Annotated in this window: 214 protein-coding genes, 1 tRNA gene and 1 riboswitch (1 of these 216 cut by a window edge); of the genes, 101 read left to right on the forward strand and 114 right to left on the reverse strand. The window is 50.1% G+C overall.

All coding sequences use genetic code 11. The features are described from left to right. Positions 1 to 1,168 precede the first annotated feature (1,168 nt). From AC07OI_RS21365 to AC07OI_RS21435, 15 genes are all read left to right on the forward strand, one after another. Complete coding sequence (locus AC07OI_RS21365; protein WP_495258641.1) at positions 1,169 to 2,953, forward strand: ABC transporter substrate-binding protein; 1,785 nt, start codon at positions 1,169 to 1,171, stop codon at positions 2,951 to 2,953. A gap of 76 nt (positions 2,954 to 3,029) precedes the next feature. Next, positions 3,030 to 4,862, forward strand: a complete 1,833-nt coding sequence (locus tag AC07OI_RS21370; protein WP_495258642.1) for an ABC transporter substrate-binding protein — start codon at positions 3,030 to 3,032, stop codon at positions 4,860 to 4,862. Positions 4,863 to 4,913: 51 nt separating this feature from the next. Next, the gene (locus AC07OI_RS21375; RefSeq protein ID WP_423008417.1) at positions 4,914 to 5,852 is read left to right on the forward strand and encodes an ABC transporter permease; all 939 of its coding nucleotides are present in this window, start codon (positions 4,914 to 4,916) and stop codon (positions 5,850 to 5,852) included. Between the two features lie 9 nt (positions 5,853 to 5,861). Continuing rightward, positions 5,862 to 6,977: an ABC transporter permease gene (locus AC07OI_RS21380; protein ID WP_495258643.1), complete on the forward strand. Its 1,116-nt coding sequence runs from the start codon at positions 5,862 to 5,864 to the stop codon at positions 6,975 to 6,977. Positions 6,978 to 6,986: 9 nt separating this feature from the next. Next, complete coding sequence (locus AC07OI_RS21385) at positions 6,987 to 8,687, forward strand: ABC transporter ATP-binding protein (protein ID WP_492708778.1); 1,701 nt, start codon at positions 6,987 to 6,989, stop codon at positions 8,685 to 8,687. 234 nt (positions 8,688 to 8,921) lie between these two features. Beyond that, positions 8,922 to 10,295 (forward strand): TldD/PmbA family protein, encoded by a 1,374-nt coding sequence (locus tag AC07OI_RS21390; protein ID WP_495258644.1) that lies wholly within the window; start codon positions 8,922 to 8,924, stop codon positions 10,293 to 10,295. Next, on the forward strand, positions 10,295 to 11,617 hold the full coding sequence (locus AC07OI_RS21395) for a metallopeptidase TldD-related protein (RefSeq protein WP_495258645.1): 1,323 nt from the start codon (positions 10,295 to 10,297) through the stop codon (positions 11,615 to 11,617). The genes AC07OI_RS21390 and AC07OI_RS21395 overlap by 1 nt, the downstream gene beginning before the upstream one ends. Before the next feature lie 333 nt (positions 11,618 to 11,950). Continuing rightward, on the forward strand, positions 11,951 to 12,745 hold the full coding sequence (gene fabI / locus AC07OI_RS21400; protein ID WP_110257315.1) for an enoyl-ACP reductase FabI: 795 nt from the start codon (positions 11,951 to 11,953) through the stop codon (positions 12,743 to 12,745). A 70-nt stretch (positions 12,746 to 12,815) separates the two neighbouring features. Continuing rightward, complete coding sequence (gene bcsZ, locus AC07OI_RS21405) at positions 12,816 to 14,009, forward strand: cellulose synthase complex periplasmic endoglucanase BcsZ (RefSeq protein ID WP_495258646.1); 1,194 nt, start codon at positions 12,816 to 12,818, stop codon at positions 14,007 to 14,009. A gap of 418 nt (positions 14,010 to 14,427) precedes the next feature. After that, a complete protein-coding gene (locus tag AC07OI_RS21410) occupies positions 14,428 to 15,879 on the forward strand; it encodes a DEAD/DEAH box helicase (RefSeq protein ID WP_492708793.1) in 1,452 nt (483 codons plus the stop codon). 155 nt (positions 15,880 to 16,034) lie between these two features. Beyond that, positions 16,035 to 17,093, forward strand: a complete 1,059-nt coding sequence (selD, locus tag AC07OI_RS21415) for a selenide, water dikinase SelD (RefSeq protein ID WP_495258647.1) — start codon at positions 16,035 to 16,037, stop codon at positions 17,091 to 17,093. Positions 17,094 to 17,126: 33 nt separating this feature from the next. Further along, on the forward strand, positions 17,127 to 18,062 hold the full coding sequence (gene tal, locus AC07OI_RS21420) for a transaldolase (RefSeq protein ID WP_492708768.1): 936 nt from the start codon (positions 17,127 to 17,129) through the stop codon (positions 18,060 to 18,062). A 72-nt stretch (positions 18,063 to 18,134) separates the two neighbouring features. Next, positions 18,135 to 18,773, forward strand: coding sequence for a CatA-like O-acetyltransferase (locus AC07OI_RS21425; protein ID WP_495258648.1), 639 nt, complete (start codon positions 18,135 to 18,137; stop codon positions 18,771 to 18,773). A gap of 2 nt (positions 18,774 to 18,775) precedes the next feature. Beyond that, complete coding sequence (locus AC07OI_RS21430; RefSeq protein ID WP_495258649.1) at positions 18,776 to 19,462, forward strand: hypothetical protein; 687 nt, start codon at positions 18,776 to 18,778, stop codon at positions 19,460 to 19,462. 38 nt (positions 19,463 to 19,500) lie between these two features. Then, the gene (locus AC07OI_RS21435) at positions 19,501 to 20,193 is read left to right on the forward strand and encodes a tetratricopeptide repeat protein (RefSeq protein ID WP_492708762.1); all 693 of its coding nucleotides are present in this window, start codon (positions 19,501 to 19,503) and stop codon (positions 20,191 to 20,193) included. Between the two features lie 51 nt (positions 20,194 to 20,244). Here AC07OI_RS21435 and AC07OI_RS21440 read toward each other — a convergent pair whose 3' ends face one another. Continuing rightward, the gene (locus AC07OI_RS21440; RefSeq protein WP_495258650.1) at positions 20,245 to 21,879 is read right to left on the reverse strand and encodes a flagellar assembly protein A; all 1,635 of its coding nucleotides are present in this window, start codon (positions 21,877 to 21,879) and stop codon (positions 20,245 to 20,247) included. Positions 21,880 to 22,188: 309 nt separating this feature from the next. On the opposite strand from AC07OI_RS21440, the gene AC07OI_RS21445 reads away from it, so the two are divergent. From AC07OI_RS21445 to AC07OI_RS21465, 5 genes are all read left to right on the forward strand, one after another. After that, on the forward strand, positions 22,189 to 24,141 hold the full coding sequence (locus AC07OI_RS21445; protein WP_495258651.1) for a TonB-dependent receptor domain-containing protein: 1,953 nt from the start codon (positions 22,189 to 22,191) through the stop codon (positions 24,139 to 24,141). A gap of 97 nt (positions 24,142 to 24,238) precedes the next feature. After that, the gene (locus AC07OI_RS21450) at positions 24,239 to 24,505 is read left to right on the forward strand and encodes a hypothetical protein (RefSeq protein WP_492708758.1); all 267 of its coding nucleotides are present in this window, start codon (positions 24,239 to 24,241) and stop codon (positions 24,503 to 24,505) included. After that, the gene (locus tag AC07OI_RS21455; RefSeq protein ID WP_495258652.1) at positions 24,495 to 24,788 is read left to right on the forward strand and encodes a hypothetical protein; all 294 of its coding nucleotides are present in this window, start codon (positions 24,495 to 24,497) and stop codon (positions 24,786 to 24,788) included. The genes AC07OI_RS21450 and AC07OI_RS21455 overlap by 11 nt, the downstream gene beginning before the upstream one ends. Positions 24,789 to 24,799: 11 nt before the next feature. Next, on the forward strand, positions 24,800 to 26,395 hold the full coding sequence (locus tag AC07OI_RS21460; protein WP_495258653.1) for a PepSY-associated TM helix domain-containing protein: 1,596 nt from the start codon (positions 24,800 to 24,802) through the stop codon (positions 26,393 to 26,395). A gap of 76 nt (positions 26,396 to 26,471) precedes the next feature. Further along, entirely contained in the window at positions 26,472 to 26,879 is a 408-nt protein-coding gene (locus AC07OI_RS21465; protein WP_495258654.1) for a hypothetical protein, read from the forward strand. On the opposite strand, the gene AC07OI_RS21470 is transcribed toward AC07OI_RS21465, so the two are convergent. The 16 genes from AC07OI_RS21470 to AC07OI_RS21545 all read right to left on the reverse strand — a co-directional run bounded on the left by AC07OI_RS21470 (position 26,876) and on the right by AC07OI_RS21545 (position 42,567). Continuing rightward, a complete protein-coding gene (locus AC07OI_RS21470; protein ID WP_495258808.1) occupies positions 26,876 to 28,297 on the reverse strand; it encodes a cobyric acid synthase in 1,422 nt (473 codons plus the stop codon). The two genes, AC07OI_RS21465 and AC07OI_RS21470, sit on opposite strands and share 4 nt — an antisense overlap. Positions 28,298 to 28,331: 34 nt before the next feature. Beyond that, positions 28,332 to 29,141, reverse strand: a complete 810-nt coding sequence (locus AC07OI_RS21475; protein WP_492708750.1) for a cobalamin-binding protein — start codon at positions 29,139 to 29,141, stop codon at positions 28,332 to 28,334. Continuing rightward, on the reverse strand, positions 29,138 to 30,013 hold the full coding sequence (locus AC07OI_RS21480; protein ID WP_492708748.1) for a cobalamin-binding protein: 876 nt from the start codon (positions 30,011 to 30,013) through the stop codon (positions 29,138 to 29,140). The genes AC07OI_RS21475 and AC07OI_RS21480 overlap by 4 nt, the downstream gene beginning before the upstream one ends. Positions 30,014 to 30,174: 161 nt before the next feature. Continuing rightward, positions 30,175 to 31,227 carry a threonine-phosphate decarboxylase CobD gene (gene cobD, locus AC07OI_RS21485; protein ID WP_495258655.1) on the reverse strand — a complete coding sequence of 351 codons (1,053 nt, stop codon included), beginning with the start codon at positions 31,225 to 31,227 and terminating at the stop codon, positions 30,175 to 30,177. Next, positions 31,220 to 32,173, reverse strand: a complete 954-nt coding sequence (gene cbiB / locus AC07OI_RS21490; protein ID WP_492708744.1) for an adenosylcobinamide-phosphate synthase CbiB — start codon at positions 32,171 to 32,173, stop codon at positions 31,220 to 31,222. The genes cobD and cbiB overlap by 8 nt, the downstream gene beginning before the upstream one ends. Then, complete coding sequence (cobU, locus tag AC07OI_RS21495) at positions 32,167 to 32,745, reverse strand: bifunctional adenosylcobinamide kinase/adenosylcobinamide-phosphate guanylyltransferase (protein WP_495258656.1); 579 nt, start codon at positions 32,743 to 32,745, stop codon at positions 32,167 to 32,169. The genes cbiB and cobU overlap by 7 nt, the downstream gene beginning before the upstream one ends. 8 nt (positions 32,746 to 32,753) lie before the next feature. Next, on the reverse strand, positions 32,754 to 34,079 hold the full coding sequence (locus AC07OI_RS21500) for a cobyrinic acid a,c-diamide synthase CobB (protein ID WP_495258657.1): 1,326 nt from the start codon (positions 34,077 to 34,079) through the stop codon (positions 32,754 to 32,756). Then, positions 34,073 to 34,711 carry a cob(I)yrinic acid a,c-diamide adenosyltransferase gene (cobO, locus tag AC07OI_RS21505; RefSeq protein WP_492708738.1) on the reverse strand — a complete coding sequence of 213 codons (639 nt, stop codon included), beginning with the start codon at positions 34,709 to 34,711 and terminating at the stop codon, positions 34,073 to 34,075. Before cobO ends, AC07OI_RS21500 begins: the two co-directional genes overlap by 7 nt. Before the next feature lie 22 nt (positions 34,712 to 34,733). Then, positions 34,734 to 35,507, reverse strand: a complete 774-nt coding sequence (locus AC07OI_RS21510; RefSeq protein WP_492708736.1) for an ABC transporter ATP-binding protein — start codon at positions 35,505 to 35,507, stop codon at positions 34,734 to 34,736. Continuing rightward, positions 35,507 to 36,562 carry a FecCD family ABC transporter permease gene (locus AC07OI_RS21515; protein ID WP_495258809.1) on the reverse strand — a complete coding sequence of 352 codons (1,056 nt, stop codon included), beginning with the start codon at positions 36,560 to 36,562 and terminating at the stop codon, positions 35,507 to 35,509. The genes AC07OI_RS21510 and AC07OI_RS21515 overlap by 1 nt, the downstream gene beginning before the upstream one ends. A 131-nt stretch (positions 36,563 to 36,693) precedes the next feature. After that, entirely contained in the window at positions 36,694 to 38,550 is a 1,857-nt protein-coding gene (locus tag AC07OI_RS21520) for a TonB-dependent receptor domain-containing protein (RefSeq protein WP_495258658.1), read from the reverse strand. 177 nt (positions 38,551 to 38,727) lie between these two features. Beyond that, positions 38,728 to 38,965: riboswitch (cobalamin riboswitch) on the reverse strand. 105 nt (positions 38,966 to 39,070) lie between these two features. Then, entirely contained in the window at positions 39,071 to 39,415 is a 345-nt protein-coding gene (locus tag AC07OI_RS21525; protein ID WP_186954230.1) for a PilZ domain-containing protein, read from the reverse strand. Positions 39,416 to 39,471: 56 nt separating this feature from the next. Then, positions 39,472 to 40,020, reverse strand: a complete 549-nt coding sequence (locus tag AC07OI_RS21530) for a histidine phosphatase family protein (RefSeq protein WP_495258659.1) — start codon at positions 40,018 to 40,020, stop codon at positions 39,472 to 39,474. 1 nt (position 40,021) lies between these two features. Continuing rightward, the gene (locus AC07OI_RS21535) at positions 40,022 to 40,789 is read right to left on the reverse strand and encodes an adenosylcobinamide-GDP ribazoletransferase (protein ID WP_495258660.1); all 768 of its coding nucleotides are present in this window, start codon (positions 40,787 to 40,789) and stop codon (positions 40,022 to 40,024) included. Positions 40,790 to 40,816: 27 nt separating this feature from the next. After that, positions 40,817 to 41,851, reverse strand: a complete 1,035-nt coding sequence (cobT, locus tag AC07OI_RS21540) for a nicotinate-nucleotide--dimethylbenzimidazole phosphoribosyltransferase (protein ID WP_495258661.1) — start codon at positions 41,849 to 41,851, stop codon at positions 40,817 to 40,819. Positions 41,852 to 42,168: 317 nt separating this feature from the next. Then, positions 42,169 to 42,567, reverse strand: coding sequence for a diacylglycerol kinase (locus AC07OI_RS21545; RefSeq protein WP_492708725.1), 399 nt, complete (start codon positions 42,565 to 42,567; stop codon positions 42,169 to 42,171). Between the two features lie 252 nt (positions 42,568 to 42,819). On the opposite strand from AC07OI_RS21545, the gene AC07OI_RS21550 reads away from it, so the two are divergent. Next, positions 42,820 to 43,599 (forward strand): IclR family transcriptional regulator, encoded by a 780-nt coding sequence (locus tag AC07OI_RS21550; protein WP_492708723.1) that lies wholly within the window; start codon positions 42,820 to 42,822, stop codon positions 43,597 to 43,599. A 78-nt stretch (positions 43,600 to 43,677) separates the two neighbouring features. On the opposite strand, the gene AC07OI_RS21555 is transcribed toward AC07OI_RS21550, so the two are convergent. The 6 genes from AC07OI_RS21555 to tkt all read right to left on the reverse strand — a co-directional run bounded on the left by AC07OI_RS21555 (position 43,678) and on the right by tkt (position 49,453). After that, positions 43,678 to 44,139 (reverse strand): cache domain-containing protein, encoded by a 462-nt coding sequence (locus tag AC07OI_RS21555; RefSeq protein ID WP_492708721.1) that lies wholly within the window; start codon positions 44,137 to 44,139, stop codon positions 43,678 to 43,680. A gap of 169 nt (positions 44,140 to 44,308) precedes the next feature. Continuing rightward, a complete protein-coding gene (locus AC07OI_RS21560) occupies positions 44,309 to 44,740 on the reverse strand; it encodes a BON domain-containing protein (protein ID WP_495258662.1) in 432 nt (143 codons plus the stop codon). Positions 44,741 to 44,921: 181 nt separating this feature from the next. After that, positions 44,922 to 45,602, reverse strand: a complete 681-nt coding sequence (gene lepB / locus AC07OI_RS21565; RefSeq protein ID WP_495258663.1) for a signal peptidase I — start codon at positions 45,600 to 45,602, stop codon at positions 44,922 to 44,924. Between the two features lie 126 nt (positions 45,603 to 45,728). Then, positions 45,729 to 46,742 (reverse strand): type I glyceraldehyde-3-phosphate dehydrogenase, encoded by a 1,014-nt coding sequence (gene gap, locus AC07OI_RS21570; RefSeq protein ID WP_422639180.1) that lies wholly within the window; start codon positions 46,740 to 46,742, stop codon positions 45,729 to 45,731. 73 nt (positions 46,743 to 46,815) lie between these two features. Beyond that, the gene (locus AC07OI_RS21575; protein WP_492708715.1) at positions 46,816 to 47,415 is read right to left on the reverse strand and encodes a GNAT family N-acetyltransferase; all 600 of its coding nucleotides are present in this window, start codon (positions 47,413 to 47,415) and stop codon (positions 46,816 to 46,818) included. Between the two features lie 34 nt (positions 47,416 to 47,449). Continuing rightward, the gene (gene tkt / locus AC07OI_RS21580) at positions 47,450 to 49,453 is read right to left on the reverse strand and encodes a transketolase (protein WP_495258664.1); all 2,004 of its coding nucleotides are present in this window, start codon (positions 49,451 to 49,453) and stop codon (positions 47,450 to 47,452) included. A 182-nt stretch (positions 49,454 to 49,635) separates the two neighbouring features. On the opposite strand from tkt, the gene AC07OI_RS21585 reads away from it, so the two are divergent. From AC07OI_RS21585 to AC07OI_RS21615, 7 genes are all read left to right on the forward strand, one after another. Beyond that, positions 49,636 to 53,013: a DEAD/DEAH box helicase gene (locus AC07OI_RS21585; RefSeq protein WP_495258665.1), complete on the forward strand. Its 3,378-nt coding sequence runs from the start codon at positions 49,636 to 49,638 to the stop codon at positions 53,011 to 53,013. A gap of 10 nt (positions 53,014 to 53,023) precedes the next feature. Further along, on the forward strand, positions 53,024 to 54,259 hold the full coding sequence (gene speE, locus AC07OI_RS21590) for a polyamine aminopropyltransferase (RefSeq protein ID WP_495258666.1): 1,236 nt from the start codon (positions 53,024 to 53,026) through the stop codon (positions 54,257 to 54,259). Between the two features lie 127 nt (positions 54,260 to 54,386). Continuing rightward, entirely contained in the window at positions 54,387 to 54,875 is a 489-nt protein-coding gene (locus AC07OI_RS21595; protein WP_492708707.1) for a hypothetical protein, read from the forward strand. After that, positions 54,875 to 56,008, forward strand: coding sequence for a glutathionylspermidine synthase family protein (locus AC07OI_RS21600; protein WP_495258667.1), 1,134 nt, complete (start codon positions 54,875 to 54,877; stop codon positions 56,006 to 56,008). Before AC07OI_RS21595 ends, AC07OI_RS21600 begins: the two co-directional genes overlap by 1 nt. Before the next feature lie 8 nt (positions 56,009 to 56,016). Continuing rightward, positions 56,017 to 56,424, forward strand: a complete 408-nt coding sequence (locus tag AC07OI_RS21605; protein ID WP_492708703.1) for a DUF350 domain-containing protein — start codon at positions 56,017 to 56,019, stop codon at positions 56,422 to 56,424. Between the two features lie 35 nt (positions 56,425 to 56,459). Continuing rightward, positions 56,460 to 57,185, forward strand: coding sequence for a 16S rRNA (uracil(1498)-N(3))-methyltransferase (locus AC07OI_RS21610; RefSeq protein ID WP_495258668.1), 726 nt, complete (start codon positions 56,460 to 56,462; stop codon positions 57,183 to 57,185). A gap of 133 nt (positions 57,186 to 57,318) precedes the next feature. Further along, entirely contained in the window at positions 57,319 to 57,744 is a 426-nt protein-coding gene (locus tag AC07OI_RS21615) for a YidB family protein (RefSeq protein ID WP_495258669.1), read from the forward strand. A gap of 54 nt (positions 57,745 to 57,798) precedes the next feature. Here the strand turns inward: AC07OI_RS21615 and AC07OI_RS21620 are convergent, their stop codons facing one another. The 8 genes from AC07OI_RS21620 to AC07OI_RS21655 form a co-directional block, all read right to left on the reverse strand. Next, positions 57,799 to 58,440: an alanyl-tRNA editing protein gene (locus tag AC07OI_RS21620; protein WP_495258670.1), complete on the reverse strand. Its 642-nt coding sequence runs from the start codon at positions 58,438 to 58,440 to the stop codon at positions 57,799 to 57,801. Beyond that, complete coding sequence (locus tag AC07OI_RS21625) at positions 58,437 to 59,348, reverse strand: ADP-ribosylglycohydrolase family protein (RefSeq protein WP_495258671.1); 912 nt, start codon at positions 59,346 to 59,348, stop codon at positions 58,437 to 58,439. Before AC07OI_RS21625 ends, AC07OI_RS21620 begins: the two co-directional genes overlap by 4 nt. 62 nt (positions 59,349 to 59,410) lie before the next feature. After that, entirely contained in the window at positions 59,411 to 59,974 is a 564-nt protein-coding gene (locus AC07OI_RS21630) for a hypothetical protein (protein ID WP_492708694.1), read from the reverse strand. Between the two features lie 26 nt (positions 59,975 to 60,000). After that, on the reverse strand, positions 60,001 to 60,396 hold the full coding sequence (locus AC07OI_RS21635) for a DUF6713 family protein (RefSeq protein WP_492708692.1): 396 nt from the start codon (positions 60,394 to 60,396) through the stop codon (positions 60,001 to 60,003). A gap of 77 nt (positions 60,397 to 60,473) precedes the next feature. Continuing rightward, entirely contained in the window at positions 60,474 to 61,082 is a 609-nt protein-coding gene (locus AC07OI_RS21640) for a glutathione S-transferase family protein (RefSeq protein WP_492708690.1), read from the reverse strand. A 181-nt stretch (positions 61,083 to 61,263) separates the two neighbouring features. Further along, positions 61,264 to 64,062, reverse strand: a complete 2,799-nt coding sequence (locus AC07OI_RS21645; RefSeq protein ID WP_495258672.1) for an Ig-like domain-containing protein — start codon at positions 64,060 to 64,062, stop codon at positions 61,264 to 61,266. 517 nt (positions 64,063 to 64,579) lie between these two features. Then, positions 64,580 to 65,095 carry a protein-tyrosine phosphatase family protein gene (locus AC07OI_RS21650; RefSeq protein ID WP_495258673.1) on the reverse strand — a complete coding sequence of 172 codons (516 nt, stop codon included), beginning with the start codon at positions 65,093 to 65,095 and terminating at the stop codon, positions 64,580 to 64,582. A gap of 15 nt (positions 65,096 to 65,110) precedes the next feature. Continuing rightward, positions 65,111 to 66,898, reverse strand: a complete 1,788-nt coding sequence (locus AC07OI_RS21655; RefSeq protein WP_495258674.1) for a DUF885 domain-containing protein — start codon at positions 66,896 to 66,898, stop codon at positions 65,111 to 65,113. Between the two features lie 213 nt (positions 66,899 to 67,111). Between AC07OI_RS21655 and AC07OI_RS21660 the strand changes: the two genes are divergently transcribed. The 7 genes from AC07OI_RS21660 to dut all read left to right on the forward strand — a co-directional run bounded on the left by AC07OI_RS21660 (position 67,112) and on the right by dut (position 74,937). Continuing rightward, complete coding sequence (locus AC07OI_RS21660; protein WP_492708682.1) at positions 67,112 to 68,260, forward strand: methyltransferase; 1,149 nt, start codon at positions 67,112 to 67,114, stop codon at positions 68,258 to 68,260. A gap of 68 nt (positions 68,261 to 68,328) precedes the next feature. Then, positions 68,329 to 68,544, forward strand: a complete 216-nt coding sequence (locus AC07OI_RS21665; RefSeq protein ID WP_495258675.1) for a hypothetical protein — start codon at positions 68,329 to 68,331, stop codon at positions 68,542 to 68,544. A 138-nt stretch (positions 68,545 to 68,682) separates the two neighbouring features. Further along, positions 68,683 to 69,660 carry a bifunctional riboflavin kinase/FAD synthetase gene (locus AC07OI_RS21670; RefSeq protein WP_495258676.1) on the forward strand — a complete coding sequence of 326 codons (978 nt, stop codon included), beginning with the start codon at positions 68,683 to 68,685 and terminating at the stop codon, positions 69,658 to 69,660. A gap of 72 nt (positions 69,661 to 69,732) precedes the next feature. Beyond that, entirely contained in the window at positions 69,733 to 72,597 is a 2,865-nt protein-coding gene (ileS, locus tag AC07OI_RS21675) for an isoleucine--tRNA ligase (protein ID WP_495258677.1), read from the forward strand. A gap of 81 nt (positions 72,598 to 72,678) precedes the next feature. After that, entirely contained in the window at positions 72,679 to 73,206 is a 528-nt protein-coding gene (gene lspA / locus AC07OI_RS21680; RefSeq protein WP_492708676.1) for a signal peptidase II, read from the forward strand. Between the two features lie 17 nt (positions 73,207 to 73,223). Beyond that, positions 73,224 to 74,429 (forward strand): bifunctional phosphopantothenoylcysteine decarboxylase/phosphopantothenate--cysteine ligase CoaBC, encoded by a 1,206-nt coding sequence (gene coaBC, locus AC07OI_RS21685; RefSeq protein ID WP_495258810.1) that lies wholly within the window; start codon positions 73,224 to 73,226, stop codon positions 74,427 to 74,429. 58 nt (positions 74,430 to 74,487) lie between these two features. Continuing rightward, positions 74,488 to 74,937: a dUTP diphosphatase gene (gene dut, locus AC07OI_RS21690; protein ID WP_495258678.1), complete on the forward strand. Its 450-nt coding sequence runs from the start codon at positions 74,488 to 74,490 to the stop codon at positions 74,935 to 74,937. A gap of 28 nt (positions 74,938 to 74,965) precedes the next feature. Here dut and AC07OI_RS21695 read toward each other — a convergent pair whose 3' ends face one another. Further along, positions 74,966 to 76,318, reverse strand: a complete 1,353-nt coding sequence (locus AC07OI_RS21695; RefSeq protein WP_495258679.1) for an ATP-binding protein — start codon at positions 76,316 to 76,318, stop codon at positions 74,966 to 74,968. Further along, positions 76,315 to 77,055, reverse strand: coding sequence for a response regulator (locus AC07OI_RS21700; RefSeq protein WP_495258680.1), 741 nt, complete (start codon positions 77,053 to 77,055; stop codon positions 76,315 to 76,317). The genes AC07OI_RS21695 and AC07OI_RS21700 overlap by 4 nt, the downstream gene beginning before the upstream one ends. A gap of 214 nt (positions 77,056 to 77,269) precedes the next feature. Here AC07OI_RS21700 and AC07OI_RS21705 point away from each other — a divergent pair, with 214 nt between their 5' ends. Together AC07OI_RS21705 and AC07OI_RS21710 are read left to right on the forward strand one after the other, a co-directional pair. Beyond that, positions 77,270 to 78,010 carry an ABC transporter ATP-binding protein gene (locus AC07OI_RS21705; RefSeq protein ID WP_492708668.1) on the forward strand — a complete coding sequence of 247 codons (741 nt, stop codon included), beginning with the start codon at positions 77,270 to 77,272 and terminating at the stop codon, positions 78,008 to 78,010. Next, positions 78,000 to 80,426 (forward strand): ABC transporter permease, encoded by a 2,427-nt coding sequence (locus AC07OI_RS21710; RefSeq protein WP_495258681.1) that lies wholly within the window; start codon positions 78,000 to 78,002, stop codon positions 80,424 to 80,426. Before AC07OI_RS21705 ends, AC07OI_RS21710 begins: the two co-directional genes overlap by 11 nt. Before the next feature lie 251 nt (positions 80,427 to 80,677). Here AC07OI_RS21710 and AC07OI_RS21715 read toward each other — a convergent pair whose 3' ends face one another. Continuing rightward, positions 80,678 to 81,202 carry an NADPH-dependent FMN reductase gene (locus tag AC07OI_RS21715; RefSeq protein ID WP_492708664.1) on the reverse strand — a complete coding sequence of 175 codons (525 nt, stop codon included), beginning with the start codon at positions 81,200 to 81,202 and terminating at the stop codon, positions 80,678 to 80,680. 55 nt (positions 81,203 to 81,257) lie between these two features. After that, positions 81,258 to 83,162, reverse strand: a complete 1,905-nt coding sequence (locus AC07OI_RS21720; protein ID WP_495258682.1) for a lipase family alpha/beta hydrolase — start codon at positions 83,160 to 83,162, stop codon at positions 81,258 to 81,260. A 732-nt stretch (positions 83,163 to 83,894) separates the two neighbouring features. Between AC07OI_RS21720 and AC07OI_RS21725 the strand changes: the two genes are divergently transcribed. Continuing rightward, on the forward strand, positions 83,895 to 84,761 hold the full coding sequence (locus AC07OI_RS21725; protein ID WP_495258683.1) for a pirin family protein: 867 nt from the start codon (positions 83,895 to 83,897) through the stop codon (positions 84,759 to 84,761). Between the two features lie 10 nt (positions 84,762 to 84,771). Then, positions 84,772 to 85,176, forward strand: coding sequence for an OsmC family protein (locus tag AC07OI_RS21730; RefSeq protein WP_492708658.1), 405 nt, complete (start codon positions 84,772 to 84,774; stop codon positions 85,174 to 85,176). Between the two features lie 61 nt (positions 85,177 to 85,237). Here AC07OI_RS21730 and AC07OI_RS21735 read toward each other — a convergent pair whose 3' ends face one another. From AC07OI_RS21735 to clpS, 3 genes are all read right to left on the reverse strand, one after another. Next, a complete protein-coding gene (locus tag AC07OI_RS21735; RefSeq protein WP_186954196.1) occupies positions 85,238 to 85,516 on the reverse strand; it encodes a hypothetical protein in 279 nt (92 codons plus the stop codon). 77 nt (positions 85,517 to 85,593) lie between these two features. Beyond that, positions 85,594 to 87,894: an ATP-dependent Clp protease ATP-binding subunit ClpA gene (clpA, locus tag AC07OI_RS21740; RefSeq protein WP_492708654.1), complete on the reverse strand. Its 2,301-nt coding sequence runs from the start codon at positions 87,892 to 87,894 to the stop codon at positions 85,594 to 85,596. Next, positions 87,891 to 88,199, reverse strand: coding sequence for an ATP-dependent Clp protease adapter ClpS (clpS, locus tag AC07OI_RS21745; protein WP_110257372.1), 309 nt, complete (start codon positions 88,197 to 88,199; stop codon positions 87,891 to 87,893). Before clpS ends, clpA begins: the two co-directional genes overlap by 4 nt. Positions 88,200 to 88,596: 397 nt before the next feature. Between clpS and AC07OI_RS21750 the strand changes: the two genes are divergently transcribed. The 3 genes from AC07OI_RS21750 (at position 88,597) to AC07OI_RS21760 (ending at position 90,995) form a co-directional block, all read left to right on the forward strand. After that, positions 88,597 to 88,800, forward strand: a complete 204-nt coding sequence (locus AC07OI_RS21750) for a cold-shock protein (RefSeq protein ID WP_162021162.1) — start codon at positions 88,597 to 88,599, stop codon at positions 88,798 to 88,800. A gap of 171 nt (positions 88,801 to 88,971) precedes the next feature. Continuing rightward, a complete protein-coding gene (locus tag AC07OI_RS21755; protein WP_492708651.1) occupies positions 88,972 to 90,339 on the forward strand; it encodes a cache domain-containing protein in 1,368 nt (455 codons plus the stop codon). Further along, a complete protein-coding gene (locus AC07OI_RS21760) occupies positions 90,336 to 90,995 on the forward strand; it encodes a response regulator transcription factor (RefSeq protein ID WP_492708649.1) in 660 nt (219 codons plus the stop codon). The genes AC07OI_RS21755 and AC07OI_RS21760 overlap by 4 nt, the downstream gene beginning before the upstream one ends. A 65-nt stretch (positions 90,996 to 91,060) precedes the next feature. Here AC07OI_RS21760 and AC07OI_RS21765 read toward each other — a convergent pair whose 3' ends face one another. The 3 genes from AC07OI_RS21765 to icd all read right to left on the reverse strand — a co-directional run bounded on the left by AC07OI_RS21765 (position 91,061) and on the right by icd (position 96,803). Then, complete coding sequence (locus AC07OI_RS21765; RefSeq protein ID WP_492708647.1) at positions 91,061 to 92,290, reverse strand: hypothetical protein; 1,230 nt, start codon at positions 92,288 to 92,290, stop codon at positions 91,061 to 91,063. Positions 92,291 to 92,333: 43 nt separating this feature from the next. Further along, entirely contained in the window at positions 92,334 to 95,093 is a 2,760-nt protein-coding gene (locus tag AC07OI_RS21770) for a DUF3857 domain-containing protein (protein WP_495258684.1), read from the reverse strand. A gap of 456 nt (positions 95,094 to 95,549) precedes the next feature. Continuing rightward, positions 95,550 to 96,803 carry an NADP-dependent isocitrate dehydrogenase gene (icd, locus tag AC07OI_RS21775; protein ID WP_422942419.1) on the reverse strand — a complete coding sequence of 418 codons (1,254 nt, stop codon included), beginning with the start codon at positions 96,801 to 96,803 and terminating at the stop codon, positions 95,550 to 95,552. 397 nt (positions 96,804 to 97,200) lie between these two features. Between icd and AC07OI_RS21780 the strand changes: the two genes are divergently transcribed. Beyond that, positions 97,201 to 97,746 (forward strand): pseudouridine synthase, encoded by a 546-nt coding sequence (locus tag AC07OI_RS21780; RefSeq protein WP_492708643.1) that lies wholly within the window; start codon positions 97,201 to 97,203, stop codon positions 97,744 to 97,746. Between the two features lie 87 nt (positions 97,747 to 97,833). Here the strand turns inward: AC07OI_RS21780 and AC07OI_RS21785 are convergent, their stop codons facing one another. Together AC07OI_RS21785 and rpsT are read right to left on the reverse strand one after the other, a co-directional pair. Then, on the reverse strand, positions 97,834 to 98,091 hold the full coding sequence (locus AC07OI_RS21785) for a hypothetical protein (protein WP_492708641.1): 258 nt from the start codon (positions 98,089 to 98,091) through the stop codon (positions 97,834 to 97,836). 219 nt (positions 98,092 to 98,310) lie between these two features. Beyond that, positions 98,311 to 98,574: a 30S ribosomal protein S20 gene (gene rpsT / locus AC07OI_RS21790; protein ID WP_162040741.1), complete on the reverse strand. Its 264-nt coding sequence runs from the start codon at positions 98,572 to 98,574 to the stop codon at positions 98,311 to 98,313. On the opposite strand from rpsT, the gene AC07OI_RS21795 reads away from it, so the two are divergent. From AC07OI_RS21795 to AC07OI_RS21805, 3 genes are read left to right on the forward strand one after another with little or no spacing between them, the layout of a single operon-like run. Then, complete coding sequence (locus AC07OI_RS21795; RefSeq protein WP_495258685.1) at positions 98,573 to 98,872, forward strand: hypothetical protein; 300 nt, start codon at positions 98,573 to 98,575, stop codon at positions 98,870 to 98,872. The genes rpsT and AC07OI_RS21795 overlap by 2 nt on opposite strands. Beyond that, the gene (locus tag AC07OI_RS21800) at positions 98,869 to 99,471 is read left to right on the forward strand and encodes a GNAT family N-acetyltransferase (RefSeq protein ID WP_495258686.1); all 603 of its coding nucleotides are present in this window, start codon (positions 98,869 to 98,871) and stop codon (positions 99,469 to 99,471) included. The genes AC07OI_RS21795 and AC07OI_RS21800 overlap by 4 nt, the downstream gene beginning before the upstream one ends. 40 nt (positions 99,472 to 99,511) lie before the next feature. Beyond that, on the forward strand, positions 99,512 to 100,681 hold the full coding sequence (locus AC07OI_RS21805) for a vWA domain-containing protein (RefSeq protein WP_495258687.1): 1,170 nt from the start codon (positions 99,512 to 99,514) through the stop codon (positions 100,679 to 100,681). A 104-nt stretch (positions 100,682 to 100,785) separates the two neighbouring features. On the opposite strand, the gene AC07OI_RS21810 is transcribed toward AC07OI_RS21805, so the two are convergent. Next, positions 100,786 to 101,613 carry a response regulator gene (locus tag AC07OI_RS21810; protein ID WP_492708632.1) on the reverse strand — a complete coding sequence of 276 codons (828 nt, stop codon included), beginning with the start codon at positions 101,611 to 101,613 and terminating at the stop codon, positions 100,786 to 100,788. A gap of 150 nt (positions 101,614 to 101,763) precedes the next feature. Between AC07OI_RS21810 and AC07OI_RS21815 the strand changes: the two genes are divergently transcribed. The 3 genes from AC07OI_RS21815 (at position 101,764) to AC07OI_RS21825 (ending at position 106,592) form a co-directional block, all read left to right on the forward strand. Then, entirely contained in the window at positions 101,764 to 103,755 is a 1,992-nt protein-coding gene (locus AC07OI_RS21815) for a DNA topoisomerase IV subunit B (RefSeq protein WP_492708630.1), read from the forward strand. A 51-nt stretch (positions 103,756 to 103,806) separates the two neighbouring features. Beyond that, entirely contained in the window at positions 103,807 to 106,134 is a 2,328-nt protein-coding gene (gene parC, locus AC07OI_RS21820) for a DNA topoisomerase IV subunit A (protein WP_492708628.1), read from the forward strand. Positions 106,135 to 106,196: 62 nt separating this feature from the next. After that, positions 106,197 to 106,592, forward strand: a complete 396-nt coding sequence (locus tag AC07OI_RS21825) for a hypothetical protein (RefSeq protein ID WP_495258688.1) — start codon at positions 106,197 to 106,199, stop codon at positions 106,590 to 106,592. Between the two features lie 196 nt (positions 106,593 to 106,788). Here AC07OI_RS21825 and AC07OI_RS21830 read toward each other — a convergent pair whose 3' ends face one another. Together AC07OI_RS21830 and AC07OI_RS21835 are read right to left on the reverse strand one after the other, a co-directional pair. Beyond that, on the reverse strand, positions 106,789 to 107,520 hold the full coding sequence (locus tag AC07OI_RS21830) for an SDR family NAD(P)-dependent oxidoreductase (RefSeq protein ID WP_495258689.1): 732 nt from the start codon (positions 107,518 to 107,520) through the stop codon (positions 106,789 to 106,791). Positions 107,521 to 107,522: 2 nt separating this feature from the next. After that, on the reverse strand, positions 107,523 to 108,620 hold the full coding sequence (locus tag AC07OI_RS21835; protein WP_495258690.1) for a patatin-like phospholipase family protein: 1,098 nt from the start codon (positions 108,618 to 108,620) through the stop codon (positions 107,523 to 107,525). A 41-nt stretch (positions 108,621 to 108,661) separates the two neighbouring features. Here AC07OI_RS21835 and AC07OI_RS21840 point away from each other — a divergent pair, with 41 nt between their 5' ends. Further along, positions 108,662 to 109,855, forward strand: a complete 1,194-nt coding sequence (locus tag AC07OI_RS21840; protein ID WP_495258691.1) for a phosphatase PAP2 family protein — start codon at positions 108,662 to 108,664, stop codon at positions 109,853 to 109,855. Continuing rightward, positions 109,852 to 110,472: a CDP-alcohol phosphatidyltransferase family protein gene (locus AC07OI_RS21845; protein ID WP_495258692.1), complete on the forward strand. Its 621-nt coding sequence runs from the start codon at positions 109,852 to 109,854 to the stop codon at positions 110,470 to 110,472. The genes AC07OI_RS21840 and AC07OI_RS21845 overlap by 4 nt, the downstream gene beginning before the upstream one ends. On the opposite strand, the gene AC07OI_RS21850 is transcribed toward AC07OI_RS21845, so the two are convergent. The 4 genes from AC07OI_RS21850 to AC07OI_RS21865 all read right to left on the reverse strand — a co-directional run bounded on the left by AC07OI_RS21850 (position 110,420) and on the right by AC07OI_RS21865 (position 115,355). Beyond that, positions 110,420 to 112,222 carry a bifunctional alpha/beta hydrolase/class I SAM-dependent methyltransferase gene (locus AC07OI_RS21850; RefSeq protein ID WP_495258693.1) on the reverse strand — a complete coding sequence of 601 codons (1,803 nt, stop codon included), beginning with the start codon at positions 112,220 to 112,222 and terminating at the stop codon, positions 110,420 to 110,422. The two genes, AC07OI_RS21845 and AC07OI_RS21850, sit on opposite strands and share 53 nt — an antisense overlap. Before the next feature lie 26 nt (positions 112,223 to 112,248). Further along, complete coding sequence (locus AC07OI_RS21855; protein ID WP_492708018.1) at positions 112,249 to 113,082, reverse strand: phosphatidate cytidylyltransferase; 834 nt, start codon at positions 113,080 to 113,082, stop codon at positions 112,249 to 112,251. Positions 113,083 to 113,318: 236 nt separating this feature from the next. Continuing rightward, positions 113,319 to 114,962 (reverse strand): diguanylate cyclase, encoded by a 1,644-nt coding sequence (locus AC07OI_RS21860; RefSeq protein WP_492708020.1) that lies wholly within the window; start codon positions 114,960 to 114,962, stop codon positions 113,319 to 113,321. Next, entirely contained in the window at positions 114,963 to 115,355 is a 393-nt protein-coding gene (locus AC07OI_RS21865; RefSeq protein ID WP_492708021.1) for a response regulator, read from the reverse strand. A gap of 438 nt (positions 115,356 to 115,793) precedes the next feature. On the opposite strand from AC07OI_RS21865, the gene AC07OI_RS21870 reads away from it, so the two are divergent. Next, positions 115,794 to 117,425 (forward strand): M28 family peptidase, encoded by a 1,632-nt coding sequence (locus AC07OI_RS21870; protein WP_495258694.1) that lies wholly within the window; start codon positions 115,794 to 115,796, stop codon positions 117,423 to 117,425. Between the two features lie 94 nt (positions 117,426 to 117,519). Here the strand turns inward: AC07OI_RS21870 and AC07OI_RS21875 are convergent, their stop codons facing one another. From AC07OI_RS21875 to hutU, 5 genes are all read right to left on the reverse strand, one after another. Then, entirely contained in the window at positions 117,520 to 121,299 is a 3,780-nt protein-coding gene (locus AC07OI_RS21875; RefSeq protein WP_495258695.1) for a DUF748 domain-containing protein, read from the reverse strand. 123 nt (positions 121,300 to 121,422) lie between these two features. Next, on the reverse strand, positions 121,423 to 122,646 hold the full coding sequence (hutI, locus tag AC07OI_RS21880; RefSeq protein WP_495258696.1) for an imidazolonepropionase: 1,224 nt from the start codon (positions 122,644 to 122,646) through the stop codon (positions 121,423 to 121,425). Further along, positions 122,646 to 123,254, reverse strand: coding sequence for a HutD/Ves family protein (locus AC07OI_RS21885; protein ID WP_492708028.1), 609 nt, complete (start codon positions 123,252 to 123,254; stop codon positions 122,646 to 122,648). The genes hutI and AC07OI_RS21885 overlap by 1 nt, the downstream gene beginning before the upstream one ends. Before the next feature lie 105 nt (positions 123,255 to 123,359). Then, positions 123,360 to 124,901 (reverse strand): histidine ammonia-lyase, encoded by a 1,542-nt coding sequence (gene hutH / locus AC07OI_RS21890; protein WP_495258697.1) that lies wholly within the window; start codon positions 124,899 to 124,901, stop codon positions 123,360 to 123,362. 73 nt (positions 124,902 to 124,974) lie between these two features. Continuing rightward, on the reverse strand, positions 124,975 to 126,675 hold the full coding sequence (gene hutU / locus AC07OI_RS21895) for a urocanate hydratase (protein WP_492708031.1): 1,701 nt from the start codon (positions 126,673 to 126,675) through the stop codon (positions 124,975 to 124,977). 301 nt (positions 126,676 to 126,976) lie between these two features. Here hutU and AC07OI_RS21900 point away from each other — a divergent pair, with 301 nt between their 5' ends. After that, positions 126,977 to 127,384, forward strand: a complete 408-nt coding sequence (locus AC07OI_RS21900; protein ID WP_495258698.1) for a rhodanese-like domain-containing protein — start codon at positions 126,977 to 126,979, stop codon at positions 127,382 to 127,384. Continuing rightward, on the forward strand, positions 127,381 to 127,866 hold the full coding sequence (locus AC07OI_RS21905) for a GNAT family N-acetyltransferase (RefSeq protein WP_492708034.1): 486 nt from the start codon (positions 127,381 to 127,383) through the stop codon (positions 127,864 to 127,866). The genes AC07OI_RS21900 and AC07OI_RS21905 overlap by 4 nt, the downstream gene beginning before the upstream one ends. 128 nt (positions 127,867 to 127,994) lie before the next feature. Here AC07OI_RS21905 and AC07OI_RS21910 read toward each other — a convergent pair whose 3' ends face one another. Together AC07OI_RS21910 and AC07OI_RS21915 are read right to left on the reverse strand one after the other, a co-directional pair. After that, positions 127,995 to 128,801, reverse strand: a complete 807-nt coding sequence (locus AC07OI_RS21910) for an isocitrate lyase/PEP mutase family protein (protein WP_495258699.1) — start codon at positions 128,799 to 128,801, stop codon at positions 127,995 to 127,997. Between the two features lie 177 nt (positions 128,802 to 128,978). Beyond that, positions 128,979 to 129,755, reverse strand: coding sequence for a 3-oxoacyl-ACP reductase family protein (locus AC07OI_RS21915; protein ID WP_495258700.1), 777 nt, complete (start codon positions 129,753 to 129,755; stop codon positions 128,979 to 128,981). Positions 129,756 to 129,903: 148 nt separating this feature from the next. Between AC07OI_RS21915 and AC07OI_RS21920 the strand changes: the two genes are divergently transcribed. From AC07OI_RS21920 to AC07OI_RS21940, 5 genes are all read left to right on the forward strand, one after another. Then, positions 129,904 to 130,839, forward strand: a complete 936-nt coding sequence (locus AC07OI_RS21920) for a LysR family transcriptional regulator (RefSeq protein WP_492708040.1) — start codon at positions 129,904 to 129,906, stop codon at positions 130,837 to 130,839. 80 nt (positions 130,840 to 130,919) lie between these two features. After that, the gene (gene hutC, locus AC07OI_RS21925) at positions 130,920 to 131,639 is read left to right on the forward strand and encodes a histidine utilization transcriptional repressor HutC (RefSeq protein WP_492708230.1); all 720 of its coding nucleotides are present in this window, start codon (positions 130,920 to 130,922) and stop codon (positions 131,637 to 131,639) included. A gap of 195 nt (positions 131,640 to 131,834) precedes the next feature. Beyond that, positions 131,835 to 132,032, forward strand: a complete 198-nt coding sequence (locus tag AC07OI_RS21930; protein ID WP_492708042.1) for a hypothetical protein — start codon at positions 131,835 to 131,837, stop codon at positions 132,030 to 132,032. A gap of 41 nt (positions 132,033 to 132,073) precedes the next feature. After that, positions 132,074 to 132,736 (forward strand): DUF2242 domain-containing protein, encoded by a 663-nt coding sequence (locus AC07OI_RS21935; protein WP_492708044.1) that lies wholly within the window; start codon positions 132,074 to 132,076, stop codon positions 132,734 to 132,736. A gap of 4 nt (positions 132,737 to 132,740) precedes the next feature. Beyond that, positions 132,741 to 132,956: a DUF3820 family protein gene (locus AC07OI_RS21940; RefSeq protein WP_492708046.1), complete on the forward strand. Its 216-nt coding sequence runs from the start codon at positions 132,741 to 132,743 to the stop codon at positions 132,954 to 132,956. 132 nt (positions 132,957 to 133,088) lie between these two features. Here the strand turns inward: AC07OI_RS21940 and AC07OI_RS21945 are convergent, their stop codons facing one another. From AC07OI_RS21945 to AC07OI_RS21965, 5 genes are all read right to left on the reverse strand, one after another. Continuing rightward, the gene (locus AC07OI_RS21945; RefSeq protein WP_492708048.1) at positions 133,089 to 133,487 is read right to left on the reverse strand and encodes a hypothetical protein; all 399 of its coding nucleotides are present in this window, start codon (positions 133,485 to 133,487) and stop codon (positions 133,089 to 133,091) included. A 241-nt stretch (positions 133,488 to 133,728) separates the two neighbouring features. Beyond that, positions 133,729 to 134,556: an SAM-dependent methyltransferase gene (locus AC07OI_RS21950; RefSeq protein WP_492708050.1), complete on the reverse strand. Its 828-nt coding sequence runs from the start codon at positions 134,554 to 134,556 to the stop codon at positions 133,729 to 133,731. A 93-nt stretch (positions 134,557 to 134,649) separates the two neighbouring features. Beyond that, positions 134,650 to 136,398: a sensor domain-containing diguanylate cyclase gene (locus tag AC07OI_RS21955; RefSeq protein WP_492708052.1), complete on the reverse strand. Its 1,749-nt coding sequence runs from the start codon at positions 136,396 to 136,398 to the stop codon at positions 134,650 to 134,652. A gap of 28 nt (positions 136,399 to 136,426) precedes the next feature. Next, positions 136,427 to 136,642 (reverse strand): hypothetical protein, encoded by a 216-nt coding sequence (locus AC07OI_RS21960; RefSeq protein ID WP_492708054.1) that lies wholly within the window; start codon positions 136,640 to 136,642, stop codon positions 136,427 to 136,429. A gap of 102 nt (positions 136,643 to 136,744) precedes the next feature. Next, entirely contained in the window at positions 136,745 to 138,454 is a 1,710-nt protein-coding gene (locus AC07OI_RS21965; protein ID WP_495258701.1) for a M14 family zinc carboxypeptidase, read from the reverse strand. Between the two features lie 165 nt (positions 138,455 to 138,619). On the opposite strand from AC07OI_RS21965, the gene AC07OI_RS21970 reads away from it, so the two are divergent. Together AC07OI_RS21970 and AC07OI_RS21975 are read left to right on the forward strand one after the other, a co-directional pair. Further along, on the forward strand, positions 138,620 to 139,723 hold the full coding sequence (locus AC07OI_RS21970) for a threonine aldolase family protein (protein ID WP_495258702.1): 1,104 nt from the start codon (positions 138,620 to 138,622) through the stop codon (positions 139,721 to 139,723). 107 nt (positions 139,724 to 139,830) lie between these two features. Further along, positions 139,831 to 140,172: a hypothetical protein gene (locus AC07OI_RS21975; RefSeq protein ID WP_492708060.1), complete on the forward strand. Its 342-nt coding sequence runs from the start codon at positions 139,831 to 139,833 to the stop codon at positions 140,170 to 140,172. A 15-nt stretch (positions 140,173 to 140,187) separates the two neighbouring features. Here AC07OI_RS21975 and AC07OI_RS21980 read toward each other — a convergent pair whose 3' ends face one another. After that, complete coding sequence (locus tag AC07OI_RS21980; protein ID WP_495258703.1) at positions 140,188 to 141,615, reverse strand: HAMP domain-containing sensor histidine kinase; 1,428 nt, start codon at positions 141,613 to 141,615, stop codon at positions 140,188 to 140,190. Next, the gene (locus AC07OI_RS21985) at positions 141,612 to 142,337 is read right to left on the reverse strand and encodes a response regulator transcription factor (RefSeq protein ID WP_492708064.1); all 726 of its coding nucleotides are present in this window, start codon (positions 142,335 to 142,337) and stop codon (positions 141,612 to 141,614) included. The genes AC07OI_RS21980 and AC07OI_RS21985 overlap by 4 nt, the downstream gene beginning before the upstream one ends. A gap of 137 nt (positions 142,338 to 142,474) precedes the next feature. On the opposite strand from AC07OI_RS21985, the gene AC07OI_RS21990 reads away from it, so the two are divergent. Further along, positions 142,475 to 143,569, forward strand: a complete 1,095-nt coding sequence (locus AC07OI_RS21990; protein WP_495258704.1) for a hypothetical protein — start codon at positions 142,475 to 142,477, stop codon at positions 143,567 to 143,569. An 18-nt stretch (positions 143,570 to 143,587) separates the two neighbouring features. Here AC07OI_RS21990 and AC07OI_RS21995 read toward each other — a convergent pair whose 3' ends face one another. The 5 genes from AC07OI_RS21995 to AC07OI_RS22015 all read right to left on the reverse strand — a co-directional run bounded on the left by AC07OI_RS21995 (position 143,588) and on the right by AC07OI_RS22015 (position 146,998). Next, entirely contained in the window at positions 143,588 to 144,043 is a 456-nt protein-coding gene (locus AC07OI_RS21995; RefSeq protein ID WP_492708068.1) for an SRPBCC family protein, read from the reverse strand. A 33-nt stretch (positions 144,044 to 144,076) separates the two neighbouring features. Further along, positions 144,077 to 144,868 (reverse strand): helix-turn-helix domain-containing protein, encoded by a 792-nt coding sequence (locus AC07OI_RS22000; protein ID WP_492708070.1) that lies wholly within the window; start codon positions 144,866 to 144,868, stop codon positions 144,077 to 144,079. 46 nt (positions 144,869 to 144,914) lie between these two features. Next, on the reverse strand, positions 144,915 to 145,817 hold the full coding sequence (locus tag AC07OI_RS22005) for an amino acid ABC transporter substrate-binding protein (RefSeq protein WP_495258705.1): 903 nt from the start codon (positions 145,815 to 145,817) through the stop codon (positions 144,915 to 144,917). Between the two features lie 75 nt (positions 145,818 to 145,892). Continuing rightward, complete coding sequence (locus tag AC07OI_RS22010) at positions 145,893 to 146,597, reverse strand: SDR family NAD(P)-dependent oxidoreductase (RefSeq protein WP_495258706.1); 705 nt, start codon at positions 146,595 to 146,597, stop codon at positions 145,893 to 145,895. A gap of 98 nt (positions 146,598 to 146,695) precedes the next feature. Further along, positions 146,696 to 146,998 carry a 4a-hydroxytetrahydrobiopterin dehydratase gene (locus AC07OI_RS22015; RefSeq protein ID WP_492708075.1) on the reverse strand — a complete coding sequence of 101 codons (303 nt, stop codon included), beginning with the start codon at positions 146,996 to 146,998 and terminating at the stop codon, positions 146,696 to 146,698. Positions 146,999 to 147,161: 163 nt separating this feature from the next. Between AC07OI_RS22015 and AC07OI_RS22020 the strand changes: the two genes are divergently transcribed. Continuing rightward, on the forward strand, positions 147,162 to 147,674 hold the full coding sequence (locus AC07OI_RS22020) for an Lrp/AsnC family transcriptional regulator (protein WP_492708076.1): 513 nt from the start codon (positions 147,162 to 147,164) through the stop codon (positions 147,672 to 147,674). A gap of 124 nt (positions 147,675 to 147,798) precedes the next feature. Continuing rightward, positions 147,799 to 148,056: a hypothetical protein gene (locus AC07OI_RS22025; protein WP_495258707.1), complete on the forward strand. Its 258-nt coding sequence runs from the start codon at positions 147,799 to 147,801 to the stop codon at positions 148,054 to 148,056. Positions 148,057 to 148,117: 61 nt separating this feature from the next. Here the strand turns inward: AC07OI_RS22025 and AC07OI_RS22030 are convergent, their stop codons facing one another. From AC07OI_RS22030 to AC07OI_RS22065, 8 genes are all read right to left on the reverse strand, one after another. Then, positions 148,118 to 149,410 (reverse strand): acetamidase/formamidase family protein, encoded by a 1,293-nt coding sequence (locus AC07OI_RS22030; RefSeq protein WP_495258708.1) that lies wholly within the window; start codon positions 149,408 to 149,410, stop codon positions 148,118 to 148,120. Between the two features lie 135 nt (positions 149,411 to 149,545). Further along, positions 149,546 to 150,001, reverse strand: a complete 456-nt coding sequence (locus tag AC07OI_RS22035; protein WP_495258709.1) for a hypothetical protein — start codon at positions 149,999 to 150,001, stop codon at positions 149,546 to 149,548. Between the two features lie 341 nt (positions 150,002 to 150,342). Next, complete coding sequence (locus AC07OI_RS22040; protein WP_492708084.1) at positions 150,343 to 151,695, reverse strand: TAXI family TRAP transporter solute-binding subunit; 1,353 nt, start codon at positions 151,693 to 151,695, stop codon at positions 150,343 to 150,345. Then, the gene (locus tag AC07OI_RS22045; RefSeq protein WP_495258710.1) at positions 151,692 to 152,492 is read right to left on the reverse strand and encodes a competence/damage-inducible protein A; all 801 of its coding nucleotides are present in this window, start codon (positions 152,490 to 152,492) and stop codon (positions 151,692 to 151,694) included. The genes AC07OI_RS22040 and AC07OI_RS22045 overlap by 4 nt, the downstream gene beginning before the upstream one ends. 17 nt (positions 152,493 to 152,509) lie before the next feature. Next, positions 152,510 to 153,346 (reverse strand): EI24 domain-containing protein, encoded by an 837-nt coding sequence (locus tag AC07OI_RS22050; protein WP_495258711.1) that lies wholly within the window; start codon positions 153,344 to 153,346, stop codon positions 152,510 to 152,512. Next, the gene (locus AC07OI_RS22055; RefSeq protein ID WP_492708089.1) at positions 153,343 to 154,323 is read right to left on the reverse strand and encodes a sterol desaturase family protein; all 981 of its coding nucleotides are present in this window, start codon (positions 154,321 to 154,323) and stop codon (positions 153,343 to 153,345) included. The genes AC07OI_RS22050 and AC07OI_RS22055 overlap by 4 nt, the downstream gene beginning before the upstream one ends. Beyond that, positions 154,323 to 155,087: a polysaccharide deacetylase family protein gene (locus tag AC07OI_RS22060; RefSeq protein WP_495258811.1), complete on the reverse strand. Its 765-nt coding sequence runs from the start codon at positions 155,085 to 155,087 to the stop codon at positions 154,323 to 154,325. The genes AC07OI_RS22055 and AC07OI_RS22060 overlap by 1 nt, the downstream gene beginning before the upstream one ends. Positions 155,088 to 155,130: 43 nt before the next feature. Continuing rightward, positions 155,131 to 156,105 (reverse strand): YVTN family beta-propeller repeat protein, encoded by a 975-nt coding sequence (locus AC07OI_RS22065; RefSeq protein ID WP_492708091.1) that lies wholly within the window; start codon positions 156,103 to 156,105, stop codon positions 155,131 to 155,133. Between the two features lie 460 nt (positions 156,106 to 156,565). Here AC07OI_RS22065 and AC07OI_RS22070 point away from each other — a divergent pair, with 460 nt between their 5' ends. After that, complete coding sequence (locus tag AC07OI_RS22070; protein WP_422951232.1) at positions 156,566 to 156,922, forward strand: FKBP-type peptidyl-prolyl cis-trans isomerase; 357 nt, start codon at positions 156,566 to 156,568, stop codon at positions 156,920 to 156,922. 31 nt (positions 156,923 to 156,953) lie between these two features. Then, a complete protein-coding gene (locus tag AC07OI_RS22075) occupies positions 156,954 to 157,388 on the forward strand; it encodes a VOC family protein (RefSeq protein WP_495258712.1) in 435 nt (144 codons plus the stop codon). Between the two features lie 95 nt (positions 157,389 to 157,483). Here the strand turns inward: AC07OI_RS22075 and orn are convergent, their stop codons facing one another. Continuing rightward, complete coding sequence (gene orn / locus AC07OI_RS22080) at positions 157,484 to 158,080, reverse strand: oligoribonuclease (RefSeq protein WP_492708095.1); 597 nt, start codon at positions 158,078 to 158,080, stop codon at positions 157,484 to 157,486. Between the two features lie 42 nt (positions 158,081 to 158,122). Here orn and AC07OI_RS22085 point away from each other — a divergent pair, with 42 nt between their 5' ends. Genes AC07OI_RS22085 through AC07OI_RS22105 form a run of 5 tightly spaced genes read left to right on the forward strand, consistent with a single transcriptional unit; the run spans position 158,123 to position 161,858 of the window. After that, on the forward strand, positions 158,123 to 159,382 hold the full coding sequence (locus tag AC07OI_RS22085) for a M48 family metallopeptidase (RefSeq protein WP_495258713.1): 1,260 nt from the start codon (positions 158,123 to 158,125) through the stop codon (positions 159,380 to 159,382). Positions 159,383 to 159,392: 10 nt separating this feature from the next. Next, positions 159,393 to 159,743: a 4a-hydroxytetrahydrobiopterin dehydratase gene (locus AC07OI_RS22090; protein WP_495258714.1), complete on the forward strand. Its 351-nt coding sequence runs from the start codon at positions 159,393 to 159,395 to the stop codon at positions 159,741 to 159,743. Beyond that, on the forward strand, positions 159,743 to 160,648 hold the full coding sequence (gene rsgA / locus AC07OI_RS22095; RefSeq protein ID WP_495258715.1) for a ribosome small subunit-dependent GTPase A: 906 nt from the start codon (positions 159,743 to 159,745) through the stop codon (positions 160,646 to 160,648). Before AC07OI_RS22090 ends, rsgA begins: the two co-directional genes overlap by 1 nt. A 5-nt stretch (positions 160,649 to 160,653) precedes the next feature. Next, positions 160,654 to 161,220: a hypothetical protein gene (locus tag AC07OI_RS22100; RefSeq protein ID WP_495258716.1), complete on the forward strand. Its 567-nt coding sequence runs from the start codon at positions 160,654 to 160,656 to the stop codon at positions 161,218 to 161,220. 2 nt (positions 161,221 to 161,222) lie between these two features. Then, positions 161,223 to 161,858: an SMI1/KNR4 family protein gene (locus tag AC07OI_RS22105; RefSeq protein ID WP_495258717.1), complete on the forward strand. Its 636-nt coding sequence runs from the start codon at positions 161,223 to 161,225 to the stop codon at positions 161,856 to 161,858. Between the two features lie 22 nt (positions 161,859 to 161,880). On the opposite strand, the gene AC07OI_RS22110 is transcribed toward AC07OI_RS22105, so the two are convergent. From AC07OI_RS22110 to AC07OI_RS22130, 5 genes are read right to left on the reverse strand one after another with little or no spacing between them, the layout of a single operon-like run. Then, positions 161,881 to 162,366 carry a 2'-5' RNA ligase family protein gene (locus AC07OI_RS22110; protein ID WP_495258718.1) on the reverse strand — a complete coding sequence of 162 codons (486 nt, stop codon included), beginning with the start codon at positions 162,364 to 162,366 and terminating at the stop codon, positions 161,881 to 161,883. Between the two features lie 25 nt (positions 162,367 to 162,391). Then, positions 162,392 to 163,528 (reverse strand): alginate O-acetyltransferase AlgX-related protein, encoded by a 1,137-nt coding sequence (locus tag AC07OI_RS22115; protein WP_495258719.1) that lies wholly within the window; start codon positions 163,526 to 163,528, stop codon positions 162,392 to 162,394. Between the two features lie 9 nt (positions 163,529 to 163,537). Beyond that, positions 163,538 to 164,920 carry an MBOAT family O-acyltransferase gene (locus AC07OI_RS22120; protein WP_495258720.1) on the reverse strand — a complete coding sequence of 461 codons (1,383 nt, stop codon included), beginning with the start codon at positions 164,918 to 164,920 and terminating at the stop codon, positions 163,538 to 163,540. Positions 164,921 to 164,955: 35 nt separating this feature from the next. Continuing rightward, positions 164,956 to 165,612, reverse strand: coding sequence for an alginate O-acetyltransferase AlgF (locus AC07OI_RS22125; RefSeq protein WP_495258721.1), 657 nt, complete (start codon positions 165,610 to 165,612; stop codon positions 164,956 to 164,958). A gap of 19 nt (positions 165,613 to 165,631) precedes the next feature. Next, a complete protein-coding gene (locus tag AC07OI_RS22130) occupies positions 165,632 to 166,291 on the reverse strand; it encodes an SGNH/GDSL hydrolase family protein (RefSeq protein WP_492708107.1) in 660 nt (219 codons plus the stop codon). Between the two features lie 510 nt (positions 166,292 to 166,801). Here AC07OI_RS22130 and argF point away from each other — a divergent pair. The 3 genes from argF (at position 166,802) to ppnP (ending at position 169,692) form a co-directional block, all read left to right on the forward strand. Then, positions 166,802 to 167,716, forward strand: a complete 915-nt coding sequence (argF, locus tag AC07OI_RS22135) for an ornithine carbamoyltransferase (RefSeq protein WP_492708109.1) — start codon at positions 166,802 to 166,804, stop codon at positions 167,714 to 167,716. 356 nt (positions 167,717 to 168,072) lie between these two features. After that, positions 168,073 to 169,305 (forward strand): argininosuccinate synthase, encoded by a 1,233-nt coding sequence (locus AC07OI_RS22140; RefSeq protein ID WP_110257440.1) that lies wholly within the window; start codon positions 168,073 to 168,075, stop codon positions 169,303 to 169,305. Between the two features lie 72 nt (positions 169,306 to 169,377). Further along, entirely contained in the window at positions 169,378 to 169,692 is a 315-nt protein-coding gene (gene ppnP / locus AC07OI_RS22145; protein ID WP_110257441.1) for a pyrimidine/purine nucleoside phosphorylase, read from the forward strand. Positions 169,693 to 169,735: 43 nt separating this feature from the next. On the opposite strand, the gene AC07OI_RS22150 is transcribed toward ppnP, so the two are convergent. Beyond that, a complete protein-coding gene (locus AC07OI_RS22150) occupies positions 169,736 to 170,746 on the reverse strand; it encodes a helix-turn-helix transcriptional regulator (protein WP_495258722.1) in 1,011 nt (336 codons plus the stop codon). Positions 170,747 to 170,857: 111 nt separating this feature from the next. On the opposite strand from AC07OI_RS22150, the gene AC07OI_RS22155 reads away from it, so the two are divergent. Continuing rightward, positions 170,858 to 171,451, forward strand: a complete 594-nt coding sequence (locus tag AC07OI_RS22155; RefSeq protein ID WP_495258723.1) for a hypothetical protein — start codon at positions 170,858 to 170,860, stop codon at positions 171,449 to 171,451. A gap of 105 nt (positions 171,452 to 171,556) precedes the next feature. Here AC07OI_RS22155 and AC07OI_RS22160 read toward each other — a convergent pair whose 3' ends face one another. Next, positions 171,557 to 171,925: a glutaredoxin family protein gene (locus AC07OI_RS22160; RefSeq protein WP_495258724.1), complete on the reverse strand. Its 369-nt coding sequence runs from the start codon at positions 171,923 to 171,925 to the stop codon at positions 171,557 to 171,559. Between the two features lie 320 nt (positions 171,926 to 172,245). On the opposite strand from AC07OI_RS22160, the gene AC07OI_RS22165 reads away from it, so the two are divergent. Then, the gene (locus AC07OI_RS22165) at positions 172,246 to 172,440 is read left to right on the forward strand and encodes a hypothetical protein (protein WP_492708118.1); all 195 of its coding nucleotides are present in this window, start codon (positions 172,246 to 172,248) and stop codon (positions 172,438 to 172,440) included. Positions 172,441 to 172,710: 270 nt separating this feature from the next. On the opposite strand, the gene AC07OI_RS22170 is transcribed toward AC07OI_RS22165, so the two are convergent. The 3 genes from AC07OI_RS22170 to AC07OI_RS22180 form a co-directional block, all read right to left on the reverse strand. Continuing rightward, on the reverse strand, positions 172,711 to 173,235 hold the full coding sequence (locus AC07OI_RS22170; RefSeq protein WP_495258725.1) for a GFA family protein: 525 nt from the start codon (positions 173,233 to 173,235) through the stop codon (positions 172,711 to 172,713). A gap of 73 nt (positions 173,236 to 173,308) precedes the next feature. Then, positions 173,309 to 173,467: a DUF3096 domain-containing protein gene (locus tag AC07OI_RS22175; protein ID WP_162040668.1), complete on the reverse strand. Its 159-nt coding sequence runs from the start codon at positions 173,465 to 173,467 to the stop codon at positions 173,309 to 173,311. Positions 173,468 to 173,620: 153 nt separating this feature from the next. Continuing rightward, the gene (locus AC07OI_RS22180) at positions 173,621 to 174,412 is read right to left on the reverse strand and encodes a substrate-binding periplasmic protein (RefSeq protein ID WP_492708122.1); all 792 of its coding nucleotides are present in this window, start codon (positions 174,410 to 174,412) and stop codon (positions 173,621 to 173,623) included. A 346-nt stretch (positions 174,413 to 174,758) separates the two neighbouring features. On the opposite strand from AC07OI_RS22180, the gene AC07OI_RS22185 reads away from it, so the two are divergent. Next, on the forward strand, positions 174,759 to 175,382 hold the full coding sequence (locus AC07OI_RS22185; RefSeq protein ID WP_492708124.1) for a glycoside hydrolase family 25 protein: 624 nt from the start codon (positions 174,759 to 174,761) through the stop codon (positions 175,380 to 175,382). A 594-nt stretch (positions 175,383 to 175,976) separates the two neighbouring features. On the opposite strand, the gene AC07OI_RS22190 is transcribed toward AC07OI_RS22185, so the two are convergent. After that, positions 175,977 to 176,960: a helix-turn-helix transcriptional regulator gene (locus AC07OI_RS22190; RefSeq protein ID WP_492708125.1), complete on the reverse strand. Its 984-nt coding sequence runs from the start codon at positions 176,958 to 176,960 to the stop codon at positions 175,977 to 175,979. Positions 176,961 to 177,106: 146 nt separating this feature from the next. Here AC07OI_RS22190 and AC07OI_RS22195 point away from each other — a divergent pair, with 146 nt between their 5' ends. Further along, entirely contained in the window at positions 177,107 to 177,763 is a 657-nt protein-coding gene (locus AC07OI_RS22195) for a glutathione S-transferase family protein (RefSeq protein WP_492708127.1), read from the forward strand. 64 nt (positions 177,764 to 177,827) lie between these two features. Here the strand turns inward: AC07OI_RS22195 and AC07OI_RS22200 are convergent, their stop codons facing one another. Then, a complete protein-coding gene (locus AC07OI_RS22200) occupies positions 177,828 to 178,085 on the reverse strand; it encodes a hypothetical protein (RefSeq protein ID WP_492708129.1) in 258 nt (85 codons plus the stop codon). 497 nt (positions 178,086 to 178,582) lie between these two features. Here AC07OI_RS22200 and AC07OI_RS22205 point away from each other — a divergent pair, with 497 nt between their 5' ends. From AC07OI_RS22205 to AC07OI_RS22235, 7 genes are read left to right on the forward strand one after another with little or no spacing between them, the layout of a single operon-like run. Then, the gene (locus AC07OI_RS22205) at positions 178,583 to 180,175 is read left to right on the forward strand and encodes a DUF2138 family protein (protein WP_495258726.1); all 1,593 of its coding nucleotides are present in this window, start codon (positions 178,583 to 178,585) and stop codon (positions 180,173 to 180,175) included. Then, positions 180,172 to 180,909, forward strand: a complete 738-nt coding sequence (locus tag AC07OI_RS22210) for a DUF1175 family protein (RefSeq protein ID WP_492708133.1) — start codon at positions 180,172 to 180,174, stop codon at positions 180,907 to 180,909. The genes AC07OI_RS22205 and AC07OI_RS22210 overlap by 4 nt, the downstream gene beginning before the upstream one ends. Positions 180,910 to 180,918: 9 nt before the next feature. Continuing rightward, positions 180,919 to 185,586 carry an alpha-2-macroglobulin family protein gene (locus tag AC07OI_RS22215; RefSeq protein WP_495258727.1) on the forward strand — a complete coding sequence of 1,556 codons (4,668 nt, stop codon included), beginning with the start codon at positions 180,919 to 180,921 and terminating at the stop codon, positions 185,584 to 185,586. Beyond that, a complete protein-coding gene (locus AC07OI_RS22220) occupies positions 185,564 to 187,348 on the forward strand; it encodes a DUF2300 domain-containing protein (RefSeq protein ID WP_495258728.1) in 1,785 nt (594 codons plus the stop codon). Before AC07OI_RS22215 ends, AC07OI_RS22220 begins: the two co-directional genes overlap by 23 nt. Continuing rightward, positions 187,345 to 188,124, forward strand: coding sequence for a YfaP family protein (locus AC07OI_RS22225; RefSeq protein ID WP_492708139.1), 780 nt, complete (start codon positions 187,345 to 187,347; stop codon positions 188,122 to 188,124). Before AC07OI_RS22220 ends, AC07OI_RS22225 begins: the two co-directional genes overlap by 4 nt. A 5-nt stretch (positions 188,125 to 188,129) precedes the next feature. Further along, the gene (locus AC07OI_RS22230; protein ID WP_495258729.1) at positions 188,130 to 188,930 is read left to right on the forward strand and encodes a YfaP family protein; all 801 of its coding nucleotides are present in this window, start codon (positions 188,130 to 188,132) and stop codon (positions 188,928 to 188,930) included. A gap of 59 nt (positions 188,931 to 188,989) precedes the next feature. Then, complete coding sequence (locus tag AC07OI_RS22235; protein ID WP_495258730.1) at positions 188,990 to 190,198, forward strand: serine hydrolase domain-containing protein; 1,209 nt, start codon at positions 188,990 to 188,992, stop codon at positions 190,196 to 190,198. 102 nt (positions 190,199 to 190,300) lie between these two features. On the opposite strand, the gene AC07OI_RS22240 is transcribed toward AC07OI_RS22235, so the two are convergent. The 3 genes from AC07OI_RS22240 to murJ form a co-directional block, all read right to left on the reverse strand. Next, a complete protein-coding gene (locus tag AC07OI_RS22240; protein WP_492708145.1) occupies positions 190,301 to 191,599 on the reverse strand; it encodes a right-handed parallel beta-helix repeat-containing protein in 1,299 nt (432 codons plus the stop codon). Positions 191,600 to 191,911: 312 nt separating this feature from the next. Continuing rightward, positions 191,912 to 192,241 carry a hypothetical protein gene (locus tag AC07OI_RS22245; protein ID WP_495258731.1) on the reverse strand — a complete coding sequence of 110 codons (330 nt, stop codon included), beginning with the start codon at positions 192,239 to 192,241 and terminating at the stop codon, positions 191,912 to 191,914. A gap of 194 nt (positions 192,242 to 192,435) precedes the next feature. Beyond that, entirely contained in the window at positions 192,436 to 193,989 is a 1,554-nt protein-coding gene (gene murJ, locus AC07OI_RS22250) for a murein biosynthesis integral membrane protein MurJ (protein ID WP_492708149.1), read from the reverse strand. A gap of 116 nt (positions 193,990 to 194,105) precedes the next feature. On the opposite strand from murJ, the gene AC07OI_RS22255 reads away from it, so the two are divergent. Further along, positions 194,106 to 195,191, forward strand: coding sequence for a serine hydrolase domain-containing protein (locus AC07OI_RS22255; RefSeq protein ID WP_495258732.1), 1,086 nt, complete (start codon positions 194,106 to 194,108; stop codon positions 195,189 to 195,191). Between the two features lie 95 nt (positions 195,192 to 195,286). Here AC07OI_RS22255 and AC07OI_RS22260 read toward each other — a convergent pair whose 3' ends face one another. The 3 genes from AC07OI_RS22260 to AC07OI_RS22270 all read right to left on the reverse strand — a co-directional run bounded on the left by AC07OI_RS22260 (position 195,287) and on the right by AC07OI_RS22270 (position 197,191). Continuing rightward, positions 195,287 to 195,820: a glycine zipper 2TM domain-containing protein gene (locus AC07OI_RS22260; protein ID WP_495258733.1), complete on the reverse strand. Its 534-nt coding sequence runs from the start codon at positions 195,818 to 195,820 to the stop codon at positions 195,287 to 195,289. A 119-nt stretch (positions 195,821 to 195,939) separates the two neighbouring features. After that, positions 195,940 to 196,605, reverse strand: a complete 666-nt coding sequence (locus tag AC07OI_RS22265) for a hypothetical protein (RefSeq protein ID WP_492708155.1) — start codon at positions 196,603 to 196,605, stop codon at positions 195,940 to 195,942. A 46-nt stretch (positions 196,606 to 196,651) separates the two neighbouring features. Beyond that, entirely contained in the window at positions 196,652 to 197,191 is a 540-nt protein-coding gene (locus tag AC07OI_RS22270) for a hypothetical protein (protein ID WP_495258734.1), read from the reverse strand. 62 nt (positions 197,192 to 197,253) lie between these two features. Here AC07OI_RS22270 and AC07OI_RS22275 point away from each other — a divergent pair, with 62 nt between their 5' ends. Next, on the forward strand, positions 197,254 to 198,252 hold the full coding sequence (locus AC07OI_RS22275; protein ID WP_492708159.1) for a type II secretion system F family protein: 999 nt from the start codon (positions 197,254 to 197,256) through the stop codon (positions 198,250 to 198,252). Positions 198,253 to 198,308: 56 nt separating this feature from the next. Here the strand turns inward: AC07OI_RS22275 and AC07OI_RS22280 are convergent, their stop codons facing one another. From AC07OI_RS22280 to AC07OI_RS22295, 4 genes are all read right to left on the reverse strand, one after another. Further along, positions 198,309 to 199,256 carry an MBL fold metallo-hydrolase gene (locus AC07OI_RS22280; protein WP_495258735.1) on the reverse strand — a complete coding sequence of 316 codons (948 nt, stop codon included), beginning with the start codon at positions 199,254 to 199,256 and terminating at the stop codon, positions 198,309 to 198,311. Between the two features lie 160 nt (positions 199,257 to 199,416). Further along, a complete protein-coding gene (locus AC07OI_RS22285) occupies positions 199,417 to 200,187 on the reverse strand; it encodes a hypothetical protein (RefSeq protein WP_492708163.1) in 771 nt (256 codons plus the stop codon). A gap of 403 nt (positions 200,188 to 200,590) precedes the next feature. Beyond that, positions 200,591 to 201,082: an NUDIX hydrolase gene (locus AC07OI_RS22290; RefSeq protein ID WP_492708164.1), complete on the reverse strand. Its 492-nt coding sequence runs from the start codon at positions 201,080 to 201,082 to the stop codon at positions 200,591 to 200,593. A 38-nt stretch (positions 201,083 to 201,120) separates the two neighbouring features. Further along, the gene (locus AC07OI_RS22295) at positions 201,121 to 201,597 is read right to left on the reverse strand and encodes an Lrp/AsnC family transcriptional regulator (protein WP_492708165.1); all 477 of its coding nucleotides are present in this window, start codon (positions 201,595 to 201,597) and stop codon (positions 201,121 to 201,123) included. 426 nt (positions 201,598 to 202,023) lie between these two features. Between AC07OI_RS22295 and kynU the strand changes: the two genes are divergently transcribed. Both kynU and kynA read left to right on the forward strand, forming a co-directional pair. After that, positions 202,024 to 203,280, forward strand: a complete 1,257-nt coding sequence (gene kynU, locus AC07OI_RS22300; RefSeq protein ID WP_492708166.1) for a kynureninase — start codon at positions 202,024 to 202,026, stop codon at positions 203,278 to 203,280. A 118-nt stretch (positions 203,281 to 203,398) separates the two neighbouring features. Beyond that, positions 203,399 to 204,250: a tryptophan 2,3-dioxygenase gene (gene kynA / locus AC07OI_RS22305; protein WP_492708168.1), complete on the forward strand. Its 852-nt coding sequence runs from the start codon at positions 203,399 to 203,401 to the stop codon at positions 204,248 to 204,250. 13 nt (positions 204,251 to 204,263) lie between these two features. Here kynA and AC07OI_RS22310 read toward each other — a convergent pair whose 3' ends face one another. Beyond that, complete coding sequence (locus AC07OI_RS22310; RefSeq protein WP_495258736.1) at positions 204,264 to 204,803, reverse strand: alpha-ketoglutarate-dependent dioxygenase AlkB; 540 nt, start codon at positions 204,801 to 204,803, stop codon at positions 204,264 to 204,266. A gap of 144 nt (positions 204,804 to 204,947) precedes the next feature. Then, positions 204,948 to 209,177, reverse strand: a complete 4,230-nt coding sequence (locus AC07OI_RS22315; RefSeq protein WP_495258737.1) for a hypothetical protein — start codon at positions 209,175 to 209,177, stop codon at positions 204,948 to 204,950. Positions 209,178 to 209,582: 405 nt separating this feature from the next. Here AC07OI_RS22315 and AC07OI_RS22320 point away from each other — a divergent pair, with 405 nt between their 5' ends. Together AC07OI_RS22320 and AC07OI_RS22325 are read left to right on the forward strand one after the other, a co-directional pair. Next, the gene (locus AC07OI_RS22320; RefSeq protein WP_495258738.1) at positions 209,583 to 209,855 is read left to right on the forward strand and encodes a hypothetical protein; all 273 of its coding nucleotides are present in this window, start codon (positions 209,583 to 209,585) and stop codon (positions 209,853 to 209,855) included. A gap of 256 nt (positions 209,856 to 210,111) precedes the next feature. Continuing rightward, positions 210,112 to 211,284, forward strand: a complete 1,173-nt coding sequence (locus AC07OI_RS22325) for a serine hydrolase domain-containing protein (RefSeq protein WP_495258739.1) — start codon at positions 210,112 to 210,114, stop codon at positions 211,282 to 211,284. 17 nt (positions 211,285 to 211,301) lie between these two features. Here the strand turns inward: AC07OI_RS22325 and AC07OI_RS22330 are convergent, their stop codons facing one another. The 3 genes from AC07OI_RS22330 to AC07OI_RS22340 all read right to left on the reverse strand — a co-directional run bounded on the left by AC07OI_RS22330 (position 211,302) and on the right by AC07OI_RS22340 (position 213,268). Next, positions 211,302 to 211,673: a hypothetical protein gene (locus AC07OI_RS22330; RefSeq protein ID WP_492708177.1), complete on the reverse strand. Its 372-nt coding sequence runs from the start codon at positions 211,671 to 211,673 to the stop codon at positions 211,302 to 211,304. A gap of 92 nt (positions 211,674 to 211,765) precedes the next feature. Beyond that, positions 211,766 to 212,158, reverse strand: a complete 393-nt coding sequence (locus AC07OI_RS22335) for an MAPEG family protein (RefSeq protein WP_492708178.1) — start codon at positions 212,156 to 212,158, stop codon at positions 211,766 to 211,768. 150 nt (positions 212,159 to 212,308) lie between these two features. Beyond that, positions 212,309 to 213,268, reverse strand: a complete 960-nt coding sequence (locus AC07OI_RS22340) for a ribonuclease Z (RefSeq protein WP_495258740.1) — start codon at positions 213,266 to 213,268, stop codon at positions 212,309 to 212,311. A 160-nt stretch (positions 213,269 to 213,428) separates the two neighbouring features. Here AC07OI_RS22340 and AC07OI_RS22345 point away from each other — a divergent pair, with 160 nt between their 5' ends. Beyond that, complete coding sequence (locus AC07OI_RS22345) at positions 213,429 to 214,709, forward strand: GNAT family N-acetyltransferase (RefSeq protein ID WP_495258741.1); 1,281 nt, start codon at positions 213,429 to 213,431, stop codon at positions 214,707 to 214,709. A gap of 55 nt (positions 214,710 to 214,764) precedes the next feature. Here AC07OI_RS22345 and sodC read toward each other — a convergent pair whose 3' ends face one another. Together sodC and AC07OI_RS22355 are read right to left on the reverse strand one after the other, a co-directional pair. Further along, positions 214,765 to 215,277: a superoxide dismutase [Cu-Zn] SodC gene (sodC, locus tag AC07OI_RS22350; protein ID WP_492708183.1), complete on the reverse strand. Its 513-nt coding sequence runs from the start codon at positions 215,275 to 215,277 to the stop codon at positions 214,765 to 214,767. A gap of 222 nt (positions 215,278 to 215,499) precedes the next feature. Next, the gene (locus AC07OI_RS22355) at positions 215,500 to 216,225 is read right to left on the reverse strand and encodes an ArsR/SmtB family transcription factor (protein ID WP_495258742.1); all 726 of its coding nucleotides are present in this window, start codon (positions 216,223 to 216,225) and stop codon (positions 215,500 to 215,502) included. Between the two features lie 75 nt (positions 216,226 to 216,300). Here AC07OI_RS22355 and AC07OI_RS22360 point away from each other — a divergent pair, with 75 nt between their 5' ends. The 4 genes from AC07OI_RS22360 to AC07OI_RS22375 all read left to right on the forward strand — a co-directional run bounded on the left by AC07OI_RS22360 (position 216,301) and on the right by AC07OI_RS22375 (position 221,131). After that, a complete protein-coding gene (locus AC07OI_RS22360) occupies positions 216,301 to 216,684 on the forward strand; it encodes a RidA family protein (RefSeq protein ID WP_495258743.1) in 384 nt (127 codons plus the stop codon). Between the two features lie 318 nt (positions 216,685 to 217,002). Continuing rightward, on the forward strand, positions 217,003 to 219,951 hold the full coding sequence (locus AC07OI_RS22365) for a hypothetical protein (protein WP_495258744.1): 2,949 nt from the start codon (positions 217,003 to 217,005) through the stop codon (positions 219,949 to 219,951). Positions 219,952 to 220,031: 80 nt separating this feature from the next. Then, entirely contained in the window at positions 220,032 to 220,730 is a 699-nt protein-coding gene (locus tag AC07OI_RS22370; RefSeq protein WP_492708190.1) for a phosphodiester glycosidase family protein, read from the forward strand. A 95-nt stretch (positions 220,731 to 220,825) separates the two neighbouring features. Next, entirely contained in the window at positions 220,826 to 221,131 is a 306-nt protein-coding gene (locus AC07OI_RS22375) for a hypothetical protein (protein ID WP_495258745.1), read from the forward strand. On the opposite strand, the gene AC07OI_RS22380 is transcribed toward AC07OI_RS22375, so the two are convergent. Further along, a complete protein-coding gene (locus AC07OI_RS22380; RefSeq protein ID WP_492708192.1) occupies positions 221,118 to 221,693 on the reverse strand; it encodes an STM3941 family protein in 576 nt (191 codons plus the stop codon). The two genes, AC07OI_RS22375 and AC07OI_RS22380, sit on opposite strands and share 14 nt — an antisense overlap. A gap of 321 nt (positions 221,694 to 222,014) precedes the next feature. Here AC07OI_RS22380 and AC07OI_RS22385 point away from each other — a divergent pair, with 321 nt between their 5' ends. Beyond that, positions 222,015 to 222,389 carry a VOC family protein gene (locus AC07OI_RS22385; RefSeq protein ID WP_492708194.1) on the forward strand — a complete coding sequence of 125 codons (375 nt, stop codon included), beginning with the start codon at positions 222,015 to 222,017 and terminating at the stop codon, positions 222,387 to 222,389. Positions 222,390 to 222,433: 44 nt separating this feature from the next. Here AC07OI_RS22385 and AC07OI_RS22390 read toward each other — a convergent pair whose 3' ends face one another. Further along, on the reverse strand, positions 222,434 to 222,940 hold the full coding sequence (locus tag AC07OI_RS22390) for a hypothetical protein (protein ID WP_495258746.1): 507 nt from the start codon (positions 222,938 to 222,940) through the stop codon (positions 222,434 to 222,436). A gap of 189 nt (positions 222,941 to 223,129) precedes the next feature. Beyond that, positions 223,130 to 223,204 (reverse strand) — tRNA-Arg (locus AC07OI_RS22395). Between the two features lie 176 nt (positions 223,205 to 223,380). On the opposite strand from AC07OI_RS22395, the gene abc-f reads away from it, so the two are divergent. Next, positions 223,381 to 225,291 (forward strand): ribosomal protection-like ABC-F family protein, encoded by a 1,911-nt coding sequence (gene abc-f, locus AC07OI_RS22400; RefSeq protein WP_495258747.1) that lies wholly within the window; start codon positions 223,381 to 223,383, stop codon positions 225,289 to 225,291. A 195-nt stretch (positions 225,292 to 225,486) separates the two neighbouring features. After that, positions 225,487 to 226,242: an SDR family oxidoreductase gene (locus tag AC07OI_RS22405; RefSeq protein WP_495258748.1), complete on the forward strand. Its 756-nt coding sequence runs from the start codon at positions 225,487 to 225,489 to the stop codon at positions 226,240 to 226,242. A gap of 2 nt (positions 226,243 to 226,244) precedes the next feature. On the opposite strand, the gene AC07OI_RS22410 is transcribed toward AC07OI_RS22405, so the two are convergent. Both AC07OI_RS22410 and AC07OI_RS22415 read right to left on the reverse strand, forming a co-directional pair. After that, complete coding sequence (locus tag AC07OI_RS22410; RefSeq protein WP_495258749.1) at positions 226,245 to 226,778, reverse strand: acyl-CoA thioesterase family protein; 534 nt, start codon at positions 226,776 to 226,778, stop codon at positions 226,245 to 226,247. Positions 226,779 to 226,867: 89 nt separating this feature from the next. Next, a complete protein-coding gene (locus AC07OI_RS22415; RefSeq protein WP_492708203.1) occupies positions 226,868 to 227,575 on the reverse strand; it encodes an SDR family oxidoreductase in 708 nt (235 codons plus the stop codon). A gap of 301 nt (positions 227,576 to 227,876) precedes the next feature. On the opposite strand from AC07OI_RS22415, the gene AC07OI_RS22420 reads away from it, so the two are divergent. Next, positions 227,877 to 228,545 (forward strand): hypothetical protein, encoded by a 669-nt coding sequence (locus AC07OI_RS22420; RefSeq protein ID WP_495258750.1) that lies wholly within the window; start codon positions 227,877 to 227,879, stop codon positions 228,543 to 228,545. Between the two features lie 65 nt (positions 228,546 to 228,610). Here the strand turns inward: AC07OI_RS22420 and AC07OI_RS22425 are convergent, their stop codons facing one another. Further along, positions 228,611 to 229,147 carry an isochorismatase family protein gene (locus tag AC07OI_RS22425; RefSeq protein WP_492708207.1) on the reverse strand — a complete coding sequence of 179 codons (537 nt, stop codon included), beginning with the start codon at positions 229,145 to 229,147 and terminating at the stop codon, positions 228,611 to 228,613. 110 nt (positions 229,148 to 229,257) lie between these two features. Beyond that, positions 229,258 to 230,124 carry a LysR family transcriptional regulator gene (locus AC07OI_RS22430; protein WP_495258751.1) on the reverse strand — a complete coding sequence of 289 codons (867 nt, stop codon included), beginning with the start codon at positions 230,122 to 230,124 and terminating at the stop codon, positions 229,258 to 229,260. Positions 230,125 to 230,250: 126 nt separating this feature from the next. Between AC07OI_RS22430 and AC07OI_RS22435 the strand changes: the two genes are divergently transcribed. Continuing rightward, positions 230,251 to 230,686 carry the beginning of a quinone oxidoreductase family protein gene (locus AC07OI_RS22435; protein ID WP_495258752.1) on the forward strand. 557 nt of this gene lie beyond the right edge of the window, so 436 of the gene's 993 nt are visible here — the first part of the coding sequence; the start codon lies at positions 230,251 to 230,253; the stop codon falls past the right edge of the window.

Consider the following 230,686-nt stretch of genomic DNA (forward strand, 5'->3'; position numbering starts at 1 on the left):
GTACGTGAAATGCGATAACCAGCCCTAAGCCTATAAACTTCTTCCCCGGCTCTTGCTGGCGATTTGAAAAATCCATTACTGCTCCTCCACTACCACAAGGTCAACTGTCTGACGCAAGTCAAAACAACTCAAACAAAAAAGTGATTATAAATGCTGTGTATCAATAAAAAACCATACCGATACAAAACCACTTATAAATTCATAAGCTGCAGACTCATCAAAATATAAATCGAGGTTTTTCCTAAAACTGACTTATTTAATTTTGCCTGCAACCAAAGTACCAGTTTCTACTGCCGGCATCTGCAATTGATCAAGTAATAAAAAATATGATCCATTTCCATTACCAGATTCATAGACTCACAAGTAGCGCTATCACCGATATCAGAGCAGAAAATCTACTATTACTTGCTGCAAAGCACAGCACTACAGTCATTACACATGGCTCAGATCGACTATCAATACTTCCTATGTAAAAAAGCACCAACTTACCATAGGGAAAATGTAAATTTAGCCGTCAGATTTTTTTCCGAAGGCGCATAAAACCACTTATGCTTGGAAACTGTCAAGTGCTTTAGCTGCCACTCCGTCAAAAAAACAACATGGCGCATTTTGCCAAAAAAACACCCGTAAAGGAAACCTAATTTCTTGTGCTATGCAGCATAAATAATTCCACTGCAGCTTTTTTTACACTTCATTACATTGAGAAATTTGCCCATACTGCCACTCGTCAGAATTAAATTTTTTTTGAGGCTTTTTTCAAGCATCAAACTATCTAAAGTTGCGTTGAAATACCGCACTACGATGGTGCATGGCAACATCACAATCCCCTTAATAATGCGCAATCATTGCCAAAATGCACTCAAAAAAACGAAATTGAAAAGAATTGTCACACTGCAGCAATCCAGCATGAAATAAAAATTTCTTTCCATTCCCCATCGATACGGCTCTTGCGTTATGGTTACGGCTTTTTGAAACTTAAGCGAAAGAAGCTGCCTGATAAATCGTGAGCAAAATTAATTTGCACCTGCAATATGTAAATTAATCTATTCAGATAGTGTTTCTTCCAGGATTTGGCCATTGAATCAAAGCGCTTTGCTAAGCGGGCCTGATCCATGCTTAACAGCGCGAAATAGAGCCAATTTGCGTTACCAGATGATGAGGTTTAAAAATGTTCATGCGTCACCAGGGAGTTGCTTGCATTTTCACCATGCTGCTGGCTTCATTTTCCTCGCAGATGGCTCAAGCAGCTAATCCTGCAGACCTCAATAAAATAGTCAGGCAAGCCTTTGAAGCTGCCGATGATGGCTTCGATATGGCAAAAACCCAGAACTTCTATTCTGGCTGGGTCAGTGAAGCAATCTTTGAACCCTTGCTTAGCTATGATTATCTGGCACGCCCTGCCCGCCTCTTGCCTCTTGCGGCAGAGGCAATGCCAGAAGTAACCGAGCAGGGAAAAGTTTTTACTTTCAAGATCAGACCCGGCATTTACTTCGCACCTGACCCTGCTTTCAAGGGTAAAAAACATGAACTGACCGCGCACGACTATGTTTACACTTTCAAGCGCGTGCTGGATCCAGTCAACCGCTCACCCAATGCCAGCTTTATAGAAGGCAAAATTGTTGGCCTGAATGATGTCGCTGCCAAGGCAAAAAAATCTGGCAAATTTGACTATGATGCACCGGTTGCCGGCCTGAAGGCTATTGACAAATACACGTTAAGAATAGAGCTGACAGCAACGGACTACAATTTTCTGTATGTCGTCGCCTACGGCGGTTTTGGCGCTGTAGCACGAGAAGTGATAGAGGCCTATGGCGACCAGACCGGCCTGCATCCAGTCGGCACTGGCCCGTACATGATTGAAAAGTATCTGCCCCGCAGCAAAATCGTGCTGACCGCCAATCCAGAGTACCGTGGCTACACCTGGGATTTTAAATCGACTGGCAGCGCCCGCGATGAAGAAATCGTCAAGCAAATGAAGGGCAAAAAAATGCCCCAGGTTGGCAAAGTCGATATCAGCATCATAGAAGAAGAACAATCACGCTGGCTGGCGTTTCAGGATTCGCAACTTGATATTGATAAGCTGCCGCAAAGCGCGGCAACAGCAGCACTGGACGGTATAGCACTCAAACCTGAGTTAAAAGACCAGGGCATCAAGATGGACAGAGTTACTGACGCAGGTATCACCTTCACAATTTTCAATATGCGCGACCACGTGGTCGGCGGCTACACCAAGGAAAAAATTGCCCTGCGCCGCGCCGTAGGCATGGCCTATAGCTATGAAGACGAAATCGCCCAGATGCGACTGGGGCAAGCCGTACGCTCAGAGATGATCATTCCCAAAGATATAGTCGGCTATGACCCCTCCTACCGCAGCAGTCTCGCCTACGATATCAAGCTGGCCAACAAATTACTCGATCACTTTGGCTACAAGCGTGGCCCGGATGGCTACAGAAATAATCCTGACGGCAGCCCGCTTGTCCTCAAAAAAACCGTGGAGCCAGCCGCCATCTATAAAGTGCAAGCCGAAATTTACAAGCGCGGTCTTGACAGAATCGGGCTACGTATCGAATTCCCAGTCAGTAATTTTGCGGACAATCTGAAAGCTGCCTCGGCCTGCAAGTTAAATATGTGGGGCGGTGCCTGGAATGCCGACTTCCCTGATGGTGAAAACTTCCTGCAATTGTTGTACGGCCCCAAAGCAGGCGCTGGCAACCATGCCTGTTATGAATCACCCGCCTATGATGCACTATTCCGCAAAGCGGTATCCCTGCCTCTTGGTGACGAGCGCAATAAAGTGTATGCGCAGATGAACCGTCAGGTGGAAGCTGATACACCATGGATAGTACATACCTCCCGCATTCGCAGCTGGCTATATCGCCCCTGGATCACTGGTTATAAAAAACATCCCATCTTGCATTCAGACTGGGCGTTTATTGATGTAGAAAAGCATTAAGCTGAACTCAACAGTATCAGACTGAGTCTACGCTCTATTTATTATCACCGCACAAAAATAGCAGGAGAATTTGTTAATGAAGTCCACTCATCCGTTTCAGCACAAGCTGACCAGAACAGGCATGGCGATATGCCTGGCACTTGCCGGTCTGATGTCATCTACCCTGCCCTTGCAGGCACATGCCGCCAAACCTGAATTTGCTGATCCGGAAAAAGTATTGCGCACCATCTTCCCGGTTGCTGAAACCGGCTTTGATCCCGCCGCGACCCGTGACTTATACTCTAACGCCATCAATGAGGCGATTTTTGAGCGTTTGTTTACTTATGACTACCTGGCGAGCCCGGCGAAAATTATTCCCGAAACAGCCGATGGCATGCCAGAGATTTCTGCCGATGGTAAAACCTATACTATCAAGCTGAAGAAAGGTATTTACTTCACCGCTGATGCAGCTTTCAATGGTAAAAAACGTGAACTGACGGTCGATGACTATGTGTACTCGTTCAAGCGCATCATGGACCCGAAAATCGCTTCCACCCACGTCTGGCTGCTTGAGGACAAGATCGCGGGTCTGGATCAACTGGCGGCACAGGCAAAAAAATCCGGCAAGTTTGATTATTCAGCCAAAGTACCCGGACTGGAAGTTATCGATAAATATACCTTGCGCATACACCTGACGCGCCCGGACTTTAACTTGCCCATGATATTGGCCTACACCGCCATGTCTGCCGTTGCACGCGAGGTCATAGAAAAATACCAGGATGTACAGGGTGCTGCCATGGCAAACCCGGTAGGTACTGGCCCGTTCAAACTGACTGAGTGGGTACGTGGCTCCAAAATGATACTGGATGCCAACCCTGACTTCCATACGACGATATGGGATTTCCAGGCCAGCGCTGACCCAAATGACCAGAAAATCATCGCTGCCATGAAAGGTAAGCGCATGCCGCAAATCGGGCGCGTTGTCGTCAATGTGATTTTGGAAGATCAGTCGCGCCTGCTGGCATTCCAGAAAGATGAAATTGATCTGTTCCAGTTATACGGCGGCCTGGCACCCCAGGTATTGAACGGCCCTGATTTGAAACCTGAATTTGTCAAACGCGGTATACAGATGTCGCGCATCGTCGACCCTGAGCTGACTATCTATTACTGGAATATGCAAGACCCGGTATTTGGTGGTTTGAGCAAGGAGAAAGTCGCCCTGCGCCGCGCCATGGCCATGGCACACAATGTAGAAGAAGAAATACGCATCGTCGATAATGGTCACGCGATACCGTTGCAATACCCTATTCCCCCTGGCGTAGTAGGACATGACCCCAACTACAAAAGCAGCATTCAATATAATCCCGCCGCTGCCAATGCCTTGCTGGATAAGTTCGGCTATAAAAAAGGCAAAGATGGTTATCGCACCATGCCCGATGGCAGTCCACTGGAAATTGTCCACACTGCCCAAACCGAATCACGCGGCCATTTACAGGCTGAAGTCTGGAAAAAATCCTACGACGGCATAGGCATCAGAATGCGTGCAGAATTCCGTCCCTTTGCTGAAATCCTCAAAGCTGAAAAGCAGTGCCAGTTGATGCAACGCATTTCACCATGGATAGCAGACTATCCCGATGGTGATAATTTCATGCAGCTGTTTTACGGTAAAAACATCCACATGAATAATAATGGCTGCGTCACCATCCCCGAGTACGACAAGCTGTATGAACAATCACAAAAACTGGCACCGGGGCCAGAGCGCGATCTGCTGTACCACAAGATGACACGCATCATGGAACTGTATGCAGCGCAACGCCTGGGCTATGCCCGCCATCGCATGATGCTGTCACAGCCACGTGTGATAGGTCATAAAAAACATCCCATCATGCATATAGAATGGATGCAGATAGACATTGACAAGAACAAATAGACAAAAAAATGAGCCGCAGACTAACTGAAATTTGAAAACCGAGAGACAAACATGACCGCTTATATACTGCGCCGCTTATGGCAGATGGCACCAACGATGCTGGGTGTCATCCTGCTGGTGTTTTTCCTGTTCAACTGGGTAGGTGGCGACCCGGCCTACATCCTGGCAGGCAAGATGTCGAATGCCGAACAGATTGCCAACATCCGCACCCAGTTGGGTATAGACCAGCCTTACTATGTACAGCTATGGATTTTCATCAAGCAGATCGTCACCTTCAACTTTGGCAATAGCTGGAGTACTGGTGAAGCCGTATCATCCATCATAGGCACACGTCTCGGCCCTTCGCTGACTGTCTTGATACCACTCACAATTATCGAAACCCTGATTGCAATTGCGCTGGCACTGGCAATAGCCTTCAAACGCGGCTCATTCACTGACCGTTCTGTGATGATTGCCTGTACGGTCGGCATGTCGGTCAGTATCCTGGTCTACATTATCGTTGGTCAGTATTTCTTTGCCTATAAACTGGGTATGTTCCCGGTACAGGGCTGGGGCAATCATTTTGCTGAAAACCTGTTCAAGTACTCTGCTCTGCCTATCCTGATTGCGCTGGCCGTAGGCGTGGCACCTAACCTTCGCCTGTTCCGCACCTTTGTGCTGGATGAAGTCAACCAGGATTATGTGCGCACTGCACGCGCCAAAGGCGTCAGCGAAAGCCGCGTGAAATGGGTGCACGTCTTGCGCAATGCATCGATACCTATCATCACCCACGTCATGTCCAACCTGCCAGCCTTGCTGATTGGTGCCTTCCTGATCGAGCGTTTCTTTTCTATCCCTGGCATAGGCCGTGAAGTAATACTGGCGGTGGAACGCAGTGACTTCCCCGTGATCAAAGCGATCACCGTGTATGTCGCTGCAGCGACCATGTTTTTTAATTTGTTGACCGATCTGCTGTACCAGGCGGTTGATCCACGCGTACAGTTGAAATAAGGATCATTCATGAGCACGACTATCACAAATCCAACTGTACAAACAGTTTCACCAGGGCTGTGGGCATTGGCCTGGCGGCGTTTACGCGCTGACAAGGTCGCCATGATTGCCATGGGCATCGTGGCTGCCTTTTTAATTACTCTGCTGCTGTCCGCAGCCGGTGTCATCGCCTCTGACTGGGAGCAGGAAAGCGGTGTCAGCTATGCGCCGCCTACTTTTGTGGGGGCAGATACGGGTACAGTCGCCAAAGCAGAAGCTGAAGCACCACCGCCAGAGAATCCACTCGACCCTTTGGCGGACATCATCCGTGAGTTGCGCAAGCAACCAGATGCTGACCAGGCCGTCATCGTCAATGATTACGGCATCCCTGACCCGCTGGCAAAGGAAATGGCAGAAATCCGCGCTGAGCTGGCCAAGTCCGGCAAGGCCGTCGTGGGCGAACGCCTGACTACCCTGCCCTTTGGTGCTGACAAATGGGGGCATGACATCATCAAGAAAACCATCAAGGGTGCAGAAACTTCCATCGTTGTTGGTCTGGTCGCGGCTTTCCTGGCGACCCTGCTGGGTACCATGTTTGGTGCACTGGCCGGTTACTTTGGCGGCAAAGTTGATGATTTCTTTAACTGGTTCTACAGCATCTTCACTTCCATCCCTTATCTGCTGTTGATATTGTCAGTGGCGGCTGTATTGCAGCAAAAAGGCGTGACCACCATCATCCTGATCCTGGCTTTCACTGGCTGGACCGGTCCATTCCGACTGATCCGTGCTGAATACATGAAGCACAAGGCGCGTGAATACGTGTGGGCAGCAGATGCCATCGGTGCTTCGCACTGGCGCAAGATGTTTGTGCATATTTTCCCGAATGTCAGCCATGTGGCGCTGGTTCAGGTATCTATCCTTGTTGTTGGCTTTATCAAATCCGAAGTTATCCTGAGCTTCCTGGGCTTTGGCGTGCCGGTTGGCGTCGTGTCGTGGGGCAGCATGCTCAATGAAGCACAGAATGAATTGATTTTGGGTAAATGGTGGCAACTGGTTGCCGCAACCGCAGCGATGGCCGTGCTGGTGACAGCCTTCTCATTGTTCACCGATGCCTTGCGCGATGCGCTTGACCCTAAGTTGAAATAAGGACAGATCATGAGTCAAGAAAACCCAAATCAAGCTTTGCTGAAAGTAGAAAACCTGCGTGTGTCTTTCCGCGTCAATAAAAAGGATAGCGTGGAAACCGTCAAGGGTATTTCCTTTGAAATACCACGTAATTCCACCGTTGCCCTGGTCGGTGAATCAGGCAGTGGCAAGTCAGTCAGCTCACTCGCCGTCATGGGCTTGCTGCCACCAGATACATCCAGTATTGCTGCTGACAGCAAGATCATTTTTGAAGGCCGCAGCCTGCTGGAACTCAGCATCGCTGAAAGACGCGATCTGTGCGGCAAGGAAATTTCCATGATCTTCCAGGAGCCGATGACATCGCTCAACCCGGTGTTCACCGTTGGCTTCCAGATAGGCGAAGTCTTGCGCCTGCACATGGGTATGGATGCCAAACAAGCCCGCAAGCGTTCTATAGAATTGCTGGAAGAAGTCGGCATCCCCGATCCAAAAAACAAGATCGATGCCTACCCCAGCCAGATGTCTGGCGGGCAGCAGCAAAGGGTCATGATCGCGATGGCGATTGCCTGCGAACCCAAATTGCTGATTGCTGATGAACCGACTACAGCTCTCGACGTCACCATACAAAAACAAATCATCGATCTGATTGACGCTCTGCGTATCAAGCATAAGATGTCAGTGTTGTTCATCACCCATGACCTGGCACTGGTCGGTGAAATTGCCGACCATGTCATTGTCATGCGCAATGGCGAAATCCGCGAAGCGGGTACGGTAGAACAAATCTTTGAAAGCCCGAAAGATACCTATACCCAGGCGCTATTGCACTGCCGCCCTACCCTGGATACACGACCATGGCGCCTGCCGGTGATTGCTGACTTCATGAACAATAACGGCGCTCTGGTTGATCAAAAACAGCGCCCGCGTGGCCTCAATGGCAGCGAAGAAATCGTGCTGGAAGTCAAGGATCTGGGCAAGAGCTTTTACTCCCGCGAAGGTTTCTTTGGCAAAAAAGAATTCAAGGCTGTTGAAGGTGTTTCTTTCAAACTGGCACGTGGCAAAACCCTGGGCGTCGTTGGTGAATCTGGCTCAGGCAAGACCACGGTTGGCCTGACACTGATGCGCCTGCATCAGGCGACCTCTGGCCAGGCCCTGTTTGAAGGCAAGGACATCTTGTCCATGTCGAACAAAGAATTCCATCATTACAAACGCCGCATACAAATTATTTTCCAGAATCCGTATGCATCGCTGAACCCGCGTTTTACCGTTGGGCAGATTTTGATGGAGCCCATGCACATCCATAATATTGGTGCCAATGACAGCGAGCGTTCTGCCATGGCTTATCAATTGCTGGAAAAGGTTGGCTTGCCTACTATCGCCTTCCACCGTTACCCACATGAATTTTCTGGTGGTCAACGTCAGCGCATCGCGATTGCACGCTGCCTGACGATGAAACCGGAAGTGCTGGTCTGTGATGAATCGGTATCAGCACTGGACGTATCTGTGCAGGCCCAGGTATTGAATCTGCTGCAAGACTTGCAGGAAGAATTTGGTCTGTCCTACATCTTCATTTCGCATGATCTGGCCGTGGTCAAATATATTGCCGATCAGGTCATGGTGATGAATAAAGGTAAGGTCGTTGAACTGGCGAATTCAGATGATCTGTATCTGAACCCGACTCAGGCATACACCAGGACTTTGCTGAACGCCATACCAAAAGGCTTGCAACACTAAGCTGTACCCGCGAACCGGCTGTCTGCCGGTTCGCACTCCCCTGTTTGAAAAATCCCCTTACACTTATATTTTTGACCAATCCTGCAAACACTGGCAAGATGGCATTAGCCTGCGGCGTGACGAAACAGGCACAATCTCCTGCATATCCCATATGCAGCAAATTCACTGGAGCCAGGATTGGAAGCATTAAGAAGTTTATTCAGGGAATTAATGCCCGCTGTGGATTTTTGTTCCATGCGCATCGTGGATGAGCGAAGTGAAGAATTGCTGGTCAGACAGAATGTATTGCAACCCTTGCGTAATGCACGTAGCCATGGCGCAATGCTGACTGTCATTCATGACGGTGGCTATGGCTATGCCGCAACCAGCGATTTATCCCGCAATGGATTGAATACCGCAATGCAGCATGCCTTACACTGGGCCAGACTCAGTGCCGGAAAAACAGTAACCGATTTCAGCAAAATCCAGCAAGCGACAGTAGTTGGCCAATACCAGAGTCCCCTTGCCACAATATGGCCGAGAAAAGACCTGATCGCCTTGCTGATGCAGGAATCTGCCGCATCGCATTTCAGCAACAAGATTGTGGACTGGAGTGCATCCATAGGCGTGACGCAAACCGAGCAACTATTTATCAGCAGCGCAGGTGCAGACGTACACCAACAATTTAATTACCTCATCCCTAATCTCAGCGTCACCGCCAATGAAGGACTAGAAACCCAGACCCGTAGCCTGGGTGGACAATACAATGGTTTTTGCCGCCAGGGCGGCATGGAAGTTTTGCAGCAATCCGGTTTTCATGGCGCAGGCAAACGCGTTGCAGAGGAAGCATTGGCACTATTGCATGCAGCCAACTGCCCCAGTGGCCGCATGGATTTGCTGCTAATGCCAGAACAGATGATGCTGCAAATTCATGAATCCATAGGTCACCCGCTGGAACTGGACCGCATCTTGGGTGACGAGCGCAATTTCGCTGGCACCAGCTTTGTCACGCCCGACATGTTCGGTCATTTCCAGTATGGTTCTGAATTACTCAATGTCACCTATGACCCCAGCCGCGCAGAGCAATTTGCCAGCTTTGGCTGGGATGATGATGGCAGTACCGCAGAAAAAACCTGGATCATCAAAAACGGCATACTGGAAAAACCTTTGGGCAGCGCGCTTTCCCAGGCTCGCGCTGGCATGGCAGGTGTCGCCAATTCACGCGCCTGCGACTGGAACCGCCCGGCCATAGACCGCATGGCCAACCTGAATATCGAAGCAGGCAGTAGCAGTCTGGATGAAATGATAGCCAGCGTCGAGTATGGCGTACTGATGAACACCAATGTGTCCTGGTCCATCGACGACTCCCGCAATAAATTCCAGTTCGGCTGTGAATTTGGACAAATGATACGCAATGGCAAATTGCAGGAGCTGGTCAAGAATCCCAATTATCGCGGTATATCAGAAAGCTTCTGGCGTTCGCTGAAAATGGTGGGGGATGCATCCACCCTGGCTGTCATGGGTACCCCCTTCTGTGGCAAAGGTGAGCCCTCCCAGGTGATACGCGTGGGTCACGCTTCACCTGCCTGCCTGTTCGATCAGGTGGAAGTATTTGGAGGCGAAGCCTGATGCAAGATTATTTTTTATCTCTGGCAGCACACATAGAAACGCAACTGGCAGCAAATGAAACCAGCACCACCTGGTTGTCGGCAGAATCCAGCGATTTCGTGCGCTTTAATCACAGTGCCATACGCCAGCCTGGCCATGTCTTACAACTGATACTGAACCTGCAATTGATACAGGGGCAAACCCATGCTGCAATGAGCTTCAATCTCAGCGGCAACAAGGAAATGGATTTACCCACAATCAATGCCGCGATTGAAGATTTGCGTGCGCAACTACCAGATTTGCCAGCAGATCCGCACCTCATGCTTGCCACTGACGTTAACAACAGCATACAAATCCTGCCTTCTTCCCTGCCACCAATAGCCAGCATGCTGGAACAGATACTGGCTGCTGCAAAAGATGTGGACATGGTGGGCTTGCTGACCACAGGTACGCAATATCGCGGCTTTGCCAACTCTTATGGTCAGCGCAACTGGTATGAAACCAGCAATGTCAATTTTGACTGGAGCTTGTTTCATTCAACAGACAAGGCTGTCAAATCCAACTACGCAGGCTTCAATTGGGATGAGGTTGAATTCCTGAAGAAATTTGCCGATGCCCGCGAAAAGCTGGCCTTGCTGGCGCGACCACCTGTCACCGTTGCGGCAGGCAATTACCGGGCTTATCTGAGCCCAACGGCATTGAATGAATTGATCATGATGCTGAACTGGGGCGGTCTGTCCGAAAAGTCTTTGCGCACCCGACATAGCTGTCTGCGTCGCTTGCAATCAGGCGAAGCCAGCATGCATGCCATGGTGGATATTACGGAAGACAGCCGTGCAGGCCTTGAACCAGGCTTCCAGGCACAAGGCTATCTCAAGCCTGACGTCATACCCCTGATACAAGCTGGCAAGCTAAGTGGCAGCATGATTTCACCGCGTAGCGCCAAGGAGTTTGGTTTGATGGCCAACGGTGCACCGGAGGATGAGTCAGCAAAATCCCTGATCATGCGCGCAGGTACGCTGGCAAATGCCGACATACTTAAAGAACTGGGTACGGGTATCTATATCTCCAATCTCTGGTACCTGAATTTTTCTGATCGTGCTACCTGTCGCATCACCGGCATGACACGCTTTGCCAGTTTTTGGGTAGAACATGGCGAGATAATCGCCCCCTTGAATGTCATGCGCTTTGATGATTCCCTGTTCAGGATATTGGGTGAAAACTTGCTGGCACTAAGCCAGGAAACCGAAGTCATCATGGATGACCGCTCTTATGGTGAACGGCATACGGGTGGTGCGGTGTTACCTGGAGCGCTATTGAAGGAAATGCGCTTCGTCCTTTAGCATGGCAATATGCAGCATTTTGGGGTCATGAAAAGCGATGTTGCAACGCATTCATGCAAAATACTGCATTTTTCCATATAGTCTCTATGATGATAAGTACACATCATCTTTAGCGCAGATAAGCATTAGCGAACTTAGCATTTGCCCGTTTCGGTGAGAGCAACTACAATTCCGACCTGTTGCGGAAAAGGCTGCAATTTAAGCATTCCACATCAGGAACAAAATCTGGTGTAGAAACAACAAGTTATAAAAACCCACAGCGCAATAAACAAAGCTATAGACAAACTTTTTACTGAGCGTCTTTAGCATATTGCGGTCATATCTGGAGTCAACATGGCATTTCTGCAAGGCAAAAAAATTCTGATCACCGGTTTGCTGTCCAACCGTTCCATCGCTTACGGCATCGCCCAGGCATGCAAACGCGAAGGCGCTGAACTGGCATTTACCTATGTAGGCGAACGTTTCAAAGACAGGATTACTGATTTTGCTGCTGAATTTGATAGCAAACTGATCTTTGATTGCGACGTCGCCAGCGACGAACAAATTGAAGCGGTATTTGCCGATCTGGGCAAATCCTGGGACAAACTTGATGGCCTGGTTCATGCTATCGGCTTTGCGCCGCGTGAAGCGATTGCCGGCGAGTTCCTCGATGGTTTCTCCCGCGAAGCTTTCCGCATTGCGCATGACATTTCTGCTTACAGTTTCCCGGCAATGGCAAAAGCTGCGCTGCCACTGCTGCGCGAAGATTCTGCCTTGCTGACTTTGTCTTACCTGGGTGCTATCCGCGCCATCCCGCATTACAACACCATGGGCATGGCCAAGGCATCGCTGGAAGCATCGGTACGCTACCTGGCAGAACACCTGGGCAAAAAAGGCATACGCGTCAATGGTATCTCTGCCGGCCCTATCAAAACCCTGGCGGCCAGTGGCATCAAGGACTTTGGCAAACTGCTGGGCTTTGTTGCCGAGCACGCACCACTGCGCCGTAACGTGACTATCGAAGACGTGGGTAATACTGCTGCCTTCCTGCTGTCACCACTGGCAAATGGTATTACTGGCGAAATCACTTACGTCGATGGCGGCTTCTCGCATGTCATGGGCTTGAATGCAGACTCTTACGACAAGTAAGCAGTCCAGGATTTAAAAGATGGTACGGGATGCTTGCACAGGTATCCCGTACTAGCCTTATACTATTGGCATGAATGAAGCACTCTCCACCATGCCCAATATCCCACACAGCACTTTCCGTCTTGCACGCACTTTATTGCTGCTGATATTCAGCCTGCTCCCTCTACATTCAGGCAATGCACTGGCAGCATCCTGCAATGACCCGTGGCCAGCCTGGGAACAATTCAAAAAAGCTTTTGTCGCTGACGATGGCCGCGTGATCGACCATAGCGGTACGCGCAAACCAACAACATCAGAAGGCCAGGCTTATGCCCTGTTCTTTGCCCTGAGTGCGAACGACAAAGCCGCATTTCAACGCATCCTGACCTGGACAGAGAATAACCTGGCTGCAGGCGACCTGACTGCGCGTCTGCCGGCCTGGCAATGGGGTCAGCGCGAAGACAATAGCTGGGGCGTCATCGATAAAAATCCTGCATCGGATGCAGACCTGTGGATAGCTTATAGCCTGGGTGTAGCCGGAGAAGTCTGGAAAGAAAAGCGTTACGCCGCCCTGTCCAGTCTGCTGGCACAAAGAATATTGAATGAAGAAACGGCAGAACTGCCTGGACTGGGCTTAAGCTTGTTACCAGCACCGACCGGCTTCAATCTGCCAAACAATCAATGGAAACTCAACGCCAGCTACCTGCCCCTGCCCTTGCTGCGCTGGTTTGAACAAAGAGAAAGCGATGAACGCTGGAAGCGCATGATTACCCCGGCGATGCGTCTGATTGCTGGCAGCGCCCCCAAGGGTTATGCCGCCGACTGGATCATTTATGATGCGCAAAAAGGTTTCCTCCCTGATACCCAGGGTGTAGAAAAGGGCCAGGGTGCATACAATGCCATCCGTGTTTATCTGTGGGCTGGCATGATGGCAAACCAGGATGCGGAACGCGCAAATTTGCTGAAGTTGCTGCGCCCCATGGCCCAGCTGGTGGATAACAAAGGCTATCCACCAGAATATATCGACATCCTGACGGGTGAGATCAATGGCACTGGCTCCAGCGGCTTTAGCGCAGCACTACTGCCCTTCCTGCACGCACAAGGAGTACAAAAAACCATAGTGCAACAGCAGTTACGCCTGCAGGCACAGCCCATCAAGGCAGATGCCTACTATGATCAGGTGCTTTCCTTGTTTGCGCTGGGCTGGCAGGAAAAACGCTTCCGTTTTGACGCACGAGGGGAAGCAGACTTTTACTGGCAGCACTTTTGCTGGCGTTTATTTTGAGGCTAGTGCAAGATTTTCTTCGAAACAGGCTGCTTTTTCCTGAAAAATCCTGTATAGTTTCGTTTTTTGCGCTGCAATATAAATTTCGGCGCAGAACCAAGTAGCATCGCAAGCCTGTGCACATCCTCAGGATGGTGCATGTAAAAGCCCTCCCGCCTCGCATGTCTGGTAGTAATCCATAGACATCATCCCGGCGCAAAGCTTTTGTGCCGAAATTTCATTGTCGTCCCTTGTTGGATTTTCTGTGTTCATTTCGTTTGGTTGGCGCTGCATTGTTGCGCGCGTTCGTTAGCAACGCGCTAATTTATACTGGGACAGAAGCAACGTTCCGGCAAAACATGCTGCAAACTGGCCCTATCGTCGGTGAGCTTGGCATTGCTGCCGCATTTTGCAAATGTCCCAATCACGAAAGAAATTCATGAGTTTTGAAGCACTAGGTCTACACGTCAACATCATCCGCGCTCTGACTGACTCTGGCTATACCAAGCCAACTTCGGTACAAGAACAGGCAATCCCTGCCGCGATTGAAGGTCGTGACCTGATGGTCTCATCCCAGACCGGCTCTGGCAAAACTGCCGCTTTCATGCTGCCTGCTTTGCATAAACTGGTTACTGCTGAAGTTGTCAGCTACGATGCTGCCAGCAGCAAAACCCCTAATCAAGAACGTCAGGCTGCCCGTTCACGTGGCGACAAACCACGTTTTGTTGCTGCAAAACCAAAAATGCTGGTGTTGACGCCAACCCGCGAACTGGCTTTGCAAGTCACTACAGCAACTGACAAATACAGCGCTTATTCCCGCCGCATCAAGGCTGTGTCCATCCTGGGTGGCATGCCTTATCCTAAACAGATGCAATTGCTGTCCCGCAATCCAGAAATCCTGGTGGCCACACCTGGCCGTCTGATTGATCATATGGAATCTGGCAAAATCGACTTCTCTGAACTGCAAATGCTGGTTCTGGATGAAGCTGATCGCATGCTGGACATGGGTTTCATCGACGATATCGAAAAAATCGTTGCTGCTACGCCACCTACACGTCAAACCATGTTGTTCTCTGCAACACTGGATGGCGTAGTCGGTAACATGGCTAAACGCATCACGACTGAGCCCCTGGTCATCCAGATCGCCGGTTCTGCCAGCAAGCATGAAAACATCCAGCAACGCGTACACTTTGTGGACGATCTGTCCCATAAAAATCGCATGCTTGATCATCTGCTGCGCGACACTACCGTTGACCAGGCTGTTGTATTTACAGCCACAAAACGTGATGCAGACACCATCGCTGACCGTTTGAACATCGCTGGTTTTGCTGCTGCTGCCCTGCATGGCGACATGCATCAAGGTGCACGTAACCGCACTCTGGACGCATTGCGCCGTGGCCAGGTACGTGTACTTGTAGCGACTGACGTTGCTGCCCGTGGTATCGACGTTCCTGCAATTACGCACGTTTTCAACTACGATTTGCCTAAGTTCCCGGAAGATTATGTCCACCGCATTGGCCGTACTGGCCGTGCCGGTCGTAAAGGTCTGGCGATTTCCCTGGTGAACCATGCTGAAGGCATGCACGTCAAACGTATCGAGCGCTTCACCAAGCAATTGATCCCTGTTGATGTTATCGAAGGTTTTGAGCCTAAGAAATCTGCAGCACCAGCACGCTCTGCAGCCCGCAAACCTAACGGCTGGAAACCAGGCGATGCCCGTAAAACCGGCGGTGGCGGTGGCTACGGCAACAACAAGCCAGGTCAACGCAGCTTCAGCAAACCAGCTGGTGCATCTACAGGCACCAGCGCTGGCCCACGCAAAGAAGGTGGCGGCTACAAAGGCAACCGTTCTAACGATAGCGGCGCACGTCGTACATTTGGCGACTACTGATTTGCCAATCGCTTTACTCAGTAGAGCAAGCAACATAGACATTGCTGCATAAGCAATATCATGAAAAAGCGATCACTTTGGTGGTCGCTTTTTTTTATACTCACCGGTCCGTCGTATAATCCTCAGCTTCTGACCAACACAAAAGTATAAGCCTCATGAGTAAAGAAACTGACGCCTCCGTCCGACTTACCTCTTTCTCGCATGGTGGCGGCTGCGGTTGCAAGATTGCGCCTGGCGTACTTGCTGAAATATTGAAAAAATCTTCAGGTTTCCCAGTTCCACCCGCCCTTATGGTGGGCATAGAAACGGCAGACGATGCAGCCGTCTACAAACTCAATGACGAGCAAGCGCTGATCGCCACCACCGATTTTTTCATGCCCATCGTCGACGATCCTTATGATTTTGGTCGCATCGCGGCCACCAATGCGATTTCAGATATCTATGCCATGGGTGGCACACCCATCATGGCACTGGCGCTCGTTGGCATGCCCATCAATCAATTGCCGCTGGAAGTCATAGGTAAAATTATTCAAGGTGGTGAAACCATCTGTGCCGAAGCTGGCATACCCATTGCGGGTGGTCACACCATCGATTCTGTCGAACCTATCTATGGCTTGGTCGTCATGGGCCTGATTCATCCATCCAGGGTCAAACGCAATGCTGATGCCAGGGCGGGCGACAAGCTGATACTCAGTAAGCCGCTGGGTGTAGGCATCTTGTCCGCCGCACTCAAAAAACAAGTGCTGGACGAAGTTGGTTATGCCACCATGATAGAAAGCACCACCAAACTGAACAAGCCAGGGCAGGCACTTTCTGCCCTGGATAGCGTACATGCCATGACCGATGTGACCGGCTTTGGCTTGCTTGGCCATTTGTTGGAAGTCTGCCGCGGCTCGAAACTGGCAGCACAGGTAAATATGTCGTCAGTGCCTTTATTGACCAATGTAGAACAACTGGCAACACAAGGCTACATCACTGGTGCCTCGGCCCGTAACTGGGCTGCCTATGGTCAGGCTATCGCACTTGATGCACAGATCACCCCTGCCCAACAAGCCTTGCTGACCGACCCACAAACATCAGGCGGCTTGCTGGTCGCTTGCGATCCGGCTGCAGTAGACGATGTTTTACGAATTTTCCACCAGGGCGGCTTCTTGGAAGCTGCTGTGATTGGTGATATTGTTACAGGTGAGCCTTTAATTACTGTCCTGCCCTGATTTTTTGATTTTGCCCCTACTTTTGCAAATACCATGAACCAATTAGAACAACTCAAGCAATACACCACTGTGGTCGCTGACACTGGCGATTTCCAGGCTATCCAGGCTTATGCCCCACGCGATGCGACGACTAATCCATCCCTGATCCTGAAAGCCGTACAAAAGCCGGAATACCTGCCTTTGCTGGAAAAAGCCGTCAAGGACACAGCAGGCAAGTCAATTGATGAAACCATTGATCACTTGCTGATTGCTTTTGGTCTGGAAATTTTAAAAGTCATCCCTGGCCGCGTTTCAACTGAAACCGATGCCCGCCTGTCTTTCGACACAGCTGGTACTGTTGCCAAAGGCCGCCAGTTGATCGCGATGTATGAAGCCGCAGGCATACCGCGTGAGCGCATCCTGATCAAGATTGCTTCTACCTGGGAGGGTATACGCGCTGCCGAAGTATTGGAAAAAGAAGGCATACGCTGCAATATGACCCTGCTGTTCTGCCTGGCACAAGCGATTGCCTGTGCTGAAGCTGGCGCACAACTGATTTCGCCTTTCGTAGGCCGTATCTATGACTGGTACAAGAATAAGACTGGCCAGGAAATCTTTGGTGCAGATGACCCAGGCGTCTTGTCTGTCAAAAAAATCTACACCTACTACCGCAAGTTTGGCTACAACACTGAAGTCATGGGTGCCAGCTTCCGCAATACTTCGCAAATCCTGGAACTGGCTGGCTGTGACTTGCTGACCATCAGCCCTGATCTCTTGCAAAAACTCAGCGACAGCAATAGCAATGTCACGCAAAAACTGAGCAAGGAACTGGCGGCTTCTTCTGACCTGCAAAAAGTCAGCATGGATGAAAAAACTTTCCGTCTTGATCTCAATGAAGATGCGATGGCGACAGAAAAACTGTCCGAAGGCATACGTGCTTTCTGCGCCGATACCGTCAAGCTGGAAAAGATGATTGCCGCAATGCGTTGAATCAACACCATCTGGCAGGTTATGATGAAGGGGCAGAATTTTCTGCCCTTTTTTATTTTGAATGACCCGGATATGAAAAAGCAGTTAGACATCACAACATGGAACCGGCACGAACATTACGCCTTCTTTTCCCAGATGGATGAACCCTTCCATGGCCTGAACCTGAATGTGGATTGCACCTGGGCCTATCAGCATTGCAAGAATGAACAACACTCCTTCTTCCTGTTTTATCTGCATCAGATATTACGCGCGATCATGCGCACCGATGCTATGCGCTATCGCATAGAAGATGGCAAGGTGTTTGATTATGAAGTAATACACGCGAATGCAACCGTGCAGCGCGCCGACCATACTTTTGGGTTTTGCCCCATTTATTATGAAGAAGATTTTGCCGCTTTCACCACCGGGGCAAACATCGCCATGGATAAAGTCAAGAACAGCAGCGGCCTTTGTTTCAATGATGAATGCGCACGTGAGGACGTGATCCATTTTTCTGCCATCCCCTGGATCAGCTTTACCGGCCTGACACATGCACGGCAATATGATCGCAAGGACAGTGTGCCCAAAATCTCAGTGGGGAAATTTTTCAAACAGCATCAGCGCCTGATGCTGCCGATTGCGATTTTTGTCCATCACGGGCTGGTCGACGCCTATCACGTACACCAATTTATTGAAACCCTGGAAGCCGGTTTATCTGGCAAGCTCAAATAAGCATGATGACATCCATCGCAAAAACTCTGCTCTTGTTCAGCTTGGCAAGCTTGTCAAATGCAAGTACCGCTACGGAAACAGATTCCCTCTGGAACAAAACCTTGGCACAGTACAAAGCGACAAATCGATGGGTTCCCAAAGAGATAAAAACCCAACTTGACGCAGAACGCAAAGACCAGGCCAGCAAGACCAGTTATATCAAATCTACCTTGAATGGCTGGGAAAAGCAGGAAGCCAAATATTCAAGCGTCAACACTGATAGTAACTGGCAAGCCCTGCCCGAGCAAAAAAAATCTGCCGATGCTATCAATAAGATGCTGACAGGGCTGGATGAACTCAAGTCCAGTCTTTTTGAAGAAGACGTCAAAGTCAAACGCCTTGAAAATGAAAATCTCGATGGAAGGAATCTTGGCGTTTTTCTGCTTAGTGATGACGGGGCCGGTAAACAAATCAGCATCAAGATATGGGTCAACCCTGATACGGCTTGCATGGTCAAAATGAACACCTCCATGCATGTCACGCTGTATGCCGACGCTGAATTCAGTACGCGCTATACTGAACCTGCTAAAGGAGGCTTATGTTTCAGGAGTCAGATGCAAGGTAATATTGACATACAGATTCCCTTCAAGAAAGCAAAGATGCACATAAAGCAAAGCAATAGTGACTGGACTCTTAAACCAGCGAATTAACCAAAGTAAGACTAACACCCCTTCCCAAGGAACACATCATGCGCAAATTTAATCCAGCCATCCTCATACTGGCTTGCATGCTGGCAACGGGCAAGGCATGCGCTGACGATTTCACAGATGGCGTCAGCTATTACGGACAAGGTGATTTTACCTCCGCGCTTGAATCATTCAAGACTGCCGCGGCCAAGGGCAATACCGATGCCCAGTTCAATCTGGGCCTGATGTTTTTAAATGGCGAAGGCGTTGCGCAAGACTACAAGCAGGCATTCAATTGGTTCGAACAATCTGCCATCAAAGGCAATGTCAGGGCGCAAGTGAACCTGGGGCGCATGTATGCGAAGGGCAAAGGCATGCTATCCAACCACGGCATCGCTGCTTCATGGTTCAGAAAGGCCGCCGACCAGGGTTATGCCGATGCCCAATATAGCCTGGGTATTTTGTATGTAACAGGCACAGGCGTGGCACGTGACTACAACAAGGCCAGGGAATTATTCCAGCAAGCCGCCAATCAAAGCAATGCCAGCGCCCAGTATCAATTGGGCTTGCTCTACCTGAAAGGTCGAGGTGTCACGGCGAACCTGGTCGAAGCTTATAAATGGCTGAGCCTGGCGGGAGACTATGACGATAGCGAAGTCTTCAGAAAATATGTGGCTGCCAAAATGAGCAAGGAAGAAGTCGCGGAAGCACAGGCATTGGCAAAAGACTGGAAGCCTCAGAAAGCAACTGAATAATTCTGGCAGCTTCGCCTTCTATCCTCAAGCCACACTGCCAGGTAATACAGTTCAGATGATGGCAATATGCCCATCGTGTATTTGATAATTGCCGGGACCAGAGTCCTCCTTGACTTGCCATTTCTGCCTGCCTATCTGTATCTCTACACCTTCGTGGATTTTCTTGATGATTTTCACGCTGGCCTTGTCTATCAGTTCTTGCTCCGCTTCCAGCTCATCGAGTTCTTTTTCCAGAGCATCCAGTTCTTCCAGTAAATGCAGGCGCTTGGCTTCAACCTTTTCACCAACGCCACCTGCTGCCTTTTGCGGGTTGGTAGCAAAAAAAACTTGCAACTTGATCAGTTGATCCAGCTCAGTAGCCTTGCGCCCTATCTGATATTGCGTGTCATGAATTTGCGCATCCCTATATGGGTCAAAACCCACCTGGATCTGTGTCCGCGTACCGCTAGCAGAACCCAGGGAAACAGCGCTAACCATCAGTGCAGCCTGTGTCCTGCCACCCAGGATATTGCCTACACTGGAACCCGGTTTGCCAACAATAATTTCTTTTCTGGCGATCAACTCACATTGCCTGGCATTTTGTTCCAGTTGTATGCTGTCGCCAGCTTCAATGTGGGCATTTTCAGCGAACAAGGCTTGCACCGAACCACCACATTTGATACGTGAGGTGGTGCCGCTGAGATTTTGTGTACCCGGTTTTCTTTCCGCCAAACCGATGATGCCACCTTTTACCGCGACATTGCCACCGGCCACAATATCGGCAGCCTCAACCAGGCCATTGACAATGACATCTCCTGTCACATTCAAAATCATCCCTGCCTTGATATCTCCATCAACGTGGATGGTGCCTTCGAAACTGATGTTCCCGGTACTCAAATCAACGTCCGGCACTTGCAGCACCGGGTTAACAATAACCCCATCGCCAACAACGACAGGTTGACCTGCATTGGTCGCCATCAACAAATCCGGGTCCGTTGCCGACGGTGCTGCACCTTGCAGGTTAGTGCCAAAAGCCATGTCTGGCTGCGGCTTGGCCAACACCACCTGACCTCTGATATTCATGCCAAACTTGCCCTGCACTGGCGGGATACGTCGCATCAGTTCATCGCCGACATGCACCAGAAGCAAATGGCTGAGTTCGCGAAACTTGATGACGGCAAGTTCATCCCTTTGGGTAATTTCGCTTTTATGCGTGCCAAACAAAGGTTCCAGGCGACCAGCAACACCCTGGCGCGGGGCATCCCCCTGCGCAATCAGCAAGTTTTCGCATATACCTACTGCCAATGCGGCATCCAGCTCTGTATGCAATATCCCATGGATAATGCCCTGTTCACGCAATGCGTCATTGACTGCAGTGCCTACTGATTTACCCCCCATGGCAGGAATCAGAGTCAGGCTGGCGGATAATAAATCTTCTGCAACATCCAGAATAAACTCGGCATCCTTGCGCTGACCTATTTGCAATTTTTGTGTTTCTTTGCTGTCACGGCAAAGTTTGGCGAAAGCCAGTAAAGCAGAATTATCGATGCAGCAGCCTGCATGCTCGCTGCCTTGCAGCTCATTTTCCAGATCGCTCAAATCCGGAGGCGCAGCCGCCTCTGCCGGTGCGTACTGCGCATACAGTATGCCGTCAGGTTCTTCGATAAAAAACGATAGTGTTATCGAATTAGAAAGCGACTCACTCAAAATGCTTCCTTTACATTGACATCCGCCCTCAGAATATTTACTTGCTTGCTGCGTATACCAGAATGCCACGGCTGCAAGTACAAGGCTAGAACTGATTTCATAATGAGGCGCTCCAGCCATCAATACACTACCAAGGCACAAATCAAAACCCGGCCAACTGCCTGGTGACATCTTCCAGATCCAACATCAGTTCAGGATATTTTACTCATGCTTGCCGCAAACATTGATTTTCATTAAATACAAATGAGAATCATTTGTATTTAATATTTATTTGCATTAATATCACGCCCTTAACAAAAAGGGGAAACCATGCATTTCAAAAGGAAGTTGATCGTTGTTTTATTGGCCAACCTGGCGAGTGGACCAGCAGTATATGCCGCTGCCCAGGAACCCATCGATGCTCAACAGGTCATCGTGACTGCGACGCTACGTAATCACAGCATCGCATCCGCGCCAGCATTTACTACTGTAGTAACAGCTGAAGATATTGCAAAATCACCAGTAAACAGCCTGGCAGATTTATTGCGTGAAACGGTTGGTGTCAACAACCAAACCGATGGCACAGGCCGTGATGAAATCCAGATTCGTGGATTGAGTGGAAAATATACTTTGATGCTGGTCAATGGTAAGCGCGTCTCTTCTGGTGGCGCTTTATGGCGCGGCAGTGATTTTGACTTCAGTTCCATTCCTTTGAACAGCATCAAGCGCGTAGAAATCGTGCGTGGCCCCATGGCTGCCTTGTATGGTTCTGACGCGATTGGTGGTGTCATCAATATCATTACCAAGACGCCTGCCAAAACATGGACCAGTACATTCAATACTGAATACCGCAAGGTCGCGACCGGTGAGCAAGGTGATCAATACCGCATAGGTGCTGCAACCAGCGGTGCCTTCAATGACCAGCTCAGCATGGCTATTTCTGGCGAAGTCTATGACAGGCAGCCTTGGTTCAGTACAACAGCATCTGATCCTACCCGCCCTGCCCGTCTGGAGAAAAAACAATCGCAAAACCTGGTGACGACAACAACGCTGAAGCTGTCGGACAACCAGTCCCTGGACTTTGATTTTGGCTACAACAAGGACAAACGTCCGCGCGCCCTGTTTTATTACGCCTATTTTCCTGAATGGAATTATGAAGCCAGGGATTATCGTGAACAGGAAATCACTCGCTATACCTACGGCATCAGCCATAAGGCGTCCTGGGACTGGGGTACGACCACTGCTTTCCTGAATCAGGAAGATACGACAATAGATGATTTCAACAGTCGCTATAACAAGCCACAACAGCGCGTGCTGAAAGAAAAAAATACCTACGCAAAAGTGTATGCCAATACAGAACTGGGCATCCATGGACTGACTGCTGGCGTCGATTTACGCCGCCAGTTAATCAAAGACCCGCTGACTTATTTAAAAACTGGTGAGATCAGTACACGCAGCTCTGCGATATTTGTGGAAGATGAAATCAGCCTGACCAGGGACTTGCATCTGACACTCGCCGGACGCATCGATGACAGCAATACCTTCGGCAATCATTTTTCCCCCAAGACTTACCTGTCTTACCAGGTCAACAATGCTGTCACCGTGAAAGGTGGTATCAGCAAGGCATTCAAGGCACCGGATGCCTATCAGTTAAGTCCTGAATACAGTGTAGTCAGTTGCGGCGGTGCTTGCTATCTGTCTGGCAATCCTAACCTGAAACCTGAAACCAGCACTAATTTTGAAGCTGGCGTTGAAGTTCATCAAAAAGGCTGGAACATGAGTGCAGTGGCATTCAAAAATGATGTCGATGCCATGATTGTTGCCAATTATGACGGTGTTAAAAATACGAGGAATTGGATCAATATTGCCAAAGCAAAAACCAGCGGTATAGAACTGCAAGGCGATGTGGAATTGAGCTCCTCCTTCTCCATCAATGCTAACTACACTCATCTGAAAGCTGACTACACAGATGAGGCAGGCAAGGAAACCAAGCTGGACAACCGTCCTGCCAATGTCGCCAAACTGGGCGTCAACTGGAAAGCGACTGAACGTCTGCAAACAGGCCTGACCGCACACTACATAGGCAGCCAATTCTATGAAACCAAGGAACTGCCAGCTTATACCCGTCTGGACTGGAACCTGTCTGCCCGCCTGCAAGACAATCTGATTTTGCGTGTGGGTGTAAAAAACCTGACTAATGTGAACCTGGAACAAAAGAGCAAAGACTTTGCTTACTTTGAATTAGGCCGCAATTATTACGTCAGTGCCACACTGGCTTTCTGAGTGTGCTACGTGTGCTAACTGAAAAGCTGCAGGCATTGTCGTGCCTGCAGCTTTTTGCTGCAAACATTGTTTTACCTACTCAAACGGGAATAGTCTTGTGTCTATTTTGTTTTTTCTGCTAACACTGACAGCCTCTGTCCTGCTGTACCTGAGCCACAGGCATCAGGCCTGGCTGACCAAGGCTTTGCCAACAAAAATCGCGCTTGCAATTGCCAGCCTGCTCATGGGATTGGCCTTGTATTGCGGATGGCAGGCTTTCAGCATCGCCACTGCGATTTTTGCATGGCTGGTGATTACCATGCTGGTGTTGGGCCTGCTACCATTTTTCTCCTTACTCAAGAAAAAGAAAACACATGGAGAATAAAGCAAAAAAAGCTCCTATCCGCGCTGACTGGTGGACTAAAACCATATCTGGCCTGGTGCTGGGCTTTACGCTGGCTCTGGCGATATCTGGCTTGTTTGCCTGGGTAGGCCCGGGCGGCATCGCTGCCCCACAAAAAGTGCAATTCGTCATGTGGCTTATCGCGCCAGTATGGATGCTGATACTCAGCCTGATTTATCTGGTGCGTACAGGCATGCGCGCATTGACAGGGCTGCTGATTGCCAATGTGCTGGCCTATGCTTTGCTGTTTCTTGTAAAAACTTAGTCGAATAGTCAATGAAAATCAGAAGTGACATCTTGCGTGTCTATCAAACCCTGCATACCTGGGTAGGGATCAGTGCAGGCCTCTTGCTGTTCATCGGCTTTTTTGCCGGTGCCCTGACCATGTTCAAGCAGCCACTCGATCGATGGGTCAGCCCGCCAGAACCACTACCAGCAATGACGAGCGAGCGGCACATCAATAGTCTGGCGCAACAGGCGTTGACACAGTACCCTGCTGCGCGCAAGGGTTTCAGCGTGCACCTGGGACATGATGACAATACTGCTGCGACCATGACCTGGACCGCAGGCAGACCCGGACGTGAGCTGGATTTCTCAGCCAGGCAATGGACTGCCAGCCTTGATGAAACGGGTAAGCTGCAGGCAAAAGAAGAATTGCCATCCATACTCGCACAAATGATAGACATGCTGCACAGGACGGGCGGGATACCTGGAGAAATTGGGGATGAATACCTGGGTGGCTATCTCATGGGCGTGGCAGGTATCTTGTATTTCCTGGCTTTAGTATCCGGCGTGATTTTATTACTGCCTACCCTGGTCAAGGATTTCTTTGCCCTGCGCCCTGGCAAGAACCGCAAACGCTTTTGGCTTGACGCCCACAATATCATTGGCATTACCAGCCTGCCCTACCATATTGTCATCAGTGTCACCGTCATTGTATTTGCGTTTCATGACCAGTTTTACGACAGTCTGGCAGAAATAGTCTATAAAAACCAGGCCATGTTTGGTACACCACCGGCAGCGGCCGCCAAACCCTATGAGGCCAAAGATATGCTGCCACTGACCAGTATCATCAGCAAGGTCAAGGCTGAAGCAGGTGATTCGAGAATTTCAGAGATACAGTTCTTTGGCCTGGAAAGCCCACGCCCTATGGCCAGGGTGGCACTTGTCAACCCACGCTATCTGGTGCAAGGGCCAGAAGCGGGCTACCTCATCGTGCATCCCTATACTGGTGTCGTCATCAATGCCAGCATGTTACCGGGCAAGGAAAGTACCTGGAGCGCCATCGTAGGCCCCTTCTTCTCTCTCCATTTCGGCAGTTATGGCGGCGACATGATGCGCTGGGTGTATTTCGCTTTTGGCCTGAGTGGTGCTTTCCTGTTTTATTCGGGTAATTTGTTGTGGCTGGAAAAACGTCGTAAAGTCCAACGCCCAAATCAGGCACTTCCCGTACAAACCCTGTCTACCAGGTTAATGGCTGCTGGCACGGTTGGTGTATGCCTGGGCACAGTGGCAGGCGTATGCTTCACCCTGGTGGCAGGCAAGTTATTTTCTGCCACGGCAAAGAATATCAATTTCGTCTATTTATTCGTCTATTACAGCGTCTTCCTCGGCGCACTGGCCTGGGCATATCTGCGTGGAGCTGCCCGTTCTTCAGTGGATTTGTTATGGTTGTGCGTGATTGCGGCACTATCCATTCCTTGTAGCTCTGCATTCATGGCCTTGCGATCTGCACCCAATAGCACTGGCCTTGGTGTGGAACTGGTTGCCATTGCAATGGCGCTGGCATTTATCTACGCGGCACGCAAGACCGGCAAGCGCATCAGGGATGAAGCAAAGGATAGTGTCTGGTCTTTGCAGGCAAGCACCTGACATATTTTCATATTTAGCTTGACCCTGGAGTAAACACCAGGGTTCAACATGATCTCTCCTAATCCCGGAGAGACTTATGCAACTGAAAAACTATCTGCGCATCGTGCGCGCCAGCGCCTGGTATGACCTGATCGTCACCATAGGTTTTGCCACGCCCTGGAGTTTCGCCCTGATCCACCAAAGCCTGACGCAACTCAATAGCAGCCTCGGTATCGCAGGCGAATTCCCCGCTTTCGCTGCAGCCCATGTGCTAATGGCGAATCTGCTGGGATCTATCGTCACCATCTGGGCTATTTTGCGCCTGCGTGACACGCGCATGGAATATGGCCGCTATGACGCTGCAGGGCGCGTCCTGTTCAGCATGTGGCAGCTATATGCGGTTGCTCATGGAGCCAGCCAGATCATACTGGCCTTCACCGTATTTGAAATCGCTTTTGGGATTGCGCAATTACTGCCGGTTGAAAAACAGGAAGTAACTGATTAGAGCTTTTGCAGGGCATCCAGCAAAGGCACACAGGCATCTGCCACCCTGTTCAGGCTAAGTTCACGCAATGCTGCCATATCGACCTTGTGCTCGCTTTCCAGACCTGCCCAGGCCAGCAAGGCAGCGCAGGCTTCTGGGTGGTCGAACAAGCCGTGCAGGTAGGTGCCGAGTATCAGGTCATCGGGTGAACGTGCGCCTTCGTCTTCGCCATTGATCTTGAATACTGGTTGCGTTTCATTACTGGCATAGGTGATGCCCATATGGATTTCGTAGCCGCTGACTTGTGCAGTGCTGGCGTTGAATGCGCAGACACCTGTTACTTGTTGCAGACGTTTTTCTTGCGTCAGCTCGGTGCTGATGTCCAGCAGGCCCAGTCCATCAGAATCACCGGCCTGCCCCTCTACACCATGCGGGTCGCTGATGATTTGTCCCAGCATCTGGTAACCGCCGCATATGCCTATGACTTTACCGCCATAGCGTAAGTGTTTTTCCAGCACTGGTAGCCAGCCTTGCGCCTGCAAAAATGCCAGGTCGGCGCGGGTGTTTTTGCTGCCAGGCAGGATAATCAGGTCGGCAGGCGGGATCGCCCTGTCCGGGCCTATGAATTGCAGATCAACATCGGGATGAGCACGTAGTGCATCAAAATCAGTATGGTTAGATATGCGTGGTATGGCAGGCACGATGATGCGGAACTTGCCAGCATTGCCCTGGCTGGACTGCATCGCATCTTCAGCATCAAGTTGGAGACCATGCAGGTAAGGCAGGACAGCCAATACAGGTTTGCCGGTCTTTTTCTCCAGCCATTCAAGACCAGGTTCCAGCAAACGGATATCGCCGCGAAAGCGGTTGATGACAAAGCCTATGATGCGTTTTTGTTCTGACTCAGACAGACAATCCAGGGTACCAACGAAATGGGCAAACACGCCACCGCGGTCTATATCGGCCACCAGGATGACGGGACAATCTACGGCTTCAGCAAAACCCATATTCGCGATATCGCGGTCACGCAAGTTCACTTCTGCCGGGCTGCCAGCACCTTCAACGATAATCGCCTCATATTGCTGTTGCAGGCGACCATAAGACTCCAGCACCGCACCCATGGCAATAGTTTTGTATTGATGATAATCACGCGCATCCATGTCTGCCCTGACCTTGCCATGGATGATGACTTGCGCGCCGGTATCGGAAGAAGGCTTCAGCAAGACCGGGTTCATGTCTGTATGCGCAGGCAAACCCGCAGCCAGCGCCTGCAAGGCCTGGGCACGCCCGATCTCGCCACCGTCTACCGTGACGGCACTATTCAATGCCATGTTTTGCGGTTTCATGGGAACAACGCGGACGCCCTGGCGATACAACAGACGGCACAGGGCTGCGACCACCGTGCTTTTGCCAGCGTCAGAAGTCGTGCCTTGCACCATTAGCGTGGATATTTTCATGGAATAAAATTCTTGTTCAAGAGTTTTGCGCGGACTGCCATTCAGCAATCAGTATATGCAATTGCACCAGTCCATGCTGTATCGCGGATGGGCCTGGAGAAAGTATGTCTGCCGATTTTATTTCCAGTACCCTGCCATTTCGCACCGCGGGAATATGATCCCAGCCTTCGCGGGCAATCACGCTATCAGGCCGGAACTTTTTGCCACACCAGGAACCGATGATGATATCTGGTGCACGCCGTATGATTTCTACCGGGTCGGCAATAATGCGCTCTTTGGCACTATGGTGCTGAGCCAGGTCAGCAAAAGCATCTTCACCACCAGCAATATGGATCAGTTCTGATACCCAGCCTATGCAGGACATCAGAGGATCATTCCATTCTTCAAAATAAATTTTTGGTCTGCGTGTCCAGCCTGCGCTTTGCTGTTTGATAGTCGCAATTTGCGATTCCAGTTCTGCGATCAGCACAACCCCCTGCTCCTGCTTGCCGACCAGGTTCGCCAATACTTTGATCATATGCAAAATACCGGCAACATCACGCTGATTGAAGGCATGTACTTCTATACCCGCACTGATCAGTTCACGCGAAAGTTCTGACTGCATATTTGAATAGGCAATCACAAGATCAGGTCTGACAGCCAGGATGCGATCTATCTGTGCAGACGAAAAACCACTGACCTTGGGTTTCTCATCGCGTGCGCGGGCCGGCCTGGTGGTGTAGCCGGAGATGCCAACCACATAGTCTTCTGCCCCCAGGGCATACAAGACTTCTACCGCCTCGGTAGACAGGCAGGCTATACGTTGATACAGGCTGGCTGAATTCATTTCTTCCCTTGTGGTGGTGCTACAGTTTTATCGCGCTTCTGTCTGGCTTGCTCAAGTCCCTGGCAAATCAACTTGGCACCTTCGATAATGCGCGGGCCAGAGCGGTTGACGAGATCACCTTCTATCGATATCAGATTATTGTTTTTTGTTGCCAGCAAGGTAGGGAAAGTCTTCCATTGCTCGATACCGCTCACCGCCTGGGTTTTGCTGTCGCCAGTGATGATGACTTCAGGATTTTCCTGCAAGACTGCTTCTGTGCCTACCACGGGTGCGGTAGTCGGTAACTTGCCAAATATATTCTCCCCACCACAGTTACGGATTGCGTCACTGACGATGTGGCTGTCATTGAGTGTATAGAGTGGCTTGCCCCATACCTGATAAAAGACCTTGACCTTGCTTTTATTCTGGTACTGACTGTTCAGTTGTTGCACCTGCTGCCTGAACTCTGTGGCGGCAACCTGTGCCTGCTTCTCAGTACCAAACAGACTGCCAAATTTGACCAGGGTTTCCGCCACATTATCGAGTTTATGCGGCTCGCTGAAAAAATAAGGGATACCAGAGTTGTGCAGTATCTCCAACTGGCGTTCATAGGCACCGTGCATCCAGACGATCAACAAATCCGGTTTCATCGCCAGTATGCGTTCAATATCCAGTTGACGATTGTCCCCAACCCGCGGGATATTTTTTGCCGCAGTTGGGTAATCACTGTACTTGACCGTACCAATAATCCTGTCCCCCGCACCTGCGACATAGATCATTTCTGTCACATGCGGCGACAAACTGATAATCCGCTGTGCAGGCTTGGCCAGAGTAACCTGATTACCCATATCGTCAGTCACCGTAATGGCAGCCTGCGCATGAACTGTGGTCATCGTAATGACTACAAAACTCAAAAGCCTGAACATATCACTCCAATCTCAAAGATAAAACGCACTGTCTTATGCACTTCCTCTGTGCATACTCTGTGGTGTAGCAGGGAATTCGAGCGGCCCGCGTAGGGTGACATGCCATTCGCCTGCGAAACGAAGATTTCCTAAGAGGATTCTTTCATTCCTCCGTACCTCTGTGGTGAGTGGTTTTGAATTTTCGACCAATCATCCAGATCGGTCTCAAGCCACAACCACCCCGCCTCGCTCCCCGGCAAGCCAAAACGCAAACCGTGCGGCCTGTGTGACCCTTGCGCAAACCAGCGCAGCCAGATGCCACGTTCAGCCATGAATTGCCACAATTGTTCTGATTTATTGTTCAGGTCTTGATGACTGCACCACTGGAACAAGTCAGTGCCTGATGAACGTATATCATGCAACTTCAATAGTTGGCGCAATCGTCCACCTTCTAGTTGCAAGCGTTGCGCTGTCTGCACCTGCCATTGCTGATCATTCAAGGCGGCGATGGCAATTTGCTGGGCAGGTCCGCTGACACTCCAGGGGCCAAGATAATTTGCCAATTGCTGTAACAGATTTTTTTCAGCAGCCACAAAGCCAAGGCGAATACCAGCCAGGCCAAAAAACTTGCCAACTGATCGCAAGACGATCAGACCAGGCTGGTCTGCATGAATAGCGACACTGATATCGGGTACGGTATCAGCAAAAGCTTCATCAACTACCAGCCAGCCACCGCGTGCCGCCAGTTGTGCAGCCCAGCGCAAAAGCTGATCTGCCGGAATAAATTCACCGGTAGGATTATTTGGATTACACAACACCACAACATCTGCCTGTTCGACGGCTGCGTCCAGTTCTGCGTATCTGCATTCTGTCACCGCATGAGCAGTTTGCCGCCATTGGTAAGCATGTTCAGCATAGCTTGGAGCCGATACGACGACCCGCGCCGCCGGGCGCAAGCGTGGTAGGGCCTGTATCACCGCCTGTGATCCCGCCACGGCGAGCATCTGTGGTGCGCGATAATAAGTCTGCGCCGCTTGCACCAGTGCATCAGAATACTCAGGCAAGCGGTGCCAGGCATTCGCTGCCAGTTGCGGTACCGGGTAAAAATGAGGATTAATGCCTGTCGATAAGTCCAGCCAGTCTTCGAGCGGACGGCCAAAATGGCGCACGGCATCGCGCAGATTGCCACCGTGTTCAAGCATGGATGACTCCACTCAAAAATAAGACTGCCAGCAAGGCTATGCCACACCACAATGCAGCACCAGTCTCTACCAGACGCAGGGCACGCAAAATATCTGTGGCCTTTGCTGTATCACCTTCACCCAGCGGTGGACGAACTTCTGCCACACCGTCATAACTGGCCGCACCACCCAGCGCCAGGCCAAGCGCACCAGCACCGGAGGCCATCACAGGGCCAGCATTAGGGCTGGGCCAGCCGGGTGCCTGACGCTGCCAGCATTGCCAGGCCAGACGGGTCTTGCCCAATGCGGCATAGGTGCATGCAGTCAGACGCGCGGGTATCCAGTTCATGATGTCGTCAATGCGTGCCGCAACACAACCAAAGCGCAGAAAGCGCGTGGAGCGATAACCCCACATGGCATCGAGAGTATTTACGAGGCGGTATAAGACTGCACCGGGGCCACCCAGCAAGATGAACCAGAACAAGGTAGCAAAGACAGCATCGCAGCCATTTTCGAGTACGGATTCGACACTGGCCTTGGCCAGATAAGCCTCGTCCGCTTCCTCTGTATCGCGACTGACGATATAGGAAGTGCGCTTTCTCGCTTCTGGCAAATCACCCACCTGTAAAGCAGTAGCGATGGCAGCGTTATGCTCATGCAGACTGCGCAAACCAAGGCAAAAATACAGCAATACGATGTGCAATATAGCAGCCAGCCAATCGTTGAAATATTGGGCCAACAGCAGTACCAGCACACTTAATGCAAGCAGTGGCAAAACCGCCAGACACCATGCCAAAGCACCGGTCCAGCGGCTGACTGCTGGCTTGTTCAATCGCCGCTCTATGGCATTAGCCAGACTACCAAAACCCACCAGAGGATGAAATTGACGCACTTCGCCCAGCGCCAGGTCCAGCAAAATACCCAGCAGCAGGCATAACACCATGACCAGGCCCTCTTGCATCAGCATGGCTGGCCTTTCAAATGCAGTGGCAAACCGGCAGCCACCCAGACTACATTGTTTGCGACGGCAGCTACTGCCTGGTTCAAGCGCCCTGCTTCATCGACAAACCAGCGCGAAACCGCACCCATGGGAACAATACCCATGCCCACTTCATTCGATACCAGGATAATTTGCCCCGGTGCTTGTACCAGTGCATCCAGCAAAGCCTGGCGTTGCAAGGCAAACTGTGGTGGCGGCGTGATGTGACCTATCTCAGGAAAATCTGCCTCTTCTGAAAACAGCAGATTCGATAACCACACCGTCAGGCAATCGACCAGGATGATATTGTCTGCCCGGCTATGCTCCATGATGGTCGCACCCAGCTCCAGGCTTTGTTCCAGCGTGCCCCAGTCTGTAGGGCGGCGTGCACGGTGATGGGCAATACGCTCCAGCATTTCCGTATCGCCTGCCCTGGCAGTTGCCAGGTAAAGCACCTGTTGTTTACCGTCACTGAGTCTGCTTGCCAGTTGTTCGGCAAACGCACTCTTGCCCGAACGCGCACCACCAAAAATCAGACTGGTACAGTGTGCGGGTTTCATATCGCATCTCATGATGTTTCAACTGAGAACAATGCTGCCGTTGCCGCAGGATTGGAAGCAAAGTAGGCATGAAAATAAGAAGCGCGCACATTGCCGAGCTTGTAAATAGCTTCACCCTGCTGCTGGGTGGAATGCTTGATGGTATGGCTATTGGCAGTCAATGTAGTTTCAAAACGCGAGTAATGAAAGGTGTGCCCGCGCAATTCACCCTGCGGCGTAGCCAGGGCTTGCGCACCCAGCGCTGCCAGCCGTTTTTGCATGATGACTTTACCTGGCAAGATACCCGCCATGGACCAGCTTTGTTGCTGTTGATCCACCAGACCTTCAGTAATTGCCATCATGCCGCCGCACTCTGCCAATATAGGCATGCCTTGCGCATGGGCGGCGTGCAGCGATGTCAGCCAGTTGCTGGCCTGCGTCAGCGTCTCTGCATGCAATTCAGGGTAACCGCCAGGCAGATACAGGGCATCTGCTTGCGGCGGTATTGCTTCATCTGCCAAAGGTGAAAAGAAAACCAGCTCTGCACCCAGTCCTATCAGGCATTCAATATTGGCTGGATAGATAAAGGCAAATGCGGCATCACGCGCGATGGCGATGGTCTTGCCTGCCAGATTGGTGGCTGATTGAGATACATGCTGAGAGATATGCAGTGATCGGTGGTCCTGCAATTCAAAACTGGTATCCGGCAAAGCATCCCAGGCTTGCATGTCTAGGTCCAGGCTGTCGGCCATGGCATCAAGTATGGCTTCAATGCTATCCACTTCTTGTGGCAAGACCAGGCCCAGATGGCGCTCAGGTAAGGCTTGCTCTTGACGGTGCAGGCTGCCCAGCAAGGGTATATCACGCATGGCCGCCTCTACCATTTTGGCATGGCCTTCAGAAGCTATACGGTTGGCGATGACGCCAGCCAGATGCACAGGACCGAAATCACGCAGTCCCATGGCCAGTGCACCGACAGTCTGCGCCATGGCAGAGGCATCGAGTACCGCCACAACAGGCACGCCAAAGGCGCGCGCCAGGTCAGCCGATGAGGGATTGCCGTCATACAGGCCCATGACACCTTCGATGAGGATGACGTCAGCATCCAGCGCAGCGCGTGCCAGCATGCCTTCAGAATCTGCCTGCCCTACCATCCACAAATCCAGTGAATGCACGGCTGAGCCACAAGCGCGTTCCAGCATCATGGGGTCGATAAAGTCCGGTCCGGTTTTAAATACGCGTACTGTCTTGCCCAGCTTCACCAGCTTGCGTGCCAGTGCTGCGGTAGTCGTGGTCTTGCCCTGGCCTGATGCGATGGCCGAGATCAGTACAACCTTGGCGCTGGGCCTTACCATTCCACGCCCGCCTGTGCCACGATGCCTTCTTTGAAAGCATGTTTGATGACATTCATTTCTGTGACGGTATCGGCAATCGCAATAATCTCTGGCAAGGCACCGCGACCAGTGACGGCGACGTGCTGCATTTCCGGCCTGCCATCAAGATCATCAATGACCATCTGCAAATCGAGGTAATGGTATTTGAGGGCGATATTGAGTTCGTCCAGCACCACCAGGCCTATCGTCGGGTCATTCAGAAAGCGTTTTGCCTGCTCCCATGCTGCGGCGGCTTTTTCCATATCGCGTTCACGGTTTTGTGTGACCCAGGTATAGCCTTCGCCCATGGCATGGAATTCGACTTCATCCGGAAAGCGGCGCAAGAAAATTTCTTCGCCGGTGGACATCGCCCCTTTGATGAACTGGACGACACCTACCTTCATGCCATGTCCCATGGCACGCATGACCATACCAAAGGCGCTGGAACTTTTACCTTTCCCATTGCCGGTATGTACCAGCAAGACACCGGTCTTGCGCTGTGCCTTTTCTATCTTTTCATCCATCATCGCTTTTTTTCGCTGCATGCGGCGTTCATGACGGGTATTGATATTGTCAGTCTCTGTGTCCGGCTTTGGTGGCATTGAACTTGTCATGATGATTGTCTGTCTTTATTTTTCAGTTTTTCGGCAGGAATATGGTTTGCCCGCCATGTGTGAAGCGTTCTATCGGGTGTCCCAGACAGATACTGAGTTGGGAAGCACTGAATATGTCGTCAGCAGGCCCGGCTTGCCAGCCACCATCACCCATCAACAACAGGGCATGAGTGGCAATCCGGTAAGCCATGTTGAGGTCATGGCTGACCATGACGACAGCCTTGTTTTGTTGTGCATCTGCTTTACTGCACAAGCTGGCAAACAATTGCATGACGCTGACCTGGTGTCCAAGATCAAGTGCACTCGCTGGTTCATCCAGCAGCATCCACTTCGCATCCTGGGCCAGCAAAGCAGCAATCGCGACGCGCTGTCTTTCGCCACCAGACAGACTGCGCACATCACGCTCTGCCAGGTCAGCGACATCCATTTCACGCAGGGAAACCATGGCAAGATCCATGTCGTCATTGTTTTCCCAGTAATGTGCATCCTGGTAAGGATGACGGGCACTGAGCACAGTATCCAGTGCAGAATAGCCAAAGGCATCTACCCTGCCCTGCGGCAAGAAAGAACGCTGACGGGCCAGGGTTGTCAATGACCAGTCTTGCAGTGGTTTGTCACGCAGGTAAATCTGTCCACTTTCTATCGGGCGCAAACCGGCAAGCGTGCGTAGCAAGGTACTTTTGCCAGCACCATTGCGGCCTATGATGCACCAGCATTCACCTGGCTGTATTTGCCAGTTGAGTTCACGCACCAGCACGCGCTTGCCTACCGATAAATTCAGGTTGCGGATATCCATCAACGCCTCCGCAACTGATGCAATTGCAGCAGGAACATCGGCACACCTACCAGTGCAGTAATGACGCCAACCGGCAACTGCTGTGGTGCGACCACGGTACGGGCCACTGTATCTGCCAACACCAGGAAACAGCCGCCAGCCAGGGTCGCAGCAGGTGCCAGCAAGCGGTGATCCGGCCCCCAGGCAAAGCGGCAGATATGCGGCATGATGAGACCGACAAAACCTATACTGCCTGCATTACTGACTGCGCTGGCGGTCAGCAAGGCAGAACATAAAAACAGTAGTTGCCGCAGACGGCCAATATTGACACCCAGAGTACTGGCATTATCGGCATACATGGCTGCGACATTAATCGAACGCGCATTGCGCATGACGAACAGCAAGATGGCACCGAGTATCAACCAGGGCAGATAGCGTGACTGGGTATTCGACAAATCACCTATCATCCAGAACACCATGCCGCGCAAACGGCTATCTGGCGCAACCGACAGCATAAGAGTGATGATGGCACCACAACCAGTAGCAACGATGACGCCGGTCAGTAACAGGATAGGCGCGCTGCCATCGGTACTACCCGCACCGCGCAGGTCGCGGTAAGCCAGGCCAAATAACAAGAGCGCAACGGTAATCGCACCGGCAAAAGCAGCCACATCTACCAGCCAGAATGCACCGAAAAACAAGATGGTCGCCAGCGCACCAACAGATGCGCCACCAGATATGCCCAACACATAAGGGTCAGCCAGCGGGTTGCGCAATAGCGCCTGCATCATGACGCCAGCAAGCGCCAGCGTGGCACCTGTAACAAACCCGGTCAGCGCACGGCCCAGGCGCAAATCCAGCAAGCTGCCGGGCAAGGTGGTTGGCGGGCCGCGTAATAATTCCAGCAAGGCCTGCCAAAGCTCGGCAAAACTCAGGGATACTGAGCCGCAGACGCAGGCAATCAATACACTGCCTAAAGCAGCAGCCAATAAAATCGGGAGAACCAGGCCAGCACGTTGAGCGACCGCCATCCTGGGGGATTGCTTGCGCTGTCGTGCAGAAAAAAAAGACGCCATCATCGGTCTGGTCCAAAGGTAAAACAGGTTTTGATGCGCAGCGCCATGGAAAATGCCATGGCCTGCACATCATGCAATCAGCTTGCGATGTGATGAGTTATCCAGCAATGCTCATCATATCGCTGTCAAGCTTACTTAAAGCCGTAGTTCACGCCAACAAATACATTGGAACCGGCGGTAGAATAATTTCTTGCCAGTTCATAGTCCTTGTTCAAGGCATTATTCCAACGTGCCAGCACAGTCGTATTTTTTGCTACTTCGTATGTCGCATACAAATTCAGCAAATTATAAGAACCCAATACTCTCGTATTGTTGGCATCATCAAAGCGGTCACCAGAGTAGATAGTTTCTACGCCAATTCTTGCATTCGAAAAGGCATATTCTGCCGCCAAAGTGCCATGCTGTTTAGCGCGGCGAGCCAGGCGTTTACCTGTCGTATCATCTTTAGGATCCTGAATATCGATGGAAGCACGCAGTGTCAGGTCAGCAAAACGAGTTGTACCGCCCACTGTCAAACCAGACAAAGTTGCCTTATTGACGTTATAGGCACAGCCGAATTGATGAGTCGCTTTTTCTATAGGGCAGACATTGGTACTGACCAGCAAATCCGTTGCCTTGTTTTGGTAATACACCGCGCTCAACTGTGTATCGCCCTGCTCAAAATACACGCCGATTTCTGCATTCTTTGCTTTTTCTGGCTTGTTGCTCGCGACGCCATAACCTGGGTAATACAACTCATTGAAAGTCGGCGCACGGAAGCTGGTGCCGTAGCTGGCATTGACACGCAGGGCGTCAGTGAAGCGGTAACCATATGCTACGCTGCCTGTGGTATTGGAGCCATATTGTGAACTGCGGTCATTGCGAATGCTGGCGCTGGCCAGATGGGCATCTTGCTTGAATACATAAGATGCTGCGAAAGAATTCGTCGTGCGCTTGCCGTTGACAGCCAAAGTGGTGGTTTCAACGTTTTCGTCACGTGTTTCAGCGATCAGTTGCAATACGTCTTTACCGATACGGATATCATTCTGGAAGCTCAGGCTGTCCTGGCGGGTATCAATCTGGCTCTTGCCGTAGGATGCATCGGTATATCCCTTGTCAGCAGTTTTTGCATATTGCAGGGAAGCAGACCAGTAATCAGTGAACTTGCCACGGCCAAAAACGGCGATGGTTTCCAAGGTCGAGATATTACGGTCATCTTGTGCCGTGCCGGCATCAAACTGTGCATTATTGCGGCTATGTAAAACACTGGCCCCCAGTTCATAGCCTTTGCTGATTTCCCACACCAGGCGACCATTGAAGCTATCCATCTTGTAACCGTCTTTATCCGGGTTATAAGTGAACGTACCTGCGCCCGGTTTGCTGGCAGAAAAGCCATCACTCTCTTCGTGCGCAGCATTCAGACTAAGGCTAAGGTTACTGGCAACAGAGCCAGTAATACCTGCCTGCAACTTACGAGTGCCGTAGCTACCCAAACCAGCCGACACGGCAGGAGAGAGAACACCAGTACCCTTTTTAGTGAATATCTGTATTACACCACCCATGGCATCTGCGCCATACAGACTGGACAGCGGGCCATACACGACTTCAATACGGTCTATCTGTGACAATGGGATGGAAGACCAGGTAGCGCCACCGGTAGTGGACGAGCCTATGCGTACGCCATCAATCAACACTACGTTTTGCGCATTATTACCACCACGCATGAAGACGGAAGCTGTCGTGCCAGGACCACCGTTGCGGGCGATTTCTATGCCGCGCTGTTGCTGCAGCAGATCAACGATAGAAGCAGCACCAGATTTGGCGATGTCTTCTGCCGTGATGACGACGTTGTCAGCCAGTACGTCTTTGGCAGCTTGTGTCTGACGGCCCGCAGTAATGATCACGCTGGAAGCAGTACCTACAGCAGCGGTTTGTGCAAAAGCAATAGTGGATGGGAATGCAGCGGCAATAGCCAGGCTGAGGGCGAGTGGTTTGAATACAGATGTCATGATAATTCAGAAAAAATGGAGCAAGTGGCCGACGTCCCCGCAGGCTACTTTGAACAAAGCAATAAGGACACTGTCGTCAGCTACAGGGCCATACAGGCAGCCTGCACTGTCAGGATTTCGCACCCCACCATACCAGGCAATGAATGCGTTTCTGTTTCACGAAACTTCCCCGTCCGTATTGCTTCACTTATTCTGGCCGGTATCCGGGCTGACAAGTATCACCATCTGACCTTCCCATGCACATAGCACAGTGGTATTGGAAAATGGCTGGCTGCGTGTGAACGACATAAGTCTTCTAAATTCGCAGCAACTTGTACACCGTTGCGGGGGCAGCACACTTTTGCAATAGCTTAGTGTTTCCCGTTTAACCGCGGATATGAATATACCCGCGAGCACCAAAACCCCGCCATTCTATAGACAGATGGGGGTAGCCGCAAGTTTGGAAGGTTTAAAAGCTGACGCAGCTCAATTTATTAACTTATTGAAAACAAAGCAGATTTATGTCAATAAGGGCCCCGATTCAGCTCAGATGGGCAGTCTTGGAAATCCAGGCAGTCACCAGTTCAGTGTGCAATTGCGACATTTCTGAGAGTTGTATGCCTACATGATAGACCTCTCCACTGAGGATGGCATGCCTGACAGTACCTTTGCAACTGACCTTATAAATCTGGGATTCCTGAAAGATGCCAGGAATTTCTATCAGCATGGGATAACTACGTTGCGGAATCAGGTTTTCGGTTGTGTGTATGAGTACACCCTCGGCCGAGATGTTGACCAGTTTGGCAAGAACCAATTTACCGTCAGGCAATTTGACACCTGCACGCCAGGTCACGGTAATACGCGGGGATCTCCTGAGTTCTATCATTCGATGACCATGGGAAACATGGTTTTCTTGTCAGTCTTGCGTAAATACTATCTGTATTAAGTGTGAAATACCAGCACTTCCTTATATTCACCAAAGGCAAGGCTGAGGTTTTGTGCACATACCACGTTTGCCAACTCTTCAGCCACCATAGTGTCCTGCCAGGCCAGCAACATGCGCATGACGCCCGCATGGGTAACGACGATGGCTTCCGGCAAGCCAGATGCGCGCTTATCATCCAACCAGCTTATGACGCGTTGCGCCAGGCCTATGGCAGACTCTTTACCACCGGGCTGATAGCCGGCAGGGTCTGCTGCCCAGGCATCGATTTCATGTCTTGGAATGGTATCCCAGGCTTGCATTTCCCATGCACCGAAATTGAGTTCTTTCAAGCGATCATCAAACTGGGGCTGGGCGTGTAATAGTTTGGCCAGACGTGTGCAACGCTGCAAAGGACTGGAAAATACCGGCAAACCTGGCCGCAACTGACTGCATGCCTCTCGCACCAGTGCAGCACAGTCCGCTTCGTTGACATCGACATCTGTTTGCCCATAGCACAGACCTTCTGCTATCCGCGGTTTGGTGTGCCGGAGTAAATGCAGGCGCATATCAGTTCACCTGAAAAGCCAGCAAACCAAGGTAGATAGCCACTTCTGCCACTTGCTGGGTTGCCCCCAGACAATCACCGGTGAAGCCGCCTATCCTGCGCTGGAACAGCCGCGCCATGCGCCAGGTCAGCAATAACATCAGGCACAGCGACAATAACAGCGAATGCAATGGGAAGGGAAAGAAGTACATTAGTGCTGCACCCGGCAAAAGCACAGTCAGGCAGGCGACGAGAAATTCACCGGAATGCATTTCCTGCGCCAGAGGCTTGGCTTTGCCTTCATGTCGCGCATACGACATAAGCCAGATCAGGCTGCATGAAGCCAGCCTCGACAAGGGATGTGCGAGCAGCAAGGCAGGTACAGCTATCGAAACAGGCAAGCTGATGAGTAAAGCCAGCTTCAGGACGAGCATCAGTAAAATACCGATGGCACCATAGGCACCAACGCGTGAATCCTTCATGATTTCCAGCACGCGCTCTGACGTCATGCCACCGCCAAAACCATCACAGACGTCGGCAAAACCGTCTTCATGAAAAGCGCCTGTCAACAAGATGCCTGCAATAGTAGATAGCACCACCGCCACCGCATGTGGCCACAATTGTGCAGCGGCTGCATAGACACTTGCACACACTGCCCCCACAATCCAGCCTGTTGCCGGGAAATAGCGTGAAGACTGCCGCAACCAGTCAGGCTCAAACCCTACCCAGTCGGGTACAGGAATACGGGTAAAAAACTGCAGGGCAATGAAGAATAAGCGTAGTTGATGCAAGCCAGCTCCCGCAGTGTTGGTGATTTTTTAGTCGCTACTTTTTTCGCTAACCTGTGCTGACGCAAAAGTCGCCATCTGGTTCAGGAAGTTGACCGCAGCCTGCACCATAGGATACACCAGCGCTGCCCCCGTACCCTCGCCCAGGCGCAAGTCCAGTTGCAGCACAGGTTTGACCTGCAGGGCCTGCAACATGCGGGCATGGCCGCTTTCATCCGACTGATGTGAAAACACACAGTAATCGAGTATGACTGGCTGCATCCTGGCAGCGACGAGCAAGGCACTGCTGACGATGAAACCATCTATCAGCAAGACCATGCGGCGCTCTGCCGCTGCAAGCATGGCGCCGACCATGGTGGCAATTTCAAAACCACCAAAGGTAGCCAGCACATCTGCAGGCTCGTCTACATTTGCATGCAAGGTCACGGCTGCTTCAATGACAGCCTGTTTATGGCGTATGCCTTCGGCAGACAAACCTGTGCCTGCACCTACGCACTCCGCGACAGGAACCCCCGTCAGCTTGTGCATGAGGGCAGCCGCCGCAGTGGTGTTGCCTATACCCATCTCGCCAAATCCCAGCACATTGCCAGACAGGCCGACCACCAGTTCAGCACCATTTTTCATCGCGACCTGGCATTGAGCAGCAGTCATTGCCGGCTCTTTGGCAAAATTGCGCGTGCCATTGGCGACTTTCATGCTCAGCAGTTTTTCACGCGGGCCAAATTCATGATTGACCCCGGCATCCACCACATGCAGAGCGATGCCATTCTGCCTTGCAAAGACATTGATCGCCGCACCATTGGCCAAGAAATTTTCTACCATCTGCCAAGTCACGTCCTGAGGAAAAGCAGAGATACCCTCAGCCACGACGCCATGATCACCAGCAAAGACGACGATGGCAGGCTCACGCAATTCCGGCTTTGTGCTTTGCTGTACCAAACCTATTTGCGTCGCCAGATGCTCAAGACGGCCAAGACTGCCCAAAGGCTTGGTCTTGTTGTTGATGGCAGCGGCGAGTTGTGCTTCCAGTGCAGGATGGCTTGTCGCAGATATTTTTTTATTCATATACAGCATTCGAAGTAATGACGCATTTTTGCAATAAACGGGCTCAACGATCATTTATTAATGGCTAGCTATTCCATCGATTTTCTTATTTCGCATCCATAAAAACCGCATCAAGCTAAAAGCAGAAATTGCCAACGACAAAATCACCCACATGTGCAACCCATCAATCAACAACATGAATGCGGCGGCAATCAAATATAGGAAAAAGTACGCGAGATGCAAATATGCAACAGGTTTTTTATTCAAAAAATAAAACAAATCCAGCACTACCCTGATCGCAATCAATAGCAGTAATAGCATGGACAGTTTCGTCATAATCAATAATAAAAACGATCAAGCAAAATCACTACCCAGGTAGCCAGGGCGATCAGCACCGTCAGCAAGACAGCGGCACTGCCAAAGTCCTTGGCGTTTTTGGACAAGGTGTGGCGCTCAAGCGAAACGCGATCAACCACGGCTTCAATTGCTGAGTTAATCAACTCTACGATCAAGATCAGTATCAGTACAGCAATCATCATCAGTTTTTCAAAGGCTGAAACTGGTAAAAACAGGGCGATGATGGAACCGGTAACGACCAGTACCAGTTCCTGACGAAAGGCGTGTTCGTTTTTCCAGGCTGAACACAGGCCATCTATGGAATAAAGGAAGGCCGAAAATATGCGGCGCAAGCCACTTTTGCTTTTAAATTCACTGACTTCTTGTTCTTTTTCAGACATTTTTCTTCCTTAAACCACACACTTAAACAGTATTACAGATGAAGGCCAGCCAGCTAGCTTTCACTCAGGTGGCGAATTTTACAGGACTCCAAGTCAGGAACAAGCAGATTTACTTATTGCAAATCAATTTCTTGCATGCTGACAGCGCGCCGACACACCATCTTGGGGCATATTTTGTATTTTGACGACGAAGCCGTGACGTTCATTTCACATTATGGTATAACTTATATATTGCAGCGCACCAACCATAATATGAAAAACGATACGCCCGCCTCTGATAAAACTTCCATCCAGGTAATAGAACGCATGGTGTCCTTGCTGGATGCCCTGTCACGTTACCAGGACCCGGTCAGCCTGAAGGAACTGGCCATTGTCACTGGTTTACATCCCTCCACGGCTCACCGCATTCTCAACGATATGGTGCTTACCCGCTTTGTTGACCGTGCAGACACAGGATCTTATCGCCTCGGCATGCGTTTGCTGGAGTTGGGGAATATAGTAAAAAGCCGTTTGAATGTACGCGAAGCGGCGCTGGAATTCATGCGTGCCTTACATCGCCAGACCAACCAGACCATCAATCTGTCGGTACGCCAGGGCGATGAAATCGTCTACATAGACCGTGCCTTCTCTGAGCGCTCAGGCATGCAGGTGGTCCGTGCGATAGGTGGTCGTGCCCCATTGCACCTGACTTCAACCGGTAAATTGTTTTTGTCGCTGGATGAGCCCAAAGCCATACGCGCTTATGCAACACGCACCGGCCTGGCTGGTCACAATAAAAATTCGATTACGGACCTCGCCAAACTGGAAAAAGAATTGTCGGCTGTGCGTGAAAACGGTTATGCCAGGGACAATGAAGAACTGGAGCTGGGCGTGCGCTGCATGGCAGCAGGCATACATGACGACAGCGGCAAAATGATTGCAGGCTTGTCTATCTCAGCACCAGCAGACCGCCTGCAAGAAGAATGGCTGAGCAACCTGACCGACACAGCCAGACAAATTTCACTCACCCTGGGTTATACCGGCACATTCTGAATAGAAGCATTATCCAAATAAAAAACCAGTGCTTTTCACAGCACTGGTTTTTTATCTGCAATTCAACTGCTTCGGGTCTTATTTGTAAGCACCGCTGCCGACAAAATAGTCATCGATCTTTTCAAAATAGCTGGATTTGGTTTCCAAAGCTTTGGTCACAGGATTTGGCCATTGATAATCTATCCAGCCGTCATTCTTGGTTTTCAGCGCTGTGACCATGTCCTTGATAATAGGCTTACCCTCTACCTTCAAATCTATCAAATTCTTGCCTATCATCTTGGGATTGGCACCATGTGACAAGTTGACGCCATTCATGTCATATACAAACAAGTACAGGTCACGGTCGTGAAAATCTTTGTTGGATGCATCATTGAAGTCTGCAAAAGCTTTTTCCTTACCATTTTTCTTGATATGGGCAATTCCTTTTTTTACCATGGCTTGCGCTTGCGCAGTGGTGCCGCGCTCATCACTGGCCATCACAGACCCGGCCATAAAGAAACCCATTACTGCCAGCAGAAACAGTTTGCTTATCAATTTCATGACTCATCTCCTTGTTTTATAGAGCCGTTTATATCGGCGCGTGGTAATTATTGCTTTGCAGAACCAATCATTCATGACTTGCGCTATCCAGTCCAGTAATAGTCACTGTGCGGCGCAATAAATTTGCCTTTCTTTGCAATCAGTGCCACTACAGCATAGTGCAATACGGCTATTTATAGCTAAGCAAATTTACAACACCTTCCACATCGTCCAGGCGACGCACCAGTTTTTCCAGTTCTTTTGCCTGACCAGCTGTTTGCACGCAGCCTTTCAAGGTGACGAAGCGACGCTGCCCCTCTATCCAGATACTGGTTTCAGCAAAACGACCATCCGCTTCTATTGCACGTTTTACCCTAGGAATAATTTCCTGATCATACAAATAGGAATTGGGCAGGCGGCATTGACCTGATTGATAGCAACTGGTGCCGCGTTCTATTCTGGAATGCGCTTCTGACCTGGCTTGCACCTCGGTCAATAAAGGACCTTCGGGCACAGCACAATCGCTGATGAATTGGGTAATTTTGAGGAAAGGATCGTTGAAGTAGTTGCTTCGTGCCTCATCAGACATCGCTGGATTGGCGCACAGAGCAAGTACAGCCATAAGTACAAGGCAGTGTTTAGATTCTTTTAGCCACATGCAAATCCCCCCATTAGTGTGTACCTTATGCAAAACTGTCTGAACAGGCATTTGCATATTAACTAATTTTTATTGGATGTGCTTGCCACATAAAAAAAGCCAGTACCTTACACAGCACTGGCTTTCCGGCTCAATTGACAAGGTACTAGATTTTTGCCCCAAAGCGATCAAACCGTGGCGAATAATATTGATCCCCATTCAGTGAGTACATCAGGCGTTTTACCTGACCGGTGATCAACTCACGTTTGACCAGGCCGATGTAGCGGGAGTCCTGGCTATTGTCGCGGTTATCTCCCAGCATCATATATTCACCTTCCGGGACTTTGACGGGAGCGAAAGAGCGCAGTGCTTCGCGCTCTGGCATGACGATCATGTCATGTTGCAGGCTGCCCAGGCGTTCTTTGTAAACCAGTTGCTGGCCTTTGTATTCGCGTTTTGGTGTCAGATGGTCGTCACTACGCGGCGCTATAGGCTCATAGCTGGCGGCAACACCGTTAATGAACAGCTTTTCTTCGCGCATTTCCACCACATCACCCGGCACGGCAACCAGGCGTTTGATCAGGCGCACACCATCTGCTGGCGAAGTAAAGGTCACCACATCTCCGCGTTGTGGATCAGAGACATGTGCGAGGATGACATCGGTGAATGGTAACTTGACATCATAGGCCAGACGGTCACAAATGACACGATCCCCTTCCAGCAGGGTCGGATACATGGAACTGGTAGGCACGATATAGTAATCAGCCAGGGCACTGCGCACAAAAACCATGCCCAGCATGAGTACAATGAAACCTTTATTGTCGGCTAACAGTTTATTGAGCTTCACAGCAATCTCCCAATGACAAGCAAAAAATATAAATCAATAAATTACCCTTGCCCTGCATAGACAAAAAAATACCCCGAAAGTTCGGGGTATTTTTAGCTGTGATGCAAAAACTATCTGGCCAGCAGATTATTTTGCATGCATCAGTGCAACGGTGGTGTCCAGCATACGGTTGGAGAAGCCCCATTCGTTGTCATACCAGCTCGATACTTTAACCAGACGGCCAGAAACTTTTGTCAATGTTTCATCATAGGTACTGGAAGCTGGATTGTGGTTGAAATCCACAGAAACCAGAGGTGCCGTGTTGTAATCCAGGATACCTTTCAGGGCACCTTCGGATGCATCTTTCAAGACCTGGTTGATTTCTGCCACTGTCGTGTCACGGGCAGCAACAAAAGTCAGGTCAACGACAGATACATTGATGGTTGGTACGCGCATGGCGTAACCATCCAGTTTGCCATTCAGTTCTGGCAAGACCAGGCCAACGGCAGCAGCAGCGCCAGTTTTGGTCGGGATCATGCTCATGGTGGCAGAACGGGCGCGACGCAAGTCTTCATGCATGACGTCTGTCAATACCTGGTCATTAGTGTAGGCATGGATAGTCGTCATCAAACCGTTGACGATACCGATAGCATCATTCAAAGGCTTGGCCAGAGGTGCCAGGCAGTTGGTCGTGCAGGATGCATTGGAAATCACTGTGTCAGTGGCTTTCAATACATTGTGATTAACACCGTAGACGATGGTTGCATCTACATCTTTACCACCTGGGGCAGAGATAATGACTTTTTTCGCGCCGCCAGCCAGATGGGCAGAAGCTTTTTCTTTTGTCGTGAAGAAGCCTGTGCATTCCAGCACGACATCGACATTCAATTCACCCCAAGGGATATTGGCTGGATTGCGTTCTGCAAATACCTTGATCTTGTCACCATTGACGATCATGGTGTCGCCTTCGACCGTGACTGTACCTGGGAACTTGCCGTGGGCTGTGTCGTAACGGGTCAGGTGGGCATTGGATTCTGCATTGCCGAGGTCATTGATCGCAACGATCTGGATCTCGTTCTTGAACTTGCCACCTTCGTAATGAGCGCGAAGGATGTTGCGGCCGATACGGCCATAGCCGTTGATTGCGACGCGAATCGTCATGGTTTTATCTCCAAAGGACTAAACAACAATAAATACAAATAAAAAAACTGTAAACCTCTCACCACAGAGACAATCAGTGCAGTGAAGAAGGAGTACGCATGGCATTGACAGATGCCATCAGCACCGACAAATCGCGCCAGCCGTAACCCACTTCCATCAAATCCATACCATCCCAGCTAAATGCCTGTTCTATCAATAGCGCACCACCCAGCTCTTCATAAAAATTGCGGGCGATGGAATTGCCGGAGATGACCCACACCAGCAAACTCTCTGCGCCTTGCGCCTGCAAGGTGCGCGCAACTTTCTGTACCATGCGGCGGCCTATGCCGGACCGCTGCCAGGCTGGTCGCAGATATACTGCAGTCAGATCAGCCTGCATGCCCAGCTTGGGTTCAGGCAGCATCATACCGGAAGCGAAGCCGATGATATGGCCTTCGCTCTCAGCCACATACACGCAGATGCGGTCTTCTGCCTGCGACATGGCTTGCAGGATTTGCCGCCATTGCAGCATGCTGTCTTCCACGCGCATTTCATCCAGATAATTATCCGGGATCATGCCCCGGTAAGTAGCTTGCCAGCTTTCCACACGTACAGCAGCAATCGCCTCTGCGTCGTCTACAGTAGCACGACGCAGGCTGACCTCTTTGATGCTGCTCACAGTAATGTCTGTCAATTCCGTCTTCCTGCTGAATCTTACTTAATCTTATTTAAGCCAGTGTCGCTTTTACTTTGGCAACGACATTGTCAACAGTGAAGCCAAAATGCTTGAACAGGACGCCTGCCGGTGCTGACTCACCGAAAGTATCGATACCAACAACCGCGCCTTCCAAACCTACATATTTATACCAGAAGTCTGTGACACCGGCTTCGATGGCAATACGTGGCAAGCCCTTGCCCAAAACAGCAGCCTTATAAGCAGAGTCCTGGCGGTCAAACACATCGGTCGATGGCATGGACACCACGCGCACGGCAATGCCTTGCTGTGCCAGCTCAGCCGCAGATTTGACAGCCAGTTCAATTTCCGAACCGGTGGCAATCAATACAGCCTTGGCATCGGCCGCGTCTTGCAAGACATAGCCACCACGCTGGATGTCAGCGATTTGTTGGGCACTGCGCTCTTGATAAGGCAGGTTCTGACGAGAGAAAATCAGGGTCGATGGGCCGTCATTGCGTTTGACTGCATGTGCCCAGGCAGCGGCAGATTCCACCGTGTCGCATGGACGCCAGTTATCCAGGTTAGGGATCAGGCGCATGCTGGATACGTGCTCGACAGATTGATGCGTAGGACCATCTTCACCCAGGCCAATCGAGTCATGAGTGAATACAAACAGGGTACGGATCTTCATCAGCGCAGCCATGCGGATGGCATTGCGGCTGTAATCAGAGAAAGTCAGGAAGGTTGCGCCAAACGGAATATAACCGCCATGCAGGGCGATACCATTCATCATCGCGCTCATGCCGAATTCACGCACACCATAATTGATGTGGTTACCGGCCTGATTGCCACGAACTGCCACGCATTCTTTCCAGTTCGTCAGGTTGGAGCCTGTCAAGTCAGCAGAACCACCGAGGAATTCTGGCAGCGATGGTGCAAATGCCTGGATCGCATTCTGGCTAGCCTTGCGGGTAGCGATGTTTTCTTTTTTCTCTACACAGGATCCAATTGCATTCGCCACCACTTCATCGAAGTTGGCTGGCAAGTCGCCATTCATGCGGCGTGTCAGTTCAGCCGCTTTTTGTGGGAACTGGGCAGTGTAGGCTGCAAATTGTACATTCCATTCAGCTTCGGCTTTGGCGCCATCTGCCTTGGCATCCCAGGCTTCATAAACGTCAGCCGGTACTTCAAATGGCGGGTATTCCCAACCGATGTGCGCGCGTACGGCGGCAATTTCCTTGTCGCCCAGGGCGGCACCGTGCACATTGTGCGTGCCTTCCATATTTGGTGAACCCTTGCCGATTACTGTTTTGCAGCAGATCAAGGTAGGTTTGTCAGATGTTTTGGCAGCAGCAATGGCATTGGCTACGGCTTCAGCATTGTGACCATCAATTGCCGGGATCACATTCCAGCCATAGGCTTCAAAGCGTTTTGGTGTGTTGTCAGTGAACCAGCCTTCAACATGACCGTCGATGGAGATGCCATTGTCATCCCAGAAGGCGATCAGTTTATTCAGTTGCAGCGTGCCAGCCAGTGAACAGGCTTCATGCGAAATGCCTTCCATCAGACAGCCATCGCCCATGAAGGCGTAGGTGTAATGATCTACTACTTTCAGGTCGCCCTGATTGAACTCGGCAGCCAGCAGTTTTTCAGCCAGTGCCATACCGACGGCATTGGTAATACCCTGGCCCAGTGGGCCGGTAGTTGTTTCCACGCCTGGCGTAATATGAACTTCAGGGTGGCCGGCAGTTTTGGAATGCAGTTGACGGAAATTCTTGATCTCTTCGATAGGTAGGTCATAGCCTGTCAGGTGCAGCAACGAATAATGCAACATCGAGCCGTGGCCATTCGACAACACAAAGCGGTCGCGGTTGATCCATTTAGGATTAGCCGGATTGTGGCGATAAAAGCCTTTCCACAAAGCAACAGCGATATCGGCCATGCCCATAGGCGCGCCTGGGTGGCCAGAATTGGCTTTTTGTACGGCATCCATGGACAAGGCACGAATTGCATTGGCCATTTTGGAAAGTGTTGCTGGCTGAAGAGATGAAATCATGGTGTCAGAAGGTAGTCTTGAGAAAACTGGTCAGTGTTGCGAGCTGGGGACGTGAAACTCTCCCCGCGAAAACCCGATATTTTACCAGAGCATGAGGTCCATACTACAATTGCGACGCTTCAGAAGCGCAATCTTGCCCTTTTAAACTGTAAAATCACTGGGTTTACATATAAAGCTTACGCATGTCATCAAAAAAACGTCACTTCTCCCTCGACGATCTTGCCCGGCAATTTCCTCATGAGGTGTTCATACGCGGTATCAGTTATGCAACAGAAAACAAGGTCAGGGGTTGGAGTTTTGACAATGACTTTGTCGAGAGCGAAGTTCAGGGCAGTGGCCGCAATATTTATACTCAAGAGATAGAGCTGGTGTTTGAAAACGGCAAACTGGAAGCCGTAAATGGCTCCTGTAGTTGCCCGGTTGAATACAATTGCAAACATGTGGCGGCAGTTTTATTGAATATCCTCGACCATCACAACAAAGCCCATGCCCTGCCCGGCCATGGTGACGGCAATGATGCCGCACTGGGTTTCAATGAACAGAAATGGCTGCGTGAGCTGGAATTTGCTACGCATGAATCATCTACCCCAGTCCCAGTAGCCGACACAGAATTTGCCAAAGACGAACTGGAAGATGGCATGCTGATTTTCAGCCTGTCCACAGTATCTGGCAGCAAGGAAGTGCGCTTGATACCCGGCAAGGCCAAGCAGAATGCCAAGGGCGAGCTGAAATACACCAAGCTGTCACTGGCAGTGCGCGACATGATGAAGTCAGCCAGTTTTTTGCAGGAAGCGGATTACGAATTGCTGGCGCTGTTCAATATGTGCACCATGAATTCGTTTTATTACTCGCATTATTCTCCCAAGGGCAGGATGGGTGCGGTATTGCTGGAACGTGTCGCCAAGGCTGGCAAACTGTATTGGCTCAATACCGACAATAAACAAAACCATTTATCCAGACTGGCCTACCACCCATTGCAACAGGCACACCTGGACTGGCAAGAAGAAAATGACTACCTGCGCCTGCGCTGGCAACTCGATAGCAACGAAGAGGATGCCCCTGCCCCGCCATATATCCTGCCCACCGAGCCGCCCTGGCTGATAGGGCAAGATAGCTGTGGCGAACTGCATGTAGCAGCGACCAGCAAGTTCCCCTTGCCTGCCCTGATCAACCTGGTGCAGGAAGCGCCACTCCTGGCTGTTGGCCGGGCAAAAACCCGACAGGCAATGGCCAACCGTCTGCTGGACATGGGCTTGCAAAACCTGATCCCCTTGCCGGCAAAACTGGAAGCACAACTGCGTGCAGATATACGCATGCGCCCGGTGCTGGAACTGAATAGTCTGACGACATCCAGCGCATGCACTGATTACGCTCTGCTCAGGTTTGCTTATGAAGATGCAGTAGCTGAATCAGAACAGCCAGGCGATCACTTGCTGCGTCGTGGGCAGCACGGCCTGGAAAAAATACTCAGGGACCTGCCTGCCGAGCAAAGCGCCAGGCAAACCCTGCAAGGATTAGGCTTTCAAGCTCAGCCGGTAGCAGGTCATGAAAGAGAGCTATTGCTCTGCCTGCCGGACCAGAATGCCTGGCTCAATTTTGCAACAAGAGACTTGCCTGAGCTGATCAGCCAGGGATGGGATATACGCCAGCAAAATGATTATCGCTACAACCTGCAGGAAGTGGAAGACTGGTATGCCGAGGTTGATGAAGATAACCAGCAATCCGTCTGGTTTGAGCTGGAACTGGGCATCGTCGTTAACCAGGCAAAGATTTCACTGCTACCCTTACTGGTCAGCCTGATACGCCAGGCACCGCAAGACTTTAGCCTGCAACAAGTCAACCAGCGAGCCGATGACGAACAAGTCTTATTGGCCCTGCCGGACAATACCCGCGTCGCCCTGCCCTATGCGCGCATCAAGCCTATCCTGCTGATCCTGGGTGAGTTGTATTTCAATGAACAGCAAGGCGACAGGCTGCGCCTGCCCACGCTGGATGCAGCACGCCTGGCAGAATTGTCTGCTACGACCCACTTGCGCTGGATAGGTGGCGAACGCCAGCAAAGCTTTGGCAAGCACCTGGCAGAATTTGGTGGCATCAGCAGCATCACACCCCCTGCTGGTTTGCAGGCCAGCCTGCGCGACTACCAAAAAGAAGGCGTGGCATGGATGCAGTTTTTGCGCGAATACCAGCTTGCCGGCATCCTCGCGGACGACATGGGCCTGGGCAAGACCATACAAACCCTGACCCATATCCTCATGGAAAAAGAAGCTGGCCGCTTGACCCAGCCAGCACTGGTGGTTGCCCCCACCAGCCTGATGGACAACTGGGCCAGCGAAGCCCAACGCTTCACGCCTGATCTGCGTGTGCTGGTCTTGCAGGGCAAAGACCGCAGCAAGCTGTTTGAGCAAATCCCCCAGGTAGACCTGGTGCTGACTACTTACGCCCTGCTGCCACGCGATGAAGAAGCCCTGCGCCAGCATCGCTACCATTTGCTGATACTTGATGAAGCGCAATACATCAAGAATGCCCAGGCCAAGGCCAGCCAGACTGCCAGCCTGTTGCAGGCCAACCACCGCCTGTGCCTGACTGGTACGCCGCTGCAAAATCATCTTGGCGAACTGTGGTCGCAATTCAACTTTCTCATGCCGGGCCTGCTGGGTGATATCAAGTCATTTACCAAGGACTTCCAGCACCCCATAGAAAAACTCGGTGACAGCCAGCGCCACGCCTTGCTGACGCGTCGCATCAAGCCCTTTTTATTGCGCCGTACCAAGGACAAGGTGGCAACGGAATTGCCAGCCAAGACCGAGGTCTTGCGCCACATAGAACTCAGCGGCGCGCAAAGAGACCTGTATGAAACCGTGCGCCTGGCCATGGATGAAAAAGTCCGCGAAGAAATCGCCAAAAAAGGTGTGGCACGCAGCCAGATCGTCATTCTTGACGCACTACTGAAACTACGCCAGGTATGCTGCGACCCGCGACTGGTCAAGATTACCGGTGCTAAAGCCGTCAAATCTACCAAAGATGGCAAGGATAAGATGCCACCGTCTGCCAAGCTGGAGGAATTGCTGGCCATGATAGACGAGCTGCTGGCCGAAGGTCGCAAGATTCTGGTGTTTTCACAATTCACCAGCATGCTGGCCCTGATCGCCGAAGCGCTGACTGAAAAACAATTGCGCTTTGCCATACTGACAGGCGACACTGAGCACCGGGGTGAAGTGGTACGCCGCTTCCAGGAAGGTGATATCCCCCTATTCCTGATCAGTTTGAAAGCTGGCGGCGTGGGTCTGAATTTGACTGCAGCCGACACCGTCATTCACTATGACCCATGGTGGAACCCGGCAGCAGAAAACCAGGCTACCGACCGCGCCTGGCGCATAGGCCAAGACAAGCCAGTATTTGTCTATCGCCTGATTGCCAAGGGCACGCTGGAAGAAAAGATACAGGAAATGCAGATCAAGAAATCAGACCTGGCACGTGCCATACTTGACCAGGGCGAAATCGGCAGTGTGCAACTGACTGCAGAAGACTTGCAGGGCATTTTTGAACCATTGAACTAAAGAAAGACTTATGGAAGGCTTACACCTGACCGCCGACTGCTTTGACTGTGAAGCAGCGCCAGAATATTTCGTCAGCCCGGAAAGCCTGCGTCTCTGCCTGAGCAAGATCACCATCGCTGCCGGCTTGACCATCGTCGGGGAAAAATTTCACTCCTTCACTCATGAAGATGGCAGCCCGGCTGGCGTCACCGGTGCCTTGTTGCTGGCAGAGTCACATGTCGCCATCCATACCTGGCCAGAACGCAACGCGGTGACGCTGGACGTCTATGTCTGCAACTTCAATCATGACAATGGCAGCAAGGCGAGGCAAATTGTTGACACACTGATTACCCTTTTTCAGCCACGTCAGGTCTCTCGCCAGGAATTGCAACGCGGTGAACATAGCCCGGCCATGGCGTTTGAAGCCCTGACAGCAGACAGCTTTGCTGCCACCCGTATCAATCAGGTGTTGGCACGCCAGCGCAGCACCATGCAGGATATTGAGATCGCCGACACCACAGATTTTGGCAGGGTCATGCGCATAGACGGTGCCATGATGACTTCAGAAAAAGATGAATTCTTTTATCATGAATGCCTGGTACACCCTGCGGCCATGATTCATCCAGAACCACGTAGCGCCCTCATCATCGGTGGCGGCGACGGTGGGTCTTGCGAAGAATTACTGAAACACCCCAGTATCAACAGCATCACCCTGTGTGAAATTGATGAAGAAGTCGTCAAGATGGCACGCCAGTACCTGGGCAACATTCATCGCGGCGCGCTGGATGACCCAAAAATACAACACCGCTATGAAGATGGCTTTGCCTACGTCCATAACAGTACAGAACAATTTGACCTGATACTGCTGGACCTGACCGACCCGCTCAGCCCGAATGGTAGCTCACTGGCAGCCACCTGCATGACCGAGGAATTTTTCCGGGCTTGTGCGCAAAGGCTAACAGCGCAAGGCATGCTGGTACTGCATTTGGGCAGCCCCTACTATCATCCGCAACGCTTTGCGGACACCTTGCAGAAACTAAGCAATATATTTCCGCAACTACATCCATATACAGTATTCATCCCCTTGTATGGAGCCTTATGGGGCATGGCTATTGCCAGCAAGCATGGCAACCCACTATCGCTAAGCCCGTCAACGGTAAATCTTCAGATTAAACACCGTGGTTTGCCATTGCTAAAGTATTACAATGGCGAGGTGCATCAGGCATTATTTGCCTTACCCAATTATGTGAAAGACCTGATGCCTTAGAACGTGTTTGCGATCCTACTGCCCGGGCGTGATCGGAGCTCATGCGCTGCTCAAAATGCTCATGTACGTTAAGCTACAGATCGCAAACACGTTCTGAACACCAAAAATGGGAAAAACAGGAGAAACCGTGAGTGCCGGAAAAACCAAACAACATGGCAAACGCAGGGTCAGCCGCACTCTGCCGCTAATGCTAGTAACCAGTGCTGCCCTGACCGCATGCAGCGTCAGCAGCGATAGTACTGACAATAGTGGCGGCCAGGAGCTGACATCCATACGCGATCAATATAAGAGCCTGGAAGATTGCCGCAAGGACTGGGGTGACGGTACGGCTTGCGAAACTGTGGCCTCCAGCACTGACCTTAATGCCGCCAGCATGCCCGCCACATCTACGGGCAGCAGCTACACCGGCACCAGTGGCAGCCACTACAGTGGCTATTCCCACAGCTTTTTCGGCCCCTATTACTCGCCCGGTTATCGTGATACCGTGCAAAGAAATTTTGGGGTCAGCAACTCCGGTAGTGACCATGCCATCAGTCGCAGCACAACTACCAGCCGCAGCAGTGTCAGCCGTGGTGGTTTTGGTGGCACTTCACATGGCCATAGCGGGGGCGGTTAATGATACGTACTTCATTAACACCACGTACAGGCTGGCAACAGCAATTTGAATCCCTGGGTTTTAGCTATCATTCTATTGATGGCTTGTACTGGGATGAACGCTATGCCTATCATTTTACTGCCGCCCAGATAGACACACTGGAACAAGCCAGCCTGGACTTGCACCAAATGTCTCTGCAAGCCGTTGATCATGTCGTCAAACACGGCATGCAAGAAAAATTTGCCATTCCCCAGGCATTCTGGTCGCAAGTCGAAGACAGCTGGCGTGCGAAGGAATTTTCTTTGTATGGCCGTTTTGACCTGAGCTGGGATGGCACAGGCGCACCGAAGATGCTGGAATACAATGCCGACACGCCCACCGGCCTGGTCGAATCCAGTGTCGCCCAATGGTATTGGTTGCAGGACGTTTTTCCTGATGCGGATCAATTCAACTCTCTGCATGAAAAACTCATAGACCAGTGGAAAAAATTCCCTGGCAAGGGCCTGTTGCACTTTGCCTGTGCAGGCGGCAATGAAGAAGATGAAGGCAATCTCTCTTACCTGCGCGACACAGCCATACAGGCTGGCTTTGCCACCAAACAATGCGCTATAGAATCCCTGGGCTGGGATGAGGACGAAGGCGTATTCGTCGATGATCTCGACAGCCGTATCGATAACCTGTTCAAGCTCTACCCATGGGAATGGCTGTGCCGCGAAGACTTCTCCAATCACTTGCTCAAGCGCCCCATGCGCATCATAGAGCCCGCCTGGAAAATGATCTTGTCGAACAAGGCAATACTGCCAATATTGTGGGAACTGTTCCCGAATCATCCCAATCTCTTGCCCGCCTACTTCGATGCCTGGCGTATCAGCGGCAACCATGTGAAAAAGCCTTTGTATTCACGCGAGGGGGAAAACATTTCCATCTATGCCAATGGTGAAGTCATGCATACTGGTGGTGAATATGGTGAAGAAGGCTATATCTACCAGGCTTATGCACCGCAACCAAAATTTGATGATGGCATCACACCGGCTTACACATCCATCGGTGCATGGATAGTGGGTGATGAACCAGCCGGCATAGGCATACGCGAAGACGAAACACTGATCACCAAAAACACCAGCCGTTTCATTCCCCATTATTTTGTAGAATAGGATAACCCATGAGTGAACAATTACTGGCACACGGTCTGCTAGCCTTCTTCAGCCATATTGCCGCTGCTTTTGTCTTGCTGGCTGTGTTTGTGACTGTATATATACGCATCACACCTTACCGTGAAATTGCCCTGATACGCGAAGGCAATATTGCTGCGGCGGCCAGCCTGTCTGGCGCCGTGCTCGGTTATTGCACTGCCCTGGCATCGGCCATTGCCAACAGTGTCAGCCTGATCGACATGTGTTTCTGGGGAGTGATTGCCCTGATCATACAATTGCTGGCCTTTGGCATTGCCCGTTTGCTGATACCCGGCATAGTCTCTGACATACCCGGCAATAAAATTGCCTCTGGCATCTTCCTTGGTGCCTTGAGTCTGGGCCTGGGCATGCTTAACGCCGCCTGCATGACCTATTAAAATTAATGATTTTGCTTTTGAATACAGAGAATTGAATGCCACGTTTTTACTGCCCTCTCCCTTTAAGTATAGGGGCCACCATCGAGCTTCCCGATGAAGTCGCACACCATGTTTTTGTGTTGCGCCAGAACGTGGGCGACAACATCAGCATATTCAATGGTGAAGGGGGTTGCTATGTTGCCACCTTGACCCAGGTGGCAAAGAAAAACGTAAGGGCAGAAGTCAAAGTATTTTTGCCAGAAGAATGTGAATTACCTTATTCGCTGAATCTGGTGCAAGCCTTGCCAGAAGCTTCGAAAATGGACTGGATCATAGAAAAAGCCATGGAGCTGGGTGTCAGTGCCATACAGCCTCTGGCAGCACAGCGTTGCGTGGTTCGTTTATCAGCAGAGCGCGCCGAGAAAAAGCAGGCGCACTGGCAAGGCATCATCGTGGCAGCCGCCGAACAATGTGGTCGCAACCGCCTCGCCCACCTGGCACCGCTGATGAATTTCAACCAATGGCTGAGCCAGCAAGATATGCATCAGAGAATATTGCTGACTCCACGCGCAGAACAATCACTGGCAGACTGGTCACGTCATCATCCTGCACAAGCTGTCAGCCTGATGATCGGGCCTGAGGGTGGTTATTCTGATGAAGAAGAAAGTCTCGCCATCAAACACGGTGTGCTGGCGCTATCGATGGGCCCGCGTATATTGCGCACTGAGACTGCAGGGCTTGCTGCGATTGCAGTATTGAATGCAGCATGGGGTGGTATGTAGACATACTTGAAGAAAATTCCTGAAGAAAATTTCCATCGCCGTAAAAAATTGTCAAATTTCATACAGAGTTCACAATTCCTGCCGATACTCAGCTTTACACTTGCGGCACTTTACCAATTCAAAAAGGAAAATCATGGGATTACTCGATAGTGCATTAGGCATGCTCGGCGGCATGAACCAGGACAATGACAGCAAGGTGGGATTGATGCAGGCAGTGGTTGCCATGCTGGGTGACAGACAACCTGGCGGCGTCGGTGGTTTGCAAGCCCTGATCAGCGCCTTTCATCAGGCAGGCCTGGCTGACATTGTGCAATCATGGGTAGGCACGGGACAAAATATGCCCATCTCTGCCGCACAAATCCAGCAAGCCTTAAGTGGCGGTCAATTGCAGCAACTGGCGGATGCCGCTGGCATTTCGCAAGAAGGCGCAGCAAACCATCTGGCTGAATTTTTGCCTGGCATCATTGATCACCTGACACCACATGGGCAAGTGCCCGAAGCTGGCAATATCAACCCGGCAGCGGTGTTGCAACAGTTTTCATCCCTGTTCGGCAAGTAAGCATCAACAATTTGCCAGTAAAAAACAGCGGCAGACTTTCCTGCCTCTGTTTTTTTATGGCACAAGGTAAATCTCCACCCTCTCCTTACCCCGCCCTATATTGTTACGCTTCAATTTTATCTGCCCCAACTCTCCAGTACGTTTGACATGCGTGCCACCACAGGGCACGCGGGAAAACCCAGCGATTTCCCAATAGCGTCTTTCTGTAGCTTCATCTTCAAAAGCGCACCTGATGTCTAGATTGGCATCAATAATGGCCTGCACTTCTTGCGTATAAGCAGGCAGCAAGGGCGCGATACTTTCATGCCAGACAAAGTCTATGCGTGCCTTGTCCGCAGCAATATGCGCACCAGCCTTGCCCACACCCGGCAGCGATTTATAAAATAATTCCAGCACCAGTTCAGCCGCAAAATGCAGGCGCATGAGGCGATAACGCCTGTCCCAGTCTATACAGACTTCGACTTCCTGCCCAGACTGCAAATCATGACCTTCTGCCAGGGTGTAGACCAACTCCAGTCCTTCCTTGCGCGCAGTAACTACAGCATGCCCTGCTATCGTACCCTCATCACTTTCCTGTCCACCAGAGAAGGCAAAGAAAATCGTCGATGCGAGATAAATATCATTACCATCCACTTTGCTGACTTGTTTTTGCAAACTGGTTTTATAAGGATCGTCCCAAAAACTCTTCTTTGTCAATTTGCACCTCCAGATTCAAGATGCCATACTGGCAAAGCTTCACGCTTGGATCTCCAATTGTCTGGAATACCTTCATCACCAACAAAAGAGGCAACAATACCGCCAACTATCGCACACAAAGTATCCCGGTCTCCACCTGCACGGACGGTTAGCCACATCGCCATCTCGAAATCTTCCAATGCCTGTCCGCAGCACCACAAGGCCAGTGGCACAGTGTCTTGCGCCGACATATTATTACCATTGCCCAAAACAGAAACTGGAAAGTCCATGGACCCTACTGTTGTCATGGACTGAGCACGAACCAGTTTGGAGCGGACTTCACTTTGCGGTAACAAGTCAATAATTTTTCCCAAAAATTCTGCATGCTTGGGTCTTGTTCCCGCATCTCGGTAAAGGCAAGCCTGGGCGGCAGCCAATGCAACTGCGACGGCTCCCGCTATTCCTTCTGGATGCCCGTGTGTCACTTCGGCGGACAAACTTGCCTGCCTCATTAGCAAACCCAGATCATCGGCGAAATAAGCCCCAAGTGGCGCAACCCGCATGGCAGCACCGTTGCCGTAAGATCCCTGCCCCTCAAAAGCACTGGCAACCACCTCCTGCCATGCTTCACCTGCATCAATACGTGCAAGGGCTCTATGCATGGACGGGCCATAGGCGCGGTCATAGCTATAGTGCCTGGCAAAACTTTTTGCCAGTGTGTCTTGATGTATTTCACCACGGCTGCGTAGAACTGCGATGATGGACAGTGTCATTTCTGTGTCGTCAGTAAAATGCCAAGGTGCCTCTGGTAGTTGCCCATTACCATTGAGTAGCAACTTGTTTTCTTCTTGAAAAAAACATTGGCCAAAAGCGTCACCGATAGATAATCCATCTAGTGATATCAATGCACGTTCCAGTGGAGTATTCATACCAGGCATATCTCTCATTTTCCTATTCAAATCACGATCAGCAAAGGTCCTTGATTGAAATTTCAATCTTTACAATTACCCAGCAATTTTCTGATTTCACCGATGAAAATTTCAGCTTCGCTCCGTGCCTGGGCGTTGCCTTTTTGATGAGTGATACGCAGTTTGACGAAATTGTTTTTCATCGTAGTCAAATAAGTGTACGAGGTATTCATGCCGACTGAATTTTCAAATTCAAATTCTCGCCAGATGAATTGTGGCCCACAACTGAAATAACGGGTATTTTGCTGAGAGCCAGTAGTCAAATTGACAGAACGCGCTTGGCCTGAGGCTTCCATTCCCTTTGCTTCGGCAATGATCTGACTAAAATGCTGCTTTACTACTGGTGCATCTATACTGGCTGGGATGGGAGAAATGCCTGCTGTGTAAATATAAATCGAGACCAGTATAGGATCGCTACGTCTGTAGGCGATATAGTCGCCTAGTTCCTTGACAGGGAATGTGGAGGCCTCGGCAAATCTGAAACCTGCCAGTTGATCTGGAAAACTGATATTGATGGCGTCGTTATGTACTGCAGCGGATACACTACCGACACAAAAAAACAGCAGGGAGAGTATAAATTTATGCATGAATGTATCGGGAATAAAGGTGAAGGCTATTCGTGAGCAATATTGCGAAGCAGGAAAAGTTGCATGCTTGAGGCCAGAGTCGTCGCGATTAACAAGGCAATGGACGCTGGTTGCATGAACGATTCACTGCCAGCAACAAAGAATGCAGAATGAATTCCAGCAGTGAGCAATCCCAAAAATGCTACCAATTTGTAATTGCCCAGTGCGTTTTTTGTATTCGCCGTCACCTGCCCTTGTGCAAACAAGACCAGGGCGATAATTGGTAAGTTCAGTAACAGATTGATCTGATTTCCTCCGGGAATATGGAAGAGTTCCCATTCTTGCCAGAAAGCAGCATCAATCTGATGGGTTATCAATATTGTTGCATTCAGCAAAAAAAGGGCTTGCAAACGGGGAGGTAGTAGCATTGTTAGTATTTTCAAGAATATTTTGCTACAAGATAAATGACCAATAGCTTGGCATAAATGAAGCGTTCACTAGTCGTGAAGAACTATCGTCTTCAAGATGCAACCGGGCAGCTAGAACGTATAGCCTCATGCGTCATCAAAAATTGCCAGTATTGCTCATAGTCAGGCAAATCACTGATTGCCACCCCAAGGTCCACTGCTTTGCGATAGATGATGGCGACGAAAATATCCGCCTGCGTGAATTGCGCACCAACTGCAAACTGACTTCCCTGCCACAAGCGTGACTGCAGTTTTTGCAGATTCATCGACAACCACTTTGCCCGTACTGGTCGCATCTGCTCCCTGCTCCAGTCGGGATGAAAAAAACGCACGGTACTACCGTTTTGTTGCGGATGTATGGATGAGTTAACCGCTTCGCAAATCTCACGCACCTGAGCACGGGCGAAGGCCTCTGTATATTGCAAAGGTGGATTGGGGGCGATTTCTTCGATAAATTCAGCCATGGCCATGGATTCGCTCAAGGCGACACCATCAACTTCCATCAAGGGTACGCGGGCAAAGGGGCTCAGCAATCTGACTTGCTCACCAACATCGCCCAGGCCAACATCAATACGTTCATAATCGACTTTTTTGTAGTCGAGTATCCACAACAAGCGTTCGCAGCAATTGGCATCTGGTGCATGATAAAACCTGATCTTCATTTTGATCCCCAGCATTCATTGGCAAGATGGCATATCTTACCCCGAATTACCAAAGCCGATTATCACTGCGCTATTTGCCGCTTATCCTGAGTAGTTCAACAAATCCGGAGCAAACAAAAACACCATAAAAAAACCGCCGGACTCGGCGGTTTTTTCTACTACTGAGCCAGCTGACAGCCACTTATTGCGCAATCAGCGATATATCATCAATCAGGAAAGATGTCGCCGTCACACTACCTTCAACACCAACAAAATACACACGTATGGTCTGGCCTTTATAACTGCTCAGATCAAAGGTTTTGTTGAGGTAGGTCGTACCCTTGTTCAGGTTCGAATAAGTCGCCAGGGTTGCCAGTACCGTGCCACTGCTGTTTTGTATTTGCAGTTTCAGAGTATCGTAAGCCTGTGTCGTAGTAGTCTCAGCTGAACTGATCTTCAACCAGAAACTCAGGCTGGCGGATGTGGCAGCAGCAGGGATAGTCACTTGTTGATACAGGGTGTCAGTGTGGGCACTGCCGTAGCCATTGAGCCAGGCCTTATAACTACCTGTACGTGAGACTTCTGATCCGCTGTTGCTGATGACACCTGAACTGGCAGTCCATGAACTGGCGCCACTCTCGAAGCCGCCATTGGTAATCAACTGTGTAGAGGTACTGTTATTGACAGTAAAACTCACGGTAGAAGAAGTACCAATATTATTGGCAGCATCATAGGCTTTGGCAACCAGACTATGCGTACCATTCGACAAGGTCGTTGAATTCAACGTCGCTGAATACGGTGAAGTTGTGCTGGTTGCCTTCAATGTACCGTCAACATAAAACTCAACTTTAGTGACGCCTACATTATCTGTCGCTGTAGCTGACAGAGTAATGTTACCGCTAGTACCACTTTCACTGGCCGACACGGTAGGTGCAGTTGTATCACTGACAGGGTTATTGATGGTGAAGCTGATTGCCGATGAAGTACCAACATTGTTGGCAGCATCATAAGCCTTGGCGACCAGGCTATGGCTGGCGTTGGTCAGGCTCGTAGAGTTCAGTGTCATGCTGTAAGGCGTACTGGTGGCTGTGCCTTTAAGTGCATTGTCAACATAGAACTCAACCTTGCTGACACCGACATTGTCCGTCGCATTGGCAGACAGTGTGATAGTGCCGCTGGTGCCTGATTCACCTGCACTGACCGTAGGTGGCGTGCTATCTGTACTATTCGATTGCGTAACCCAGATCGGTGCAGACCACAGGATTTTACCGTCATCCTGCGTGATTTTTGCATAGTAAAAATGCTCACCCACTGCCGGAGTAATCGTCGTCGTCGCTGTATTCGACAACTGTGTCACCGTGCCATTGCGGCCTGGTACACCTTCATAAATCACCACGGTAGAAACAGTACGGCCACTGGTGTTGGCAAAATTGCTGACCAGGGTCAAGGCACCACTATTCGTGAAACGCTCGCCCATGACGTGACCATTCGCAGTCAAAATGATTTGCGAATTCTTGTCCATGGTAGCGAAGATGCGGCGGGCTTTTAAAGCATCCACAAAATTCGTGGTATTTAATGCCGCACCGTTTGCCAATAAAACACCTGTGCGATTGGTATAAGAAGCCCCCCAGTTGGCACAGTGGTTATCCTGGTCTGTCGTGAAAGCGATGTGGAAGCCTGCTTCCAGTGCCTTGTTACAAGCACCTTCATATGTGCTGCGACTGGTTTCTGTCTCTGTCGTATTGGTAGAGAAAGCGGAAGTATTCAAGACTTCGCAAGCAACCATGGCCTGGTCGCCATCTGCAGTATAACCGAATGCAGTTCCACCCACCAGGAACTGTCCGCTGCTTGAAGGGTGGTTAAATTGCCCTACCCAGCCACGCTGACGCATCAATGTGTACAGCCCGGCATAATCATTTTTTGTTGTCAGCGTATCGGCAAGTAACTGGCTGCTGCTGTTGTATTCCCAACCCAACAATTCACTGGAATTGAAAATATTCAGATGGCCACCATTATTGATGACGCCCCACTCCAGGCCATAAATGCCCAGGAAACCGGCGTGGCTGGAATTGAAGCTATTCGCAGCGGCAAGACCAGATTGATACAGGTTTTTGGCAGTAGCCGGAGTAGCTGATGCGTTGGTGCCGTCAGAGCCATCGTACATATGGTTATGTTCTGACGTCATCAGGAAATCCAGCCCTTTGTTCAATGCATACTGGTATGCATCCGTCGGGCCATAGGCAGCTGATTGCGGGTTTTGCGCACCGGTACATGAAGTCAGCTCACCACCACCATCACTATGATTGGTCTGGCTGTGCAGGTTGCCGTAATAGATAGTGTAAGGCAGTGAACCTGTTGCTGGTGCCGGCGGTGGCGCCATGCCTGCTACTGCCTTGGTAGCAGCAGTGGATGAGGCAGCAAGGGCTTTGCTGGCCTTGGTCGGCAAAGCAGCAAAGCTTGGCATTTTTGGCGCGGCCAGCTTACCGACTTGCAGCGGCCAGGATTGGGTAATAATTTCTGTATCATGAATTGCCAATGCACGCTCGACTGTGCTGGCAACGTCACCAGCAGGAGCAGCTTGCATGGCTGATGTGTCCGTTGCCTTGGCTGTCAGCCTGACTTGATAGACACCGTCCTTCAATGCCGCACCGGTTGGGCTGCGGCCACTCCAGAACATTTGCGCAGTGATGGTTTTCTTGAACAGTTTTTCTGTGCCGTACCAGCGGTCAACTACACGTCCGTCTGCGCCCAGCAATTCCAGACGCCAGGTGATGGTCTGTTCTCTGGTGACATAGGGATATTCGAATTCCATCGTGAAATAACGGGATTCGGCACCTGCTTTGGCATCAGAGCGATATGGCACGTGCAAGCTTGCCTCAAACTCATGATGATCCGGGATGGATGCGTAGGCAGCTTCCATGCCAGCAAAACTGACCGTAAAAATAAGACTGAGTTGCAATGCCAGCACTTTTAGCTTGCCGGCTTTTTGTAGACCTTGCATAAAAATATTCCCCCTGAATGATTAATCATTAATATTCATATATGTGACCGTCTCACACATATCCTCATTCAGTTGAAATCATCAAAGCAGAGTCATACTTTGCCTGCGCGCATTCCATCAGGAACACGCCTCTCTCGCTTCTTTTTCTTCAGCCTTTGTTCAGATATCCGTAAGCAGCCATTCTTGTACAGCTCTACTATTCTTCTTACCACCATGCTGTTTGCAGCTTTCAAGAAACGAGATTTAACGACAGTTATATTAAGCAATCGTTTGCGCAAACGATTACTAGATTAACATCCGCACATGTCAGTTTTGTTACCAAGGTTTGACTTTTTTTAACAAATTTGTGAAAAAACCACTCTTGCTTATCTGTTTTGTGCATTTTTATGACTTTTGCACCACAATTTTTGTGGACGCACCAAAACAGACGAGCGAATGTTTTTCTCAAGGGAAACTTAAATTTCCAAAGGGAAATATTTAGCTATGTACGCACAGAAATCCGGGAGAAATTTGAAATTCAGGTACGCAACGCAGCCTGATGTTTCTTCAGCCAATCAATTTGTTCGTCGGTATCTGGAACCGTAATACCGCGCGCTTTGCTGACCGCGGCCAACGCTGCGATGGTATCCAGTCCATGCCGGATCAGGATTGCTGAAGCAAGCAAGCCAGTCCGCCCTATCCCCGCACGGCAGTGGACGACAGTATTGCTTCCGTTGAGAATATCATCATGCAATTGCGTCACCAATTTCTGCGTGGCAGAAAAAGAAGATGGCAGGCCTCTGTCCTTGATAGGAAAATGCACAAAATCGATCTGATTTACTACACATAAGTCTGGTGCAGTCTGCAAACCCAAGTCGCGTATTTCGTGGGTCTCTAGCAACGAGACCAGCCTGTTGATACCAAATTGCGCAATCCCGCGAAATTCATCTTCTATCCATTCGCCCGCAACAGGTTTAGCCATAACTGCCAGAAAGCCTTTACCAATCTGGGTAACTTTATAAATATCGGGGCGCATGGATAGAATTTTTAACACGAAACAAGTCAGTTTTTATTTTGCGGCATCCTTCAACATCAACTTTTTGATCATCCCCACAGGGGCACTGCCATAGCTCAGGAATTGCTCATGGAATTGCTTGAGTTTGAACTTGTCGCCCTGCTGTTTTTTAAGTTGCTCGCGGAATTCAAGTATCTCGCTATATCCGCTGAAATAGCTGGTAAGTTGCACAGATGTGTATTGCACCCGCAACCATTTGCCATCGGCTTCTGCCTTGGTCTGGAAAGCCTGGTTCATCAAGAAGTCTTTGGCTTCTGCTTCGGTCATGCCCAGCACATGCACTTGATAATCGAGGATGGTATTGCAGACCGCACGCAAGTTCCATTTGTAATACATGAGCCACATCTCTGGTGTATTGTCGCCATAGCCTGACTCCAGCATCATGCGTTCGCTGTAGACTGCCCAGCCTTCTATCATGGCTCCATTGCCGAACAGGGTCTTGATCACTGACGGTGATTTATTTGCATGTTGCAATTGCGTGTAATGACCAGGAATAGCTTCGTGGATATTCAATATCTGCAAGACCCAGTGATTGTATTCACGCAGCGTGCTTTCAATTTGTTCAGCAGGCTGGCCATCAAAAGGGGTGACGTTATAATAGGTTTTATCGTTAGGCCTGAAGATGCCAGGCGCCTCGATAGAGGCAAGGCTGACACCGCGCTGATATTCTGGCGTTTCGCGCACGACCAGTGGCTTCTTCAGATCAAGGCTAACCAGATCATGTTCGCGTATCCATTTCTCCAACTGGGGCAATTGCTTACGGATTTCAGGGTACAAGTCTTTTGCTGCCACATGTTTTTCAGACAACTTGTCGATCACCATGGCAATCTTCTTGACACGATCAGCAGGCTTGGCTTGCGCACCTATGGTTTTATCCCAAAGCTGGTCGGCCAGTTTCTCCATATTGTCGTGCGCTTCGTCCCTGGCGGTCAAAGCACGCTGGTAAGTTTGCTCTGCTGTCAGTGAGGACTGGATATCTGCAGTGAATTTACCTTCATACAAATCTTTGCCTATGCGGAAAGTACGGGCTGTTGCCGGATCGAGTTTCTTTTCCAGGTCTTCAAGAAATTGCACATAGTCATTGACGGCGGCACGTGCATTTTTTAAACCGTCTTCCAGCGCTTGCTTGTCTTTGCCCGCGAGCTTCTCTTGTGCGGCTGCTTTTTCCAGCCCTGCCAATACTGTGATGGCACCGGCGCTTTGCTTGATCGCCAGTCGGGTATGTTCAGGCGTAGGGTTTTTGATGCTGGCTTTGGCCGCCGCATAATATGCTGGCACGGCTTGCAGGCGCTGTATCGCTACCAGTACTCTCTTCGCTTTTGGGGCAAAATCAGTATTGAGGATGGCATCAAAACTGCCCGCGATATTATGCTGGGTAGGGTTCCATTCAAATTCTCGAAATTGCGTCAGATACCAGCGTGCACCATTCAGGTAGTTGCGTATCAACGCCAGGTCAGTCTGCTCTTTTGCGGACAAAGCATCGGCATCCACCTTGCCCAATTGCGCCAGCCAGTTATCGGCAAAAGCGACATAGGCATCACGGGTAGCCTGATTTGGCAATACCAGTTTATTGGCATCCTGATAGCGACCTGCCGCCATCGCCATGTCCGGGTCTTGTTGCCACAAAGCGGCGAGGAAGGCTGTCTTTACCTGGGCAAAACCCTGATCAGCTTTCTTGCTGACGGCTACCGGCGCAGAGATAGCAGACATGCTGTAAGGGGTAGCAAATACAAAAGAAGACAGCAAAGTGACTAGCAAAACAGGACGAAATGGAGTTGGCATGGTAGGTGTCTCACAGGCTTAATATATTAAGAAGCATGAGGTTAACATAAGATTGTGCCTGGCAGCTGTATTTTTTACTTTGCCCTAAATAAGGGAATTCACGAGCAAAACCTTGCGCACCCTCAGAGAGCTCTCATCCGGTCAGCATTCTTTGTTACACTCCAGCCTTGGCCAGCTACTGGCAAACCCAGCACCATCAACAAAAAGAAAAATATGAACACCCCCACCCCTGCTTTGCAATTGCACTGGACAGAAAACGACGAAGCGCGCTCATGCCGCTGGCATTCCGAGAGTGGTGCACCAGCACCCAAGCGTGTGCAGATTGCCGATGACCGCATGAATGTGGAAACAGCCTATAAGCTGGCCTGTGAAGGTACTGCCCTGCTGTGGCGTGGCGACTATCACAATGCCAAACAACTATTGCAGGCGCTGGCACGCCGTATCGATAAAAAGCCAGCCAGGGCCAGCAAAAAAGCCAAAGTGCCCGAATCTGCAAAAGAAGCATTCAATCTGCACCGCCAGGCACAATCACAAAGAGCACGCGTGCTGGCCATGGTCTTGATACCCTTTGAAGCTGACTACCGTATCACCCTGCGTCGTGCGCCGGATGTAACGCAAGCCTGCCGCGAAGTCTATGGCGAACCAAGCACGGCCTTTGTGGCTTCCTTGCGTGAATTGCTGGGCTTGATCGGTGCGCATGAATGGCGCAAGAATGGCGTTGAGATCGCTGCTCTGGGTGCAAAAATCCATCCTTACTATGGCGTGTTCTCACCTGTACGTGGTGAATACATAGACTTGCTGGCAAAAGCCCCGCTACCATCAACCACACTGGCTTTTGATATCGGTGTGGGTACGGGTGTACTGTCAGCCCTGCTGGTCAAGCGTGGTGTCAAAAAAATCGTGGCTACCGACCAGGACCTGCATGCCCTCGCCTGTGCCCGCGAAAACATAGACAGACTGGGTTTGTCCGGCCAAATTGAATTAGTACAGGCAGACCTGTTCCCGCCTGGTCGTGCACCTCTGATAGTTTGCAATCCGCCATGGTTGCCGGCACGCCCCAACTCACCAATAGAATATGCTGTGTATGATCCTGACAGCCGCATGCTGCGCGGCTTTCTGGCTGGAGTGGCAGAACACCTGGAACCACAGGGCGAAGCCTGGCTGGTCATGTCTGATTTTGCCGAACACCTGGGCCTGCGTACTGCCGCAGAGTTGCAAGGCTGGATAGATGCAGGTGGCCTGACAGTAGCTGGCAAGATGGACATCAAGCCGCGTCATCCAAAATCAACCGATGAAAACGATCCCTTGCATGCTGCGCGCGTTAAAGAAGTTACTTCATTGTGGCGTTTGAAATTAAAATAGTATTTGTGGTCAGTGAATACCAAAGTACTGACTAGCAGAATTGATTAATCGTTTAGAAAATTAGCATCATGATCAACAAACCCGCCCGCATCCTGACCTTTAAATGCAAAAATTGCAGCAAATCCGTTCAGGTTTTCTTGCAAAAAGTTTCTGCCTGCTCACATATTCAGCCTTACCAAGGCATTTGCAACTGCGGCGAGATCATGAAACATGCGACTGGCAACAAGGAAGCCGTTGCCTCCTATCTGAGTTCCAATGATGTTTTGTGGTCACATCATCATTGATTCACACGCTAAATGCTGAGAAATGGGATGATTTCACGAATTAATCCCTTGTGAAATTTGCATTTTCACCTCAGGTCAGGTCTATAGCCAGACGAAAGCATTTATAATCTACGGCTTTGCAGCAGTTTTCTGGAAACAATGAAGGTATTTCGCGGACTTCCAAATGCAGCCTCCCGCGCACCCTGTGCGCTGGCGATAGGCAACTTTGACGGCGTACATCTGGGTCACCAGACTTTGCTTGCCCGTTTGCGGGATGCCGCCACACGTCTTGGCATAGAAGCTGCCGTAATGACATTTGAACCACATCCGCGTGCATTCTTTGCGCAGATGCAGGGTGACTTGTCGAAAGCTCCCACACGCATCGCCAATTTGCGCGACAACATGGCTTCTCTGCAGGCTGCAGGTGTAGACAGAGTGATCGTTGAACATTTTAATGCCCACTTCGCATCTCTGTCGCCACAAGACTTCATAGAAAAAGTGCTCGTCGATGGCCTGCACGTCAAATGGGTCATGGTCGGTGAAGATTTTCGCTTTGGTGCAAAACGTGCTGGCGATATCGCTACATTGACTGAAGCGAGACAGCGCTTTGGCTTTACAGTTGAAACCCTGCCTTCAGTACAAAACAAGGGCGTGCGCATTTCTTCATCTGCGGTACGCCTTGCTCTTGCCAATGGCGATTTTGATGAAGCAGAAGCCTTGCTGGGCCACCCATACCGTATTTCCGGCCATGTGGTGCACGGTCAGAAGCTGGGACGCACCATAGGCTTTCCTACGCTGAACCTGCGTATCGCGCATCACCGCCCTGCCCTGAATGGCATCTTCATCGTGCAGGTGCATGGCCTGGCAGACCAGCCTTTGCCCGCCGTTGCCAGCCTGGGTGTGCGCCCTACTGTCGACGACAGTGGCCGCGTGCTGCTGGAAACCCACGTATTTGATTACAGCGGCCATGCTTATGGCAAAGTCGTGCAGATAGAATTTTTGAAAAAGCTGCGTGATGAAGAGAAATTCATCGACTTGCCTACCCTGACTGCGGCCATCAACAAGGACGCTGACCAGGCGCGTGCCTATTTTGCCGACAGTCACCGCCCTGCCCGTTCTGCCACTGACCGAATTTGAAGCTCACATCTTGTTGTAGTTTGCTCTAATTGCTTGTGACTTCATCCCGATTTTAAAAATAGAAAACTCATTATGTCTGAAAACAAAGCGGCAAAAACTGCCAGTAAATACCCGGTCAATATGACCGAAACAGCTTTCCCCATGCGCGGCGACCTGGCCAAGCGTGAACCCAAGTGGGTCAAGGAATGGCAAGACAAGAAGATCTATGAGCGCGTGCGCAAGGCGTCTGCCGGTCGCCCGAAATTCATCCTGCATGACGGCCCACCATATGCCAACGGTGATATCCACCTGGGACATGCCGTCAACAAGATCTTGAAAGACATGATCGTCAAAGCCCGCACCATGGCTGGCTTTGATGCGCCGTATGTACCTGGCTGGGATTGCCACGGCATGCCTATCGAAATCCAGGTTGAAAAACTGTTTGGTAAAAACCTGCCAGTGGCCGAAGTGCATGCCAAGGCACGCGTGTATGCGAATGAGCAGATAGAAAAACAAAAAGCCGGCTTTATCCGTCTGGGTGTTTTGGGCGAATGGGACAATCCCTACAAAACCATGGCCTTTGGCAATGAAGCGGACGAATTGCGCGCACTCGGCAAATTGCTGGAAAAAGGCTATGTCTATCGTGGCCTGAAACCAGTCAACTGGTGTTTTGACTGCGGCTCTGCCCTGGCAGAAGCTGAAGTTGAATATGAAAATAAACGCGACCCATCCATCGATGTTGGCTTCCCGTTTGCCGAACATGACAAGCTGGCTGCCGCCTTCAAGCTCGACAAACTGCCACTGGACAAAGGCTATTGCGTCATCTGGACCACGACGCCATGGACCATCCCGTCCAACCAGGCGCTGAACATGCACCCGGAAATCACTTACGCACTGGTCAAGACTCAGCGCGAAGGTGAAGACATCCTTCTGATACTGGCGAAAGATCTGGTTGAAGCCAGCCTGACCAACTACGGACTGACAGGTGACATCATCGCCACTTGCCTGGGTGCGGATTTGTCTGAAATCAAATTCAAGCATCCATTGTCAGCTCTGGATGCGGGCTATGACCGTTTTTCTCCAGTCTATCTGGGTGAATACGTGAGTACAGAAACCGGTACCGGCGTGGTCCACTCTGCGCCAGCTTACGGTATCGAAGATTTCCAGTCATGCAAGGCGCATGGCATGAAGGATGACGACATCATCGCCCCAGTCATGGGTGATGGCAAATTTGCATCCAGTCTGCCCTTCTTTGCTGGCATGACGATCTGGGAAGCATCCAAACCTATCTGCGACAAGCTGCGTGAAGCGGGTACCCTGTTTTCATTCAAGATGTTTGAGCATAGCTATATGCATTGCTGGCGTCATAAGACACCTATCATCTACCGCGCCACTTCACAGTGGTTTGCCAGCATGGACAATACGCCCAAAGCGGGTGGCGACAGCTTGCGCCAGACAGCATTGAAAGCCATTGATGAAACTGCCTTCTTCCCGGCGTGGGGCAAGGCACGTTTGCATGGCATGATCGCCAACCGTCCTGACTGGACCTTGTCACGTCAGCGTCAATGGGGCGTGCCTATGGCCTTCTTCCTGCACAAGGAAACTGGCCAATTGCATCCACGTACACCAGAGCTGCTGGAACAGATCGCCAAACGCATAGAGCAAGAAGGTATAGAAGCCTGGCAAAAAATCGAAGTTGCTGATTTGCTCGGTGACGAAGCTGCCATGTATGTCAAGAACCGTGACACCCTGGACGTGTGGTTTGATTCTGGCGTAACGCATCAGACTGTACTGCGCGGCTCACACAAAGAGCAGTCGGCCTTCCCGGCAGATCTTTACCTGGAAGGTTCTGACCAGCATCGCGGCTGGTTCCATTCCTCACTGTTGACAGCGTCCATGCTGGATGGCCGCGCACCTTACAAAGCTTTGCTGACCCATGGCTTCACGGTTGATGGCGATGGCAAGAAGATGTCCAAGTCTTTGGGTAATACACTGGCACCGCAAAAGATATCTGACACCCTGGGTGCTGACATCTTGCGTCTATGGGTAGCATCATCTGATTATTCGGGTGAACTGTCTATCTCTGACGAAATCCTGAAACGTGTGACTGAAGCTTATCGCCGCATCCGTAATACCTTGCGCTTCTTGCTGGCTAACACTTCTGATTTTGATGTAACAAAAGATGCTGTTGCAATCAACGAATTGCTGGAGATTGACCGCTATGCAATCGCCAATATGGCTGCATTGCAAAAAGATATCCTGGCTCATTTTGAGGCATTTGAATTCCACCCCGTGGTCAGCAAATTGCAATCATTCTGCTCAGAAGACCTCGGTGGTTTCTATCTCGACATCCTGAAAGACCGTCTGTACACCAGCGGCACGACTTCGCATGCGCGCCGTTCTGCGCAAACGGCGATCTGGCATATCACGCAATCATTGCTGCGCCTGATGGCACCAATGCTGTCTTTCACCGCAGAAGAAGCATGGCAATTCTTTGCCGCTGCCGATGCATACAAAGACAGTGATGAAACCATCTTCACGCAAACTTATTACAGCTTGCCTGAAATCGCTGATGCTGAAGCCTTGCTGACCAAGTATGCAGCCCTGCGTGCAGTGCGTACGGATGTGACCAAGCAACTGGAAGAAGTACGCGTGGCCGGTGGCATAGGTTCATCCTTGCAGGCAGAAGTGACGATCAAGGCCAGTGGCAGCAAATTCGATGTACTGAACAGCTTTGCCGATGACTTGAAATTCACCCTGATCACTTCCGCAGCAGGCGTGGAACAGGTTACCAGCGAGGCAGAAGAAACCGTGCTCGTTACCCCATCCAAGTACGAAAAATGCGAGCGTTGCTGGCATTATCGTGCGGACGTAGGTAGCAATGCTGAGCACGCTGGTCTGTGTGGCCGCTGCGTCAGCAATCTGTTTGGTGCTGGCGAGGCACGTCGCTTTGCATAGTAAAAATGTTGCTCCGCAGGTGGGTCAGGTATAAATCTGAACCACCTGCATTAATCAAGACTTCACAAGAATTCAATTCCTATGGCGACCAAAAAACGTCCCGCAGCATCAAATAATTCTTCAGGTGCCAAGTCCTCTGGTTCCAGCCTGATACCCTGGCTAGGCCTGGCTGCCATCATTATCTTGTTGGACCAGGTCACAAAGATCACGATCAGCAAGGCCTTTGCCTATGCCGAGACTTTGAGCATTACCTCATTCTTCAATCTGACCCTGGTGTACAACAAGGGAGCAGCTTTCAGCTTCCTGGCCGCTGAAGCAGGCTGGCAGCGTTATTTTTTTACCGCTATCGGTTTGATCGCAGCCGCGTATATAACTTACTTGCTGAAACGCCATGCGGGACAAAAACTGTTTTGCTCTGCATTGGCCCTGATCATGGGTGGTGCGCTCGGCAATGTTATTGACAGGGTGATGTACGGTCATGTCATCGATTTTCTGGATTTTCATTACCTGGAAATTTATCATTTCCCGGCATTTAACATCGCTGACAGCGCAATTTGCGTAGGTGCGGCATTATTCATATTAGATGAATTACGCCGCGTCAAAAAATAAGGAATAGCACCATGAGTCTGCGACTGGCTGGTAAAAAAATCGTTCTGGGCCTGACCGGTGGCGTGGCCTGCTACAAGATTGCAGAACTGACCCGGGCGCTAGGCAAGGCTGGTGCCGATGTACAAGTGGTGATGACAGAATCTGCCACCCATTTCATCACGCCAGTGACCATGCAAGCCCTGTCTGGCAATACGGTGTATACCGACCAGTGGGATGCGCGCATCAATAACAATATGCCGCACATAGACCTGACGCGTGATGCAGACGCCATCGTCATCGCACCTTGCAGCACAGACTTTATCTTCAAGCTGGCACATGGTGCCTGTAATGATTTACTGTCCACCCTGTGTGTTGCCCGCCCTGCGAACCTTCCACTGCTTGTCGCCCCGGCCATGAATGTCGAAATGTGGCAAAACCCTGCCACCCAACGCAATGTGCAACAAATCAAGGCAGATGGTATACACCTGCTGGGCCCGGCTGCCGGCGACCAGGCTTGCGGCGAAACCGGCATGGGCCGCATGCTGGAGCCCGATCAATTGCTGACCGAAATCATTGCGTCCTTCCAGGCCAAGACGCTGGCAGGTAAACATGTATTGATCACTGCCGGCCCTACGTTTGAGCCGATAGACCCGGTACGCGGCATCACCAATCTGTCGTCAGGCAAGATGGGTTACGCGATTGCGCAGGCAGCGTGGGAAGCTGGTGCCATCGTTACCCTGGTGTCTGGCCCTACCGCGCTGGATGCGCCGTATGGCGTGCGCCGCGTCGACGTGCAAACTGCCCAGCAAATGTTTGACGCAGTCGTGACTCAACTGAAGCAGCTCAAGCAGGATGTGTTTGTTGCCGTTGCTGCAGTAGCTGACTGGCGTGTTGCCAATGCCAGCACACAGAAACTGAAAAAGACCAGTGAAGGCGATGCGCCGCAACTGCAATTTGCGCAAAACCCTGACATTCTGGCCAGCGTCGCGGCCATGCCGAATGCACCATATTGCGTGGGCTTTGCTGCAGAATCAGAAAACCTTTTGCAGTACGGTGCTGCCAAACGCCAGAAGAAAGACGTGCCTCTGCTGGTTGGCAATATCGGCCATCATACCTTTGGCAAGGATGAGAACGAGCTGGTGTTGTTTGACGTGCATGGCCACACTACCTTGCCACGCGCCGACAAACAAGCGCTGGCTCAACAACTGGTGGCAGAAATCGCCTTGCGCTCCAGCCTCATTTAAATCTTCCATACCTGCTCAAAGAGTAACCGTTCTTTGAGCATTATTTTTTCTCAATACCATGAAAAACATAGACTTGAAAATTCTCGACAGCCGCATGAAAGACTTGCTGCCAGCCTACGGCACACCTGGCAGTGCTGGTCTTGACCTGCGCGCCTGCATAGATGAAGCCATCACCATACAACCCGGCCAGACAGTGCTGATTCCTACCGGTTTGGCGATTCACATAGCTGACCCAGGCTACGCCGCCATGATCTTGCCACGCAGCGGCATGGGCCATAAAAATGGTATCGTGCTGGGTAATCTGGTTGGTCTGATCGACTCGGACTACCAGGGTCAATTGATGGTATCGACCTGGAACCGTGGCCAGTCAGAGTTTACCCTGCAACCGATGGAAAGACTGGCGCAACTGATCATCGTACCGGTGCTGCAAGTCGGCTTTAATATCGTGGATGAATTTGGACAGAGTGAGCGTGGTGAAGGTGGCTTTGGGAGTACGGGCAAACATTGAATTTGACAATGCTGGCAGAGCACGAAGGCTATTTTTTTGCCAGCACAGTGAAAACCAGCCTGGCCTCCAGGCCACCACCGTCGCGATTATTTAAAGTGATGGATCCATTAACGGCATGCGCCAGTTGCTGAGCAATTGCCAGGCCCAGACCAGTCCCGCCAGTCTTGCGGTTACGCGAATTTTCCACACGATAGAATGGCTGCAATACTGCAGCCATTTCACTATCAGGTATCCCTGGCCCCCTATCCAATACCGACACCGATATCTGCTCTGCCGATATCCTGGCAAGTTGTATCTCGACGTCTCCCGCAAATTTCAGGGCGTTATCTATCAAATTGATCATGATGCGCCTGAGCGTATTTGGCCTTGAAGAAAGTATAGTACCTATTTCCCCACTCAGACGTACAGAGTGTTGGGCATCCACATAATCGCAAACCAGGCTATCAAGCAAAGCATCGATATCCACGCGACATACTTCCTCGGTGGTTCTTTGTGCACTTCGTGCGTAGGTGATACCCTCCTCGACCAGTTGCTGCATGGCGTCCAGATCACTCAACATTTTTTCCTGCAAGCTGTCGTCATCCATTAGCTCAGCGCGCAAGCGCATGCGTGTAATGGGAGTCTGCAAATCATGCGAAATCGAGGCCAGTATCTGTACCCTCTCAGCCAGATGATCTTTGATCTGTGCCTGCATGACATTGAATGCAGCCGCGGCCCTGACAACTTCACTTGGACCGTCTTCCGGTATGGCTTCACCATGTAAAGACGAGCCTAGCACATCCGCCGCTTCAGCCAAACGTTGCAAGGGGCGTGTCGCCTGTTTTACAGCCAGCCAGGTAAACGTGACCACAGCAAGCATCTGGAGTCCGAAGACAGCACCTGCCCCCCAATCTATGGGCCAGACTGTTTTATTAATGATGGCAATTAATACGGTTCCGTCTTTCAATGAAAAGTACAATCGCCCCATCTCGCCTTGAGCCAGGCCAGCCGAACTTCTCGCCGAATAGCTGGCTGCCAGCTCTTCTTTGAGCGTATGAGCCAAACCCTGCCGATGGTGTGGGTCAGTCCATTTAGCCGTTGATGCTGACAATACTTCAGAAGAAATCGTGCTTAATTCGTAGCGGTAGGCATGACGCTGCATTTTTTGCACCCAAAGATTTCGCTCAGGTGGCGTGGCCGTGTCAAGAATTGGTAGCAGTACCGACAAATCTTTTGTCAGATAATAATCTGTGCGGGCAATCTGATCATCATGGACTGAAATGTATCCATACACATTGCTGATAAGATGACCAAGCAATAAAGCCAGTATCCACACAAAAGCCAGTCGTGAGAATAATGAATTTGGCCAGATATGCTGTAGTTTCTGTTTCAGTACATTCATGGTACGTCATCTCTTTGCACCACCGTACTTGAAAAGATATACCCTTCGCTTCTCAGCGTCTTGATGTATTGGGGTTCTCGCGAATCGTCGCGCAAGCGCTTGCGAAGACGACTGACCAGTATATCAATGGATCGATCAAAATAATCCGCGTCGCGGTTCTGTGTCAGGTTGAGTAACTGGTCGCGCGTGAGCACACGCTGTGGATGATCCAGAAAAACCCTTAGCAGGCGATACTCCGCTCCGCTTAACGAAACAATCGCGCCACTGTCGTCAATCAGGTGTCGGGCGCTTGTATCCAATACCCATGCACCAAAACTCAACATACGCCCACCGCCGGCTTCGCGTAATTGCATAGGAATCATTCTGGCACGTCGCAAGATGGCACGTATGCGTGCCAGCAATTCGCGTGTCGCAAAGGGTTTGGTCAGGTAATCGTCTGCGCCCATTTCCAGGCCGAGGATACGATCTGCTTCTTCATTTCTGGCCGTCAGCATCAAGATGGGCACTGGTTGTATTTGTGTCGCTGTAAGTTCACGACACAGGCTAAGACCATCCTCATGCGGCATCATCAGGTCAAGTACGATCAGGTCTATGCCTCCAGTTGCAAGTATACTGCGCATCTGCCGCCCATTGGCGGCAACGCTCACCTTGAAACCACTTTTTTCAAGGTAACGTTTTAATAGATCGCGAATTTCTTCATCATCATCGACGATCAGTAAATGATCTGCTTTCTCCATAGCATGCTTTATAACTGATTTATCCATCAAATCGGCACATTTTTTCTCCATATTTGTTTCTGGATTGTTTCTGTACCGTCCTGGAAACAGGGTGTTGCAAGAAGTGGCATACATTGACACATAACAGATACACCATAGGAATTAAATAGTTCCTGCCGCAGTTCTGCACAGTATTCCGCTGGCAAATGCGTCAATCCAACCATATGGAAAAAAAATGCCAATACAAACAATAGCAAAGCCATTGATCGTATTAAAAGACATATGCAAAAAATACGAGACCGCATCAGGCTCATTTACGGCCCTTAAAAACATCAATCTGGAGATCCGTGAAGGGGAATTTGTCGCAATAGTTGGAAAATCCGGCAGCGGAAAATCGACTTTAATGAATGTAATGACCGGCATTGACCACGCGACATCAGGAGAAATATTGATCGGCGCGACTCCTGTTCACACTTTAAAACAAAGCGAACTGGCAACATGGCGCGGTAAAAACGCTGGCATTATTTTTCAATTTTTTCAATTACTCCCCACGCTCACCGTCGCTGAAAACGTCATGCTTCCCATGGATTTTTGCAATATGTACCTGCCGCGTGAACGCAGGCAACGCGCCACTGCACTATTGGACAAACTGGGTATAGGCGAGCAAGCCGACAAATTACCCAGCACCTTGTCAGGTGGCCAGCAACAACGGGCAGCTATCGCCAGGGCACTGGCGAATGACCCGCAGATTCTGGTGGCAGATGAACCTACCGGTAATCTTGATACAGAAACTGCAAATAGCATCATGCAATTATTCGCGCAACTTGTCGCAGAAGGAAAAACCGTACTGATGGTGACCCATGAGCGCGACTATAGTCACTATTTCAGTCGTAGCATCACCATGGCCGATGGCGAGTTCCGCAATCCAGCAGACCACATTTCTGACACAACTTGCGGGAGGCAATATGTTGCTTAACACTCGCTGGATGAAGCTGGCGCGCGACGCGCAATTAATGCCTGGCCGTACTGCCATGATGATACTGGCCATCGCAGCTGGTGTGTTTGGCCTTGCCACCATGCTTGGTAGCTACACCATATTGACACGTGAAATCCGGCAAAACTACCTGGCCACGAATCCAGCCTCGGCCACACTAAGAATCGACAATATCGATGCTCAATTGATCCAGGCTATACGGAATTTCCCTGGCATAGCGGCTGCGCAAGCCAGTGCCAAAGTGGATGCGGGCATACAACTGGCCGATGGCCGTTTGCAAGCGCTCAACCTGATGATCATTGATGACTTTAAAGAATTGCGTATCAATAGCATTTTTCCAGAAACTGGTGCATGGCCACCTCCGCCAGGCACGCTGCTTTTAGAAAAAGACTCTTTAAAGAAGTTGAAGCTGAAAACAGGTGACATCCTGCAATTGAAGATGGCTGATGGCAGCCTACGTCAAATAACTGTCTCCGGCAGCGCACATGACCCTGGCGTGCCAGTACCCAGCATGTCTGCCTTCGCCTATGCAACACCCGATATCATGGCAGCCCTGGGTATTAATGATGGCATGCATGACTTAAAAATTACTGTCAGCAATACACCTTTTAATATCGATGCTATCGAGCAGGTAGCCAGTGCCCTCGCACTTTGGGTACAACAGCAAGGACATGTGGTAGAACGCATCAGGATACCGCCACCCGGTGAACACCCGCATCAACTGATCATGACGTCCATTCTGGGAATGTTGCTGGTGTTTAGTGGCATTGCATTGGTGCTGAGTGCCGTGCTTACTGCGACTATCATCGAAAGCATGCTGGCACAGCAGGTGCGCCAGATCGGCGTGATGAAAACCATAGGTGCACGATCTTCGCAAATCTCTTCCTTATATCTCAGCTTCGTCTTAATCATAGGTCTGCTGGCGACGTGCGTAGGTGCACCGGCTGGCCTGGCAGCAGGCCGGGCTTTTTCCCAGCTCATTTTAGTGAGCGTACTCAATTTCAATATGAATAGCGGCACAGTTCCTGGCTATGTATATCTGGTCCTGGTCGTTGCCGGTGTACTCGTCCCGTTTTGCATGGCAGCAATACCCATTTCCAGGGCGAGCAAGGTCAGTGCGCACACTGCAATGACTGACTTTGGCACTAAACGGAAATTTTTTACCGGAAAAACTTTCGGCAATTGGTTGTATCACTTACCTGGACTGGATCGCAGCATGGTGATGTCCTTGCGGAACAGCTTCAGGAACCGAGGTCGTTTGTTACTCACGCTGGCTTTGCTCGCGACTGCAGGAGCAATGTTTATCAGCAGCCTCAACGTCAGGAAGGCATCACAAGAACATCTGGTAGAAGCAGCAGCAGAACGCCACTATGATCTCGAAATTCATTTAAGCAAGCCAGAAGACAGGAATAAAATTATCCACATCATTGGTTCAGTGCCTGGCGTAAACCTGGTCGAAGCCTGGAGCAGTAGTACGGTGGCGCGGCACAGGCCAGATGGCCTGAATATAGAAAGGACCTATCCTGACGGCGGCCACGGCTCACTCAATGTGACCTCTATTCCCAACGGCAGCAAACTGATCAGCCTGACCATGCAAAATGGGCAGTGGCTTAGTGAAGTAACGAGTAGCGCAGGAAATGGCCTTGATACAGTAGTCTTAAACAACAAGGCACTGGAATCATTTCCCAAGATTACAGTCGGTGACACCATTACCCTGGGAGTACACAACAAGGCTGCCAGCTTGCGCGTAGTCGGTATCGCCAGGCAAAAAATGACTGGAGCAATGGCTTACGTCTCGCCTGCCACCTACGCCAAATTGACCAACCAGAGTGAGCTTTACAGAAGCTTTCGTGTAGTGATGGATCAGCATGATCCAAAAACGATAGAGGCAATGACAAAACAAATTGAGGCTGCGCTCGGCAGGCAAGAAATTCGTATCAGCGCCAGCATTACAGAAAACATGCTGCGCCAGGAAGTTGATGATCACTTTGATCTTCTGGTCAACGCCTTGCTGTTTATTTCTATCCTGATGGCGCTGGTTGGCGTGCTTGGCTTAGGCTCTTCCATGGGCAGCAATGTAACTGAACGTACCCGGGAATTTGGCGTCATGCGCAGTATTGGTGCCCGCCCAGGCATAGTAATACGCAATGTCATCGCAGAAGGTCTGTTCATCTCCCTGATGAGTTTTGGTATTGCCGTTGTCATGGCGCTGCCTTTGTCAGCAGCCATCAGCGCGTTTTTGGGCAAGCTGCTATTTGACGAAGCCTTCCCCCTGGTCATTTCACAAAAATCTTTGTGGATATGGTTATTGATCGTCACCAGCGGTGCTGTTCTGGCCTGCGCCTATCCTGCCCGGAAAGCATCAAATTTAAGCGTAAGCGCGAGCTTTGCGCATTGAAATCCTTAACTCTTTGAAAGTATCATATGAAAAAATCTACCACTATTGCGATTGCCGTCGTCGTTTTTCTGCTTACTTTATTCATCGTGGCACATCACTTTGATCTGACGCTTATACACAAAATGGTGCATGGCGGTTAAAAGCCAGCGTCATTGTGGCGGGCGGTATTGTCCGCCACATTCTCTTGCTAAAAAACCCGCATGAGACTTCTTCACAAACAGTTGAAGGAATCAAAACAGGTATATCCGGACTCAGGCCAGAGTTGCCAGTGTTGCCACCAATTTAGCTTTCAATTCCTCACTCTTCAATTCCTGCTTCTCCACATCAAAATTTTCATAAAACGTCGGCACTGACAAACTCGCCTTCAACTGCCCGCCAAAGAAAGGTGCAGATCCTGTGGCTGCTGCCAATACACTGGCTCCACCGCGTGCGCCCGGCGAGGTCGACAGCATGACCATGGGCTTGCCCTGGAATACCTTGCCATTGGCGCGTGAACACCAGTCGAACAGGTTTTTATAAGCGGCGCTGTAAGAGCCATTGTGTTCAGCAAAAGAGATCAGGATGGCATCACTGGCAGCGATCTTGTCCAGAAAGGCTTGGGCCAGTGCCGGTTTGCCCAAGTCAGCCTCTTTATCAACACTGAATAATGGCAATTCATAATCATTCAAATCCAGCACTTCAACCTCTGCTCCTGCAACCAGATTGGCGGCGTAAGTGACCAGTTGTTTGTTAACGGATTTTTTGCTGCTGCTGGCGGCGAAAGCGAGTAATTTCATGGCGGTTCTCTGGTAAGTAAAAGTAAATATTAAAAAAGCAGCCTGATGGGCTTATTCAATTCTTTAATGGAGTCAAGTCAATGGGCTTCAGGTAAGCATACTGCCCCGGGATGACGTGATAAGTCTGTTTGTAGGGCAGGTACCCAGTCGCCTTGATGAGCAATTCATACGTCCCCTCTTTCAAGCCAACGAAAGAAAAAGAAGATTGAAAACTATAGTCACGGCCAGCCAGGTATGCATCTGCACCAAGCTCACGGTCCTTGATTTCATCCTTGGCCGTCAAGGTGCGGCTTTCTTTTTCACCGTTCAGTGTAATCGACTCTATCTGAATATGTTGATGCGGTGCGCGAAAGCTGCCGGCAGGATTGTCGCCAGCTTTGATCTCTGCACCTATATAACCTGCCAATACCCCTTGCGGTACGAATGAAAATGTCAATTCGGCTTTTTTGCCGGTGGCAATGACCACGGAGATTTTTGCCGGCACCGTCGTAAAACCATAAGCAACGACACTTGCGATGTATGCACCTGGTGGAAAAGACCCCAGATCTGTACCGCTATCACGCGCACTCAAGGGCAATAGGATTTTTTCACGACTGCCATCGGTGGGGGTCAGCAACAGCAAGGGATCGGATTTGGGTACATTTCCTTTCACTTCATAAGCAAAGGCAATACTCAAATTGCCGCTACTGCCCTTACCTGTTTGCACAGCATGTTTTTTGTCGGCGGCAGCAAGTACGGCAGCGTATTGTCGAAATACCTCAGGCGAAGACAAGATGCCGACATGACTTTCATTGAAGCCCTTGACCATCCTGGCATCTGCCTGTGCATCTGCCCGTAACTCACTGGCCAGCGTAATGCTACCATCGGTGTTGGCAGAATGCAGCAGGCTGTAACTGCCGCCGTGGCCAAAGAACAGGTAATAATCCAGATCAGGTGGCAGCGGTTTCTCAAACAGGGTTTGTACAAAACGACCTTTGGACTGCATGTCATTCCATGATGGCACTACCACTGGTGAATAACGGACACCGTTATCAGCCATGGTGTCACCGCCCCAGGGCGTGGACAGTGAGACAAACAATTTGACTGCCGGGAATTGCGTGCCGTAATTACTCAGGAAAGAACGGACGACCATCCCACCCATACTGTGGGCGGTAAAATAAATTTTATCGAAATGGTAGCGCCGCTGCAGATTAGCCAGCTTCCAGTACAGCAGGTACGACATGGAATCCAGTGAAGCACCAGATGGATAATAAAAGAACCAAGGCTGATACTTGCTACGGTCAAGATGCTCAAAAAAATATTTCCAGTCTTGCGGTGAACCAGCGACACCATGCACAAACAGGACAGGTGTTTTGGTTGGATCATATTTATCCAGGAAATAGATATTGCCACCGGCCTTTTTAAAAAAATCTACTGGTGCCCAATAACCACTCTTGCCAGATTCAGCTGAAAATATGGGCTGGTCCATTTCTGCAATCGCGCCCACCTGCGTACTGTGCAACCTGGCACTGGCTGGTGCCGCAGCAATCACCGTGCCTGTGGGGACAGCAGTTTGCGCTGCAGAAGAAATCACAAAATTGAGCTCAGCCACCAAACCGACGCCTGTAGCTTCAACTGAAGGTGAGATATATTGCCCAACCGGTTCGCCTGCATCCAGCCTGAGGTTAGCATTCGCATCCCCAAAGGCAAATACGCTGTATTGCCCCTTGGGTACAATCAATTCATAGGCACCAGGCTCATGCAGCACAGTGTAGTGCGCGATTTCCAGCCGTCCATTATGCTTGGTATACGCCGCAACCACGACAGGTTTATCCCAGGGAGCATCAGTGGATACAGTACCGACAAATACCGTTGATGAATAAAAGACTTTTGCTTCGTCATTCAGTTTGACAAAAGAGCAGGCACTCAGGCAGAAGAAAATTATCCCGCAGACAAGGTACTGTAGCGAGTGTCTCATCATCTTGAAAAATCTCTCTGTGCTGGAAAACAGTCTTATTTGATTCCTTGCCTGAAACTGCATGTTTACTGTTTCCCAATGAGATTTTTGTCACATCAATATGAAGACGGATAAGCTGAATTCCGAGCAATGCATACAATACGGGACCAATGACATCAGCAGCATCTTTGGCGCACATCGCGCAAAAATTATATCAAATATAATAGAACTCATTTCATAAATAGGATGAGTGCGAACAAGACGATTTGGGATGCAGTGCAAGGCCTGAGGTGCGTACCCTGTGAAGCTAAGGCTGGTGCCTTAGCAAGCGCAAGGTAACAAACTTCGCGCTGCAATGCGTCCAAATCGTCAGTTCACTAAGGGTTTGCCTCATAACGCGTACTGGACTGCAGATTTTGACAATTCGACTCGTTATCAATAGCACCGCTATTGACTGCCTCGTCCCCTTGCAGGGCGCATGTGCGCTTGCAAGCGCACATCGTACGCAGGCGTGCAGCATGCTGCACGCCCCCCTGCTTTACCCTTGCCAGCCCGTGTTATGAGGCAAACGCATCTCACCCAATTTATGAAATGAGTTCTAGTCTGAATTGATTTTTTTGCAGTGCAATACAAAGTATGCGCTTTGGATTTAAAATCGATAGCAAATGCAAAACAATTTTGCCGTTTGCTTTTCTTGTCAACGATGACATTATCAAGCGACTACTTCTTAAAAACGCTTTTGAAAAAGGAATACACATGAGCGCCATCAGCCTGACCATACCTGCACGCACAAAAGACCTTGGGGGTTTTACTGTCGGGCGCATTTTGCCATTTGCCAAACAGCACCTGGTTGGCCCATTCATCTTCCTCGATCATATGGGGCCAGCGCAATTCACAGCCGGGCAAGGCATGGATGTGCGGCCACACCCGCATATAGGCCTGGCGACAGTTACTTATCTGTTTGAAGGCAGCATGTTCCATCGTGACAGCCTGGGTTCAGAACAAGAGATATTGGCTGGTGCAGTCAACTGGATGACTGCAGGTCGTGGCATCACCCATTCAGAACGCAATAGCGATGCGCAACGGTCACAGACACGCACTGTACATGGCTTGCAAAGCTGGGTGGCCCTGCCAAAAGAATTTGAAGAAGTTGAACCCTCATTCCATCACCATGCCGCAGAAAGCCTGCCTGCATTTGAAATAGACCAGGTGGCACTGAAACTCATCGCCGGTTCTGCCTATGGACACACGGCACCTGTAAAAATTTTTAGCCCGCTGTTTTATGTTGAGGCGAAGATGCCCGCAGGTGCGCAATTGCAGGTACCGGCAGAATATGCGGAACGCGCTCTGTATTTGATATCCGGCCAGGTGCGTATAAACGGGGAAGTGATACAAGAACGCACCATGCCCGTCTTTGCTGAGGGTGCAGACGTCACCATTACAGCCACCAGTGATGCCCATCTGGTTTTGCTGGGTGGAGCAACATTGCCTGAGCAGCGGTATATTTTCTGGAATTTTGTATCCACTTCTGAAGCACGCATAGAACAGGCAAAAGCTGACTGGAAGGCTGGGCGCTTTGCCAAGGTCCCGGGCGACGACGAATTCATTCCATTACCAGAATAGAGAAAACACTATGTCAGACCAAACTATTTCCGCCCATGTCACAGAAACAGGTGAAAACACCTTTGCCGTGGACATCAATGTCTCAGGTCATGTAATCAAAGGTGACGAACCGCTGGAAGCAGGTGGCGGCAATCTGGGCCCTGCCCCTTTTGATTTGCTGACCGCAGCGCTGGGTGAATGCACAGCGATGACTGTGCGATGGTATGCCAACCAGCATCAATGGCCGCTGGACAAGGTTGAAGTCAAATTGACTCATCACAAGGAAGGCGTACAGGATATCTTCAAGAAGCAAGTCATACTGCATGGCGCAGAACTGACTGAAGAACAACGCACCAGACTGATTGCTATCGCGGCAAAATGCCCGGTACATAAAACCATCACCAGCTCGCCCATCATAGAAACCAGCGCAGGCTGACAAAGCAAAAGCCCGGCTCAGTTCAATCTGATTGAACTGAGCCGGGCTTTTTGTTATTCAATTACTTTTTCATTTTGCGGCTGCGTCCTGCTGATTCACGCAAGATGGTGTAACTCCAGTCATCGCTATGTGAGCCTGCGCCCGTAGTTACAGAGACGCGGAACATGTCGCCATCTCCTTTCATGCGCTTGCCTGAGGCTACATGCTTCTTGCTGACATCGCTACGCTCGTAGACATCAACCTCGACCTCATTTCCTTCCAGAGCTGCCTGGGATAAAACTGCGTCTATGGTCTTGGTTGTATATTCAAGTACATATGTGGGTAGTGTCAGGCCTGCCATACTTGTCTCCATCACGCGAAAAGCGTACCGCCATTAATGAAAAACCCCGGCCTGAGCCGGGGCAGACAAGGGTGGAATTATTCGACTTCGACCACCTCTTGTGATGCCTCTGGTGGGGTGGCGTCGCCTTCAGAAAACTCCAGTTTGACCTGGTCTTTATCATCAAGGTCGACAATCACACGTCCGCCTGTCACCAGCTTACCGAATAAGAGCTCATCCGCCAAGGCTTTACGTATCATATCCTGTATCAAACGCGCCATAGGACGGGCACCCATCAAAGGATCGAAACCTTTTTTGCCGAGGAACTTGCGCAGATTTTCGGTAAATGTGGCTTCCACTTTTTTCTCATGTAATTGCTCTTCGAGCTGCATGAGGAACTTGTCAACCACACGCAAGATGATCTCTTCGTCGAGTGCACGGAAACTGATAATGGCATCCAGACGATTACGGAACTCTGGTGTAAACATACGTTTGATATCTGCCATTTCATCGCCAGCTTCTTTGCTGTCGTTGAAACCGATAGAACGTTTTTGCAAACTTTCGGCTCCCGCATTGGTCGTCATGATAATAATGACATTGCGGAAATCTGCCTTGCGACCGTTGTTATCCGTTAACGTGCCATGGTCCATCACCTGCAACAAGATGTTGAAAACATCAGGATGGGCTTTTTCAATTTCATCCAGCAACAACACGGCATGCGGCTTTTTGGTGATGGCTTCAGTCATCAAGCCCCCCTGATCAAAGCCGACATAACCCGGCGGCGCACCGATCAGACGGCTGACGGCATGACGCTCCATGTATTCAGACATGTCAAAGCGTATCAGCTCTATACCTAAAGTGAACGCCAATTGCTTGGCGACCTCGGTTTTACCAACACCAGTAGGACCGGAGAACAGGAAGGAGCCAATAGGCTTGTCAGTCTTGCCCAGGCCAGCACGCGCCATCTTGATAGATGATGCCAATGCTTCAATCGCAGGCTCCTGACCAAACACGACATTCTTCAAGTCGCGCTCTATGGTTTGCAGCTTGCTGCGGTCATCCTGATTAACAGTCTGCGGCGGAATACGGGCAATTTTCGAAATGATGTCTTCGATATCGGCCTTGCCTATGGTTTTCTTTTGCTTGGACTTGGGCAAAATACGTTGCGCAGCACCAGCCTCGTCAATCACGTCTATGGCCTTGTCAGGCAAATGGCGGTCATTGATGAAACGTGCAGACAGCTCTGCCGCAGTCGTCAGCGCAGATGCTGAGTACTTGACGTTATGATGTTCTTCAAACTTGGATTTCAAGCCACGCAAAATTTGCACGGTTTGTTCCACTGTTGGTTCGTTGACATCGATCTTCTGGAAACGACGCGCCAGGGCATGGTCTTTTTCAAAGACACCACGGTATTCAGTGTAAGTGGTCGCACCTATGCATTTCAGTTGCCCACTGGACAAGGCTGGTTTCAAGAGGTTGGATGCATCCAGCGTGCCACCCGATGCTGAACCAGCACCGATGATGGTATGGATTTCATCAATGAACAGGATGCCGTTGGGCGTATCCTTCAACTGTTTGAGCACGCCTTTGAGTCGCAACTCAAAGTCGCCGCGATATTTGGTACCTGCCAGCAAAGCACCCATGTCCAATGAATAGACTACTGCATTTTGCAAAATGTCCGGGACATCACTCTGGGTGATGCGCCATGCCAGGCCCTCGGCAATGGCGGTTTTACCAACACCGGCTTCGCCCACCAGCAAAGGATTATTTTTGCGGCGACGGCAAAGAATCTGGATCACGCGCTCAACTTCATTGTCGCGGCCAATCAGCGGATCTATCTTGCCTTCAGCAGCTGCCTTGTTCAGATTCTGCGTGAACTGATCAAGCGGATTTTCCTTGGCTTGTGCTTCAGCCTGGTTTTCTTCCGTGCCTTCAGGTGATTTTGGTACTTCGTTATGGCTATCCTTACGCACACCGTGCGAAATGAAGTTCACCACATCGAGGCGTGTTACACCCTGCTGATGTAAATAATACACGGCATGCGAATCCTTTTCACCGAAGATAGCGACCAGCACATTGGCACCAGTGACTTCCTTCTTGCCATTGGAAGCAGACTGCACATGCATGATGGCGCGCTGTATCACACGCTGGAAGCCCAGTGTAGGCTGGGTATCAACCTCATTGGTGCCAGGTACGGTGGGGGTATTATCAGTAATGAAATTACCCAGGGTTTTGCGCAAATCCTCAATATTGACCGCGCAGGCTCTCAGCACCTCCGCAGCAGAAGGGTTATCCAGCAAGGCGAGCAAGAGGTGCTCTACCGTGATGAATTCATAACGAGCCTGCCTGGCCTCCACAAAAGCCATGTGCAAACTAACTTCCAGTTCTTGCGCAATCATACTTCCTCCATCACACATTGCAGGGGGTGTCCTGCCTTACGAGCGTGCGTTAAAACGAGTTCCACCTTGGTCAGCGCAATATCCTTGGAATAAACACCGCATATCCCTTTGCCATCCCTGTGCACTTTGAGCATGATCTGCATGGCAGTCTCACGATCCTTATTAAAATATTCCTGAACGATCGCCACCACAAACTCCATAGGAGTGTAGTCGTCGTTGAGTAAAATTACCTGATACATGGAAGGCGGCTTTAACTTCTGCGCCTGACGTTCCAGTATCGTACCGTTTTCTTGCTTGTTTCCCATACGTATATTCTAGTACGTTGATTCATTTCAGAGACAAATAATAAGCGAATAAAAACGGCTTAATTTTCTCCTTGGTCAATGTTACGCGCTTTCTGCTTTATCCGCAGATGGTGATCAATTCCTTTAGATCAAGTTTCAACAGCAAAACTATTTCTTCACATCAAATATAGCGGTATTTTCTTGTCATTAAGTAAAAATACAACAGTACTGCAAAACTACTTGATATGTAACCAGAAGTTTCTTGACTTTAGCTTTTTTTCCGCCAAGAATGATATTTATTGACAAATAAAGTAGTAAATCGTCAATATGAAGTGAGCAGGTCAAGGGGGAGGTAGCGTAGTGCTAGGTTTCTTGCTTTTACGGCTCGTGTGATTAGTTTCTATTTGAAAGATGCATTATGGCAACAGGTACCGTCAAGTGGTTCAATGATTCCAAAGGTTTCGGCTTTATCACTCCGGATGACGGCGGTGAGGATTTGTTCGCCCACTTTTCCGCAATCCAGATGAACGGCTTCAAGACCCTGAAAGAAGGTCAAAAAGTAACGTTCGAAGTCACGCAAGGCCCTAAAGGCAAGCAAGCTTCCAACATCCAAAACCCTTAATCTTTGATTCTTCACTGATTCTGGTTTTTTAAAAAACCCCGCAATTGCGGGGTTTTTTTTCGCCCTCCCTCTATCCTTCATTAAATTTTTAAATTTTGCTTAAACTGACTTCGAGGCTACAGTAGATACCTTTTGAAATATCTTTATTAAGCGCAGGCTCAGATTTTCCACATGAAGCTCAGGTATAAAATCATACTGTTGGCGGTAGCACCCCTGTTACTGGCGTTCGCCGGTATCGCGATGGCGGTATTTTATCAAGCGACTTTTTTGGCGAAACAACAAAGAAGTACTATAGAACAAGCCTACCTTTCCAGCAAAGAAGCCGAACTGAAGCATTACGTCACCCTGGGCACTGCAGCCATCGCTCATCTTTACAACGGTAAACAGCAAGGTCCCACCACGCAGGAAGAAGCAAAGAAAATACTGGCCGCCCTGGATTTTGGCGATGATGGCTATTTTTACATCTACGACATGGATGGCAAGAACCTCATGCATCCGCGCCGCCCTGACCTGGTAGGCAAAGATTTGTGGGATATGACAGACCAGGAGGGCAGCAAGACCATACAAAATCTGCTCAATAAAGCCAAGGCAGGTGGCGGTGCTATCCGCTATATGTGGGAAAAGCCATCCATGCACAAGGTCATGCCCAAACTGGGCTATGTAGTCCAGCTGGAAAAATGGGGCTGGATGATGGGCACAGGCATCTATCTGGATGACGTCGACGACGCCTTAAATAAAATTGACATACAAGTGGCGAAAAACATACAAAGCACAATGTCCTGGATTGCAGGCATTGCTATTATCAGTGCCTTGCTGATTGCCCTGTCTGGTCTGGCCCTGAATATCACCGAATCACGCCTGGCAGAAGCCAAGCTCAAGGTGTTGGCGCAAAGCGTGGTCAGCTCGCAAGAAGATGAACGTGCCCGCCTGTCGCGTGACTTGCATGATGGACTAAGTCAATTGCTGGTATCCGTCAAGCTACAGATAGAATCAGGCCTGGTCAAACTTAATCAAACAGTGATGGGGCCGGAAGCGGCAAAAATATCTTTTGCACGAGCCACTGATCAACTTAATGAAGCACTCAGCGAAGTCCGGCGCATCTCGCATAACCTGCGCCCTGCCCTGCTCGATGATCTGGGTCTGGTCGCGGCCTTTGAGCATCTGGCTGATGAATTTGAACATGCCAGCGGCTTGCCGGTCAGTTTTCATGCTGCCGGCGACTTTCATGCGCTGGATGAAATCAGCAACACTGTCTTGTTCAGGGTCGCGCAAGAGGCGCTGACGAATATACACAAACATGCCCAGCAAGTCAGTCATGTCAATGTGCAGTTGCTCAGCGATGCTGAAAACATCAACCTTGTCATCGCTGATGATGGTCGTGGCTTTGACATCAGGGGTGTGGCGAACCACCCACACCGCGGCATAGGCTTAAGCAATATGCGTGAACGACTCGCTGCGATCAAGGGTAGTTTGCAATTACAATCCGATACCAGCGGCACCACCGTGACCGCCTGCATACCGAATGGAGAAAACCAATGACCGAGCAACTACCGGTCCAGCCAGCGCAACAGACGCAACAAGCACAGCAAGTACATTTATTGCTGGTTGACGATCACCCCCTGGTCAGGGACGGACTCAGAGCAAGGCTGGAGACTATTGCCAGCATCAAGATAGCTGGTGAGGCAGGCACAGCGGAGGAAGCCCTGTCCATCGCCGCCAGCAAGCCTGTCAACCTCATCCTGATGGATATTAATCTCGGGACTGGCAATGGCATCAGCCTGACAGCCCGCTTCAAGACTGAGTATCCGCATATTGCTGTCATCATGTTGTCCATGCATGAAAAAACTGAATATGTGAACCAGTCCATACAAGCTGGCGCACGCGCCTATGTGCTCAAGGATGCACCGGCGGTAGAGATCATAGAAGCAATAGATACCGTCATGGCAGGCGGCACTTATTTCAGCTCTGGCCTGAAGAAGCAATCGGCAAACAGCGACAGCAGCCAAGTTCTGACACAAAGGGAAAAATCCATCCTGACCTGCATAGCCACAGGGAAATCCAACAAGCATATCGCCAGGGAACTGGGACTCAGTGTCAGAACAGTAGAGACCCACAGGCTCAATATCAAGCGCAAACTGAATATTGAAGGTCAGGCTGATTTGATCCGCTATGCATTGAATAATGCAATTGCATAAAATTAGACCGCCGCAGCCAGCCGTTTGGCGGTACGTAGAAAAAAGCCGGCATGCCGGCTTTTTTCTTATTTCTTCTTAAAAGTTTCCAATGAGCGATTGCGGTAATCCCAATCCTCTTTGTCCAACTCACGTAAAGCCTGAATTTCAATATCGATTTGTTTAATCATTGCATTATATTGATTCATATCCTGATCATTGTCGAACATCAATGAATTCGCTTCAAACTTGATTTTTCCAAAGCGATTTTCACAAAGGCTCAAGATTTGCTTGACCAATTCAATGTAGGTTCGCAAGTGCTCGTTACGTCGCAGCCGAAACTCAAGAATTCTTTCCATGGAATTCCGGTTGCTTACTGCAAGTTCTTCTCTTTTTTGAGCGGGCATGGCAATTTTTTCAAGTGCCGTTGTATATGCAGCCCGTAAACTATCAAAACGCTTGGAATTATTATCAAACATTGTCTCTGTTGCCAGAATCGATAAATTGCTATTCTCAAGTCCCTGGCGTGTAGTCAAGCTCAGTGGTAACAAAACCTTGTCAAGCTGCAGTGTTTTCAGCTCTTCAGAAAATTGCAAATTCTGTTTGAGGTTTGCCCTGAGATAATTTAGTGTCAGACGTGACTCCTGGTCAAATGATCGCAGGCCTGTAAGTGGAATACGGTCCGACAAATTAAGGTTATCAGTATTCTCTTCTTTTTCAGCTTTTAGACCGCGCTCCATTAATTCTGCAATGACTTTGCGCGCCGACTGTATTCGCCCCTGTAATTCATCTCTTGACCAGTTACCCAGCATTTCCTTGCGCTCCTCCAAGCTATTAGTCAGCGCATTGAGCAAGCTCAGGTAAGTCGGCGACATACGGAATTCATTAACAGATTTTTGATCTGCCGGGCTCAGCTTCTTGAATTCACGTCTTGCAGCTTCCATGTTCTGGTTCATTTCAAACTGGGCGATACGAGTGGAATTTCTGCCTGCAGGCTTGGGTAATTCCTTCAACAGCTTTTGCGCATAGTCGTTTGACAAATATTTTGCCATTACCGAAGAAACATGAAGATTGATTGCATCCACAGTAAACGGACGCATAAATACCTCCACATCCAGATAAGCCTCTGGTTTGGCAGTGTTAGTATTTTCAACATCGCGGCGAATTGCACTTTGTATACTTTGATCAAAGCCGATGATACGCACGATTTGCTGCATGTCCTCCACTTTCGCGGGGTTGCTTATCGGTATACCGGCAGCACCCGCTATTAAAGTCATGCCTGCGAGCAGCAGGACCATAAAAAATCGATACACAAACATTGACTACTCCCTCATTCAGTTTATATTTTTCTTTATTTGGTTTTTATCTGTTTTTTTTCAAACGCTCTGCTTCATACTCCGCCAGGGGACGATATTCCCCGGTCAAAATATTTTTTTCAACTGACCGCTGTGTATAGACCATGGCTTTGAGCTTGTTTCCATTCACAATATTTAATTGGCCAATATAGAAATACGCTTCTGCCAAAGCTATATCAAGTTCATCTCCAGTACGCTTATGTACCTGCTGCAAAACCTGTTCTTCCGGCTTGCCACCTATCATGGTGGCTGCGAGCATGGCATTGAGCCAGTCGTCGCCATCATTAGTTGCAACTGGCAAACTGACTTGCGGATTTTGGCGTCTGAGTGCGAGGTGACGCATGATGATGGCACGTAATTTTAGTTGAACGGAGCTGCTTTGCTCTGCGGAAGAAGTAAAGCTGTCAACAGCTTCGCGCCATTTACCCATGGCATATAAAGACATGCCACGCAGCATGGACATATCGCTATCCGTTCTGCCCTGAGTCAGAAAACGGGCACTGTCACTTTCACTATTCTTGAAGTCGCCAATGGCAAAATAGATTTTTGACCGACAACGCAAATATTCCTGGCTATCCATACCCTCTTTTTGAATTGCCTGCATATCTGCGCTGGCTTCGGACTTGCGTCCCAGCCTCGCATACGCAAGGCCACGCTCACACAAAGCGACACCAGGATGATTACCGTTTGCTCGCGCTTCATTGATTTGCCTGGATTTGTTGCGAATGCCATCTTCGAGCTGTTCTTTGATTTTTTGCCTTGCAGGCAGCACCACATCCGGCAGTTTGCGGTCAGCAAGCGCCTTCACGTCGGTGCTACGTATCTGCACAGAGCCTTCCAGCATGGCACTGACTTTTCGCGTGTCGGCCATAAAATCAACTACTTCTTGCGGCTGGACACGGTCTTTCAAACTGCGTAGTTCAACAGTAGCCCTGAAGACATTTTTCTTGAAAGTCAGGACTTCATTTGCCTGAAACGCAGCGTTCTCAATTTTAGATGTCGACGGGTTGTAGTTGGCATTTACCTCTTCTGGCAAAATAACATCCAGTTCATAGCGCAGCAATGGCGGTTGCGTAGGTGTTGTCAAAGGCTGCTTGCGCTTGGGGTTTTCTGGCAAGAAGAAACGCTCGCGCATATTCGACGCCTGATAACGCATTTGCCAGCCGATAGAATTCTTGATCAGCATTCCGGGTATCTGGAAATTCAATTCAATATTGAGCGTATTTGCCTGGCGATTGTCGGTGACGGTTGGGCCAGACTTCAGTTCTGCGTTCGGGTAGCGTCGCAAAACTGAAGCAATATAGCTATTCTTTAACTGCTCCTTGCTCTGCCTGCCAAGATAAAAACGCGCGTGCTCCGCGTCTATCCCTGCATATTGATGGGTCACCTGGAATTCCGCCACGCCATCCAATTTATCCAAACGTATTTTTTCCAACCGACCTGTAACTGTAGGCGTGCCTTCTTCGTTCTTTGGAATACCAACCAGATCATGCGTGTCTTTTTGGATGACGAGTACTTGCGCTCCCTCATGTACCTGTCCCATATTCACTAGCGGGCCATATTGGGCCGCCCTGGTAGGGTCGAGATAATATAATTTGCCATTGACCTTTGCACTGACGATTGCATGATCAAATGCCATAGGTGTTGGCAACATTTTTGGCGGCATTGCTGGATTGGATGCAGAAATTAATACTAGCGAAGCCTCTATACCCAGTTTTCGCAAAAGCGTGACCAGCAATAAAGATTTATCCTTGCAATCACCATAACGTCGCGCCAGCACTACCTCTGGCGCAAAAGGTTTATGGGAATTCTCACCGATTGAAATGGACAGATAGCGTATCTCGGCCTGCACATAAGCCAAAGCCCGCTGGACAGTTTCGTCTGCATTGGCAGCGCCACGCAAACTGGCAACTACTTTATCAACCTCGGCACTCGCGGTATTCACATCAAACAGCGATTGCGCCCACTGGCTTACCTGGCTCCACTGTGAAAATTCAGAAAATTGCACGAATCTGAACTGGAATACATCACGGGGCACATAAGGTTCAAACTCTATGGCTTTTAACTGCTCTGCAGAAAAAGTAAGGATTTTCCTGCCTGCTGCTTGCTCTTCTTTGATCTGGATATTGCCATCACCTTGACCGAGAATACGGTATTTGATGGGCCTGCTGAGAGGAGAATTAAGACGAATGCGCTTGCGTAAAACGGGATAAACATTGTCCCATACCATGGACTGGAAAAAATTCCCGTCAAAAACCGGGTTCTGGCCTGTCGTGGAATAGGCTATATCAACAATATCGCCTACACGGATATCTTCAATGACGACCGAAGCGGTGACTGAACCGGTAAAAATACCGGAATCGAGTTCGCTTTCCATTTGCAGATAACGTATATCTGCCGTAGTAGTTTTATCAAATACCTGGCTACCACGTATGACCTTGATACTGTGCAGGCCCACTTTTTGATATTCAGGGTGAAATGAAATCTCAATCCGGCCAACTTGCGTCAGCATTGATGCTTCATTCGCCTGCATCATGCGGTGCACATAGGTCGTTGCTTGTTTGTCGACAAAAATCTGTACGTCGGACAAACGTACGACTATTGGCGCGGCGGTATTGGTGTCGGCGATTTGTCGGCCATTGTCCTGATACACCCAGGCAGGAACCGCTTCGCCGCGCGTCAGATTTTTTTCAAATCGCTGGGGATCTTGTGATTTGCCATTCGCCTGCCCTTCCGTTTGAAGTGCGTATGCAGAGGTGTAGCACATCCAGGTCAACAGACATATACAAAGACGGAGTAGGCGGTTGCTATCGTACTTTTCAGTCAGCTTGGATGGGGTTTGTGTAGTAAATGGCGTCATAAGTATGCAAAGAATGGATCACTCGCTTGAAATCCATGATCAAGAAAAGTGAATAGCATACTGCGGTCAAAAGCCACAAGGATACAGACCAGAACGGTCGCCTCCAGGTCCCGAAGCAATGATCTGACACACTATGCCTGCCTTGAAAATCAACTTCGAGATTTGTTTTTCTACTTGATTTTATCAGAATGAAATATCTCTTTGGTAAAAACTCTATAGAAGAAATGCTTCAAAAGTGCTGAGTTACAGAACAAAAAAAAAGCAACAATGCAAAAGGAAAAGCCCCCTGTCTTGAAACAGGGGGCTTTAACTGTTCTTCGTCATCTGCCTAAATTTCTTTAAGCCAGAACAAAAGAATCAAACTTACATGTTTTCAATCATGACATCGCCAAAACCGGAGCAAGACACTTGTGTCGCGCCTTCCATCAAACGGGCGAAGTCATAAGTGACTTTCTTGGCTGTGATGGCTTTTTCTGTCGCGCTGATCAACAGATCAGCTGCTTCCAGCCAGCCCATGTGACGCAACATCATTTCTGCGGACAAGATCAGGGAACCTGGGTTCACATAATCTTTACCAGCATACTTAGGTGCTGTACCGTGAGTAGCTTCAAACATGGCGATAGAGTCAGACAGGTTCGCGCCTGGAGCAATACCGATACCACCAACCTGAGCTGCCAGTGCGTCAGAGATATAGTCACCGTTCAGGTTCAGTGTAGCGATAACACTGTATTCTGCTGGACGCAACAAAATTTGCTGCAAGAATGCATCAGCGATGGAATCCTTAACAGTGATTTCTTTACCTGTTTTTGGATTCTTGAATTTGCACCATGGGCCGCCATCGATCAGTTCAGCGCCAAATTCTTTTTGTGCCAGAGCATATGCCCAGTCACGGAAGCCACCTTCGGTGTATTTCATGATGTTGCCTTTGTGGACGATAGTCACAGATGGCTTGTCATTGTCGATGGCGTACTGGATTGCTTTACGTACCAGACGTTCTGTACCTTCACGGGATACTGGCTTGACGCCGATACCGGAAGTTTCAGGGAAACGGATTTTCTTGACGCCCATTTCTTCAGTCAGGAACTTGATCAGTTTTTTAACCTGGTCAGAACCTTCAGCGAATTCGATACCAGCATAGATATCTTCAGAGTTTTCACGGAAGATGACCATGTCAGTTTTTTCTGGCTCACGCACTGGGGATGGCACGCCTTTGAAATAACGCACTGGGCGCAGGCAGACATACAGGTCGAGCTCTTGACGCAGTGCCACGTTCAAAGAACGGATGCCACCGCCAACTGGTGTCGTCAATGGGCCTTTAATGGAAACAACGTAGTCTTTCAAGACTTTCAGTGTTTCTTCTGGCAACCAGACGTCAGGACCATATACTTTAGTAGATTTTTCACCGGCATAGATTTCCATCCAGCTGATTTTGCGCTTGCCGCCATAGGCTTTTGCTACGGCCGCATCGACGACCTTGATCATGACCGGGCTGATATCAACGCCAGTACCATCGCCTTCGATGAATGGGATGATAGGATTGTCAGGAACATTCAATGAAAAATCAGCATTGACGGTAATTTGTTTACCTTCAGCAGGTACTTGAATATGTTGATACATCGTTTTCTCCGTAGTTGGGCGATCAAGCGGGTCGCGCTTTTCTCATCATTTGTCTTGCGTATTTATATTTTATAGAGCAATCACTCTTCTATAAGACACAAGACCATCATTTCGTATTATGCACTACTATTTTACCGTATGCCATCAGTTTGTCAGCTTTGCTGGCCTCACGGCGCCTTCGGTTTTCACGTACTACCTTATTTGAAAATACAAAATGGCAAGCTTAGAGGCAATCTCACATGCCCAAGCTCTAAAAATTGCAAAACAGAAAACATTTTACAATCATTTGGCAAATCGTTTCTTTTGTATTAGTTCCAGTATTAGCTCTATCTTTTACATGGCAGACAATGCGCTGCTATTCATTTATACAAGTGCATTTTACGGTTACCATATTGCCATGAAACTGATTTTACTCAACAAACCGTTTAATGTGATGTGCCAGTTTTCGGCACACCCTGGTCGCCCTACCCTGGCTGACTATATCAAGATCCCGCACATATATCCCGCTGGCCGGCTCGATGCAGACAGTGAGGGACTGATATTACTGACTGATGACGGTCAATTACAAAACCGCATCAGCCACCCTGACCACAAACAAGCCAAAACCTATCTGGTGCAAGTCGAAGGCACACCAAGCCGCGAGGCACTTGAGAAACTGCGCCAACCTTTGGACCTTGGTGATTTTGTGACTCAGCCCTGCATCGTCAAGCACGTATATCAACCTGAGTGGCTATGGTCACGCAATCCGCCGGTGCGGGAAAGGGCGAGCATACCAACCAGTTGGCTAAGCCTGACTTTATCAGAAGGGAAAAATCGCCAGGTCAGACGCATGACTGCAGCAGTTGGCTTGCCAACCTTGCGCCTGGTGCGTATCAGCATAGGCGGTTTTTCGCTGGAAACCCACCCTTTACTGCCTGGCGAATGGCAAGAAGTTAAAATTTAAATAATGTTTGCACAGAAATTCAGAAAAAAATCCATAAACGTTATAAATTAATTAGAATTCCTGTCAACGCCCAATTCACCGGTAGCGTTATTTGCCTTGATTCAATTGAATCACACTTAACCAATACTTTATGAAGGACACCAAAATGAAAAAATTGATCGCCGCTCTGGTCGTAGGTCTGTTTGCTTCTACTGCTTTCGCCCAAGCATCTGCTCCTTCAGCTAAAGCATCAGCTCCAGCCGCTTCCGCTGCTGCCGCCGCATCTACAGATGCTTCCAAACCAGCTAAAAAAGCGAAAAAAGCTAAGAAAGCTAAAGCAGCATCTGCATCCGCTTCTGCATCCATGTAATTCTGTCGTTTTTTTCAGTACAGAAGCAAGGCAGGCTAATCCCTGCCTTTTTTTGCATCTGACATTAAGCACTGGCTGCCTGTATAAAAAATCAAACGACACAAAAAGTAATCCCGAAATACAAAAGCAAAAGCCGCAATAAATTGCGGCTTTTTCACTTCAGGCAGTCAGCAAATCAATGCCAACTTTACAGCTTTAAAAACAGGCTTAAAAGATTAAGCCAGTGCTTTCAAAGCAGATGCCAGACGGCTCTTATGGCGAGCAGCCTTGTTTTTGTGAATGATTTTCTTGTCAGCGATACGGTCGATAACCGATACGGAGCTTTGGAAAATTGTTGCTGCAGCAGCTTTGTCACCAGCTTCGATCGCTTTACGAACAGCTTTGATCGCTGTGCGCAGCGTGGAGCGCTGGCTGGAGTTGTGTGCATTCAGTTTAACTGCTTGACGAGCACGTTTGCGTGCTTGTGCGGTATTTGCCATGAGATTTCCTAAACGTGGTCAAAGCGACGAGGTCAAAACATTTGATTTAAATGCCACGCCGCAAAATTCTATACAGCTTTGCAGTATAACCGGATTTATTTTTGATAGCAAGCGTTCCTGTCGATTCTTACAACAGGCATGCGCATTTCTGCTGTTTCAGCAGGATTTACGCAACTGTCATGCTCAAAATCTGCACGACTGTATCTATGCGCATGAGGTAAGGGATGCAAAACTAAGCGTCTGCACCAAATTTTACTATCAATGCCATTTCTCTGCTTACACCACTGCCAAAGGATGAACATGCTCTGCAAGCCAATTACATTAAAAGGAAAACACGTAAGTCTGGAACCGCTGGAACAGCATCATCTGGCAGATATCCAGGCAGCAGCAGCCGATGGCGAGTTATGGAAACTGTTTTTTACCTCAGTCCCCTCCCCTGAGAATACCCAGAACTGGCTGAATATTGCACTGGAAATGCAACAACAGCAAAAAGCCGTGCCCTTTATCGTCCGCGAAAATACGACTGGCCAGATAGTCGGTGCCACCAGATACTGTAATATGGATATCAATAACAAACGCTTGGAGATAGGCTATACCTGGTATGCGCAACGGGTACAGCGCAGCCCGGTGAATACCGAATGCAAGCTGTTGTTGCTGGGCCATGCCTTTGAAGAGTTTGGCTGCATTGCCGTTGAATTTCGCACTGACTGGTTTAACCGCCGCTCACAAGCGGCAATAGAACGACTGGGTGCCAAGCGCGATGCTGTTTTGCGCAATCACATGATTTTGCCTGATGGCCGCATCCGTGATACGGTGGTATATAGCATCCTGAATTCTGAATGGGCGGGTGTTAAAAAGAATTTGCAGTATATGCACACCAAATACGAAGCGCAATAAAGTAAATAAAAGCAAGAGTTATAAATACGGAGAATGACAAGTGCTGATCGATTTTTTCTTTACCCTGAAAGACGCCAAGATTCCGGTATCCATCAAGGAATTCCTGATGCTGTTGGAAGCCATGGAAAAAGGTCTGATCAGCATGTCACTCGACGATTTCTATTTCCTGTCGCGCACCATCATGGTCAAGGATGAAGCGCATTATGACAAGTTCGACAAGGCTTTTGGTTTGTACTTCAAGGGTATAGACACGATCTTTGAAAAGCGCCCCGACATCCCACTGGACTGGCTCATGAAGCGCATGGAGCGTGAATTGACCGATGAGCAAAAAGCCGCCATAGAGAAATTTGGCTATGACAAGTTGATGGACAGATTGCAGGAGTTGCTCAAAGAACAAAAAGAACGTCACGAAGGTGGCAGCAAATGGATAGGCACGGGTGGTACTTCACCCTTTGGCAATGGCGGCACCAATCCTGAAGGCATACGCATAGGGAGCAAAGGCGGCGGCCGTAGCGCGGTCAAGGTGTGGGAGGCACGCGCCTTCCGAGACTATGACGCTGAACGCGAACTAGGCACCCGCAATATCAAGGTTGCCCTGCGCCGCCTGCGCAAATTCGCCCGTCAGGGTGCAGAAGAAGAACTCGCACTCGATGCCACCATCAAGGCTACCGCAAACAATGCCGGTTATCTCGACATCAAGATGCAGCCTGAGCGCAAAAACAATATCAAAGTACTCATGTTGCTGGATGTAGGTGGCACCATGGACGATCACATCGCCCAGACTGAAGAGTTATTTTCTGCCGCCAAGACCGAATTCAAAAACATGGAATTCTTTTATTTCCATAACTGCGTCTATGACTACCTGTGGAAAAACAACCGCCGCCGTCACGCAGAAAAATTCCCGACCTGGGATGTCTTGCGCAAATACACGCCCGACACCAAGGTCATCTTCGTCGGTGATGCGACCATGAGTCCGTATGAAATCCTGCAGGCCGGCGGCTCTGTCGAATACAACAATGAAGAAGCTGGGGCGACCTGGTTGCAACGGTTTACCTCTGCCTTCCCGAAATACATCTGGCTCAATCCTGAACCTGAAGGGCTGTGGCAATACCGGCAATCAATATCGGTGATCAAGCAGATTATGAGTAACCGCATGTTTCCGGTGACGATAGAGGGCCTGGAGCGGGGGATGCGTTTATTAAGCAAGTGACAATAAAATCAAAAAAGCTTTGCTGGACTGCTCAGGCAAAGCTTTTTTATCACATCACAGATATGTAACTTACATCAGGGGCAAGATCGTGTCTTGCATCAGCTTCACCGCAGCTGTAAAAACTTCTGTATCGTCGACAGAACCTGCTTCCTCGACAAAGGCTTGGTCAGAAAGCCCTCACACCCTGCCTGTTGTGCATTTGCAACTTTATAATTAAAACTCTTGTCCACCAGAAATATCACCGTTGTCCTACGGTCTGTATTTTGCTTCTTTAACTCAGCACACAGGCGATAAGGGTCAATATCCGGGGTTGAAGAATTGATCATCGTCATGGCGTGACGATTATTCTTGTCCAGCATCAAAGCGCTGCGTTCGTCGCAGGCCAAAGTCACGGTGATGCCATATTTATCCATGATCATGGCGACATATTCGCGAAAACGCATGTCCTTGTCGACAATCATGATGCCGCCCTTGGGCACGCTGGGCCTGCGCATTTTTTGGTATTCGCTGGGGTCGGTCAGGTCAAGATCAAGGCGTTCGCGGCGGCGACGCTCAGGCACGGCCACTTCGCCAAAGGCGCTTAAAGTGGTCAGCAAGAGCTGGCGGCGGTCAATTAATTCGTCAAGCACATCAAACAGTTTGCGCCAGCGTATAGGGCGCGGCATGGACTGATAATGTAAATTGACATCAGTCTTACCTATGAGCAATACTGGCTGCGCGCCACCGAGATTGAGGTCGGACAGGGTCGCAAGTGCTTTTAAATCTTCTGCATTGACAATATGAATGTCAGGATCTTGTAGACTACCGGTTTTTAAAACCAGATAGCGATAGCCCTTCTCGCGGAGAACAGCAAGAACGGTTGAGAAGGTTTCTTCCTCTTTTGGAGAAAATCCAAGCAGTCGGATCGCGATCGTTGGAGTTTTTGTTGGCATCGTTTTTCCATCTTACACATTGCAGCTTCGATCATTGCAGCTACAATAGCTGCAAAAACGCTGCAAGAATACAGCTTAATTCTGCCAGCCTCGCAAAAAAATTGCAAAACATCATCAAAAAATTAACCAAAACAACAGATTTTCATTCGCATGGCCACTAAAAAAAATACTTCTCCGTCCGACTATAGCGAATCATCCATCCGAGTACTCAAAGGTCTGGAACCGGTCAAACAAAGACCGGGGATGTATACCCGCACCGAAAACCCCCTGCATATCATACAAGAGGTCATCGACAATGCCTCGGATGAGGCGCTGGGCGGGCATTGCAAAAACATTCTGGTCACCATCAATGCTGATACCAGTATCAGTGTAGAAGATGATGGCCGCGGTATTCCAGTCGGTTTGCATCCTGAAGAGGGCGTGCCGACTGTAGAAATCGTGTTTACCCGTTTGCACGCGGGCGGCAAGTTTGACAAAGGTTCTGGTGGTGCCTACGCCTTCTCTGGTGGTTTGCATGGCGTCGGCGTATCTGTCACCAATGCCCTGTCCAAACGTCTGGAAATCACAGTATGGCGTGAAGCGGGCCTGCATCAATTGACTTTTGCCCATGGCGATGTCATAGAACCGCTACGCAGCCAGCCTTTGGCCAGGGGCGATAAAAAGAATGGCACGCGTGTCACCATCTGGCCAGATGCCAAGTATTTTGACAGCGCCAATATCCCGCAAGGCGAATTACAGCGTCTGCTGCGCTCCAAGGCAGTCTTGCTGCCGGGTGTTAAAGTCACGCTGTTCAATGCCAAAACGGGTGAAAGCCAGACCTGGCAATATGATCAGGGCTTGCGTGGCTATTTGACCGAAGCACTGGCGCAGTCTTCGCACGGAGAACCACTGATCCCGCTGTTTGAAGGCGAGCAATTTGCCAATTCCGACAGCGACGGCTTTGCCGAAGGTGAAGGTGCTTCCTGGGTAGTTGCCTGGACAGAAGAAGGCAATGTCGTCCGTGAATCCTATGTCAACCTCATCCCTACTCCTGCTGGGGGTACGCATGAATCCGGCTTGCGTGAAGGCCTGTTTGGCGCGGTGAAGAGCTTTGCCGAGATGCATTCGCTGCTGCCTAAAGGCGTCAAGCTGTTGCCAGAAGACGTATTTGCCCGCGTATCCTTCGTTTTGTCAGCCAAGGTACTGGATCCGCAATTCCAGGGCCAGATCAAGGAAAGGCTGAATTCACGCGATGCCGTACGACTGGTATCGTCTTTCACCAAGCCGCCGCTGGAACTGTGGCTGAATTCCCACGTGGAATACGGCAAGAAGCTGGCTGAACTGGTCATCAAGCAAGCGCAATCGCGCCTGCGTTCTGCCCAGAAAGTGGAAAAGAAAAAATCTTCAGGTGTGGCCGTCTTGCCAGGTAAGCTGACAGATTGCGAATCGAATGACACTACCCGCAATGAAATCTTCCTCGTCGAGGGTGATTCAGCCGGTGGCTCTGCCAAGATGGGTCGCGACAAAGAATTCCAGGCGATCTTGCCACTGCGCGGCAAGGTATTGAATTCATGGGAAGCAGAACGCGACCGCCTGTTTGCCAATAACGAGATTCATGATATTGCCGTTGCCATCGGGGTAGACCCACATGGCATGAATGAAATCGTTGATTTTACCAATCTGCGCTATGGCAAAATCTGCATACTCTCTGATGCAGACGTTGATGGCTCACACATCCAGGTCTTGTTGTTGACACTGTTCTTCCGTCACTTCCCGCAGCTGATTGCGCGTGGTCACATTTGCGTGGCGCGTCCGCCGCTGTTCCGCGTTGATGCACCTGCACGTGGCAAAAAGCCAGCACAAAAAATCTATGCGCTGGATGCAGGTGAACTCATCGCCATTGAAGACAAATTACGCAAGGACGGTGTCAAGGATGGTGCATGGGCAATTTCCCGCTTCAAGGGCCTGGGTGAAATGAATGCAGGCCAGTTATGGGAAACCACCATGAACCCGGATACACGCCGTCTATTACCAGTTTCTCTGGGTGAGTTTGATCAGGTCTTTTCTGAAGGCCGTTTCAATATGCTGATGGGCAAAGGCGAAGCCGCCGCCCGCCGTGCCTGGATAGAAGAGCACGGAAACGCTGTTGAAGCTGACATATAAAATATCTGACCTCACAGACCACAGAAGAATACAAAAAATACGAATAGAACCATGAGCGAACAAGCGAATTTATTTGATCAAACTCCACCGCCACCAGGCGATGGTGAAACCCTGACCCTGGCGACCTTTGCAGAACGCGCCTATCTTGACTACGCCATCTCGGTCGTCAAAGGCCGCGCCCTGCCCGATGTTTGCGATGGCCAAAAGCCAGTGCAGCGCCGCATCCTGTATGCGATGAATGAACTGGGCCTGAACTCTGCCGCCAAGCCGCGTAAATCTGCTGCCGTCGTTGGTGATGTACTCGGTAAGCTGCATCCACATGGCGATCAGTCAGTCTATGATGCGCTGGTGCGTATGGCGCAGGATTTCTCCCTGCGCTATCCACTAATTGATGGCCAGGGTAACTTCGGCTCACGCGACGGCGATGGCGCAGCGGCCATGCGATACACAGAAGCGCGCCTGACACCGATCTCCAAATTGCTGATGGATGAAATCGACCAGGGTACGGTTGATTTCCAGCCCAATTATGATGGCACTACTGAAGAACCAAAATTACTGCCTAGCCGCCTGCCTTTCGTCTTGCTGAATGGTGCATCCGGTATTGCAGTGGGTCTGGCGACAGAAATCCCTTCGCATAACCTGACTGAAGTCGCCAAAGCCGCAGTGGCCTTGATACGCAACCCGGCCATGAAACATGCAGAGCTGATGGAATACATCCCCGGCCCCGACTTCCCGGGCGGCGGACAAATCATTACGCCAGCATCCACCATCGCGGATATGTATGCAACTGGCCGCGGCAGCATGAAGGTGCGTGCACGCTGGAAGATAGAAGAGATGGCACGCGGCCAATGGCAAGCCGTGGTCACAGAATTACCACCTGGCACCTCCTCACAGAAAGTGCTGGAAGAAATCGACGAGCTGACCAATCCGAAAATCAAGCTGGGCAAGAAAACCCTGTCGCCAGAACAGGTAACATTGAAACAGGTCATCCTGTCGGTGCTCGACACCGTGCGTGATGAATCCGGCAAGGATGCGCCTGTACGCCTGGTACTGGAACCAAAATCCAAGAACCAGGACCAGGCCGAGTTCATGCAAATGCTGCTGGCTCATACCTCACTGGAAACCTCTGCATCGATCAATCTGGTGATGATAGGTGGCGATGGCCGTCCACGTCAAAAAGGTTTGCTTGACATCCTCAGTGAATGGATAGCCTTCCGCTTTACAACCGTCACACGCCGTACCCAGTTCCGTCTCAAGAAGGTTGATGACCGCATCCATATCCTGGAAGGCCGTGAAGCGGTACTGTTGAATATTGATGAAGTCATACGCATCATCCGTGAATCTGATGATCCCAAGCCTGCACTGATTGCAGCATTCAAGCTGTCAGATATCCAGGCTGAAGATATTCTCGAAATCCGCTTGCGCCAGTTGGCACGTCTGGAAGCCATCAAGATCCAGCAGCAACTGGATGAATTGCGTAAAGAAAAAGCGGGCCTGCATGACTTGCTGGAAAATCCTTCTTCGATGAAGCGCATGCTCATCAAGGAAATCGAAGCCGATGCCAAACAATTTGGCGATGCCCGTCGTACGGTTATCGAAGAAGCTGCCAAGGCTTCAGTAGAACAAAAAGTCATCGATGAACCGGTCACTGTCGTCATCTCGGAAAAAGGCTGGGTACGTGCACGTACCGGTCATGGTCATGACAATGGCCAGTTCACCTTCAAGGCGGGCGACAGCCTGTACGGCACCTTTGAATGCCGTACAGTAGATCAATTGCTGGTGTTTGGATCAAATGGCCGCGTATATTCCGTGGCCGTCTCCGCCCTGCCCGGTGCGCGTGGTGATGGCGTGCCTATCACCACGCTGATCGACCTGGCAGTTGGCAGCAAGATTTTGCATTATTTTGCTGGCAATGCCGATATCAGCCTGCTACTGTCCTCCACCGCTGGCTATGGCTTTACGGCAAAAGTCGGCGATATGGTAGGTCGCATGAAAGCCGGTAAAGCCTTCATGACCCTGGAAGAAGCCGACTTGCCTCTGCCACCTGCCGTCGTCACAGAAGACGCCAGTGCAATTGCCTGTTTGTCCGAAAAAGGCCGCTTGCTGGTCTTTGGCCTGGCAGAAATCAAGCAGCTTTCCAGCGGTGGCCGTGGCGTGATTTTGATGGAACTGGAAGACAAGGAAAGCCTCGTTTCAGCCCAGGCCATCAGCCAGCGCGGGGTGCGCGTGCATGGCATAGGTCGTGGCGGCAAACCACAGGAAGTCAATCTCAGCGCAACAGGCCTGGGTATCCATATAGGCAAGCGTGCCCGCAAAGGCAAGGCGCTGGAAGCCAAGATCAAGGCTACTGGCTTGCAGAAGATTATGGCGAAAGAGTAAACGCTGTTTTTAATTAGCATTCGCTAATTATTGAATTGAAAATCGTCCATGGCTATGATGTCATGGACGATTTTTTATTAGGGGATTGCCAACAAGTAGTGCTGCGATTCAAATATCCGTTAATCGACAGTATTCTGAAAACAAACAGCATTGGCTGCACTGACGTTTTTGATGTTGACGTTGTTTTTGACTTTTGCAATTCCCATGTGTCGACGCCGTTTGTGCGGTACAGAAAATGGAATAAGAAGAGCCGCTGTCTGAGGTGTAGCAGGGGTTTCGTGCAGCATGCTGCACGCCTGCGTAACGGCAATCGCTTGCAAGCGATTGCGCGCCCTGCAAGGGAAGCGAGTTTCGGATCTTCCCATTTTTTGTACCGCACAAACGGGAACCCCGCAGGGGCGACGACGCCTTGGTCGCCTTTTTGGCATCTCTTTTTAGCGAAGCAAAAAGGGATGTAGCCGCCGGTCTACCACCGGCCAGCAATCGTAAAATTACATGTGCCAGTTTTAAAGAAGCCAGATTGGCTAAGAATCTGAAATTAATGAACTTCACAACATGCTACGAACGACTCTAGATTCCTGCCAAAAACACGCAGGAATGACGTAACTACGGTTGCTGTATTGTTGACGCGAAGGAATTCTGCAAGAGTCCGTACTATTTCCTCAACTTCAACACCCACCTCGGTAAAAGATTGAGCAGCGCAATCAGCCACTTCATCTGCCACGGAAACACCAGCCTGTCACGCCGCGCAGAAATAGCATCCGCAATCAAAGCTACCGCGCTCTGCTCAGGCATGATAAAAGGCTTATGACTGGCATCACCCTCATTCAAAGCGCGCAGCTTCGCGGTATCAATATAGCCCGGCACTATCGCAGTCACGGCAATGGAAAAAGGCTTGAGCGCAATACGGTAGGTATCAGACAAACTCAATACACTGCGCTTGGTCGCGCTATACACAGAGGCACCAGGATAATCATGCAGCAAACCCGCGACGGATGAGATGGCAACCAGTTGCCCCGATTTTTGCAGCAGCATTTTTTCAGCTGCCAATTCAAACGCGTGGCTCAGGCCGCTGACATTGGTCCGCAGCATGTGCAGAGTAGCCGCTTCATCCAGCAAGTGGCTGCGGGTATTGAAATAAATACCAGCTGTGACGATCAGCATATCCAGGCCTTGCGCAGCAAAATCATCGATGGCTTGCGACAAGGCGGCACGGTCTGCGATATCAAACTGGTAGCTGACTAAACTGGCAAGGCTATCCAAGTCAGCAGGCAGGCGCTGCAAGTCACGGCCACAGACTGCTACTCTGTCACCGCGCTGCAAATAGTGACGGGCAAGCGCCAGGCCTATGCCGCTGGTGCCGCCTATCACCATGATGTTCATCATGCTCAGGCCACGCCCCTGCTGTATTTGTCGCTGCTGCGTATCATGATGGCTTCATCATAGGCGGCCTGTCTGGTAAAGGCTTCCATGCCGCGCGCATAACCATACTGCCATTGCGCTTCCATATAGGCGACATAAGTGGCGTGGGTTTCGGGCATGCTCAGGCGTATGCGGTTATTGCGCCAGTCCAGTTTCTTTTGTACCGACTCCTTGGCCAATACCGTCGCCACGTCAGAAGTATCGATACGCACATCGACTGACTGACCATTTGCATAACGCAGGCGCGCATTGCCGTCCAGGCCCAATACGGTACGCCAGGCCGGGATGGAAAAAGCCTGGTCAAAGCTTTGCTTGAATTCCATCATGACTTCATCGGCCAGGCGTTTTGCGATCTCAATGGGGAATAAATCCAGTACGCCACCAAAATAATTGCCATCGGTGTGGGTATGGCAGCGGAAATAAAACATGTCTGTGATAGAAATACGTGCTGCCAGACTGGTTGGCGTTTGTACGTCACACAATAGCTGCTCTGAAATGGCATGCTCACCCCAACGCGGGTCTGCTAATGGCGAAGACATACCGTCCAGCAGCGCTGCTGCTCTTGGATCACAAAACACGGTTTCTGCAAATAATTTGCGCTGGCCGCGCAGTTGCCCGACTTCACTTTCATTAAACAGCAGTTTGCCACCTATAATGGCGGTGGCGACAGACTGTTCACTTGCTGCGACAGGTGGTAAAGGCAGTTCAGCCGGGATTTCAAACAGATATTCATTGAACAGGTCAGGTATGGTGTTGGCAGAGTCACGCCCAAAACCGCGCTTGGCAGCCAACGCCAAAGCGCGGACTATGCCCGCCCTCGGGGACGATTTCAAACCACTCCAGTAGTGATACATCTCTTCAGAACTGAGCCATGCCTTGCGCTGTGCATCATCTGGAAACGCGGCGATAATACTTGCCGCAATGGCACCACCACAGCTTGCCAGCAGAATATCAGGCGCACGGCCAGCCTCGCAGGCAGCTGCGTACATTCCCAGATAAATACCAAAACGAAACCCACCGCCTGCCAATACCATGCAGCGTTTATATTTTTTAACTTGATTCATACTGCTAAAATATCACACTGTTAAGGCTAAACATACACCAAATGCCGTCCACTCCTGCAACTGTGCAACACCGCTTGCGTCACTGGTTGCTGAATGCCTTGACGTTTGCCCTGTGCTATCTGACCGCGAATGTGCTGGCACAACAGCAAGGGATAGCACGCCACGCTGCTTTGTCATTTGAGGCTGGTATCCCGTTTTTACAATGGATGATCGTTCCCTATCTCAGCTCTGGCCTGTTTTTTTGTCTGGCTTTCATCATGGTGAGCAACCGGGATCAATTGCGCGTACTCAGCCAGCGTCTCTTGCTGGCAACCGTAGTCGCATCCTTCATTTTTGTACTATACCCCTTGCAATTCAGTTGGCCCAGGCCAGCCATCTCTTCTGCATGGTGCGCATATCTTTATGATTATCTGGCATTAATAGACAAACCATATAATCAATTACCATCGCTACATGTCGCTTATTGCGTTTTATTTTGGTTTGGTTTGCGTGAACACGTCAGGTCTGCTCTGCTACGCATGGCTTTGGCAATGTGGTTGATACTGACGGCTGTCTCGACCCTGTTCACTTATCAGCATCACGTGCTGGATGTCATAAGCGGCGCATTGCTGGCCTGGCTCTGCATGATCTTTGTCAAACCGAAAAAGACTGAGCCACAGGTGGCATTTTATTATTTGATCTTTGCCAGCCTGTTTCTCATCATAGGAGTGATCGCCCTCCACAGCCTGTTGGCCTTGTATATCGCGTGCAGTCTTTTGCTGGTCAGCCTGGCGTATTATCGCCGTGATCGTCATTTCTTGCATAAGAAAAAAGGAGGCTATCCTTGGTGGATATGGCTCTTGTATGCGCCCTATCTGCTTGGTTACCACTTGACCTGGCATGCTGTGGCCTGGCGTGAACGACACAAACCTCTCATTATCAAACTGACAGAACAACTCTGGGTAGGACGCCGCCTCAGCAATGCAGAAGCAGCACAATTGCCAACCGCTTGCAGCATCATTGATCTGGCAAATGAGCTCAGCGAAAGTCCCGTCTTGCGCACACCAGCCAACCGGCACGTCCCTCTGCTGGATTTGTTGACACCGCCACCAGAAGCAGTCAGCGAAATACTGCAATATCTGCATGAAGAAATAGCTGCCGGCAAAACTGTTTACCTGCATTGCGCCATGGGTTATAGCCGAAGTATATTGCTGGCCAAACTGTATATGTCACAAGGGACACAAAGCAAGTCATGAGTTTTTCTATCTACCAACTGAAGCCACGCTTCCAGCAACTGCTGCAACCGCTACTGGCTGGTCTGGCAAAACGGCATATCACACCAAATCAGGTGACCTTGCTGGCAATGTGTTTATCCATCATCTATGGCATCGCACTGGCTTGTTATCCGCAAAATAAAAGCCTGTGGCTGGGCCTGCCTGTCTTCATGTTTGTACGCATGGCATTAAATGCGATTGATGGCATGCTGGCGAATTTTACCGGGCAAAAAACAGCTTTTGGGGCCATTCTCAATGAAATTGGCGATCAGGTTTCAGATGCTGCGCTGGTTTTGCCTTTTGCTTTGGTAGTGGGCATACAACTGCCCTTGCTGATTGCAGTGGCCATGCTGGGCTTGCTGACAGAATTTGCGGGCGTGGCAGCCTTGCTGGCAGGTTCAAAACGCCGCTTTGATGGCCCCATGGGCAAAAGCGACCGCGCTTTTGCCTTTGGTTTGCTGGCTTTGCTGGTAGCTTTTCAGCTACCAGCTATCTGTCTGAACGCCGTACTGATCATCGTCCTGTTACTCTTGCTCTGGACTTTGTTCAATCGGATAAAACGGGCGTTGCCGCATCACGCTGTGCCACCGACACCGTAAATATCCCGGCTATGCCAAGCTGGGTCGCAATCTTTTTGCAACCTATGCTGGCAACCAGGGCATCCATTTCTGCCTGTGGTCGCGGGCGCATTTGCCATGACTGGCCCCGATGACTATTCAGTGTTTTGGCGATCATCAATAATTGTGGATGCCATGGCTGACCGGTGTAGACCAGGTGCCCGCCAATTTTCAATTGCTGCTGTATGCCGCGCAGGGATGCCAGTACCAGCACATTGTCGCTGAATAATTCATACAAGCCCGAGACGATGACGATGTCATAGGCATCTTCCTCGGCGGGGTAACTGGTTGCAGCAAAGGCATCGCGGCATTGATAGCTGATCTTGTTTTTCAACTGCAAACGTTCAGCCAGCAATCTGGCCTGATCCAGATTAGCCTGGTCAAAGTCACGCAGGCTGATTTCTATATTGCGGTTCTGGAAGCGCTTGATGGTTTCCAGCACATAGCGGCCACCACCAGCAGCAATATCGAGTATGCGTACTGTCTGGTCTGCCGGGCATCGCTGTATCAGATCAGACAAGGTCTGCTGCATCTGCGCCTTGCGCTGGCGTATGCCGCGCCAGCCTATGGCATCCAGATAGCCACGGTCTATCATGCCACCGATGAACAAACGACCACCCGCCTGATTGCGATAAACATAATCGAGTGAAGCACCGGAATCAAAGCCATGTTGCAGGCCAATAGTCATGCCATTGCTGAGTCTACCCAAATATCTCAACATAAACTTTTGCATGCCGTAAAAAGCGTTTTCCAGCGCACCACCCAACTTACCCTGTTGCAGTGCCTGGTATTGGCGCGCACTCTGGCTTAAGGTATCTGCCTTGAAATAATGCGGCAAAGGCAACAAGTCTTTACCATAACATTCGATGATGAAATCCTTCGCTGCCTGTATGGCTTGCTGCACCTGGTTTTCACTTTCATAAAAAATCGCGTGATGGCAGTTTTCTATGAGGACATAGCGTTTCAACGTAGATGAGATACTTTCAAAAAATTGCTTTTGCGGTGCCTGCTTGACGACATAATCCTTGTCGGCAACCAGCATCAGCACTGGTGCATCTATCGCCTGGGCGTCCTGCACTACCCGCCTGGCTGTATCAGCCAGGTCCAGCAACACCCTTGCAGAAATATTCTTGGTAATCAGCGGGTCTGCATCATAAGCTTTAGCCTGCTCGGCAGAATGCGTGAGCATCGATGAGCGTATATAGCTGGTGACAAACAAGTCAGGCTTGAAGCAAGTGGCAAAGCGCAACGCCGGCTTAGCCAGCGGCACATACAGATTGATATCAAATGCGGCAGCAGCCATCACTACACCACGCACCCGCGGCGCATAATCGTGCAGCCAGGTAGCTGCAATCACAGCACCCACACTGTTTGCCACGATTAGCATGTTTTCTTTGGCGATGCCGTAGCTTTGCTGGATATGATTGATGAAGCTGTCAAAATCGCGCACCATAGTTTGGAAATCAGGTGCATCACCACGCTCACCTGGCGAATTACCATGGCCGCGCGCATCCCAGGCAAAGGCCCAGTCCTGGGTAAAACCAAATTGTTCTACCAATGGGCCTATACGGCCAGAGTGTTCATGACCACGGTGTAAGAATATCAGGGCTTTTTGTGGCTGATCTGCTGGAATAGCCAGCGGTTGCCAGATGCGATAAAACAAACGGGTACTGTCATGGCTGTCAAAGCCGGATTCACTGCATAGCCATTTCGTTTGCAATTCTGTTGTCATGCATAGTCCTTATTAAATTCTTTTCTTCAAAATAACAATCCCAGATACAGTAGGGGTGCGGTCAGGACCAGGCTATCTACCCTGTCCAGTATGCCGCCATGCCCAGGTATCAGTTCAGAAAAATCTTTGATCTTCAAATAGCGTTTGGCTGCAGAAAAAATCAGGTCACCGGCAAAGCCACCGAACGACAGCAAGACGCCCATCAACAGCAAGTAAGCAGGGCTGGCCAGATGCAGGTAGGTACCCAGGCCAAGTGATACGAGCATGGAAATCACCACGCCTCCCATCAGGCCCTGCACGGTTTTATTCGGGCTGATAGTGGGGGCGATGGTTTGCCTGCCAAAAATTTTTCCACTGACGAACTGGGCTATATCGTTGAGGGCAGTAACGACAAACAGATAAAAAAACCAGGCCAGCCTGACTTCGTTTGAAAACGGCAGCGTCAATAAATCCAGCATGAAACTCAAGCCATAACAGAGCAGTACAAACAGCATGAGGAGTAATTGATTGCGCTGGCGCCAGATGAAAAACTGCAGCGCTTGCAGACACAGTATGGCGGGTAAAATCAGGCTGGGATCAAAACTGTCCACATATTGCAAGCTTATCTGCAGCGCCACCAATATGAAGCACGGCAACAAAAAACGCCAACGCGGACCAGTATAGTGCAGGGACAATTCACGCACTGCCAGTAGCACGATGAGCAAAGCCATCAGGAGTGGCCCCAGAGGATACAAAAACAGGCTCAGGCTGACGATGGGAAAAATAAACCACCAGGCATTCACCTGTTTGCGCAACTGGCTTTCGGGCGAGCTATGCCTGCCTACTCCAACACTCGCAAAAGCCAGAAGCAGGTAAAGCATCAACATGGCAGCCAGAGTTGAATTGCCGAGAAGAAATTTTGAAAACACTAAGCAACCTGAACAGCAATAAAGATACTCCAGTGTACACTGAACTTTGTCTGCACTTGCTTTTTCAATATGTAAGCATAAGAAACAATGCCTCTATCAAAGTTGAGCCGCAAACAAAACAGGCCGCCATGGGCTCGGTACCCTATGGCAGCCTGTGTTTTACTTGCTGCTCAGTAGATCAGAGCAGGTCAGGCCAGGCTGATACGGTTGCGCCCTTCCTGCTTCGACACATACATGGCAGCATCGGCAATATCGAATAAATCATCAGCATCCAGCGTAGATTCAAGATCGGCCACACCTCCAGAAAAACTGACGGAGAAATGCCCGCCTTCGCAATGCTGCTGTATCTTGGTGAATGCCAGCCTGACCTGATCCAGTACCCGGCGTGCCGTGGTGGCCGAGGTATCCGGGAAAATCACAGCAAACTCTTCGCCACCATAACGTCCAACGATATCACTGCGGCGCAGTCGTTGCCTTAAGAGCCTGGCCAGCGTACGCAAGACCTGGTCACCAGCGGGATGTCCGTAGGTGTCGTTGACATATTTAAAGTTATCAAGATCTATCATCGCCAGTGCCAAAGGCGAACCGGTACGGCCAGCTTGCGAAATCTCGGATGCGAGTTGCTCCTTGATGGCAGTGTGATTAAACAAACCGGTCAAACCATCGCGCATGATCAGGGCGCGCAAAGAGCGGTAGCGCTCAGCCCTTGAGGCGATGGAAGATTTCAGATATTCCGGTGCCACCGGCTTGGTGATGAAATCATCCGCCCCTGCTCTGACGGCATCGAGCTGCTTGCTGAGGTCTGCCTCACTGGACAGGAATACGATAGGCACATCAACATAGGAATTATCTTGCCTGATCAGGCGCGATAGTTCGACACCACTACATACTGGCATGTAAATGTCCATGAGCAGCAGTTCTGGGCGAAAATCTGTCATCACCGTCAATATCTGCGTTGGATCATTGAGCAGGTAGACATTCATGCCTGCATCACGCAGGATTGCGCCGTAAAACTTGGAAGTCACGGCATCATCATCAATGATGAGCACGCGATAACTCTTGTTTTCACCAAGTTGCAGCAGGGATTCTATTCGCTCAGTCAGGGCGACAACATCGACCGGCTTGGTGAAATAGCCGTCACCGCTGGCGCGTACTGCCAATAAACGTGAATCAAAGCTGCTGGAGCGCGATACAAATACCGTGGGAATACGGAAGCGTTCTATCTGTTTGATGCGTGAGATTTCTTCAGCCCCTGCGACTTTGCCTTCCGGGAAGCTCAGCTCTATGACGATCACATGCGGTCTGCGAGTAGCCACTGCTTTTGCCAAGGCACCGAGATGGTTCATGCGCACCACCTCATAACCGAAATGCTCAAGCTGTGTGGTGATTTCCTGATTTTGCGCTTCGTCCTCGTCCACCAGATAAATCAGATGGGGGTCACTTGATTCGCGCTCTTCTTCCTGCACGCTCTCGGCCACACCATTAACAGGCTTATTGTCATGCTTTAAGGCGTATTCAAAATAGCGATTAACTTCATCCGAGTAAGCCTTTAGCTCAACCGGGTCCCAGGCTTTCCCCTCAAGATGAGGTTTTAGTGTGGATTCAAATACCCTGGCCTGCGTACCTATGTCAGCGAAGCCAAAAGTACCGGCTGAACCTGCCATGGTATGCAAGTGCCGGTGCAGGACAACCATGGAGTCTTTGTCGTCTGGACGTTCAACTACCTTTTGCAAGGTACTGGTAATCTCTTCGAACTTGGACGGCAGCTTCTGCATAAAAATTGCTTCGAGAGCAAGCAATTTTTCTTGCAGGCTATCATTTTTATCAGACATTTAAGCCTTCTCCTGCCATAAACCTCGCACCTGAGTTGACAGTTCCATAGGATCAAAAGGTTTTGCAATAACGCCTATGGCGCCCAGCGACTTATAAAAATCCATTTCTGAAGACTGCACCTTGGCAGTCATGAAGATGACTGGCGTAGACTCGGTACCAGGCAGTTTGCGCAACTCGGCCAGAGTGGTCGGGCCATCCATATTCGGCATCATGACGTCAAGCAGCAGCAAGTCAGGAACAAAGCCAGCATTGACTTCTGCAATGGCCTGCGCCCCGGAACTACAAGTTTTCAAACTAAAACCACCGACAACTTCCAAAGCAATTTGAGCCACGGTTTGTATATCAGCATCGTCTTCAACATACAAAATGCTGGCGAGCGTTGCAGAAGTCATTGCTACTCCTTATTGCGATAGATAAAACAGATGGTCTCAGGATAAATCAAGATTACTCGTAAAACAACAATAAATCCTGTTCATTATCAGAATAATCATCATTCGCAGAGCCCTCGACAACAAAGTCAGGACCTAAATCCCCTTTTTGTTCCCACTAAAAATGTATTTTTGAAATAATTATTCACTTATCCGTCAGACGATCAAGATTACTCTTACTATAAGGCAAATAATTAAGGGGTAACACCGCCGTTTCCAAGTATGTTGACCTGACATAGTTCATCAATATGGTAGCGTCTCTGTGAGACCTACATATCTTGTACTGCAACGATAATGGCTATTATCCTGCTTCTGTGAACCGTTGATATCTATTGGCAAATAAAAAACACCGACTTTGTAATATGATCTGGCGGCAAATCAAATCAATTTATAGGAATACTGATGCGCCTCGTGTTAACCGTCATATCCAGCATAGTTTTAAATTTTGCGCTGTCCCATCATGCTACACAGGCGCAGCAAGTGCAAGAAGCTCCCTTGCGTGCGCATCTGGCATTTTTATCTGACGACTTGTTGGAAGGACGTGGTACCGGACAACGCGGCGGCGATCTTGCAGTGCGCTACCTGGAAACGCAAGCGGCAGCAATGGGTTTGGTGCAGCTACCGGGCGCAAATGGCTACAGGCAAACTGTGACACTGGTTGGTAGTCAAACGCTCAGCAGTAGCCAACTGCGTTTTGAAACTAACAAAGCTACCCTCTCGCCAGCCCTGGGGACTGAGATTGTGTATGGTTCTTCCAACGGCAAAGCTGATAATGATTTCAGTGCTCCGCTGGTATTTGTCGGTTACGGTGTACGCGCACCAGAAGAGCGTTGGGATGATTTCAAAGGCGTCGATCTCAAAGGCAAATTGCTGATCATGATGGTTAATGATCCTCAGCCAACCCTGGCGGAACCAAATCGTTTTGCGGGAAAAGCGCTCACCTATCATGGCCGCTGGACATACAAGTTTGAAGAAGCCGCACGGCAAGGTGCCGCGGGTGTGCTATTGATACACACTTTACCCTCAGCCAGTTACGCCTGGAACGTGCCACAAACATCTTTTAGCCATGAACGCTTTAGTCTTGGCAGCGACGGCAATAACGGCAATGCACTGGAAGGCTGGCTACAGGAAGATATTGCCAAGGCGCTGTTCGCTGCAGCAGGGCAAGACCTGGATGCGCTGCGTGCACTCGCTGAAACCCGTGAATTCAGGCCGGTCGCAATCGATGCAAGGGTTCATGTGACATTACGCAGTAGCGTGCGTAAAGTGGAGCAGCAAAATATCATTGGCATGGTCCCTGGCAAGGATGCAAAACTTAAACATGAGGCAGTACTGTATTCCGCGCACTGGGATCATCTGGGCATAGTACAAGAACCCGGCAAACCTGCACAAATCTGGAATGGCGCCGTGGACAATGCTTCCGGTGCGGCTGCATTGCTGGTCATGGCGCAAGCTGCAGTGGCACATCCGACGAAACGCACACAAATTTTCTTATGGCCTGCGGCGGAAGAACAAGGCCTGCTTGGCAGTGCATTTTACGTTCAACACCCATTATGGCTACTGGCAAAAACTGCGGCTGATCTCAACTTGGACAGCATGAATTTTGTCGGCAAAACCCAGGACATCGGCGTAGCAGGCAGTGAGCACAGCAGCCTGTTTAACAGCGCCACGTCCGTTGCCAAAAAAATGGGCTTGCGCATTGCACCACCCGTTCCCGATTTAGGAGGTGCCTTCTTTCGCGCCGATCATTTCAATTTTGTGCGGGCGGGTGTTCCGGCGTTTAATGTCGGTTCCGCCGTGTTTTCTGGTGATGGATCATTTGCCTTTGATCACGATGCAGAGCAAGAAGCAGCACAAATGAAAGCGTTTAAAAAAGACTACCATACCCCGCGCGATCGTTATAACCCGGCATGGGATTTAAGCGGCATGCTACAGCAGGCGCAATTTACTTTAAATCTGGGTTATGCACTTGGCAACGACACTGCGATGCCGGTCTGGAAAAAAGATGCGAGATACAGGCGTGTAGCGCAGTAACAGGATTGTGGCAGGGACAACGAATACTCCAGTACAGATCCCTGCTTACCGTGCCGCTTCATCGCAAGACTATATCGCTTCCACCTTGTTCAGCCTATTTCAGCAAGAAATCCACCCGGTTCGGACTGCCCTTATCCTTGATGCCATCGGCACTGAGTCTGGGGGCAATCAGGAATAAGCGCTCACGTTCAACACCAGAAACATCTTCCAGATAATCACGCACGGCGTCAGCGCGTTTTTGTGCCAGAGAGCGCAAGGCTTCCGGGGTAACCTGGGTATTGGCGAGTATCATTTTTTCGGCTTCTGCCGTTGGCAGAGTCTTGGCGAGGCCAATGGCATTGCGTGGCTTGGTGAATTTTTCTGCCTGATAGACTTCTTCCACATACTTGGCTTTTTCAGCATCCGTAATGACGATGTCTTCTTTTTTGATCGTACGGTCTTTTTGATGCACGTCTTTCCATTTCAGTTCACGCATTTTTTGCAGCAGCAATATCTGGCGTATGCCGTCAGCATCGCTCGCTGGCTCTACCCGACCTATGATGTCCAGTTTCAGGGCACTACGATTTTTAAGCGCCTTGGCGAGACTATCGAGCTTGGCAGCCGCGGCAGGCGTCAGACTGGTCTGGCCTGGCAAAAATTCGGTATAAGCCAGCTCTTCCCCACCACCAAACATCGATCCCAATAAAGCAAATGGTGAAGTCACAGCCTTGGTAATCACATTCATGAAGACTTTGAAGATGATGCCACCCACTGAAAATTGCGGATCAGACAGGGAACCGGTAATAGGCAAGTTAATGGCAATACGGCCCTGGTTATCTCGTAACAAGGCAACTGCCAGCATCACGGGCAATTTGGTTGCCGTCGGGCTGTCCACTCTTTCACCGAAAGTCAGTTGATCAAGGCGCACATCATTTTCTGCCTGTAATTGCTGATTCTCTATGCGGTAAGATACTTGCATGGACAGCTTGCCTTTTTCTATGACGTAGCCAGCGTACTTGGCTGCATAAGGCGTCAGCCGTGTCAATTCCAGGCCATTGGCGCTGGCCTTGACATCCATGAACATGGGGCTGGCCAGAGGGTTCAGGCTGCCCGAGATCACCAGAGGCGCATCATCATCAACCTTGCCAGTCAGTTCTATGGTCGCTGGTTGCGGATTGTCGGACGCGATCGCACCTATGGTGCCTGTTACACCCGTCAGGTTGGCTGTGTAATTTGGCTTGACGAAATTGTCGGTAAAATTGATATTGCCACCCTTCAATGTGGTCTGGGCTATGCGTATCACGACCGGATTGGTTTTTTCTGGCTTGGCTGGCAAGGGCACGGTAACGATATTCGTCGTCGCCGTTTTGCTGGTGACGGCTTTTACCGCAGCATCGTCTGTCTGCGCTACTGGCGATGCTGCAGTTGCGGTTGCTTCTGCTTCTTCCGCATCAGCTTTCTTGGTACTGAGGATAGTCTGTATATTCAGCTTACCCTTGGCAGACAAAATGGCGCGCGCATAAAAATCATTGAGTGCCAGTTTTTTGAGGGTAACCAACTGCTTGTCGCCACCGATCTGTGCACTGATGCCATCCATGGCGATGTTTTTCCATTCCAGGAAATCTTCTTCAGCACCATTTTCCAGCAGGTGGAAGTCATTCAGTGCCAGCATGCCTTCGTAATTAATTTGCCTGTTACTGTCGAGTACATTGCTCAGGTTTAATTTGCCTTTGATATCTGCCCTGCCACGTGTCAATGCGGCATTCACATAAGGTGACACATACGGAAATAATGCCGACACAGGCAAACCCTGCCCATCCAGATTCATGCTGATGCTTTTTAGCTGGCTGGATGCTGTTGCGTCTAAAGCCAGTTTGGATTTTTTTCCTATATTGGTCTGCAAAGTCATTTTCACTGGCTGCGACATATCGCTGCTGAGTTTTTCCACATGCAAATTGAAGGCATCCAGCTTCAACTTCACTTCTGGCGACATGGATTTATCATTGAAGCTGACAGCACTGTCCTTGAAATCCAGACTGGCAAGATTGACTTTCCATGTTGCCGTAGCGGCAGCGCCAGGCGTGCTAGTGGCGGCACTATCTACTGCGGCAGGCGCAGCCGGGCTGGTACCTGCATTGGCACTTGAGCTGGATTTCAGCCATTTCTTCAGGTTTAATACCGCTTGTTCATCGCGCCGCACATCCGTCACCAGGCCATCAAACAGCACGCTACCTATATTGACTTGCCTGCTCTCCATGTTCAGGGTCAGCTTATCTACCGTCAATGCTTTCAGGTTGAAACTGCCATCATCAGCAGACTTGGGCTTGATGGCGAACTGACTGAGTTTCATGCCCAGATCATCAACTTGCACCAGACCTTTTTGCACTTGCAATTGCGCATTCACATCAAACTTACCACTGACACTGGCGAGCAGATAATTACTCAGCAAAGGCTGGTAAGTAGCCAGAGACCAGGAGCTTAAAGCCAGTTGCGCCTTGGCCGTACCATTCAGTGGCTGCATCTCGCCTTCCAGTTTCAAGCTCTCATCGTTTTCACCACTGAGTGCAAACTTGAACGCAGCCGCTTTGGCATCTGCTGCAGAAGATAAGCCACGCGCGGTCAGACTGATATCTTTGAGGTTGACGGTTTGTGCAGGGTTAGCGTGCTTGGCATCACGGAAATGCAAAACCCCTTTTGACAGCTGCAATTCTGCCAATTGCTGCAAGGCAGCGACCGGTTTTGCCGCGCTCACTGCCACGGATGATGCGGCAGAAGCGGTGCTAGCCGTTACAGGCACTACCGTATTCTTAGTGTTCGTTTTGCTATCTTTGGACGGAGTAGCGGGCGCAGGTGGGGTGGCCAGGCTAGCCCAGTTCAATTGCCCCTGCTGATTGATATCCAGCCAGATTTCTGGTGAAGACAATTCCAGCTTGCTGATGCTGGCTGCGGCTGTCATGACATTCACTTGCTTGATTTGTGCATGCAAGCTGCCCAGCTTCAACAAAGGTGTATCCGCCTTATCGTTGACATGCACGTCATCCAGATTGACATCACCCGCCAGCAGCAATTCGGCATGGGCATTCTTGCGGCTGAAAATCAAATCCAGTTTGGTCGACAATTTTGCGTTCTGGATTTTCACTGGCAAGGCTACGGGCACATAGGGCAGATATTGTGTCAGGTCCAGTTTGTCAAGATCAATTGCGAGAGAAGTATCCAGGCTATTCGTGAATGGCTTCGCCCTACCCTTGAGCACAAAGTTTGAACCATTGACCTTGGCCGACAGCATGGGTTCGACAAAACTCTCTACCTGATTAGGGAAGTTGGACACAAAGGGCACGCCGATTTGCAGTGCTTCTATCTTGAATTGCTCATTGACGACCTTGTCATCTATCTCTATGCGTCCACCTGCGAGCTGCAGGTTTGCCAGAGAAAAGCGTGCCGTCGATTCGCTCTTGGGCATGGCTGCAATTTTCTCCAGTATATCGCTGAAGTTGTAGCGGCCATAGCCTTCACCCGGAGTACGGATAATATGCACATAAGGTTCGGTGAGCCTGACTTCATCGACGATCAGGGCCTGACGAAACAGCGATGCCAGCGACAGATTCAGTACCAGTTCTCTGACTTTGACTGCCGGTGTACGCTGGTCAGCCTCGTACAGTGTCAAACCATCTATCGTCAGCGCCAGTTTGAAAGGTGAAAAGCGGATATCCGCCATATCCAGCTTACGCCCTATCTGCTGCTGCACTTGTTCGGCAGCGATACGTTTGACGACACCCGGCAAAAAAGCCCAACTCAGCGCTGCCAGCAAAAATACCAAACCCACCAGGCCTGCGGCCCAGCGCCCCAAGTGCCAGCGTTGGTTGGCATTGGTGATTTTTTGTTTTATTGTCGTCATAGTAGAGTCTGGTGCGTTTGTATGTGGCTGAATAAGATTATAGTCTTCAACGACAACGATCAAAAGAAAACCCCGTCTAAGCGGGGTTAAAAAATGTCAATCAGCAAAGAAATTCAAGCATCATCAGGCCAGCAACTTACCTGCGAACACTTTGGCTTGCGAGGGGTTGCCCGCGATGTGATAGGCCAGGTCCGCGGGTCTGGCGATGTCCCACAGCGCAAAATCAGCCGCTTTGCCTACCGCCAAACTACCAGTTTCTGCACTCAATCCAAGAGCTTGTGCTGCATGGCAAGTCACGCCTTGCAGCGCTTCCAGCGGTGTCATGCGGAATAGTGTGCAAGCCATGTTCATGGTCAGCAACAGCGAAGTCATGGGTGAAGTACCTGGATTGCAGTCCGTTGCCAGCGCAATCGGCACGCCCGCCGTACGCATGGCAGTCAATGGCGGGTATTTGGTTTCGCGCAAAAAATAAAACGCACCTGGCAACAGCACGGCCACCGTGCCGCTGGCTGCCATCGCTGCTATGCCTTCATCTGACAAATATTCCAGATGATCTGCAGACAGGCCTTTATATTGTGCCGTCAATGCTGCACCGCCCTGATCAGATAATTGTTCAGCATGCAGCTTGACTGGCAAGCCGTGCGCTTGTGCAGCCTGGAACACCAGTTCTGTTTGCGCTGGCGTGAATCCTATTTTTTCACAGAACACATCGACTGCATCAACCAGACCTTCAGCCACCAAAGCAGGCAACATCTGCTCGCAAACCAGTTTGATGTAATCATCGACCCTGCCTGCATATTCGGGCGGCAAGGCATGCGCGCCTAAAAACGTAGTTTTGACGCGTACAGGGAATTCACGCCCTATGCGCCTGGCCACGCGCAATATGCGGGCCTCGGTTTCCAGGTCAAGGCCATAGCCGGATTTGATCTCCAGTGTAGTCACACCTTCGGCCAGCATTGCATGCAGACGCGGCAGCGTGGCAGCCAGGAGTTCATCTTCACTCGCAGCACGGGTGGCACGCACGGTGGCATTGATACCGCCGCCCTGCCTGGCGATTTCTTCATAAGCGACACCATTCAGGCGCGCTTCAAATTCATTGCTTCGGTTACCGGCATACACCAGATGCGTATGGCAATCGATGAGGCCGGGCGTCAACCAGCAACCCTTGCCGTCGTGGGTTTTGGCCGCACCATATTCTGCGGGTAATTCGCTCTGCGCGCCCAGCCAGGCGATCTTGCCATCCCTGACTGCGATGGCAGCATCCCTGATTTCGCCATAACCGTCGGTCATGCGGGCAAGGTGGACATTGATCCACAGGCTGTCCCAGGATAAAACTGTTGAACTCATCAGCTGTCACCCATGCTCAAAAATTGTATGCGTATCAGATACAGTACCGCGTCTTCATCAGCGTGCAGGTTCAGTCGTATGCCCTGATGCTCATGCTCCTCTTCAAACAGGCAGCAATCATAGTCTTGCAAAGTCTCACCTGTGGCCAGACGGGCACTGCCTTTGGCGCAGAACAACAAAAGCTGCTGGGCATCATTGGCTTCGATGAAATGCTTGCCTGCTTCCAGCCTTTGCATGTGATGGGTGCAGACATCGCGCCGCGTCATCATGTTCAGGTCCAGCACTGTGCCATGCAAGAGTTCGGCATTGATAGGCGTTTCACCTTTGAACTGATGCGGCAAGCTATCCTGTTTGAGGAAAACACTCTGACCATGAACCTGCTCGCTATCGCTATGCAGTATCAAGCCTTCGCCCGATAAAATCGCCAGCGTCCTGTCTATCTGGGCAAAATGCGAAAACGGGCCGTTGCTGCTGACTTCAGCCGTGCTTAAACGCCAGACGAAATGATCGAGACTGGCGTCTGTAGGAAATATCGCCAGCTCAGTCGTGCTGCCGCCGCCATTTTTCCATGGCATGGTTTGATAGTCTAGTCTTGTCCACTTACGCATGGTAATCAAAAGCTTTCAACAAAATACAAAAATGGCCCTCCCAGATGAGAGAGCCATTATCTTAATACAAACTGCTTAATTCAAACTGCTAAGGTTCAAGCAGAATCAAGCCAAATACAGATTTTGATACAACTGCTGGCATTGTGCGCTCAAATGGCCTTCGACGACCAGCGCTTTTGCTGCTTCTATATCAGGGGCGAAGAACCTGTCTTTGTCATAGAAAGCCACTTTTTCGCGCAAAAGCGTGTGGACTTGCTTCAACATCGCTGATGTTTGCAAAGGCGCATGGAAATCCACACCCTGTGCCGCCGCCAGCAATTCTATGCCAACGATGGTCGCTGTATTGTGGGCCATTTCATGCAAACGGCGTGCGCCATAGGTCGCCATGCTGACATGGTCTTCCTGGTTGGCAGAAGTCGGAATGCTATCGACACTGGATGGATGGGCATGTGATTTGTTTTCAGAAGCCAGCGCCGCGGCCGTCACATGGGCGATCATGAAACCAGAATTCAAACCGGATGAAGGCACAAGGAAAGGTGGCAGGCCAGAAATCGATGAATCGATCAACAAGGCGATGCGACGCTCAGAGATGGAGCCTATCTCGGCAATTGCCAGTGCCAGGGTATCTGCCGCAAAAGCCACAGGCTCTGCATGGAAGTTACCGCCAGAGATAACTTCACCGGTTTCCACGAACACCAGTGGGTTATCCGTCACTGCATTTGCTTCGATCAACAAGGTACGTGCCGCATTATTGATAATGTCGAGGCAAGCACCCATGACCTGTGGCTGGCAGCGCAGGCAATATGGATCTTGTACGCGCTCATCATTAACGAGATGAGACTGGCGAATTTCACTACCAGCCAGCAGGTTGCGATAAATCTGTGCTGTCGCGATCTGACCAGGTTGGCCACGGCTGCTATGGATACGCGCATCAAACGGAGCATCGCTGCCCTTGGCGGCATCGACTGACAAGGAACCGGTAATGGTCGCGGCTTCCAGCAGACGCTCTGCCAGGAACAGACCATTCAAAGCAAGTGCCGCGGATACCTGTGTACCATTGATGAGAGCCAGGCCTTCCTTGGCAGCCAATACGACAGGCTTGATACCGGCAGCAGCCAGTGCTTCTTTGGCAGGCACAAGCTTGCCATTAACACGCGCATCACCCTCGCCCAGCATAGCCAGCGTCATATGCGACAACGGAGCCAGATCACCGGATGCACCCACCGAACCCTTGACCGGGATAGTCGGCATGATGCCTGCGTTATACATGGCGATCATGCTATCGATCACAGAAGCACGGATACCGGAAAAACCACGCGCCAGGCTGGCGATCTTCATCGCCAGGATCAGGCGTACGACTTCATCCGAAATCAATTCACCAGAACCGACGGAATGCGAAAGGATGAGATTACGCTGCAAGAGTTCCAACTGGTCATCAGGGATACGGGTCTTCGCCAGTTTGCCGAAACCGGTATTGATGCCGTAGGCCGCATCACCTTTTGCCACGATTTTATCTATCGTGGCGGAAGCGGCATTGATGGCGGCATAGGCGGACTCTGCCAGCTTCAACGGCTGGAATTTGGTCCAGATAGCACGCAGGTCGCTCAGCGTGAATTGACCGGGTTGAATTTCAAAATGATTACTCATGTTTTTTCCTGAATACTTTAAATATCGTTTTAATTCCCTCCCCTTCAAGGGGAGGGAGTAAAGCGGTGCTTGATTACTTTGCTTTGGCAATCATAGGTAAATTCAAGCCCTCACGTTCAGCGCATGCAACGGCCTGCTCATATCCCGCATCCGCATGACGCATGACGCCAGAACCACAGTCATTGACCAGTACACGCGCCAGACGTTTAGCGGCAGCTTCGGTACCATCAGCAACAATGACCATGCCAGAATGCTGAGAATAACCCATGCCCACACCACCACCATGATGCAGTGATACCCAGCTGGCGCCGCCAGCAGTATTGAGCAAAGCGTTAAGCAATGGCCAATCGGACACTGCATCCGTACCATCGCGCATGCCTTCGGTTTCACGGTTGGGGCTGGCGACTGAGCCTGTGTCCAGATGGTCACGGCCAATGACGATCGGTGCTTTCAATTCGCCATTTTTGACCATTTCATTGAAGGCCAAACCTGCGATATGACGCTCCCCCAGGCCCAGCCAGCAAATACGTGCAGGCAAACCCTGGAAGGCTATACGTTCACCGGCCATTTCCAGCCATTTGTGCACACCTTTATTTTCAGGGAACAGTTCCTTGATCTTGGCATCGGTCTTGCGGATATCTTCCGGGTCACCAGACAAGGCTACCCAGCGGAATGGGCCTTTGCCATCACAGAACAGCGGGCGGATATATGCAGGTACAAAGCCAGGGAAGTCAAAGGCATTCTTGACACCGGTATCAAAAGCCACCTGGCGGATGTTATTGCCGTAATCAACTGTCGGTATACCCATGGCGTGGAAATCCAGCATGGCTTGCACATGTACGGCGCAGGCCTGTGAGGCATCAGCAGTCAGTTTGGCATGCTGGGCAGCGTCTTGTTGCGCAGCCTTCCATTCAGCCACTGTCCAGCCTATAGGCAGGTAACCATTAATGAGGTCATGGGCAGAAGTTTGATCTGTTACCAGATCAGGTTTCATGCCGCCCGCTTTTGCGCGCTTGACCAGTTCTGGCAAGATTTCTGCGGCATTGCCGAGCAAGGCAATCGACACCGCTTCTTTACGGTCGCAATGATGCTTGATGAGTGCCAGCGCATCGTCAAGATCTTTGGCCTGCTTGTCGACATAACGGGTGCGCAGGCGGAAGTCTATGCTTGATTGCTGGCATTCGATGTTAAGAGATACGGCACCGGCAAAGCTAGCAGCCAAAGGTTGTGCGCCACCCATGCCACCGAGACCAGCTGTCAATATCCAGCGGCCACCCCAATCACCATTGAAATGCTGGCGACCTGCTTCTGCAAATGTTTCATACGTACCCTGGACAATGCCTTGTGTGCCTATATATATCCAGCTACCGGCAGTCATCTGGCCATACATGAACAGGCCCTTGCGGTCGAGTTCATTGAAATGTTCCCAATTGGCCCATTTGGGTACCAAATTGGAATTGGCGATCAGCACGCGGGGTGCGTCTTCGTGCGTCTTGAATACGCCTACCGGTTTGCCGGACTGTATCAGCAGGGTTTCATCTTCATTGAGTTCTTTGAGCGATGCCAGGATCTGGTCATAGCATTCCCAGTTACGGGCTGCGCGACCTATGCCACCATAGACGACCAGATGCTTGGGGTTTTCTGCCACCGCCGGGTCAAGATTATTCTGAATCATGCGATAGGCCGCCTCGGCCACCCAGGTCTTGCAGGTTTTTTCAGCACCGCGTGGTGCGTGGATTACGCGAGTGGCATCCCAGCGTGGATCGTTGTTCATAGTCTCTCTCCATCAGTTAAATACAGGATAGCGGCAAAATCGCAGATATACCGCCCAAATTTAAGAATCCGGTCAAGCAAACAAAAAAGCAATAAAACCGGACAAAGCTGAATCAGTGAGAGAAAGTTTAAGTTGTATATACAACTTTTGCAAGCGAATACTTGAGGGATTTTGTAAAAATTTTGCCCGCTTGAGATTTTGGCGCGATATTACCGGATCATGCCGTTAACGCCACTATTCGATTTAGATGAAGAGGCCGACAATAGCTACATATTCAACCCACTCATGAAAGGCAAAAACCATGTCCGTCGTCACTGAAGTCGCCGCAGCCAGCAGCCAGGAAGCCATTGCCCATTTTGCAGACAGCCTGCGTTTTGAGACAGATTGCTGGGATACTCACCACGCCTTGTCTGAAGGCAAGGCTGATTTTGTCTTGCTGGACGTTCGTAGCCCAGAATCTTATGCAAAAGGTCACGTGCCCGGCGCTATCAACCTGTTGAGAGGCAAGATCATCGCCTCCAAACTGGCCAGCTATCCGGCAGATACCCTGTTTGTGACTTACTGCGCAGGCCCGCATTGCAATGGTGCGACCAAGGCGGCGATCAGACTGGCGCAGCTTGGCCGCCCTGTAAAAATCATGATAGGCGGCATCACTGGCTGGGTTGATGAAGGTTTTAGCCTGACAACAGAAGTCACTGAACTCGCATGAGCCCGGGGGTAAAAACAACGGCATTCAGCGTACGTCCTGCCCTGGCCAGCGACGTGGCGGGCTTGCTGCAATTGATGCGTGAACTGGCCGCCTTTGAAGGCTACCTGACTGAATTTCGCGTCACCATCGAGGATTTGCTGGCACGTGGACTGGATACGGAACGGCCACAATTCAAGGCTTATGTGGCGGCGACACCAGCAGGCGTTTTGCTAGGTTATGCAGTCCTGGTCGAAATCGCTTTTACCTACGACCTGCGTCCGGATTGGCGACTCAAAGAATTATACGTTACCACACCAGCACGCCAGCTTGGCATCGGCAAGGCATTGATGGAAACCGTGATAGCCGATGCCAGGCAGCATGGTTGCGGCAGATTAAAATGGGATGTACTGCCAGACAATAGCAACGCAAAACAGTTTTACAGACAGCTTGGCGGTGAACCGGTAATGGACTGGGAAGCGTGGGTGCTACAGCTCACGTCCTGAATTTATCAATCAAACTTAACATCCTCCCCCTTGAATTACGGGCTGAGCCCACTCAAATTCAGGAATATTTTTTCAGATCATCCCGCGTGGATGATCTGTTTCCCCCAGCCTAGTGTCACTTGCCCATTTCAGCCATCAACATTCAAGGCTGCATTCATATATGGATAGCTTAGCTCATGCTTGAATAATGAAGCTGTCTGTCCCTGATGCAAAAACTGGTGCACACCCTCCCTGCCATGATGATAAGCAAGCTGGAAAGGCACAGGCCCCAATGAGAAACGACGGCAACCGGCAGCAAATAATTGGCTGATGTCCAGCATGCCAGGCACAGCCATGATGTTGACCGGAATATCGAGTGCCTGTGCAATAGTAGAAATTGCTGCAGCATCGCACAGCCCTGGCAAAAAGGCTGCGCTGGCTCCGGCAGTCTGGTAGGCCTGGGTACGGCTAATCGCCATTTGTACAGCAGCATCGCCACTCGCCAGTCCACGCAGATACACGTCCGTCCTGGCGTTGATGAAGAATCCGGCACCATTAAGCTTGTTGCGAATGGCCTTGATTTTTGCTACCAGCAATTCTGGCGCACCGCCACCATCTTCAAGATTGATACCAGCCACACCATACTGCTGCAGGTCTGCTACCAGGTTAGCGACGCTATCAGCATCGTCGCTATAGCCATCTTCAACATCCACCGACAAAGGCACTTTGATGACGCGCATGATGCGTCGCACGGCTGCCAGCAACTCGTCACGTGGCAAGGTGCCACCGTCAGCATAGCCCAGTGCCCAGGCCAGCGAGGCACTGGAGGTGGCAATCGCTGTGGCACCATCACGCTCAAACAGGACTGCACTGGCGGCATCCCAGGCATTGGGTAACAACAAGGGTGTACTGCCCTCGTGCAATTCTTTGAATGTACTGAAGCTTGTGGCTGTCATGAAAACTCCAAATGTTAATCAGGTGGGAAACATCGAAATCTTACGCAATGCGACAGGACATATCCCGCCGGATTCGGCCACTATTGTCACACAAAAAAAGCCGGGCTGCGCTGCACAAACCTGCAGACAATCCGGCTCTTTGATTCATGCATTTTTTATCTGCACACTTCAAGCATATCAGGCATCAAAGCCACCGTCTGCCTTGAGATTGGCACCAGTAATGAATGCTGCATCCTCACTCGCCAGGTAAGCAACCAGACTGGCGATCTGTGTGCCTGTACCGTATTTACCTGTCGCCATATAGCTGCGCATGGTGTCGGCAAAAGCACCGTTGGCTGGATTCATTTCTGTATCAACCGGGCCGGGCTGTACATTATTGACGGTGATGCCACGTGCGCCCAGGTCACGTGCCAGGCCACGGGTGAAAGAAGCTACCGCGCCTTTGGTCAGCGCATACAGTGACAGGCCAGGTACTGGCACATAATCACTGTTGACACTGCCTATGTTGATGATACGGCCACCCTGTTTCATATGACGCTGCGCTTCTTGCGAGGCAACAAACACACCGGTCACGTTGACAGCAATCAGGCGTTGATAATCGTCCATGCTGATATCCGCAATACCGCCAGCAACCAGTGCACCCGCATTGTTGACGAGGATATCGAGACCACCAAATTCTGCGACCGTTTTTGCAACTGCCTGCCTGACTGCATCTGCATCTTGCGCATCAGCGCGAATAGCCAGTGCCTTGCCATCAGTTGAGCGTATATCAGCCACCAGTTGCTCTGCCTGCTGCGCACTGCTGGAATAAGTGATGGCAACTGCAGCGCCGTCTGTTGCCAGTTTGCGTGCAATGGCTGCACCTATACCGCGTGAACCGCCGGTGACCAGGGCTGTTTTACCAGCCAGGTTTGCTTTGGATGTGTTTGCTTGAGTGTTGAATGTTTGTGTCATGTCGTTCTCCTGTTTAGTTCAGTTTGGTTCGGTTGAATTTCGCTAATCCGGGATTGGATGTAGCTATTTTGTGCTTTTTAAATGATTACAAATAGTCCATAATCGATTACATTACCTTCAACTAAAGGTTGAAAATAGAAAGCTCATCATGGAAACCCTTTCCAGCATCGAATCCTTTGTGCGCAGCGCAGAAGCAGGCAGTTTTTCCCAGGCGGCGCGCAATCTGGGGCTGACACCAGCGGCGGTCAGCAAAAATGTCGCAAAACTGGAGTCGCGTCTGGGTATACGTTTATTCCAGCGCAGCACGCGCAGCCTGATGCTGACTGAAGCAGGAGAAGTATTTCTGGCACAGGTCAGTGGCGGGCTGGACAGCATACAGGCGGCGTTGGCGAATGTAGAAAACGTTGCAGGCAAACCTGCTGGTATATTAAAAATCAGCCTGGCACTGGCCTTTGGGCGAGATTATGTTTTGCCTGTAGTGAATGATTTTATTAACACCTACCCCGACGTGATACCTGACCTGCACTTTGATAACCGCAGCGTAGACCTGATCGCTGAAGGATTTGATGTTGCCATTGGTGGCGGTATAGAGCTGGTGCCGGGTGTTATCGCGCGTGAAATCGGGCGCGCGCATGTGATACCGGTTGCCTCGCCTGCCTATATCGCCAGGCACAAGACGCCATTGAAGCCCGCCGACCTCGCAGAACTGGATGGCATTATGCGGCGCTCACCGCAAAGTGGCAGGCTGCGCTCATGGACGCTGCGAACCACTCCGGGAGAAGAGGCACATATGGAACTCAAGCCACGTATCATCATGGATGACCCCGAAGCCATGTGCCGCGCAGCATTGCTGGATCTGGGCGTGGCCATGGTACCGCGGCTGCATGCACTGCCCTATCTGGAAAGTGGTGCATTGCTGCGTCTGTTGCCTAGCTGGTATGCAGATATCGGCCCCATTGCCTTGTACTATGCCAGCAGCAAACTCATGCCTGCCAAGACCAGGCTGTTTGTCGATTTCATCCTCATGCGTTTTCGTGAGCTGGATATCGCTGGTAAATTTTCTGCGTTGCCGCGCAAAAAGTGACAGTAAATGACAATGTCGGCCAATATATTCGCTATCACTGCTGTGCTATGAGAAAATGCAGACACCCATCACTCTAAGCCATCTATCCTGTGAAACCCAGCAAGCCAGACATTCCAGCCTTTCAAGTCATCAAAGATACCCTGCTCCAGGAAATCCAGTCAGGCAAATGGAAAGAAGGTGATGCCATCCCTGCTGAAACTGCGCTGGCCAGCCAGTTTGGCGTGTCACGTATGACGGTCAACCGTGCCGTGCGTGAACTTACCAGCGAACAAATCCTGACGCGCATCCAGGGTTCTGGTACGTATGTGGCGCAACAAAAATACCAGGCAACTCTGGTCGCAATCAAAAGCATCGCTGAAGAAATCCGTTCACGCGGCCATGCTCACCGTAGCGAATTGCATGAACTGAAGGCAGAAGTCGCGACTGAACAACGGGCCGCAGAATTCCAGGTCAAAGCTGGACATCCGCTATTTCACTCTGTGATTGTCCACTTCGAAAACGAAGTGGCAATACAGGTGGAAGACCGCTGGGTCAACTCCAGTGTGACACCAGAATACCTGCAACAAGACTTCAGCGTCATGACCCCGAATGAATATCTGGTGGCAGTCGCCCCTTTGCAGGGTGTCGACTACAGCATAGAAGCCGTGCTGCCACCAAAACAGATAGCCGAGATGCTGCATATCTCAGCCAAGGAAGCCTGCCTGGTCTTGCACAGAACCACCCGCTCACGCGACATGATCGCCACCAGCGTAACCATGTGGCACCCGGGTAAGCGATATCAGTTTGCGGGGAGTTTTTAGTTTTAGATCCTTCCTCTTTGGTGAGCTCTTTGGCTTTAAAATTTTCTACTGCATCTGTCACCCAAATCATCCCCCACCGCGTTATACCTTAATAATCTGGCATGTGTAGCTTGGTATTTAATGTAGCTGTAACACCTCCAGGGTGCTGGCAAGTTAAAATACGGGCTACGCTCAAATAAGCAGGAAAGAAACATCATGGCAAAAAAGAATGAACTAGACCCGGAAACCGAGGCACTGATTGCCTGGTGTACGGAAGTAGAAGCTTTCCTGGTCGCTGGCGGTGCTACCGTCAACCAGGCGCAAGACCACATAGAAGAGCAGATAGAGTGGTTCACCGATCTGTTTTTTGACGGATTAACACCGGAAGAGGCAGCCAAAGAAGCGCTGGCCTGAGTGCCCGCGCAAGCGCACCTCTAAAGCATATTGAAATAAAGATGATTCACCGAAAATTTTTAGTACCATTCACTCTCTCCCTTGGCTTATTAAGCGCCTGCACGACCACCAAACATGCCGGCATGCAGCATGAAGAATTTGGTGCTACCGGGGTATTTACACGAGGCTTTCCTGGCACTGAAAAAAGTGCTTGCGAAGCAGCCCGTCGCGCACTGCTGAGCCAGGGTTATGTCATCAGCGACTGGAAACCTTCTGTCCTCAAAGGCCGCAGGAAATACCAGCCGGAAGCAGATGTCCATGCCGAGATTGAATTCAATGTTGTCTGCGTGGCAGACAGCAAGGGTAGCAATAGCACGACCGTTTTTGCGAATGCTGTGCGGGACCGCTATTCCTTAAAGAAAAGCAACACTTCAGCCAGCATCGGTGTCAGTGCCCTGGGTTCAGTCTCCCTGCCTTTTGGTTCTACAGATGATGCGCTGGTCAAAGTTGCCAGTGAAACCATTCCTACCGGTCAGTTCTACGAGCAATTCTTTGAATTGGTAGATCGCTACCTGGATAGCGTACCTTATGTACAGGAAGCTGAAGAAGAAAAGAAAACAGTAGCGGCCACGCCAGCCCCAGCGGTCACAACGGCAACACCGGCGAGTCAGCCTGCGGCAGGCACACCGCCGCCAGTAGAATCCGGCAAAAAATCTGAGGACTAGACTCATGCAAGCCGACGATTTGCAAAGACTGCTGAGTTTCAAGATGCCTTATGGCAAATACAAGGATACCGCCATCGCTGACTTGCCCGGGCATTACCTGGGTTGGTTTGCACGTGAAGGTTTCCCCAAGGGCGAAATTGGCCGCCTGCTGGAATTAATGTATGAGATTGATCACAATGATCTGGGTGAGTTGCTCGCTCCACTCAGAAAGAAGTCCTGAGAAAGCAGATTTTCAGGACTGGATAAAGCATGCACACCGGCAAATACGCCGGTAAGCACACCATCAACAGGTTCAAAACGATAAAAGGCAGACATGGTCAACATGCCTGCCTTTTTTGCCAGTCCAGGCTAATTAATTAGTTTTGACTTCTTTGTTTTGACGCTTGCCTGCAGCAGTTGCTGGCAGGAATTTCATAGGGTCATTCACGCCTGCTGCATAGGCAGTTACCAGACTGCGCTGTCTCATGCAGGAAGCGCTGAGTACGGTAGCATCAGGTGCTGCAGAATTCACGCAAACTTGCAAATCCTTGACTGTATCCAGGGGAATGCCAGCTGCCGCTGCGACGGAAACGATGGATTGTGGATTGGCACCGCTGGCAACCAGATTATCCACAGTTGCCTGCAAATTGCTTGTCGTTGTCAGTGCATTGAAGATGCCATCAACAGAAGTGTCTACGCCTTCAGCACAGGCTACCGACAAACCACCAGCAAGAGCCAGTCCCAACAATGCATTTTTGATCATTTTTTTCATCAGTATCCCCCAACTTGTTGACAAACCATTTTGTCTCACGCGACCAATTCTAATTAAGTGTAAATCAAATTGAAAGCAGATATTTGTAACCTGAGAAGTTGAATCATGATGTTGATTAAATTAACATTTAGCCACTTTTAAGGGATTTTGCCACTGGTATGCAGTCAATAACAAGTTTGTGCTTATCAGCTTCATCCACAATAATGCCGGGCGGCAACAAAACCCTTGCTACGGCTCTCTTTCAGGCAGCCTGCTGAACTTGCCCTCTTTGCGCGGCAATGGCATTGAGCTGGTCAATAATTGACTGGTCTCTTTCCAATGCTTTTGCAGGTGGTATCACCAGCGTGGTAATTTGTTTCAACAGCATCTGCGGCAAGTCTCCAAGACGAATCTTGTCCATGCGTGTTTTTTCAAGAGGATCAGTCGCAGCCTCATACAAAATCACTTCATGATCCAGCGGATAGCTGCGTGCGAGTTTATTGACCAGCACTTGCAGATACTCTTCATTTGTCTCCAGTTTCTTCAACGCAAGTTCACCCGCGATACCAGGCTGCCACAGTATCAACAATGCTGTTGGATCAATCAAGCGATGGTAGATCATGAACTGGGTCGCTTCCATGGATTGCATACCCCGGCTCCCGGGGTCTATGCCCAGATCAGCAACCAGGCAATCGAGGGCCGAAATACCGGGCTCCATATGTGCCTGATAACCCTCTGCTCTGGCGTCTGCAATTGCCATGTGAGAGATGCAGGCAAAAATTCCCGGATGTCCGTAAAAGGTAGCGCATACCCGTTTGCCAGCGCGCATTTCTGTCAGAATGGTGTCGGCCATGCGCCTGTATGTGTCGCGCCTGTCTTTGCCGTCAATTTTCATGTCTTCATAATAGGAATTCAGGCAAATATATTCCTTGGCGACATCCATGAGCCATTTACGGGTGAATATATGCGGAATCGCAGCCACTACCACATCAAAAGACTCAATGTAACTTTGCGCAATCGGCGTCATTTGTCCTGCCATGCGCATGCCAGTACCCACACATACCAGCGATCCTTGTTTGCTATTAGTCATAGATAATTATTTTTCACCAGGGTGTAGGGGCAAATGGAAATGTATTTCTTAATCGTATTGCATGAGTTGTGAATGCGATGAACCTCTTCGTCCTTATCTGAACACATTCACACAATTTCGCCCTTCGGCCTTGGAGCTGTATAAAGCTTTATCAGCGGCCTCCAGAGTGGCATCAAAGGTGTTCAAGCCGTTACTATCCACCGTGGCCACGCCAAAACTGGCCGAAAGAGAAAAGATATGTCCGCTTGGTTCGGTATCGATCATCGCAATCGCCATGCGGCAACGCTCTGCTAGTTGCAGTGCAGACGCCTGACTGGAATCAGGCATGCAGATACCAAATTCTTCGCCGCCAAGACGGCCAAACAAATCAACTTTACGCAAATGAGTTTTAATGGTTTCACATACGTTTTTTAGTACCCAGTCGCCAGTCGCATGACCATAGGAGTCGTTGATATTTTTAAACAAATCCATATCAAATAAAATGATGCTCATACTGCCGGTGCGCATCTTGAATGCTTCGTTTGCACAGGTCATGAAATGCATGCGATTGGCTGCCTGAGTCAAGCCATCGGTCTGTGAAAATTGGCGGAACTGATTTTTTTGCTGTAGTGTTTTGATCAGCCAGAGTGACAGCAGAACCAGAATCACTGCGACCAAAACAATAACCAATATCAAATTCTGATTATTCTTTTTTTCCAGTTCACGTTCTACCGCAAGAATTTTATTCTTTTGTTCCAGCAAGCTTAATTGTATGGCTTTGTCTTGCGTGTCAAATTTCACGCGCTGATAAGCGAGATTTTTGTGCAACTGATCATCCAGCACTCTATTCTTCAATACCAGAGCCGCTTCATAATATTCCAGAGCACCTGCATACTGACCTTGAGCGCGCTTGATGCTTGCCATGGTCTCGGCGGTCTTCTCCATGAGCTGGACCGCACTACCTGACTTCGCATGCAGGTATGCCTGCAAACCAAAACGTTCTGCCTGCTCAAGGTTTCCCGCATTCATGTATGCGCGTGACAATGCATCTTCAAGTTGAGTCAGGTAATCAGAGCTTTGATTGGTTTTGGCAAATTCTGCCAGCAAAGGCAGACCTGCTCCCCGGCCTTGCAAATAATTACCTGAATCGATCAAATCCACACTGGCCAAGGAACGCAATATCAGGACGATAAAACTCCTGTCGTGCTCTTCGCAAGTTTGTATAGCCTCAGGCAATATGGATCTGGCGCGTTGTCTTTCGCCACGCATGAGATTAATTTCAACAAGATTTGCCAGGCCTATGCATTTGGAGCCACTCTCTTTGATTTTGGCATCAAACGAAAGCATCCTGTCGTTATAACTCAAGGCCTCATCATAAGCATGCAAAGAATTAAGCAGCGTGATTGCTGATTGAAGTGCATCCAACTTGGCATTCTGATTAACTAGCTGAGGCAATAAAACAATGCTCTTGTTCATTGCCATCAGGGCTTTTTCGTATTCACCCAGGCTGGTATATCCAGAAGTCAATTGATATAACAGACGTGCCTGAAAATCAGGGTCTTTGACCTTGTCGATATTTGACTCTACCAGCTCAACACGCTCTTTATGCCGCCCTTTAAAACCAAGTGCAGAAGCACTCAATAAATAAAAGCGGCTGCGCTGAGTCGCGTTAAAACTGGATTCAAGTCCTTGCAGTTTTGCAAGTGTACTACTTGCTCTTTCCGGTGCAGTACGTATATCCTGCGCAACTGTCGAGAGCAGATCATCTATATCTTTTTCCTTGCTTTCCTGAGCGTAAGCAAGGGAATTTCCGGCGACAAGCAGCAATACAATGAAAGATCGAAAGACTCTAAAAGAAATCATCACTTGTGCCGGAGAATTAAATTCAATCTTAATACGCAGTTTCCGTTGCATCAATTGCCGGAACTACCTGGGCAGAAACACCCAGCAACTGCGCCACAACATCTTTATTACCAGTCAATACTGCAGCCTGTTCAGCCTCAGTCAATCCAAAACTTGTCATGGCAGATTTGGCGCCACTTTTATGTGCTTCGAGTGCGACCGCATCTTTATCCAGAGTGTTCAAATAATCAAGCAATTTAGACATAATTTTTTACCTTTCAGTCAACTTCCACGGTTATAAAACAGGAGTAATGCCGTAGAAGATTCTATTATGTTTCTGTAAAAACTTGTAACAAATTTCAAAAAATCAATGCATTATGCGCAACACTGGATAGCGAAGCCATTCAGGTTCCTTAAATCTCGCGCATCGACTGAAAATAAAGTCCAGCACTGCCTGCTGATCACTGAGCAAACCGGGGTTTTCCTGCTTCCATTGCTCAAAAGCTTGCCTGACTTCTGGTTCAGTGTTCAGGATATCTGTCGCTGTGTCTTCAAACACATAATCTGAATAAGCTTCTTTCTTTTCCAGCACACTATTAAAGAACCCCCAACGGAAGAAACTGTCATGCGCCTGCGGCTCCAGAGTTTCGACAATGTAACGCGCTCGCGGCTGATCCAGCGAAACCAGATAATCACCGGCATGAACTGTGACGCGATCATTTATCTGCAGCAATTGCACATCGTCATGAAACATGTGTCCTTCATACGCATGCGGACGCGATCTCACTGACTGTATGCGATACAACTGCGCCTGCACGGCTGTATCACTTTCCAGCCTTTGCATATGTACGCCGTTCCATTGCAGGCGTTCTATCACCGCGCGCCAGGCTTGCGGTATCAGATAAGCTTTAGGCTGGGTAATATTGATGTCAGCTACAAAATGGTCGTAATAAGCAATTGCTTTTTCCCACGGCTCGCTGCGGTCGTATGACAGACGTGTGTAATTACCCAGTACACTGGGGCTGTAAACCGCCTGATAACCCTTGAACATAAAGCTGGAAGGCTGGCTATGATCTGCTGCCCAATGAACAGCAACTTGCTGTTGCTGGCTGGCAGACTGACGCGCTTGTTCACGCAATGCCTGTATCTCGGCACCGTGGGCAACTGTAAAGGACAATACTGTTTCCACCAGCGCACGCATGGAGGCATAGCGGTCAGCAAAGGGTTTCAGCATATGGGTTTCTGGCATGAAACCTATGGTGTGATGCAGGGCCGCGTAGCCGGTAGAAAAACGTGGTGTTTCCAGAAAATCTTCTATGCCATGATCAGGGCTATCCTTGACTGGATTTACGTAAGGGCAAGTCGGCCAGCCACGCTCCTGCATTTCTGCGTAAATTGCCGGCAGCATGGTGTCACGCAAAAATGGTCCCAGACCGTAGCCCAGTTTGTCGGCCTGGGTTTGTATCAGGGTCATCGTGTAGTGATAGTCTGCACCGTTTGATGTATGAGTATCGACCATGACATCCGGGCTCCAATCGCTGAAAAAGCGGTTGAAGACCTGGGCATTTTCACTATCACATTTGATGAAATCCCGGTTCAGATCCAGGTGCAGACTATTACCACGGAAGCCGAACTGCTCAGGACCATCCTGATTCACCCGTGAAGTATCCTGACGGTTAAGGCAACCATCAACGTTATAGACAGGAATGAACAGAAACACTGTTTTACCCAGTGCAGCAAGTCTCTCAGGCTGAGTACAGAAATCACGCACCAGCGCCATGCAGGCATCAATACCTTCAGGCTCACCTGGATGGATGCCATTATTATTGAAGAAAATGGGACGTTGCTCTTGCCTGATGCGCTCGCGCTCAAATACGCCATCAGCCGTCACAATACCGGCATGAATGGGCTTGCCATTGTCGGAAACACCGATCTGGCCGAATTGCAAAATGCCAGGAAATTGCGTTGCAAGATTTTGATAAAACTGTATGCAGGCTTCCCAGGTGGTAGTCTGGTTTTGGTTACCAGCTTCATAGGGTGTGATGAAGCTGGTGGTATGGTCTGTATGTGATGACATGCGGTACACCAGTTGAAAGTAAATGTATCCCACGATTTTAGCGTACAAGTCATCAAACTGGCATGGCATACTGATGCTTGATTGAAACAAATCAGATATTGATTTCTATTGCCAAAACTCATTTCATCAAAAATGATGAGTTCTAATATATTGCGGGAGATTTTCGTGACTGATGCCGAGATAAGCGCCCTGCGCCAGAACTGCCATACGACCTTGCCTGGCCATCGTGCCATCGCGCCCGCAGAAACCTTCAGGCGCATGGCTGCCTGGTCAGAAGACAATCAGGTGCAGCATGACACTTATGGCGAAGGTGAACTGATACAGTCATTCGAGAACAAAGTCGCTGCTTTACTGGGAATGGAAGCAGGCCTGTTTTGCATCACTGGCACGTTGACGCAGGTCACGGCCTTGCGCCTGGCATGCGAAGAACGGGGCAGTCAGCTGGTTGCACTGCATGCCAGTTCCCACATCCTTGTTCACGAAAGAAGCAATTATCAATTGCTCGATCATTTCAAAGCCTTGCAAATAGGTAATCCACACCGCCCATGGACACTCAAGGACTTGCAAGCCCAACCAGAAAAAATCGCTGCTGCACTCTATGAATTACCCATGCGTGAAATAGGCGGACAATTGCCGGCATGGGAAGAACTCGATGCCATCAAGGCCTATTGCCGCCAGCACGATATACACCTGCACATGGATGGTGCCCGTCTGTGGGAAGCTGCGGCTGGTTACGGCCGTAGCCTTGCCGAGGTTGCCACAGGTTTTGACACGGCTTATGTATCGTTTTACAAAGGCATAGGTGGTCTGGGTGGAGCCATGCTATTGGGTAACACTGAATTCATCGCCAAAGCGCGAGTCTGGATGCACAGGCAAGGCGGCAGTGTCTTTCGCCGCAGCCCCTATGTGGTGGCTGCCGCCATGCAGTTTGATGAAAGGCTGGCAGCCCTGCCCGACTGCCTTGCGCGTACACAATGGCTATTTGAAGAATTGCGCGCCTATCCCGAGTTCAAGACTAGTCCGGCTGCTCCGCATTGCAACATGTTGCACCTTTACCTGCCCACAGATAGAGATACGGCCATCACCATCCGCAACCGCATTGCGCAAGAACATGGCATATGGTTATTCAATAATGCTGTGCACACTGCCCTGCCTGGACTATGCATGTTTGAATGGTATGTTGGTGATAATTTGTTGAACATGGCAGACGATAAGCTCAGGCAGGCATTGGGTTTGCTGGCAAATGCTGTCAACAAAAAAGATCATTAATCCTGCTTTCCGGTTCGCTATGTTAGTTATCGCACATACAAGATTTTTTATCTTTATTAAGCTACCTGACATCGTTTCATCATTTCACGAAACGCAAAGGAGAAATAATGATAAGCCTGCTCAATCTGCAGTCAGATAAAGTCAAGTATGACCCTAACCATCTGTTTGATACACTGATCAAGCGCCTGCATTTAAAAAACGACGCGGCACTGGCTAAAATGCTGGATGTTGCACCGCCTGTTATCAGTAAAATCCGCCACCTGCGCCTGCCGATAGGGGCATCACTGATGATCACCATGCATGAAATCAGTGGTCTTACTATTAAAGAACTGCGCGCCCTGATGGGTGACAAAAGAGAGACTTTCAGGATTACTGATTCGCAATTAAAACCTGTCCTGGCCAAGTCACGCCCCAAAAGCAAAGAACGAACCATGAGTCAGCAGTATTAAGGTTTTCGATTGCGATTATCGCCTGGGGAAAACCAAACTCAGACGTGCACCGGGAAATTCGCTGCGTCCCCCGCCATTAGCTATCTCGTAATGGCCGCCATGCAGTTCGACTATGGCCTTGATAATGACAGATCCCAGGCCCAGTGAAATTCCCGCCTGCCTGCTCGGCAGACCCGAAAACAACAGGCGTGTGTCACGTCTTTGCCCAAAGCGGAACATCGCATCTGCAGACAAACCAGGGCCGTCATCCTCGACGATCATTTCCAGCGTATCAGCGACGGCTGATAGTCGTACGCGTACCCTGCTTTGTGCATATCTGGCTGCATTGTCGAACACATTACGCAAGAGCCTGGATATAAGATAAGTGTCACCTGTGATATTCCCACCCAGTTCGCCCCCCTGATCACACGCAGCATCAATCTCCAGCACAAATTCTATGGGCTGATCCGCTTGCTGTTGCAGATGTACTGCATGACCGGTCTCAGTTTTCAGCAAGTCACACAAATCCACACTGGCAACCTGATTGCGGTAACGCGGCTCATCAATATTGGCGATAAAAAACAAGTCATCAATCAGCCTGGTAAAATAATCCAGCTCGCTGCTAACGACGGTAAAAAACTCTTCGCGTTCTTGCTGCTCCATGGCTTCGCCGTGGACGGATAAAGTATCAATCGCGGTACGCAAGCTGGTCAAAGGTGTACGCAAATCATGCCCCAGCTCCTGCAAGAGCTCGCGCCGCGTCTTTTCTATGGCTTGCAACTGCATGACCAGCCGCTGTATTTCATCGGCCATGGCATTGAAATGTTGCATCAACCCGCCTATGGCATCCAGCCTGCCTGAGGTAAAACGTGCGCTCAGGTCTCCGGTTTCCATATTTTGAATGACACGCCGGGCTTCGGTAGAACGCCCACGCAAATAAAGGGTCAGCAATAACAAACCCAGCAAAATTGCGGTCACCAGCGTCACCACAAACAGTGCGGCCATGGTTAAAAACGCGCCACGGGCTGGCGTGCCTGGATTGTGTATCAGTAAATAGCGTGGTTCATCAGCCTGCAGACGCACAATCGCAGAAGCTGCCCCCCCTGAAAAAAAGCGCCCGCGCGCCACCACCTCATGAACTACTACAGGCTTGGCGCGCTGCAAGAGCGCTGCTGACGGGATTGCTTCCGCTGGATTACTGGCCAGGATTTTATTGTCTGCATCAACTATCCACATTTCCAGCGGGATTGCCGGTGATTCACTGCGATAAGCCTGCACACGGCGCAGACCTTCAGCATAATCATGCTCTTCAACAATGCGGGCGATAAACAAGTACATACTGCGCTGCACTTCGTCGCCGGGGCGCGTAGTTACCTCCCTGATCATCCAGAGATAAAACAGGCTCAGCAGCAAAGCAAAAAATATGCTGATCGCAAAAAAACGCAACCACAACGAACGACTCATGCATGCTCCAGTTTATAACCGATACCATAAATGGCGACGATACGTTCCGTCGCACCAGCATCCTTTAACTTGCGACGCAGATGGCTCAAGTGTGAGTCTATCGTCCGGTCGTAGATAAGATTAGTATCCTCAAACTGATTCAGTATCTGTTCACGGGTAATGGCACCCCCATTTGCTTTTACCAGCAACATCAGCACTTCATATTCCTTCTTGCCTAATTGCAGAGCAGTTCCGGCAATACTGGCATTACGACGCTGAACATCCATTTGAATATCACCAAAACTGATCAAAGTCAGATTCTGATAATCTGCCTGTACCCGTCCCAATAGACGACGCATGCGCGCACTAAGTTCCCGCAAGCCACAGGGCTTGCGTATGTAATCGTCGGCACCGCCCTCTATACTGGCGACTACCGCTGTTTCATCTGTCCTGGCTGATAGCATCAAAATTGGTGTTACCGGATGGAGCGCACGTAATTGTCTGCACAGACTAATGCCATCTCCATCAGGCAAGCCAACGTCAAGCAGTATCAATTCAAATGTCTGCAGCGACAGCACTTGCATTGCGGCTGCGACACTGCCCGCATGACTGAGCACAAAACCTTCATAGCGCAAACCCATGTTTAAAGTGCGGGCGATCATGGGATCGTCTTCAACTAAGAGAACTGAAATTGCAGAGCTCATGGGTCTTGAAACAAGTAGTAACAAAGAAGATCCCTTCATTTTGCCATACTGTCGATAAAGAAGACTTCTTCCATCAAAATTACAGAATTCATGTTTACAGTTTCTGACAGCTGGCTTGTTACTTTAAAGCTTCTATCACAAGTCTATACATCATCTGTCCCTATACTGGAGATCACATGTCTTACCTCTCATCCATACTGGCTATTGCTGCCATTGCAGCTACCAGCAGCATACTCAGCGCCTGCGGCGGTGGCAGTTCCGGCAACACATCTGACGCCGCACCACCCGTTACCGGCAATAGCAGCACGACTACCACTGGCAACACAAACACTGGGGCCAGCAACAACCGCATTGCGGCAGCTATTACAGCGGCAAAAAATACGGCAAATACAGATCCCATGTGCACGACCGACAAGCTGGGTGACTTTTACTGGGAAATTGGTAATGCCAGTGATAACGCACCGATAGTGTCCGGCTCGCAAGGTTCTGGCAGCGTCAATTCCACGAGCTATTTCAATATTGCTTCTGCCTCGAAATGGATATTTGGTGCCTATGTGCTGGAAAAGAAAGGCATAGATCAGGTGCGCAACAACAGTTCTTTAAAAGATGGTCTGCGTTTCATGTCAGGTTATACCGGTTTCAACGAGGATGCCTGTGCAGGAAAGCTGAACATCACTGCCTGTTACATCGCCGGCATGAATGGCAGTACAGGCCTGCCTAATCCAGATACTGTGAATAAATTCGACTACGACAGCGGGCATGATCAAAAACTGGCCAGCGTGGATTTGGGTCTGGGCAACTTCACTGCCGCTCAGCTTGATACCGAATATCAAAATACGATAGGCTTAAGCAAAGGTTTTCACATGGCCGCGCTAGACCCATTGATGGCGGGCGGCATGATGGGCACAGCGACTGACTACGCGCTGTTCCTGAAAAAAATCATGAAACAGGAATTGGAAATTGGTCACTACCTGGGTGACCAGGCCATCTGCGCCCTGCCTTCTGCCTGTCCGGGTAAAGTCGTGTATTCACCGATAGTGTTACTCAACGAACCATGGACTTATTCTTATAATCATTGGGTAGAATCTGAAAAAGGGAATGGCAGCATAGACGCTTATTCCAGTCCCGGCAAATGGGGCTTTTATCCCTGGGTTTCTGCTGACAAAAAATACTATGGCATTTTGTCGCGCCATGACAAGGATGCAGGGGCTTATGGTGCATCAGTCAAATGCGGCCGTCAGATACGCAAAGCTTTTATGAATGCGCTGTAGGCTAACATTTGACGCGCATCAAGGCATGGCAGCAAATTGCCGCTCTGCATAAGCTGTCAGGGCGACGATACGCTTTTCTGTCTCACGTTTGAATTTCAGGCACAAGATAGGCGTCAACAGCCATGACAGCCAGCGTGGTTTGGCCGTGATGTTATAGGAAAAACGTACACGGGTCAGCCCTTCAGATAATGCCTTGAAATGCCAGCCGCCGGCAAACTGGTCAAAGATATACGGGCCGCAGATCATTTTGACGGCGGCCACTTCATTTGGTTTATACGAGACATATTCGATATCCATCGCCAGGCCATTGCCGTCTATGCAGCGCGCCTGGGCACCTACCGCGGCGTGCTTTGCGTTCAGCAAATAGGATTCTGTAGTCAAGGTATCCCACTCTTGCCTGAGAGTGTAATCCTGGGTCAGGTCAAACAGATACTTGGCACTGGCCTTTACCTCAAATTCATGTTTGATCAACATATTAATTGCTCCGTGATTTTGACATAAGGGATACTACTTTTTGTTTGCCGAAAACTGACTTGGCGGCGCACCAAAGTGCCGCTTGAACATGGCGATGAAAGCACTGAGACTATCGTAACCCAGTTCAAGTGCGATGCTGGTCACTGCTATACCAGCGGCCAGCAATTCCAGCGCCCGCATTAGTCTGGCACGTTGCCGCCAGTCAGAAAAACTCATTCCTGTCTCTTCAGCAAAATGGCGTGTCATAGTTCGCGGTGCAATGCCTGCCCATGTCGCCCATTCCTGCATGGAGCGTGCATCGCCAGGCGTTTCCGCCAGGGCTTTGGCAATTTTCAATAGCCGGCGATCAACTGGCATGATCAACACAAAATCCTGTGATGGCGAATTTGTAATCTCATCGACTATGACAGCAAGCACACGCTCTCGGGCAGCATTTAAATGCTCACTGACACTCCAACTCGCTGCACGCAAAACCGCTTCCTGTAATAAGCCAGATACTTGCAGTATTTGTGTTTGGGTTGGCAGGTTTTCAGATGGCGAGATGTAAGCACTCCATCCCGTAAAGACCTGACTGGTATGCAAGGCGTGAAGTTGTAAAGGTGGCAGCCAGATTGCATGGCCACAGGGCACGACAAGTTGTTGTCGTTCAGTGGCGATCATGATCACACCGGTCGTTGCCGCCAGGATCTGACCACGCATATGCCTGTGCTCAGGCGTTCTGCGTACGTGGGCTTTGCTCGTAACGGCATAGACCAGTGCTCCGCCTTCCTGGCTGGCGCGGGCAGGATCAATCAAAGGTGACGGTTTGGCCTCAGTACTACACATACAAGAATTATATCCCAGGCAGTTTCAAACCGTGATGCACTACATGTCAATCGGCTGTTTTGTCTGAAGGAAAACGAATAGAGTCACGCAATAGAAAGCCCATGGGCATAGCCAGGTTCATTTGTTTATTACCTATAGGCTTGGTAAACCAGTCCTTGTAGAGCTTTTCAAACTCACCGTCAGCAATCATCCTCATCATTTCGCGATCTACCAGATTTTTAAAGACTGTATCCTCTTTACGCAGCATGAGCGAATAAGGTTCGACTGACAAAGGGTCGCCGACGATGATAAATTCGTCCGGATTTTTTGCTTTTGCCCTCAGGCTGTACAGTAAGACATCGTCCATGGCAAACGCGTCAGCCTGTTCTTGCTCAACCATGCTAAATGATATTTCGTGGTCTTGGCCCTCCAATACTTTGATGTTGAGTGCCCTGACATTACTGCGAGCATTCACCAAGTCCAGTGTCGTCGCATTCCTGGTGGTGACAATAGTCTTGCCTTTCAGGTCCTGCCAGTTTCTGATACCTTTGTTTTTCTTGACTATCATGCGCACGCTGGAAAAGAAATGCGGGATAGTAAAGCTGACGCGATTGCGCCGCTCTGCAGTATTGGTGGTTGCGCCACATTCAATATCTGCCTTTCCTTCCATGATGTTGGAAAAGCGGGAAACGGAATCTACCGGAAGATATTGGATTTTTAAATTGGGCAGTTTAAGTTCCTTTTTAACTGCACTGGCTATCTTGAGGCACAGATCAATCGCATAGCCATTGACCCGGTTATCTTCAGTGGAATAAGAAAAAGGGGCTGCCTGTAAGTAGGCGAATGTGATCGTCTGACTTTCTCGTATTTTTTTCAACGTATCTGCAGCATTGCTCAAGCCAGGTATCATTACCACTAGCATCGTACATGTCAGCAACAAACCCCGGCAAATCAAAAAAGTGCTTTTCATTACAGCAACTCCATAGTTCAATATCTCTCAAATATTTGTCATGGCGCAGCGACGAATACATGCTGCGCATCAAACTCAACTACCGCCGACAACGGGCAAGGCAGCACCATGAATTGCACGTGCCTCATCAGATGCGAGAAAAGCGATCACATCAGCAAGTGCGTCTGGAGAAACCCATTTACCAGAGTCAGCATCCGGCATGGCGAGCCGGTTTTGTGGAGTATCAAGAATGCTGGGGAGAACGCAATTGACATTGATATTATGTTGACGTAGCTCTGCTGACATACTTTCTGTCAGGCGAATAAGCACATCCTTGGCGGCACAATATGCCCCCATTTTGGCCACTCCTCTCAGTGCCGCATACGCACTGACATTGACAATTTTCCCGCCTGACCTGTCTATCATGCCGGGAACAACTGCACGCACCAGTTGCAACATGCTGCGGACATTGATATCGAATAAAAAATCCCAATCTTCATCCACAGTGTCATGCACTGAATATCCCATACTAAAGCCGCCCGCAGCATTGCAAAGTATGTCGATAGCCGGATATTTTTTCAGGCTGAGGTCCAGCAATGTGGTGACTTGATCTCTATTGCACAAATCCGCAGCCAGGAGCAGGCTTTGCCCGCTAGCAGGACCAAATGCACTTTCAAGATCATAAAGATGACGGTCAACGAGTATCAGGTTTTTCCCATTTTGAGAAAATTTCCTGGCGAGTGCGCGTCCCAGATTACCGCACGCACCAGTAATCATGACTGTTTCAATTTTCGTACTCATGATGTTTTCCCCTTGAATGTTGGATGTTGAAATTTGTAGTGTTTTTTCTTGAATAAGTAAGGCGCTACCACACTATTTCGCGGCAGCAGTTGCCATTGTTACCTGGCAGGAAAATCCCATGCTGAAAATACCCGGTCGGCATAGAGGGCAAGTTCAATATCCTTATCCGTGACGCCACCGGCGTCGTGTGTCGTCAGTGTCATGACGACCTTGTTATAGACATTAAACCACTCTGGATGATGGTCTTTTTTCTCGGCAAACAAAGCGATATGCGTCATAAATGAAAATGACTGCATAAAATCTGTAAAAATATACTCGCGCGTTATCGCCTCACACTGGCGATCAAGTTTCCACATGGGCCGGGATTGCAGGAATTGCGAAATGCTGTCTGGATTCATCATTCTTTCTCTATTCAATCAATTATTTTCGGTTTTCCTTGATCTTCATCAAGCATTGAATCGAAAATAGTTTAGTGCGGATCATTTGCAAAATGTGCGCAAATTAGTCATTATTAAAGTGTTTTCATGCATATTTTTTGCATTAAATATCAATCAAAGGAAAAATATGAGCACCGTCACAGTTGATAGTTACGACATCAATTTACTGACTGCCCTCCAGCGTGATGGAAAAGCAACGAATAGCGCTCTTGGGGAGAAAGTACATTTATCGACATCGCAAGTCAGTCGCCGTGTACAGCGCCTGGAAGAAACAAAGGTGATTTCTCACTATGTTGCGGTGCTTAATCCTGAAGTGATCGGATTGGGTGTCTCAGCTTTCACTCACATTACTTTAAGCAGGCAGGGCGAACACGCAGCCTTGTTCGAGAAAGCCATGATGGACTTGCCTGAGGTACTTGAATGTCATTCAGTCACTGGCGAAGCTGACTATGTACTTCGGATTACGGCACCAGATCTGACATCGTTCTCTGACTTCATGGAGAAAAAATTACTACGTCTCCCTAGCGTTGCCAGTGTCAAATCCATCGTGACACTGAAAACGATCAAGCAAACTTCCAGCCTCCCGCTGGAGCATATTGCCCAGCCAAGACCCATCAAAACCCAGATAGTCTTTACATGACCCCTGAGATGGGAATGGTGAATATGGTCATGGCCTTGGCGCGACATATGTCGGCGCCAAGTCGCAAGTAGCTTACTGGCATCCGGCGCATGATAGAGCCTTCATCAACCCACAAGGAAACAACATGAAAGCAGAAGACATACTCCCCGACCACATCAACACCACCACCATCAATGGCCTGACCATCAGAAAAGGCACGGTTGCAGCCTTCGTGGCAAATGCAAAAACCTATTTACAGCCAGACAGCTTACCAAGCGAACGCACCGAGGCAAAAACAGCCGTATTGGAAGCCCTGCCCGCCCTGCAGGCTCTGGGGATTTTTGATGTGTTCGTCATTGCAGATCCGGGCCTGCGCGAACTGGTCGCTACACATCAGCGGTAATCAGGCAGTAAGCATGTATTCGTCGATGAGGCAGCCCATTGTCTGGACTGATCTGGGCTGCTCATTGAGGGCGTAATTTTGCCAGCACAGTCTTGTCCAGTTTTGCTGCCACACCTACGCTGCGCCCCGCCAGATTGGGGATACTGAAATGAATTGCGCTACCCAAAATCTGGGCGCATTCCGACAGGCTGAGCCCATAATCCTGTTGCAGCCACTGCACCATGCCGCTGGTTGCTGCCCGCAAGGCGTCATCCAGCGAGCCTGCCTGTCCCAGCACCATGATCTGCGTTGGTGATTCTACTCTTGGTGCATTGACCGATTTTCCTTTAATGACATCCACGGTAAATTCCACGTCCATGGATGTTTCCAATCCATATTGTGAAGTTTCGCCATCTCCCTGCAAGGCGTGTGCATCACCGAGATAGAGCAAGGCGCCGGGTTGCTGCACAGTCAGATAGACGGTGTTGCCTTCAACGACCTCATTAAAATCCATATTGCCGCCAAAACGCCCAGTGTCACCTGTAGATATAGGTGGGGAGCCATTGCCAGGTGCAACCGCCAGCCCACCCAACATGGGGCGCACTGGCAGACTCAAATTACGCAAGCCTTCTGTGGGCTTCTCTGGACTTGCCAGACCACGTTCCCTATCCAGCTTCCAGCGTATGGGCTTGCCAAGATTTGTTGCCTTGGCGGCCAGTGAAGTACCCATTGCCCTGCCAACGATACTGTCGAGGCTGTCGGCATAATCGCGGTTCAGACGCAATCGCTTAAGATGTACTACTAAGGTATCACCCGGTTCGGCAGTGCCAACAAAAAACGGCCCAGTCTGCGGATTGCCATACAAAGCCTTGGTGATGCCATTTTCATCGACACCACCAGAGTCTATCGTCTTGGTATGTACCGTATCACCCGGCCAGACCGTCAGCACGGGCAAGCGATGCGGACTGAATTCATTGGAGTAATCCGTGGGTTGAAAATCGTATTTTCTTGCGGCTCCAGCAGGGCGATCAGGTATCCTGCGCGCGCTGAATGCGTGCGAGGCTCTGGCCTGCGGGTTATTTGTATCGGGGAAGTCTGCCGCGCCCTGCATGGCATCCTTGCTGACTGTGCCGACATAGGAATACTTGGCCTTGTCAGCATCCGTTACCGTGAACGCTATGCCTTTGGCGGTGCGCGTACCAGCAAGCTGGTCACCATCAAGCTTGCCACTGATGCTGCTACCGTCCACTGTAATACTCAAGGTCTGATAAGAGCGATTACCCCATCTGTCTACTTGCAATAGCCAATGCTCTTCATCTGTGGCATTTGCCAAACAAGGGAGAAGGAAGGCCAATAGCATTGCGTATCGCAGCATGTTTTTTCCAGTGATGAAATTAAATGTATCTGCAATACTAAATTATTCTGACATCACTCTACATAAAATGCGATGAACTGCCAATTGTCATGCACAGACTGCAAACGCATTCACATAGTTTGCTCTGTCGATATTTTATGGGGATGATGGCTTTACTTTGTTTTGACGAATTTCCAGCGCCTTGGCCAGCAATTCATCCGCACTCCAGTGACGCGTCAGCCACACGGTAAGTGCCTCGCCAGAGATGTGCCAGTAAAGCATACGATGGTCTTGCAAATGATCTTGATTATAGTTTCTGGCGACATACCAAGCCAAGCGTAAGCCAGCAGGGTCAGACTTATCCAGCAACAGAGAATAAATTTCATAGGGCGTTAAGACCTCTACTTGTATAGATCCCTGCTCTTTCAATTCTTTCCAGATCAGCGCTTTGTTTTCAGGGCTGAGCACTGCGATTTTGGCGTGTTCAGGCCTGCCTGTTATGTTTGATAAACCGTATGCATACAATAGCCAGGGGGCGCTCAGCAATATCAACAGTATTAGACCCAGCGCTGCCACTAGGCTCTTTCTGAACAATTTATACAGGCGAGGCATGACAATCTCTCATTTCGCAGAGTTTCCACAATGCGCACATAGTTTGGCTTTGGAGGTTCTCAGCAAGAAACCGCAATATCTGCAAACTGATCCCCAGTCACTCCGCCTGTGATGGTATATGCTCTCAAAATGGATGCCAGACTTCCCAGTTATCTGCTCAAACCTGATACTGGTCTGAGTTATGGCTGCTTTCCTGGCTACTCCTAATGAACAGCCATGCAACTTGCGATAAGCAATTAACTCATCTACAGATGTCTGCAGCAATGGTGATACTTGCTGCCACTCCTGCTCGTCAAGAAACGGCATTTCTCTTTGGCATTTTCAGCAAAAATGCGTTTCCATTATTGCGCTGCCTGCCCCATGGAGGCAGTCAGCATGGCTTGCACCCTTGAGCGCACGAAATGGATATGGCTGCGCAAACCGTATAACTCTTCAGCATAAGACAAGGGTATCGTAATGCGGTTGACTTTTTCTTCTATCTCATCGAGGTGGCGCAATTGTTTTTCTGCGACGCTCTGTTTGTCGGCAGCAGCGACTTCTTCTATCGCCTGCTCCACCAGCCGCAATTGCCCGTACCAGCGGTAAATGCGTGAGCGTATGCGCCAGACATACAAGGGCGGAATAATCTTCGACAGCGGCAAGAACAAGGCGCCGAGGGCGACGATGACGACCCACATGCGTTCTATGAAATTGGCAATCCAGAAGCTCAGGTAACGTTGCAACATGGGCGGGCCGTTTTTATAGAACTTCTCAGCCTCATGCGCTACCGGTATTTCGGTATATTTATCGGATGGGAATTCACCCTGGCGGCTGAACCAGTCGGCGCCGCTGTGTATCCTGTGCGCTGCCTGCAACAGCAAACCCATCAGGGCCGGGTGCAGGCTTTCATGGGCAACCAGGGTTGCTGTTGGTGCAATCAAATGATAATCATGGGCAGGGATATCCTTGCCTATGTCCACAATGCCACGCGGCAGCACGACATGTGACAAGAACGGAAAGCGCCTGGTGTAAGCTTCTGCCTGTACAAAATCAAACAGGCGTATGCCTGGCGTCTGCAATAACATTTGTACGAGTGGCGAATCACTGGCGGAACTGAAGATCAGTACATCGACCTTGTTATCCAGCAAGGCGACGGTGCCTGGCGTATCAGCCAGTTTTTGTATCGTCACGTCTTCTTCTGACATGCTGTTGACACTCAAAATCTGGCTGAACAGTTTGGCGACACCATTGCCATCAGGGCCGACATTGACTATCTTGCCCTTGAACTGGCTGATCGTGGTGAATTCTTTGGGACTGCGGTAAAACACCCAGATAGGTTCGTAAAACAGGCTGCCCAGTGAAATCAGGCCACGCTCATGGGCTTGCGCTTCATCGGTAGAACCGCTGCGCACAAAACCCACTTCGATTTCAGAATCGGGGTCACTAATACGGCTCAGGTTTTCTTCTGATCCCTGTGAAGATTGCTGGCGCAAGGTGATTTGATTTTTTTGCAGCTCTTGCGCATAGCGTTTGGCAAAGCGCTCATAAGAGCCATTTTCCTGTCCACTGGAAATATCAATCACACGCGGCGGAGCCGGGTCTACCAGCCAGTACCCAACACCACAGACTATCACCACCATCAGCGTGATCGGGCCAAATGCGACCAGCAAATCACGCAGATTGAAGAGAGTGAATTTGATTTTTTGCATTTTCATGCGGTTTTAGCAGGGGTAGGAATGTATTCCGCTTTCAACTGCTGCAAGCCCTCCAGCATTTTCTCATAGGCAACAGGCACCTGCTGCTCATCACCTTTGACCCCTAGTTCTATGTGCCTGCGTTCAGTTGCACTGCCGACACTGGGCAGGCTGAAGACCTTGATCAGTGGAAAATCTGCCTCCAGTTGTTCCATCAAAGGCGTTACGATGGATTCAGCAATTTCATACACCAGCACTGATTGCTCAAACTGGGCATGCTGATTGAACAAATGAGAAAAGTGGGTATCCAGCACCCACTCCAGCATGGGCCAGGCCATGACCGGGAAGCCGGGGACAAAAAAGTGATTGCGTATGGAAAAACCGGCGATCTTGTTGAAGGGATTGGGGATAATGTCCGCCCCCAGCGGGAACTCACCCATTTTCAAGCGATGTTGATGGTCAGGTGTCGTCAGGTCAGCGATTTCACCTTTTTCTTTGGCGATATCCATGATGCGCTCTTGTATCAGGAGTTTGGCTTCAGGATGCAGAACTATCGGTAAATCCAGCGCGGCTGCCGCGCATTGGCGTGTATGGTCATCTGGCGTTGCGCCTATGCCACCAGTAGAAAACACAATATCACCGCTGGCAAAACTGCGCTTCAAGGTCGTGGTGATGCGTTCACGGTTATCACCTATGTATTCTACCCAGTCCAGCTGCATGCCACGCGCCTTTAACAAGGCGATGACTTTGGACATGTGCTTGTCTTCGCGTTTACCAGATAAAATCTCATCACCAACGATAATCAGACCGATTGCCACAATTTCTCCTCTTTATATTACAGACTGGGCAGCGTTTGCTGAACTGATTGAGGCCGCGCGCTACGATGACGCTGCAAGGCCTCCAGGCAATAATGCTGGAACCACAAGCCAGTGAACACAAACACCAGTACATAAATCCAGATCGCCACACCCGCCAATACAGGCAAGAACAGGGTGGACATGACCCCGCCCAGCCATAATATGCCAGGCGCTGCGCCAAACAGGCCAGCAATAATGCCTATAGCCAGCAGTGACCAGCGATGCTCCTGCACCAGGCTGGCACGCTCGTCAGCATCTGCATGCAAGGCCAGTGCATCGTACACCATGACCCGGTAAGTCAACCAGCCCCATAAAAGAGGCTGTAGCACCAGGCCGACGAAGGGGATCAGGTTCAGGGGTAGTGTCACAAACCAGATGAGCGCAAAAATGCCAAAAGACGACAAGGAATGTCCCATGCTCCCAAGGAAGCTGCCGCCATTCTTTTGCTCCAGCTCAGGGTAATCACGCATGCCCACGTGTTTGCTGATGGCAGGCATGGCAAACACCGCTATGCACATCAATGAGGTAAATATCATCAATGGCAAAAGTACCCACATAGCCACCAACGGCACGACCACCATCTTCAGTGCGATCAAGCCGACCATGGACAGCACACTGCTGACTCGCGCAAAACCATCATGTTCGCCCAACCAGGCCTGGATAAAATCCATCATTGCTTGCAAGCCCCACCACATGGCAATGCCCCATAAAATGAGGGCGACCATAAAAGGCAAAAAAGTCAGCAGCAGCATACGGTAATGCAATTGTGCCGTCACTGCCCTGCCCCATGCCCGCATCACAGATGCGATATTCATGATTGTTTTTCCTTGTCAAATCCAAACATGCGCTTCAAACCCAGCCATTGCTGTGACCAGAATCCTTCGCCATAGTTGCGTGCGCTGCCTTCAGGTACGGCTAACTGGTCGCGGATACCGGTCAAAGCAAATTCTTTAGCGAACAGGGCGGTACCAAACAGGACATCCCAGATGGGAAACAAAACTGCAAAATTATGGCCACCCAGAGTTCCCTTGCCATGGGTTTCATGGCCTATGCCTATGGCATGGTGGGTGCGGTGATAGCGTGGTGACACCAGCAGGTATTCACCTATGCGGCCAAAGTGTATGCGTACATTTGCGTGTTGCAGGCTCTGCAGCATTTGCGATGCCATCACCAGCATCACGTATTGCCCAGGCTCCACGCCTATGACGATGGCGATCAGGCCCATGTAGATATCGCGTAAAAAATCATCGAGCAGATGATTACGGTTATCGCTCCACAAATTCATGTCACGCTGGCTATGGTGCAGGCTATGCAAGGCCCACCACCAGTTGAACTGATGTTCGGCACGGTGATACCAGTAATCAAAAAAATCCAGCACAAACAAATATACGAAGAACAGCAGGACTGGATACTGCAGCATGTCTGGCCAGATGTTTTCCAGATTGAAGGGATTAACACCCTGAAGATGCAGGATGGCAGTCAACTGATCCAGCAAGGGATCAAGTACAAAAAACACCAGGATGGAAAATGCCCCCAGCCTGTGCAAGGCGGTGTAGATGAAATCGTTCCAGCGCGCATAGCGGTTCTTGATTTCATGTACGGGGATCCATGACTCCAATGGACGCAGGATGATGAACAGCACGATCAATTGCAAGATGCCAAGGATAAACCATTCGACGCCTTCAAAGGAGTCTTCCACAAATTCACCCAACCCGAGATTGAACATCGCGGGCTGTACTATCGTTTCAAAAATCCAGGCTTGCAGATTTGTGAACAGATCTGAAATAGTCATTATTTTTTCTGCTGATTTAAATTTTGATAAGCGGGGTGTTCGCGTAGAGTAGCAAAACAAAAGGATTTTTGCTCAAGGCCGCGAATCAGCGGCTCCAGGTTTTCTGGTGCCCAGGCCTGCTTGCGTGACCATATGCCAAGATGGGCCATGAAAATATCCCCATCTCTGAGTTTATCGAGTGCGCGCCTCAGTAACATGGGGTTGCTGAATTTCTCGCTAGACAATTCATCGCCAGAAAATCCCGCAGGTGACCAGCCCACATGCATGTAGCCACATGCCTGCCCGGCTTTCAACAAGTTGGTGGTCAGCTTGCCGCCTGGTGCGCGCCATAAAGGATCAAGCTTTTTACCCGTCAGGGCAAAAAAACGCTGATCGACACGGCGCAATTCCTGGCAATACTCCTGTGCTGTCCATTGCAGGGTCTGCCCAGCTTGCGTGCCAAATTGCGGTTTTACCGAAATACGTCCGTTTGGCAAATCACCAAGCACATATACGTGGTCAAAGCTATGGGTACCAAAAGCATGACCTTCTTCTGCCAGTTTTTTCCAATAAGGTGACCAGCCCATGTCCAGCGAATAATCGCCCTGCACGGTTTTTTCATTTGCCAGGAAAAATGTCGCCTTGATCTGATGGCGACGCAGGGTAGCAGCAATCAGCTCTGCCTGCGATTGGCTGCCGGTATCAAAAGTCAGGTAGATGGTTCCTTTGCAATTGCCCGCTGCTGTCGCCGCGATGGGAGCAGAATCTACGGGCAAAGCCAGCATGACAAGCAAAACCGCAGCGGCCACATGTGCAGGCCGCAGCAGTTTACATATTGCCGGCACGATTGGCAAAGTACACGCCATGCGGAGAGCGGCCTACCGGGATCATCTTGATGACCTTGCGGCTGGCAATATCAATGACGGCCACTTTCTTGATCCAGCGCAGCGTTGCCCACAGGGTTTTGCCATCGTCGCTGACTTCCATGCAGTCCGGACCACCCGGGACCGGGATGGTTCCCACTATTTCCAGGGTCTGCTGGTCAAGGATATTAATTTCATTGGAAGTGCGGTTGGAGACAAAGGTATGGCGCTTGTCACCCAGGGCGCGGAAATTATGCGTACCCTCACCCGCCTTGATTTTTTTAACGGTTTTTTGTGTGCGCCAGTCGATGACTTCAATATAATTACTGCCCATGATGCCTACCAGCAAGTATTTATCATCGGGGGTCATGGATATACCTGCGGGCAACTTGCCTACCGGGATGGTCCATTTCAGTTTCTGGGTCGCCAGGTCGATCGCAGAAATCTGGTCACTGCCCTGCTGGGTAATAAAAACCGTGGTACTGGCTGCATCGAAAGCCATGTGACTAGGCAACTTAGCCAGCGGTACACGCTGTATCAGTTTCATTTCCTGACCATCAAACTTGTAAAAATCAACACGGTCGAGGCGCAGCGAATTTGAGATAAACCACTTTTGGTCTGGTGAAAACCCGATTTGATAAGGATCAGCGATATCCTTCATGCGACGCTGTATCTGGCCAGTCTTGGGATCAAGAAATACCAGTTCATTACCGACCGCATTTGCCACGATCAGGGATTTGTTGTCTGGGGTGGCCATCAAATGATGGGGTTCCTTGCCTACGGGAAAGGTGCTAATTTCTTTATAAGTGGCCTGATCAAGCAGGCTCACTGTGGCATCGCGCGAATTAAGCACCACGACCACATTGGCGTGCGCAGAAAATGCAGAGAATGCGGAAACTAAAGAAAATGCCAAAGACGACAACAAGATACGACTACGCATGAAAAAGACCGCAAAAAAATAAATCGAACTGGCATTTTACAGCGCATGACAATAAGGAAAGAGCTTTCCTTCAATTGTTTTTCAGATTTTTCACTTAATTTGTCCAAAATCAAGCATGCATCTATTGCTGTCAGAGCAAGAAAGCAGGTGTAAGTGACCAAAATCTTTTCTTTTGCTCTACAATTGCGCCAGCTTTTTTAAGATTAGCGACGACGATTCCAGCGATTTATTATTGGCTTCTTTGAAAACCACCGAAGAAAATTACCCAAGAGCAATGCGGGATAGCATGGCGAAAAATCAAAGAAGTACAAAATATCGTGCTCAGGCGCAGGCTTGAAATGCAAACTGAAATCCAGGTTTGAAATACAGCCCTGAAATGTTTACTTGAAAACTGCATATCTGGAACTAAATAACAGCAACAAATTAAAAGCGTTACAGAACGCGAAATAAAGGAAAAATAATGAGTACTATTACAACAGTAAGCGGTTTGCAATACGAAGATAAAGTCATCGGTGAAGGCGCAGAAGCAGAAGCAGGTAACCACGTGGATGTTCACTACACAGGCTGGTTGCAAAACCCGGACGGCAGCGCAGGCAAGAAGTTTGACTCCAGCAAAGACCGTGGTCAGCCGTTTTCTTTCCCATTAGGCGCTGGTCATGTGATCAAGGGCTGGGATGAAGGCGTACAGGGCATGAAAGTTGGCGGCACCCGCCTTTTGACCATCCCTTCCAGCCTGGGTTACGGCCCACGCGGCGCAGGTGGTGTTATCCCTGGCAATGCAACCTTGATATTTGAAGTGGAATTGCTGGGCGTTTAATCTCCGCCTGCAAAATCCCTTAAAGATCAGCATGCCTGATTTGAACAAGTCCGCGGCAACTGTCACGGGCTTGAATCATATTACGCTCTCGGTCACTGACCTGGGGCGCTCTTTCCATTTTTATGTGGATGTGCTGGGGCTGAAACCGGTCGCTCGCTGGAAAAGTGGTGCCTATCTGGAGGCAGGCAATGACTGGATTTGCCTCTCGCTGGACCAGGATTGTCGTACCGGCATTCTCCCTGAATATACCCACACTGCATTTTCTGTGAGCCTGGCGTCCTTTGCCATTTTTACGCAAATGGCAGATGCAGGCGAATTTACGCTGTGGAAAATCAATAAAAGCGAAGGTGATTCGCTTTATCTGCTTGACCCTGACGGACACAAGCTGGAATTGCATGTTGGTGATTTGCAATCAAGACTCGATAGTTTGAAAATCAAACCCTATGAAGAGCTGGTGCTGTTCTGAGGCCGCTCAAATAAGCAAAAATAAAGCAAAAATAAAGCAAAAGCCAGGTCTCAGCCTGGCTTTTGCTTATTTGCTACAAGCTTGGTGAATACAGCTTATTCTTTAATGAAATGCTGGCGATAGTATTTCAACTCTTCAATGGATTCCAGAATATCCGCCAGTGCCGTGTGCTTTTGATGCTTCTTGAAGCCGGATGCCAGTTCCGGCTTCCAACGGCGGCACAACTCTTTTAATGTCGATACATCCAGATTACGGTAGTGGAAGAAAGCTTCCAGCTTGGGCATGCCGCGCGCCATGAAGCGACGGTCCTGGCAAATGGTATTGCCGCACATTGGTGATTTACCTGCCGGCACAAAGGCTTTCAGGAAGGCGATCAGGGCAACTTCGGCATCAGCTTCCGTCACGGTAGAGGCTTTTACGCGCTCAATCAGGCCGGAACGGCCATGTGTACCCTTATTCCAGTTGTCCATCTTGTCCAGGGTTTCATCAGATTGATGAATTGCAAATACGGGGCCTTCTGCCAGTACATTCAATTGTGAATCCGTTACCACTACGGCCACCTCAATGATACGATCGGTATCTGGGTCCAGGCCTGTCATTTCCATATCCAGCCAGATCAGGTTCAACTCATTTGGTCGGGCAGGCGTGGCAGGATTTGCAGTGTTTGTTTGAATGTCGGTCGCTTGTGACATAATTCTTCCTTGGCTATTACTTATCGAATGTCACATTTTCCCATGATTTCATCCGTTTTTTCGGTTTTATTCGTTTTCTTCCTACTGTTGACGCTGATTGTTCAGTTCTGGCTGGCCTCACGCCATATCCGGCACATCCTGCGTAACCGTGCGGCTGTACCTGCACAATTCGCAGAAAAGATAAGTCTGGCCTCCCATCAAAAGGCGGCAGACTACACCATTGCCAAGACCAAACTGGGCATGGTCATGCTGCTGTTGAATGCAGCCGTGCTGATAGGCTTCACCCTGTTTGGCGGCTTGCAATGGCTGTCCGTGCATCTGGTGAAGCTCACTGGCCCCGGCATGTGGTATCAGATCAGCCTGTTGGTGGCATTTACCATCATCAGCAGCGTGATCGAATTCCCTTTCAGCTATTATTCGCAATTCGTGCTGGAAGAAAAATTTGGCTTCAACAAAATGACGCTGGGCCTGTTTTTCACTGACATGGTCAAGAATGCTCTGATAGGTGCAGTGCTGGGTCTGCCACTGATCTGGGTAATCCTGACTCTGATGGGAAAAGCAGGCAGCCTGTGGTGGCTGTATGCCTGGGCATTCTTCATAGGTTTCCAGATGTTGATCATGCTGATTTTCCCGGTCGTGATTGCCCCCTTGTTCAACAAGTTCTGGCCATTGGACAATGAAGAAGTGCGCGAACGCATAGAAAACCTCAGTAAACGCGTCAGCTTTGCGCTAAAAGGTATCTTTGTCATGGATGGATCAAAACGCTCTGGTCATGGCAACGCCTATTTCTCAGGCTTTGGTGGCGCCAAGCGCATCGTGTTTTATGACACCCTGCTGGAACGCCTCGCCCCAAATGAAATTGAAGCGGTGCTGGCACATGAATTAGGTCATTTCAAACTCAAGCATATCATCAAGCGCATGGCCGTCATGTTTGCTTTGTCGCTGGTTTTCATGGCGATGCTGGGTTTTTTTAAAGAACAAATCTGGTTCTACACTGGCCTGGGCGTTGACCCTATGCTACTGGCACAAAATGATGCGATGGCCATTATCTTGTTCATGCTGGTCTTGCCTGTGTTTACCTTCATGTTTTCACCGCTGAGCGCAATCACCTCGCGCAAACATGAATTTGAAGCCGATGCTTTTGCCGCCAAACACACGAATGCCAATGACCTTGTCACTGCGCTGGTCAAAATGTATGACGACAATTCCTCTACCCTGACGCCTGACCCTTTGCACTCAGCGTTTTATGACTCACACCCATCAGCGTCGGTGCGTATCAACCACCTGCTGGCAGCACAATAACGGAGACATCATGATCAAATTTACAGACTTGCTGGCGAAAAAATCCCAGCACACAGAAACCGGCCTGGATGACGCCAGTCTGCCAGCCTATTTTGCTGCTACTCCTGAGTGGACCCAGGATGGCCCGCGCATTGTCAGAACTTTCCAGTTCAAGAATTACTATGAAACCCTGGCCTTCATCAATGCAATTGCCTATGTGATACACGCAGAAGATCACCATCCTGAATTGGTCGTCACTTATAACCGCTGCGTCATCAAGTTTGATACGCATACCGTCAATGATGGCAAGGGCGGCATTTCAGAGAATGATTTCATCTGCGCCGCCAAGATAGACGCTATTTTTCAACAGAGTTTTTCCTGATGGCGCGTTCACAGGCTTTAGTCATTGCCGCCCATGGCCGCCATTACCTGGTACAGGCAGAAATTGACGGTGAGCAGATCAAACTCCATTGCGTCACCCGTGGCAAGAAAAGCGATGTCTCGGTTGGCGACATTGTTGAATATGCACTGACATCCAAAAACCAGGGCGTGATAGAAGCTATCACCACGCGCAAGACTTTGCTGTATCGCTCTGACCAGTACAAATCCAAGATGCTGGCAGCGAACCTGACGCAATTGCTGATTGTCGTTGCTACTGAACCCAGCTTTACCGATGACCTGGTATCACGCGCCCTGGTGGCGGCGGAATCGTCCGGCATCAAACCGCACCTGATCCTGAACAAGGTCGATGTCACTGCTTCCCTGCCCAAGGCAAGAGAGCGCGTTGGCCTGTATGCAAAGCTGGGCTACCCGGTACATGAAGTATCTGTCAGGACCGACCCGGAAGGTACCCGCCAGCTCATGCACAATCTGATGCAGGGCCAAAGCACTATCCTCATCGGCCAGTCTGGTATGGGCAAGTCTTCACTGATCAATTTGCTGATTCCCGATGCAGAAATCGCGACGCGCGAAATCTCGGCGGCGCTGGACACCGGAAAACACACGACCACCTTCACCCGCTTGTATCACATGGATGAGAACTCCTATGTGATCGACTCACCAGGTTTCCAGGAATTTGGCTTGCATCACCTCAGCGAAGGTATGCTGGAACGCGCCTTTCCTGAATTTTTGCCACATCTGGGCAAATGCAAATTCTATAATTGCCACCATCATACTGAGCCTGGCTGTGCAATTCTGGCAGCCGTTAAGGACGGGGAGATTTCTACCATGCGGCATGATATGTTTGAACAACTGGTGCATGAGTCCAAGCAAACCATAGGCTATTAAGGCAAATGAAATTTTTCAAATATGGACTGGCAAGCCTGCTGTCTTGCCTGGTTATGCAAACCTCTCATGCACAAGCACCTGTCGCTCCTTTGAGCCTGGAAGAAGTTTGCAAACAGACTTTATGTCGCAAACCAAACTTCAAACTGTATATTGATGCTACGCATCAATATGAAAATGAGCCTGAGACTCCGCTCCCTGTTCTGTTGGAAAATGAGTTTGTCACCGTTTATCCAGGTGAATCCATATTCATCGAAGCCAACATAGTCAATGGTACCGTCAAGCTGGAACAGGCAGTCAGCAGCAATAAACACCCGGAGCGTACGCTGGTATTCAAATTCGCGCAGATGAAAAAACAAAAAGACATGATGCTGGAAGTAGAAAACCCTTTTGCTGAAGACATCAAGTTCAAGATGGAATTTATGCGAATAGACTCCGGCAAACTTTTTGCGACATCAAGCTGCCCTGTACGTGGCAAACTGAAATTGTTTGAGCACTGGCCCTATCCCATATATCAATTACTGATTAGCCAGGCCAAAGTACTTACTGCATCTGACAAGAGGGTGTGCAATTGACTATGCAAGAGAACTCACCGGCAGACATCTGGCCACCAGCTGGTTGTCCGGAGTTGTGCTGGCCAGTACTGGACTCGGCATCCAGCCGTACAGACTGGTACCGAGCTGTCATCACCGCTTACGCGGCACTGTGGGAAGGGCATGTGAGCCAGGCCAAATTTGCCCCGGTCAGTGAATTTGAAGTGCTTGATCTGGAGCAGCGCTTGTCTTGCCAACTACCACCCGCGCTAAAAGCTTACCACCGTGAATTTGGTGCCTTGTCGCTGGCAGAAAAGTTATGCAGTATCAGCCCGGATAGTGACACCCCTATCCAGCCTTTACTGAAAGCATATCCGGGCATCGTTGATATGCTGGAACACGAAGATGAGCAAGTGCTGGAGCTGTTTGAAGACATGGTAGTCTTTGGTGACTACCTGGGTAACGGCAATATGTTTTGCTTTCTCCGTGACAGCGGTGAAGTCTTTTATTTTGACCACGATGATGGCAGCATACTCAACCCCTTCTTCACTTCAGTGGAAGAATACCTCGATGTGCTGATGATACGCTGCCTTGCAGAAATACATGAGGATGAAGAAGCAGGTCTTGACCTTCTTGCCCAGCGCCATGGGCATGAGCTGGTGAAGAAGTGGCTGTATTAAAGTGCCTGCTCCTGGCACGCATCTAAACTCCTCCCTTCAATGCATAAGTCTCCAGAACTCTCCAGGGATGATTGCCATTTTGCGCTATAAGACAAATGCTGGGAAAAACAAACTGCAATGGTGTGGACAGGCTGGCTGTAACTGAAGCCTTTGGGTTTCTGGGGTGGGCCAGAGTCAGGTGCGGGCGCTGTGACTTGATGTTTTTTGAGTCCAGCACAAGTTCACGCAGATGAAGAAATGCGTCCTCTCCGGCTATGCAATGCATGATCAGGCCGTGTTCATAGAATACTTCTGCGGGAGCAAAACTCAGGGATATGGCAGGCATGTGTATGTTTTGCAGCCTGCTCCTGATCGCAGGTAAATCCCTCAGTTCTTCTTCGCGGCATAAAGTTATGTGTGCCGGGATAAGACTGCTCTGCAAAGGATCGACTAGCCGCCGCACTTGTTTCAACGCTATAGCGGCTTGCACAGGTACAAACATGCTCAACTGCTGACGTGAATTTAGCATGGCTGAAATCACAGGCAAATCGGGATTATGACTTAAAAGTCTCCAGCCATTTTTTTTCTGATGCCGTCAACGTTTTTTGCAGCATGCGTTCTGGCACTTCCCAAACCACGACTTTAGGTGGTTGGGTTTTGAATTCTTTACTGTTCAGATAAGCGTAAGCTGCGCCATCAAAATCACCACCATCCTTGGCCAGATTAGCGACCGGAGCACCGAGATGCTGGCTCAGGAAAGGAACGAAATTCGCTGCGCGGCTGAACGATGTGCCAACCAATGCCACGGTTGGCAAGCCTGCATCACCAAACAAATCATCACTGGCGACTGCTACGGGGGCAACCTTGCTGACCTGGGTGACTTCTGTGGCAGGGCGCATCCATGCAGGCAAGCCTTCAAGATTGGAGACACGCATCAAGTCACCAGAACGCTCGGTCGTATTGCTTTGTATGGCTCTGGGGTCAGGTGCTACTGCCGGTCTCTCGACCAACTTCAAAGATTGCAGGCGATCTGCCAGGGTCGTCGCTGCGACGTTGGCACCGCGCTCGTTCCAGTGAGAATCACTGCGATAATAACGCTCGCCCGTCAAGGCTGACAGCGCCGGTGCAAAGTTCAGCACTTCGACTTTATTATTTGCCAGTGTGCTGACCCAGTCATTCAAACGATCGGCAAATCCTGCAGGGCGGTGCAAGCCGCACAGATGATCTTCTTCGATACGGGTTTTATCAGGTACTACGGCAACCACCAGTTTGATGCCGCGAATTTGCAGGTCAGTAGCAGTCTGGGTGATAATCCTGGCCCTGGCGGCGGCATTCTCTGCAGCATGTGCATAAGGTGTCAGTTCATCTGACAGGAACAACCAACCGTCGCAGCCACGACGTACAGAAGCACCGGTGTCACCAGCTATAGTCCACGTCACGCCACGCTCAATTTTTGCAAACGGTTTGCTTAACAGGAAGTGCTCATTCAACTGGGTTGAAAACTGCCGTGTTGCCTCACCATCCAGTAGTCGGCTAATCTTACCCATGCCCTCCCATTTTTCTTCTGGCACATCGCGTAACGACGTCTGGGTAACGGCAAAACCACCCAACATGATGACGCTAAAAGCAGCGACAGGGATAAAGCGTGTCCAGCCTGCTTTTTTGGGATCAAAACTAAAACACTCACTCATGATGATCTCCTAAAACTGGAAATACAGGAAGGGAATCGCTTTTTGCCCGGCCAGAACCACGACGGCGTAAGCAAAAGTCAGCACTGGCCAGGTCATGCTCCAGCCAGCAAAACCCAGGCCGCCCTGCTTACCTATTTTGGTAGCGGGATAGACAACGCAGATCAGGCCAAGCACAAAGGTCAGGAGAATGCTGGGGCGCAACGCCTGGGCAATCGCGTCGCCCATGGCAACACCATGCAAGCCAAACTGACCAGCCCAGATATCAGTGGCAGTGGCAAAACTCTCTGCACGGAACACTGTCCATGCCAGCATGACGACAAACAAGGTCAAGGTCCGCGACAAGTAATCAGGCATGGACAAACCACGCTGGGTAACCGCACGGTCGCAGCAAAGGGCCGTGCCCTGGATAATGCCCCAGATCAGGTAGTTCCAGTTCTCGCCGCCGTGCCAGAGGCCACCTATGGCCATGGTCAGCAAAAGATTGATGTAAGTGCGGGCTGGGCCACCACGATTACCACCCAGGCTGATGTACAGGTAATCACGCAGCCATGACGATAAAGTCATGTGCCAGCGCCGCCAGAAATCCTGTATCGATACGGCCAGGTAAGGATTATTGAAATTTTCCTGGAAGTCAAAACCCAGCATCAAGCCCAGACCTATGGCCATGGCGCTATAACCGGCAAAGTCAAAATACAGTTGCAGGGTATAGGCGGCACAAGCAGTCCAGGCATCGATCAAACTGGGATTATGCAAACCAAATCCCAGGGTGACGATGGGTGACAAAGTGTCGGCAATCAGGACCTTCATTGAGAAGCCAACCATGAAACGGCGCACACCGGCAGCAAACTTGTCGATGGAAAAAACACGTTCACGCAATTCGGTGTCGATGACCTTGTAGCGTACAATCGGGCCAGCGATCAAATGCGGGAACATGGCCATATAGGCACTGAAAGAAATGATGCTGTATTGCGCATCGACAGTTTTGCGGCGCACATCGACAATATAAGAAATCGCATGCAAGACCGTGAAGGACAAGCCTATCGGCAGCATCAGGTTTTCCCACGGTATGGTGGGCATGTCGCGGCCAGTCAGGATGGTATTGAGCGAATACACCAGCATATTGGTGTATTTGTACCACACCAGCGAAGACAGATTAAGGACGATGGCAATCACCATCAAACGGGTTTTGCGTTGTTCGTTCTGGCTTTTGTCTATCAGTATTGCTGCGCCCCATGCAAGCACCGTCAAAGCAATGATCAGCAATAAGAACTTGGGAGTCCACCATGCATAAAACAGCCAGCTGCCGACCAATAAAGTATGGTTACGAAAACGCTGGGGCGTGACGAGATAAAGCGCAAAAAATAAAGGGAGGAAGAGTGTAAGGAACTCCAAAGACGCAAATACCATAGCCAGAACCCGTATTCAGATCAGGACGTACTGTCGCGTACAAAGAAAGTCTGGCGCGCTTTTTTGCCAGGCATGAGAACCACGCTATAACGTTCACCTGGTTGTAGCTGACCCAGGTCCACAGTTTTGCCAGCATCCCTGGCATCGCATATCGCCTGAGTTTTCAGGCTGATGGGGTTAACCAGGCGACGCTGAAGACTGGCTGGTTTAACAGCTTCCAGTATTGCTGTATTTTTTTCTGCCACATTCAAACCGGCGGCACTGCAAGTGCTGTCCAGATTGAGCAAGGCAACAGAGGCTTTACTGGCATTGAAATCCGTAGGCGAGTCTTTGACTACCACTGTTGCTATGCCGGTGCCGCTACTGACAATGGCGATAGTGACAAATTCGCCTGGTTTGGCGACAACTTCCACCGCTGTTTTTGCGCTGCCGACTTGCACATTGGCAGCCAGTTTGGCACCTGCCTTGACTGGATAAAAACGGGAAACCCTGCCATCACCCTGAGCAGCCAAAGCCACTTTGGCTGCTCCATTGACCACACTGGCTTTATCTTCGCTCGCATTGAGGAACCTGACAAAGGATGAATCCTGGGCAGGCCCGGTTTCATACAAAGGGTTGTCAGCATGCGCTGCCAGAGTCAAGGCTGAAGTCAGGCAAGCAAAGATAAGCTTTTTCATGAGTGGTCAGAGTCCGTAATTATTTTTTAATGTTTTGCAAAACCGCAGGAGAAGAGATGGCATTGCCAATTGCAGCGCCCCAGGCTTTGTAACCAGCCAGATCAAAATGCTGGCCATCAGACGATGCCCATTCACCCGGTTTGGACATGGTCAGGGAATCAATATATGTACAGGGAGCGACGATCTCGGACAAATAACCTGACATTTCTTTTGCGCGGGCAAAGGTCTTGTTGAACTTGCCGCCTTCAGTACCCCATGCCGGGCCGACCCATACGCAGCCTACTGCATTGTTTTTGACACCTTTGGTCAGGCGCGACACTTGCTGCCAGATCCAGGTCTTGGGTAATTCAGGCGCAGCATACGAAGCCATGGTGTCGCCATTGACCACCACAACCAGATTAGGTTTGTAGGTTTTCACCAGTTCATTGAAAGGACGGGTCATGGCATCCTGACCAGTTTTTACTTCTACCGGACCATCCTTGAAGCGTGTAGCACCACCGCAAGGTGATTGACTCTTCACCATCCAGTCACCAGCTGCAACACCGCAGGCACCAAAGGAATACACCACAGCACCCTTGCTCATCAAGTCGTCATGCAATGTAGTAATCAGGTAGTCTGGAGTGGACATGTGACTATCGCCAATAATCAGGACGGTCAGTCCGGCTAGCAGTGCGCTCATATTTTGTTCACCTTACAAATTCATTTTAAAAATATTCGCTTTTTTGCATGTCATCTTTTAAACCGACACACTGGCGAATTCCAGTTTTGGATTTTGCATTTATTAACACTTGGTTGCATTTGCTTACAATTTACTGCGAATGTCGCCCAACCTCGGCGCTTATCACTCATATTTATGCAAATACAGCAATGAAATCTAGTTTAAACAAACCAATATGAAATTCCAGCTAGTTGACGAAAGTTCACAAATGCAATTTTCTCAGGGAAACTTTGAATAAATTGCAATATCCCGACAATTAAAAGTCCGGCACGTCCAAACTGACACAAATAATGCTAAGCTTAGGCTGGGCAATAATTAGAAGTCCGGCAGCTTCATTGGCAGGCAAATCCCAAGTAAAAAGGGTCAAACCTGCCTGCTCCCAGAATTTAATATGGGAAGCCCCGATTAATCCCTTATAATTAAGCAGTTATGACAAGCGGCGGCAAGCTTAACTTGCTGCCCGTTTTATTTATGGCTATCAAACATTTCCTGCAGTTTTCCGATTTCTCCCTGTCCGAGTTTGAATACGTGATGCAGCGTGCCCGCATTATCAAACAGCGCTTCAAGGCTTATCAGACCTATCACCCGTTACTGGATAGAACTCTGGTCATGGTGTTCGAAAAAAATTCCACCCGTACCCGATTGTCATTTGAAGCAGGCATGCATCAATTGGGCGGCGCTGCGATTTACCTCAATACCCGCGACAGCCAATTGGGCCGTGGCGAGCCGGTAGAAGACGCAGGCCAGGTCATGTCACGCATGTGTGACATCATCATGATTCGCACCTTTGAGCAGGAAATGATAGAGCGCTTTGCTGCAAACTCGCGCGTGCCCGTCATCAATGGCCTGACCAATCAGCATCACCCCTGCCAGGTACTGGCCGATGTATTTACTTATATAGAGCACCGTGGTTCCATCACGGGTAAAAAAGTGGCCTGGATAGGTGACGCCAACAATATGTTGTACTCCTGGTTGCAGGCAGCTCAGGTATTCAATTTCCATCTGCATATCTCCACGCCCAAGGGCTATGACATGGACATGTCTCAGGTGACGGCAGATAAATCGCAATACACGGTATTTGACAGCCCATCTGACGCCTGCGCAGGTGTTGATCTCGTCAATACTGATGTCTGGACGAGCATGGGTTACGAAGATGAAAACCAGGCTCGCCTGAAAGCCTTTGATGGCTGGATAGTCGATGAAGCCAAGATGGCACGCGCCCATCCTGACGCCCTGTTCATGCACTGCCTGCCCGCGCACCGTGGCGAAGAAGTATCTGCCGGTGTGATAGATGGCCCGCAATCAGTAGTTTGGGACGAAGCCGAAAACCGCCTGCACGTGCAAAAAGCCTTGCTCGAATATTTGGTAGTTGGTGAAATCCGCTGATGCGGTAAATTTTTGGAAAAGACCTCTCAGCACAGAGACACAGAGGAAAAACCAGAGAAAATCTTGTTGAAAGACGATTACTCTTTAATCAGTTAAACCTGTGCGTATGAATTGTTGTCTCTGCTAAATCGTATTTGTATTGGAAAGGCAAGATCAAATAAATCTCTACCATCGAAGTAAAGAGGCTGAAAATTATGATGTTTTTCCTCATACTTTTCTCTGTGATGTAGCAGTGCATTCGAATGGCATGCCATTCGAATGCGAAACGGAAGATTCCTACCAGAATCTTCTCCTTCCTCTTGCATCTGTGGTGATCTTTTCGGTCTTCCCTTATTATTTATTTTTGAAAGCACATCATGAGCGATACTAAAAAAGTCGTCCTTGCCTATTCAGGCGGTCTGGATACCTCAGTCATTTTGAAATGGCTGCAAGATAATTATCAGTGCGAAATCGTCACTTTCACTGCCGATCTGGGCCAGGGTGAAGAGCTGGAACCGGCACGCGCCAAAGCCATCAAGTTTGGTATCAAGCCTGAAAATATTTTTATCGATGATGTGCGCGAAGAATTCGTGCGCGACTTCGTTTTCCCTATGTTCCGCGCCAATACGGTATATGAAGGTGAATACCTGCTGGGTACCTCCATCGCCCGTCCATTGATCGCCAAACGCCTCATCGAAATCGCCAAAGAAACTGGTGCGGACACCATTTCCCACGGCGCGACTGGCAAGGGTAACGACCAGGTGCGTTTCGAGCTGGGCGCCTATGCGCTGATGCCAGGCATCAAGATCATTGCCCCGTGGCGCGAATGGGATTTGCTGTCCCGTGAAAAACTGATGAAATATGCTGAAGATGCAGGCATAGAAATCGACCAGAAGCATAAAAATGGTGGCGCGCCCTACTCCATGGATGCCAACCTGTTGCACATCAGCTTTGAAGGTCGCCACCTGGAAAACCCAAGTGCAGAAGCCGAAGAATCCATGTGGCGCTGGACTGTCAGCCCTGAAGCCGCACCAGACCAGCCAGAATACCTGGATGTAGAATTTGAGCGCGGTGACATCGTCGCCCTGAATGGTGTACGCATGTCGCCAGCAACCGTGCTGACAGAATTAAACCGCCTCGGTGGCAAGCACGGCATAGGCCGTCTGGACCTGGTTGAAAACCGTTATGTCGGCATGAAATCCCGCGGCTGCTATGAAACGCCGGGCGGCACCATCATGCTGCGTGCCCACCGCGCCATTGAATCCATCACCCTGGACCGTGAAGTCGCCCATCTGAAAGATGACCTGATGCCACGTTACGCCAGCCTGATTTATAACGGCTACTGGTGGGCACCAGAGCGCGTCGCGCTGCAAACCCTGATTGACCATACCCAACACACAGTCAATGGCTGGGTACGCCTGAAGCTGTACAAGGGCAATGTCATCACGGTATCGCGCGATTCCAAAACCGATTCACTGTTCGACATGAACATCGCAACCTTTGATGAAGATGGCGGCGCCTACAACCAGGCCGACGCTGGTGGCTTCATCAAACTGAATGCATTGCGCATGCGTATTGCAGCCAATGCCCGCGCAAAACGCGGTCAGTAATCACCAGAGTTTATTATCCCCAACGACCCGTCCATTGATTTGCGCGGGTCGTTTTTTCTTGGAATCTAAAAAATGTCTACCCAATTTGATCAAGTCAGCGTCGTTAAAAAAGCCAATCTGTATTTCGATGGCAAATGCGTATCCCACACGGTTTTGTTTGCCGATGGCAGCAAAAAAACCATAGGCGTCATCTTCCCGTCCAGCCTGGTGTTCAATACTGCTGCAGCCGAGATCATGGAACTGAATGCGGGCAAATGCCGCATCCGCCTTAAAGGCGAAACTGAATGGAATACCTACGAAGCTGGCCAGCAATTCAATGTACCGGCCAATTCAACTTTTGATATTGAAACTATTGAGACGCTGGATTACGTTTGCCATTTTATTTAAGCTAAGCTAGCAGGCATTGATATCTACAGCCTGCTTCTGTCAGTTACTCCTGGCAAGCTGCATCACCATTTAATTGATAGCACTGCCAGGCTAATTCCCGCAAACGCTGGCGTAGTGCCAGCGGCGCGATAACTTCCAGCTCCGGCCCTATTCCCAATAGCATTTGCGCCGCATGTTCTATGGTTTCTATGGGCAAATTGATGGTTTGCCAGGGCGCATCTGATTCTGGAGTAATTGAAGTATCACGCTGATTCTCTACCGCTTGCGCAGCAAAGACCCCCAGCTTGGCTATCCTGTCCAGGCCCGTAGCTGACACACGCAGATGTGCATTGTTTGATCTCAGTTCCGCTTCAAACCTTGCTGTCGCTTCATTCCAGAAATCTGGCAAGTCAAAGTCATCAGGTCTGTCAAAATTTTCATCCTGCACTTGCATGTCGGTGATATGCACAACTTTGAAGATGCGGATTTTTTTAGGGCTACTGGCACGGCTCTGGCTATTCGCCACCAAGTACCAGGCACCTGCCTTGAGAACCAGACCCAAGGGTTCCATTTGCCATTGACGCAAGCCAGACCAGCTTTCATAACTGGTCTGCAATTTCTGCTGCGCCAATACGGCGCGGGCAATGCGCGGTAACTCAATGGCGCTTTGTTCACTGCGGTACCAGTCATTGGTATCGAGGTGAAAACAATCAGCGATGCGGCGCGAGCCTTCGCGCAAACTGGGCGGCAATGATGCCATGAGCTTGCGGCTGGCACGCGTGGCAGCATTTCCCAAGCCCAGCGCAATCGCAGGCCCTGGCAGGCCTATCATGAACAGGGCTTCTGCTTCGTCATTTTCCAGGCCGGTAAACTGGCTGCGATAACCTACCATCAGCTGAAAACCGCCATGTGGTCCACGGTCACTTTGTACCGGTATGCCAGCGGCGCTAAGTTCATCGATATCACGATAGATCGTACGTACTGAGACTTCAAACTCTGCCGCCAGTGCTTCGGCAGCCACTCTGCCGCGCAATTGCAGCAAGATCAGGATGGAAAGCAAACGACTGGCACGCATAATTGATAACCCTTGAATAATTCCTGACATTCTTTGTCATGAATTGCAGCCTATCATGGCTACGCTTTTCAGAACAAGCTCAATTCACAAGCTCAATCAAGGAGATACGCCATGAGCGCAACAAGCCACGATCCGCAAAGAAGAATCTTGCTGCAAACCGCAGCAGGTATCGCAGTCAGTCAATTAGCTGCCAATGAAGCGGCAGCCGCAACAGAAAGCAAAAAACCTATGGACAAGAAACAGCACAATGGCAAGCCGGGAGAGTTTGATTTTCTCAGCGGCTCATGGAAGATCGGTCACAGGCGTTTGAAAAACCGTGCTACCAAAGAATGGGATGTATTTGAAGGCGAAGCCACTTGCTGGAGCATACTGGGCGGTGTCGTCAGCGTTGAAGAACTGCGTATACCGGCACGTAACTTCAGCGGGATGGGCTTGCGCATGCTGGATGTTAAAAACAAACAATGGTCAGACTTTTGGGTAAATGGGCGCGCAGGCGTGCTTACGCCGCCCGGTGTCATCGGCGGTTTTGAGAATGGTGTCGGCTTATTTGTTTCAGACGAAGAAGAGGAAGGCAAACCCATTAAAGTGCGCGGCATCTGGGACAATATCTCGGCCACGACTTGCCGCTGGCAACAGGCAGCCTCCCGCGATGGTGGAAAAACCTGGGAAGACAACTGGATCATGGATTGGGTGCGCATGAGCTAAGCCCAGGATTCAACCAGCTAGCGAATGGCTTGCTAACAGCTATCTATATGCAGCGGGGTGGCGGGCGGCAATGCTCACCCCGCCGCGCTCATGCCCTTTAAAGCATCAATGAATTTTTTCCAGAGCTGAATCCAGCACCTCAGGATTGAAACCACGAATCTGACGGTTACCGACCAAAATCATGGGCACCATTTCGCCCTTCAGTTGCTTGAAATCTTGTCTGGCTTTTTCAGATTCGTTAATGTCCATTTTCAAGAAAGCGATATTTTTTGCTTTCAGGTATTCCTGAGTCTTGGCGCAATATGGGCAAGTTGCCGTTGCATACAGCACAACTTTCGTTTTGGCGTCAGGGAAATAAGTGCTGTAGTCACCCTCGATATAAGCGGGAGTCAGCCAGCGTGGGACGTTCGCCGCAGCCAGCCCTACAGCCAAACCGGCAGCAAGTATCAAAATATAAGAGGCTATTGATTTCATTCTCTGTTTTAGCATTTTTCCATCTTTCATCGATTGGTCAACTACTTTGCAGCATGAGTGTCACTAACAAGTTTTAATGAGGAGTTTCAATAACAAGCAAACAAATATGAGCTGAAATACTGGCTGAAATGCAGGCCAGATTTCATCGCAAATAGTAGTGAACGATATTCCGCCCAAGCAAACATTGTCAATATAAATATTAAATAAGTATATTCAATAAATACATATTGACTTGATGACATCGTTTAAATAATATCAATGGATTGAGATTACTCTCAATACCACGGCATTTGACTTTCAAACAACCTTAGGAGTCAGTAATGAGCAAAATGAAAAAAGCATTGTTTACATTTTTTGTTGGCGTTGGTATTTCTTTCGGTTTCGCAGGCAGTGCATCTGCCCTGATCCCATGTGAGGCTTGCATTGCCTGGTATGAGGAATGCCAGAATGGCAACCAAGATTCTTGTACCCTGTTCCATAAACCGATCTATCGCTGTGCCTGGTGCGTAGTTTAAGATCAGCTCTGATCAAGGTACAAAAATAATCAAGCAGCCTGGTGCTTGCGACGGTGCGCAAGCCAGGCTGCTCTGCAAGATTTTCAATCTCCCGCAAGTCTGCAGTCCGCACATCCAATAGGCTTGGCACTATTGACATTCGTCATTACAGCGACAGCAAACAGTGCATCTGTATGATCGCTTTTAAAATTGCCTTTGACAGGCAAGGGTATCAATGCAATTACTGGGAATAGCCTGCCACCAATCAAATTGCCCCTGGCAGTAACGGTACTAACCAGCCTCTAAGATTTTCCTGGCCTGGTAAGCCTCAATTTGCGGCAATAATACTGCTCTTCGCTCAAGACTGGCTGCGGACCAATATAAGTCTCTGTCATAGTATTGAGCCATCACAGGCACCCCTCCGGCCAGATTGACCCAGGGCTGTTTTGATTCAGTATAAATATGAATGTCTGGAGGCAAATAATCTGGCTGATCCAGTGTCCCTACCCTTACGAAACGCAGTAGCGGGCCGGCACCAGCATAATTACTCCAGATAGCGACGCGGCATGTCGGGCAACGGGCAAATAGCTGGCCCTTGCCGCTTGCTGATGGCGTATCCACCATTTCTGGCTCGCCCCCAAGATTTTGTATGCGGTCAGCTTCTATCACTGCGTTCAGGGCAAAGGCAGTACCACTTTCGCGCTGGCACCAGCGGCAATGGCAGCAATGCACGATCAGTGGTGCAGTAAGCATGCGATAGCGCAGTTGACCGCAATCACAAGCGCCTTCGAGTGGATAAATCGATGCAACTGTCATCTTGAGTATCCTTTGTGTCGTCTGCCTTTGCCTGATCAGGTTGCGAATTCTGTTCAAATATGACAGTCGTTACTTACAAATGCAAACCAAAACGCCCCAGGCCCAAAATGCCTATCAGGCCAATGGCAATCAGATACAGTGCCACGATGAAGCTGACCAGTTTGGGCTTGATCAGTATACAGATGCCTGCAACGAGTGCAAGGATGGGCATGAGGGACAGGTGTATGTTCATGTATAGCTATTCTATGGTTATTGAAAAGGTGGCGATGCATGGCGGTCTTGCTCGTCATGCATGCCATATAGTTCCACAGAGTCACGGGATGTTCAAGCCTCAAGCACCTCGTTTTTACTCCGCCTTTAACCAGGCAGAAAAATCCTGTCGCTATTATTTGCTCAGCACCTCCTCCACTATTTTCTGTATCTCTCCTGATTTTTTCATATCGGTCAAAATCTGGTTCAGTGCACGGGAAAAATCAGCCTTATAGGGATAACGTCCATTGTCACGACTGGTGTATCCCAAATAAGCCAGTTCCTGATTGATGACCGCTGCTTCGACGATGGTCTGGCTGGTATCGGCATACACGCCATCGGCCTTGATGCGTTCCATCTCCCATAAAATGGACAGGCGGTCATTGACATAACAGTCTATGCGACCGAGTAAAAGTTTGAGTATATTGGAGCGATTACTGGGGGCCTGGTCTTCAAACATCTTGCCATCCTTGACGGCTTTTTTATATTTGTCGCCACCAATATTAAATCCCGCGTTGACGCCAACTTTCAAACCGTGAAAATCATCTGGCCATGCTGCCGGATGCTTTCTGCCTTTCATGGAATTTTCACTGCAAAAAGCCACTACCTGCTCAGTCAGGACGGGTTCAGAATTAGTAATATAAGGACGTTCCAGAGGGCGGTTATAGGGCGGAAACAAGGCCAGCCCCTGGCCGGTTTCCATCAGCATGAGCCCGCGCTTCCAGGACACTGGCTTGATTTGCACCTTATAAGCTGGCATGCGTTCAAAAGCTTTACTGAAGATGGCAGGATAAATGCCCTTGGCTTCACCATTCTCCTTGTATGAGTATGGCGGATAGGATTCATCAGCATAAATGCTGACTTCGATAATATCTGCTGCAGATGCTGGCAAGCCCAGAGCAAACAACATGAGCAATAAGGCTTTCATGATCTGGTCCCTCATCTTTAATGGAAACTCTTCTTGTACATTTTCTCTGAGAATCTGTTTGCGATCTGTAGCGAGCGTGCGTCAGCGGGGTCGGGGTAACAAAAACGCAGCACAAAAAGCGGAATGTACTTAAGTACATGAGCATTTTGCGCGGCACATGAGCCCCGATCACGCTCGTGCTTAAGATCGGAAGCAGGTTCTGATAAGTCTAGGCAGCAAGAACAGCACATTCAAGACAAAGATCACAGGGCAGCTATGAAAAATAGCTTGTTTTTACATAAATCACAATATTCCTGTTATCTTATTGCCTAGCTATTTCATCTAGAATTTATCAGTGGAGAAAAGTATGGCGACCAACACCACCGTGCAAGGAATTGATGTGTCCCATTATCAGGGCGCAGTCAACTGGGCTTCAGTCAAAAATGCCGGAATAGGCTTTGCCTTTGCCAAGGCCACAGATGGTAATACCTATACTGACCCTCAGTTCAAGACCAATTGGGCAGGCATGAAGGCAGCAGGATTATTGCGTGGGGCTTATCACTTTTATGAAAGCAACGACGACCCGGTGACCCAGGCGAATAATTTCATCAAGGCAGTAGGCAGCCTTGCAGTTGGTGACTTGCCCCCGGTTATTGATATTGAGATCAACAAAGGTAATTTTGGTACTGCGACGCTGGCCGCCAATGTACAAATATGGCTCAACACAGTAGAACAGGCATTGGGCCGTACGCCGATGATTTATACCGGCCCGTCTTTCTGGAACCAGAACATGAACAATAGCTTTTCCAGATATGCGCTGTGGATTGCACAGTATGGTGCGTCACAGCCAACCATACCGACTGGCTGGAGTAAATGGACATTCTGGCAAAATTCAGAATCTGGTAGCGTAGCTGGCATTACAGGAAGTGTAGATACCGATATCTTTGCGGGCTCCATGGCTGACCTGCTGGCTTTTGCCGCGCATAAATAAATTACTGCAAATTTCACAGCTTGAGCCAGATTGAATTGTCTGACGCAATTATTTAAAGCCATTTATTTGAATTCATTTCTTTGAATTCATTTGCTCACACTCATTTATTAGAACTCATTCCAAAATAAGAATGAGTTCTACATATTCTTAAAACCCTCATATCACTTACCCTCTGAATAACTGACAACTGTGCTACTCGATGACAGCGGATTAAAAAACTGAGTCTCTAGCCATAACTCCTGAACCTTATGCCCCTGGTCAGCAATTGCATGCGGCATCAGTAATACTGATTGAAAAGACTGATCGTTGACCCGATGACCATTAGCATAAAAAACGGCAAGTTCAACGAGCTTTAAACTTTCCCACCAGCATCACCTTCAAGCAAACGCATGAAGAGAATCCCATAAAAGCCACAACAAAATCATTTTATCGACATTTTATCGATAAAATGTATATAATTAATTCTCGATTTGATTTTTTCATTTTTTTGCCTTAGGAGAGCGAGGTTTACTCTCCAGGGCTTAAGGTATTCCTCTCCAAAGGTGTTCGCCCACAACTGGCAACGGTTGTGGGCTTTTTTTGTCTGTTCTGGATTTATAAGGACTGACTAACCGCCTTGCTATAGATCGCCGCCATTTTCGCGACGTGCTCCCTCACCTTGCTTAGCAACTCGGGCGGCTCAAGCACTTCAGCATCTTCGCCAAAACGCAAGATCTCGGCACAAGCCATCATCAGGGAACCGACAGGCATGGTCGCCCTGCACCAGCCGTCCTCGTCAAGTTCACTGGCCAATTGCATTTCAGAAAAAACATAGGGAGACAGAAAGTGCTCCCTGAATTTCACCCCTCTTGGTGACAGGCGCACGGTTGCCATATTCCTGTGCATGTCCTGCTCCAGACGCTGGGTAGATTTACGCCAGTAGGCTGCCAGATCGAAGGGCGCCGGTCTCTCAAAGCGCTGTTCGAGAACGGATAGTTCCAGCATGCGTGAGATTCTGTACGTACGTGGGTTGTCGTCCACCTGCCCCACCAGATACCAGGATCCGCTCTTCATGACCAGACCCAGTGGTTCAACGATACGCTCCTTGACACCTTTCCAGCTCTGGTAGCGTATCTGTATGCGCTTTTGTTCCCAAACTGCATCTGCTACCTTGGGTAAATGCAGGGGTTGCTCTGACTGTCCAAACCAGGCAGGCGCATCAAGATGAAAGCGTGAGCGCATTTGCTGCGCCCCTTCGCGCAAGGAAGCTGGCATGGCTGACAGCAATTTGTTTTGTGCTGCCATCATGACTGAACCCAGCCCCATATCGGTTGCAGCCCCCGCCAGCCCGCTCATGAACAGCGCTTCAGCCTCCTTGGCCGACAAGCCATTCAATTGCGTGCGATAACCATCCAGCAAGCGATAACCACCACCTGAACCACGTTCGCTATAAATGGGGATACCGGCCTCACTCATGGCATCAATATCACGATAAATCGTGCGCAGATTGACCGCACATTCATCAGCCAGTTCAGGTGCAGTAGCAAAACCGCGTGCTTGCAGGATAGTCAGGATGGAGATGAGTCGGCTGGCGCGCATGGCTGGGAAAATTCTCGTTTTTTGCACTAAGCTTAAATATTAATAAATATTATACCAACCTGACAAAAGATGTCAGGTATGGAGGCATATTCTTATATCAACGGCCAGGCAATTCCGCCACCGCGATAAAAATGAAAGGTCTTATCATGAGCAATACAGACAACATCACCCTGTTCTATTCCCCACAAACACGCGCTACTGGTGCTCTGGTCTTGCTGGAAGAATTGGGGGCGCCTTATCAATTGCATGTCTTGAATATGAAGGCTGGTGAGCAAAGACAAAGCGCCTACCTGGCTATCAACCCCATGGGAAAAGTCCCTGCGGTACAGCATCGCGGTGAGCTGATCACGGAGCAGGTTGCAGTCTTTTTATACCTGGCAGATCTGTTCCCTCAGGCTGGTTTGACACCGGCACTGGGTAGCCAGTTGCGCGGCCCCTATCTGCGCTGGATGGCGTACTATGCGGCCTGCTATGAGCCGGCACTGGTCGACAAGTTTGCACAACATCCGCCAGCAGCGCCATCCATGTGTCCCTACGGTGATTTTGACACCATGCTGGGCATCATCAAGGCGCAACTGGAAAAAGGCCCGTATTTATTGGGCGAGCAATTCACGGCAGCGGATGTACTCTGGGGTAATGCCTTGCGCTGGGGCACCATGTTCAAGCTGGTGCCTGAATCCCCAGTCGTCATGAGTTATATTGAACGTGTCTGCAGTCGTCCTGCATTTGTCAAAGTCGGTGCCATCGATGCTGCCTGGGCGGCAGAACATGAGCGCATCGTCAGTGAAACCAAGCCTGCCTGAGCTACTGCAAGGAAATAAAAATATCAGCCCGGACATTGATCCGGGCTGTGTGGCAGGATTTGCTTCAGGAATCTTTTGCCTTGCTTTGATTGGCAGCAATGTCTCGTAAAACGTCTGCCCCGACTTTACCCATGGACTGCATTCTTTTCGATCCCCAGATTAGCAAGGCTCCCATAGCAAAACAGCTTAAGCCTACCGGCGGGAAAATCAATAAAGGCACACCTAGTATAACTATGCCCCAACCGGCAAACTTGATAACCTTGGCAGCCAGACCGAGATTAGCTTCCTGCATCTCAGCCAATTTATTGAAACCGTCACTCATAGATCACTCCTGTACAGTTTAATGCCAGCTTGCATTTAAATATCATGTGCGCCCTATGCTGGCATGAAATATCGTGCGCATCATCGTTATTCGTCCCAACCCGGCATTTTTTTCAAAGCGGGAAAATATTTTTAAGCCTGACCTGATCCTCAGTTATTAAAGGAATAGGCAAATTAAAAGTCACGACAAGCTATCGCGCAGATCACAAGAAGACTAAGCATTGCGCAATTATCCCTAAGGAAGTAACCGGCCAATTTCACAGTTTTTATTTTCCACTCAAGAAGACTACTCTGCAAAAAAATACCAGCTTAAATACGATAAAAATTTATTGCAACAAAATAAATTTATTTTATTATACGTGACACAATTACCAATTCAAGTTTTGACCAGCACACTTACAGAAAATTACCAAATAGGCAGCGGCAAACGATTGTCTTGCAAGCCTGCTTTGGATAGTATCCGTGCAATAAAAAAGCCATACCCCTGAGGGAGAATTCATGCGTCGTATTTGGATCGTCACCGGTACTGTTGTTACAGTTGCCGCTGCTGCTGTTGCCTACCAGTTGAGCAAGCACTGGAAGGATTACCACTATGTTGGCACCCGCCTCATGGTGGATATCTCACAACCGGATGCCTTGATACGCACCAGCAGTCTATCCAGACTGCCGCGTGATTTGCTGCAAGTGCCGATAGCCAAAGATGTGCTGACCGAAGATCTGGCCTTCTACTATGAGCAAAATGAAGACCGTCTGGGTTTGAACGGTGCGGTCAAACGCATTGCCTATGAGCATGAGCTGGATTGGCAAGACAAGCTGTATGCCAGCATTTTCAATGAACCGGCAGAAGTGGCATTCTGGCGCGATGGCAAAGGTGCTTTGCGCCACTATGCCGTTGTCATGCGCATGGGTCTGTTCAATAAAGCCTTGCAAGAAGCCGCCAAAGTAGCAATGAAAGATGGCCAGCTCAAACTGGCTGGCGATATCAGTACCAGCAATGGCAAGGCCCAGATCATGGCGCTGGAAATCAATCCGCGTCGTACCCTGTTGCTGATCAGCCAGGGTGATCGAGTGGTCGTATTGTCTGACCCTGGCCTCTTGTTCGATGGCAGTAACAGCATCGTAACCGAAGCGCGTGCAGCTGTTGCCAAATGGCTGGAGCATGATGGTGCGCTGTCCGTGCAATTTGATCTCGACAATATTGCGCCTGCACCAGCTCAGGCTGCTGGCACAGCAAAACATACGATGGCGATAGGTGCATCGACCATGGCCCTGGGTTACGGCGCTTTTGTATCCGGCTTCAAGGGCATGCGCTTTGACTTCGGCGGCAACTGGTCAACCTCGGTCTGGCTGGACTCCAAAAAAACTTCTTCAGCACAGTTGCTTGACCCTGCCCTGTGGACTGCGGCACCGGCAAACCCCAGCGCATGCATCACCGTGCCAATTGACTGGAGCATGGTCAATACCGTCTTGAAACAAGCAGATGCCAAGCCCAAATTGCCAGATCAGGCACTGGCACCACTGTCCGGCCCTGGCCTGGCTTGCTGGTATCGCGAATCGAATCTGTATTCCCCAGTATTCATCACCAAACTGCCACTGAACACTGCCAACCGCGATGCCACCTTGCAAGCCATGGCGAGCTGGGCGATTGCCAGCGGTGAACAAGCAGCACCAGGCAAAGGCACGACCAAAGCCAGGCCTGATCAGAAACTGTGGCGCAATACCAAGAGCATGGCTACGCTGGCCGCCAGCGGCGACTTTGTGGTGTTTTCACCTGATGGTGGCCTGGTAGAAAAAGTGGTTGATACCATCGCCCGCAGCAACCCCAGCGTGGCTGACCAGACATCTGGCGCGCAAAGCACTTTGGGTCTGATTACACCACGCCCCTTGTCGGAAATGGCGCAACGAGAAATCTACGCTGCCCTGGCAAAACCTGAAGATGCCAATTTCCTCGAAGCGGCAAAAACCCATCTCCCTGCCCGCATGAAGGCCCTGGCCACTTACCCTCCTATCCGTCTGGAACTGAGCAAGGCCCAGGCCAGTGGCAAAGCCTGGCAAAAAGTTGAATGGATCAGCAAGGAGAAATCCAATTGAAACGCCGGCATGTATTGACTGGCATGCTCGCCGCCGGCACGATGCTGGGCTGGCACAGGCTGGCGCTGGCCAACAAAGTCACGTCGCCGGTTGTGCCATTGCCTGCTGCCAATGCAAGCAATGCTAATAAAACTGGAACAAGCACTGCACCTGTCGTCACTGCCACACCAACATTGACACCAGCCCAGTCGCGCAGTTGCCGCGCCTGGATGACACGCATCATTGCTGCCCAGTTGACTGCAGGCCCGACACCACGCTGGCAGCAGCGTGATTGCGTAGGCCTCGTGCGTTTTGCGGTGGCAGAGTCCCTGCGCGAGCATGATGAAAAATGGAAGCGTGCGAATGGCATGCTGGGCACGGCCCTGCCGCCAGAAATCGATCTTGATCAAAGTACGCAATCAGTGCGCCACCAATGGCGCCTCGCTGACGGTACTCTCTCGGCCTATGTCAGTGCCATAGAAATGGTGCAGGAGAATGCCAGGTTTCGCGGTAAGGACTGCAATCTGGCAGCCCCTGGCGACCTGCTGTTCTTCGATCAGGGCGATGCCCAGCATCTGATGGTGTGGATGAACTCTTTCATCGCCTATCACACTGGCACGGTCACACCAAGTGACAATGGTCTGCGCGCCGTCAAGTTGCGCGACTTGCAAGCCTGGCGCGATACGCGCTGGCACCCTACCCAAGATAATCCCAATTTTGCTGGCGTGTATCGCCTCAATTTCTTGTCCGCCTGAAAGCGCCCAATGAAAGCTACATTCAAACAATCCCGTTATTTCACTTTATTGACAGCACTGTGTGCCTTGTTACTGTTCATGCCTGCAATAGCGCAGGATGGCGGTGGCGGCTCGTCTTTCTTCCTGCTCAGTGATGCAGCTTATGGTTCTGGCGATACTGCCATGGTGCGGCTGGAAGCCCAGGACATGGGGCAGATTTCCGAACTCGGTGGTGTTGACGTCTACGTCTACAAGGTCAAAGACCCGCTGGAATTTTTGAAGGCGCAAAAGAATTTGCACCGCATTGATGCCAAAGGCAATTACAAAGGCAAAGGCGTGTCTGATGCGCTGGCGCGTACCTGGGACAATTGGTGGGATGCCTCACGCCGCATGTGGCGCAAGCTGTTTTCATCGGATGCCAGAAAAGCCGTGACTTCGCAAGCACCGGAAGTACGCCTGCACCCGCTGGTCAAAGCACCCACACCGCAGCAAATGAACCCGCTGTACCAGCCGCTGAAGGCGCATACCTTGGTTGATAGCTTCCGTTACCCTGTGCATATCGCCCAGCCTATACAGCCACCTAAAGGCGTCAAACTGGATGGCAGCAGCAGTGAATTCATCACCTCGCCAAAAGGTAATGTACTGATACCACTGGGTAAAAAAGAACCTGGGCTGTATCTGGTAGAAGCCATGGTTGGTAGCTATCGCGCTGTGACCCTGGTATTTGTGTCTGACTCTATCGCTGTCACCAAGGTATCGAGCAAACAAATGCTGGTCTGGGTGGCTGACCGCCGCACCAGCCAGGCTGTGGCAGATGCAAAAACAGTGTGGACAGATGGCGCAGGTATCCTGAGTACAGGCGCGACAGATGCGAGCGGCATCGTCAATTTTGAACGTGATGCACCTGAGAAGACTTATGTCTATGGTGAAGACAGCAAAGGAGGCGTCTTCGTCGCAGAAAATTATTACTACGATAGTGAAATCTATAACACCAAGCTGTACGCAGTGACTGACCGCCCTCTGTACCGCCCTGGTGAAACTGTATATGTGAAATTTTTGGGCCGTACTTTTATGTCTGCCCGTGAATCCACAGCCATCACGGCAGGTGAATTGAAATTGCAGGTATTTGATGCGAATGGCTTTCCGGTAGCAGCACAGACCCTGCAAATGACACCGCAGTCTGGTGGTGATACGGTATTCCAGTTGCCTGATAATGCCGTGGCAGGTGGTTATGAACTGCGTTTCAGCTACAAGGGCAATAGTTATGGCGCTGCTTTCCGTGTGGCTGAATACCAGAAGCCGCATTTTGAAATCAATGTCATGCCCGGCAAAAAGGATTACAAAACCAATGAAGAAATCAAGGGCAAGCTGCAACTGGTCTATCCCGATGGCAAACCTGTCGTCAATGCCAAGGCAGACTTGACTGTACGCGCCCAACGCCTGACTATTGTTGAAGGTGATCTGGGTTACGCAGGCCAGTTCCCGGTACAGATGAGCACAACGACATTTACGACCGACAGCAACGGTTTCGTTGAATTCAAACTGCCAGCAGCAACTGAACCCAGCCGCTATATTTTGTCGGTGCTGGCAACTGATGGCGCTGCTTACCGCGTACGTTCTACCAAGGAAATACTGGTGGAGCGTAGCGCTGGCACTTATAGCCTGAAAGCAGACCGCGCCTTCTCTGCCGTTGGTGAAAACATGAACTTTGCGCTAACTGCCCTGCCGGTACCTGGCAATACCGTCAGCACAGTCAGTGCCCCGGCAACATGGGATTGGGTAAGACTGGAAAACCAGAAGAAATCCAACGGCAAGCTGGCCAACGCCAGCAAATTGACACTGGCTTTTGCTGAACCTGGTACCTATACCCTGTCCGTACGTGATGCAGCAGGCAATATCCTGGGTGCGACTTCGCATTATGTCAGTGGTGCTGGCGTCAGTGCGCCTCAGGGCTCGATAGAAATGGTGTTTGACAAGACCAGCTACAAGCCAGGTGAAACTGCCAGTGCGCTGATCACCTTCCCGCAGCAAGTCGATCAGGCATTGTTTACCCTGGAGCGTGACAAGGTAGAAAAAACCGCCTTGATGAGCAATGCCAGTGGCTGGCTCAGCGCCAAGCGTCTGTCACCTATGCAATGGAAGGTAGAACTGCCTGTGCAGGATACCTATGGCCCTAACATCACCCTGTCGGTGGTGTATGTCAAAGGCGCTGATTATGTGTTCCAGAACCTGGGTTTGAAAGTTGAGCAGCCACGCATCAATGTCGCTGTCAAAGCCGACAAGGCCGTCTATGCACCTGGCGACAAAGTCACGCTGGACCTGACCGCCATGGTGGATGGCAAACCAGCCGCAGGCAGCCAACTCACAGTGGGCGTGGTTGATGAAATGATTTATGTGTTGCAACCTGAAATTGCACCAGATATTTCTGACTTTTTCTACCACCCGCGCCGCAATAATGTGCGCACTTCTGCCAGCCTGAGCTTTATCGCCTATGACCTGGCCGTGCCACCATCCAAGCTGGCCTTGCCAGCCAACGGGCAAACCCATGAACGTGCCATCAAGGTATTGGAAAGACCACGTCGTGAAGACAAGGACACCGCCCTGTGGCAACCGAATGTCACCACTGACGCTACAGGCCGCGCCCGTTTGACTTTCACCATGCCTGATTCGCTGACACGCTGGCGCATTACTGTGCGTGCAACGGAAACTGGCGGTAATGTAGGCCAGAACATCGCCTATGTACGCTCAGACAAAGATTTCTATGTAAAATGGACCAGTCCGAACTGGATGCGTGTGCAGGATGCACCGAATGCCAGCATTGCCATCTTCAATCAGGGCAACCAGGATGCCAGTGCCAACCTGAACATCACTGGCTCCGGCGTCAACAAGCAAGAAAGCCTGAAACTGAAACCTGGTGCAAATTTTATCTCCGTGCCTTTGAAAGCCAATGGCCTGGATAACAAGATAGACCTGTCACTGGCTGTAGGCGGCAAGACTGTTGATGCGCTGAATGTGCCCTTGAAAGTTATTCCTGTGCATTGGCTAAGCCAGCGCTCGGTCAGTATGCCTGTGACTGGCAAGGAAACAGTCTTGAAACTGCCGCCAGATGCCAGCAACCTGCAATTGCAATTTGCTGACAGTGCCAGCACCCAGTTCCGCCGTTTGATGGATGATTTGATCGATTACCCATATGGCTGCGTTGAGCAGACTTCCAGCCGTCTCATCCCTTACAGCCTGGCCTTGCAATCAACCTTGCCTAGTGAAGAAAGACTGGCAGCACAATTAACGCAAAGACTGTATAGCTACCGCTTCCGCCTGGCGCAAATGGCCGGGCCAAACGCGACTTTTGGCTGGTGGAGTGTGCCAGAAAAAGATGGCGATGCCCTGCTGACCACCTATGCCTACTATGCCGACTGGCATGCCAGCCGCGCCTTGAAACTGTCACTGCCAGAAGGCCATTTTGACCGCCTGAATGATGTCTACCGCAAGGATGGCGTCAAGCAATCACATTGGCAGCGCGCTCTGATGTTGTACTGGATGCAAGATATGGGCTTGCCGGTAAAATCCATGGCCGAAGCCCTCAGTGAAGAGCTGGGTGCCAAAGGTGCGTTTGCGAAACCTGTCGTGATCACCCCGCGCTCAGGCATGAACAGCATGATCTTTGCCAACAAGGATGATGATGTACAACATGCCATGAGCACCTTGCTGGCTGCCTATGTGGTACAGCAAAGCAAAGGTAATCTGACAGGCATTACCGTCACGACCTTGCCAGAAGCAGCAGCCCGTGTACACCAGGCTGACCTGCCTTTGGGTGAAGCCTTGCTGATACTGACTGGCAAACGTCCTGCCAGCGATGCTGCTGCTGTGCTGGAACGCGTCAGGTCAGAGTCGCCTACCATAGACCGCGCCCTGAGCCTGCTGTGGACTTACCGCGCCCTGGGTGGCAAGTCTGGCAGCAATGATCCTCTGCTGCGCAATAACATGGCCAAGGTAGAACTCGAAGCTGGCTGGCAAGCGCGCGAAACTGTCACAGGTCAAAGCGTCTATCGCTGGAATACTACCGCAGCTACACCAACACCAACTGTCATCAAAATGGCTTCTAACCCAAGCGCAGGCATGATGGCAATTGCCCAGTTCGACAGCCGTGAACCAGAAAAATCCAGCCTGCCTGTGAAAGTGGAACGCCGTATTTATCGTCTGGTACCAGAAGCGCTACCAGCGCCGAGCAGTGCCAGCAAGCCTGCTGTCAACCCGGCTACTGGCGCACCTGTGCAACCAGTCGCAGGCAAGGCTGGCTTCAAGCTGGAATTGCTGGGTGATGGTGCAGCCCTGAAAACTGATGAAGTTTATCTCGATGAAGTGGTACTTACCCGCACATCTGGCCCAGAACTGAACTTCGGTATTGTTGAAGTACCTTTGCCACCAGGCACTTCGGCAGACCGTTCTACCTGGGGCATCAGCCTGCGTTACCCTGGCGGCAAAGATATGGAAGCGATGGAGCGTGCACGCTACGAGCAAACACCACGCGGCTATGCCGTGCCAGTAGATGCACTGGATGGACAAGTGGTGATACGTCACCTGGTACGCGCGGCACAAACCGGCAAGTTCGCCCTGCCACCTGCACGCTACTACCGCATGTACCAGCCAGACCAGAAAGCCTTTGAGGACAAGCCACGTGCGTTTATGGAAATCCGCTGATCCTGCCCGCAAAGCGATCAGCACCATCATGCTTGCCAGCGCGACCGTAGTCACGCTGGCTGCGTCTGCACAAGTTGCGCCAGTTGCTCATGCTGCAGCAGATACAGCCAGCACGGCCACCATCGCCTGGCTGCGTGATGGCCAGGTGGAAATGCGCTCCCTGAACTCTCAGGACAACAAGACCATAGATCAAAAGATACCCCTGGGTAGCTTGTGGAAGTTATTTGTCTACGCCTACCTGCAAGACAATCATGTGCAGGAAGCTGCTTATACATGCACAGCAAAAAAAGATTTGCGCAAGAACGTGCGTGAAGAACAAGAGAAAAACGAAGACCTGTATTGCTGTGAACCCGGTGAGCAGGTAGAACGCGACTCTGCCCTGGCGCGCTCCTGCGCCCCTTATTTTTCACCAGCGCGCCTGAGCATCAATGACAAGGCATGGAAAAACTACTGGCAAACCCGCAGTGACGCCAACTGGCTGCAGCGCACAGCGCAACTGCAGCCCGACACCCAGATCAGCGTAAAAGAACTATTGGAAACCCTGAGCAAGTTTTCTCCACATGCTCGTTCAACTGCCCGCACTGCCTTGCTGGAAACCGCAGTGCAAGGCTATGGCCGCGAAGCCTGGGCACAACTGGGTACAGGCATACGTTACAAAACCTATTCCTGGCATTTGCCTGACAACAGCGCCTTTGGCGGTGCAGCAGGCTGGCTGGCTGATGGCACGCCTTTCTGGTTTGGTGCGCGTGGCTCCAGCCGCTCTACACTCACTACCTGGGCTAGTGCGCTGGCAACTACCCTGCCCACACCTCGCTGGACAAACATCAATAATGCCGAGAATGCTGGCGACGAGGCGCATTGCGTGGATGTGGACTTTTTTGCGCGCTATCCCTTGCGCGAAGTATTGTCTGCATCTGCAACAAGTGTTCCTGCACGTGCTGGAACACTGTCCGGCAAATACAGGCTGCAATTCACCAACGGCAATAGCCTGGACATCAACAGCAATGGCAGCCTGACGCTGCAACGCTCTCCAGGCATGGCTCCGCAAATCACAGGTCGCGTCGGCATCAACGACTATGTCGCCCGCGTCATAGACCGTGAGGGCGATGCCAATAACATACAAGTTGCCCGCAGTCTGGCGATTGCAGCCCGCAGCTACCTGATACAGAACGCCACCCTTGATCATGGCTGCTGGCGCATTGCCGATAGCACGACCCGCCAGCGTGTCAGTGCCAATGCGCCCACCGACGCTGCCCTGGCTGCCGCCTGGTTCACTGATGACCTGATACTGCAAGGGGCAAACGTGCGTTATCACAATGACAGTGCTGGTACCAACCGCATGTCATTGAAAGATGCAACAAAGCAGGCCAGCCAGGGCTGGAATTTTGAACGCATTCTGGCTACCAGTTATCCACAAGCCAATATCGCCAGCTTCAATGGCAAATCCGATTGCAAGCCGTTGGCCGCAGCACAAACCTGGCTGACAAGCACCAGTGCCAGCAGCAAATGGCAAAGCATCTTGCGTCGAGAACCCGGTTTTGAGCATCCAGATACACCACCTGCGATCTGCTTGCTGGCAAGTGGCAACCCCTATTCTGACCAGAAACGCATGCGTATCTACGCCCGCGGCTGGCGCAGCCTGGACGAGCGCATCACCCTCGCCCATGAATACCTGCATCTGGCTTTACGATTTCATCCGAACGGCGCCAATGAAGACTATGTAGAAAAACTGGCACGCCGTCTCATAGAAGGAACAACATGATCAAGTTTCACCCTAAGCGACTCATTATTTGCACGGTCAGCAGCCTGCTTGCTGCCATGTCTTGCACTGCGATGGCAGACACCACAATAGAGCTGCCACGTGGCGGCTGGCGCAATAGTGGCGGTGAGGCAGCAGGCTTTAAACAACCTGTGCACTACCCTGCATCCTCAGTCAATGCCGAAGGCCAGAATGAAATGGCACTCATCAAAGGTCGCATCAGTACCAACAACAAAAAAAAGCCAGGCAAGCTCATCGTCAATGGTGCAGCCATGCCCTTGTCCATAGGTGAAGGTGGTGAGTTTTCCCGTCCTTACTCATTCAGCTCAGGCTCCAATAATGTAGAAGTACGTAGCCCCGATGGCAGTGATGTCAGGCGTGTGCAGTTTTTCGATACCAATACCAGCCGCCCGAATGCACGCCTGCGTGTAGTCTTATCGTGGGACAGCGACGGCACTGACCTTGACTTGCATGTGGTCTCACCTGATGGCCAGCACGTATTCTATGGTAACCGTGTCGTGCAAAACGGCGGCGCACTGGATGTCGATGTCACCACCGGTTATGGGCCAGAAATCTATGCCAATACTGCGCCCCCCAAAGGTAGCTATCATGTCTACGTGAATTATTACGGCAGCGGCGGCGATGAAAAAAACCTGACCATCGCCAGGGTTGCCATCATCAGCCAGGAAGGTACGCTGTCAGAAAAACAGCAAAGCTTTCAGGTGCCATTGCGCAAACCCGGTGAACTGACCCTGGTTAAATCCTTTACCTATCCATGATGATCATGCAAACGATAATCAAACCATCCCTGCTGGCATGCGCCCTTTTCATCGCTGCCGCCAATTGTGCCGCTGAAGACAAACCCACCATCAATAGCCCGCGCGGCGGCTGGAATTATGGTGGACTGACTGATAAATCCGGCGATACACGTGCGTCCTATCCCTTGCCGCCGATAGACCGCGGTACGCAAAAAAACCGTACCCTCATTGAAGGCCATATCCTTGATGCTGGCAAGCAGCGCAAGCATACCCTCATCGTCAATGGCAACCCCATGGTGCTCAATTACGGCACTGATGGCCGCTATGAACGTCATTATGCGTTTGGCAGCGGTTCCAACAATATAGAAATCAAGGGACCAGACGGCAAGAGCCTGCAGCGCGTGCAATATTACGAAGCCAATACCCAGCAACTGTCACCACAGTTACGCGTCATCTGTTCGTGGGATGCACCTGAGGCAGAGGTTGACCTGCACATCATCACACCGGATGGTCAGCACGCCTTTTTTGCTGCTCCCATACTGAACGGTGGCGGTGGGCTCGATGTAGACAGCGTCGATGGGCCAGGGCCGGAAATGTTCACGACCATCGCCCCCAAGCATGGTGCCTACCATGTCTTCGTCAACTACTGGGGTAACTATGGTGCAGGTGGTTATAATTTTGACGAAGGTCAGCGCAAGCAACCCATCATTACTGCCCGTGTAACCCTGGTATTTTATGAAAACACCGCCAAGGAAAAACGCGAAAGCTTTGTTATACCGCTACGCAAGATCGGAGATTTGAACCTGGTGAAATCGTTCATGTTTTGAGACAAGATTTTACCTTAGCTAAACAAACGCAAGAATTTTCCTGAAGGAAGAACTGCATCATGTGGCGACATGCGTTGATCAGTTGCACAGTTCTTCCCTTGCTGCTTGCCGCAGGTATTACGGCATTTGCACAACCCGTCATCATCAAACGGCTTGACGGCTCCAGCATTTCGTCCCAAACCATAGAAGACAAGATCAGTGACATGATGGTAGCCTCATGTGTCACCGGGCTAAATATCGCCATCCTCAACGACAATAAAATTGTCTATACCAAAAGCTTTGGCTTGCGCGATAAAGAAAAGCAACTGCCGCTGACTACAGACACTGTCATGTACGGCGCATCTTTCACCAAGGCAGTGTTTGCCACGCTGGTGGCGCAGCTAGTGGTCGAAGGTTTGCTTGATCTGGACGCACCGATACAAAAATATCTGCCCAAACCCCTGCCAGACTATGACAATTACCGGGACCTCGCCGATGACCCGCGCTATCTGACAATTACACTGCGCATGCTGCTGAACCACACTGCAGGCTTTGCCAATTTTCGTTGGCTCAATCACGGCAAGAAACTGGAGATTAAATTTACCCCTGGCAGCAGATATGCGTATTCAGGCGAAGGCATCAATCTGGCGCAATTCGTCGTTGAAACCGTCACGCAAAGAAGTGCAGGAACATTAATCCAGGAGCGCATTTTCAATCCCCTGGCCATGCATAACACCAGCATGCAATGGCAAGACCGTTTCAATGACAACCTGGCTGTCGGCCACGATGAAAAAGAGAAACCACTGGGCCATGTAAAAAGGAAAAAAGTGAATGCCGCCGGCTCCATGGACACGACACTCAATGACTATGCCCATTTCATCCAAGGCCTCATGCAGGCAAGCATCATCAGTACAGAAGCAAAAGCCGTCATGCTGGCACCGCAGATTGCCATCGCCACGCCCAGCCAGTTCCCTACCTTATCGACCGCATCAACAGATGAAAATAAGCACATACAACTGGCTTATGGCCTGGGCTGGGGTATTTTTCAAACACCTTATGGCAAAGCCTATTTCAAAGAAGGCCATGATGACGGCTGGGAAAACCATTCCGTCGTGTTTGACGAACAAAAAATCGGTGTTGTCATCATGAGCAACAGCTCTAATGGCGATAGCATCTTCAAAGAGCTGCTGGCCTTGCTGATACAGGATGTATATACACCCTGGAAGTGGGAAGGGTATTTACCGACTAATTGCAAGAACAGAGAAAACGAGGCATCGCTGCACAAATAGTAGAACTCATTTCATAAATAGGGTGAAATGCGTTTGCCTCATAACGCAGTCCAGCACCAGTTATGAAGCAAACGCATCTCATCCTATTCATGATCAGATCTATCAGTTTTCAAACGCTCCCAGATCAGGTGCTGATCCGTTGAAAGGCAGGCCGACATTGCTACCTTTGTTGATCAGGTCACTGCCGGTGACCAGGCGGAACTTGTTCAATACCGGCAGGCTGCCATCGGCCTGACGTGGCGCGTCCCAGCCAGTGGTGGATATGCTTTGAAAGTCAGCGGACGAAACCGTGACTGCGAGGTTCCAGGAATTAAACTGATCGTTTGCGCCAGTCATATTGGACACCAGCGTACCGCCAAACGCGATGTTATTGCGCAGGTTACCCAGATTAACTGCATTACCGTTTGCATCAATGCCCAGCATATTGAAATCACTATTATTACCGTAGCTGGTATTGTTGTAGAAGTCATTCGCTATCGGGTGGTGATTGGCGTAAAAACCAGCAGCCTTGTTGTTGAAGGCGACCGAGAAGCGTATGGTGTGCTTGGCAGCATTCGATACATACACGCCACCATAACCACCCAGCTTGAAGCCATTGCCATTACCCGCCGCCAAAGGTGTGGTGGTGCCGGGCAAATAACCTTGCGACCAGGTCCAGGAATTTTCTATCAGTACTGGTGAATAGGCATTGATCAGGTCAAAGCCATCATCCGAATTGGCCCAGGCACGGCAGCCACGGAATACATTGCCGGGGTTGCCCGCCTTGACGTGGGCACCAAAACCATCTGCACTCTGGCCTGCGCCATTCGAGGTGTAGGGGTCGTAGTTGTGGTGGGAATCGCTATTGAGAACGAGGTTGTTGCCGCCATTCTGGATGAACAGGCCCGGCCCCATATTGTGATGGGTATTGAGTTGTTCAAACGTATTATTGCTGCCGTTGATCCATACTGCCCATGATTCATGGTTGAGGCGGTTGCCAGGTTGTTGTGGCGCACCGGTGACTTCCAGCCCTTTCAAATGCACCCAGTTGGCAACCACATTGAAGGCTTTGACACGGCAATCATCCTTCATTTGCGAAAAATCGAATACCGGTGTCTCACCAGGATAAGCCCAGTAACGAATCGGACTGCCTGAACTGCCGCTCTTGTCCAGCGTAATCGCGTTGACGATGTCAGTACGAGTCGCGCAAGTGTTGATGCCTGCAGTGTAGTTGTAGTTACCACCTCTGAAATAGACAGTATCGCCAGCAACTGCTGCAACCTGGGCGCGGGCTATGGATTTCCATGGTGCTGATTTGGTCCCCGCCGCTGCATCATTACCAGTGGGTGCAACATAATAAGTAGCAGCACTGCTTGCTGCCGCCATGCCAAACATGAGTCCTGCCAATATGACTTTTTTCATTCCGTACTTCCCCTTTGTCTCCATCGATAATAAACATCCACAGATGAAAAGCGAAGTCAGGTGCTGGATGCTCACAAATACGTCGCTTTTAAAATTGTGAATGCCGCTAATGAGTTCTTCCTGACTCTTCAATATCAGTTTCCTGATCTGTGCATTATCGGATGTATATAGGAGAAATTGTACGGAATTAGCCTCGTTCTTCAATCATCTTGCTGATTCTTTTGTGACCCGGATTTTGCCGTCCTAATCAAATTTCAGATGAAATATTACAAACCGGCGAAGGCTCATCCAAGACAAAAATTGGATCTTTAACTACTTCATGCAGCTTAAAAACTCCTCTTTATGCAAAGTGTATTTGCGGCCAAATTTTCCTGTTTTATGTGATTCAGAATGCAGCTCCAGGCAGATATCCAATTTTGCTTTCACGATCGCCAGACAGGCAGCATCACCAGCACAGGCAATCTCTGCCAGGCTGCGTGATTCATTAACAAATTTTGTTTTCTGGTCGCTTTTTAAGCCAGCAATAAATTGGGCGACGACGATCAAAATAATGATCGATACTAACCATCCCATAATTTTTAATAGCCAGGATTTTTTCGGTGTGTCTTCCGCATCTGTAATCAGTGCATGGTTGTCAGACATGGTTCAACTCTTTCATGGCAAATAGGTTTCATTGAATCCGACAAGAAAACTATGCATGAATCCATCCACAGAATGCACTGGCTTACCTGATCGGCTGAAGGCATTTTAATCAGCCAGCAGCCGGGCAGCAATAATGACTATGTCAGGTAAGGATGATCGCGGTTGACACTGCGTCAAGTAGAGGGGCTAAGGGATCAGACTCTGGTCACTTTCTTGAAATCCCTGGGTCTGAAGCCCATGAGTGCCAATGCTGCAAAATACGTCCCCGCACATGCAAATAACACCAGAGCCAAAGCGCCAGCGCGCAAGACAGGTGTATGGCGCATGCCTAACCAATCGAATTGCGCTGAAGTCCACAAGGCTATGCCAGCCATTAATACCAAAGCGGCAAAAAGTTTGACGAGGAACATCAACCAGCCCTTTTGCGGCTGGTAAATACCGCGCTTGCGTAAGCCTGTATACAAGAAAATCGCATTCACGCAGGCCCCCAGGCCGACAGACAAGGCCAGGCCAGCGTGAGCAAGGTGCGGCACAAACACATAGTTCAATGCCTGAGTCACCAGCATGACGGCTACGGCAATCTTTACAGGTGTGCGTATATCCTGTTTACCGTAAAAACCCGGGGCCAGGATTTTGACGACGATAAGTCCAAGCAAACCCACGCCATAGGCAATCAGGGCATTGGATGTCATTTGCACTGCATGGTCATCGTATTTGTTGTGATGATACAGAGTAGATGTCAGGGCATCGGGTATGGTTGCCAGGCCGACTGCAGCAGGCAAGGCCAGCAAAAAAGTCAGGCGCAAGCCCCAGTCGAGCAAGGCGGAATATTCAAGCGTGTCGCCATCTGAATGCGCTTTGGAGAGACCTGGTAACAAGATGGTACCCAGGGCGACACCCAGCAAGGCCGTAGGAAACTCCATCAACCTGTCGGCGTTGGCCAGCCAGGTCACGCTGCCAGGAGCAAGTTTTGATGCCAGGCTGGTATTGATGGCGATGCTGATCTGGGTAGCGGATACCGCCAGGATGGCGGGCACCATATTGCGCATGATGCGGCGTACCCCTTCGTCCTGCCATGCTGTACCGATACGCCAACTGATGCTGGGCAACATGCCCAGCCTGATCAAGGAGGGCACCTGTGCCACCAGTTGCAAGACACCACCCACAAAAACGGCGATAGCCAGTGCATAAATTGGCTTTTCAAGATAAGGTGCGAGGAACAGCGAACCCGCTATCGAAGACAGATTGTATAAAACTGGCGTAAAGGCCGGCACCTTGAATTCGCGCCAGGTATTCAATATCCCACCAGCAAGCGCCACCATGGACATGAAGCCGATATACGGGAACATGATGCGAGTCATGACCACGGCCATATCAAAAACCTCTGGCTTGCCTCTATAGCCTTCAGCAAAAAAATAAAGCAAAATCGGTGCGCCGGCGATGCCAAGGATGCAGGTCAATACCAGGGTCCATGTCATCAGGGTAGAAACACGGTCGATCAGCTGCTTGGTTGCATCATCACCCTTATTGTTCTTGTATTCTGCCAGGATGGGCACAAAGGCTTGCGAAAAAGCCCCCTCGGCAAACATGCGCCGCAACAGATTGGGAATGCGGAAAGCGATATTGAATACGTCAGTAAAGGCATTCGCACCAAAATGTGTGGCAATCAATACGTCACGTACCAGTCCGGTAATCCGCGACAACATGGTCATGCCACTGATGGAGGCAAGGGTTCTTAATAGATTCATAGAGCGGCATTATAGCCTGAGGCTAATTACCGATCACAAAGGCTATTAGCCTAAGGCTAAACTTTTGTTAATATTCAGGCCAGAGCATCTGCTCGACTACTGTACCGGAGCACAACATGTCTTACCTTCATCGCCACCTTGCCAGTTTTGCCATTATTGCCACCAGCTTGCTGAGTCCAGCCAGCTATGCGGCACCAGCCAAGGCTATCCCTAATCTTGAAGAATCAGCCAAAAACCTCAAAAATACCGGTTTTCAAGGTCTGGTATTTGCCGCACGTGGCGACAAGGTCTTGCTGGAGAAAGCTTTCGGCAATGTCACTGATATCAAACAGACTTTCCGTTTTGCGTCTATCACGAAGCAAATGACCGCCATTCTAGTGATGCAAGATGTTGAAGCGGGCAAACTGCAACTGGATCAGACGCTGGGGCATTACTGGCCGGATTATCCCAATGTGCAGGCCCGTAGCGCCACCCTGCGTCAATTGCTGACGCATTATTCTGGTTTGTACAATGAGATGGTCAATCCGGCAGTACATATGATGGATGCCAATAGCGGGGACGATATACAGAAATTTGCAACTGGCCTGTGCGCTGGGCCATCCAATGCAGCACCGGGCAGTAAATTTGACTATAACAATTGCGATTACATTGTCTTGGGTGCCTTGTTGGAAAAGATCAACAAGCAAAGCTTTTTGAGCTTGCTGCAACAGCGCATCTTCAGCCCTGCTGGCATGCAAAATGTTGGTTACTATACTGCAGCCCAGCCGGATGTTAAAACCCATATTCATGGCACCCTGGGTGGCAAGCCTGAACCTGCGGTGAACTTTGCCAGTTACGGTCCCGCTGGGGGCAGCTTTGGCACTTTGCGGGATTTGTATGCATTTGACCTGGCATTCATGCGCGGCAAATACCTATCCGCCAAGAGCCGCGATGAGATGGTCAAGCCAAATAATGTCGGCGGTGCGATAGGTGTCTGGTCTTATCCATTCAAGGCCAGTGACGATGGCGTGCCAGCCATGATCGTCGAACGCCAGGGCTGGATAGCCGGTGTACGCATCTTGAACCTCGTGGATTTGCAAAACCAGAATATCCTCATTATCGTCAGCACCAATGGTGATCTGGATTTGTCGCAAACCTGGGCCAATAAAGGCATTGCAGCGGATTTATTGCGTTCGCTGATGAGCACAACGAATTCGCGCTAACTAATACGCTAATGCGCATTAATTTAAAACGGAGTGCCAGCGTTAACGCCGGCATTCCGTTCGTATCATGGATTACTTAAAATCTTAAAATCCTGTTATGGATTTCTTTTCGCTACTTCATTACCTACATAACCACCACCAACAGCGCCAGCAATAGTAGCCAGCGTGCGGCCGTTACCATTACCTATCTGGCTACCAACCAAACCACCGATTACTGCACCAACACCTATACCAACCGGGCTATTCTTTGCCTGCGCTGGCTGTGTTTGATAATTTCTGACAGGCTGATGATGGGCGCTGCTTTGAACAACCCTGGCTGGTGCTGGCGCAGGATAATTATTTTGCGCAGTATTTGGATACTGTGGGCTTGCATACTGAGGACTCGCATAATTAGCCGCTGGTTGATTTCCAGTATTGGCAACCGGCATGGCAGTATTGACTGCGGGACTCATCAAATTGGCATTGCTGCCCATGGCAGGCACAGCATTACTGGCCGGCGTTGCCGTGCTGTGGGAACTTGGCAGCACGCCTGTGAGAGCAGCAGCGCCCAAGAGGCTCACCAGTATGACTGAGCATGCAGCACCCGCTACCAAGGGGTGTATGCGTTTGCTGGCATTGGCTAATTCCATGTCGATCTCCTTCAGTTTAACAATGACTCATGCTCCAACAACGCATGAGGCTATTAAAAAGGAGACATGAATAATGTTACGCAGGTAAGCAAATGTAACCTGAGGATATACAGCTTAGATTAACAGCCAGTGCTTTTGCGTGTGGCCACAAGTTTCAACAACTCACCTTTTGCCGCCTGCCCCGACAAATACAGCCGCAGTTCTGTGACGTTATAGTGATTTGAGGTATCGATGATGAAATCGAGTTTGCCATCATGATCAAGATCTCCCACCCAGATCAGGCGGGCATTATTGTCTTCCTTGTTTTCGACATAGTCGAACAGATATTGTTCAGTGCCAGCATATTTGAGGTAGATTTTACCTTCGCGGTTTTGCAGACTATATGCATTGCCTTGCAGGTGCATCAGTCTTTCCTGCCCTAGTGACGGTAAGGTCGATAACTCGAATTCTTCGTCTATGGACCCGCTGACCAGCCTGACCTCGTCCGAGACACTAACTGCGCCCGCCTTCAAACCCGGGTCAGACAACAACATCCTGACATTGGATGTGTTTGCAGTCACCCTTATGCCCTCTCCGCTGATGGGGTCAGGTATTTTCTTGAAGCTGGGTTTGACCGCCACCAGACGCCAGCGCTTGTCTGTCTGCTGTAAACCCAGCCATGGGCCAGTCTTGCCGACCTTGGCTTCGCTGGCATGATAATCCTGCAGTTCAAGTATTTCGGAAGCCTGGACGTGCCAGACACAGGTCATGCATAAAACTGTAAAAGCTAATTTTGCGATGGACATCAGGTTCTCCTGTTTATTTTCAGTATTAAAATCCCGTTATCAGCATCTATTTTTTTGTGTACAGGCCATCAAAAGCAATTACCCATATACCCTTGGCGTCAGTGGACTCCCATAATTGGCGTACAGACCCGTTCGCATTTGGTGTCCAGGTGATACGGTGCAAAATTTTATGTCCCTCAGGAGCGAGGTTTTGCCCTTCCAGTACCATTTTACCGTCCTGCAAGCGCCCTTCAAGTAATAACAAGGTACCGCTATTATCTACCCAGCTCTGGTGCCAGACTTTACGCGGCACATCATAGATATTCAAGCTTTCGCCACTATAACCGCGCCCGGTGGTATAGCGCTCGTGGATGACGCAACCATCGTATTCACGCTTGATACTATTCGTTCCAGCCAGTTTGCCGTCAGGAGTATGCACCTGCCATTCCCCCAGCCAAAAGTCAAATTCACGCATGGCAGGATGAGTGCAGACCAAAGTGATAACATTCGCGGCACTGGCAGCAGTTGCACCAGCCAATCCCAATCCTACTCCCAGGCTGGCGGCCAGGTGCAGCAACAAACGCTGTACCCTCAACAAAGTACGCATAGGCTTCTCCAGTTGCATAGCAAGGAATTTTTTCTAGTTTAATCCATGGCACAATAGCATGCATGAAAAATAAGTCACAACTGGCCCTACCCTACCGCATACGTGCAGACTTACTGCAACAACTGGCTGCATTAAGCCATGCGGGCATCCCGGCGCTGCAGGCCCTGCCCATGATCAAATTACCTGCGCCGTACCAAAGCAGGATGGTAGAAACCCTGCGAACCGTTAAACGCGGCAAAAACCTGGCCGATGCTGGTTTGCAAAGCGGCCTGTGGACGCCACTGGAAGCAGGTTTGCTGCAGGCCGCACTGGCTGCTGGCGACCCAACACCCACCTACCGCCACCTGGCCAGCTACTATGAAGAAAAGGCGCAACAAATTGCCACGATCAGATCAGGCATGATGCGCCCCGTTCTGATGGGTATACTGGCCTTATTTATTCCTCCCTTGCCACAACTGGTTGCCGGCTCATTAAGTATGGCGGCTTATCTCTGGCATGCTGCACGCAGCATTCTGCTAGCCGTGGGTTTGGTCGCTGGCGGTATTTATGCTTATAGACGCTTCCAGATGCGCCCGGCGGACGCACCTGCATCCTGGCTGGATAAGGTATTACTATCCCTGCCCGTTTTGGGCAAAATGCACAAGCGCCGCAATCTTTGCGATTTCTGGCAAACCATGGCTCTGCTGCTGGAAGCAGGTCTGCCCATGTTCGACGCCTTGCCACTGGGTTTGCAAGGTGCCAGCAATGTTTTATTAAGACGCGAACTCGCACGCATTTTGCCACGCATGCAAAAAGGCGCAACACTGGCAGAAGCTGTGCGAGCCCTACCCGACATCGTCGACGACACCTTGCTGGGCTTGATACAAACCGGCGAAGCCAGTGGCACATTACCCGAAATGCTATCCCGCTATGCCAAAGGGGAAAACGCCAGTCTGGCGCTGCAACAAAAGCAGGTGGCAGAATGGATACCCAGAATAGCCTACGCCCTGATAGCTTCAGTCATTGCTTACGGTATTTTAAAGAGCGGTGCTTTTAGCCCACGTGTGCCTGCAGATCTTTAGAACTCATCTATATAAACGCGGAAGACTACATGGCTCAATGCAGGTCTCCCCAAAATTTATTTGCCACCGACGATGATACGTTGCATATCGTTGGCAAACAAAATGGTGCCTGCATAATTCTTGCGTATTGCCGCAGTGCTTTCCATCTCATGTCCAAGAGTACGTTTCATCCGGTGTGACAAGACCAGTTTGCCAGCTTTGGCGGTGCCAGCGATGCGACCAATTTCTGTTGGCATCATGTGCAGTAGACGGGCGACTTCATCAGGATCATTTTCGCGGGCGGCATTATGTGCAACCAGTACATCTGCACCTAGTGCCAGTTGATCCAGCGCCTGATCGGTATTGCTGGTATCGCCACTGAAAGTGATACTACAACCCTTGCTTTCCACTCGCCACGCCAATGAAGGCACAGTCCCATGCAAGACGCTGACGGCACTGACCGTCAGACTTTCATCAATATCGTAGCGCTTGATTTCTTTAGGTTTGAGACCCACCTCTTCAAGTTCCATTTTGAACTGGCTGCTGACATCAGGGTCTGCATAATCTGCCAGATAGGCATAAGCACCCGTTTCACGATTAAACAGGGCATGCATGAATTCTTTTATCCCCGGAAAAACACTTCGCTTGGGTGGGCCAAAAACACGCAGCTCTTTATCATAGCCAGCAAATGGCAGACCTTTGACCAGCGCAGGAAAATCCGCCGTGTGATCAACATGAAAATGCGAGAAAAGCACCGCATCCAGCTCAGCCGGATTGGCGCCGGATTTTTCATAATTCAGTGCAGCACCACTGCCAAAATCTATCAGTATCCTGGCCTTTTGCTCTACCCAGACCAGGTAAGAAGTAGAGGCACGCTGATCACTGAGTTCTGGCCCGCCGGAACCCAGCACTTGCACTACCAGCTTACCGGGCTGACAGATAGCCAGCACACAGGAACTGATAAGTAAGAGACTGGCGCCAAGGATGGATTGAACAAGACGAATGGGACGCGAAAGACATGGCATGACGGGCTCCGCAAACTTGTATGTGACTTACAAATTGTGGCAGAAAGCTATCATGAGCACCAGAGCAGATTTGCATTAATGCATAACTGAAACAGGGAAGGCAAAAAATCTGTCTTCCCATATTTTCAACAATCGTTGAAATTACTCAGGCAGCAAGTATTTATTTCGATTTGCCCGCTGAGTTGTTGTCAGTAGCAGCAGAGACAGCTGTGTTCTGGCCATTCTTTTCTTGTGCATTTTTTGTCGCATTAGCCGAGCGACTACTACGCCATGCATCAAATTCAGTAGAGAATTTTTGATAGCGCTCCCTGCGCCAGTCTTCATAATCATTATCGAGTGCTTCAATTTGTTGATTACGCCATTGATGATAATCTGGATCGAAGTGGCCGCCTTGCTGTGCATGACGGCTATCTTCATATCCGCCACGTGTCACTTGCTGGCTATTGCCACGGTCATATCTATCGTAGCCGCCCGCATTCAATCGTGGATAGGTGTTGGGATTGCGGTCATATTGGTCAAAGTCATTCGGATAATAACGACCATCATTGGCCTGGTTGCCATACCAATCCTGGTTGGACTGCTGACCGTAAGAACGCCCCGGCTGACCGGCATTCTGACGGTCATATTGATCCGGGTAATAACGCCCCTGGCCATTCTGGTTCAGATAGCGCTGATCTTGTTGACGACCACCATCCAGATCATATTGACCATCATATTGACCGTCATAGAAACCTTGCAAACCGGCATTGCGGTTTTGCATTTGTTCACGCCCGGCATCATTCGCGTGATGGGAATATCCGTGACGTGTATCCTGACCGAAGTCATTCTGATGGCCGTAAGTATCATGACGACTACCGGTGTTGACGTGGTGTGTTTTGATCTGGCGATCGCGGTCTTGGAAAGAATTGTCTTGTTGACGTCCGTTTTTCATATAAATCTCCTGAATACTGATTAAACAATACGATGCGCGAAATGCGCATGAGAATATTGAAATTACTAAGAACCTGTACGCGCTTTGTCGCCAAATACAGGATGCTGTAAGCTCAAAACAATAAAAAGGGATGGCCAGAAACTCTCGCGAATATTGGCGTATTTTTTATGTCCTGCTAAGTTTTATTACTTTGAACATACTGGGCACAGTGTAATCAGAACAGCAATTTATACGTATCGGACCAGTCCTAAAAAACTGTAAGACATGACTGTCGGACAGGTAAATTTAGAATTGCAGGTGAAATAAATCCGATGCAGATCAGAATTAATTGGTACTCAAGCCATGCTGAGCTGGATGAGTTTGAGGTTTGTTCCTTGAATAATCCTACATCAGGTGATCATGCTCAGACCGATTGCGCACCAGTACTTTCTTCATGCACCATGTGCTGCATATGCAGATCAGACTCGGCCAATGCTTGAGCTAAAAACGAAGGGCGTATATCGAGTGTCGTCAGCTCCGCTCGCTCAAACCACTTAAAGGTCAATTTCAAATCTCCTTCATTACCTATATATGGGCCTGCAGTTGTCAAGAGACGCGAATCAGGCGAAAGACGAACTAAAAAATACAAACCCAGTTCATGATGTTTTTGCCCCCGGTATTCAAAAAAATTCTCTACCGTCCACAAGAATTTCTCGCAAGTCACCTGTTCTGATAATTCTTCCTGCATTTCGCGCACCACAGTGGTCGCAGCTTGTTCACCAGCATCGACACGTCCACCTGGCACACACCAGAATGCATCGCCTTCGATCTTATGCAAAAGCACCTTGTCACCATCCAGAATGATGGCAGCAGCCCGCAGGTTATAGCGGTATTCATCAATGTCAAAAGAAATCATGGCTTGAACATGGAAATGTTGATCTGGCCCAGTCTGGTTTATTCGGCCACCAGCAAACTGGTGGCAATCTGCTGTGTGTCCTTCAATGTCTGCAGCACGATGTTTGAACGTATATCAAGCACACCCGTGGTTTTATACAAACGTTCGAGCACAAATGCTGAGTAATGCTTTAGATTACGGGCACGTACGCGCAAGAGGTAATTGGCATCCCCGGTGATGATATAAGACCCGATTACTTCCGGCCATTGTTGCAGGGCCTGCGAGAAATTCTCATGCCATTGCTCTACATCGCGGCGCATGGTGACCTGGACAAAGGCATCGACTTCCAGCCCAACAGCCGCAGCATCAATGACTGCACAATAATGATGGATGATGCCCGCGTCTTCCAGCATGCGCACGCGACGCAGGCAGGATGATGGGGACAGGAATACTTTGTCCGCCAGTTCCTGGTTACTGATACGGCCATCAGTCTGCAATTGCTGGAGGATTTTCAGATCGGTGGCGTCAAGTTGCATATTTCCTTTTAAGCTTAAGAATAAACTTCTCAGAACGAAGGCAAGGTAAAAAGAAAGCCCGCTTGCAAACGACATTTCCTTACTTTGTGGCGAGTGTTTTTTTAATCTATCATTACCAAGAGCATAAAAACAAGAAATTGTAAAAACAAAAACAAATTGACGCCTTTGCGCGATGCACAAACCCATCAATGCATTTTATATCAAAATTTTAAATATAATTCGCAGAATATTCTATTAATTCTAGTTTTCATGCTGCAATTTGCAAGAAAAATTCAGGCAATCCGGCATAAAATCTCTGCATGTTTTCCCATGAGTCATTGCCTTCGGCGAGGCCGCCACTGGAGATGATGAATTGATTTGCCTGTCACTTAAACACGCCGGACTTGATGCATCTCCGGTATGGACCATATTGAGGAGCCTGTTGTAATGCCACAAACCGCCACCATCACCCGCAGCGATTGCGAAAAACTTGATCAGCAAGACTCGCTGGCCGCACTGCGTGAAGAATTTGATTTGCCTGCCGGTGTGATTTATCTCGACGGCAATTCTCTCGGTGCCCGCCCTAAGGCAGCGCTGCAAAGAGCACAAGATGTTATCACCCGCGAATGGGGAACAGATCTGATCAAGAGCTGGAATACTGCAGGCTGGTTCGATCTGCCATCCACTCTGGGTAACCAGCTTGCGCCACTGATTGGCGCTGAAGTCAATGAAGTGGTCGTCACCGACACGACATCGGTCAACCTGTTCAAGGCAATTGCTGCCGCGCTACAGATACAGGCTACTGACAGCAAACGCAAGACTATCATTACCGAGCGCAGCAACTTCCCTACCGATATCTACATGGCGGAAGGCATCACCCGCTGGCTGGATCGCGGTTATCAAATTCAGTTGATCGATTCACCAGATGAACTTCCACAAGTCATCAATGACAGCACGGCACTGGTCATGCTCACGCATGTGAATTATCGCACCGGCTATCTGCATGACATGGCAGCCGTCACTGCCCTTGCCCATCAGCACGGTGCACTGATTTTGTGGGATTTGGCACATTCTGCCGGTGCAGTACCTGTGCATCTCAATGCCGCAAATGCTGACTTTGCTGTTGGTTGCACTTACAAATACCTGAATGGTGGTCCCGGCTCACCAGCGTTTATCTGGGTGCCAGCACGCCATCAGGAAGCATTCCATCATCCATTGTCCGGCTGGTGGGGCCATGCCAGCCCCTTTGCCATGAGCCCTGGCTTTACCCCTACCCCAGGTATACGACGCGCCCTGTGTGGCACCCAACCTATCACCTCACTGGCCATGGTTGCCTGTGGACTGGATACTTTCGGCAAGACAGATATGCAGACCATACGCAAAAAATCGCTGGCACTGACTGATATGTTCATCGCCCTGGTAGAAACCCGCTGCGCAGCACATCCGCTGGAACTGGTTACCCCACGCCAGCACCAGCAACGCGGCAGTCAGGCCAGTTTCAAACACCCGCATGCCTATGCAGTGATACAGGCACTGATCAAGCGCGGCATCATCGGTGATTATCGAGAACCCGCCATCATGCGCTTTGGTTTCACACCTCTATACACCAGCTTCGTTGATGTATGGGATGCAGCAGAAGGCTTGCGCGATATTCTTGACAGCAAAGATTACGATGCAAATGCTGAACGTAATGCAGTGACTTGATTTAAGACCTCTCAACACAGAGGCAAAGAGGCTCACAGAGAAAACCTGGAAGAATTTTTTCTCCTCTGTGCCTCTTTGGATAATGGTTTTAAGCCTGGAAAATATTTAAGGAAACATCATGAGCAACAACGAACAAGCAGGCAAATGCCCCATGTCATGGCATGGCGCGCAACTCGATTTTAGTGAATCCATGAGCTATGGCGACTATCTGGGTCTGGACCAGATACTTACGGCCCAGCATCCACGCTCCCCCAATCACAATGAAATGCTGTTCATCATCCAGCATCAGACCAGCGAACTGTGGATCAAGCTGATGCTGCATGAGCTGCATGCAGTACGTCAGCACATACGCAGCAATGATCTGCCTCCAGCCTTCAAGATGCTGTCACGCGTTGCCCGCATCATGGATCAACTGGTGCATGCCTGGGATGTCTTGTCCACCATGACGCCTAGCGAATACACGGCAATACGCCCTTACCTTGGTGCTTCATCAGGCTTCCAGTCACATCAATACCGGGAGTTGGAATACCTGCTGGGCAACAAGAACGCCACCCTGATGACTGTACATGAGAGCAAACCCGAAGTGCACGCAACCCTGGATGCATCCTTGCGCACGCCCTCAATTTATGATGAAGCCATCATGCTCTTGTCACGCCAGGGTTTTGTCATTGATGCAGACCGCCTGCAACAGGACTGGTCACAAGGTGTAGTCGCCAATGAATCCGTCAAGGCAGCCTGGCTGCAAGTTTATCAAACACCAGAAAAATATTGGTCCTTGTACGAACTGGCAGAAAAACTGGTAGACATGGAGACCGCCTTCCGCATCTGGCGCTTCCGTCATGTGACTACGGTAGAACGCATCATCGGTTTCAAAGCTGGTACGGGTGGCACCGCAGGTGTCAGCTATTTGCGCAAGATGCTGGACGTGGTGTTGTTCCCGGAATTATTTTCTTTGCGGACGGCCTTATAAACATATGTGTTAGTCAAGGCTCTGTCGGAGCCTTGACTAACATTTTTCTGAAAGTCACACTAATCCGCTCACCTGATCCCGCCTCTTTGGGAATGGCATGTAGCCAGTCCTCTTGTATGTTCGCAGACATATACAGCAGGCTACCCGGCTGCAATGGATATAGAAATTTCTGGCTTTTATCTTGTTTTCTGCGATAGACAATATGACGCAAGCTGCCTAGCGAAATAATGGCAACCCCACTACCCTCCGCCAACTCATCAATCGAATCCGAATGAAAGCCCATGGCTGAATTGCCGTCAGTGTAAAAATTCAACAGGCAATTATTGGGAAGAAACCCCAATTCATTTTCCACAACCCTGCAGATTCTTTGCAAGAAATCTGGCATAGGCGCCGGCGCATACGATATTTGAGAATAATTATAGGCCACACCAAAGCTCGCTGTTTTGCGAGCGCGCATTCTTTCGTCCCAAATCACCTCGTTTTTCAGTTGATCAAATAAACTGTCAGGCGCGGAGAGGAAATCTGGTTTTAAATAAATTGAGGGTGCTTGCATGAGTATTTAAGAAATTTGATTGCGTCCTGATTTGATTCTGACTTCTCTGGAAAATAGGCAAATGATACTTAAGCGTACAAATGTTTTGCAATTCGAGGCGGGTAAATAAAGTCAGGCATAGCCAGCTATGCCTGACTTTATGCATTATTTTTGATTATCTGTTGTGCTTCCCTCTGCAAGCTCGGTATTGACAGCAACCTCAGGCGTGGCTATTTCAGCTTCCAGCACACGCTGCTTTTGCTTCCATAAGCTACCGCTGGCAAATGCGCCCCAGCCCCATTTCAACCAGGCCAGTAAGGACCAGGCCAGCCAAAGAGCCCACAACAGCATCAGGCCGCGATAGACCAGCATGGGGAGTGACAATACCCATGCTGTTTGCAGCTCTGCCGTTACCCTGTCCACATACCACACAAGATTATTGGCACTGGATCCATTACCGACGACCTGCATGTCTGGTTGCCCCAGCAAGCCGCTTTGCACGGCATCGAGCAAAATACACAGCATGATCAGGGTCAATACAGCCAGGCCAAGTTGACGCAGATTAAACTGCCATCTTGCAGTAAGGCCCTCCGCCGTTTTTTGGCGCTGGACAAAGGCAAAGAACCAGGCAACCACCAGGGCGGCGCTCCACCAGGCCACTTGCGTCAGTCCCAATGTCAACAACAACCATTGTCTGGTTGTGACGGGCAAGCCTGCATAGCGGCCAAGAACGACTGCAACCAGCAGCAAGACGATAAGTTTACCCCAGAACAAGATGGCAGGCCCCATGCCAGGGCCGCTTGCCAGCAATAGCCATCGATCACGTGGCAACTTCAGTTGCAGGTTATTGTTGACGCTAGCCTGCTGCAAATTGACAGTAGCCGTCGTATAGCTGGTACCAACGCCCTGATCCAGACGCCATTGCACTTCTATGTCTTGCACACCTGGCACGACCGGCAACACCAGTTGTCTGCCATTCGCACGCAATGGTCTGACCTGGTGGTTGATACTGACAAGTTGCAATGCAGCGCCTTCAGGCAGGTTCAGGGTATAGTCACCGCCACGGCTGCTACGCAAATGCAGTTTCAGTTGATAGTCAGTGGCACGGCTGCCAGGACTGACGATCAGGCGGCTTTCATCGATGGTCAGCGTCTGGCCGGGAATGGCTTGCGGACGTTCTATACTGATCGCTAAAGATTCTCCTGGCCATGGACGGAACACCAGATCAGCACCGTTCTCGCCATTATTAGCATCATTGGCCAAGGGCGGCAATCCAGTAGTACCCAGGTGCCAGATCCCCGAAGCAGCAATAATCCAGGTTTCCACCCAGTTGCTTTGCTGGCCAAGACTCAGCTTGAGCTGAGCGGTTTGTGGCAAATTCGAGCGCCACTCCACGCTATCACTTTGCGGTCCCAGATTAACAGCTACCTTGCCATCCTTGATATTCAGACCGGCGGTGGTGACAGCTTCGCCTGGTAACAAGGGGATTTGCGCCAGTACAGGCTGGCCCATAGGTGACAACCGTGAGACCGTGGTTTCGACTTGCCATTCCTTATCCAGTATCAAACGGCGCGTGACACGTAAAAAACTGGGCAGCGCGCTGGCTTCTGCCTTGTTGCTGGCTTTGATGCGACGATTGAATTGCAGAGTATCGGCAACACCTGAGTCGTCTGACAAACCGGCCACATCCCAGCCATCAGCATGAATATCGACATGTCTGGGTTTTTGCGGCAAAGGCAATTGCAAGGTATCACTTTGCATCAGCTCACCTGTTAGTTCTACCCTGTGCCGTCCTGCGGGTGCCAGCAACCAAATCGTGCCGTCATCACCGCGACGTATATAGGCAGGCTTGCCATCCAGTTGCGCCAGCGCGGGTAGCCAGTGCTTGAGACCACCAGGCAAAGGCAGGGCGACGTCAATCGCGGCATCAACATCCAGGCCCAGTCTGACGCTACTGCCATTGATTTGCACCATCATGCGTGAGATTTCTGCACAATCTGGCAGGCAGTCTGCCGGGCGCGTCAATTTTTGTTTTAACTCTTCCAGCTTTTCATTGTCCGGCATTTGCGCATGTGCAGACTCACTATATGTAGCGGACCAGGCAGTCAAGCTGCTCATCACCAGTATGGACACGGCTTTGCCCAAGCCGCGCCAGGACCATCTGCTTGCTACAGATGTACCGGCATCAGTCGGTCCCTGACCAGTCCCTCTTCTGAATTCACTCACACACATCAATAACAGCCCCAGCAAAATCAGACGCAGTACTACCAGCAATTTATTAGCCCAGGGCGGCAACAACCATAAATCCAGTTGTTGATCCTGTCTGACCGGGCCATCAAATATCAAGCGATGCGAACGCCAGTTCCAGGTCGGCAAACCCGGGCCGGTCTGTACTTTGGCATCTGGGTCCAGAGCCTGGTAGTTGGTAGATTGCGACCTGGAAAACACCTTGGGTTTGGCTGAGCTATATGATCTCATTGCATCGGCTTTAAGTCTGTCAGCAGCCTGTTGGACTGGCATATTTTCTTCCCTCATCACCGGGCTCCGCATTTTTGCCGGAGGTGGTGGCGGTGCTTCGGCGATGGTACTCCCCCCCTGCATTTCTGCATTGACTTCCGCCGGCATTGCTACCGGTGCAGCGGCAGGTGCTGGCGCTCCATCATATTGACTACGCTGATATAAATAGTCAGAAGCACCATCAGTTTCGAGTACGGGGTACAAGGCTGAACGCACCTGCTGTGTTGCAAATGACAGCGTCAGCAAGATCAACACCAGCAAACTGACTTGCTGCAGGCGTTTGATCCAAACTTGAAACCTGCTGGCTGGCAAAGCTCGCAAAATGGCTATCAGCACGAACAGCACTATCCATGAGTAACGTGGTGCATCTAGCTCTTGATAAGACAATACCAGGGCCAACAAGGCAAGCACACCCCATTGTTTACCCCATAATTTGCCTGCTGCCAGGGCAATCACCAATACCAGGAAAAAATCCAGCAAATTCCAGCGAGAAAGCCAGGCACCATCCGCCTTGTCGGCCCCGCCTGCGTGCAGCAGACGCCAGCCTGCAGGCAAGATCAGTTCTATGCCCAGCTTGTCAAAATCCTTTTGCCAGGTCACTGCGGACAGCTTGCGTGTGCTATTGCCAACCACACTGTCGGCACCCAGATCTATGCTTCCGCGCTGGACTTCTATACCTGCAAGTTTGTCATTGCCGCGCGTAATCAATTGATCCTGCCCAGACACACTGACACGTCCAAGTTGAGCGATATTGCCCATGGTCAGGCGGTTTGAGTGACTGATATCACCCTTGATCTGATCACTCATGGTGAGGGTAGAGCCATCAAAGCTCAACCACAGACGACGCTGCAAAGACAATTTATCCGGAGCTGGATCACTGTCACCACGGCGTATTTCTTTGAAACTGAATGTGCTGCCAGCATGCATGAGATAAGCTGGCAAGTTACGCCATTCTGGCGGCAAGGTGGTTTGTTGCGGGTCAACTGTGGATGGCCCTTCTATCGCCGCTGTACGTATCAATGGCGTTGCTTCATAAGACCAGACTTCTTCTTCCGCACCTTCAGGCAGGCTGAGGGTTTTGCCCGGGCCAGGCTGGCGTGCCAGCAAGCGTATCTCCCACTTGCCTGCCCTGACTTGTACTGTCATGCTACCGTCTGGTTTCAAGACTGCGGGTAAAGTTGACTTCAATTCCAGAGGTATCAGGTCTGGCAAAAGTGTGCGCCCCAGGTTTATCTCCCTGCCCTTGCCCGACACTTCAAGACGGATATAAGTTTCTACCGTAACGGGTACACCATCTGTGACTTTACGAAATGTCCGGAGCTGGATTTGTTCGCCACTATCTACGTCCGCTTTGCGTTGCAGCCATAACTGGTTACTTTCATCTCGTACCGGAAAACTCACAGGCTTGCCATTCAGATCCAGTTTCAATAAAGCGGCGCTTTGCGGCAGAGGTAAAAACTCTGGCACCACAGTCCATATAAATTTACCTGCCAGTTTGTGCGCACCATGTGTCAATTTAATGACGGGCATTTCATCGCGTGCAATAACTGCTTGCGGCTTGCCATCGACACTGACATCTTGTGGCCAGTGCTGGGCATTGCCCGGCAAATAAACCCAGGTATCACGATGTACCTGCAAGTCCTGGGTAAATGTCGCGCCCAATGCATTCACCTTCAGATCCAGCAAGCCTGGCCACACGCATTGTTTTTGACTTGCATCAGGGCCTTGCTGTGGGCAGCCAAAGTTTTCTATACCATCCATTGCCCATGGCACCCAGGTCTTCAGCAGGTCAGGTACAGCATTTAAGGGAAAGTCAGCGGCATGGCTGGCAAAACAGGTACATGCAATGAGTATGGCGGCGATGCAATTCTTCAGCATTCTGTATCCCTGATGGTTAAGATATGGTCGCATCAATTATAGTGATATATTTTGCAATAACCGCTTGCGCCAGAAAATTTTTTATTTAGCCTTAAATTCGACGTGAAAATCACTCTTCAGATCACTGCTTCAGTGCAAAAATTATGCATGACCTGTCTGATGCTGTTAGCAGCGTCACTACCGGTGGCTGATGCATTTGCGGCTGATCAGGCCAGGACAGACAGATATGACAATTCTGCTTACGGCTTCACCATTCAATTTCCGCATCGCCTCAATATATGCACAACCCCCGCGCCTGGGCCCAATCATGGTTTTGTTGCCCTGCTTCGTTCTGACTCATGCAGCGATGGAGTATTTGAACAAAAACCGCACCTGGAGCTATTTGTCAGATATGACGTGATCACCATGGCAAAGTCAACCGCAGAACTGACGGGCGAATTATGTGAGAACAAACCTGCACGGCACAGCAATATCCGCAGCGCCGGTCTGGTTGTCCATCAGTGTCAGGCAATACGCGTCGGTGAGCTGACTCTATGGCGCTATTTCTTCCTGCGCCCACAAAGAAATGGTGCGGGACAAATATATAGTCTTGATCTTTACTCTGACCCGTCACATGCGACACAGGATCAGTTACTGCAAAAAAATATACTGAGACAACTGAAATTCACCCGGAAATAATAATGCCATATCCATGACGTGCAAGCCGTTAATTGCAACAAGTTTCGCCATGTAATACCTGTCGCTTTATAAAGCTATACCTTGCACGAAAACATAGTCTATTGACAAATAAGTAGCGATACTGCGCCCGCGCTGTAGTGCATCTGTGCCTCTGCAACTCTGCATTCAAGAATGACAGAGGCTATACATGACGCTGCCAATTCCCGTTTCTTCCTTGAAGATACTGATCGCATACTTTTTAGATAGGACTATGCATATGCATTTGAATTCCAGATTGATTACTGCCTGCTTGTGCGGCATGCTAGCCGCTTGTGGTGGTGGTTCCAACTCCTCAGCACCCACGACTACTCAAGCGGTGGAAGTACAAAAACCGGCAGCATTATTATCTGGAGACGCCTTGCGTGCGGAGCTTGAGCGATTCCGCAGCAGTAATAACTTGCCTGCTGTTTCTGTAACTATCGTCAATCAAGACAAAGTAGAAAATGTCGTGGCAGGCACCAGACAAGTCAATGGTAGCCAAAATGTGCAAAGTACAGACTTGTTCCAGCTGGGCTCGCTGACGAAAGCCGCAACTGCCACCATGATAGGTCGCCTGGTAGAACAAAAGAAGATACGTTGGGATACGACAGTAGCAGAAACATTTCCAGCCTGGCGCACACAAATCCGTACCGAGTATCTGAACGTCACAATAGAACAATTACTGCGCCATCGTTCTGGTCTGCCGCGTGAAGTGAATGACGGCACCATAGAAAAAGCCTTGCCCTTGCTGACGGGTGACTTACTGGCAGACCGTCGTTCTCTCGCTGTCCTGTTGCTACAAGATGCTCCTGAATACCCGCCAAACAGCAAGATGCTGTATTCCAACATAGGTTATGCCCTGGCAGGCTTGATGGCAGAAGTTGCTGCTGGCGACAGCTATGAAAACCTGATGCAGAAAGAAGTGTTCGCGCCACTCAACATCAAAGGACGCTTTGGATTCCCTGAAGATGCGGGTGCCAATAATAATATTGGACATACCCTGGTCGCTGGCAACTGGAAAGCCACTCCAGCCGTGATCGATCCCCGCTATGCATTTTTTATCAATGCTGCCGGTGGCATGAATCTGAGCCTGGCCGACTACGGCGTTTTTTTGCGTGAACACCTGCGTGGCTTGCAAGGGCAAAGCAATTACCTGAATCAAGCCAATTTTCAATTGATGCATACACCTGTAGACAGCTATGGCCTGGGCTGGGGTGTCATGAACATCACGGGGCTGGGCAATGTCAGCGTACATAACGGCACAGAATTAACCTACTATGCCAGCAACAGAGTCATCCCCAGCAAGAACGTTGCGATTGCTATTGCCTGCAATTGCTATAACGAGACGACTATCAGCAAGCTGGATGATTTTGCTGACTCCCTGATGCTGCCGCTGATGCCTAAGCAATAGCAAATCTCAATACACCATCACGTATTATTTGTAGTCAGGAAACGCACCAATGCCAACGACAGTGCGAACACGTAGCCATTAATAAAACGCCCGAGCCGCAGACCTTGCCCATCACCCGCACGCCAGGCGGCAAAGGCTGCGGCCAGCAAACCCATCAATACCGGTGTCAAGATCAGATTGGCTATACGGCCCAGGCTATTATGGATAAAGGCTTGCGGAAATATCCATAAACTGACGAAGCCCGCCATGATGCCGAAGGCAATATAAATAATTGCAGTGACGATGGGTGACTGCGATTCACGCTCGCGCTTTCCTGCGCCTGAAGTAAATACTACTTCAAGAATCTCAAACACCAACTGCAATAGAACCTCAAAAATGAATTCAATCATGGCGCTTTATCTTTTTAAGAATGTCCAGGGCTTCGCTTCGATAGGATAGAAACCAGAATGACGAAGATCCTTACTTTGGCCGCAGCAACGGTCTAATGCGCCAGCAATTGCACAGCAACCATGGCCTGAGCTACAACACCAGCCAAAAAAGCCAGGGTACGAACCCAGGGTATGCCCAAGGTATAGCAGACCGCATGTACCAGACGGGCAGCAAAAAACAGCATGCTGGCATTGGCGACCATCGCATTGGAAATATTCGCAGCGTTTGCCAGCAGGACAAGAGTAGCAAACACCACCAGATTTTCTACTGCATTGCTATGCGCTTTCATCATGCGTACGGCCCATTTTGATTGCGGCTTGCCATTATCTGGATAGCCGACAGCGGCTAACAGGCCACAGGTCAGTACGCGGTCAAGAATATAGGGTATCCACAATACGCCAGTCAGTATGGTGACATAGCTCAGGTATAGCAATTCTGTTTTCATGCTCGCTCCTCGTCTCAGGTTGGACTATCGTTGACCGGTTGACCGGTTGACCATGATAGCCCTCCGGTGCCAGCGATTATGCTATGCCAACGAGCGCTTGTGCTTATTTCTTCAACAAGTTGGGCATTTGGCCCGAAATCACCACTTTTTTTAAGAAATCCTGCTTAATACTCCATTCTTGTCCAGGCGAAAACGTGCAAAATCCTCTGCCAGAAACAGATTACCCTGATAATTCGCCCTGGCCTCTGCCTCGATATCGCCTATGTAGGGTGATTTTTCACTGTCATGCTGATAGCGTGCGCTGAAGTGTGTCAACACCAGATTGGGCAAAGCAGCAGTAGCCGCAAAGCTGGCGATGGCAGCAGCAGAGCAGTGCTGGACACGTGCGCCAACCTTCTCTGCTACATCTTCTGTATAAGTCGCTTCATGCACCAGCACTTGTGCTTGTTGGCTCGCTTCCAGTAAAAGCCCGGGCTGGTCATTGTCACCACCGACGATGATGCTGCGCAAGGGATAGGGGTGATGCAAATAGTCGCGGCTGACCAGAGTTTTTCCATCGTGAATGACATCTTCACCTTTCTTCAAACGTCCCCACAATGGCCCTGCCTGTACTCCCTCAGCTTGCAATTTGGCCGTATTCAGCACCGCTACGGTATGGTTTTCGCTGAAGCGATAAGCATGTGTGGGCACACGGTGCGATAACTTGATTGCGTGGACATTCACTGCATGATCCTGCCACACATCCATATTCTCAACGTCCGTGAATACCAATTCATAGGGCAAGAAAGATTCTGACATCGCATGGGTTACCTGCAGCCAGTTTTGTATGCCTGCCGGTGCAATGATGTGCAGAGGAGTTTTACGACCATTCATGGCGGCGCTGGCCAGTAATCCCGGCAAGCCATAACAATGATCGCCATGTGCATGGGTAATAAAAATCGCCTGTAAACCGTGTACGGATAACGAGGTGTTCAATATCTGATGCTGGGTAGCCTCACCACAATCGACCAGATACCATTCACTGCCCTGATCTGGCAATAAAGCCAGGCCAGTGACATTACGTTGACGGGTTGGTGCACCTGCTGAGGTGCCTAAAAATAAAATATCCACGAATTCCTTAAACTTGATTCTCTGTTTTGCCTGCTGACTGCATGAGAACTATGGGAAATCAGCCTTGTTGCAAATTCTAACAATACAGTCTTTCGCATACTGTTCCATATACTGATTTACGCTTATGATGCAAACTCACAATTCATTGTAGGTCTGAAACATGAAAATTCCTGCTGCCCTGCAGTCCATTACCAACGCCTTGAAAGAACGCCAAAAAGAACGCAAGCGTCTGCGGGGCCCTGCTGACTTGTATTATGCCATTGCCGATTCCATCAGCATGCTAGATGCCGCATCATGGCAAGAACTGGCTGCACAATCCGGCTTTTTCATGTCGCTGGAATACCTGAGCGCGCTTGAGCAGGTATTGCCACTAAACCTGTCAGCCCGCTATGCCCTGATTTTTGACGGCACAGGTGCAGACCGGCAACCGGTCGCCGCCGTATATATGCAGATTGCCGATATCAGCCTGGCACAAGCACGACCAGAAAAGGCGGCTGACACAGATAAAAAATGGACGCTACCACTGGATCAACTGGCACAACATGCCAGGCAACGCATACTCAGTTGCGGCAACTTCCTTACCTTTGGCCAGCATGGCATTGCCTTTGCCAAGGATGTCGATCCCAAACTGGCATGGCACGGTGTCGTCGAAGTTTTATATCGCGTGCGCCAGGCAGAAAAACTCGCAGGCAAAACCCATTTCGTCATGATCAAGGATTTACATGATCCCTACATCGATCAGGCTGCACATCTGGAGAACCTCAGTTACCGCTATGTAGAAACCGAACCCAATATGGTGCTGGACCTGGCACCAGCATGGAAAAATTACGACGACTACATGGCCAGCCTTGCATCCAAATACCGCAGCAATATCCGCAATGCCATACTCAAACCCATGGATGAGGCCAATTGCAGTCTGGAGCGGCTGGATGACCTGACACCAGTACTCGACGATATCTTTGCGCTATACAAGGCGGTACAGGTAAATGCTGACTTTCGCCCATTCGAACTATTGCCAGAATATTTTCCTGTATTACAGGCAGCTGCTGGTGACAAATTCCGCTGCAGCGTCATCAGGCGAGATGGCCGCTTGCTGGGCTTTTTGATTTCTGTCGCCGACGGCGAAACCGCGATTGCTTATCACATAGGCTTTGACCGTGCCGCCGCTGAAGAACTGCCAATTTACTTGCGCCTGCTGCATGCAGGTATTGCTGATGCGATAGACCTGGGTTGCAAGCGCATTTCCTATGGCCGCACTGCGCTGGAACCCAAAGCTGCACTGGGTGCCAAGCCGCAAACCTTTGGTGTATTTGTGCGTCACCGTCAGCCCGTACTGAACAAACTCATGAAACGCCTGCTCCTGGGTATAGAACATGAAGATGCGCCCGACCGCAATCCCTTCAAGAAAGAAAAAGCGGCCAAGGCTGAAGCGCAAACCTGACCAGCTTAAGCCCTGCTGCCTTGACTATACGAGACAGGCAGCAGAGTTATACAACTCAGGATACGCCGCAAACGACGCGCGCACCACCGCCACCCAATACCGCCGGATGATCAGAGTGATTATCACCACCAATATGTATCATCAGTGAACGACCTTTGAGGTCAGCCAATTTCAAACGTGGTGCCAATACAGGCTGGCTAGCATTGCCACTCGCGTCAACATACAGAGGTGGCAAATCACCCGCGTGGCCATCACCCCATGGTGTGCCATGACGATTGCTGTTTTCTGGATCATAGTGGCCGCCTGCACCCAATGCCGCGACCAGTTTGCCGTCTTTTTCTTTGGCACTGCAATCCGCATTCTGGTGTACATGGAAGCCATGCAAGCCAGGAGTCAGCCCTGTCAACGCAGGCGTAAACACCAGGCCGTATTTGCTTTCAGAAACTACAACCTGTCCCAGCTTAGTGCCGACACCTGTTTCATTCACCTGGTTCATGTTCACGGTCACATCAGCCGCTGCGATCAGTGGCAAGGCGCTTAACAAGCAAAAAATTAATTTGGTTTTCATGAAGTTATTACCTTAAAGAAATTCAATCAACGTTAGAACGCATTTCGTCAATCAGATGGAATGCGTTCTATTGGCGTACGGGGTGAAAATATACGCGACTGGCATGCGATTGGCAATTTCGAAACCGGGCTAAGAGCTCAGGATTACATGGTGTTACAAATAAGTAGTGATGCTATTGCTCTGTGGCAGCTTGATTTCAGTGCGTAGTCAAGAATGTTCGAATTATGCCTCAAGAATTTGCCGCAAAGCCTGCTGGCCCTTGGGCGTGACGCTGACTACCCGCGAGCGTGGGGTACGCAATATCCAGGCTTCCCTGACAAACAAGTCCAGTAATTCAGCACCCAGCACCCCAGCCAGATGCGGTCGGCGCTGCGTCAAGTCTATACAGCAGCGTGCATACACGCGGCGACTCTTTGTATGTTCAGGACTTGTGACACCTATGGCGACTAGTTTTTCGCGCCCTAATGAGGTCAGTTTGAAATCCTTGGTTTCCGGCTCCAGCCATTTTGCTTTTAACATGGCATCAAGTAATTGCACAGCCAATTCGCCAGCCAGATGGTCATAACAAGTTCGGGCATGTAAAAACTGGTGGGGCATGGTGCGCACCAACGCAGGTGGGGGCGGCTGACGCGATGCCTTAGTGGGAGTAGCCGCACCAAGAACTGCTATCGATTCTATGAGGCCAGCAGCTTCGGCGCTGGCAATACGAAAATACCGATGCCGCCCATGCGCCTGCGAAATTAACAGCCCACCGTCCACCAGCCTGGCCAGATGCGCGCTGGCTGACTGTGCTGACACATTTGCTGCAAATGCCAATTCACCTGCGGGACGTGTCGTGCCATCTATCAGTGTCCAGAGTATGGCTGCGCGTGCCGGGTCTGCCATCAAGGCGGCAATGCGGGGAATAATGCTGGGAATGATATCGGGAATGTTCTGCGCGTCGTCCATACTTCATCCTGGGCTGAAATGTCGGGATTACATCTTGCCCATAATGTACCTCACTATCCATAACGAAAGATGAACATGCATATTCCCCACAATATCGGTATCGCCAGCCAAATCGGTAAATACACAGACGCTCAGGAAGTCTCTGGCCATGCCAGGTGGTTATTCACTTCAGGTACACCTGGTCTGGATCAGGACGGCAATTTGCCAGAAGATATTATCGGTCAGGCTGATCTTGCCTGGCGCAATATTGTCCGTATGCTCGACAGCAGCAACATGACAACAGCGGATATCGTCAAAGTCACGCACTACCTGACCAGAGAATCTGATATTGCAGAGTACGTCAAAGTACGCAGCAATTATCTTGGTGATGCAAGGCCAGCATCCATGCTGATGATCATCCCCGCTTTAGTCAAACCAGGCTTTCTGCTTGAAATAGAAATCATCGCTGCCCAATATTGATACTTGCAAATCCCCTGCCCCCTTTATCAAGCTCCGTAAAATGCCGGAGCTTGTCAACAATCTCTTCACTGACTGACCTGTTCAAGGCAACTCAATGCAAATTAAATAAGCCCCTGCGATTCCATCGCTTGTCGGAACTCATTTCATAAATACCATCGAAATTGCAAAAGATGTTTATATTGCGCTGACAGTCATGCCATTTCAATCACCAATTCGATTGATTTACCCGCTAAATCACGCCATACACTCGCAATTTCACTTCATTTAGCTGACAATGCATCTGATATTTTGCGCGTGGAGAATTGGGTGGAAATTGGGATGGACCTGTTGTGGAGTGTAGTCGTGACGGTCATCGCCGTCATATTGCTATTGCAAGTGCTGGTTCTGGTCATCAGCATGAACCGTTTACTAAAATTGCAGTTATGGACCCCTCGAAAAACGCCCAGCCTGCGCACGGCGAGTGGTGATCTTTTACCAGTACTGGATGCCGCCCGCACTGAAATGGAGCAAGCCGGTTTCCGCTATATGCATAGCTGGCGCGAACGCTCGATGATTGCGGCGGATGATATCCCTGCCAGTTATTGCGATGTCTATCACCACCTGGCGCAAGATGTGCACGCCGAAGTTTATCCCAGCGAATCGCCTCATGATCAACGCCTGTACACAGTCTATCTGTGGAACACTTATATCGATGGCAGAGCTTTGCTCACCGTCAATGGCTTGCTGCAAACCATGGTGCCTTATCCGGCGCGAGTTACCGTCATCAATGACAAAAGTGTCGACCTTGCGGGACAACTGACAACACACCTGCATGTACGTGAACTGATAACGGTACAACGCAGTGATCCCGCCGATGCACCGAAAATCGCACAAAACCTGGCTGAACGCTGGCTGGTACGATTAGACAGAGAGGCCAAGGTATATCAACGCGGCCAACGTGATGACGAGAAAATTTATGGCTTTCGTTTTTGGCCTTCGCTAAAAATGGCATGGCACATGCGCAAAGCCAGTACACATAAGTCAGTAAAATCCCCGGCCATCTCAACTACCACAAGACCCGTTACAGATATAACCGCCGCACGTCAGTTGCGCGACCGTCACTCTTTCGTGCGTACCCTGTGTGCCTTGCGCTCCATGCTGGCACCACGTTGGTATCAATATACGAGTTTTGCCTTGTCTGCCCTCGCCTTCCTGGCATTGGGTACGTGGTGGTGGGGTATTACCGGAGCATTGGTCATCGGTGGTGTCATTGCTTTGCATGAAGGTGGTCACTGGCTGGCCATGAGGCTGGCTGGCTTTCGTGACGTCCAGGTATTTTTTGTACCGGGAATGGGCGGTATCACCAGCGGTGAAAAGCATGAAGCCAGCCCCTTCACACATATGCTGGTCTATCTGGCCGGCCCCATGCCTGGGTTGCTGTTGTCTTTGGCCAGTATTGCGTTGATCGTCAAGGACCCAACAATCTTGAACGCAGCCTGGGGGCCGTATCTGACGATGGCAGCACTGGCCTCATTGCTGGTCAACGGTTTTAATCTATTGCCTGTACTGCCACTCGATGGTGGCCGCGTCATCGAATTACTGGTCATGGCACGCCTGCCCTGGTTGCGCTTTTTGTTTTCCATGTGCAGCGGTATCGCCATGTTGGCCTATGGCCTGTACATCAGCGACAGGATTGTGCTGGGTATTGGCATACTCTCGTTCATCAGTGCGCAATTTCAATACAAACTTGCCAGAGCAGCTTCACTTTTATCAAAACAAAATACCCAGACGCCCGATAGCAATAGAAACTTCGCCCAGGCCGCAGGTGACTTATTTGACTTTCTTGGTCATGCAAGTTTCAGCAAATGGAGCTATGCCAATAAGCTGGCTGTCGGTCAAACCTTATTACCACGCTACCTTGGCAGACAGCCAGGCTGGAAGGAAAGCAGCGCGGGGCTGGGTTTATATATTGCCTGTATAGTCTTGCCGGTGGCAGCCCTGTTCAGCTTAATCTATTCTGCACCAACGACCATGTTAAGCCTGGCAGGCCAGGGCCTGTCTTCTTTACTGGCATCCAGCGACGCCAGTAAGCCAGTAGAAATAAATGAGAATGAGGGCAAGGACGCAGCGCAGTCGTGGCAAGAAGAAAGAAAGGTACTCAGACAGGCACGTGCTGAAAAAATCATCGCAGCCCAAGGTAGTGAACGAGCTGGCATACTCAAATCTGCACTAGATGAAGCCAGTGACGGTGACGCCGAAGATGCACTGCGTATAGCAAAAATTTATTACGCTGAAAATAATAACTCAGTACGACCGACTTACCTGCATGCCGATGCCGCTTTTGCCATGGCGAGTGCAATACGCAACTGGTCAGATCAGGATGAGCCGGAAAATACCAAGAAAAATGAAGCTGATGTTGCCAATTATTTGCAAGAGGCTGAAGCCATTTTGCGTGCAAGATTGCATGCGCAAAGCGACAGAAATGATGCCCGTTTATTAGCCGAAGTTTTGCAGACACGCGACGTAGACCCAGATAATCCAGCGCAACTGTTACTGAAGGAGGAAGTGGTCAGCCTGTTCGCCAAAGACAAGAACAAAGATGATACCCAGCTCTTGCAGGCACATCAGATGCTGGCGCGCGCCTACTATAAGACCGGTCGGGTTGATGATGCAGAACACCAGTTGCAAACCGCGGCAAGCGACTATGATTGTGACACCAAAGAAGTCGATGATTTTTTCTGTCACACTTTAAAAATAGACCAGGCCTGGTTGCTTGTCAGCAAAAAGAAATTTGCCGAGGCCCAGACTATACTTGGCAAGGTCGCCAACAAGGCAAAAGATCCTGTGCAAAACAATCTGGCAAATCTTGAGAGTCACCAAATAAAATGGATGATAGCCATGCTGCAAAAAGACTACCTGATGGCGAGGCAAGAAGCCATGGCAACGACACGGCTACATGCCCTGGATACAGGCAACTGGCTGATAAACTTGTTTATTCAACGAGCCCAACCTGCAGGCAATTTGCAATCTGACCTGATGTTGATAGAAAGTCTGCGTGCACAAGGTGATCAAGGCGAAGCGAACAAGATTGCTGAACGCCTGCTTGAAGTGCAGCGCAAAGCACGTGCAGAACCTGGCAACGTCAGATCTGCCAGCAGTGAGATAGCGTGCAGAATCAATTCTCATGGCAGCGCCTGGAAAAACCAGTTGCAGCAAACCCTGTTGAATATTGAACAAAGAGAAACCAGATGTACGCCACGTCTGGGCATGAGCCAAATGTCCCGTTAAATACATGACAGCAAATAAATCAATACCACGCTATTTTCCAATCACGAATCTTTTAATTTGGACATCTCACTTGGCAACCCATGAACAGAATATTATTGTTTATAGTAAGCCTGCTAGTCAGCTTGAGTTGTCAGGCTGCTGACCCTCGCTTCACTGTCATCAGTGTTGATACAGAACACGAGGAACTGCAACTATTCTTGCGTGATGAGACAGGCAAAGGTTTCAAGCGTTTTGATCAACTCAAGACCTGGCTGGCCACACGCAACAAGCAACTGGTCTTCGCGATGAACGCCGGCATGTACCACGCCAATTATGCGCCAGTAGGTTTGTTCATACAGAATACGGAACAACTGTTTGCACTCAATCTGGCAAATGGCTGGGGGAATTTTTTTCTGAAACCGAATGGCGTATTCCTGGTCAGCAAATCCGGCCCGCAAGTGATTGAATCATCAGAATATCCAGCAATAGCCAAGGATGTCTTGCTGGCGACCCAGTCCGGCCCTCTGTTGCTCAGGAATGGCGTAGTACACCCTGCCTTCAAACCCGACTCCAATTCACGTCTCAAACGTAATGGCGTTGGCGTGATCGGTAGCAAAGCCATTTTTGTGATCAGCGAGCAGCCTGTCAATTTTTATGAGATGGCGATATTCTTCCGCGATACTCTGCATTGTCAGGATGCCCTGTATCTGGATGGCAGTATTTCTGGCATCTATTCAGTGGAACTTAACCGGAATGATGTGACGGTAGATTTGGGACCGATTATTGGCGCAGTGAAGTAAAATTAATTTACCCGAACATTTAGAAAAAATACTCAAGCATGATTCCAGGTTACATAAAAAAGCGCAATCTTGCGGTTGCAATTTATCTCACTGGGATGTGCGTAATCATTTACCGCAGTCAGGTATTGGGACCAACCAAGAACGAGATATATTCCGGCATACTCGCATTTGTAGTGTATGGCGTGCTCATGGCAGCATGTTGGTTTTACTTAAAAGCAAAGAAGCGCTCTGGTGCCTGGCTGATACTCATGCCATTGAATATAGTGGCATTTATTATCTATGCATTGATGGAGGATCGCTCCAATCTGCCCGACAATATTCCCTGTCCAGCCTGTGGTGCGGCTAATTTCCCTGTGGATACTCACTGCAGATTATGCAAGACTGAACTCAAGCATGCGTAGGTGCCAGAGATTTAGCACTCGAATTTCCATATTTGTAAAAATAGGAATGGCTGATTTCCAACAACTCGTTAAATCCCAGTTTTAAGGAATTGGCTGAAATAACGACCGGGCTACCGCAGAGCTTATAATTCATCCTGTTCAGCATGCGCTTGGCAATACCCCCAGCCATGATGTAGCGCTCTGGTTCACTCACTCTGATCACCAGGGTTTTCTGGCTTTGTATTTCGAAAATACTGAAACCAAGAATTTCAGACCATGGAACAAAGCCAGCTGCAACGCCACTGCTGTTATCAACAATACCTGCCGAACTTAATATCAGGCCTGGTTTTTTATCAAGCAATTTTCTGATAGCGACCATGCCGCAAAGTCCAAAAAACAGAATTGCCGCCACGCCTATGCCATGCATGATGGCAGGGTTGTTATAACCACGCTGGGCTGCAATGTCAGCTGCATCAAGCTGCACCATCCAAAGACCCATCGCGACAAATATGACAGAACCAATAAGCAATGAGCGCAATTTGGTTTTGCTCAGTTCGATTACTTTTTCGTCATCGGCATCCATATACACCCTGTCTATAGTTAAAAGAAATTTAACGCCCTAAAAAAGAAATCCTAATGCAGTTTATTTAACTTGACCACATAAAAACATTGCTGAATATGCAAAATTATTATCAAAATGTATCTATGCTTGCAGTCTCGTACTGAAAGCTATTGATACCAGTTTTATGAATGCAACAATCGCAAGAAGCGAGGCAAAATCGTATTCAAAGACTGGGCCATTAAGACTTCACAAAAATTGCTCTATTTGAACTTTTCTGCTAACTTTTCAATTGGCATTTTTAAAACTAGTTTGCCCTCGTGCAAGCACACATCAGGATAGTCCATGTTTGATCACGTCAAATTCGGTGTCAGCGACTATGTCGCGAGCAAAACATTTTTCCTCAAGGCATTAGAACCGCTCGGGGTTGCTGTTGTAGCGGAGGGAGTGCCGACCTACGGTGTCGAGCTTTGCGCAAACGACGAGGTGTCATTGTGTCTGTACCAAACCGAAGAAAAGCCAGCCCATCTTCACCTGGCTTTCCAGGCCAAAAGCCGACAGCAGGTCGACGCCTTCTACCACGCGGCACTTGAAGCTGGAGGCAAAGACAATGGAGCGCCTGGTCTGCGCCCGCAATATCAGGGTAGATACTATGCAGCTTTTGTCATTGGCCCTGATGGCCACAACATCGAAGCGGTTTACCACGAACCAGAGAGTTGATTTGCACTTGAGGAGTTCCCCAGTAGCGCAGGGAACTAGCTTATTTAAAAATTACGTGCCGTTTCATGCCAGTAATGCGCGCTGTGCGATGTTTGCTTAACAACTGCATCGTCGGCTCTTGGAGACGGCCAAATAGACAAATGATAAAAATCCACGATTCCATCACCCCCTAGCGATTCGTGACCTAAATCCATGTCAAACGCGCAGTAGCGTACGCGATAACATCCCTTGGTCACAGGAATTCCACATACTTTATCCCCGTCCCAATTCATCACCGATATCGGCTTCTCACCAACGTCTAAAGACACTTCTACAATTTCTTCCCATTTTTCGTCGATAGGCGGTTCCGCATCAAAAACTTCCAAGGTGAATTCGACTTCACCAGTATGCAATCCAGTAATCAGAAAAAGTGTTCCAGAGATAGAGCCACCACACAATCCATTGGCTTGACCACGAAATGAATCATCAAGCTCCAGGCCGTAAGTATCCATAGGCAAAACGTAGATTTGACCGAAATGAACCTTCACGGACCCTTGAAATATCTTAGCCATAGATTGATAACACTTGAACGTAGTGATTTGTCAATTAAGTTGCGGGCGAGTGAACGCAAAATTGGCAGGAGAAAGCTTTTTAGAACAGGATCAGAATTGCTTGAGCCATTTTTCGCTTAAAAATCCATTCTAAGCCATTGATTTTACTTGGATTATGTTTACCTGATGACCAAGTGGAGGAGTTGGGACTGGTCCCGCCGACAGGAATCGAACCTGTATCTTACGCTTAGGAGGCATACGTTCTATCCATTGAACTACGGCGAGACACGGTGAGAAATACCCAGTTTTACTTGTGCATTTCTCAATCAGCCCGCCATCTTACCTGAGCTTGGCCTAACAATCAATTCAGCAGATGAGTTTAGATGCCTAGCTAGCGTACAATACTGCTTTTCTCTAATTTATGTCCGCGCATCTTCCTGATGCCGGTTTCACAGGGTTTTATGGCAGTTATCTCATTAAGCGATGCCCAATTGGCATTCGGTCACGTTGCTCTGCTCGATCATGCAGAGTTTTCCATAGAAGCAGGCGAACGCGTAGGCCTGATCGGGCGTAATGGCACGGGCAAGTCCTCCTTGCTGAAGATTATTGCCCGCACATCCAAGATTGATGATGGCCTGCTGGTCATGCAGCAAGGCATCAAAATCGCCTATGTTGAGCAAGAGCCGCAATTTGACATGGAGCTTAGCGTGTTTGACGCAGTTGCATCCGGTCTGGGTGAGCTGCCTGCCCTGTTGCAGGAATATGAAGCACTGACCGGGCAGTTTGGCGGCGACAATGATGATGCCCTGATGGAGCGCATGCATGACATACAGGTAAAGCTGGATGCGGCCGATGCCTGGAGCCTGGGTAACAAGGTAGAAACCACGCTGGACAAACTGAACCTGTCTAAAGACGCCATCATGGGTACGCTGTCGGGCGGTATGAAAAAGCGCGTTGCCCTGGCTTGTGCGCTGGTCAGTGCGCCTGATGTCCTGCTGCTGGATGAACCAACCAATCACCTGGACTTTTCATCGATACAATGGCTGGAAGCTCTGCTGAAAGACTTCAAAGGCAGTGTGCTGTTCATCACCCATGATCGTAGTTTCCTGGATAATGTGGCGACCCGCATCATAGAACTGGATCGCGGCAAGCTGACTTCTTTCCCTGGCAATTTCACGACTTACCAGACCCGCAAGGCGGATTTGCTGGAAAATGAAGAAGTAGAAAACGCCAAGTTTGACAAGTTTTTGGCGCAGGAAGAAATCTGGATACGCAAAGGTGTCAAAGCCCGCCGCGTACGTGACGAAGGCCGCGTCAAGCGTCTGGAGCAATTGCGCCTGCAACGCAGCGCCCGTCGTGAACAGCAAGGCCAGGTCAAGCTGGATGTAGGCTCTAGCGAACGTTCAGGCAAGATCGTGGCCGAACTGGAAAATGTTAGTAAGAGTTTTGGCGAGAAAGTCATCATCGATGATTTCTCCAGCATTATTTTGCGTGGTGACAAGGTTGGCCTGATTGGTCAGAACGGCGCTGGTAAAACTACCCTGCTGAAACTGATCCTGGGTCAGGATGAACCGGACAGCGGCACCATCAAGCAAGGCAGCAAATTACAAATCGCTTACTTTGACCAGATGCGTGCGCAACTGAATGAAGAAGCCAGCCTGGCAGACACGATAGCCCCAGGTAGTGACTGGGTAGAAGTGAATGGCCAGCGCAAGCATGTAATGTCTTACCTGGGTGACTTTTTGTTTGCACCTGAGCGTGCGCGCTCGCCGGTTAAGTCGCTGTCTGGTGGTGAACGCAACCGCCTGTTGCTGGCACGCCTGTTCGCCAAGCCAGCCAATGTATTGGTGCTGGATGAACCGACCAATGATCTGGATATCGATACATTAGAATTGCTGGAAGAATTATTGGAAGAATATACTGGCACGGTCTTTCTGGTCAGCCATGACCGCACCTTCCTCGACAATGTAGTGACCCAGGTTATTGTTGCTGAAGGCGAAGGCCAGTGGCGTGAATTTATTGGTGGCTACACTGACTGGGAACGCTATCGCAGCACCGTGCCAGCCGTCAAGGCAACAAAGACCGAGCAAAAACCAGCCGTGGCAGCAGTATCGACCATGAACGCACCAGCAGCAGCCAAGCCGAAAAAACTTAGCTACAAAGAGCAGCGCGAACTGGAAGAATTACCAAAGCTGATTGCTGCACTGGAAGCCGAGCAGGCATCCATTACCGAAAAACTGGCCGATGCCAATCTGTATAAAAACGGCCCTGAGCAAGCCAATCAATTGAATGCACGCCATGCTGAAATTGATGAGCAATTGCTGGAAGCGCTGGAAAAATGGGAAGTGATAGAAGCACGGAGCAAAGGCTAATTACCCACAGCATCCCCTCGCAACTGCAGGGGATGCATTACAGTGGGGTGCGTCATGCACACTCCCCAATCCGCAAAAAAAACTTCAAACTCTACGCCATCTGCGAAAAATCTTCATCCCGGTTACCATGCTATGACGAACTATTTTTCGCATTTTTGATGCATGATTTCACTCATCAAATAAGAAGGAGTAGCCATGACAAAAGTCGCAAGAGTTGCATTAGTCACAGGTGGCAGTCGCGGCATAGGTGCTGCTACTGCACAACAACTGGCCGCTGCTGGCTACGCAGTCTGCGTCAATTATCTGCATAATCATGAAGCTGCACAGCAAGTCGTGCAAGAGATACAGTCGCAAGACGGCACAGCGATTGCCATCCAGGCTGACGTTGCCAGTGAAACAGAGGTCGTACACCTGTTCAATGAAATTGATACGCGGCTCGGTAAACTGGATGCGCTGGTCAATAACGCAGGCATCCTCATGCAGCAATGCCGGCTGGAAGATTTGACGGCTGAACGCATCAACCGCCTGCTCAGCACCAATGTCACCAGTTATTTTTTATGTTGTCGCGAAGCAGTGAAACGCATGTCGACCAGGCATGGCGGTCAAGGTGGGGCTATCGTCAACGTATCATCAGCCGCAGCACGACTGGGTTCAGCCAATGAGTATATTGATTATGCGGCGACCAAAGGAGCGATTGATACCCTGACCAAAGGTTTGTCGGTAGAGGTGGCAGCTGAAGGCATACGTGTCAACAGCGTGCGGCCAGGTTTGATCTACACCACCATGCATGCCGATGGTGGCGAAGCCAACCGGGTTGAAAGACTGAAAACCAATGTCCCCATGCAGCGCGGCGGTGCACCGGAAGAAGTGGCATCAGCCATCAGCTTTTTGCTGAGTGATGCGGCTTCTTATATCACTGGCAGTTTTGTTGATGTGTCTGGCGGGCGATAATTTTATTGTGATGTGTTTCGTAATGATGCCATTGCTTCCAGCGCCTGGTTCCAGGCTAACAGTTGCGCGGACTGCTCTTCAAAACGCAAGCCCAGCAATTCAAATGGATCGACCGTTAAACGTCCGCGCTTGAATTTCATCTTGACCAGCACCTCGGCATGCAGCACATCACGCATATAAATTTCGTGCGAAAAATAAGCGCATTTATCATCTGCATGCAAGATGCGAGTGTCCACCCGCGCTCGCTGAAACATATGCACAGGCTTCATAAAGCTGACAAGCTGCGACACATTGACAAAAACCGTTCCGCTACTCAGCATGGGCCGCAACAAAGCGGTTTCGATGACAAAGTCCAGTTGTGCTGATTCTGCAAGCTGGAAGTATTTATCACTCTTCAAAGTCCTGATGCCAGTATCCCATGGCGTAATCCAGAAATACGAAGTGACACGATCACCTGCAGTTGCACGGCGGCGGACTACGCAATAAGAAAACAAGGCCAGTACGACCGTCAGGAAGTTACGGATAAGTCCAGACACGGGCACGTCCTTTACCGGATTAGGAGCTTTGCATCATAACCCGACAAAGGCTGTCATTGCACTTCTACGCCAATTCACATCGCTGAACTTTATTGACCACCCTCACGCAGATAAGGTGCTGAATCCAGCGACAGTGCCCGCTTGACTTGTCGCGTAATTTCATCAGCAAATACTTCTTCGCGCCCCTGTGCTATTGCCTCCAGCACCTGACTTGCCACTTGCTGCGGGCTGGATTTCGGCATGGCAATATGCTGCGTCATGTCAGTGTCTATGAAGGCGGCATGCACTCCCACTACCAGCGTCCCCTGCCCGCGCAATTCATTGCGCAAACCATTGGTCAGTGACCATGCCGCAGCTTTGGAGGCGCTATAGCCATTAATGCCAGCCAGATTAATCCAGCTCAAGACCGAGAGCATGTTAACCAAGGCGCCACCACCATTGGCTTTCAGCACCGGAGCAAAAGCCTGGCTCATCGCCAGCATGCCAAAGAAATTGGTTTCAAACTGTGTGCGGATGGCGGTGGCACTGTCATCGGCAAGAAACGGCGATGGCTGGGCGATGCCAGCATTGTTGATGAGCAGGTTCACATCACCGCAAGCCTGGGCTGCCGCCACTACTTGCTGTTGATTGGTGATATCGAGTTGTATGGGGTGCAGGCCAGGCAATGTGATTTGCGCAGGGTCCCTGGCAGCAGCATAGACTTTTTTAACGCCGGCTTCCAGCAAGGCCGTGGCGAATGCCAGGCCTAAACCACGGTTAGCGCCGGTGACGAATGCGACGGTATTGTTAAGTTCCATGACTACTCCTTAAGTTAATTTAGATAAGACGGGTTTGATTAAGTTGATGTCACAAATGAAGCAATGAAGATTTCGGTTTTATCGATCAATTAATATCAATCAACTTGATTAGATTATGATCGTCATATTTTTAGATGTCAATCATCATTTAAATAAAATGGCCTGCAATCCTGACAAGGTATTTGCTGGATAATGTTACGCAATTTACAAATACTGGCAGCATCTCTGTCCTTACACCTCACCATTCACGCAGGCAGAATGCTAAAGTGATGTCTTTATTTCCCCTGCATTGGTCAACAGTATGCGTATCCCCGCTCTTGTTTCGCTCACCATCCCCTTGTTATTACAGGCCAGCGTCTTGCCTGGATATGCACAGGCGCAAAACCTGTATCGTTGTGGCAGCACCTATCAGGACAAACCCTGTGACGCCGGGCAGCCCAGTCAACTGATCAAGAAAAACCCCAGTCCCTCTACTTCAGACAAGCTTCCACTGGACGGCAATTGCGTACGCCGCGGCGAAGAAGCAAAGAAGGTGATCTGGTACAAGGAAGGCGGCGGTTTTCAAGATAAACTGCAGGCTGACGCTAAAACTGCCGAGCAACGCAAGATCATTGCAGATGTCTATGCCATGAAAGGCAACGCGAATGACATCCGCATAAAAATCGAAAGCGACTGCATGGCTGAGAAAGAAGCCGAGCGCAAATTTGGCACTCGTTCAAATGATGATGAAGTCAACCGCCATCAGGCGGCAGAGCGCAAAGCCGTGAATGGTGAAACGCCCAAAGACAGCAGCAAGCCAGATACCAGCGAAGCTGCCCGCAAGCAAAAGCAGTGTGAGGAAGTCCGCAAACAAATCAATAGCTTGCGTAGCGCTCAAAAAGCTGGCGGCTCGGCGCAGGAAATGGAAACCCAGGCGAATAGCAGGCGAGATATAGAGACCAGCTTGAAAGAATTGGGTTGTGCCAAATAAGTACGGTGCACATCCATCATCGTATGGAAGGTGAGTTGAACGAATACTCACCTCATGGAATGACATCAGAAGTGAGGGCCAAACACTTCTGATGTGGTGCGTACCATGACGCGACTATTGACGGGAGTGGCAATATTCGACCACACCCAATTGTGATGTTCGACTATTTTGTCTGCTTTCATATGAGGTCTGTCACCTGTCGTATGTGCATCCGACAAGGCAATCACGTCAAAACCATGTGAGGCTGCTGCGCGTATTGAGGTATCTACACAAAATTCAGTCGTCAGACCGCACATGATCAGAGTGCGGGCCCCTGTGATTTTCAGATGTGTGAGCAAACCCGTACCGGCAAAAGAGTCACAGGCAGTTTTATCGACAAATACATCGCCGGGGGTGAACGGCAGTTCCTGTATGACTTCCCATCCGGCAGAACCAACCAATGCATCATCATTGGCGTGACGCACAAAGATGACCTGACCACCGTGTTCGCGGGTGTAGTCAGCCGCATGGCGGATACGGGCAATCACATTTGCCTTGTCAAAACGCGGGGTTACGCCATGTAACCAGGCATTTTGCATATCGATAATAATTAAAGTATTCATTTGACAACACATCAAATGCCTAAAACCACATGATACTGCTTTCAGACCTTATGCGTGCAGTGCAGCAATATTAAGCTAGCGCTTATTTGATAAAATTTGCAAAAACCTCATCAAACCAGTGCAGCCTGCACCATTTCACTGGCAAACAAGGCGATCAAATGATCTGCCACTGCCCTCACCCTGGGTGAACGCCTGACATCATCATGCATGACCAGCCAGAGCTTTCTTCGCAAAGGACAGGCTTCATGCTCAATAGAGCACAGGTCGCGATGGCTCTGGCGCAAATAATGGGGTATCACCGTTACTCCAAGGCCAGCAGCCGCACACTGTGCCAGCACCATCTGGTCATTGCTGCGCAGTATGACTTTACGCTGCCCCAGATAATCTTCCAGCCACTGGTGATGGGGGGTGGCGGAATTTTTTTCGTAAGCTGCAAACTCCCAATCCTGCTGTTGATGTTTCTTCAGATAGGCTTTACTGGCATACAGCCCATAGCCTATGCTCGCCAGCGGTTTGATCACCAGACCCGCTGTTTGCGGGCGGGCCATTCTCAAAGCGATATCGGCCTCACGTTTGCCCAGGCTGACATGGTGGCGTTCGGCCAGCAATTCCAGTTCCACGCCTGTCAGGCTGGCACACAAATTTTTCAGTTGGGGGGCGAGTACAAAAGTGGATAGACTTGGCGGTGCAGAAATACGCACCACGCCTTCCATCTTGCTGGCACTGAGTGCTTTTCTCTCGAAACTGAACCAGCGTTCTTCCACTTCCCGTGCATACTCGACCAGCTCATGCCCCTCTGTGGTCAGTTGCCAGCCACGCACCAGTCTGTCGAACAGACGTAGCTTGAGTGCTGCTTCCAGCGTATCTATTCGGCGGGCAACCGTCGTATGTTCTACCTGCAGACGGCGGGCCGCCCCAGTCAATGTACCGCAATCGACCAGCGCCAGAAAATAACGTAAATCATCCCAATTCATCATGGTGCAATTATGCACAGTCCAGGCGAAATTTTCAGCAATTTTCTTTCTGGTTGAGTTTGACTAAGCTACACATCAGCAATTCAAACCACTAGATATATGTTCTGAACAATTCAGCAGAGAGAGAATATGCAAGCCATACAATTAGCTTTACAAGGCGGGCCAGAAGTACTTGCAGTACGCGACCTCCCCATGCCAGTTCCCAAAGAAGGCGAAGTATTGGTGCGTGTTGATTATGCCGGCGTCAACTACGCCGACGTGTATCAACGCAACGGACAAAACCCGGCCAGCCTGCCCTGCATACCGGGGGCTGAAGGCGCGGGTATAGTAGTCGAAGGTAATGCCGGACTGCCCCCTGGCACCAGCGTAGCCTGGTTGTCGCAGCCCGGTTCTTATGCTGAATACCTGGCTATTCCAGCCTGGAAACTGATCGCTTTGCCAGCAGAAATCAGCACAAAAGAAGCTGCTGCAGCGATGTTGCAAGCCGTCACCGTGCAATATTTATGTGAGACCAGTTATCGCGTGCAGCCCGGAGATACAGTGCTGGTGCACGCTGGTGCTGGCG

The sequence above is a fragment of the Undibacterium sp. GW821-FHT07F11 genome (assembly GCF_059418665.1).

Coding starts and splice junctions, on each gene's coding strand:
- AC07OI_RS22105 (WP_495258717.1), top strand. CDS start 161,223: ATGCAAGAGAACTCACCGGCAGACATCTGGCCACCAGCTGGTTGTCCG.
- AC07OI_RS21915 (WP_495258700.1), bottom strand. CDS start 129,755: ATGACACAAACATTCAACACTCAAGCAAACACATCCAAAGCAAACCTG.
- dut (WP_495258678.1), top strand. CDS start 74,488: ATGAAAAACATAGACTTGAAAATTCTCGACAGCCGCATGAAAGACTTG.
- AC07OI_RS21465 (WP_495258654.1), top strand. CDS start 26,472: ATGCAACTGAAAAACTATCTGCGCATCGTGCGCGCCAGCGCCTGGTAT.
- clpA (WP_492708654.1), bottom strand. CDS start 87,894: ATGATTGCGCAAGAACTGGAAGTTAGTTTGCACATGGCTTTTGTGGAG.
- AC07OI_RS22255 (WP_495258732.1), top strand. CDS start 194,106: ATGTCTTACCTTCATCGCCACCTTGCCAGTTTTGCCATTATTGCCACC.
- rsgA (WP_495258715.1), top strand. CDS start 159,743: ATGGCGCGTTCACAGGCTTTAGTCATTGCCGCCCATGGCCGCCATTAC.
- AC07OI_RS22050 (WP_495258711.1), bottom strand. CDS start 153,346: ATGAATATCGCATCTGTGATGCGGGCATGGGGCAGGGCAGTGACGGCA.
- AC07OI_RS21945 (WP_492708048.1), bottom strand. CDS start 133,487: ATGAAAAAAATGATCAAAAATGCATTGTTGGGACTGGCTCTTGCTGGT.
- AC07OI_RS21375 (WP_423008417.1), top strand. CDS start 4,914: ATGACCGCTTATATACTGCGCCGCTTATGGCAGATGGCACCAACGATG.
- AC07OI_RS21545 (WP_492708725.1), bottom strand. CDS start 42,567: ATGTCTGAAAAAGAACAAGAAGTCAGTGAATTTAAAAGCAAAAGTGGC.
- AC07OI_RS21550 (WP_492708723.1), top strand. CDS start 42,820: ATGAAAAACGATACGCCCGCCTCTGATAAAACTTCCATCCAGGTAATA.
- ileS (WP_495258677.1), top strand. CDS start 69,733: ATGTCTGAAAACAAAGCGGCAAAAACTGCCAGTAAATACCCGGTCAAT.
- AC07OI_RS21480 (WP_492708748.1), bottom strand. CDS start 30,013: ATGACCACAGTTCATGCGCAGGCTGCCATTACGGTGACTGACGATATG.
- AC07OI_RS22280 (WP_495258735.1), bottom strand. CDS start 199,256: ATGCCATGTCTTTCGCGTCCCATTCGTCTTGTTCAATCCATCCTTGGC.
- AC07OI_RS22070 (WP_422951232.1), top strand. CDS start 156,566: ATGAGTACTATTACAACAGTAAGCGGTTTGCAATACGAAGATAAAGTC.
- AC07OI_RS21780 (WP_492708643.1), top strand. CDS start 97,201: ATGAAACTGATTTTACTCAACAAACCGTTTAATGTGATGTGCCAGTTT.
- AC07OI_RS21445 (WP_495258651.1), top strand. CDS start 22,189: ATGCATTTCAAAAGGAAGTTGATCGTTGTTTTATTGGCCAACCTGGCG.
- AC07OI_RS21530 (WP_495258659.1), bottom strand. CDS start 40,020: ATGCGCCTGCATTTACTCCGGCACACCAAACCGCGGATAGCAGAAGGT.
- AC07OI_RS22215 (WP_495258727.1), top strand. CDS start 180,919: ATGAAAGCTACATTCAAACAATCCCGTTATTTCACTTTATTGACAGCA.
- AC07OI_RS22115 (WP_495258719.1), bottom strand. CDS start 163,528: ATGAGTGAGTGTTTTAGTTTTGATCCCAAAAAAGCAGGCTGGACACGC.
- AC07OI_RS22320 (WP_495258738.1), top strand. CDS start 209,583: ATGGCAAAGTCAACCGCAGAACTGACGGGCGAATTATGTGAGAACAAA.
- AC07OI_RS22370 (WP_492708190.1), top strand. CDS start 220,032: ATGAACAGAATATTATTGTTTATAGTAAGCCTGCTAGTCAGCTTGAGT.
- AC07OI_RS21760 (WP_492708649.1), top strand. CDS start 90,336: ATGACCGAGCAACTACCGGTCCAGCCAGCGCAACAGACGCAACAAGCA.
- AC07OI_RS21600 (WP_495258667.1), top strand. CDS start 54,875: ATGATACGTACTTCATTAACACCACGTACAGGCTGGCAACAGCAATTT.
- AC07OI_RS21555 (WP_492708721.1), bottom strand. CDS start 44,139: ATGAAATTGATAAGCAAACTGTTTCTGCTGGCAGTAATGGGTTTCTTT.
- AC07OI_RS21615 (WP_495258669.1), top strand. CDS start 57,319: ATGGGATTACTCGATAGTGCATTAGGCATGCTCGGCGGCATGAACCAG.
- AC07OI_RS21605 (WP_492708703.1), top strand. CDS start 56,017: ATGAGTGAACAATTACTGGCACACGGTCTGCTAGCCTTCTTCAGCCAT.
- AC07OI_RS21725 (WP_495258683.1), top strand. CDS start 83,895: ATGAGCGCCATCAGCCTGACCATACCTGCACGCACAAAAGACCTTGGG.
- AC07OI_RS22170 (WP_495258725.1), bottom strand. CDS start 173,235: ATGACAGTTGCATCGATTTATCCACTCGAAGGCGCTTGTGATTGCGGT.
- AC07OI_RS21630 (WP_492708694.1), bottom strand. CDS start 59,974: ATGCATAAATTTATACTCTCCCTGCTGTTTTTTTGTGTCGGTAGTGTA.
- lspA (WP_492708676.1), top strand. CDS start 72,679: ATGGCGACCAAAAAACGTCCCGCAGCATCAAATAATTCTTCAGGTGCC.
- AC07OI_RS22420 (WP_495258750.1), top strand. CDS start 227,877: ATGCGTATCCCCGCTCTTGTTTCGCTCACCATCCCCTTGTTATTACAG.
- AC07OI_RS21670 (WP_495258676.1), top strand. CDS start 68,683: ATGAAGGTATTTCGCGGACTTCCAAATGCAGCCTCCCGCGCACCCTGT.
- cobD (WP_495258655.1), bottom strand. CDS start 31,227: ATGCTTGAACACGGTGGCAATCTGCGCGATGCCGTGCGCCATTTTGGC.
- AC07OI_RS21435 (WP_492708762.1), top strand. CDS start 19,501: ATGCGCAAATTTAATCCAGCCATCCTCATACTGGCTTGCATGCTGGCA.
- AC07OI_RS21520 (WP_495258658.1), bottom strand. CDS start 38,550: ATGACATCTGTATTCAAACCACTCGCCCTCAGCCTGGCTATTGCCGCT.
- AC07OI_RS22205 (WP_495258726.1), top strand. CDS start 178,583: ATGCGTCGTATTTGGATCGTCACCGGTACTGTTGTTACAGTTGCCGCT.
- AC07OI_RS21855 (WP_492708018.1), bottom strand. CDS start 113,082: ATGCTTTACCTGCTTCTGGCTTTTGCGAGTGTTGGAGTAGGCAGGCAT.
- sodC (WP_492708183.1), bottom strand. CDS start 215,277: ATGAAAACCAAATTAATTTTTTGCTTGTTAAGCGCCTTGCCACTGATC.
- AC07OI_RS21750 (WP_162021162.1), top strand. CDS start 88,597: ATGGCAACAGGTACCGTCAAGTGGTTCAATGATTCCAAAGGTTTCGGC.
- AC07OI_RS22240 (WP_492708145.1), bottom strand. CDS start 191,599: ATGAAAAAAGTCATATTGGCAGGACTCATGTTTGGCATGGCGGCAGCA.
- AC07OI_RS22230 (WP_495258729.1), top strand. CDS start 188,130: ATGCAAACGATAATCAAACCATCCCTGCTGGCATGCGCCCTTTTCATC.
- AC07OI_RS22415 (WP_492708203.1), bottom strand. CDS start 227,575: ATGGAACTTAACAATACCGTCGCATTCGTCACCGGCGCTAACCGTGGT.
- AC07OI_RS22390 (WP_495258746.1), bottom strand. CDS start 222,940: ATGGCTAAGATATTTCAAGGGTCCGTGAAGGTTCATTTCGGTCAAATC.
- AC07OI_RS21710 (WP_495258681.1), top strand. CDS start 78,000: ATGTTGCTTAACACTCGCTGGATGAAGCTGGCGCGCGACGCGCAATTA.
- AC07OI_RS21705 (WP_492708668.1), top strand. CDS start 77,270: ATGCCAATACAAACAATAGCAAAGCCATTGATCGTATTAAAAGACATA.
- cobT (WP_495258661.1), bottom strand. CDS start 41,851: ATGAATAAAAAAATATCTGCGACAAGCCATCCTGCACTGGAAGCACAA.
- AC07OI_RS21830 (WP_495258689.1), bottom strand. CDS start 107,520: ATGATGAACATCATGGTGATAGGCGGCACCAGCGGCATAGGCCTGGCG.
- AC07OI_RS21960 (WP_492708054.1), bottom strand. CDS start 136,642: ATGTCTAAATTGCTTGATTATTTGAACACTCTGGATAAAGATGCGGTC.
- AC07OI_RS21515 (WP_495258809.1), bottom strand. CDS start 36,562: ATGGCGTCTTTTTTTTCTGCACGACAGCGCAAGCAATCCCCCAGGATG.
- AC07OI_RS22175 (WP_162040668.1), bottom strand. CDS start 173,467: ATGAACATACACCTGTCCCTCATGCCCATCCTTGCACTCGTTGCAGGC.
- kynU (WP_492708166.1), top strand. CDS start 202,024: ATGCCACAAACCGCCACCATCACCCGCAGCGATTGCGAAAAACTTGAT.
- AC07OI_RS22005 (WP_495258705.1), bottom strand. CDS start 145,817: ATGAAAAGCACTTTTTTGATTTGCCGGGGTTTGTTGCTGACATGTACG.
- cobO (WP_492708738.1), bottom strand. CDS start 34,711: ATGACAAGTTCAATGCCACCAAAGCCGGACACAGAGACTGACAATATC.
- AC07OI_RS22225 (WP_492708139.1), top strand. CDS start 187,345: ATGATCAAGTTTCACCCTAAGCGACTCATTATTTGCACGGTCAGCAGC.
- AC07OI_RS22380 (WP_492708192.1), bottom strand. CDS start 221,693: ATGGATGCCGATGACGAAAAAGTAATCGAACTGAGCAAAACCAAATTG.
- AC07OI_RS21665 (WP_495258675.1), top strand. CDS start 68,329: ATGATCAACAAACCCGCCCGCATCCTGACCTTTAAATGCAAAAATTGC.
- AC07OI_RS21995 (WP_492708068.1), bottom strand. CDS start 144,043: ATGTTGATCAAACATGAATTTGAGGTAAAGGCCAGTGCCAAGTATCTG.
- AC07OI_RS21380 (WP_495258643.1), top strand. CDS start 5,862: ATGAGCACGACTATCACAAATCCAACTGTACAAACAGTTTCACCAGGG.
- AC07OI_RS21765 (WP_492708647.1), bottom strand. CDS start 92,290: ATGTTTGTGTATCGATTTTTTATGGTCCTGCTGCTCGCAGGCATGACT.
- clpS (WP_110257372.1), bottom strand. CDS start 88,199: ATGGGAAACAAGCAAGAAAACGGTACGATACTGGAACGTCAGGCGCAG.
- AC07OI_RS22150 (WP_495258722.1), bottom strand. CDS start 170,746: ATGCGTGCCAGTCGTTTGCTTTCCATCCTGATCTTGCTGCAATTGCGC.
- AC07OI_RS21655 (WP_495258674.1), bottom strand. CDS start 66,898: ATGCCAACTCCATTTCGTCCTGTTTTGCTAGTCACTTTGCTGTCTTCT.
- AC07OI_RS22140 (WP_110257440.1), top strand. CDS start 168,073: ATGAGCGATACTAAAAAAGTCGTCCTTGCCTATTCAGGCGGTCTGGAT.
- AC07OI_RS21735 (WP_186954196.1), bottom strand. CDS start 85,516: ATGGCAGGCCTGACACTACCCACATATGTACTTGAATATACAACCAAG.
- AC07OI_RS21940 (WP_492708046.1), top strand. CDS start 132,741: ATGCAAGCCGACGATTTGCAAAGACTGCTGAGTTTCAAGATGCCTTAT.
- AC07OI_RS22345 (WP_495258741.1), top strand. CDS start 213,429: ATGAAAATTCCTGCTGCCCTGCAGTCCATTACCAACGCCTTGAAAGAA.
- AC07OI_RS22180 (WP_492708122.1), bottom strand. CDS start 174,412: ATGAAAGCCTTATTGCTCATGTTGTTTGCTCTGGGCTTGCCAGCATCT.
- AC07OI_RS21660 (WP_492708682.1), top strand. CDS start 67,112: ATGAACACCCCCACCCCTGCTTTGCAATTGCACTGGACAGAAAACGAC.
- AC07OI_RS21510 (WP_492708736.1), bottom strand. CDS start 35,507: ATGGATATCCGCAACCTGAATTTATCGGTAGGCAAGCGCGTGCTGGTG.
- AC07OI_RS21850 (WP_495258693.1), bottom strand. CDS start 112,222: ATGACAACAGAATTGCAAACGAAATGGCTATGCAGTGAATCCGGCTTT.
- AC07OI_RS21370 (WP_495258642.1), top strand. CDS start 3,030: ATGAAGTCCACTCATCCGTTTCAGCACAAGCTGACCAGAACAGGCATG.
- AC07OI_RS22165 (WP_492708118.1), top strand. CDS start 172,246: ATGAGCAAAATGAAAAAAGCATTGTTTACATTTTTTGTTGGCGTTGGT.
- AC07OI_RS21910 (WP_495258699.1), bottom strand. CDS start 128,801: ATGACAGCCACAAGCTTCAGTACATTCAAAGAATTGCACGAGGGCAGT.
- murJ (WP_492708149.1), bottom strand. CDS start 193,989: ATGAATCTATTAAGAACCCTTGCCTCCATCAGTGGCATGACCATGTTG.
- AC07OI_RS22055 (WP_492708089.1), bottom strand. CDS start 154,323: ATGACTATTTCAGATCTGTTCACAAATCTGCAAGCCTGGATTTTTGAA.
- AC07OI_RS21975 (WP_492708060.1), top strand. CDS start 139,831: ATGATAAGCCTGCTCAATCTGCAGTCAGATAAAGTCAAGTATGACCCT.
- AC07OI_RS22125 (WP_495258721.1), bottom strand. CDS start 165,612: ATGAAAAAGCTTATCTTTGCTTGCCTGACTTCAGCCTTGACTCTGGCA.
- AC07OI_RS22200 (WP_492708129.1), bottom strand. CDS start 178,085: ATGAGTGACGGTTTCAATAAATTGGCTGAGATGCAGGAAGCTAATCTC.
- hutI (WP_495258696.1), bottom strand. CDS start 122,646: ATGAGTTCAACAGTTTTATCCTGGGACAGCCTGTGGATCAATGTCCAC.
- AC07OI_RS22185 (WP_492708124.1), top strand. CDS start 174,759: ATGGCGACCAACACCACCGTGCAAGGAATTGATGTGTCCCATTATCAG.
- AC07OI_RS22430 (WP_495258751.1), bottom strand. CDS start 230,124: ATGATGAATTGGGATGATTTACGTTATTTTCTGGCGCTGGTCGATTGC.
- AC07OI_RS21785 (WP_492708641.1), bottom strand. CDS start 98,091: ATGGATGCAGAAGCGGATGCAGATGCTGCTTTAGCTTTCTTAGCTTTT.
- AC07OI_RS21410 (WP_492708793.1), top strand. CDS start 14,428: ATGAGTTTTGAAGCACTAGGTCTACACGTCAACATCATCCGCGCTCTG.
- AC07OI_RS21365 (WP_495258641.1), top strand. CDS start 1,169: ATGTTCATGCGTCACCAGGGAGTTGCTTGCATTTTCACCATGCTGCTG.
- hutH (WP_495258697.1), bottom strand. CDS start 124,901: ATGAGTAATCATTTTGAAATTCAACCCGGTCAATTCACGCTGAGCGAC.
- AC07OI_RS22355 (WP_495258742.1), bottom strand. CDS start 216,225: ATGGACGACGCGCAGAACATTCCCGATATCATTCCCAGCATTATTCCC.
- AC07OI_RS21950 (WP_492708050.1), bottom strand. CDS start 134,556: ATGACTAATAGCAAACAAGGATCGCTGGTATGTGTGGGTACTGGCATG.
- AC07OI_RS21430 (WP_495258649.1), top strand. CDS start 18,776: ATGATGACATCCATCGCAAAAACTCTGCTCTTGTTCAGCTTGGCAAGC.
- AC07OI_RS21980 (WP_495258703.1), bottom strand. CDS start 141,615: ATGAGTCGTTCGTTGTGGTTGCGTTTTTTTGCGATCAGCATATTTTTT.
- AC07OI_RS22000 (WP_492708070.1), bottom strand. CDS start 144,868: ATGTGTAGTACTGAGGCCAAACCGTCACCTTTGATTGATCCTGCCCGC.
- AC07OI_RS22015 (WP_492708075.1), bottom strand. CDS start 146,998: ATGATGAATCCAGACAGCATTTCGCAATTCCTGCAATCCCGGCCCATG.
- kynA (WP_492708168.1), top strand. CDS start 203,399: ATGAGCAACAACGAACAAGCAGGCAAATGCCCCATGTCATGGCATGGC.
- cobU (WP_495258656.1), bottom strand. CDS start 32,745: ATGAAACCCGCACACTGTACCAGTCTGATTTTTGGTGGTGCGCGTTCG.
- AC07OI_RS22335 (WP_492708178.1), bottom strand. CDS start 212,158: ATGAAAACAGAATTGCTATACCTGAGCTATGTCACCATACTGACTGGC.
- AC07OI_RS22295 (WP_492708165.1), bottom strand. CDS start 201,597: ATGCAACTTGACGCCACCGATCTGAAAATCCTCCAGCAATTGCAGACT.
- AC07OI_RS21795 (WP_495258685.1), top strand. CDS start 98,573: ATGAGATTTCCTAAACGTGGTCAAAGCGACGAGGTCAAAACATTTGAT.
- rpsT (WP_162040741.1), bottom strand. CDS start 98,574: ATGGCAAATACCGCACAAGCACGCAAACGTGCTCGTCAAGCAGTTAAA.
- AC07OI_RS22245 (WP_495258731.1), bottom strand. CDS start 192,241: ATGTCTGACAACCATGCACTGATTACAGATGCGGAAGACACACCGAAA.
- AC07OI_RS21700 (WP_495258680.1), bottom strand. CDS start 77,055: ATGGAGAAAGCAGATCATTTACTGATCGTCGATGATGATGAAGAAATT.
- AC07OI_RS21715 (WP_492708664.1), bottom strand. CDS start 81,202: ATGAAATTACTCGCTTTCGCCGCCAGCAGCAGCAAAAAATCCGTTAAC.
- icd (WP_422942419.1), bottom strand. CDS start 96,803: ATGTATCAACATATTCAAGTACCTGCTGAAGGTAAACAAATTACCGTC.
- AC07OI_RS22405 (WP_495258748.1), top strand. CDS start 225,487: ATGACAAAAGTCGCAAGAGTTGCATTAGTCACAGGTGGCAGTCGCGGC.
- AC07OI_RS22075 (WP_495258712.1), top strand. CDS start 156,954: ATGCCTGATTTGAACAAGTCCGCGGCAACTGTCACGGGCTTGAATCAT.
- ppnP (WP_110257441.1), top strand. CDS start 169,378: ATGTCTACCCAATTTGATCAAGTCAGCGTCGTTAAAAAAGCCAATCTG.
- AC07OI_RS22130 (WP_492708107.1), bottom strand. CDS start 166,291: ATGAGCGCACTGCTAGCCGGACTGACCGTCCTGATTATTGGCGATAGT.
- AC07OI_RS21875 (WP_495258695.1), bottom strand. CDS start 121,299: ATGACGACAATAAAACAAAAAATCACCAATGCCAACCAACGCTGGCAC.
- AC07OI_RS21395 (WP_495258645.1), top strand. CDS start 10,295: ATGCAAGATTATTTTTTATCTCTGGCAGCACACATAGAAACGCAACTG.
- AC07OI_RS21720 (WP_495258682.1), bottom strand. CDS start 83,162: ATGATGAGACACTCGCTACAGTACCTTGTCTGCGGGATAATTTTCTTC.
- AC07OI_RS22090 (WP_495258714.1), top strand. CDS start 159,393: ATGATCAAATTTACAGACTTGCTGGCGAAAAAATCCCAGCACACAGAA.
- AC07OI_RS22375 (WP_495258745.1), top strand. CDS start 220,826: ATGTGCGTAATCATTTACCGCAGTCAGGTATTGGGACCAACCAAGAAC.
- AC07OI_RS22310 (WP_495258736.1), bottom strand. CDS start 204,803: ATGCAAGCACCCTCAATTTATTTAAAACCAGATTTCCTCTCCGCGCCT.
- AC07OI_RS22360 (WP_495258743.1), top strand. CDS start 216,301: ATGCATATTCCCCACAATATCGGTATCGCCAGCCAAATCGGTAAATAC.
- parC (WP_492708628.1), top strand. CDS start 103,807: ATGAGCGAACAAGCGAATTTATTTGATCAAACTCCACCGCCACCAGGC.
- AC07OI_RS22330 (WP_492708177.1), bottom strand. CDS start 211,673: ATGATTGAATTCATTTTTGAGGTTCTATTGCAGTTGGTGTTTGAGATT.
- AC07OI_RS21810 (WP_492708632.1), bottom strand. CDS start 101,613: ATGCCAACAAAAACTCCAACGATCGCGATCCGACTGCTTGGATTTTCT.
- AC07OI_RS22155 (WP_495258723.1), top strand. CDS start 170,858: ATGAGCGCAACAAGCCACGATCCGCAAAGAAGAATCTTGCTGCAAACC.
- AC07OI_RS21425 (WP_495258648.1), top strand. CDS start 18,135: ATGAAAAAGCAGTTAGACATCACAACATGGAACCGGCACGAACATTAC.
- hutU (WP_492708031.1), bottom strand. CDS start 126,675: ATGAACAACGATCCACGCTGGGATGCCACTCGCGTAATCCACGCACCA.
- AC07OI_RS21770 (WP_495258684.1), bottom strand. CDS start 95,093: ATGTGCTACACCTCTGCATACGCACTTCAAACGGAAGGGCAGGCGAAT.
- AC07OI_RS22195 (WP_492708127.1), top strand. CDS start 177,107: ATGAGCAATACAGACAACATCACCCTGTTCTATTCCCCACAAACACGC.
- AC07OI_RS21965 (WP_495258701.1), bottom strand. CDS start 138,454: ATGTCATCACATACAGACCATACCACCAGCTTCATCACACCCTATGAA.
- AC07OI_RS22100 (WP_495258716.1), top strand. CDS start 160,654: ATGAAATTTTTCAAATATGGACTGGCAAGCCTGCTGTCTTGCCTGGTT.
- AC07OI_RS22235 (WP_495258730.1), top strand. CDS start 188,990: ATGTGGCGACATGCGTTGATCAGTTGCACAGTTCTTCCCTTGCTGCTT.
- AC07OI_RS22025 (WP_495258707.1), top strand. CDS start 147,799: ATGAAAGCAGAAGACATACTCCCCGACCACATCAACACCACCACCATC.
- AC07OI_RS21475 (WP_492708750.1), bottom strand. CDS start 29,141: ATGAATTCAGCCAGCCTGTATCAACGTATAGCCTGCCTGTCTACCGAG.
- AC07OI_RS21500 (WP_495258657.1), bottom strand. CDS start 34,079: ATGGTAAGGCCCAGCGCCAAGGTTGTACTGATCTCGGCCATCGCATCA.
- AC07OI_RS22315 (WP_495258737.1), bottom strand. CDS start 209,177: ATGCTGAAGAATTGCATCGCCGCCATACTCATTGCATGTACCTGTTTT.
- AC07OI_RS22030 (WP_495258708.1), bottom strand. CDS start 149,410: ATGCTGCGATACGCAATGCTATTGGCCTTCCTTCTCCCTTGTTTGGCA.
- AC07OI_RS21470 (WP_495258808.1), bottom strand. CDS start 28,297: ATGGTGCAAGGCACGACTTCTGACGCTGGCAAAAGCACGGTGGTCGCA.
- AC07OI_RS21845 (WP_495258692.1), top strand. CDS start 109,852: ATGAGTTTTTCTATCTACCAACTGAAGCCACGCTTCCAGCAACTGCTG.
- abc-f (WP_495258747.1), top strand. CDS start 223,381: ATGGCAGTTATCTCATTAAGCGATGCCCAATTGGCATTCGGTCACGTT.
- AC07OI_RS21730 (WP_492708658.1), top strand. CDS start 84,772: ATGTCAGACCAAACTATTTCCGCCCATGTCACAGAAACAGGTGAAAAC.
- AC07OI_RS22290 (WP_492708164.1), bottom strand. CDS start 201,082: ATGATTTCTTTTGACATTGATGAATACCGCTATAACCTGCGGGCTGCT.
- AC07OI_RS21905 (WP_492708034.1), top strand. CDS start 127,381: ATGAGCCCGGGGGTAAAAACAACGGCATTCAGCGTACGTCCTGCCCTG.
- AC07OI_RS21455 (WP_495258652.1), top strand. CDS start 24,495: ATGGAGAATAAAGCAAAAAAAGCTCCTATCCGCGCTGACTGGTGGACT.
- AC07OI_RS22160 (WP_495258724.1), bottom strand. CDS start 171,925: ATGAAATCAATAGCCTCTTATATTTTGATACTTGCTGCCGGTTTGGCT.
- AC07OI_RS22265 (WP_492708155.1), bottom strand. CDS start 196,605: ATGTCCATCGCAAAATTAGCTTTTACAGTTTTATGCATGACCTGTGTC.
- AC07OI_RS22085 (WP_495258713.1), top strand. CDS start 158,123: ATGATTTCATCCGTTTTTTCGGTTTTATTCGTTTTCTTCCTACTGTTG.
- AC07OI_RS22285 (WP_492708163.1), bottom strand. CDS start 200,187: ATGAAAAACGGACGTCAACAAGACAATTCTTTCCAAGACCGCGATCGC.
- AC07OI_RS21990 (WP_495258704.1), top strand. CDS start 142,475: ATGTCTTACCTCTCATCCATACTGGCTATTGCTGCCATTGCAGCTACC.
- tal (WP_492708768.1), top strand. CDS start 17,127: ATGAACCAATTAGAACAACTCAAGCAATACACCACTGTGGTCGCTGAC.
- AC07OI_RS21900 (WP_495258698.1), top strand. CDS start 126,977: ATGTCCGTCGTCACTGAAGTCGCCGCAGCCAGCAGCCAGGAAGCCATT.
- speE (WP_495258666.1), top strand. CDS start 53,024: ATGGAAGGCTTACACCTGACCGCCGACTGCTTTGACTGTGAAGCAGCG.
- AC07OI_RS21610 (WP_495258668.1), top strand. CDS start 56,460: ATGCCACGTTTTTACTGCCCTCTCCCTTTAAGTATAGGGGCCACCATC.
- AC07OI_RS22365 (WP_495258744.1), top strand. CDS start 217,003: ATGGACCTGTTGTGGAGTGTAGTCGTGACGGTCATCGCCGTCATATTG.
- AC07OI_RS21460 (WP_495258653.1), top strand. CDS start 24,800: ATGAAAATCAGAAGTGACATCTTGCGTGTCTATCAAACCCTGCATACC.
- AC07OI_RS22060 (WP_495258811.1), bottom strand. CDS start 155,087: ATGCTGGCTTTGCCCGTAGATTCTGCTCCCATCGCGGCGACAGCAGCG.
- AC07OI_RS21930 (WP_492708042.1), top strand. CDS start 131,835: ATGGCAAAAAAGAATGAACTAGACCCGGAAACCGAGGCACTGATTGCC.
- AC07OI_RS21985 (WP_492708064.1), bottom strand. CDS start 142,337: ATGAAGGGATCTTCTTTGTTACTACTTGTTTCAAGACCCATGAGCTCT.
- AC07OI_RS22425 (WP_492708207.1), bottom strand. CDS start 229,147: ATGAATACTTTAATTATTATCGATATGCAAAATGCCTGGTTACATGGC.
- cbiB (WP_492708744.1), bottom strand. CDS start 32,173: ATGCTGATGCAAGAGGGCCTGGTCATGGTGTTATGCCTGCTGCTGGGT.
- AC07OI_RS22260 (WP_495258733.1), bottom strand. CDS start 195,820: ATGGAATTAGCCAATGCCAGCAAACGCATACACCCCTTGGTAGCGGGT.
- AC07OI_RS21825 (WP_495258688.1), top strand. CDS start 106,197: ATGGACGATTTTTTATTAGGGGATTGCCAACAAGTAGTGCTGCGATTC.
- AC07OI_RS21525 (WP_186954230.1), bottom strand. CDS start 39,415: ATGATAGAACTCAGGAGATCCCCGCGTATTACCGTGACCTGGCGTGCA.
- AC07OI_RS21815 (WP_492708630.1), top strand. CDS start 101,764: ATGGCCACTAAAAAAAATACTTCTCCGTCCGACTATAGCGAATCATCC.
- AC07OI_RS21955 (WP_492708052.1), bottom strand. CDS start 136,398: ATGATTTCTTTTAGAGTCTTTCGATCTTTCATTGTATTGCTGCTTGTC.
- bcsZ (WP_495258646.1), top strand. CDS start 12,816: ATGAATGAAGCACTCTCCACCATGCCCAATATCCCACACAGCACTTTC.
- AC07OI_RS21935 (WP_492708044.1), top strand. CDS start 132,074: ATGATTCACCGAAAATTTTTAGTACCATTCACTCTCTCCCTTGGCTTA.
- argF (WP_492708109.1), top strand. CDS start 166,802: ATGGCTATCAAACATTTCCTGCAGTTTTCCGATTTCTCCCTGTCCGAG.
- fabI (WP_110257315.1), top strand. CDS start 11,951: ATGGCATTTCTGCAAGGCAAAAAAATTCTGATCACCGGTTTGCTGTCC.
- AC07OI_RS21865 (WP_492708021.1), bottom strand. CDS start 115,355: ATGACTTCTGCAACGCTCGCCAGCATTTTGTATGTTGAAGACGATGCT.
- tkt (WP_495258664.1), bottom strand. CDS start 49,453: ATGATTTCATCTCTTCAGCCAGCAACACTTTCCAAAATGGCCAATGCA.
- AC07OI_RS22065 (WP_492708091.1), bottom strand. CDS start 156,105: ATGCGTAGTCGTATCTTGTTGTCGTCTTTGGCATTTTCTTTAGTTTCC.
- AC07OI_RS22020 (WP_492708076.1), top strand. CDS start 147,162: ATGAGCACCGTCACAGTTGATAGTTACGACATCAATTTACTGACTGCC.
- AC07OI_RS22385 (WP_492708194.1), top strand. CDS start 222,015: ATGTTTGATCACGTCAAATTCGGTGTCAGCGACTATGTCGCGAGCAAA.
- AC07OI_RS21840 (WP_495258691.1), top strand. CDS start 108,662: ATGCCGTCCACTCCTGCAACTGTGCAACACCGCTTGCGTCACTGGTTG.
- AC07OI_RS21640 (WP_492708690.1), bottom strand. CDS start 61,082: ATGAAGATCAGGTTTTATCATGCACCAGATGCCAATTGCTGCGAACGC.
- AC07OI_RS21645 (WP_495258672.1), bottom strand. CDS start 64,062: ATGCAAGGTCTACAAAAAGCCGGCAAGCTAAAAGTGCTGGCATTGCAA.
- AC07OI_RS21885 (WP_492708028.1), bottom strand. CDS start 123,254: ATGCGTAAGTGGACAAGACTAGACTATCAAACCATGCCATGGAAAAAT.
- gap (WP_422639180.1), bottom strand. CDS start 46,742: ATGACGATTCGCGTCGCAATCAACGGCTATGGCCGTATCGGCCGCAAC.
- AC07OI_RS21625 (WP_495258671.1), bottom strand. CDS start 59,348: ATGAATACTCCACTGGAACGTGCATTGATATCACTAGATGGATTATCT.
- AC07OI_RS21870 (WP_495258694.1), top strand. CDS start 115,794: ATGCGCCTCGTGTTAACCGTCATATCCAGCATAGTTTTAAATTTTGCG.
- AC07OI_RS22190 (WP_492708125.1), bottom strand. CDS start 176,960: ATGCGCGCCAGCCGACTCATCTCCATCCTGACTATCCTGCAAGCACGC.
- AC07OI_RS21920 (WP_492708040.1), top strand. CDS start 129,904: ATGGAAACCCTTTCCAGCATCGAATCCTTTGTGCGCAGCGCAGAAGCA.
- AC07OI_RS21755 (WP_492708651.1), top strand. CDS start 88,972: ATGAAGCTCAGGTATAAAATCATACTGTTGGCGGTAGCACCCCTGTTA.
- AC07OI_RS22270 (WP_495258734.1), bottom strand. CDS start 197,191: ATGCGTACTTTGTTGAGGGTACAGCGTTTGTTGCTGCACCTGGCCGCC.
- AC07OI_RS21860 (WP_492708020.1), bottom strand. CDS start 114,962: ATGTCTGATAAAAATGATAGCCTGCAAGAAAAATTGCTTGCTCTCGAA.
- AC07OI_RS22010 (WP_495258706.1), bottom strand. CDS start 146,597: ATGAGTACGAAAATTGAAACAGTCATGATTACTGGTGCGTGCGGTAAT.
- AC07OI_RS21585 (WP_495258665.1), top strand. CDS start 49,636: ATGTCATCAAAAAAACGTCACTTCTCCCTCGACGATCTTGCCCGGCAA.
- AC07OI_RS21695 (WP_495258679.1), bottom strand. CDS start 76,318: ATGAATGTACTGAAACAGAAACTACAGCATATCTGGCCAAATTCATTA.
- AC07OI_RS22040 (WP_492708084.1), bottom strand. CDS start 151,695: ATGAAAATGCAAAAAATCAAATTCACTCTCTTCAATCTGCGTGATTTG.
- orn (WP_492708095.1), bottom strand. CDS start 158,080: ATGTCACAAGCGACCGACATTCAAACAAACACTGCAAATCCTGCCACG.
- AC07OI_RS21390 (WP_495258644.1), top strand. CDS start 8,922: ATGCGCATCGTGGATGAGCGAAGTGAAGAATTGCTGGTCAGACAGAAT.
- selD (WP_495258647.1), top strand. CDS start 16,035: ATGAGTAAAGAAACTGACGCCTCCGTCCGACTTACCTCTTTCTCGCAT.
- AC07OI_RS21385 (WP_492708778.1), top strand. CDS start 6,987: ATGAGTCAAGAAAACCCAAATCAAGCTTTGCTGAAAGTAGAAAACCTG.
- AC07OI_RS22325 (WP_495258739.1), top strand. CDS start 210,112: ATGCATTTGAATTCCAGATTGATTACTGCCTGCTTGTGCGGCATGCTA.
- AC07OI_RS21560 (WP_495258662.1), bottom strand. CDS start 44,740: ATGGCTGTACTTGCTCTGTGCGCCAATCCAGCGATGTCTGATGAGGCA.
- AC07OI_RS21835 (WP_495258690.1), bottom strand. CDS start 108,620: ATGAATCAAGTTAAAAAATATAAACGCTGCATGGTATTGGCAGGCGGT.
- AC07OI_RS22110 (WP_495258718.1), bottom strand. CDS start 162,366: ATGCTAAATTCACGTCAGCAGTTGAGCATGTTTGTACCTGTGCAAGCC.
- AC07OI_RS22275 (WP_492708159.1), top strand. CDS start 197,254: ATGAAAAATAAGTCACAACTGGCCCTACCCTACCGCATACGTGCAGAC.
- AC07OI_RS21800 (WP_495258686.1), top strand. CDS start 98,869: ATGAACATGCTCTGCAAGCCAATTACATTAAAAGGAAAACACGTAAGT.
- AC07OI_RS22035 (WP_495258709.1), bottom strand. CDS start 150,001: ATGCCTCGCCTGTATAAATTGTTCAGAAAGAGCCTAGTGGCAGCGCTG.